Origin of the sequence: Streptomyces sp. NPDC050619 (assembly GCF_040654815.1) — a bacterium.
In the GTDB taxonomy this organism is placed as follows: Bacteria; Actinomycetota; Actinomycetes; order Streptomycetales; family Streptomycetaceae; genus Streptomyces.
Genome location: NZ_JBFAIR010000012.1, coordinates 1 through 230,686, shown reverse-complemented (window position 1 = coordinate 230,686; position 230,686 = coordinate 1). Strand labels below are relative to the sequence as shown.

Annotated in this window: 152 protein-coding genes and 3 pseudogenes (1 of these 155 cut by a window edge); 78 read left to right on the top strand and 77 right to left on the bottom strand. The window is 71.0% G+C overall.

The window, feature by feature from the left end; all coding sequences use genetic code 11:
* The 6 genes from AB0I77_RS21485 to AB0I77_RS21460 all read right to left on the bottom strand — a co-directional run.
* On the bottom strand, positions 1–867 hold the beginning of the coding sequence (locus tag AB0I77_RS21485) for a phosphoketolase family protein (protein WP_363284280.1). It extends 1,518 nt beyond the left edge of the window; the window shows 867 of its 2,385 coding nt (coding positions 1–867); its start codon is at positions 865–867; its stop codon lies beyond the left edge, outside the window.
* A gap of 135 nt (positions 868–1,002) precedes the next feature.
* A complete protein-coding gene (locus tag AB0I77_RS21480; protein ID WP_363284232.1) occupies positions 1,003–1,728 on the bottom strand; it encodes a hypothetical protein in 726 nt (241 codons plus the stop codon).
* A 75-nt stretch (positions 1,729–1,803) separates the two neighbouring features.
* The gene (locus AB0I77_RS21475; RefSeq protein ID WP_363284231.1) at positions 1,804–2,640 is read right to left on the bottom strand and encodes a carbohydrate ABC transporter permease; all 837 of its coding nucleotides are present in this window, start codon (positions 2,638–2,640) and stop codon (positions 1,804–1,806) included.
* Positions 2,637–3,614 (bottom strand): sugar ABC transporter permease, encoded by a 978-nt coding sequence (locus AB0I77_RS21470; protein ID WP_363284230.1) that lies wholly within the window; start codon positions 3,612–3,614, stop codon positions 2,637–2,639. The genes AB0I77_RS21475 and AB0I77_RS21470 overlap by 4 nt, the downstream gene beginning before the upstream one ends.
* Before the next feature lie 32 nt (positions 3,615–3,646).
* Positions 3,647–4,951 carry a sugar ABC transporter substrate-binding protein gene (locus AB0I77_RS21465; protein WP_363284229.1) on the bottom strand — a complete coding sequence of 435 codons (1,305 nt, stop codon included), beginning with the start codon at positions 4,949–4,951 and terminating at the stop codon, positions 3,647–3,649.
* 74 nt (positions 4,952–5,025) lie between these two features.
* The gene (locus tag AB0I77_RS21460; RefSeq protein ID WP_363284228.1) at positions 5,026–6,267 is read right to left on the bottom strand and encodes an aminotransferase class V-fold PLP-dependent enzyme; all 1,242 of its coding nucleotides are present in this window, start codon (positions 6,265–6,267) and stop codon (positions 5,026–5,028) included.
* 221 nt (positions 6,268–6,488) lie between these two features.
* On the opposite strand from AB0I77_RS21460, the gene AB0I77_RS21455 reads away from it, so the two are divergent.
* Together AB0I77_RS21455 and AB0I77_RS21450 are read left to right on the top strand one after the other, a co-directional pair.
* Positions 6,489–7,205 (top strand): FCD domain-containing protein, encoded by a 717-nt coding sequence (locus AB0I77_RS21455; protein ID WP_363284227.1) that lies wholly within the window; start codon positions 6,489–6,491, stop codon positions 7,203–7,205.
* The gene (locus AB0I77_RS21450) at positions 7,139–7,636 is read left to right on the top strand and encodes an ATP-binding cassette domain-containing protein (RefSeq protein ID WP_363284226.1); all 498 of its coding nucleotides are present in this window, start codon (positions 7,139–7,141) and stop codon (positions 7,634–7,636) included. Before AB0I77_RS21455 ends, AB0I77_RS21450 begins: the two co-directional genes overlap by 67 nt.
* Before the next feature lie 28 nt (positions 7,637–7,664).
* Here the strand turns inward: AB0I77_RS21450 and AB0I77_RS21445 are convergent, their stop codons facing one another.
* Entirely contained in the window at positions 7,665–10,544 is a 2,880-nt protein-coding gene (locus AB0I77_RS21445; RefSeq protein WP_363284225.1) for a helix-turn-helix domain-containing protein, read from the bottom strand.
* A 167-nt stretch (positions 10,545–10,711) separates the two neighbouring features.
* Here AB0I77_RS21445 and AB0I77_RS21440 point away from each other — a divergent pair, with 167 nt between their 5' ends.
* The 5 genes from AB0I77_RS21440 to AB0I77_RS21420 all read left to right on the top strand — a co-directional run bounded on the left by AB0I77_RS21440 (position 10,712) and on the right by AB0I77_RS21420 (position 18,889).
* Complete coding sequence (locus tag AB0I77_RS21440) at positions 10,712–11,962, top strand: tryptophan dimethylallyltransferase family protein (protein ID WP_363284224.1); 1,251 nt, start codon at positions 10,712–10,714, stop codon at positions 11,960–11,962.
* Positions 11,963–12,020: 58 nt separating this feature from the next.
* Entirely contained in the window at positions 12,021–13,391 is a 1,371-nt protein-coding gene (locus AB0I77_RS21435; protein WP_363284223.1) for a tryptophanase, read from the top strand.
* Between the two features lie 271 nt (positions 13,392–13,662).
* Entirely contained in the window at positions 13,663–15,237 is a 1,575-nt protein-coding gene (locus AB0I77_RS21430; RefSeq protein WP_363284222.1) for an APC family permease, read from the top strand.
* Positions 15,234–17,240: a primary-amine oxidase gene (locus AB0I77_RS21425; RefSeq protein ID WP_363284221.1), complete on the top strand. Its 2,007-nt coding sequence runs from the start codon at positions 15,234–15,236 to the stop codon at positions 17,238–17,240. Before AB0I77_RS21430 ends, AB0I77_RS21425 begins: the two co-directional genes overlap by 4 nt.
* A gap of 152 nt (positions 17,241–17,392) precedes the next feature.
* Positions 17,393–18,889 carry a vanadium-dependent haloperoxidase gene (locus tag AB0I77_RS21420; protein ID WP_363284220.1) on the top strand — a complete coding sequence of 499 codons (1,497 nt, stop codon included), beginning with the start codon at positions 17,393–17,395 and terminating at the stop codon, positions 18,887–18,889.
* A gap of 159 nt (positions 18,890–19,048) precedes the next feature.
* On the opposite strand, the gene AB0I77_RS21415 is transcribed toward AB0I77_RS21420, so the two are convergent.
* The 3 genes from AB0I77_RS21415 to AB0I77_RS21405 form a co-directional block, all read right to left on the bottom strand.
* Positions 19,049–19,924, bottom strand: a complete 876-nt coding sequence (locus AB0I77_RS21415; RefSeq protein ID WP_363284219.1) for a 3-hydroxybutyryl-CoA dehydrogenase — start codon at positions 19,922–19,924, stop codon at positions 19,049–19,051.
* A gap of 55 nt (positions 19,925–19,979) precedes the next feature.
* Positions 19,980–23,225, bottom strand: a complete 3,246-nt coding sequence (icmF, locus tag AB0I77_RS21410) for a fused isobutyryl-CoA mutase/GTPase IcmF (protein ID WP_363284218.1) — start codon at positions 23,223–23,225, stop codon at positions 19,980–19,982.
* A gap of 172 nt (positions 23,226–23,397) precedes the next feature.
* Positions 23,398–24,618: an acyl-CoA dehydrogenase family protein gene (locus tag AB0I77_RS21405; RefSeq protein ID WP_363284279.1), complete on the bottom strand. Its 1,221-nt coding sequence runs from the start codon at positions 24,616–24,618 to the stop codon at positions 23,398–23,400.
* A 236-nt stretch (positions 24,619–24,854) separates the two neighbouring features.
* On the opposite strand from AB0I77_RS21405, the gene AB0I77_RS21400 reads away from it, so the two are divergent.
* The 7 genes from AB0I77_RS21400 to AB0I77_RS21370 all read left to right on the top strand — a co-directional run bounded on the left by AB0I77_RS21400 (position 24,855) and on the right by AB0I77_RS21370 (position 32,541).
* Positions 24,855–25,679 (top strand): enoyl-CoA hydratase-related protein, encoded by an 825-nt coding sequence (locus tag AB0I77_RS21400; protein WP_363284217.1) that lies wholly within the window; start codon positions 24,855–24,857, stop codon positions 25,677–25,679.
* 151 nt (positions 25,680–25,830) lie between these two features.
* Complete coding sequence (locus AB0I77_RS21395) at positions 25,831–26,463, top strand: hypothetical protein (protein WP_363284216.1); 633 nt, start codon at positions 25,831–25,833, stop codon at positions 26,461–26,463.
* On the top strand, positions 26,460–29,045 hold the full coding sequence (locus AB0I77_RS21390) for a putative PEP-binding protein (protein WP_363284215.1): 2,586 nt from the start codon (positions 26,460–26,462) through the stop codon (positions 29,043–29,045). Before AB0I77_RS21395 ends, AB0I77_RS21390 begins: the two co-directional genes overlap by 4 nt.
* Positions 29,042–30,184, top strand: a complete 1,143-nt coding sequence (locus AB0I77_RS21385; protein WP_363284214.1) for an acyl-CoA dehydrogenase family protein — start codon at positions 29,042–29,044, stop codon at positions 30,182–30,184. The genes AB0I77_RS21390 and AB0I77_RS21385 overlap by 4 nt, the downstream gene beginning before the upstream one ends.
* Positions 30,185–30,222: 38 nt before the next feature.
* The gene (locus AB0I77_RS21380; protein WP_363284213.1) at positions 30,223–30,648 is read left to right on the top strand and encodes an OB-fold domain-containing protein; all 426 of its coding nucleotides are present in this window, start codon (positions 30,223–30,225) and stop codon (positions 30,646–30,648) included.
* A complete protein-coding gene (locus tag AB0I77_RS21375; RefSeq protein WP_363284212.1) occupies positions 30,645–31,799 on the top strand; it encodes a thiolase family protein in 1,155 nt (384 codons plus the stop codon). Before AB0I77_RS21380 ends, AB0I77_RS21375 begins: the two co-directional genes overlap by 4 nt.
* A gap of 34 nt (positions 31,800–31,833) precedes the next feature.
* Positions 31,834–32,541, top strand: a complete 708-nt coding sequence (locus AB0I77_RS21370; protein ID WP_363284211.1) for an SDR family NAD(P)-dependent oxidoreductase — start codon at positions 31,834–31,836, stop codon at positions 32,539–32,541.
* Between the two features lie 16 nt (positions 32,542–32,557).
* Here the strand turns inward: AB0I77_RS21370 and AB0I77_RS21365 are convergent, their stop codons facing one another.
* Positions 32,558–33,217 carry a TetR/AcrR family transcriptional regulator gene (locus AB0I77_RS21365; RefSeq protein WP_363284210.1) on the bottom strand — a complete coding sequence of 220 codons (660 nt, stop codon included), beginning with the start codon at positions 33,215–33,217 and terminating at the stop codon, positions 32,558–32,560.
* 140 nt (positions 33,218–33,357) lie between these two features.
* Here AB0I77_RS21365 and AB0I77_RS21360 point away from each other — a divergent pair, with 140 nt between their 5' ends.
* Positions 33,358–33,966 (top strand): helix-turn-helix domain-containing protein, encoded by a 609-nt coding sequence (locus AB0I77_RS21360; protein ID WP_363284209.1) that lies wholly within the window; start codon positions 33,358–33,360, stop codon positions 33,964–33,966.
* Between the two features lie 74 nt (positions 33,967–34,040).
* Here AB0I77_RS21360 and AB0I77_RS21355 read toward each other — a convergent pair whose 3' ends face one another.
* From AB0I77_RS21355 to AB0I77_RS21340, 4 genes are all read right to left on the bottom strand, one after another.
* Positions 34,041–35,426 (bottom strand): 2-oxo acid dehydrogenase subunit E2, encoded by a 1,386-nt coding sequence (locus tag AB0I77_RS21355; protein ID WP_363284208.1) that lies wholly within the window; start codon positions 35,424–35,426, stop codon positions 34,041–34,043.
* A 3-nt stretch (positions 35,427–35,429) separates the two neighbouring features.
* Positions 35,430–36,455: an alpha-ketoacid dehydrogenase subunit beta gene (locus AB0I77_RS21350; protein WP_363284207.1), complete on the bottom strand. Its 1,026-nt coding sequence runs from the start codon at positions 36,453–36,455 to the stop codon at positions 35,430–35,432.
* Positions 36,456–36,459: 4 nt separating this feature from the next.
* Positions 36,460–37,470: a thiamine pyrophosphate-dependent dehydrogenase E1 component subunit alpha gene (locus tag AB0I77_RS21345; protein WP_363284206.1), complete on the bottom strand. Its 1,011-nt coding sequence runs from the start codon at positions 37,468–37,470 to the stop codon at positions 36,460–36,462.
* Between the two features lie 105 nt (positions 37,471–37,575).
* Positions 37,576–38,079, bottom strand: coding sequence for a VOC family protein (locus AB0I77_RS21340; protein WP_363284205.1), 504 nt, complete (start codon positions 38,077–38,079; stop codon positions 37,576–37,578).
* Positions 38,080–38,329: 250 nt separating this feature from the next.
* Between AB0I77_RS21340 and AB0I77_RS21335 the strand changes: the two genes are divergently transcribed.
* The 4 genes from AB0I77_RS21335 (at position 38,330) to AB0I77_RS21320 (ending at position 42,574) form a co-directional block, all read left to right on the top strand.
* Positions 38,330–39,595 (top strand): aromatic ring-hydroxylating dioxygenase subunit alpha, encoded by a 1,266-nt coding sequence (locus AB0I77_RS21335; RefSeq protein ID WP_363284204.1) that lies wholly within the window; start codon positions 38,330–38,332, stop codon positions 39,593–39,595.
* Between the two features lie 29 nt (positions 39,596–39,624).
* On the top strand, positions 39,625–40,416 hold the full coding sequence (locus AB0I77_RS21330; RefSeq protein WP_363284202.1) for an SDR family NAD(P)-dependent oxidoreductase: 792 nt from the start codon (positions 39,625–39,627) through the stop codon (positions 40,414–40,416).
* On the top strand, positions 40,413–42,185 hold the full coding sequence (locus AB0I77_RS21325) for a PEP-utilizing enzyme (RefSeq protein WP_363284201.1): 1,773 nt from the start codon (positions 40,413–40,415) through the stop codon (positions 42,183–42,185). The genes AB0I77_RS21330 and AB0I77_RS21325 overlap by 4 nt, the downstream gene beginning before the upstream one ends.
* A 74-nt stretch (positions 42,186–42,259) precedes the next feature.
* Positions 42,260–42,574 carry a putative quinol monooxygenase gene (locus tag AB0I77_RS21320; protein WP_363284200.1) on the top strand — a complete coding sequence of 105 codons (315 nt, stop codon included), beginning with the start codon at positions 42,260–42,262 and terminating at the stop codon, positions 42,572–42,574.
* Between the two features lie 190 nt (positions 42,575–42,764).
* On the opposite strand, the gene AB0I77_RS21315 is transcribed toward AB0I77_RS21320, so the two are convergent.
* The 4 genes from AB0I77_RS21315 to AB0I77_RS21300 are packed head-to-tail and all read right to left on the bottom strand — an operon-like array spanning position 42,765 to position 45,758.
* Entirely contained in the window at positions 42,765–43,808 is a 1,044-nt protein-coding gene (locus AB0I77_RS21315) for an NADP-dependent oxidoreductase (protein WP_363284199.1), read from the bottom strand.
* A gap of 4 nt (positions 43,809–43,812) precedes the next feature.
* Positions 43,813–44,031 (bottom strand): transposase, encoded by a 219-nt coding sequence (locus tag AB0I77_RS21310; RefSeq protein ID WP_363284198.1) that lies wholly within the window; start codon positions 44,029–44,031, stop codon positions 43,813–43,815.
* A 3-nt stretch (positions 44,032–44,034) separates the two neighbouring features.
* A complete protein-coding gene (locus AB0I77_RS21305; RefSeq protein ID WP_363284197.1) occupies positions 44,035–44,349 on the bottom strand; it encodes a 2Fe-2S iron-sulfur cluster-binding protein in 315 nt (104 codons plus the stop codon).
* A gap of 2 nt (positions 44,350–44,351) precedes the next feature.
* Positions 44,352–45,758: an aromatic ring-hydroxylating dioxygenase subunit alpha gene (locus AB0I77_RS21300; RefSeq protein WP_363284196.1), complete on the bottom strand. Its 1,407-nt coding sequence runs from the start codon at positions 45,756–45,758 to the stop codon at positions 44,352–44,354.
* A gap of 439 nt (positions 45,759–46,197) precedes the next feature.
* On the opposite strand from AB0I77_RS21300, the gene AB0I77_RS21295 reads away from it, so the two are divergent.
* The 4 genes from AB0I77_RS21295 (at position 46,198) to AB0I77_RS21280 (ending at position 51,156) form a co-directional block, all read left to right on the top strand.
* On the top strand, positions 46,198–47,340 hold the full coding sequence (locus AB0I77_RS21295) for a substrate-binding domain-containing protein (RefSeq protein WP_363284195.1): 1,143 nt from the start codon (positions 46,198–46,200) through the stop codon (positions 47,338–47,340).
* A 63-nt stretch (positions 47,341–47,403) separates the two neighbouring features.
* Positions 47,404–48,972, top strand: a complete 1,569-nt coding sequence (locus tag AB0I77_RS21290; protein ID WP_363284194.1) for a sugar ABC transporter ATP-binding protein — start codon at positions 47,404–47,406, stop codon at positions 48,970–48,972.
* Position 48,973: 1 nt separating this feature from the next.
* Positions 48,974–50,116, top strand: coding sequence for an ABC transporter permease (locus tag AB0I77_RS21285; RefSeq protein WP_363284193.1), 1,143 nt, complete (start codon positions 48,974–48,976; stop codon positions 50,114–50,116).
* Positions 50,113–51,156: an NAD(P)-dependent alcohol dehydrogenase gene (locus AB0I77_RS21280; protein ID WP_363284192.1), complete on the top strand. Its 1,044-nt coding sequence runs from the start codon at positions 50,113–50,115 to the stop codon at positions 51,154–51,156. Before AB0I77_RS21285 ends, AB0I77_RS21280 begins: the two co-directional genes overlap by 4 nt.
* 144 nt (positions 51,157–51,300) lie before the next feature.
* Here AB0I77_RS21280 and AB0I77_RS21275 read toward each other — a convergent pair whose 3' ends face one another.
* From AB0I77_RS21275 to AB0I77_RS21265, 3 genes are read right to left on the bottom strand one after another with little or no spacing between them, the layout of a single operon-like run.
* Positions 51,301–52,074 carry a ThuA domain-containing protein gene (locus tag AB0I77_RS21275; protein WP_363284191.1) on the bottom strand — a complete coding sequence of 258 codons (774 nt, stop codon included), beginning with the start codon at positions 52,072–52,074 and terminating at the stop codon, positions 51,301–51,303.
* A 3-nt stretch (positions 52,075–52,077) separates the two neighbouring features.
* Positions 52,078–52,842: an SDR family oxidoreductase gene (locus tag AB0I77_RS21270; RefSeq protein WP_363284190.1), complete on the bottom strand. Its 765-nt coding sequence runs from the start codon at positions 52,840–52,842 to the stop codon at positions 52,078–52,080.
* 53 nt (positions 52,843–52,895) lie between these two features.
* Entirely contained in the window at positions 52,896–54,137 is a 1,242-nt protein-coding gene (locus AB0I77_RS21265; protein ID WP_363284189.1) for an acyl-CoA dehydrogenase family protein, read from the bottom strand.
* Positions 54,138–54,386: 249 nt separating this feature from the next.
* Here AB0I77_RS21265 and AB0I77_RS21260 point away from each other — a divergent pair, with 249 nt between their 5' ends.
* From AB0I77_RS21260 to AB0I77_RS21240, 5 genes are all read left to right on the top strand, one after another.
* Entirely contained in the window at positions 54,387–55,925 is a 1,539-nt protein-coding gene (locus tag AB0I77_RS21260; RefSeq protein WP_363284188.1) for an AMP-binding protein, read from the top strand.
* Between the two features lie 47 nt (positions 55,926–55,972).
* Entirely contained in the window at positions 55,973–56,578 is a 606-nt protein-coding gene (locus AB0I77_RS21255) for a histidine phosphatase family protein (RefSeq protein WP_363284187.1), read from the top strand.
* A 29-nt stretch (positions 56,579–56,607) separates the two neighbouring features.
* Complete coding sequence (locus tag AB0I77_RS21250) at positions 56,608–57,795, top strand: acetyl-CoA C-acyltransferase (protein ID WP_363284186.1); 1,188 nt, start codon at positions 56,608–56,610, stop codon at positions 57,793–57,795.
* Between the two features lie 64 nt (positions 57,796–57,859).
* Complete coding sequence (locus AB0I77_RS21245) at positions 57,860–58,876, top strand: PDR/VanB family oxidoreductase (protein ID WP_363284185.1); 1,017 nt, start codon at positions 57,860–57,862, stop codon at positions 58,874–58,876.
* A 117-nt stretch (positions 58,877–58,993) separates the two neighbouring features.
* Positions 58,994–59,608, top strand: coding sequence for a dihydrofolate reductase family protein (locus tag AB0I77_RS21240; RefSeq protein ID WP_363284184.1), 615 nt, complete (start codon positions 58,994–58,996; stop codon positions 59,606–59,608).
* An 80-nt stretch (positions 59,609–59,688) separates the two neighbouring features.
* On the opposite strand, the gene AB0I77_RS21235 is transcribed toward AB0I77_RS21240, so the two are convergent.
* Positions 59,689–60,264, bottom strand: a complete 576-nt coding sequence (locus tag AB0I77_RS21235) for a helix-turn-helix domain-containing protein (RefSeq protein WP_363284183.1) — start codon at positions 60,262–60,264, stop codon at positions 59,689–59,691.
* Positions 60,265–60,322: 58 nt separating this feature from the next.
* Between AB0I77_RS21235 and AB0I77_RS21230 the strand changes: the two genes are divergently transcribed.
* The 3 genes from AB0I77_RS21230 to AB0I77_RS21220 all read left to right on the top strand — a co-directional run bounded on the left by AB0I77_RS21230 (position 60,323) and on the right by AB0I77_RS21220 (position 63,627).
* Positions 60,323–61,060, top strand: coding sequence for an SDR family oxidoreductase (locus AB0I77_RS21230; protein ID WP_363284182.1), 738 nt, complete (start codon positions 60,323–60,325; stop codon positions 61,058–61,060).
* 121 nt (positions 61,061–61,181) lie between these two features.
* The gene (locus tag AB0I77_RS21225; RefSeq protein ID WP_363284181.1) at positions 61,182–61,964 is read left to right on the top strand and encodes a DUF899 domain-containing protein; all 783 of its coding nucleotides are present in this window, start codon (positions 61,182–61,184) and stop codon (positions 61,962–61,964) included.
* Positions 61,965–62,298: 334 nt separating this feature from the next.
* Positions 62,299–63,627 (top strand): aspartate aminotransferase family protein, encoded by a 1,329-nt coding sequence (locus AB0I77_RS21220; RefSeq protein WP_363284180.1) that lies wholly within the window; start codon positions 62,299–62,301, stop codon positions 63,625–63,627.
* Positions 63,628–63,652: 25 nt separating this feature from the next.
* On the opposite strand, the gene AB0I77_RS21215 is transcribed toward AB0I77_RS21220, so the two are convergent.
* The 3 genes from AB0I77_RS21215 to AB0I77_RS21205 are packed head-to-tail and all read right to left on the bottom strand — an operon-like array spanning position 63,653 to position 67,360.
* The gene (locus AB0I77_RS21215; RefSeq protein ID WP_363284179.1) at positions 63,653–64,675 is read right to left on the bottom strand and encodes a TolB-like translocation protein; all 1,023 of its coding nucleotides are present in this window, start codon (positions 64,673–64,675) and stop codon (positions 63,653–63,655) included.
* A gap of 23 nt (positions 64,676–64,698) precedes the next feature.
* Complete coding sequence (locus AB0I77_RS21210) at positions 64,699–66,480, bottom strand: MFS transporter (protein ID WP_363284178.1); 1,782 nt, start codon at positions 66,478–66,480, stop codon at positions 64,699–64,701.
* Between the two features lie 31 nt (positions 66,481–66,511).
* Positions 66,512–67,360, bottom strand: a complete 849-nt coding sequence (locus AB0I77_RS21205) for a glycosyltransferase family A protein (RefSeq protein WP_363284177.1) — start codon at positions 67,358–67,360, stop codon at positions 66,512–66,514.
* A gap of 325 nt (positions 67,361–67,685) precedes the next feature.
* Between AB0I77_RS21205 and AB0I77_RS21200 the strand changes: the two genes are divergently transcribed.
* The 8 genes from AB0I77_RS21200 (at position 67,686) to AB0I77_RS21165 (ending at position 78,903) form a co-directional block, all read left to right on the top strand.
* The gene (locus AB0I77_RS21200; protein ID WP_363284176.1) at positions 67,686–69,125 is read left to right on the top strand and encodes a sugar transferase; all 1,440 of its coding nucleotides are present in this window, start codon (positions 67,686–67,688) and stop codon (positions 69,123–69,125) included.
* 23 nt (positions 69,126–69,148) lie between these two features.
* Positions 69,149–70,204: a Gfo/Idh/MocA family oxidoreductase gene (locus AB0I77_RS21195; RefSeq protein ID WP_363284175.1), complete on the top strand. Its 1,056-nt coding sequence runs from the start codon at positions 69,149–69,151 to the stop codon at positions 70,202–70,204.
* A 24-nt stretch (positions 70,205–70,228) separates the two neighbouring features.
* Positions 70,229–71,221: an NAD-dependent epimerase/dehydratase family protein gene (locus AB0I77_RS21190; protein WP_363284174.1), complete on the top strand. Its 993-nt coding sequence runs from the start codon at positions 70,229–70,231 to the stop codon at positions 71,219–71,221.
* Positions 71,218–72,357: a DegT/DnrJ/EryC1/StrS family aminotransferase gene (locus AB0I77_RS21185; RefSeq protein WP_363284173.1), complete on the top strand. Its 1,140-nt coding sequence runs from the start codon at positions 71,218–71,220 to the stop codon at positions 72,355–72,357. The genes AB0I77_RS21190 and AB0I77_RS21185 overlap by 4 nt, the downstream gene beginning before the upstream one ends.
* Entirely contained in the window at positions 72,354–73,043 is a 690-nt protein-coding gene (locus AB0I77_RS21180) for an acetyltransferase (protein WP_363284172.1), read from the top strand. Before AB0I77_RS21185 ends, AB0I77_RS21180 begins: the two co-directional genes overlap by 4 nt.
* Positions 73,040–74,158, top strand: coding sequence for a DegT/DnrJ/EryC1/StrS family aminotransferase (locus tag AB0I77_RS21175; protein ID WP_363284171.1), 1,119 nt, complete (start codon positions 73,040–73,042; stop codon positions 74,156–74,158). Before AB0I77_RS21180 ends, AB0I77_RS21175 begins: the two co-directional genes overlap by 4 nt.
* A gap of 9 nt (positions 74,159–74,167) precedes the next feature.
* Positions 74,168–77,782 (top strand): DUF4082 domain-containing protein, encoded by a 3,615-nt coding sequence (locus AB0I77_RS21170; RefSeq protein ID WP_363284170.1) that lies wholly within the window; start codon positions 74,168–74,170, stop codon positions 77,780–77,782.
* 74 nt (positions 77,783–77,856) lie between these two features.
* A complete protein-coding gene (locus tag AB0I77_RS21165) occupies positions 77,857–78,903 on the top strand; it encodes a glycosyltransferase (RefSeq protein ID WP_363284169.1) in 1,047 nt (348 codons plus the stop codon).
* Between the two features lie 17 nt (positions 78,904–78,920).
* On the opposite strand, the gene AB0I77_RS21160 is transcribed toward AB0I77_RS21165, so the two are convergent.
* The gene (locus AB0I77_RS21160) at positions 78,921–79,607 is read right to left on the bottom strand and encodes a hypothetical protein (RefSeq protein ID WP_363284168.1); all 687 of its coding nucleotides are present in this window, start codon (positions 79,605–79,607) and stop codon (positions 78,921–78,923) included.
* A 53-nt stretch (positions 79,608–79,660) separates the two neighbouring features.
* Between AB0I77_RS21160 and AB0I77_RS21155 the strand changes: the two genes are divergently transcribed.
* Genes AB0I77_RS21155 through AB0I77_RS21145 form a run of 3 tightly spaced genes read left to right on the top strand, consistent with a single transcriptional unit; the run spans position 79,661 to position 83,759 of the window.
* The gene (locus AB0I77_RS21155; RefSeq protein WP_363284167.1) at positions 79,661–81,697 is read left to right on the top strand and encodes an O-antigen ligase family protein; all 2,037 of its coding nucleotides are present in this window, start codon (positions 79,661–79,663) and stop codon (positions 81,695–81,697) included.
* Positions 81,694–82,659: a glycosyltransferase family 2 protein gene (locus tag AB0I77_RS21150; RefSeq protein ID WP_363284166.1), complete on the top strand. Its 966-nt coding sequence runs from the start codon at positions 81,694–81,696 to the stop codon at positions 82,657–82,659. The genes AB0I77_RS21155 and AB0I77_RS21150 overlap by 4 nt, the downstream gene beginning before the upstream one ends.
* The gene (locus AB0I77_RS21145) at positions 82,656–83,759 is read left to right on the top strand and encodes an acyltransferase (protein WP_363284165.1); all 1,104 of its coding nucleotides are present in this window, start codon (positions 82,656–82,658) and stop codon (positions 83,757–83,759) included. Before AB0I77_RS21150 ends, AB0I77_RS21145 begins: the two co-directional genes overlap by 4 nt.
* Positions 83,760–83,821: 62 nt before the next feature.
* Here AB0I77_RS21145 and AB0I77_RS21140 read toward each other — a convergent pair whose 3' ends face one another.
* The 11 genes from AB0I77_RS21140 to AB0I77_RS21090 form a co-directional block, all read right to left on the bottom strand.
* The gene (locus AB0I77_RS21140) at positions 83,822–84,808 is read right to left on the bottom strand and encodes a class I SAM-dependent methyltransferase (RefSeq protein ID WP_363284164.1); all 987 of its coding nucleotides are present in this window, start codon (positions 84,806–84,808) and stop codon (positions 83,822–83,824) included.
* The gene (locus AB0I77_RS21135) at positions 84,802–85,479 is read right to left on the bottom strand and encodes a class I SAM-dependent methyltransferase (protein ID WP_363284163.1); all 678 of its coding nucleotides are present in this window, start codon (positions 85,477–85,479) and stop codon (positions 84,802–84,804) included. The genes AB0I77_RS21140 and AB0I77_RS21135 overlap by 7 nt, the downstream gene beginning before the upstream one ends.
* A 42-nt stretch (positions 85,480–85,521) precedes the next feature.
* The gene (locus AB0I77_RS21130) at positions 85,522–86,334 is read right to left on the bottom strand and encodes a glycosyltransferase family 2 protein (protein ID WP_363284162.1); all 813 of its coding nucleotides are present in this window, start codon (positions 86,332–86,334) and stop codon (positions 85,522–85,524) included.
* A complete protein-coding gene (locus AB0I77_RS21125) occupies positions 86,331–87,455 on the bottom strand; it encodes a hypothetical protein (protein WP_363284161.1) in 1,125 nt (374 codons plus the stop codon). The genes AB0I77_RS21130 and AB0I77_RS21125 overlap by 4 nt, the downstream gene beginning before the upstream one ends.
* A gap of 5 nt (positions 87,456–87,460) precedes the next feature.
* On the bottom strand, positions 87,461–89,029 hold the full coding sequence (locus tag AB0I77_RS21120) for an oligosaccharide flippase family protein (RefSeq protein ID WP_363284160.1): 1,569 nt from the start codon (positions 89,027–89,029) through the stop codon (positions 87,461–87,463).
* Complete coding sequence (locus tag AB0I77_RS21115) at positions 88,992–89,855, bottom strand: chain length determinant protein (RefSeq protein WP_363284159.1); 864 nt, start codon at positions 89,853–89,855, stop codon at positions 88,992–88,994. The genes AB0I77_RS21120 and AB0I77_RS21115 overlap by 38 nt, the downstream gene beginning before the upstream one ends.
* Before the next feature lie 51 nt (positions 89,856–89,906).
* The gene (gene wecB / locus AB0I77_RS21110) at positions 89,907–91,019 is read right to left on the bottom strand and encodes a UDP-N-acetylglucosamine 2-epimerase (non-hydrolyzing) (protein WP_363284158.1); all 1,113 of its coding nucleotides are present in this window, start codon (positions 91,017–91,019) and stop codon (positions 89,907–89,909) included.
* A gap of 3 nt (positions 91,020–91,022) precedes the next feature.
* On the bottom strand, positions 91,023–92,282 hold the full coding sequence (locus AB0I77_RS21105; protein WP_363284157.1) for a nucleotide sugar dehydrogenase: 1,260 nt from the start codon (positions 92,280–92,282) through the stop codon (positions 91,023–91,025).
* Positions 92,282–93,052, bottom strand: a complete 771-nt coding sequence (locus AB0I77_RS21100; RefSeq protein ID WP_363284156.1) for a WecB/TagA/CpsF family glycosyltransferase — start codon at positions 93,050–93,052, stop codon at positions 92,282–92,284. The genes AB0I77_RS21105 and AB0I77_RS21100 overlap by 1 nt, the downstream gene beginning before the upstream one ends.
* Positions 93,049–94,221 (bottom strand): hypothetical protein, encoded by a 1,173-nt coding sequence (locus AB0I77_RS21095; RefSeq protein ID WP_363284155.1) that lies wholly within the window; start codon positions 94,219–94,221, stop codon positions 93,049–93,051. The genes AB0I77_RS21100 and AB0I77_RS21095 overlap by 4 nt, the downstream gene beginning before the upstream one ends.
* A gap of 249 nt (positions 94,222–94,470) precedes the next feature.
* Positions 94,471–95,076, bottom strand: a complete 606-nt coding sequence (locus AB0I77_RS21090; protein ID WP_363284154.1) for an acyltransferase — start codon at positions 95,074–95,076, stop codon at positions 94,471–94,473.
* A gap of 242 nt (positions 95,077–95,318) precedes the next feature.
* On the opposite strand from AB0I77_RS21090, the gene AB0I77_RS21085 reads away from it, so the two are divergent.
* Positions 95,319–96,053, top strand: a complete 735-nt coding sequence (locus tag AB0I77_RS21085) for a DUF899 domain-containing protein (RefSeq protein WP_363284153.1) — start codon at positions 95,319–95,321, stop codon at positions 96,051–96,053.
* Positions 96,054–96,251: 198 nt separating this feature from the next.
* On the opposite strand, the gene AB0I77_RS21080 is transcribed toward AB0I77_RS21085, so the two are convergent.
* The 15 genes from AB0I77_RS21080 to AB0I77_RS21010 all read right to left on the bottom strand — a co-directional run bounded on the left by AB0I77_RS21080 (position 96,252) and on the right by AB0I77_RS21010 (position 113,136).
* Complete coding sequence (locus AB0I77_RS21080; RefSeq protein ID WP_363284152.1) at positions 96,252–98,795, bottom strand: sensor histidine kinase KdpD; 2,544 nt, start codon at positions 98,793–98,795, stop codon at positions 96,252–96,254.
* 50 nt (positions 98,796–98,845) lie between these two features.
* A complete protein-coding gene (locus tag AB0I77_RS21075; RefSeq protein WP_363284151.1) occupies positions 98,846–99,529 on the bottom strand; it encodes a response regulator in 684 nt (227 codons plus the stop codon).
* 18 nt (positions 99,530–99,547) lie between these two features.
* On the bottom strand, positions 99,548–100,216 hold the full coding sequence (locus AB0I77_RS21070; protein ID WP_363284150.1) for a potassium-transporting ATPase subunit C: 669 nt from the start codon (positions 100,214–100,216) through the stop codon (positions 99,548–99,550).
* A gap of 5 nt (positions 100,217–100,221) precedes the next feature.
* On the bottom strand, positions 100,222–102,411 hold the full coding sequence (kdpB, locus tag AB0I77_RS21065) for a potassium-transporting ATPase subunit KdpB (RefSeq protein ID WP_363284149.1): 2,190 nt from the start codon (positions 102,409–102,411) through the stop codon (positions 100,222–100,224).
* Positions 102,408–104,072, bottom strand: coding sequence for a potassium-transporting ATPase subunit KdpA (kdpA, locus tag AB0I77_RS21060; RefSeq protein ID WP_363284148.1), 1,665 nt, complete (start codon positions 104,070–104,072; stop codon positions 102,408–102,410). Before kdpA ends, kdpB begins: the two co-directional genes overlap by 4 nt.
* Positions 104,073–104,080: 8 nt before the next feature.
* The gene (gene kdpF, locus AB0I77_RS21055; RefSeq protein WP_037802756.1) at positions 104,081–104,170 is read right to left on the bottom strand and encodes a K(+)-transporting ATPase subunit F; all 90 of its coding nucleotides are present in this window, start codon (positions 104,168–104,170) and stop codon (positions 104,081–104,083) included.
* Positions 104,171–104,443: 273 nt separating this feature from the next.
* Positions 104,444–105,319, bottom strand: a complete 876-nt coding sequence (locus AB0I77_RS21050; protein ID WP_363284147.1) for a PhzF family phenazine biosynthesis isomerase — start codon at positions 105,317–105,319, stop codon at positions 104,444–104,446.
* Between the two features lie 181 nt (positions 105,320–105,500).
* Positions 105,501–106,463 (bottom strand): PDR/VanB family oxidoreductase, encoded by a 963-nt coding sequence (locus AB0I77_RS21045; RefSeq protein WP_363284146.1) that lies wholly within the window; start codon positions 106,461–106,463, stop codon positions 105,501–105,503.
* Positions 106,464–106,516: 53 nt separating this feature from the next.
* Positions 106,517–107,866 carry an SCP2 sterol-binding domain-containing protein gene (locus AB0I77_RS21040; protein WP_363284145.1) on the bottom strand — a complete coding sequence of 450 codons (1,350 nt, stop codon included), beginning with the start codon at positions 107,864–107,866 and terminating at the stop codon, positions 106,517–106,519.
* 281 nt (positions 107,867–108,147) lie between these two features.
* A complete protein-coding gene (locus AB0I77_RS21035) occupies positions 108,148–108,612 on the bottom strand; it encodes a helix-turn-helix domain-containing protein (protein ID WP_363284144.1) in 465 nt (154 codons plus the stop codon).
* 61 nt (positions 108,613–108,673) lie between these two features.
* On the bottom strand, positions 108,674–109,243 hold the full coding sequence (locus AB0I77_RS21030) for a TetR/AcrR family transcriptional regulator (protein ID WP_363284143.1): 570 nt from the start codon (positions 109,241–109,243) through the stop codon (positions 108,674–108,676).
* Between the two features lie 68 nt (positions 109,244–109,311).
* Positions 109,312–110,610: an SNG1 family protein gene (locus tag AB0I77_RS21025; RefSeq protein ID WP_363284142.1), complete on the bottom strand. Its 1,299-nt coding sequence runs from the start codon at positions 110,608–110,610 to the stop codon at positions 109,312–109,314.
* A 124-nt stretch (positions 110,611–110,734) separates the two neighbouring features.
* Positions 110,735–111,943 (bottom strand): hypothetical protein, encoded by a 1,209-nt coding sequence (locus tag AB0I77_RS21020; protein ID WP_363284141.1) that lies wholly within the window; start codon positions 111,941–111,943, stop codon positions 110,735–110,737.
* The gene (locus AB0I77_RS21015) at positions 111,936–112,412 is read right to left on the bottom strand and encodes a DUF6114 domain-containing protein (protein WP_363284140.1); all 477 of its coding nucleotides are present in this window, start codon (positions 112,410–112,412) and stop codon (positions 111,936–111,938) included. The genes AB0I77_RS21020 and AB0I77_RS21015 overlap by 8 nt, the downstream gene beginning before the upstream one ends.
* Before the next feature lie 109 nt (positions 112,413–112,521).
* Entirely contained in the window at positions 112,522–113,136 is a 615-nt protein-coding gene (locus AB0I77_RS21010) for a DUF6230 family protein (RefSeq protein ID WP_363284139.1), read from the bottom strand.
* Between the two features lie 272 nt (positions 113,137–113,408).
* On the opposite strand from AB0I77_RS21010, the gene AB0I77_RS21005 reads away from it, so the two are divergent.
* Entirely contained in the window at positions 113,409–114,119 is a 711-nt protein-coding gene (locus tag AB0I77_RS21005; RefSeq protein ID WP_363284138.1) for a MerR family transcriptional regulator, read from the top strand.
* 112 nt (positions 114,120–114,231) lie between these two features.
* Here AB0I77_RS21005 and AB0I77_RS21000 read toward each other — a convergent pair whose 3' ends face one another.
* Positions 114,232–114,810 (bottom strand): dihydrofolate reductase family protein, encoded by a 579-nt coding sequence (locus AB0I77_RS21000; protein ID WP_363284137.1) that lies wholly within the window; start codon positions 114,808–114,810, stop codon positions 114,232–114,234.
* Between the two features lie 323 nt (positions 114,811–115,133).
* A complete protein-coding gene (locus AB0I77_RS20995) occupies positions 115,134–115,763 on the bottom strand; it encodes a helix-turn-helix domain-containing protein (protein WP_363284136.1) in 630 nt (209 codons plus the stop codon).
* Positions 115,764–115,962: 199 nt separating this feature from the next.
* Here AB0I77_RS20995 and AB0I77_RS20990 point away from each other — a divergent pair, with 199 nt between their 5' ends.
* From AB0I77_RS20990 to AB0I77_RS20955, 8 genes and pseudogenes are all read left to right on the top strand, one after another.
* Positions 115,963–117,168: a cytochrome P450 gene (locus AB0I77_RS20990; RefSeq protein WP_363284135.1), complete on the top strand. Its 1,206-nt coding sequence runs from the start codon at positions 115,963–115,965 to the stop codon at positions 117,166–117,168.
* Between the two features lie 202 nt (positions 117,169–117,370).
* On the top strand, positions 117,371–117,577 hold the full coding sequence (locus tag AB0I77_RS20985) for a hypothetical protein (protein ID WP_363284134.1): 207 nt from the start codon (positions 117,371–117,373) through the stop codon (positions 117,575–117,577).
* Positions 117,578–117,646: 69 nt separating this feature from the next.
* Positions 117,647–118,876 carry a cytochrome P450 gene (locus AB0I77_RS20980; RefSeq protein WP_363284133.1) on the top strand — a complete coding sequence of 410 codons (1,230 nt, stop codon included), beginning with the start codon at positions 117,647–117,649 and terminating at the stop codon, positions 118,874–118,876.
* A gap of 70 nt (positions 118,877–118,946) precedes the next feature.
* On the top strand, positions 118,947–119,144 hold the full coding sequence (locus AB0I77_RS20975) for a ferredoxin (protein WP_363284132.1): 198 nt from the start codon (positions 118,947–118,949) through the stop codon (positions 119,142–119,144).
* Entirely contained in the window at positions 119,141–120,316 is a 1,176-nt protein-coding gene (locus AB0I77_RS20970; protein ID WP_363284131.1) for an FAD-dependent oxidoreductase, read from the top strand. Before AB0I77_RS20975 ends, AB0I77_RS20970 begins: the two co-directional genes overlap by 4 nt.
* Positions 120,317–120,438: 122 nt before the next feature.
* Positions 120,439–121,911 carry an MFS transporter gene (locus tag AB0I77_RS20965; protein WP_363284129.1) on the top strand — a complete coding sequence of 491 codons (1,473 nt, stop codon included), beginning with the start codon at positions 120,439–120,441 and terminating at the stop codon, positions 121,909–121,911.
* A gap of 165 nt (positions 121,912–122,076) precedes the next feature.
* The gene (locus AB0I77_RS20960) at positions 122,077–124,425 is read left to right on the top strand and encodes an alpha-L-fucosidase (RefSeq protein WP_363284128.1); all 2,349 of its coding nucleotides are present in this window, start codon (positions 122,077–122,079) and stop codon (positions 124,423–124,425) included.
* 174 nt (positions 124,426–124,599) lie between these two features.
* A pseudogene (locus AB0I77_RS20955) lies at positions 124,600–125,160 on the top strand (helix-turn-helix domain-containing protein); the annotation flags it as partial.
* 129 nt (positions 125,161–125,289) lie between these two features.
* Here the strand turns inward: AB0I77_RS20955 and AB0I77_RS20950 are convergent.
* The 9 genes and pseudogenes from AB0I77_RS20950 to AB0I77_RS20910 all read right to left on the bottom strand — a co-directional run bounded on the left by AB0I77_RS20950 (position 125,290) and on the right by AB0I77_RS20910 (position 140,174).
* Positions 125,290–126,228 carry an XRE family transcriptional regulator gene (locus AB0I77_RS20950; RefSeq protein ID WP_363284127.1) on the bottom strand — a complete coding sequence of 313 codons (939 nt, stop codon included), beginning with the start codon at positions 126,226–126,228 and terminating at the stop codon, positions 125,290–125,292.
* Positions 126,229–126,338: 110 nt separating this feature from the next.
* Positions 126,339–127,349: pseudogene (locus AB0I77_RS20945) on the bottom strand (acyl-CoA dehydrogenase family protein); the annotation flags it as partial.
* 135 nt (positions 127,350–127,484) lie between these two features.
* On the bottom strand, positions 127,485–128,240 hold the full coding sequence (locus tag AB0I77_RS20940) for a cytochrome P450 (protein WP_363284126.1): 756 nt from the start codon (positions 128,238–128,240) through the stop codon (positions 127,485–127,487).
* 407 nt (positions 128,241–128,647) lie between these two features.
* A complete protein-coding gene (locus AB0I77_RS20935) occupies positions 128,648–129,823 on the bottom strand; it encodes an FAD-dependent monooxygenase (RefSeq protein WP_363284125.1) in 1,176 nt (391 codons plus the stop codon).
* The gene (locus AB0I77_RS20930) at positions 129,820–137,046 is read right to left on the bottom strand and encodes an amino acid adenylation domain-containing protein (RefSeq protein WP_363284124.1); all 7,227 of its coding nucleotides are present in this window, start codon (positions 137,044–137,046) and stop codon (positions 129,820–129,822) included. Before AB0I77_RS20930 ends, AB0I77_RS20935 begins: the two co-directional genes overlap by 4 nt.
* Before the next feature lie 54 nt (positions 137,047–137,100).
* Complete coding sequence (locus AB0I77_RS20925; RefSeq protein ID WP_363284123.1) at positions 137,101–137,286, bottom strand: hypothetical protein; 186 nt, start codon at positions 137,284–137,286, stop codon at positions 137,101–137,103.
* A complete protein-coding gene (locus tag AB0I77_RS20920; protein ID WP_363284122.1) occupies positions 137,283–138,068 on the bottom strand; it encodes a methyltransferase in 786 nt (261 codons plus the stop codon). Before AB0I77_RS20920 ends, AB0I77_RS20925 begins: the two co-directional genes overlap by 4 nt.
* Positions 138,069–138,852: 784 nt before the next feature.
* A complete protein-coding gene (locus AB0I77_RS20915; RefSeq protein WP_363284121.1) occupies positions 138,853–139,509 on the bottom strand; it encodes an ATP-dependent Clp protease proteolytic subunit in 657 nt (218 codons plus the stop codon).
* A 65-nt stretch (positions 139,510–139,574) separates the two neighbouring features.
* Entirely contained in the window at positions 139,575–140,174 is a 600-nt protein-coding gene (locus tag AB0I77_RS20910; protein ID WP_363284277.1) for an ATP-dependent Clp protease proteolytic subunit, read from the bottom strand.
* 443 nt (positions 140,175–140,617) lie between these two features.
* On the opposite strand from AB0I77_RS20910, the pseudogene AB0I77_RS20905 reads away from it, so the two are divergent.
* From AB0I77_RS20905 to AB0I77_RS20880, 6 genes and pseudogenes are all read left to right on the top strand, one after another.
* Positions 140,618–141,268, top strand: a pseudogene (locus tag AB0I77_RS20905) (dienelactone hydrolase family protein); the annotation flags it as partial.
* Positions 141,269–141,788: 520 nt separating this feature from the next.
* Positions 141,789–142,358: a hypothetical protein gene (locus AB0I77_RS20900; RefSeq protein WP_363284120.1), complete on the top strand. Its 570-nt coding sequence runs from the start codon at positions 141,789–141,791 to the stop codon at positions 142,356–142,358.
* Positions 142,355–157,297, top strand: coding sequence for an SDR family NAD(P)-dependent oxidoreductase (locus AB0I77_RS20895; protein ID WP_363284118.1), 14,943 nt, complete (start codon positions 142,355–142,357; stop codon positions 157,295–157,297). The genes AB0I77_RS20900 and AB0I77_RS20895 overlap by 4 nt, the downstream gene beginning before the upstream one ends.
* Positions 157,294–161,532, top strand: coding sequence for an amino acid adenylation domain-containing protein (locus AB0I77_RS20890; protein ID WP_363284117.1), 4,239 nt, complete (start codon positions 157,294–157,296; stop codon positions 161,530–161,532). The genes AB0I77_RS20895 and AB0I77_RS20890 overlap by 4 nt, the downstream gene beginning before the upstream one ends.
* A gap of 45 nt (positions 161,533–161,577) precedes the next feature.
* Positions 161,578–162,714 (top strand): OzmP, encoded by a 1,137-nt coding sequence (locus AB0I77_RS20885; protein WP_363284116.1) that lies wholly within the window; start codon positions 161,578–161,580, stop codon positions 162,712–162,714.
* A gap of 11 nt (positions 162,715–162,725) precedes the next feature.
* Positions 162,726–165,266 carry a beta-ketoacyl synthase N-terminal-like domain-containing protein gene (locus AB0I77_RS20880; RefSeq protein WP_363284115.1) on the top strand — a complete coding sequence of 847 codons (2,541 nt, stop codon included), beginning with the start codon at positions 162,726–162,728 and terminating at the stop codon, positions 165,264–165,266.
* A gap of 102 nt (positions 165,267–165,368) precedes the next feature.
* Here the strand turns inward: AB0I77_RS20880 and fabD are convergent, their stop codons facing one another.
* Positions 165,369–169,049 (bottom strand): ACP S-malonyltransferase, encoded by a 3,681-nt coding sequence (fabD, locus tag AB0I77_RS20875; RefSeq protein ID WP_363284114.1) that lies wholly within the window; start codon positions 169,047–169,049, stop codon positions 165,369–165,371.
* The gene (locus AB0I77_RS20870) at positions 169,046–191,986 is read right to left on the bottom strand and encodes an amino acid adenylation domain-containing protein (protein WP_363284113.1); all 22,941 of its coding nucleotides are present in this window, start codon (positions 191,984–191,986) and stop codon (positions 169,046–169,048) included. The genes fabD and AB0I77_RS20870 overlap by 4 nt, the downstream gene beginning before the upstream one ends.
* Positions 191,987–192,735: 749 nt before the next feature.
* Between AB0I77_RS20870 and AB0I77_RS20865 the strand changes: the two genes are divergently transcribed.
* The 3 genes from AB0I77_RS20865 to AB0I77_RS20855 all read left to right on the top strand — a co-directional run bounded on the left by AB0I77_RS20865 (position 192,736) and on the right by AB0I77_RS20855 (position 199,428).
* Positions 192,736–195,177, top strand: coding sequence for a LuxR C-terminal-related transcriptional regulator (locus AB0I77_RS20865; protein ID WP_363284112.1), 2,442 nt, complete (start codon positions 192,736–192,738; stop codon positions 195,175–195,177).
* A gap of 81 nt (positions 195,178–195,258) precedes the next feature.
* Positions 195,259–198,801, top strand: a complete 3,543-nt coding sequence (gene car / locus AB0I77_RS20860; RefSeq protein ID WP_363284111.1) for a carboxylic acid reductase — start codon at positions 195,259–195,261, stop codon at positions 198,799–198,801.
* A gap of 99 nt (positions 198,802–198,900) precedes the next feature.
* Complete coding sequence (locus tag AB0I77_RS20855; protein ID WP_363284110.1) at positions 198,901–199,428, top strand: hypothetical protein; 528 nt, start codon at positions 198,901–198,903, stop codon at positions 199,426–199,428.
* Between the two features lie 17 nt (positions 199,429–199,445).
* On the opposite strand, the gene AB0I77_RS20850 is transcribed toward AB0I77_RS20855, so the two are convergent.
* Positions 199,446–200,840 carry a glycoside hydrolase family 43 protein gene (locus AB0I77_RS20850; RefSeq protein WP_363284109.1) on the bottom strand — a complete coding sequence of 465 codons (1,395 nt, stop codon included), beginning with the start codon at positions 200,838–200,840 and terminating at the stop codon, positions 199,446–199,448.
* Positions 200,841–201,088: 248 nt separating this feature from the next.
* On the opposite strand from AB0I77_RS20850, the gene AB0I77_RS20845 reads away from it, so the two are divergent.
* From AB0I77_RS20845 to AB0I77_RS20830, 4 genes are all read left to right on the top strand, one after another.
* Positions 201,089–202,540 (top strand): amidase, encoded by a 1,452-nt coding sequence (locus AB0I77_RS20845; RefSeq protein ID WP_363284108.1) that lies wholly within the window; start codon positions 201,089–201,091, stop codon positions 202,538–202,540.
* Positions 202,541–202,953: 413 nt separating this feature from the next.
* The gene (locus tag AB0I77_RS20840) at positions 202,954–203,172 is read left to right on the top strand and encodes a hypothetical protein (protein WP_363284106.1); all 219 of its coding nucleotides are present in this window, start codon (positions 202,954–202,956) and stop codon (positions 203,170–203,172) included.
* Between the two features lie 133 nt (positions 203,173–203,305).
* A complete protein-coding gene (locus AB0I77_RS20835) occupies positions 203,306–204,808 on the top strand; it encodes an SPFH domain-containing protein (RefSeq protein ID WP_363284104.1) in 1,503 nt (500 codons plus the stop codon).
* Positions 204,809–204,846: 38 nt separating this feature from the next.
* Entirely contained in the window at positions 204,847–205,293 is a 447-nt protein-coding gene (locus tag AB0I77_RS20830; RefSeq protein WP_363284103.1) for a type II toxin-antitoxin system PemK/MazF family toxin, read from the top strand.
* A 179-nt stretch (positions 205,294–205,472) separates the two neighbouring features.
* Here AB0I77_RS20830 and AB0I77_RS20825 read toward each other — a convergent pair whose 3' ends face one another.
* Positions 205,473–206,303, bottom strand: coding sequence for a TIGR02452 family protein (locus AB0I77_RS20825; RefSeq protein WP_363284102.1), 831 nt, complete (start codon positions 206,301–206,303; stop codon positions 205,473–205,475).
* Between the two features lie 306 nt (positions 206,304–206,609).
* Between AB0I77_RS20825 and egtA the strand changes: the two genes are divergently transcribed.
* The 5 genes from egtA to AB0I77_RS20800 all read left to right on the top strand — a co-directional run bounded on the left by egtA (position 206,610) and on the right by AB0I77_RS20800 (position 211,397).
* Positions 206,610–207,962, top strand: a complete 1,353-nt coding sequence (gene egtA, locus AB0I77_RS20820) for an ergothioneine biosynthesis glutamate--cysteine ligase EgtA (protein ID WP_363284100.1) — start codon at positions 206,610–206,612, stop codon at positions 207,960–207,962.
* On the top strand, positions 207,959–209,308 hold the full coding sequence (egtB, locus tag AB0I77_RS20815) for an ergothioneine biosynthesis protein EgtB (RefSeq protein WP_363284099.1): 1,350 nt from the start codon (positions 207,959–207,961) through the stop codon (positions 209,306–209,308). Before egtA ends, egtB begins: the two co-directional genes overlap by 4 nt.
* Positions 209,308–210,120, top strand: a complete 813-nt coding sequence (gene egtC / locus AB0I77_RS20810; protein ID WP_363284098.1) for an ergothioneine biosynthesis protein EgtC — start codon at positions 209,308–209,310, stop codon at positions 210,118–210,120. Before egtB ends, egtC begins: the two co-directional genes overlap by 1 nt.
* The gene (egtD, locus tag AB0I77_RS20805; RefSeq protein WP_363284097.1) at positions 210,117–211,079 is read left to right on the top strand and encodes an L-histidine N(alpha)-methyltransferase; all 963 of its coding nucleotides are present in this window, start codon (positions 210,117–210,119) and stop codon (positions 211,077–211,079) included. Before egtC ends, egtD begins: the two co-directional genes overlap by 4 nt.
* Positions 211,080–211,181: 102 nt before the next feature.
* Positions 211,182–211,397, top strand: coding sequence for a dodecin (locus AB0I77_RS20800; RefSeq protein WP_363284096.1), 216 nt, complete (start codon positions 211,182–211,184; stop codon positions 211,395–211,397).
* 34 nt (positions 211,398–211,431) lie between these two features.
* Here AB0I77_RS20800 and AB0I77_RS20795 read toward each other — a convergent pair whose 3' ends face one another.
* A complete protein-coding gene (locus AB0I77_RS20795; RefSeq protein ID WP_363284095.1) occupies positions 211,432–211,923 on the bottom strand; it encodes a hypothetical protein in 492 nt (163 codons plus the stop codon).
* Between the two features lie 96 nt (positions 211,924–212,019).
* Here AB0I77_RS20795 and AB0I77_RS20790 point away from each other — a divergent pair, with 96 nt between their 5' ends.
* The 6 genes from AB0I77_RS20790 to AB0I77_RS20765 all read left to right on the top strand — a co-directional run bounded on the left by AB0I77_RS20790 (position 212,020) and on the right by AB0I77_RS20765 (position 218,216).
* On the top strand, positions 212,020–213,225 hold the full coding sequence (locus AB0I77_RS20790; protein ID WP_363284094.1) for a right-handed parallel beta-helix repeat-containing protein: 1,206 nt from the start codon (positions 212,020–212,022) through the stop codon (positions 213,223–213,225).
* Between the two features lie 489 nt (positions 213,226–213,714).
* A complete protein-coding gene (locus AB0I77_RS20785; RefSeq protein ID WP_363284093.1) occupies positions 213,715–214,095 on the top strand; it encodes a DUF485 domain-containing protein in 381 nt (126 codons plus the stop codon).
* Positions 214,089–215,684: a cation acetate symporter gene (locus AB0I77_RS20780; protein ID WP_363284092.1), complete on the top strand. Its 1,596-nt coding sequence runs from the start codon at positions 214,089–214,091 to the stop codon at positions 215,682–215,684. Before AB0I77_RS20785 ends, AB0I77_RS20780 begins: the two co-directional genes overlap by 7 nt.
* 104 nt (positions 215,685–215,788) lie before the next feature.
* Positions 215,789–215,959 (top strand): 50S ribosomal protein L32, encoded by a 171-nt coding sequence (rpmF, locus tag AB0I77_RS20775; RefSeq protein ID WP_010043581.1) that lies wholly within the window; start codon positions 215,789–215,791, stop codon positions 215,957–215,959.
* Positions 215,960–215,965: 6 nt separating this feature from the next.
* Complete coding sequence (locus AB0I77_RS20770) at positions 215,966–217,153, top strand: GTP-binding protein (RefSeq protein ID WP_363284091.1); 1,188 nt, start codon at positions 215,966–215,968, stop codon at positions 217,151–217,153.
* A 49-nt stretch (positions 217,154–217,202) separates the two neighbouring features.
* Positions 217,203–218,216, top strand: coding sequence for an LLM class flavin-dependent oxidoreductase (locus tag AB0I77_RS20765; RefSeq protein WP_363284089.1), 1,014 nt, complete (start codon positions 217,203–217,205; stop codon positions 218,214–218,216).
* On the opposite strand, the gene AB0I77_RS20760 is transcribed toward AB0I77_RS20765, so the two are convergent.
* The 5 genes from AB0I77_RS20760 to AB0I77_RS20740 all read right to left on the bottom strand — a co-directional run bounded on the left by AB0I77_RS20760 (position 218,213) and on the right by AB0I77_RS20740 (position 223,392).
* The gene (locus AB0I77_RS20760; protein WP_363284088.1) at positions 218,213–219,022 is read right to left on the bottom strand and encodes a lysophospholipid acyltransferase family protein; all 810 of its coding nucleotides are present in this window, start codon (positions 219,020–219,022) and stop codon (positions 218,213–218,215) included. The two genes, AB0I77_RS20765 and AB0I77_RS20760, sit on opposite strands and share 4 nt — an antisense overlap.
* Positions 219,022–219,792: a GNAT family N-acyltransferase gene (locus AB0I77_RS20755; RefSeq protein WP_363284087.1), complete on the bottom strand. Its 771-nt coding sequence runs from the start codon at positions 219,790–219,792 to the stop codon at positions 219,022–219,024. Before AB0I77_RS20755 ends, AB0I77_RS20760 begins: the two co-directional genes overlap by 1 nt.
* A 215-nt stretch (positions 219,793–220,007) precedes the next feature.
* Positions 220,008–220,757 (bottom strand): succinate dehydrogenase/fumarate reductase iron-sulfur subunit, encoded by a 750-nt coding sequence (locus AB0I77_RS20750; RefSeq protein ID WP_363284086.1) that lies wholly within the window; start codon positions 220,755–220,757, stop codon positions 220,008–220,010.
* The gene (locus AB0I77_RS20745; protein ID WP_363284085.1) at positions 220,754–222,721 is read right to left on the bottom strand and encodes a fumarate reductase/succinate dehydrogenase flavoprotein subunit; all 1,968 of its coding nucleotides are present in this window, start codon (positions 222,719–222,721) and stop codon (positions 220,754–220,756) included. The genes AB0I77_RS20750 and AB0I77_RS20745 overlap by 4 nt, the downstream gene beginning before the upstream one ends.
* Positions 222,722–222,723: 2 nt before the next feature.
* Positions 222,724–223,392 (bottom strand): succinate dehydrogenase, encoded by a 669-nt coding sequence (locus AB0I77_RS20740; RefSeq protein ID WP_363284276.1) that lies wholly within the window; start codon positions 223,390–223,392, stop codon positions 222,724–222,726.
* Between the two features lie 129 nt (positions 223,393–223,521).
* Between AB0I77_RS20740 and AB0I77_RS20735 the strand changes: the two genes are divergently transcribed.
* The gene (locus AB0I77_RS20735; protein ID WP_363284084.1) at positions 223,522–224,406 is read left to right on the top strand and encodes a LysR substrate-binding domain-containing protein; all 885 of its coding nucleotides are present in this window, start codon (positions 223,522–223,524) and stop codon (positions 224,404–224,406) included.
* Positions 224,407–224,823: 417 nt separating this feature from the next.
* Here the strand turns inward: AB0I77_RS20735 and AB0I77_RS20730 are convergent, their stop codons facing one another.
* The 3 genes from AB0I77_RS20730 to AB0I77_RS20720 form a co-directional block, all read right to left on the bottom strand.
* A complete protein-coding gene (locus AB0I77_RS20730; protein ID WP_363284083.1) occupies positions 224,824–226,959 on the bottom strand; it encodes an EAL domain-containing protein in 2,136 nt (711 codons plus the stop codon).
* Complete coding sequence (locus AB0I77_RS20725) at positions 226,956–227,768, bottom strand: SAM-dependent methyltransferase (protein ID WP_363284082.1); 813 nt, start codon at positions 227,766–227,768, stop codon at positions 226,956–226,958. The genes AB0I77_RS20730 and AB0I77_RS20725 overlap by 4 nt, the downstream gene beginning before the upstream one ends.
* 292 nt (positions 227,769–228,060) lie before the next feature.
* Positions 228,061–229,026: an SCO0930 family lipoprotein gene (locus tag AB0I77_RS20720; RefSeq protein ID WP_363284081.1), complete on the bottom strand. Its 966-nt coding sequence runs from the start codon at positions 229,024–229,026 to the stop codon at positions 228,061–228,063.
* Positions 229,027–229,874: 848 nt separating this feature from the next.
* Here AB0I77_RS20720 and AB0I77_RS20715 point away from each other — a divergent pair.
* Positions 229,875–230,639, top strand: a complete 765-nt coding sequence (locus AB0I77_RS20715; RefSeq protein ID WP_363284080.1) for a hypothetical protein — start codon at positions 229,875–229,877, stop codon at positions 230,637–230,639.
* Positions 230,640–230,686 lie beyond the last annotated feature (47 nt).

The window sequence follows — 230,686 nt, the reverse complement described above, 5'->3', positions numbered from 1 at the left end:
GCGCAGCACGATGACCGGCCAGCGGGGCCGCTCGGTGGCGCCCTCCTCCCGGGCGGCCCCCTGAAGGGCGGCGATCCGGTCCAGGGCGGTGTCCATGGCCTCGGCCATGCCCCGGTGGACGGCGGCCGGGTCGTCGCCGGTGACATGGATCGGATCGTGGCCGTACCCCTTGAGGAGCTCGTCGAGCTCGGTCTCGGGGAGCCGGGCGAGCACCGCCGGGTTGGCGATCTTGTAGCCGTTGAGGTGGAGGATCGGCAGGACGGCACCGTCGTGCACCGGGTCGAGGAACTTGTTCGAGTGCCAGGACGCGGCCAGCGGCCCGGTCTCCGCCTCGCCGTCGCCGATCACGCAGGCGACCAGCAGGTCCGGATTGTCGAAGGCGGCACCGTAGGCGTGCGACAGCGCGTAGCCCAGTTCGCCGCCCTCGTGGAGGGAGCCCGGCGTCTCGGGTGCCACATGGCTGGGCACCCCGCCGGGGAAGGAGAACTGCCGGAACAGACGGGCCATGCCGTCCGCGTCCCGGGTGATGTCCGGATAGGTCTGGCTGTACGAGCCCTCCAGCCAGGAGTTGGCCAGCACCGCGGGTCCGCCGTGCCCGGGGCCCCAGATGCACAGGGCGTCCAGGTCACGGGCCTTGATGACCCGGTTGAGATGGGTGTGCACCAGGTTCAGGCCCGGGGAGGTGCCCCAGTGCCCGAGCAGCCGGGGCTTGACGTGCTCGGGGCGCAGCGGCTCGGTCAGCAGGGGGTTGGCCAGCAGATAGATCTGGCCGACGGCGAGATAGTTCGCGGCGCGCCAGTGGGCGTCCAGCGCCCTCAGGTCCTCCTCGGTGAGCCGGGCGGACGCCTGCTGCGTGTCGACGGACATGGGGATCCCTTCCGGGTCGGGGCAGGTCGGGGTGTCGAACGGAGGTACAAGGCGGTCCATGCCTTCCACCATCGGTCGGTCCACCGAGTACCCGACAGGGCCAACCGGGCCACCCCAGCGGCTCAGCGTGGTCGGCTACTCCTGTACGTCCGCGGACGCGGCGCTCGCGGGGTCGTCCTGGCCCACAGAGGGAAGCGGCGGACGGGCACGCAGGACCGACACGTCCAGGTGGAGTTCGTCCCGGTGGATGTCCAGGCCCGCCCACGTCGCGGCGGCGGCGAGCAGGTTGAACGGCCGGTGCGGGGCGCAGCGCACGTCGGAGACGAGCCCCGGGAGGTCTCCGAGCCGCTCGGCCAGAGCCCGGGCGGCCGCCTCCGCGTCGGCCGCGTGCGGTCCACTCGCCGTCGGCACGGGCTTGCCGGTGCCGGACACCAGTGCTTCGGCCAGGAGGAGCCGTGGGCCGTGCGCGGCCACCCACCGGTCCGGTTGAGTGGTCGCCGGCGTGCCGGGGACCACCTCGGCCAGCCGCCCCAGCATCCACGCGGCCTGCGCGACACCGGTGGCCAGGACTCCGGCGCCCGCGCCCGCGGACCAGGGGCGGTTCCCCTCGCCGGACCGGGCCCGGCCCAGCGCCTGCCACCCGTCCGCCCGGTCCGTCGCGGGAACCGGTACGGACATGGGCGCCTCCAGCACCAGCGCGGCCCGGCCGCCCGAGGCCAGGCGCGCGATCACGGCCTGTACCGCCGTCTCGGGGTCGGCCCCCTGGCCGGCGAGGGACAGCGCGGGTACGTCGAGTGCGGCCCAGGCGAACCTGCCCAGCGCCACCGAGCCGATGTCGACCCCGACCACGCGCGCTTCCATGCCTCCAAGTCCACCACAGGCCGGCCCCGGTCGATGGTGCACCCGGCAGCGCTCACCGTCAGGGGCAGGCGCGTCTCAGCCCTTCACCGCGCCGGATGTGAGCCCCTGGACGATGTGGCGGCTGGCGAAGGCGAACAGCAGCATCGTGGGCAGGATGGTGAGGACGGCCGCCGCGGACATCGAGCCCCAGTCGATGTTGAAGCTGGAAATGAACCCGTTCAGGGCCGTGGGGACGGTCTTGTTGCTGTCGCTGTTCATCAGCGTCACCGACAGGAACAGCTCGTTCCAGCAGTTGACGAAGTTGAAGATGAACGCGGCCACGATCCCGGGACGCATCACCGGCAGCAGCACCCGGAACAGCGCCCCGAACCGGGACAGGCCGTCGATCATGGCGGCCTCCTCCAGGGCGTCCGGGATGTTCTCGAAGAAGCCGCGGAGCATCACCGTGCAGAACGGGATGCACACGGCGATGTAGACGAGGATCAGCCCGAGCCGGTTGTCGACCAGCTTGAGGTCGGTCATCAGCAGGTACAGCGGCCCCAGCGCGATGAAGGTCGGGATCATCTGGGTGACCAGGGCCGCCATCAGCAGCGCGGACTTGGTGCGGAACTCGAATCGGGCCAGCACGTACGCCGACAGCATCGAGATGGCCGTCGCCACCGCGCCGGCGACGGTCGCGACGACGAGGCTGTTGGTGAGGTAGACGCCGAAGTCGGCCTGGCCGAACAGCCCGCTGTAGTTCTCCAGCGAGAAGTGCTCGGGCCAGTAGGCGATCGGGAAGGCGAAGATCTCGCCGGGCGCCTTGAGCGACGTGATGGTGATCCAGTACAGCGGGAAGACGGTGAAGACCAGCCACAGCCCCAGGAAGGCGAACTTGGCGGCCCGGCCGGCCGTGGACTCCTTGCCGATCATGGCTTCACCTCTCGCTTCCGGTCCGGCTTCTCGCGCGTGGCCAGGAGGTAGAAGACCGCGAACACGAGCAGCGTGGCGACGACGACGAGGCCGAGCGCGGAGGCCCTGCCGTAGTCGCCCTGCTGCGTGATCTTGATCATCCAGGTGGTCACGATGTGCGTCTCGTTGTTCGGTCCGCCGCCGGTCATCCCGAAGATCAGGTCGGGGAAGTTGAAGATCCAGATGATCCGCAGCAGCACGGTGAGCGCGAGCGTGACCCGGATGTACGGAATGGTGATCTGGAACAGCGTGCGTACCTTGCCGGCGCCGTCGAGCGCCGCCGCCTCGTACAGCTCGTCGGGGACGGACTGCAGTGCGGCCAGGATCATGATCGCGAAGAAGGTGACCCCGTACCAGACGTTGGCGACCAGCACGGCGAACATCGCCTTGTGCGGGTCGGCCAGCCAGGCGACCGGCTCGTCGATCAGCCCGGCCTTCTGGAGCAGGTCGTTGACGACGCCGAACTCGCTGTTGAACAGCCAGCGGAACAGGATGCCGATGAGGAACCCGGAGATCGCCCAGGGGAAGAAGACCAGCGCCTGGTAGAGGCCGCGGAAGCGGAACCTGCGGCGCAGCCACAGGGCGAGGGCGAAGCCGATCAGCAGCTGGGGCACGATCGATCCGAACACCCAGATGGCGGTGTTGGCGAGGACGGTGTCCCAGGCGGGGTCGGCGAAGACGTCGCGGAAGTTCTTCAGGCCCACCCAGGAGGTGTCGGTCAGGTCCGACAGGTTCCAGTGACGGAAGGCCATCTGACTGCCGGCGATCATCGGGTAGTACGTGAAGACCGCCACGAAGATCGCGGCCGGGGCCATGAAGGCGGCGATGAGGAAGCCGCGCCGGGAGGTGAACTCCGGCTTGCGGCGGCCCCGTTCGGCGCCGCGGGCGGGCGGGGCGCCCCCTGTCCGGGAGGGGCCCGCCGACGCCGTTTTCATCGTTCGAGTCGTTTCGGACGCGGCCGGCATGCCTACTTCTCCTGATCCCACTTCTTGGTCCAGTACGCGTCCCAGCCGGCCAGCAGCGCCTTGGGCGTCGTCTTGCCGAGCACCATCTTCTGCACGTCGGCGTCGGCCATCTGCTGCCACTCGGTCCACCAGGCGACACCGCGCGGCTGGCTGACGTTGAGGTACGTCTCCGGGTGCTCGGTCATGGTGACGTAGCTGGACCAGGGGCCGGTCTTGTAGAACGAGTCCTCGGTGGCCGACTTGAGGATCGGCACCAGGCTGTTCTTCTTGGTGAAGGTCGTCGACGCCTCGCCCTCGGAGAGGAACTCGACCAGCTTGACCGCCTCGGCCTTGTGCTTGCTGCCCTTCGCGATGCCCCATCCGGCGGTGGCCAGCGGCTGGACGGTCCTGCCGCTGGGTCCGGCCACCAGCGGGGCGGTGTCCCACTGGTCCTTCGCGATCGCCTTGGACTGAGAGACGGTGGCGATCACTTCGGGATCCTGGAGCAGGAAGGCCGTGGAGCCGTTGGAGAAGCCCTCGACCATCTCCGGATAGCCCCACGAGACGGAGGACTTCGGGGACGCCTGCTTGAAGAGCTCGAGGTAGGTCTCCATGGCGTTCAGGGCCTCGGGTGCGGAGAAGATCGTGCTGCCGTCCTTCAGCTTGAAGCCGTTGGCGGGGTCGATCCTGTCGGCGACGTACGCCTCGATGACCGCGGTGGCGTTGCCGTTGGCGTTGGCCCCGCCGCGGAAGGCGTACCCGTACCGGCGCTTCGCCGGGTCGTTGATGGCGGAGGCCTGCTTGAGCAGTTCGTCCCAGGTGGCCGGGGGCTTGCCGAAGCCGGCCTCCTTGATCAGGTCGGTGCGGTAGAAGAGGCTCAGGCCGTAGAAGCCGTACGGGACGAAGTAGGTCTCGCCCTTGGCGTCCTCGGAGGCCTTGACGGCGTTCTCCGTCATGGCCTGCCAGCCCTTCCAGCCGGTGAGGTCCTTCTTCATGTCGTGGAGCCAGCCGTTGTTCGACCACGGGCCCACGGTGGTGTCGCGCACCTCCAGGGTGTCGACGCCGCTGCCGGACTGGAGCATCTGCTGGATCTTCTGGTCGGCCTGCTCGGTGGGCGGCGAGATCAGATTGACCTTGATCTTGGGGTTCTGCTTCTCGAATTCCCCTATGAGGTCCTTGAGCAGGTCCGTGCGGGCGGGGTTCGTCAGGCTCTCGACCATGTTGAGGGTGACCGTTCCGTCGCCCCCACCGCCGCTCATGGTGGAACAGCCCGTCAGGACCAACGCGCCGGCCGTGCCTAGAGCGAGAACTGCCGTCCTTCTTCTCATTTTCGCCGACCTCTTCCTGGGATACGGCCGCGCCGGCGGCGGCTTCGGGGACAGGTGTTCGCGGTGCCGCGCCACTACGGCGCGTCGGACTGTTCGCGGGCCGCGCGGGCCCACTCGCCGAGGACGGGGACGCAGGCCTCGGCGAAGTACTCGTAGTCGGCGGCGGTGTTGTAGACGTGCGCGGACAGCCGGAGATAGCCGACGCCGCCGAAGCTGGTGAACGCCGTCTCCACCCCCAGCTCCTGGGCCGCCCGGTCGCGCAGCGCGTCGGCCTCGACACGGCTGGTGGCCAGGCCCGCCGGCAGCCGCACCAGCCGCATGCCGGGGACCGGCATGCCCACGTCGACGGCGCTGGATTCACCGGTCAGTTCGGCGAAGGCGCCGCCGACGACGCGCTCGGCGTAGCCGGCCAGGTCGTCCATGTACTGGCGGGCGGTTCCCCAGCCCCAGGTGCGCTCGATGAAGTCCAGCGCCGTCGGCGCCGCCAGGTAGCCGGTGACGTCCACCGTGCCCTGCTGATCGAAGCGGTCGGGATACGGATCGGCGGCGCCCCACGAGTCGATCAGCGGGTAGAGCCGCTCGCGCAGCGCGCCGCGGGCGACCAATGCGGCGGTGCCGCGCGGTGCGCAGCCCCACTTGTGCAGGTTGCCGACCCAGAAATCGCACGTCACACCGTCGAGTGGGGCGGCGATCAGACCGGGGGCGTGCGCACCGTCCACCAGCAGCGGGATACCGCGCCGCCGGGCCTGAGCGCCGACACGCTCCACCGGCATCCGCCGTGCGGTCGCCGAGGTGATGTGGTCGACGACGACGAGGTCGGTGGCCTCGCTCAACTCGGCGGCCACGGCCTCGTACGCCTGCTCCTCGTCCGCGTCCAGCGGCACCCGCGCGGTGCGGACCCGGCCGCCCCAGCGGCGTGCCAGCCGTTCGGCGCCCATGGTGACGGCGCCGTAGCCGTGATCGGTGACGACGATCTCGCCGCCGCGGCGGCGCGGGAGGCCGGCGTACACGACGCTGGCGCCGGCGCTCGCGTTCGGCACGAGGGCGAGGTCGTCGGGGTCGACCTCCAAAAAGGCGGCGAGCTCGACGCGGGTGGCGGCGATCCGCTGCGGCAGTGCCGGGAACCACACCACCGGGGAACGGTCCATCTCCGCGCGCAGCTGGTTCTGCCGCTCCTGCGCCACCGAAGGAACCGCCCCGAACGAGCCGTGGTTCAGGTGCTTCATGGCGGAGTCCAGCGACCACGCCCGGGCAGCCGGCCGGCCGTCGGCCAGCAGCAGGGGGCGCGGGGCGGTGGTGACCTCGGTCTCGCTCACATCACTCCACATCGGCCGGACCCGAGCACACATAAGTCATCAGATGACTTATGCGGCGCATCTGATGACTCGGCATCCTGGCACCGTGATTTCGGGCCGCACAAGGGTCTTGCAGGGAAAGTCATCAGATGAATCTTGACCGATACACACCAGACATCTGATTACTCGCTACAGTGCGGCGAGGGTCCCGGCGATGTCACCGGCCCGCAGGGGAGGATCGGATGTCCGCAGTCGACAGGGCGTTCCACGGCCTACGTCACATGATCGCGACGGGGCGTCTGGGCGCGGGCGAGCGCATGCCGCCCGAAGGGGAGCTCTGCGAGGAACTCGGCGTCTCGCGCGGGTCGTTGCGCGAAGCCGTGCGGATGCTCGCGGCCCTGGGAGTGATCGAACCGCGCCACGGCTCCGGCACCTACGTCTCTCAGCTCAGGCCGGAGGACCTCATCGGCAGCCTCTCGCTGACCGTCGAACTCCTGCCGTTGCCCGGCCTGTTGGAGGTGTACGAGATCCGGCGGGTGCTGGAGGCCCATGTCGCGGCCCAGGCCGCCGCGCGCCGAACTTCCGAGACGGTACGGACGCTCTTCTCCCTCATCGAGGACATGGGCGCCACCGACGACCCCGCCGAGGCCTCGGACCTCGACCACCGCTTCCACGCGGAGATCGCCCGGGCCGCCGGAAACCCCGCCCTCGCCTCCCTGCTCGCGGTCTTCCGCGCCCGCTCCCGCAAGTACCAGATCTTCACCCTCCCCGAGGGCCCGGAGCTGCGGCGCAAGAGCGACGAGGACCACCGCGTACTGGCCACCGCGATCGCCGACCGCGACCCGGGCGCCGCCGCCGGCGCGGCCGAGGCCCACGTCGCCCAGACGGAGCGGTGGCTGCGCGCCTTCATGCCGCCCGTGGAGGAGGACGGCGACCGGGCCGACGGGGGCCTGGGCTGACGGCGCCACGGGCTGACGGCGCTCGGCCGTCGGCAGGTCGCGCCCTCGGTGTGGATCCGCTCCCCCGCGAGAGTGGATCGAACGGAACAACACGACCGCATCACCAACAGCCCCTAGGTGTGCTGTCCGGCGGGCAGTGGCAGCGTCTGGCCTGTGCGCGGGCCCTGTACAGCAGGGCCGGTCTGCTGATCCTGGACGAGCCGACCAGCCAGATGGACGCCCGGGGCGAGCACAGGATTCTCGAACAGATCAAGGCGATCGGCGGCGGCTGCATCAGGGTCGTGGTGACCCACCAGTTGATCAACACGAAGATCGCCGACCGGATCATCGTGATGGAACACGGCCGCATCGCCGAACACGGCACCTACGACGAACTCGCCGCCGGCGGCGGGCTGTTCGCCGAACTGCTGGCCCTCTCCACCGACCGCTGAGCGCCGAGTACCTCTCCCCCGGGCTGTTTCATGCGCGGTCGGCGCAGGGCGGGCGGTAGTCGACGCCGGGGAAGTGGCGAGACCACTGGGCGCGGCTGATGGTGACGCGGACGTGCGCGCAGACCTGGGCGAGCGCTCTGGACGGGTCGGTGTTCCAGATCTCGACTGTGTGGTCGTTGCTCAGTGTGACGATCGTGCCGTGCGCCGAGAGCGGGAGTACCGCCGCGAGTCCTCCCGAGAGAGCGGTCAGCGAGGCTCGTTCGACGGGGCGCGAACGGTTGGCGGCTTCCCAGAGGCGTACCGTCCCGTCCACGCTCGCCGTGACCACCATGCGGCCGTCGGGGCTGAACTCCACCGAGGTGATCACGTCGGTATGGCCCTCGAGCCGGCCCAGCCGTCGGTGGTGGCGCGGATCGGTCACATCCCACAGGAGCGCCGTGTGGTCGTCGCTGCCGGAGAGGAGGGTACGGCCGTCCCTGCTGTAGGAGAGGGCGTCGACGAAGTTGTCGTGGTCCTCGAGAACGGCGATGGCGGGCGCCTGGCGCGGGTCCGTCACGTCCCACAGGCGGACGCTGCGGTCGTCGGAGCCGGAGGCGAGCGTGGTGCCGTCGGGGCTGAAGGCGACCGGTTTGACGTTGAGGGAGTGGCCGGTCAGTTTGTTCAGGAAGCGGGGGCGGGCCGGGTCGCTCACGTTCCACAGCCGGATGGTGCGGTCGTAGCTGCTGGTGGCGACCGTATGGCCGTCCGGGCTCACGGCCAGCGAGAAGATGAGGTCGGTGTGGTGCGTCCGGGCCCTTGACAGCAGGCGCGGGTTCCCGGGGTCGGTGACGTTCCACAGCCGGATCTCCTTGTCCCGGCCGGCGGCGATCAGTGTGTTCCCGCGGGGGCTGAAGGCCAGCGCGAAGGCGCTGTCGGTGTGGTCGTGCGCGGTGCCCAGACGGACGGGGTGCTGGGGATCCGTCAGGTCCCACAGGCGGAGACTGCCGTCGTCGTGCGCCGTGGCCAGAGTGCGGCCGTCGGAGGTGACGGTCATGGCGTGGACATACCTGTCCAGCGTGCGCGGCAGCGCGCTGAGGAGGCCGTTGCGGGTGGCCTCGTTCGATTCCAACTGGTGTGCGGCCAGCGCGAGCTGGGCGGCGAGCGAACTGTCGCGGGTACGCAGCGCCACCGACTTGTCGACCGCCTTGAGCGCGAGGACGTGGTGGCGCTGCGCGGTGACGATCCGCTGGGAGCGCACGGCGAAGCCGACGGCGGACGCGGCACAGACGAGCAGGACGACGAAGGCCGTGACGAACCGGCGCCGACGGCCGACCCGGTGGCGTACACGCAGTGCCTCCGCCCGCTCCGCGGTCTCGCTCGCGTCGAGGAAGGCACGTTCCCGGGCGGTCAGTGCTTCCTTGGGAAGGTCTTTCACGGCTGCCAGCCGCACTCCGCGGTAGAGGGTGTCGGGATCGCGATTCAGTGACTCCCAGACGGCGGTGGCCTCGGTGAGAGCGCGGTGCAGGCGCAGTTGATCCCGGTTCTCGCTCAACCAGCCGCCCAGGCGTGGCCAGCAGCGGATCAGGGCCTCGTGGGTGATCTCGACGTGATCCCGGTCGACGGTCAGCAGGCGTGCCCGGGTGGCCTGTTCGAGAACCTGCACGGTGTCGGAGGTGTTGTCGAGTTCGTTGCGCGGTACGTGGCGCTTGGTGTCCTCGGTGCCCTCGCCCAGGACGATGAGGCGCAGGAAGAGCCGTCGGGTGATCTCCTGCTGGGTGTCGCTCAGGCCGGAGTGGAAGGCTTCGGCGGTCTGGGCGAGGGCACCCTCGAAACCGCCCGCTGCCTGGAACGCGGCGAGGGTGAGGGCGTTGCCCCGTCGGCGGTGCCAGGTCTCCAGGAGCGCGTGTGAGAGCAGGGGCAGCGCCCCTGGTCGGCCGTGGGCGTCGGCTGTGAGGGCCGCGAGGAGGGCGCCCTCGACGGTCAGCCCGGCGCGGGTGGCGGGCCGGACGATCGCCGCCCGTAGCTCGTCGATGGTCATCGGGCCGACGGGAACATGGGCGTCGGCCAGGGCCTCGACGAGGGTGGGGAGCCGCGTGCAGTGCGTGTAGAAATCGGACCGTACGGCGAGGGCGACCCGGCAGCAACTGTCGGCGGTCTGCGCGGCGTGCAGGAGTGCGGCGACGAAGGCGTCGCGTTCCTCCGCACCGCGGCAGAGAGTGAACAGTTCCTCGAACTGGTCCACGATGACGAGGAGTTCGTCGGCCGGATTCGGTGAGCGGGCCAGAATCTGCCGCACCATACGGTGCAGAGTGCGCGGCTCTGCCGCGAGTTCGGCGCGCAGGGATCCCGGAGTGACGTGAGCGCGGGCCGCCAGCTGGATCGCGCATTCCTCCAATGGACGCGGGCCGGGAGTGAGAGCCAGGGCGGGTGTTCCGGAGAAATGGGGGAGCACGCCGGCGCGCAGCACCGAGGACTTTCCGGATCCCGAAGCTCCGAACAGAACAAGCAATCTCCTTTTATTCAGGTGTTCGACCAGTCTGTTCGTGAGATTCTCACGGCCGAAGAAAGTGTCGGCGTCGGACTGCTGGAAAGCGGCCAGACCGACATAAGGCGGAGAGGCCGGATCCTGGGCCCGGTCCTGAAGGGCGCCGACGGTCCCGACCGCGCATTCGGCCGCCGTCCTGCGCCAGATCAGCTCCCATTCCCGCTCGTCACCGCCGCAGGCGCGGACATAGGCGAGGGTGACGGCCAGCGTGGGCAGTTGACGTCCCGCCGCGGCTCCGGAGAGCGTCGCGATCGAATAGTGCGCCCGCCGCGCGAGGTCCCGGTAGGTGGGACTTCCGGCCTGCTCCCGCACCTTTCGCAATTTCGCGGCGAAATCAAGCAGTGGTCCGCCGTCCGCTTCCAGCGGGCGCTCTCCACGTGGCACCTGTCCGCACCTCCCCCGAGCCAATCGGATTGTTCACCATCCGTTTGTTCAGCGCCAGCGCGCCGATCGTGAACAACCGGAACCGGATACAAACGGTTCAGCTGCGACAAGCACTCCCGGTCGGCGAGCGGGACCGATCGGCGAGAACCACCGAACCGGGAGGACGTATGAACGCGTACACGCGACAGTGCGCCGGACCGCCGGGCGGGGCGGCGGGCACACCGCCCCCGGCCTTCGGCCTGCTGCCGGGAGCCACCGGGGCGGAGGCAAGGACCGCGGAGCGCTCCGAGCCGGAGCGGCTGGGCGAGTTCACCGCCGGGCAGCTGGGACGGCTGTGCGACCTGGTCGGGATCGAAGCCCAGCAGCGGAGCGCCCACCAGCGGGTGCTGTCCGACCTGTTGGGTCCGGCCGCCGCCCGGCCGCTGGCCGACCCCCCACCCTCGCCGTCGTTCGTCTCCGACGATCACACGCCCGTGGAGTTCTCGCTGACCTTCCCTGTCGGCGGCGCTCCCGTGCTGCGGGTGCTGGTCGACCCCGGTTGCGCCGCCCGAGCGCTGCCGGACAACGCCCGGACGGCATGGGCGGCCGTGGGGCGTCTGGCAGCGCAATGGGGGTTTCGCCTCGACGAGTTGACGCGCGTGAACGACCTCTTCCTCCCCCCGGTGCCGCACGGGCCGCTGGCCCTGTGGAGCGCCCTGGAACTGCGGCCGAGCGCCCCACCGGGCCTCAAGCTGTACCTCAACGCAGGCTCGCGGGGCGCCGAGCGGAGCATGGAGACCGTCGGCGAGGCCATGACCAGGCTTGGCCACGGACAGGCGTTCGAGCCCGTGCGGTGCTACCTGAAGCCCCGCTTCCCCGAGCGGGCCACCTTCATGTTCTTCGCCCTGGACGTGGGCCCGTGGGCCGAGCCGCGGGTGAAGGTCTACGTCGTCCACCACCACGCCACGGTCGCCGACGCGGCGGACGCTGCCCGCCTCGTGCCGGGGGCGTGTCCGCAGCGCGTGGCGGAGGTGTGCCGCCAGATCGGCGGGGACGACTCCTTCAGCCGGCTCCCCCTCATCTCCTGCTACTCGTTCACCGGCGCGGACGCCGGCCGCCCCACCGGCCACAGCATCTATGTCCCCGTCCGCGCCTACGTCCGCGACGACCTGGCGGCCCGCGACCACGCCGTGCGACTCCTGCGGCGGTACGGCATCCCCAGCGCTCCGCTCGACCGCGCCCTCGCCACACTCACCGCCAGGCCTCTGAGCGCGGGCGTGGGGCTCATCCCGTACCTGAGTCTTGTCCAGGCGAGCCGGCAGGCACCGCGGATCACCGCCTACCTCTCCGCCGAGGCGTACCGCGTCTTCCCGCCACGAGAGGACGCCGGATCCGGAAGTCCGGCCGATGACCGCCGCGCCGCAGACCGCGCCGGCTGAGCCCGCACCAGCCCGGCCGGCCCGTCGGCCGGCGGATGCCCCGAAAGGAGAACCGACCGTGGAACCGTACCGGATCAAGGTGGTCGAGCCGATCCCCGTCACCACCCGCGAGCAGCGGCAGGCCGCCCTCGCCCGCGTCCACTACAACCTCTTCGACCTGCGGGCCGACGAGGTCAGCGTCGACCTGCTCACCGACTCGGGGACGGGCGCCCTGTCCGCCGCCCAACTGGCCGCCGGGATGGCGGGCGACGAGTCGTACGCCGGGTCGCGCTCCTTCCACCGCTTCCACCACACCGTCCGGGAGCTGACCGGCTACAAGCACATCCTGCCGGTGCACCAAGGACGGGCGGCCGAACGGCTGCTGGCCTCGACGCTCCTCGGCCCCGGCAGGATCTTCCTGAGCAACACGCACTTCGACACGCTGCGGGCCAACGTCGCACTGAACGGGGGCGAGGCCTGGGACCTGCCCTGCCCCGAGGCCCGGGACCTGGACAGCGCGGAGCCGTTCAAGGGGAACATCGACACCGCTCGCCTGAAGGCCGTCCTGGACGGGCCGGACGGCTCCCGCGTCGCCGCGGTGATCATGACGCTCACCAACAACGGGGGCGGGGGCCAGCCGGTGTCCATGGCCAACCTGACGCTGACCTCGTCGCTCTGCCGGGAGCGCGGCGTGCCCCTGCTCCTGGACGCGGCACGGTTCGCGGAGAACGCCTGGCTGGTCACCCAGCGGGAGGCCGCGTACCGCGACCACAGCCCGCGGCAGGTCGCCGAGGAAGCGTTCAGGCTCGCCGACGGCTGCGCGATGAGCGCGAAGAAGGACGGCATCGCCCACATCGGCGGCTTCCTCGGCCTGCACGACACCGGACTCGCCCGGCGCTGCGAACTGCTGCTCATCGCCACGGAAGGCTTCCCCACGTACGGCGGACTGGCCGGACGCGACCTGGACATGGTCGCCCAGGGCCTGACCGAAGTCACCGATCCGCAATACCTGCGCGCGCGGGCCGAGGACACCGCGTACCTGGCGGACCTGGTGCGCTCGGCGGGCGTCGACATCGTCGAGCCGCCGGGGGTGCACGCGCTCTACCTCAACGCGGGCCGTCTGCTGTCGCACATCCCGCCGCACCAGTTTCCCGGCCAGGCACTGGCCTGCCAGTTGTATCTGGAGGGCGGCATCCGCTGCGTGGAGCTCGGCTCCCTCTACCTGGGCACTGAGGACGAGCACGGCGCTCCGCTCACCAGCGCGCCGTACGAGCTGGTGCGACTGGCGGTGCCGCGCAGGACGTACACCCGCGGCCACTGGGACCACGTCGGGCGGACGCTGGTCCGCACGGTGCGTGACGCCCACCTGATTCCCGGCCTGCGCATCACCGAACAGCCCGCCTTCCTACGGCAGTTCCGGTGCAAGCTCGCACCGGTCGCTCGTCCATGAGCGGCTCGTAGGCGGGTCCGGCGTAGTCGTAGAAGTCGCGCACGCGCTGCTCGGCAGCGGAGTGGGCGGGGCCACCGTGCACATGGCCGCGTTCACCCTGAACCTTGCCCGTCCCCCCATGCAGGAAGGACCCCGTGACCGCACCGTGGCCGGCCCCGCCGAACCGGGCTCACGTATTTACCGGGCGGCAATTGCGGAGCAACGATCTGTCCCTACCGTCCCGGCCACCAGGTGTGATGGTTCCCCCACCCGATCCACAGCGAGGCCTGCCGTGACCGACACCCCCGTCTCCACCAGCCCGCTCCCCGCTCCCAGCGTGCCCTCCGAGCCACAGCACGGCCGTCTGGACTCCAGTGCCCTCGGCCTGCGGTCCGTACTGTTCTGCATCGTGACCGGTGCGGCGCCGATGACCGCCATGCTGTTCAACGTCCCCGTGGCCGTGATGGGCGGCGGATACGCGGCACCGGCCGCGTTCCTGCTGGCCACCGTGGCCCTGACCGTCTTCTCGGTCGGCTATATCGCGATGAGCCGCCGGGTGACGTCCACCGGCGGTTTCTACACCTTCATCAGCCGTGGTCTGGGCCGGATCACCGGTGTCGGCTCAGGCGTGCTCATCGCCCTGTGCTACATCGTCTTCTCCGCCGCCGTCATCGGCGTGATGGGCTACTTCGCCGCGACCAGCGTGGAGGAGTGGACCGGATGGTCCATCCCGGTGGCGGTCTACATGTTCGGCGGGCTCGCGGTGATGAGCCTGCTCGCCTGGTTCCACATCGAGCTGACCGCCAAGGTCCTCGGCGTCCTGCTCGTGTCGGAGGTGCTGGTCCTGCTGGTGCTGGGGGCGGGCGTTCTCTTCGAAGGCGGGGCCCACGGCTTCTCGGCGGCCCCGATGAACCCGGCCGAGCTGTTCGGCAACGACGACGCGACCAAGGTCTTCGGCTCGGCGGCCGCCGGCGTGGCGCTCTTCGCCGCCTTCTGGTCCTGGGTCGGCTTCGAGATGGCGCCCAACTACGCCGAGGAGTCCCGCGACCCGCACAAGATCGCGGCGCTCGCGACCTACGGCTCCGTGATCGGCCTCGGCGTGTTCTACATGTTCGTGTCCTACATGTTCGTCACCGGATGGGGTCTGCCGGAGTCGGTGCAGGCGGTGAAGGACCAGTTCGAGGGCAAGTTCGCCTCGGCCTTCTACCCGCTGTCGGACCGTTACGTCGGCTCGCCGCTGACCACCGCCATGGAAGTGCTCGCGATCACCAGCTCCTTCGCCTGCGCCATGGCCTTCTACAACACCGGTGCGCGCTATCTGTTCTCGCTCGGCCGGGAAGGGGTCCTGCCGTCCGTCCTGGCCCGCACCTCGCGCCGGCACAGCCCCATCGTGGCGTCCATGACCGTGACCGGCGCGCTGGCGCTGTACGTGCTGGGATTCGTGCTCTACGACTCCAGCGCCGAGGGCGCGCTGCTGAAGCTCGGCACCTGGTCGCCGCTGCTCGGCGTGCTGGGCATCCTGGGTGTGCAGGCCCTGGCCTCGGCGGCGATCATCCGCTACTTCCTCACCACCGCGCGGGACGGCTTCCACTGGTTCACCACGCTGGTCGCCCCCGTCATCGGCGGAGCGGCCATGGTCGGCGCCTGCTATCTGCTGGTGGACAACCGGACCGTGCTGGCCGCCGCCGACGTCCCCTTCATCACCTACCTGCCGTGGATCGTGCTGGCCATGTTCCTGGCCGGCGTCGTCATCGCCGTCGTACTGCGCTCGCGCAGTCCCGAGAAGTACGCGGCACTCGGCCACTTCACGCTCGCCGATCCCGACCCGGACGGCCCCGCGAACGAGCCGGCGGCGGTCGCCTCATGACCACGACCGCCGCCGCCACCGGTCCCGGCGAAACCACCGGCCCCGAAGGCCCCGCACACCCCCTCGAACCCCTGACGGCGTCGGAGATCGCGGCCGCCGCCGAACTGCTCCGCGAGGCCAGGGGGCTCACCCCGGCCGCGCGCTTCGTCTTCGTCACGCTGCACGAGCCGCCCAAGGCGCAGGTGCTCGCCTGGCGGCCCGGCTCGGGCGAACCGCCGCTGCCGCGTGCGGCGTTCGTCCTGCTCTACGACCGCGGTGAGCGCCGCACCTACGAAGCGGTGCTGTCGCTCACCACGCGCGAGGTCCTGTCGTGGCGGCACATCGAGGGCGTCCAACCCCCGATCATGGACGAGGAGTTCAACGCCTGCGAGGACATCGTGCGCGCGGATCCGCGGTGGCGGGAGGCGATGCGCCGCCGCGGTGTCGAGGACTTCTCCCTGGCGATGGTCGACCCCTGGGCGGCGAGCTGGACCGGCGCCCAGGACGACCCGTCGGCCCGCCGGATCGCCCGCCCGCTCACCTGGGTCCGCTCGGCACCCGGCGAGCACGGCTACGCCCGCCCCGTCGAGGGCCTGGTGGTGGTCGTGGACCTGGACGAGCGCAAGGTCGTCGAGGTCGAGGACCACGGCGTCGTACCGTTCCCGCCCCGGCCCGGCAACTATGAGCCGGAGTTCCAGTTCGCCGAGGACAATGTCCCCGCCTTCCCGGCATACCGCGACGACGTGAAGCCCATCGAGATCACCCAGCCGGACGGCCCCAGCTTCACCGTCGACGGACACGAGGTGCGCTGGCAGAAGTGGCGGCTGCGGATCGGCTTCACACCGCGCGAGGGCCTGGTGCTGCACCAGGTCGGCTACGACGACCGGGGCACGCTGCGCCCGGTGCTCTACCGCGCCTCCCTGTCGGAGATGTACGTCCCCTACGGCGACCCGGCGCCGACCCACCGCTTCAAGAACGTCTTCGACCAGGGCGAGTACGGCGTCGGCTGGCTGGCCAACTCCCTCACCCTCGGCTGCGACTGCGTCGGGCACATCCATTACTTCGACGGGGTGGTGAACGACCAGGACGGCGCCCCGGTCACCATCCCCAACGCCGTGTGCATGCACGAGGAGGACGCCGGAATCGCCTGGAAGCACACCGACTTCCGCACCGGCGCCGTACAGGTGCGGCGCAGGCGGCGCCTGGTCATCTCCATGATCGCGACGGTCGGCAACTACGAGTACGGGTACTTCTGGTACCTCTACAACGACGGCACCATCGAGTACGAGGTCAAGCTCACCGGCGTCATCTCCACCGGCGCGCTCCCCCTCGGCGAGAAGCCCCGGCACGGCACGCTCGTGGCCCCCGGTCTCTACGGGCCGCACCACCAGCACTTCTTCTGCGTACGACTCGACATGAGCGTCGACGGCACGGCGAACACGGTCGTCGAGATCGACTCGGTGCCCAGCCCCGCGGGGCCGGAGAATCCGCACAACAACGCCTGGGAGACCCGGCGGAGGGCCCTGGCGCGGGAGTCGACGGCCCAGCGGCGGATCAACCCGATGAAGGCGCGGTACTGGAAGATCGAGAACCCGGGGAAGCTCTCCGGGCTGGGCGATCCGGTGGCGTACACACTGATGCCGGGATCCAACACCGTGCCGATGTACCCGCCGGAGGCGCTGTACGGCCCTCGTGCCGGATTCACCGACAACCACCTGTGGGTCACCGCCTACGACCCCGCCGAGCGCTTCGCCGCCGGTGACTACCCGAACCAGCACCCGGGTGGCGAAGGACTGCCCGCCTACGCGGCCGCCGACCGTCCGCTGGAGGACACCGACGTGGTGGTCTGGTACACCTTCGGCGCCCACCATGTGGTGCGCCCGGAGGACTGGCCGGTCATGCCGGTCACCACCATCGGCTTCATGCTCAAACCGAGCGGCTTCTTCGACGGCAACCCGGCCCTCGACCTCCCGCCGAGCCAGAGCGGTCACTGTCACCCGGAGGATGCCGCGCCGCACTGCTGACACGGCATCCTCTCCGATGCGGAATCCCGTACCGCATATGTGCAGATTCTCGCGATTGCCGGTTTTCTCGCAACGGTCGCAGGCGGCCGTGCGTCTCAGGAGTCACAGAGCGAGATCCAGGCACAACTCACGGGGGAATACGGGGGATTCGTATGAGTGATCGTCGTTTTGCCGCGCGTGACGCGAGGATCCGGGCCGCCGAGGCCGAGTTCCAGCGTCACGTACCGGTCCACACCGCAAACGGGGAGGAGACCGACCACCCCTTCGTCTGCACCTACTCCAAGGCATTACCGCACAACAAGTTCGGAGAGGTCGAACCGGCCGCCTACAACCTGCTGCGCCGGGCGCTGGCCACCGGCAGCTACGAGGACTTCGAGCGGATCCCGCTCGGAGACACCCGCAAACTGGTCAACCCGCAGGCCGGGCTGGCCTTCGCACCGTCGGGCCCCGACCCGCAGGCCCTGTCCATCCCGCCGGCGCCGCGTATCGACAGCGCGCAGCACTCCGCCGAGGCCGTCGAGCTGTACTGGATGGCGCTGTGCCGTGATGTGCTCTTCACACGGTTCGACGACAGCGAGGTGGTCGCCGAGGCGGCCACCGAGCTGAGCGGGCTGACGGACTTCCGGGCACCCAAGCAGGGCGACCGGGTGACTCCGCAGACGATCTTCCGCGGAGACACCCGGGGCGACCTGACCGGGCCGTACCTCTCGCAGTTCCTGCTCCAGGACATCCCGTACGGCACCCTGCTGATCCCGCAGCGGCAGGACACCCTGGTCCGCCCGGTCGACCACCTCACCACCTGGGGCGACTGGCTGGAGGTGCAGAACGGCTCCGAACCCGAGCCGGAGGAGCGGGACTTCGCGAAGCGGCGGTACATTCAGACGCCGCGCGACCTGGCGCACTACGTGCACTTCGACGCGCTGTACCAGGCCTACCTCAACGCCGCCCTCATCCTGCTGGGCCAGAACGCGCCGGTGGACCCGGGCAATCCGTACAACTTCTCCGGCAACCAGATCGGCTTCGGGACGTACGGCGGCCCGCACATCCTCTCGCTCGTCACCGAGGTGGCCACCCGTGCCCTGAAGGCGGCGTGGTTCCAGAAGTGGTACGTCCACCGGCGGTTGCGGCCGGAGGAGTTCGGCGGCCGGGTCCACCAGCACAAGCGCGGGCTGCGTGAGTATCCGATCGACGGCGAGGTGCTGGACTCCATCGCCGTCAAGCAGGTCTTCGGCAAGTACGGCAGCTACCTGCTGCCGCAGGCGTTCCCCGAGGGCAGCCCGACCCACCCTTCCTACGGCTCCGGGCACGCCACCGTGGCGGGGGCGTGCGTGACCATCCTCAAGGCGTGGTTCGACGAGTCGCACATCCTGCCCAACCCGGTCGTGCCCACGACCGACGGCACCGCCCTGGAGCCGTACACCGGCCCGGACGCCGACCGACTCACGGTGGGCGGCGAGCTCAACAAGGTCGCCGCCAACATCGCCAGCGGCCGCAACATGGCGGGCGTGCACTGGCGCACCGACTTCACCCAGGCAGTACTGCTGGGTGAGGAGATCGCCATCAGCGTTCTGCGCGAGGCCAAGGAGGCGGCCCTGGAGAACGCGGTCCTCACCCTCAACCGCTTCGACGGCACCACCATCGCCGTCTGACCTCTCGTCCGGCCCGTCGGCCGACCGGGTGCGGTGTCCGTACCAGGTGACCGGCGGGCCTTCAGGCTCCCGCCGCTGGGGGCCGCGCTTCCCATCGGCCTATGAACAGATCGCCTTCCCGAAGGCCGAGCGGCCTTCGGGCACCAAGGAAATTCATCCTCACCCTCGCGCGGTGTGGTCGTAGAACCCTTGGCCGCTCTTGCGGCCCAGGCGGCCGGCGGCGACCATGCGGCGCAGCAGCGCGGGAGGGGCGTAGAGAGGTTCCTTGAACTCCTCGTACATCGACTCCGCGACCGCCTGTGCGGTGTCGAGGCCGATGAGGTCGAGCAGGCGCAGCGGGCCCATGGGGTGGGCGCAGCCCAGTTCCATGCCGCGGTCGATGTCCTGAGGCGTCGCGGATCCGGCCTCCACCATGCGGACCGCGGCGAGCAGATAGGGCACGAGGAGCGCGTTGACCACGAAGCCGGATCGGTCGGTCGCCTCGACGACCTCCTTGCCCAGGGCTTCGGAGGCGAAGGCTCGGGCCCGTGCCAGGGTGTCGGGACTTGTCGTGAGGGCCGGGATGATCTCGACCAGGGCCTGCACGGGTACGGGGTTGAAGAAGTGGATGCCCAGGACATGGGTGGGCCGCTGGGTCGCCACCGCGAGGTCGACGATGGGGATCGACGAGGTGTTGGTGGCCAGAATGGCGTCGGGGTCGGTGACGACCTCGTCCAGGGTCTTCAGGACACCGGTCTTCAGGTCACGGTTCTCGGCGACGGCCTCGATCACGAACTGGCGGTCGGCCATGGCCTTGAGGTCGTCGGTGAAGGTCAGGCGGGCGCGCGCACCGTCCCGCGCCCCCTCGCTGATCTTGCCGCGGCGCAGCGCGCGGTCGAGGGAGGCCTCGACGCGTCGGCGGCCGGCCTCGGCGGCTTCGGACGACGACTCGGCGACCAGTACGTCGATGCCGCTGCCGCTGAGGGCGGCGACTTCCGCGATGCCGGAGCCCATGAGACCGCAGCCGACGACACCGAGACGCGAGACAGATTCCATGCGGGTGGCCCTTTGCGTGAAGCGGAGAGTGGACAGGCCTGTGCTCAGGCCCTGTTCAGACGTTGCGGCGGTACTCGCCGCCGACTTCGAAGAACGCCTCGGTGATCTGCTGGAGTGAGCAGACCCGGGCGGCGTCCATCAGCACGGCGAAGGCGTTCTCGCCGCTGGTGGCGGCGCGCTTGAGTTCGGTGAGGGCGGCTTCCGCCTCCGTGCGATGGCTGCTGCGGAAGTCCTCGACCCGGGCGAGCTGGGACTGCTTCTCCCCCTCAGTGGCGCGGGCCAGTTCCACTGTCCCGTGCTCGCTGTCACCGCCGGGCTTGCGGAAGGTGTTGACGCCGATGATGGGCAGCGTGCCGTCGTGCTTGCGCTGCTCGTAGATCATCGACTCGTCCTGGATACGGCCGCGCTGGTAGCCGGTCTCCATGGCGCCGAGGACTCCGCCGCGTTCGCTGATCCGCTCGAACTCGGTGAGTACGGCTTCTTCGACGAGGTCGGTGAGTTCGTCGATGATGTACGAGCCCTGGAGCGGGTTCTCGTTCATCGCCAGGCCCCACTCGCGGTTGATGATCAGCTGGATGGCGAGGGCCCGGCGGACGGAGTCCTCGGTGGGGGTGGTGACGGCCTCGTCGTAGGCGTTGGTGTGCAGGCTGTTGCAGTTGTCGTAGATCGCGATGAGCGCCTGAAGGGTGGTGCGGATGTCGTTGAAGTCCATCTCCTGGGCGTGCAGGGAGCGGCCCGAGGTCTGGACGTGGTACTTGAGCTTCTGGCTGCGCTCCCCCGCCCCGTACTTCTCGCGCATGGCGACCGCCCAGATGCGGCGGGCGACCCGGCCGAGGACGGTGTACTCGGGGTCCATGCCGTTGGAGAAGAAGAAGGACAGGTTGGGCGCGAAGTCGTCGACGGACATGCCGCGGGCGAGGTACGCCTCGACGTAGGTGAAGCCGTTGGTGAGGGTGAAGGCGAGCTGGCTGATGGGGTTCGCGCCGGCCTCGGCTATGTGGTAGCCGGAGATGGACACCGAGTAGAAGTTGCGCACTCCCTGCTCGATGAACCACTCCTGGATGTCCGCCATCATCCGCAGGCTGAACTCCGTGGAGAACAGGCAGGTGTTCTGGCCCTGGTCCTCCTTGAGGATGTCGGCCTGGACCGTGCCCCGGGTGTTCTGGAGGACGTAGGACCTGATCTCCCGGCTCTCCTCGGCGGTCGGTTCGCGGCCGTGTTCGGCGGTGAAGGCGTCGAGCCGCTGGTCGATGGCCGTGTTGAGGAAGAAGGCCAGCACGGTCGGGGCCGGGCCGTTGATGGTCATGGAGACCGAGGTGGTGGGGGCGGTGAGGTCGAAGCCCGCGTAGAGCGCCTTCATGTCGTCGAGGGTGGCCACGGAGACGCCCGAGGTGCCGACCTTGCCGTAGATGTCGGGGCGCAGGGCCGGGTCGTGGCCGTAGAGGGTGACGGAGTCGAAGGCGGTGGACAGCCGGGTGGCCTCACTGTCCTTGGACAGATAGCGGAAGCGGCGGTTGGTGCGCTGCGGGTCGCCCTCGCCGGCGAACATCCGGGCCGGGTCCTCGCCCTCGCGCTTGAACGGGAACACGCCGGCGGTGAAGGGGAAGCGGCCGGGCAGGTTCTCCGCGCGCAGGAAGCGCAGGAGTTCGCCGTGGTCGGTGTAGCGGGGCAGGGCGACCCGGGGAACGAGGTTGCCGGACAGGGACTCGCGGACCAGGGCGGTGCGCTGCTCGCGGCCTCGGGTGACGGTCACCAGTTCCTCGCCCGAGTACTCCTGTACGGTCTTCGGCCAGTCCGTGAGGAGGTTCCGCGCTGACGTGTCGAGGCCTTCCTCGGCGTCGGCCAGCAGTTTCTCGACGTCGGCGGTGGGTGCTTCGACCGCGGCCAGTTCGTCCCGTACGGCACTCAGGCGCTGGATGCGCCGTGCCGCCTCGGCCTGGGTGGCGGTGTCGGCGTGGTAGCCGCGTACGGTCTCGGCGATCTCGGCGAGGTAGCGCACCCGGGTGGTGGGCACGATCTGCGCGGCGCCGCTGGAATGGCGTACGTCGGTGGCCGGGAGGGTGCCGGGGGCGGCCGGGAGGCCGTGTTCGGTGAGCAGGCCGAGGAGGTGCTGGTAGAGGGCGGTGACGCCGTCGTCGTTGAAGGTGGCGGCGCTGGTGCCGTAGACCGGCATGTCCTCGGGCCGGGAGCCGAACGCCTCGCGGTTGCGGACCAGTTGGCGGCCGACGTCGCGCATCGCGTCCGCCGCGCCGCGCCGTTCGAACTTGTTGATGGCGACGACGTCGGCGAAGTCCAGCATGTCGATCTTCTCGAGCTGGGAGGCGGCGCCGAACTCGGGTGTCATGACGTACAGCGAGACGTCGGAGTACGGGGCGATGGCGGCGTCGCCCTGCCCGATGCCGGGGGTCTCCACGATCACCAGGTCGTATCCGGCGGCCTTGCAGGCGGCTATGGAGTCGGTGAGGCCTTCGGGGAGTTCGTGGTGGCCGCGGGTGGCCAGGGACCGGAAGAAGACGCGGTCGCCGTCCAGGCTGTTCATCCGGATCCGGTCGCCGAGCAGGGCTCCGCCGCCGCGCCGCCGGGTCGGGTCGACGGCGAGGACGGCCACGCGCAGCTTGTCCTGCTGGTCGACGCGCAGTCGCCGTACGAGCTCGTCGGTGAGGGAGGACTTGCCCGCGCCGCCGGTGCCGGTGATGCCGAGGACGGGTACGGAGCGGGCGGCCGCGGCGCGGCGGAGCGCGTCGAGGTCCTCGTCCGGGACGGTGGCCGTCTGCAGGGCGCTGAGCAGCCGGGCGAGGGCGGGGCGTTCGCCGGCGAGTACGGCGGTGAGCTGGGCGGGGGTGTCCTGCCAGGGGGCTGTGTCGCACTCCCTGATGATGGTGTTGATCATGCCGGTGAGGCCCAGGCGCTGCCCGTCCTCCGGGGAGAAGATCCGCACTCCGGCGTCGGAGAGCCGCTGGATCTCCTCGGGGACGATCACCCCTCCCCCGCCGCCGAAGACCTTCACATGACCGGCGCCGCGTTCGCGGAGCAGTTCGGCGAGGTATTCGAAGTACTCGACGTGACCGCCCTGGTAGGAGCTGACGGCCACGCCCTGGACGTCCTCCTCCAGGGCGGCGTCGACGACCTCGCCCACCGAGCGGTTGTGGCCGAGGTGGATGACCTCGGCCCCCTGCGACTGGAGGATGCGCCGCATGATGTTGATCGAGGCGTCGTGGCCGTCGAAGAGGCTGGACGCGGTGACGAGGCGCACCGGGTGCTGCGCTTGGTGAAGCTGCGGTGTGCTGGTGCCATCGCTCACGGTGTACTCCGGACGGGCTGCCCGTGGAGACGGGCGACGGGTGGGGGCGGGGTCAGGTTACTAGGACGTCCTAGTAATTTGCTAGGACGCCCTAGTAAATCGGTGGCTTCTCTCATCGACTGGCTGTATCCAATGACAAGAAACTAGGGCAGGACGGACTGCCGACGCTCCGTCAGGAGGCGGCGGTTCCGGTCTGACGCGGCTGCCGGTACGGCTTCACCGCGCGGCGCGCGATGGCGAAGCGATGGGTCTCGGACGGGCCGTCATAGATCCGGAACGGCCGCACCTCACGGATCAGGCGCGCCAGCGGGGCGTCCTCGGCCGAGATGCCGAGCGCGCCGCAGATCTGCACCGCCCGGTCGACGATGCGGCCCACCGCCTCCGCCACGAAGACCTTGGACACCGAGGAGAACTGCGCGGCGCTCGCGGTGCCGTTGTCCAACTCCCAGGCGGTACGCAGGATCAGTGCGCGGCTCGCCTCGATGTCGATCTCGGAGTCGGCCAGCATCTGCTGCACCATGCCGAGGTCCCCCAGCAGCGAGCCGAAGGCCTCGCGGGTCCCGGCGCGCTCCAGGGCGACGTCCCGGGCGCGGGTCGCGGCGCCCAGCCAGCGCATGCAGTGCGTGAGCCGGGCGGGGCCGAGGCGGACCTGGGCGTTCTCGAAACCCCGGTGCACCTGACCGAGGACCTGGTCCTCGCCCACCAGGCATTCCTCGAACACGATCTCGCTGTGCCCGGCGAAGAGGCTCTCGTCCAGCGTGTCGATGTTCCGGACGATGCGCATACCCGGGTTGCCGGCGTCGACGAGGAACATCGTGGCGCCGCCCGAGCCGCCGGGGCTGCCGTCGGTGCGGGCCATCACGATGGCGAAGTCGGCACCGTTGGCCCCGGTGATGAACCACTTGCGCCCGTCGATGCGCCAGCCGCCGGGAACCCGTACGGCCGTGGTCCGCAGCGCGCGGGGGTCACTGCCGGCGCCCGGCGCCGGTTCGGTCATCGCGAAGCAGGAGCGGTACTCGCCGGCGGCCAGCGGGCGCAGATAGCGCGCCTGCTGCTCCTCGGTGGCCACCTTCTCGAGCAGGTGCATGTTGCCCTCGTCCGGGGACGCGCAGTTCAGCGCCAGCGGGCCGAGCACGGAGTAGCCGGCGGCTTCGAACACCACCGCCTGTCCGCGCAGGTCGAGCCCGTGTCCGCCCCACCGCTTCGGGACGTGCGGCGCGAACACGCCCGCCTCGCGGGCCCCTTTCTGCAAGGTCTCCCGCAGGGCCTGCGGTGCGTCGTGGACGGACCCGCCGCACTCACGCTCGGCCGGGATCACCACCTCGCGGACGAACTCGGCGGTGGCCTCGGCAAGCCGGGCGACTGACGGATCGACATCGAACTGGATCGGCATGGTTCCTCCCGCCGACAGGCGTACGGGCGCCAGTGCCCGTCGCATCGCCGAAACTGTACAACGGGTCAAGTATCTAGCCCACCAGCTCGACCGAGAATGCTGTGCGGCATGGATCACTCGGCGAGAACGGAGAGCAGCCCATTGCCGAAACTGTAGAGCGGGACCAGTATGTGAGCGCCCTTCTCAAGCAGGTGCGCCCTTCCCAAGCAGGTCCCGACGACGGGAGAACCCCTCCGATGAGCACCCAGCCAGTCCGGGTCGTCCGCCACGCCGACGGAGTCGTCGAGCTGCTGCTGGACGACCCCGGACGTGGAAACGCCCTGGATCTCCCGACCGCCGAGGCCCTGCGCGACGCGGCCGCCGACGTCACCGCGGATCCGGGCGGCGCCGTCCTGCTGCGGGCGGCGGGCGGGAACTTCTGCGTGGGCGGCGACCTGCGCGCCTTCGCCGGCCGGGGCGCGGACACCGCCCCCTATGTGCACGCGGTCGCCTCCGCCGCGCATGAGGCCGTGCAGGCCTTGCACGAGCTGCCCGTGCCCGTCGTGACCGCCGTGCGCGGGGCGGCGGCGGGTGGCGGGATCGGGCTGGCCCTGGCGGGCGACCTCGTGCTGGCGGCCCGGTCGGCGCGCTTCCGGCTGGCGTACACGGCGATCGGGCTCACCCCGGACTGCGGTGCCTCATGGGTCCTCCAGCGGCTGCTGGGCCCTCGGCGGGCGGCGGACCTGATCCTCACCAACCGGGTCCTGACCGGCGAGGATGCCGAGCGGTGGGGGCTGGTGTCCCGGGTCGTGGAGGACGACGAGCTCGACGACACGGCGTACCGGACCGCCGCCGAGCTGGCGGCCGGTTCCGGTGCCGCGCTGCGGGCCGCGAAGGAGTTGCTGCGGGCCGGCGCCGAGGCACCGCTGGAGAAGCACCTCACCGAAGAGGCGCGCTCGATCGCCGCTCTGGCGGGCGGTGCGCAGGCCCAGGCCGCGATGGAGTCGTTCCTCGCCGCCCGGTCCCGCGGCAAGGCGCCCTCCGCGCGGTCGGCGCAGGAGAAGCCGCAAAGTGTTTCTTGAGTACCTCTTCACTAACAGGGCGGCTCGGGCGTAACCTCCGGGCAACACAGATCGCAGTCCCCTGCGTACGCACCACCCCGTCGAGGTCCCTGCGACCCGGCAACCGTCGCCGCGCGGCCTCAGCCCGCGCCCCACAGGAAAAGGTGTGGAGATGCATTCTGCTGCCGCGGAGCGGACAGACGCGCTCGACAAGACCCTCACCGATGCCGTCATCGACCTCGTCCTGCGCGGCATGTGGCGCGGTGTGCCGGAGGCTCAGTACCGCCCTCTGGTCGATGCCGGGCTCGCCATGGTGAAGGGCCCGATGGTGCTGCCCACCGAGTACGCCAAGAACGCCGCGGCCAAGATGCTGCGGATCCCGGCGGACTCGGAGCTCAAGGATCGGATCAACGCGGTCTACGAGGCGTTCCTGCCGGTCAACAGGAAAGTGCGCGAGGTCTGCACGGCCTGGCAGTGCCGCCCGGACGGCAGCGTCAACGACCACAACGACAGCGTCTACGACGCCGAGGTCCGCGAGATGCTGGAGGACGTGCACGAGGCCATCCAGCCCGTGCTGCGCAGGCTGGAACGCCTCCTCGCGGGCAGCGGCCGGTATCTCACCGGCCTGGAGGAGGCGCTCGACCAGTTCGACGACGGCGGCCCCCAGTGGCTGGCCTCCCCGCTGTGCGACTCGTACCACACCGTGTGGATGCGGCTGCACCAGGAACTGCTGCTGGTCCTGGGGATCAGCCGGGCCGACGACGAGGCCCTCGAGGAAAAGCTCGTCCGAAGGAGCCGAGGTTGAGCATCACCGACCGACAGGCGGGCACCGTCGCCCGCCCGGAGGCCGCCGGCCTCGCCCTGGTGCCGTACGGCCAGGGACGGATCCGCGGACTGGACGCCGATGAGCTGGGCGCGCACGGCATCGCGATGGACCGGCTGGTGGCCCTCGGGCTGCCGGTGGTCCCGGGGCTGACCGTGCCCGCGAGCTCCGCGCGGGCGCTGGGCGAGCCCGGCACCGCGCGGGCGGCCGTCGAACTCGTCGAGCAGCTGTCGGGACGCCGGGTCGGCGACCCGGCGCGGCCACTGTTGCTGCGGCTGTCGGCGAGCGCGCCCGGCGAGGTCGCCGGACTGCCGCCCGACCTCGCCTGTCTCGGAGTCAACCCGGACAACGCCGCGGACCTGTGCACGGTCATCGGCCGCGCGGACGGACTGTACGAGGTGTGGGCCACGACGGTCCGGATGATCGCGGAGTACGCCCTCGACGTACCGACCGCCGTACTGGACGACGCGCTCCTCGACGCCCCGGAGCCCCGCGCCCGGGTCGAGGCCCTGCTGTCCCTCGTCGCACAGCACGCCGAGCGGCCCTTCCCCGACGACCCGGCCGAGCAGCTCGCCCTGGCCGCCCGGGCGGTTCTCGCCCGCTGGGACTCGCCGCGCGCCAGAAGGTCGCGCAAGGCCCAGAAGCTCCCCGCCGACCTGGGCATCGCCCTGCACGTACAGGCGCTGCGCATCGGCCCCTCGGACCGCTCCGGCTACGGCACGGCGGTCAGCCGCCACCCCGAGACCGGCCGCTTCGCCGCGGAGGGCTTGTTCTTCCGGGGCGTGCGCCGCAGCGCGCCACCCCCGCACACCGGCGAACCGCTCAAGAAACTCACGGCGGGCACGACCCTCCTCGAGCATGCGCTGCTCACCCTCGAACGCCATCTGCACGCACCGGTCTTGGTCGACTTCGAGGTGCGCGACGGCGAGATCTCCCTGCTCGCCGCCGCCGTGCAGAGCCGTCCGCCGCTGCGTGCCTCGGTGTGCCTCGCGGCGGACCTGGCCCGGGACGGAGCACTGGAGAAGGAGGACGCGGTACGCCGGATCTCTCCCGCGCAGGTGCAGGAGCTACTGCACCCGCAGCTGAAGCTGACCGGCGACGAGGACCTTCTGGTCCGCGGGCTGCCCGCGTCCCCCGGGGCCGCGACCGGCGTCGTCGTGCTGTCCAGCGAACGCGCCCTGGAGCTGGCCGCCGAAGACACGCACGCCGTTTTGGTGATGCACGAGACCACACCGGCCGACGTCCCCGGCATGCTGGCCGCCGCCGCGGTACTCACCGGCAGCGGAGGCATCGCCTCGCACGCGGCCGTGGTGGCCCGCGGCGCCGGCAAACCGGCGGTGTGCGGTGCCGAGGGCCTGCGGGCGGACCGGGCCGCCGGCACGGTACGGATCGGGGACCGCGTGCTGCGCGAGGGCGACCCGGTGTCGCTCGACGGCCGCACCGGCGCCGTCTACGCCGGAACGCTGACCATCAGCGTCGCCGGACCCCCGCCGGAACTCTCCACCCTGCTGGAGTGGGCCGACGACACGCGCCGGCTCGGAGTCCGGGTCAACGCCGACACCGCGGCGGAGGTGAACACCGCCGTCGCCCTCGGCGCGGAGGGTGTGGGCCTGTGCCGTACGGAGCACCAGTTCCTCGGCGAGCGGCTGCCGCTGATCCGCAGCGTCATCCTGGCCGCCGACCCCCAGGCCCGCGACGAGGCGCTGCTCGCCCTGGAGCACGCCCAGCACGAGGACTTCAAGGCGCTCCTCGCCGCGGTCGGCGACCGCCCGGTCACCGTGCGCCTGCTGGACGCCCCGCTGCACGAGTTCCTGCCCGCTCCGGGCGAGGCCGAGGCCGCCGGTGACACAGCGGCCGAGCAGCGGGCGGCGTCCCTGCGCGAGGCCAACCCCATGCTCGGGTTGCGCGGGGTACGTCTGGCGCTGCTGCACGAGCGGCTGTACCCGGCGCAGGCCGAGGCGCTCTTCTCCGCGTGGGCCGATGTCGCCGCGACCGGCGTCCGGCCCCAGCTGGAGGTGATGATCCCGCTGGTCAGCATGGAGGAGGAGCTGGCGGCCGCGGCCGGCTTCGTGCGCGACGCCGCCGCGACGGTGGCCGCCCGCACCGGCGTGGAGGTGCCGTACCGGCTGGGCACGATGATCGAGACTCCGCGGGCCGCCCTGATGGCCGCCGAACTCGCCGAGCACGCCGAGTTCTTCTCCTTCGGCACGAACGACCTCACCCAGCTCACCTACGGATTCTCCCGGGACGACGTGGAGCGCCAGGTACTCGCCTCGTACCAGGAACGCGGGTTCCTCACCGCCAGCCCGTTCGCCCGGCTCGACCCGCACGGCGTGGGCGCGTTGATCGCCCTGGCCGTGGAGCGGGCGAGGAGCGTACGGCCCGACATCAAGCTCGGCGTGTGCGGTGAGCACGGCGGGGACCCCGAGTCGATCGCGTTCTGCGACGACCTGGGACTGGACTACGTCTCCTGCTCGGCGCACCGCGTGCCGGTCGCCCGCATGGCGGCGGCCCACAGCGTGCTGCGCGGGCGCGAGAGCGAACGGAACAGGACAGCGACATGACCACTGTGACCGACCCCGCCGGCGAGGTGACCGAGGCCTCCGAGTCCGGACTGTCCGAGTCCGAACTGGAGGATCTGCGCGAGACCGTGCGCTCGGTGTGCGCGGACGCGGGCGGCATCGCGGCCGTGCGCTCGCTCGACGAGCACTCCCCCGGCATCCACGCCGACCTGTGGGACACCCTCGGCCGGCAGGTGGGCCTCGCGGCCCTCGGCCTGCCTCAGGACGTGGGAGGCATCGGCGGCCTGGCGGAGATCGCCGTGGTCTGCGAGGAACTCGGCAGGACGCTGACGCCGGTGCCGCTGCTGTCCTCCACCGTGCTGGCCGGGCAGGTGCTGGCCGGCTGCGGCACCGCCGCGAAGCCGCTGGCGGAGCTGGCCGAAGGCCGCGTGCACGCACTCGCGGTGGCCGCGCCCGACGGTGTCTGGCGGCCGGGCGCCGTGCCGGTGGGGGTGACGTGGCGCGGTGGCGTCGCGGTCCTTGACGGCACCGCGCCGTTCGTCCTGGACGGTGCCGACGCCGAGGCCCTGGTGGTCGCGGCCGCCGGTCCCGACGGCGTGGACCTGTTCCTCGTCGACCCGCGCGAGCCGGGCGTGACCGTCCGCCGGGTGCCCACCCTGGACCTGAGCCGCGGCCAGGCCGTGGTCACCTTCGCCGGTGCCCGGGCCCGTGCGCTGACCGCCGGGGGCGAGGGGACGGAGGTCGTCACCCGCGCCCTGGACACCGCTCTGGTGGCGCTGGCCGCCGAGCAACTCGGCGGTGCGCAGGCGGCGTTGGACATGACCGTGGCGCATGTGCGGGACCGTACCCAGTTCGGCAGGGCACTCGGCAGCTTCCAGGCGGTCAAGCACACCTGCGCGGACATGCTGCTCCAGGTCGAATCCGCGCGGTCCTCGGTCGTACGGGCGGTGCGCGCGGCCGAGTCCCCGCAAGCGCTCGCTCAGGCCGCCGCGGTGGCGCAGTCCTGGTGCGGCGAGGCCTTCACGTTCGTCGCGGCGGAGAGCGTCCAGCTGCACGGCGGCATGGGCTTCACCTGGGAGCACGACGCGCACCTGTACTTCCGGCGCGCGCAGTCCGACGCCGTACTGCTGGGCGGTGGCGCACACCACCGGGAACGGCTCGCCGGGCTCCTGGGCTGGTAGCCCGCAGCTCTCAGCCGGCACGAGAACAGGACGACACCATGACCTCCAGACTCATCGACGACGGCCTGTTCGACGGCGCCGATCCCCCGCGCCTCGTGGGGGCGCGCTGCTCCGGATGCGGCACCGTCGTCTTTCCCCGGCAGGACTCCTGCCCCAGGTGCTCGGACGGGACCATGGCGGCGCACCCGCTGCCGGTGCGGGGGCGGGTGTGGTCGTGGACGCTCCAGGTGTTCCCGCCCAAGCCGCCGTACCGGCCGCCGGCCGGGGGCTTCGAGCCGTATCACGTCGGCTATGTGGACCTCGGTGAGGTGCTGGTCGAGGCGCGGCTGGAGGTGTCCCGCCCGGAGGTACGGATCGGGCTTCCGGTCCGGCTCACCACGGTGCCCGCGTACCAGGACGAGGACGGGACCGACGTGCTGACGTTCGCGTTCCGCCCGGATGCGCGATCGGGAGGCCAGCGATGAGCCGGAACGACGACATCTACGTGGTCGGCTGCGGGATGCACCCCTTCGGCCGCGACGAGTCCGTCACCGGGATGGACATGGCGGTGCGGGCGGTGCGCGAGGCGCTGGCCGACGCCGGTGTCGGCTGGGAGGACATCGGGTACGCGGCGGGCGGCTCCGACGTGTCCGGCAAGCCCGACACGCTGGTGGGGCGACTGGGGCTGACCGGTGTGCCGTTCGTCAATGTGCAGAACGGCTGCGCGACCGGGGCCTCGACGGTGCTCGCGGTGGCCAACGCGCTGCGGGCGGGCGAGGCGTCGCTGGGGCTGGCCGTGGGGTTCGACAAGCACGAGCGGGGCGCGTTCCATGTGTCGGCGGCCCGTTACGGTCTGCCTGACTGGTACGCGGAGACCGGGATGATGCTGACGACCCAGTTCTTCGCCCTCAAGACGCAGCGCTATCTGCACGAGTACGGCATTCCGGAGCGGGCGCTGGCGATGGTGGCCGCGCGCGCCTTCCGCAACGGCTCCCGCCATCCCCTGGCCTGGCGGCGCAAGGAGCTCACGGAGGAGGAGATCCTGCACTCCGCCGAGGTGAGCCCGCCGCTCACCCAGTACATGTTCTGCTCCCCCGGTCAGGGCGCCGCCGCACTGGTGCTGGCCCGCGACGACCGCGCCTTCGACCTGTGCGAACGGCCGGTCAAACTGGCCTCGTTGGCCTTCCGGACCAGGCGGTTCGGCTCGTTCGAGGTGTTCTCGCCCTGGCTGCCGCCGGGACCGCACCGCAGCCCGAGCGTGGATGCGGCGGAGGCGGTCTTCCGCGGGGCCGGTCTGCGGCCCGCCGATGTGCGGGTGGCCCAGTTGCAGGACACCGACAGCGGCTCGGAGTTGATTCACCTGGCCGAGACCGGGCTGTGCGGGCACGGCGAGCAGGAGGAGCTGCTGGCCGCGGGAGAGACCGACTTCACCGGCCGGATCCCGGTCAACACCGACGGCGGGTGCCTGGCGGGCGGCGAACCGGTCGGCGCCTCGGGTCTGCGTCAATTCCATGAAGTCGTCCGGCAGTTGCAGGGCCGCGCACCGGGAGTGCAGGTGCCGGGCTCTCCCCAGGTGGGCTTCACTCATGTGTACGGGGCGCCCGGGATCAGCGCGTGCGCGGTGCTGACGGTCTGAACGGCGCGGCTGCGCACAACCGAGGAGAACTGTCATGAGCGAGAGCAGAACCGCCCTGGTCACCGGCGGCGCGCGCGGGATCGGCGCGGAGATCTGCCGGCAACTCGCGGACCAGGGGCTACGGGTCCTGGTCGGGGCGCGGAAGCGGGAAGCCGCCGAGGAGGTGTGCCGTGCCATCGGCCCGGCGGCGCTGCCGCTCACCCTGGACGTGGGTTCCGCGCTGAGCGTCACCGAAGCGGTGCGCGAGGCCGGGGAACTGATCGGCGGGAGCGGTATCGACGTACTGGTGAACAACGCCGGGGTCTCCCTGGACGGCGACCTGCGGCCGCCGTACCTCGACGAGGACGTCCTGCGCGCCACCCTGGACATCAACCTCGTGGGTGCCTGGCGCGTGGCCGAGGCCGTCGTCCCGGGCATGGTGCGGGCCGGCTACGGACGGGTCGTCAACCTCACCAGTTCCTACGGCTCGCTGGCGCTGATGGACTCCGGCCGGCACCCGGCCTACCGCGTCTCCAAGACCGCGCTCAACGCCCTGACCCGGATGCTCGCGGGCGAGTTGGCGGGAACGGGCGTCCTGGTCAACGCGGCCGACCCCGGCTGGACCCGCAGCGGTATGGGCGGCTCGGCCGCCCCGCGCGGGCCCGAGGAGGGTGCGGACACGCCCGTCTGGCTGGCGACTCTGCCAGAGGGCGATGAGACGACGGGCGGGCTGTTCGCCGAGCGCAAGCCGCTGCCCTGGTGAACCTGACCAAGCCCTACTAGGCCGGTGTGCTCGCCGACTCGGCCTTCTGGTCGGCGGCGACGATGCGCAGCGCCAGGGACCTGACCGCCTCCTGCACGGAGTGGGACGGCATCCGGGACAGCGGTCCGCCCTCGGCGCGCAGCGCGGTCACGAGGATGGTCGTACTGATGAAAGTGCGGACCGCGAGCGCCTGCGAGGCGTGCCGCGCCTTGGCCGCCCGCGGACTTCGGGCGGTGCTCTCGGGCAGATAGTCGTACGCACGCTGGATGTGCCGCTGCTCGAACTCGTCGCGCAGTAGCTTGATGGTGCCGTTGGCGGAGGCGATCTGGACCTGGTAGAGCCGGGCCTCGTCCGGGTTCTTCTCCACCCACTCCCACACGGCGTCGATGGTGCGGATCAGGCCCTCGGCGTCTCCCGGCTCGGTGTCCGGACGGGCCGTCTCCACGACGATGTTCAGCTGGTCGAAGACCCGCCGCATGGCGAGTTCGAGCAGCTCCTCCTTGCCCGCGAAGTGGTAGTAGACGGCCGTGGGCACCACCTGTGCCTCGTCCGCGATGTCCTGCACACTGGTCTCCGCGAAGCCGTTGCGGCCGAACACCCGGACGGCGGCGCTGATGATGTGCTGACGTCGCGAAGGACGGTGGGCGGGCTGCTTGCCGTTCGTGGTGGCCATCATGCTCCCTGCCGGTTGCCGCGACCGGTGCCTGCGAGCCCCGGCGTACTGACCATGTTATCCAGTTACTCCCGCAGGTCGAGCCCGTAAACCCTGGTACCCGCATGGCTCTGGAGGACCAAGGTCACGGCATACTTGACACCATGACTACATCCGGAACCCGCGCAGCTCACCGCCCGTCGCGCAGGCAGTGGGTGATCGAGGCAGCCACGGAGCTCTTCGCCACCCAGCCTCCGGACGAGGTGACCGTGGCGGACATCGCGGCTCGGGCGGAGATGACGTCGGCCGCGGTGTACTACCACTTCTCCTCCAAGGACCAGGTCCTGGTGGAAGGTATGCGGGTGTTCGCCGCCGCGCTGCGCGAGCAGTTGGAGACGCTCACGCAGGCGCACGAGCCCGGCGCGGACATCGGCCCGACCGTTACGGCGCTGGTGGTCTGGCTGGGCGAGCACCGGTCCGCCGCGACCGTGTTCTTCGTGTCCTCGGCAGGAATGAGCCAGGAGGCGGAGGCACTGCGGCACGAGATCCGGACGCAGTTGCTGGCGGAACTGGTACGGCTGATCAGCAAGGGCCGAGCACCGGTCACGGACGCGGAGGCGGCGGTGATCGGCCTGGGGGTGCTGGCGCTGCTCGAGACCGCGGCGGTCTCGCAGGTCCGGGGGGACGACGTCTACCGCTCCCTCGGGCACCGTTCCTTCCTCGGCGAGGTCGGCCGGCTCGCCGAGCGGATCGCCGATCCGGCGGCCGAGTAGCCGACCGGGACGGAAGGGCCCGCGCCCACCGACCGGATGGATGGAAAGGGTCGACGGACGCGGGCCGGGAGGACTCAGACCAGGAGCCGAAGAGGTTTGCGCAGCAGCTCACCGACCGTGCGCAGATACTCGGCCGCCGGCGCCCCGTCCACGGCACGGTGGTCGAAGGTGAGGCTCAGGGTGAGCACCTGGGTGCGTCGCGGCTGGTCGTCCACCCACTCGACACCGTCCTTGAGCCTGCCCACGCCGAGGATGGCGACATTGCCGGGGTTGACCACAGGGGTGAAGAAGTCGACGCCGTACCCGCCCAGCGAGGTGACGGTGAACGTGGCGCCGTCCAGCAGCGCCGGGGAGATCCGGCCGGAGCGGGCGCTCTGAGCCAACTCCCTTGATCTGCGGGCCATTTCGGGCAGCGGCAGCTCCGCCGCGTCCTCGATCACCGGGACGAGCAGACCGTTCGGCACCGCTACGGCGAACCCCAGGTGGATGCCCTCGTACAGGTGGATGCCGTCCTCGAGCACCCCCGCGTTGAGCAGTGGGTGTTCCCGCAGGGCCAGGGCGGCGGCCTTCATCAGGAAGTCGCTCAGGCTGGGCACCGGCAAGTCGCTGTCGGCCCATTCCTGCTTCAACTGCGCCCGCAGCGCTACGACGGCGTCCATCCGCACTTCGTAGCCGTGCGTCAGCTGCGCCATCTCCTGGAGGCTGGCGTGCATCCGGCGGGCGATGGTGCCGCGCATTCCGGTGAGGGGGATGACGTCCCCGGGCTGTGGTGACGCGGTGGCCTTGCGAGCCGCCGGGGGCGGTGCCGGTGCGGCCGCCGGAGTGGCGGCGTCGAGGTCGGCGCGTCTGATCCGGCCGCCCGCACCCGTGGGGCGTACGTCCGCGAGGTCGATGCCCCGTTCCTTCGCCAGGCGACGGACCAGGGGGGAGGTGGGGGTCACCGGGTCTGCCCCAAGGACGACAGGCGGCTGCGCCTCCTGGGTGAGCAGGTACTCCTCCACGTCCTCGGAGACGATCCGGCCGCCGGGCCCGGTACCGCGCAGGGCGGTGAGGTCGACGTCGGTCTCGGCCGCCACCCGGCGGGCGTTCGGCGAGGCCAGGAGCCGGCCTGTCGAGCCGTTGATCCCCACCGTGCCATTGAGTGCGGGCACCACGTCCGTACCGGTGGCGGCTTCGGACTCGGTGGGCATCGGCGGACCCCCGGCGCCCTGCGGCGGCGCCTCCCCCTCAGCCAGCAGCCAGCCGATGAGTGCCCCTGCCGGAAGGGTCGCCCCGGCCTCGACCGCGGGGTGGAACAGTCCCCCGGCCTCCGCCTCGACATCCACGTCGACCTTGTCGGTCGCCAGCCGCAGCAGCGCGTCGCCCTCCGCGACGGCGCCGCCGGTCGGCACGAGCCATTCGTCGATCGTGCCTTCCTGCATGGTCAGGCCGATCTTCGGCAGCAGGACTTCGACCGCCATCGGTCACGACCTTTCGAGGAGACGACGGCAGCCCCGCACGATGCGGGCCTGGTCGGGCACATAGGCCTTCTCCAGCACCGGGGAGAAGGGCACCGGGGAGAAGGGGGCACCGACGCGCAGCACCGGCGCGTCGAGGTAGTCGAACGCGGCGTCCTGGATCTGGGCGGCGATCTCCGCGCCGAGCCCGCCGAAGGTGACGGCCTCGTGCACGACGAGGACCCGGTTGGTGCGGCGCGCGGAGGCGATCATGGTCTCGGTGTCCAGCGGCTGCACGGTGCGGGGGTCGATGACCTCCACCTCGATGCCGTCGGCGGCCAGTTCCTCGGCCGCCGCGAGGGCCTCGCCCACCATGCGGCCCAGGGCGATGACGGTGACGTCGGAGCCCTGCCGCGCGGTGTGGGCCTGGCCGAGCGGGATGCCGTAGATCTGCTCGGGCACCTCGCTCTTGCTGCCCAGCAGGACCTTGTTGAGCATGACGACGACGGGGTTGTTGTCCCGGATCGCCGAGACGGTCAGGCCCTTGGCGGTGTAGGCGTCGGACGGCATCACGACCTTGAGGCCGGGCACGTGGCAGAGCCAGGCCTCCAGGCTCTGGCTGTGCTGCGCGGCGGCGCCGAGGCCCGCGCCGGAGGCGGTGGTGATGGTGAGCGGCACCGACACGGAGCCGCCGAACATGTACTTCATCTTGGCGGCCTGGTTGACGATCTGGTCCAGGCAGACGCCGATGAAGTCCATGAACATCAGGTCGACGACGGGGCGCAGTCCCCGGGCGGCGGCGCCCACGCCGAGGCCTACGAGCGCGGCCTCGGAGATCGGGGTGTCGATCATGCGGCGGGGGCCGAACTCGTCGAGCAGGTTGTCGAACATGCGGAAGACACCGCCGTAGCCGGCGACGTCCTCGCCGGCGACGAAGACGTTCTCGTCCTCGCGCATGACCTGCGCCAGGCCCTCGTTGAACGCCTTGACGTAGGTGAGCTTGCGGCCCGTGCCGTCCGGGGCAGGGGCCGGAGCTTCGGTGATGGTGGTCATGGCGTCATCCCGAGTAGACGTTGAGGAGGAGGTCTGCGGTGTCGGGCAGCGGGCTGGCCTCGGCGTAGGCGATGGCCTCGGCGATCTCGTCGCGGGTGCGCTGCCAGGTGTCGTCCAGCTCGGCGCGGGTGGCGGTGCCGTCGGCGAGGGCCCGGGCCTCCAGCAGGTCGATCGCGTCGCGGGCCTTCCACTCCTCGACCTCCGCGTCCGAGCGGTAGGGGTGACGCAGTCCCTTGACGCCCTGGTGGTCGTAGTAGCGGTAGGTCTTGGCCTCGATGAACATGGGGCCCTCGCCGGCCCGGGCGCGCGCCACGGCCTCGACGGTGGCCTGGTGCACGGCGAGCGCGTCCATGCCGTCGACGATCACGCTGGGCATGCCGTAGGACGCCGCCCGGTCGGCGACGTCGGTGATCAGCATGTGCTTCGACTGCGGGGTGAACTCGGCGTAGCCGTTGTTCTCGCAGATGAACAGGACCGGCAGGCGCAGGATCGCGGCCATGTTGGCGCCCTCGTGGAAGCTGCCGATGTTGGTGGCGCCGTCGCCGAAGAAGGTGACGGCGATGTTGTCCTCGCCCCGGTACTGGGCGGCGAAGGCGGCTCCTACCGCGATCGGGACGCCGGCGCCGACGATGCCGTTGGCGCCGAGCATGCCGAGGGTGACGTCGTTGATGTGCATGCTGCCGCCGCGGCCGAGACAGGCGCCGGTGACGCGGCCGTACAGCTCGGAGTACATGTGCTTGAAGCTGACGCCCTTGGCCACGGCATGACCGTGTCCCCGGTGCGTGGAGGTGATCTGGTCGTCGTCACGCAGGGCCGCCATCACGCCCGCGGCGACCGCCTCCTGACCGACGTAGAGGTGCAGAAAGCCCGGCAGCTTGCCGGCTTCCATGAGTTTTCCCGCCTCGGTCTCGAACAGGCGGATGCGCACCATGCGCTCGTGCAGATCCCTGACGACCTGCGCGGATGCCTGGTTCGCGACCGGATCGGCCGACTTCTTCGATGCCCTTTGAGCCATCGTCCGCCCCTTCGCCCCGAGCGAGGTGTGTCACGCAATCGGACTTTGTTGTGCCGGTCTACAGTAACCAGCTCCGGGCACCTTACTGAAGAGGTTCTCTAATTACTACGGCTCGGACCGACCGGGCACCTGAACGTCCCCGCGCTCGTCGACCAGCTCCAGCGCATTGCCCTCCGGATCCGCCCAGAAGCTGATCCGGCGACCGCGCGCCCGGACGACGACCGGATCCGACAGCGGCCGGGCACCTCCGGCCGCCAGAGCCGTCACGACCGGGTCCATGTCGTCCAGATGGAAGGTGAGATACGACAGCCCTCGGCGCGCGGTCAGCGACAGAGCGGACTGGGCGGAACCCGGGGCGAACCGAGGCCGGATCAGCTTGACGCGACCCCCGGAGGGCACCTGGAGCCAGACGACGAGCAGCTCGTCGCCCAGCCCCGCCGGGATGCCGATGGACGCCGGGACGAGAGAGCGGTGCACTTCGAAGCAGCCGAGCATCTCACCGTAGAAGCGCGCCATCAGGTCCAGGTCGTGCACGACGACACCGGCCTCGAACGGCTCGGTCATGCGCGCCCGCGCCACGGACACCGGATCGACCCTGTCGTCGGCCACCACACCGCCTCCCTGCCGAGTGTGCGGCCATCACACTCCCGCAACTGGAGCCGGTCAATAGAAAGATCGCCTGACGCTTGGACCTTTTTGTCCCGAGCGGATGCCATGTGACCTGCGGGGAAATGAGCCGCCACTTCCTCACTTTCTATTGACAGACAACACTTACCCCTGTTGTCGTGTCGCTCACAGCCCAGCTGCCGTATCCAGAAGCCCTTCCCGAGCTCGCGGCTGGAAGGATTGTGAGGACATCGTGGTCCAGACCAGTTCCCCGGAGATCGGGGCGGCCGACGCCGATCGTCAGCCTCCCCCGGCGCCGGAATACAACTCGTGGATCGGCCAGGACCGCTCCACCGACGCCGCGGGCCTCGCCATGCGGCAGGAGGCGGCCGAACTCGTCGAGCGTGTCATGAAGCACTACCGTGACAACACGACGCACGAGGCCGAGGACCAGTGGACGGAGCCCGTCGGCAACTACCTCGACGCCGACCGCTGGCAGCGCGAGATGGACGCCGTCCACCGGAGCGTTCCGATGCCGCTCGCCATGTCCTGCGAGCTTCCCGGACCGGGCACCTACAAGGCCCTGGACGTGCTCGGCATCCCCGTGCTGATCACCCGGGACCGGCAGGGCGTCGTCCACGCGATGATCAACGCCTGCCGCCACCGCGGCGCCCAGCTCGTCGAACCGGGATGCGGTGTGTCCAAGCGGATCACCTGCCCGTATCACTCCTGGTCCTACGACCTGGCCGGGGAGCTGCGCGGCGTGTACGCCGAGAAGACCTTCGGTGAGGTGCCGCGCGAGGGACGCAGTCTGGTGCGGCTTCCGGCCGGTGAACGCGCCGGGATCGTCTTCGTGTCGCTCGACCCGGCCGCCGAGCACGACCTGGACGCCTGGCTGGGAGATCTCCAGCCGCTGCTCGAGGGGCTCCGCTTCGCGGACTGCCACCACTACGCGAGCCGTGAGCTGCTCAGTCCCAACTGGAAGGTCACCCTCGACGGGTACCTGGAGACGTACCACTTCGCCTCGCTGCACCCGAAGACGGTCTTCGAGACGAACTTCTCCAACATGATGGCCCACGACACCTGGGGCCCCCACCAGCGCCTCGCGGCGGCGCTGCGGCCCATCGCCGACGTAGTGGACCTGCCGGCCGACAAGCGTGACCCCGGTGACCTCGTCGGAGCCATCTACTGGCTCTTCCCCGGTCTGGCCATCGCGGGTACCTGGCGCAACAAGATCGCCGTCTCCATCGTGATCCCTCGTACGGCGACCGAGTCGGTGACCCAGCAGATCATCCTGCTGCGCGAGCCGGCCGTCACCGAGGAGGAGCGCCAGGCCGCCGACCAGTTCGGCGAGTGGTTCTACGAGGTGGTCCGCGACGAGGACTACGCGACCACCTACGGCGTCCAGCGGAGCCTGAAGGCACTGAACGGCACCGACTTCGTCTTCGGACGCAACGAGCCCGGACTCCAGCACTTCCACCGCACCATTCACAGCCTCTTGGGCGAAGCGTCCAAGTGACTCACTCACAGCACTCGCAGGAGAACAGCATGGTGGCTACGGGCAGCCTCGACGGACGTGTCGCGGTGATCACGGGCAGCACGCGCAGCATCGGACGGGCCATCGCCGAGGCCTTCCTGGCCCAGGGCGCCACAGTCGTCATCAGCGGCCGCTCCGAGGTCAAGGGCAAGCAGGCCCTGGAGGAGATCGGCGCCGGGGACCGGGCGGTCTTCCACCCCTGCGACGCCAACAGCCAGGAGGACATCGAGGGGCTGGCGGACTTCGCCGCGGAGCGCTTCGGCCGGCTCGACATCTGGGTCAACAACGTCGGCGGCACCTCGGGCTTCGCTCCCGTGCACCAGCTCAGCGACGAGGCCTGGCACAACGCCCTCAACCTGAACCTCAACGCCTACTTCTACGGCACCCGCCGGGCGCTGCCGAAGATGCTGGAGGGCGGCTGGGGCCGCATCATCAACATCTCCTCCGTCGAGGGCAAGCAGGCCAACAAGCCGGCGATCAGCCACTACATCACCAACAAGCACGCCATCCACGGCCTCACCAAGGCGACCGCCTTCGAGTACGGCACCCAGGGCATCACCTGCAACGCGATTTGCCCCGGCGCGGTCGACACCGACCTGATGCGGGAAGCCGGGCCGGCCGCGGCCGAGGCCGAGGGCATCAGTTACGAGGAGTGGCTGGGCCGGTTCGCCGAGCATGCCGCCACCAAGAAGATCACTACCGTCGAGCAGATCGCGGGCGTCGCCTCGCTGCTCGCGAGTGACGCGGGCGCGGGCATCACGGGCACGCTGATCAGCGTGGACGGCGGAACGTCGCAGTGGTGAGCGAGGGAACGGACAGCGGGAGCCCCATCGCCATGAAGCACTGGATCACCGACTGGCAGCGCGACGAGCGGCTGCCCCACTACACCCGCGCCAACGCGGGCGAGACCCTGCCCGAGCCGGCCAGCCCGCTGGGCTGGACCCTGGTCTGGGGGCGCGGTCTGCAGGGCTGGCGCCACAGCTTCGTCGAGTTCGGCATCTATCGCGGGGACGAGGTGACCGGCCCCAGACCTCCGTTCGTCGGAGTCTTCGGCGGTTACTTCTACCTCAACCTGTCCCACCTGCGGCTGTTCGGCATCCGCATGGGGCAGACCGCCGACCAGATCGACGCGGCCTTCGTCGGCCAGCGCTCCGACACCCCGGTGTACGTGGCGCACCCCGACGACCAGGACGCCGAGCTGACGGCCAAGGCCGGAGCGACGCTCCAGCGGATGCTCGGCCAGAGCGGCTACCCGGAGGCCGACTCCGACCATGAGCGGCTGCGCCGGATCCGCCACGAGCGGCCCGACCTCACGCAGCTGTCCGACGCCGAACTGGTGAAGCGTGCGCGCTCCTTGCTGGACGACGTGGAGACGACCTTCTACCGGCACGTCGAGTCGTCGCTGCCCGCGTCCGTCGGACCCGCGATCCTCGCCCCGCTGTGCGGGAGCGTGGACCGTCCCGGCGCGATGCTCGACCTCATCGGCGGGCTGGGCGACGTCGACTCGGCCGGCCCCGCGGCAGGTCTGTGGACACTGTCCCGCCAGGTGGCGGCCTCACCCGACCTCATGGCCCTGTTCGACCAGGGACCGGCCGCGGTGGAGCAGGCCCTCGAAGGGGCCGCCGGGGACGTCAAGGCGTTCCGGGACTCGTTCCAGGAGTTCCTGGCCGAGTCCGGCGACCGCGGACCCAACGAGTGGGACATCCACGCACTGTCGTGGGAGGCCGCGCCGATCCAGGCACTGGCCCTGGTCGACCGGATCCGCAACAGCTCCGACGGGGACTCCCCGGCCGCCCGCCACCAGCGGCTGGCGGATCACCGCCAGGCGACGGCCGCGGAGATCCGTGCCGCCCTCCCCGAGGACGCGCAGCCGATGTTCGACGCCGGGATGCATGCCGCCGGCGTGTGGATCCCCGCCCGCGAGCGGACCAAGGCGAACTGCGTGACCGTCATCAACGAGATCCGGATGGCCGTACGCGAACTCGGCCGCCGGGGTGTCGAGGCGGGGCGTTTCTCGAAGCCCGAGGACGTGATGATGCTGCTGGAGACCGAGCTCGACGACTATGTCGCCGACCCGGACCGTTTCAGCTCCGACATCGCTCAGCGGCTGGCGGAGTACGCCCAAGTGGCCGAGCTGGAACCGCCGTTCTTCATCGCGGACGATTCCCGTACGGAGATCGACAGCTGGCCGCGGCGCAGCGAGGAGCGGGCCGAACCGGCCATCGAGGGTGACGTCCTCAAGGGGGACGGCGGCAGCCACGGCACGTACACCGGCAGGGTGCGGGTGGTCTCCGACCCGGCCTCGTGCGAGGCGCTGGAGCCGGGCGAGGTACTGGTGGCGCCGATCACGGACGCCGCCTGGACCCCGCTGTTCCTGGTCGCCGGAGCGGCCGTCGTGGATGTGGGCGCGCTCAACAGCCACGCGGTCGTGGTCTGCCGCGAGCTCGGCATTCCGGCCGTCATCTCCGTCGAAGGCGGTACGCAGCGGCTGCGGGACGGCATGGTCATCACGGTCGACGGCACCAAGGGCACGGTCACCGTGGACAGCGTCCCGGCGGCACTCGCCATCTGAACGGCCCGCGGGCCCGTCGCTCCTTCCTGACCGAGGGCGGCGGGCCCCCGGGCATGAGTAGGGAAAGGACCACCGTGGCAGAGGAAATCATCGTCGCCGGCTGGATGGACTACGAGCCCGCGGACCGCGACACGATGCTCGGGCACCTCGTCGAAGTCGGGAAGCGCACCCGTGCGGAGGAGCCCGGCTGCCTGGACTACGCCATGGCGGCGGACCCGTCCGACGAGCGCCGGATCCGGGTCTTCGAGCGGTGGGTGTCCCAGCAGGCCTTGGACGAGCACTTCACCACGGCGCACATCAAGGACTTCCGCGCGGCCACGACGGGGCTGACCCGGGTGGGGGTTTCCCTGGAGACCTTCAGCGTCACGGCGGGACGTTCGATGCGGTAGGCGTACGCGCACGCACGGACGCGCATGCGGGGGCGTCAGCCACGGCTGGCGCCCCTTTGGCGCGTGCGCGGGCGCCGCGGCCGACGCCCCGTGGAGCATGCGCGGACACCGCGGCCGACACCCCCGCACCGCACACGCCCCCATGACGCGTGCGCGAATGCCGCAGCCCGCCCCCCGACGGTCGCCTGAACTACACGCGGCTGTAAGGATCCTCGGCCAGCCGGACCAGCATCTTGCCGACGTTGCCACCGTCCAGCAGGGCCAGCAGAGCGCCGGCCGCGCTGTCGAGGCCGTCCGTCACCGTTTCGCGGGCGGTGATGCGGCCCGAGCGCAGCCACTCGGCCACCCGGCTCTCGAACTCCGGCCGCAGATCCTCATGGTCGCGGACGATGAAGCCGCGCAGGGTGAGCCGTTTGAGGACGGCCTGGATCAGCTGGTTGATGTCGGTGGACCGCCGCTCGCCGCCGAACTGCGACATCATGCCGCACAGGGCGATACGGCCGTCCGTCCGCAGGGCGTGCAGGGCGGCGGCGAGTTGCTCTCCGCCGACGTTGTCGAAGTAGACGTCGATGCCCTCGGGCGCCAGCCGGGCCAGGGCCTCGCGCACCGGCTCGGCGCGGTAGTCGGCGGCGGCGTCGTAGCCGAACTCCTTGACCAGCAGGGCGCATTTGTCCGGCCCGCCGGCGGTTCCGACGACGCGCTCCGCGCCCAGCAGCCGGGCGAACTGTCCGGCGGCGCTGCCCACGGCGCCGGCCGCCGCCGACACGAAGACGGTGTCGCCGGGGCGTACCTCGGCGATCCGCGCGAGCCCGACGTAGGCGGTGAAGCCGGTCTGTCCGAGCAGGCCCAACCACGTGGGCAGCGGGGCGAGTTCCGGGTCGATCCGGCCCGCGGCATCGGTGTTCGCGGGGTCGAGCACGGCCCACTCGCGCCAGCCGAGCTGGTGGCGTACGAAGGTGCCCGGCGGCACGGAGGGGCAGCGGCTCTCCACCACGACGCCGAGGGCCCGGCCGTCCAGCGGCGATCCGGGCGTGAAGTTGTGCGTGTAGTGCTTCTCGGTGCTCTCCAGCCGCCCGCGCATCGACGGGTCGACGCTCATGTAGAAGTTGCGGACGAGCAGTTGGCCCTCGCCGAGCGGCGGTAGCGGGCGCTCCTCGACGGCGAAGTCACCGAGCGCCGGTTCCCCTTCCGGCCGGCGCACCAGGCAGACCACCCGGGTGGTACGGGGCGCCACCGGCTCATGCCTCCGGCTGCTGGGCGCCGCGCCGCTGGGCGAGGCGGCCCACCCAGCCGGCCATCTGGAGGTCGGCGTGGCGCAGTTCGCCGGACTGCCAGCGGGCCTGGAAGTCGAAGATGCCCTGCGCCCCGGTCCTGGGGTCGGTCACCTCCACCAGCCCGTCCTCGGTGAGCCGGTACACCTGCCCGGTCAGCGGATGGGTCACTTGCTTGGCGCTCACGGCTCACTCCTGCGGTCTGCGGCGTACGCCGCGTTTGGTCACGGTCACCGGACCCACGACCCGGAGCCGGCAGGCGAGCCGGGTCAGGCCGTCCACCGGCTTGCGCAGGGCCTCGATGCCCTCGCGCTCCAGCGGGCCCACGGGCGAACAGTTCTCGGCGCCTTCCTCGACCGCCACGAAGCAGGTGCGGCAGGTGGCCTTGCCGCCGCAGAGGGTGGGCCAGCGGTAGCCGAGCCGCTGGGCGGCGCTGAACAGGTCCTCGCCGTCCCGCACCTCCAGCTCGACGCCCGAGGGCCGGACCGCGACCCGGTGCGTCACGGTCACTTCTCCATCCACTGGTCGAGCGTCTGGTTGAAGTGGCGGATGCGGCTCTCCTGGTAGTTGGACAGGGTGATGCCCGGCTTGCGCATCGTCTTCAGGCCCTGCTGGACGTAGGGGAGGTTCTCGCAGTCCTGGTCGAAGACGGGCCCTAGCACACCGAGTTCGGGGATGTCGGCGAAGAGCATCTCCTCCGGTACCCAGCGGATCTTGGCCGGGGGCGGCATCTCGCCGGGCTGCTTCGGGGCCGACATGAAGATGATCTCGGCGGTGCAGGAGTCCGGGTCGAGGCCGTTGGGCCGGAACCGGTAGATGATGTTGGACTTGGCGCCGCCCCACGGATTGAAATTGGGGAACAGCAGGTAGTTGATGGCGTCCAGCAGCTCGGTGTCGGCGGTCTGGGTGAAGTCCTGCTGCGAGGTGGCCGCCAGCTGGGCGCGCATCCGTTCGGCGAGGACCTGTCGGGCGGTGCCGCCGGGCGGTATCGCGGGCATCTCATCGCCCTCCTGGATCACCAGGTCACGGCCCTGGGCCGCAGCGTAGAACGCCCGCGAGTCGTAGAACGTCTCCAGGACGTCCTCCTCCGTGACCGAGTCGGCCACGTGCGGGCTGGGGGCGCCCTGGATGTTGATCATGCGGTTCCAGTTGGGCTGGTCCGCCATGACGTCGTACTGGGAGTTGGCGTCGGCGAGCCAGGGCAGCATCTGCGGGTGCGTGGCGATCACGTGGAAGGACTCGATGAACGCGTCCTGGGCGATCTTCCAGTTGCACGGCAGCACCTTGGCGATGTGCAGCGACTTGTAGCGGTCCTGAAGCGGCCAGATGTAGTACTCGTCGAAAGTGCCGCAGTAGCTCTCGAAGGACTCCGCGTACGGGTCCATGTTGATGAAGACGAAGCCGCGCCAGGTGGCCACCTTGGCCTCGGGGAGGGCGAACTTCTCGGGGGTGACATGGGGGAAGTCCCAGGCGCAGGGTGGGGTCTGCATGCTTCCGTCGAGGTTCCAGGTGAAGCCGTGGAACGGGCAGCGGAACTCGCCGACGTTGCCGCTCGAGGTGCGCAGTTTGCGGCCGCGGTGCAGGCACGCGTTGATGTAGGCGCGGATCTCGTCCGGCGCCGTGCGCACGATGATCAGTGAGTCGTCGCCGATCTCGTAGATCTCGTGGTCGCCGACCTCGGGGATCTCGCTCTCCAGGCAGGCGAACTGCCACGCGCGGCGCCATACCTGCCGCATCTCGCGCTCGGCCCATTCGCGGGAGGTGAAGCGGGTGGTGTCGATGTCCTCGCTGCCGATGTAGTCGTTGTTGACGTACCTCAAGGCGGGGGGAACCGGCCGGCTGTCCCGGTCGAGGTAGTCCTGGACGCTGGGTCCGGGACACCGCGCCGTGCCCAACTCCGACGTTTCGTCCATCTTCTCTCCTCAGCCAGAAACTTTAGAGTGAGTGTAGTTATTGGTCGCGGCTCGGAGCAATACTCGCGACTCCGCCAGGGCGCGAGTAAACCCCGCTCTCCGGGGACCGACATGGACCGTCTTGAATAAATTTGCGACTGCCCCCTCCCCAAGGCCGACAGCGCGTGCCACACTCCGTCGCACCCGAGGCTGTAGAGCCTCACAAGTTTCTCTTCGGCCTGGGGCAGCGTCTGCCCCGTCAGGGCCACAGCGCCGCCCGCTTGCCACGGCGGCCCGTGCCGTACCCCACGACGGCGATCCACCCAGCCCGCTCGATCACCTGAGCGTGCCGTCCCGGCGCGGGCGGCACAGGAACCGCCTGTACAGAGCCGGCCGCCGCGGACGCGGGAGCGACGCGGGCCGCGACAGCACAGGCACCACACCACGGGAGTACTCAACGATGAGTTCCAGACCCGGACGCGCGGTCCGTCGCGCGCTCACCGCGATCGTCTCCGTCACCGCCCTGCTCGCCCTGGCGGCGTGCGGCGCCACCGACACGACTCCGGCCGCCGACTCCGTCAAGAAGGCCGCGGACTCCCCCGGCCTGACCGCGGCCCGCCAGGCCCTGGCGAAGTACTCGAAGCGTCCGAGCACGATCCCTGTCACCAAACCGGTCGGCAAGCAGATCCCCGCGGACAAGAAGATCGACTTCATTCTCTGCGGGGTGCAGTCCTGCAAGGACCTGGCCGACTTCTTCACCGAGGCTGCCAACCAGCTCGGCTGGGAGGTGGAGCTGATCCCCACGCAGGGCACGCCGGAATCCGTCCAGTCCGCCTACGAGCAGGCGCTGCGCGACAAGCCGGACGCCGTCGTCTCCTCCGGATTCCCGCGCGCGGTGTACGCGAAGCAGCTGGCAAAGCTGAAGCAGGCCGGTATCCCGGTCATCCAGTCGAACGCCGACGATGTGGTGGGCGACGGCATCGAGCTGCTCAACAACGGACCGAAGGACGTCGGCGTCCAGGGCGAGATGCTCGCCTCATGGGTGGTGTCCGACAGCGGCGCCGAGGCCAACACCGTCTACTTCGACCTGCCCGTCTACACCATCCTCAAGCCCGTCAAGGACACGTTCGCCGCCAAGTACAAGGAGTGGTGCGAGGGCTGCGCGCTGGACACCGTCGACGTGCCGATCACCGCGATCGGCAAGGACATGCCCGACCGCGTGGTGTCGTACGTCCGCTCGCACCCGAAGGTCACGCACATCGTCTTCTCGCTCGGCCTGCTCAATGTGGGCGTCCCGACCGCGCTGAAGACCGCCGGCGTCACCGGCAAGCACATCGCCGTGAATGTCGGCGACGCGCAGAACTACCAGTACATCGACAGCGGCCTGAGCGATGGCGCGATGGCGCTGAACTCGCACGAGACCGCCTGGCTCCAGGCCGACGCGCTGGCCCGCCACTTCACCGGCCAGTCCATGGACGTGGACCAGAAGGCGGTGCTGCCCAACATGCTGATCACCAAGGACAACCTCATAGCCACGCTCAAGGACTTCCCGCTCGTCGAGGACTACCAGGAGCAGTTCAAGGCGCTCTGGGGCCTGAACTGACCGACCCGGCCCCCGCCGTCGGCAACCGGCCGGCGGCGGCGCCGTTCGACCGAGGGAGCAGCGGTGCACGCTGATACATCACCGGAGACCACTCGATGGCCGGCCGGTACCCATGAGAGCGATCGGCCCGTGCTGCGGGTGTCCGGACTGTCGAAGCGATTCGGCGGAACCCAGGCACTGAAGGACGTCGACCTGGACATCGCGCCCGGCGAGATCCACGCGCTGATCGGGCCCAACGGCTCCGGAAAGTCCACCCTCATCAAGATCCTCGCCGGTTACCACCACGCCGAGCCCGGAGCGGTCGCCGAACTCGACGGCGAGCCCTTCGGCCTGGGCCAGGTCACCGGCTCGCGACACGACCGGCTCCGCTTCGTCCACCAGGAGCTGGGCCTGGTGGGCGAGTTGAGCGCCACCGACAATCTCGCGCTCAGCCGCGGCTTCGCCCGCACGGCCCTCGGCAACATCCGCTGGCCGGAGATGGAGCGCCGGACGACCGCGCTGGTCGAGCGGTTCGGCCTCGGCATCGACGTACGCCGTCCGCTGTCGACGGCCACCCCGGTCCAGCGCGCGGTGGTGGCCATCGCCGCCGCCCTTCAGGGCTGGGAGGGCCGCCGCGGCGTCCTGGTGCTCGACGAGCCGACCGCCGTACTGCCGCCCGGCGAGGTGGCCCGGCTCTTCGACATCGTGCGGGAGATCCGCGACGCCGGGGCCAGCGTCCTGTACGTCTCACACCGCATGGACGAGATCTTCGCGCTGGCCGACCGGGTCACCGTGATCCGCGGCGGACGCCGGATCGCCACCCGCCGGGTCGCCGAGCTCACTCACCGCTCGCTGGCGGAGCTGATGGCGGGCGAGGCGATGGAGACCACCGCCCACCGGCCGCAGCCGCCTTCCGCCCCCGACGAGTCCGTGCTGGAGGTCCGCGACCTGTGGGCAGGCCCGCTGCGCGGCATCGGCTTCAGCCTGGCCAGAGGGGAACGGCTGGGCATCACCGGCCTGGTGGGGTCCGGCCATGAGGTGGTGCCGTACGCGGTGTCCGGGGCGTACACCGGTCCGGTGCGCGGCCGGGTGCGGTTGCCGGAGCGTGCCCGGCGGTGGGTCGACGCGAAGGACGCCGGTGGGCTGGGCATCCCGCTGGTCCCCGCCGACCGGGCGAGCGAGGGCGTCATCGGCGACTTCTCGGTCGGCGAGAACCTCACCCTGCCCCTGCTCGACCGGCTGCGCGCGCGGGCCGGACGACTGCACCGGCGCCGCGAATCCTCGCTCGCCGAAGAGTGGATCCGGCGGGTGGGGGTGCGCACGGCGGGCCGCGGGGCCCGGATCACCACGCTGAGCGGCGGCAACCAGCAGAAGGTCGTCATGGCCCGCTGCCTGGCCCAGCAGCCGCCGGTGCTGGTGCTGTGCGAACCCACGGCGGGCGTCGACATCGCCACCCGCCTCCAGCTGTACGACCTGATCGAACGTCAGGCCGACGACGGCATGGGCGTGATCGTGTCCTCGTCCGACACGCAGGACCTGCTCGCGCTGTGCACCCGCGTCCTGGTGGTACGGGACGGCCGGGTCGTACGGGAGATCAGCGGCCGGGACATCACCGAGCCCGCACTCATCCACGCCATGGAAGGAACCGTGTGACATGACATCCACCCCGACCCGGGCCGCCGAGCTCCGGCCGACCGGACCGGACGTCCCCGCGGTGTCCGCCGCGGGGACGCCGGGCGCACTGGCCCGGCGTGCCGTGGCCGCCCTGTCGTTCCGGAACATCGGCGCCGTCTACGTGTGGCTGCTGATCGCCGTGCTCTTCTCCCTGTGGGCGCCGGACACGTTCCCGACCGTCACCACGGTCAAGCAGGTCCTCAACGGCAACGCCGTGGCCGGGCTGGTGGCGCTCAGCGTCGTGCTTCCGCTGGCCGCGCGCGTCTTCGACCTGTCGGTCGCCTTCACCATGTCCCTCACCAGCGTGCTGACCGCCTACTTCATGGTCTCCGCGGGGCTCGGCGCCGGGACGGCGATCGCCCTGGCGATGACCGCCGCTGCGCTGATCGGCGTGGTCAACGGGATCGTGGTCGTGGTGCTGCGGGTCGACTCCTTCATCGCGACCCTGGCCACCGGCGCACTGATCCAGTCCCTGATCACCATGGTCACCAACGACAGCTCCATCACGGGAGTGCAGCTGCTGGCCAAGCCGTTCGCGAACATCGCCCAGCTGGACGCGGGCGGCATCACGCTGCCGGTGCTGTATCTGCTCCTCGCCGCGACGGCCATCTGGTTCCTGCTGGAACACACCGCCACCGGACGCCGGTTGTACGCGACCGGCTTCAACGCGGACGCGGCACGCCTGCAAGGGGTACGAACCAACCGGCTGCGCTTCCTGACGCTGGTGGCCTCCGCACTGCTGTCCGGTCTCGCCGGAGTCGTCTTCGCGTCCTCGGTGGGATCCGGATCGCCGACCGCGGGCACGCCGTATCTGCTGTCGGCCTACGCGGCGGCCTTCGTCGGGGCGACCCAGCTGCGCGCGGGCCGCTTCAACGCCTGGGGCACGGTCATCGCCGTGCTGCTGCTCGGTACCGGCATCACCGGGCTCGGGCTCGCCACCAGCGCGCAGTGGGCGGCGAGCCTGTTCACCGGCTCGGTCCTGATCGTGGCGCTTGTCCTCACGGGCGGACGGATCGCCCTGCCGGCCGTGCTGCGCCGGCGCAGGTCGCCGTCGGTTGCCGACCCTTCGGTCACCGCCGAAGCTGACATGAAGCGCACCCCGGACCAGGAGGCAGGACGATGAAGGCGATTCAGTACCGGACGGTGGGGAACGCTCCGGAGGTCGTCGAGGTTCCGGTACCCGAGCCGGGCCCGGGTCAGGTGCTGCTGAAGGTGACGGCCGCCGGGCTGTGCCACTCGGACCTCGCGGTCATGAGCTGGCCGGCGGAGCAGTTCCCGTATCCGCTGCCGATGACGCTCGGTCACGAGGGTGTCGGCACCGTCGCGGCCCTGGGCAGCGGGGCCACCGGGGTGACGGAGGGCGACGAGGTGGCGGTGTACGGCCCGTGGGGCTGTGGCCGCTGCCGCAAGTGCGCGGAGGGCAAGGAGAACTGCTGCCCGCACGCCGCCGGACTCGGCATCATGCCGCCCGGGCTCGGCGCTCCGGGCGCTCTCGCGGAGTACATGGTGGTGGATTCGCCGCGCCATCTGGTGCCGCTGAACGGACTGTCCCCGGTACAGGCCGCACCGCTCACCGATGCCGGGCTGACGCCGTATCACGCGATCCGCGCGTCCCTGCCCAAGCTCGTGCCGGGCAGTACTGCGGTGGTGATCGGCGTGGGTGGCCTGGGCCATATCGCCGTACAGCTGCTGCGTGCCCTGACGCCGGCCCGGGTGGTCGCCCTCGACCTGAGCAAGGAGAAGCTGGAACTGGCGCACGCCGTCGGCGCCCACGAGACGCTGCTCTCCGACGGCGAGGCGGCGGCTCGGGTGCGGGAGCTGACCGGGGGCGTCGGGGCCGAGGTGGTGCTGGACTTCGTCGGGGCCGGGGCGACGCTGGCGGTGGCCGCCGCGTCGGTGGCGGTGGCGGGCGACGTGACCGTCGTCGGCATCGGCGGAGGCACCCTCGCGGTGGGCTTCGGCGGGGGTCTGCCGCTCGAGGTGTCCGCTTCGGCGCCCTACTGGGGCAGCCGGGGTGAGCTGATTGACGTGATCGAGCTCGCGCGGCAGGGGCTCGTCTCCTCCCACGTCGAGACGTTCTCGATCGAGGACGCGCCGCTGGCGTACGAGCGCCTGCATGCCGGGGAGATCGAGGGGCGTGCGGTGGTGCTGCCGCACGGTTGAGTGGGGGTGCGCGCCTTCTGGGGCTCCGCCCCAGACCCCGCTCCTCAAACGCCGGAGAGGCTGATTTCAGCCCGTCCGGCGTTTGAGGACGAGGCCCGTTCAGGGCCGACAGCGGGGGAGGGTAGGGGCGGCGGGGGCGAAACCTTACGACCCCTTGCCCACCACCCGCTCCACACACCGCCCGAGCACCGTCAGGAACTCCGGCGTCTCCCAGGGCCCTCGGTCCACCCGCCCGGTGTCGTCCACACCGAGGTCCTGCATGTCGTACCGCCCCCGGCAATGACCGAGCGTGAAGTAACAGACCTCGCCGAGCCCGTGTCGCTTCAGGTACAGCACCGGACGGGGCGCTTCATCGAGCGCCGCCGTGTCCCCCTCGGCGAACCCCCGGCACGGCCCCGTGTACTCGGCATGCAGCAGCACCTCCAAGTCCCCGTGCAGCTCGCACACGTACAGCTCGTCGGTGACCGTGAACGGTTCGATCCCGGCGACCAGCGGATGATCCGGCCGGGTCACGCGTACCTCGTACGGCGCGATCGGCGGGTGGGCCAGGAACTGGCTGCCCAGCACCCCGGCCAGCTCGCCGAACAGCCGCGGAGTCGTGAACATCCGGGGCCCGCCGTCGGCCGACGCCTCGATCACCGAGTTGGTGCCGTGGAGGGCGAGCCAGCGCCCGCCCCGCTCGACGAAGCGTGCCAGGGCGGCCCGCTGGGCGGGACGGGGCCGCACATCGCAGGTGTAGGTCACCAACAGGTCGGCCCGCTCCAACGCGGGCACGCAGTCGTAGTCCTCGTAGACCCGCGTGCGGACGCGGGGGTGGCCGTCCAGCAGGTCCAGCAGCCGCAGCCGCGCGTAGTCGAAGTCGTGCCACTTTCCGCCGCAGACCAGTACGGCATCCAGCCGGCCGGCCGGGCCCGCCACGACTCAGTACTGGACGCGGGTGAGCAGCCCGCCGTCCACCACGAGGTTGACGCCGACGCAGAACGAGCCGGTCCGGCCCAGCAGGAAGGCCACTGCCGCGGCCACGTCCTCCGCGGTGCCGTAGCGGCCGATCGGCAGCTTGGCGAGGACCTCTTCGTACACCTCGGGGCGGCTGGTGCGGATGGTCTCCCAGGCGCCGCCGGGGAAGTCGATGGGGCCGGGCGAGACGGTGTTGACGCGGATGCCCTTCGGGGCGAGGGCGTGCGCGAGCGCGGAGGCGTGCTGGACTACGGCTGCCTTCAGGGCGGAGTACGAGTTGGCTCCGGCCGGGCGGGCGGTGTCGGAGGCGTTGGTGGTGCCGATGGCCACGACAGCGGCCCGGTCGGAGGCCTCCAGATACGGCATGGCCGCCTCGACGAGTCCCGCGAACGGGACCAGGTCGCCGCGCAGGCTGGCCTCCCACGACTCGGGACCCTTGACGTTGCCCGCCGAGACGTTGGACACCAGCAGGTCCAGGCCGCCGAGTTCACCGGCCGCCCGCTCCACGAAGCCCGCGAGCGCGGCCGGGTCGGTGACGTCGACCGCCTCGGCGAACACCGTCGCTCCTTCGCCGCGCAGTTCGGCGGCGGCCTTGGCCAGCGCCTCCTCGCCCCGGGCGCACAGGGCCAGCGCGCAGCCCTCGGCGGCGAGGGTTCCCGCAATGGCCCGGCCGATGCCCCGGCTCGCACCGGTCACCAGCGCGTTCGCACCTGTCAGTCCCAGATCCATCGATGTCACTCCTCAGTGCCTGTGGTGTTGCGTCAGTGCCTGTGTTGTTGCGTTCAGTTGCCGGACAGTTCGGAGAACGGCACCTTGTCGACCCGCGGCTCCCCCGGCAGCTTCAGCACCCGCTCGCCGATCAGGTTGCGCTGGATCTGGTCGGTGCCGCCGGCCAGCCGGTAGCCCGGGGCGCCGAGGAGGTGTTCGGTCCAGGCGAAGGTGCCCGGCTCCCCGGTGTCGGCGCTGATCCGGGCGCCCATGAGTTCCGCGGCGAGCTGTCCGGTGCGGGTGAGCAGGTCGGATGCCATGAGTTTGGTCAGTGAGGCCTCGGGGCCCGGCCGTCCGCCGGCCGCGCTCGCCCTGGCGACGCGGTCCACGGTGGCGGCGCGCAGTGCGCTGCGGACGTACAGGTCGGCGAGCTGCTGGCGTACCAGCGGGTCCCCGGTCCGGTTCAGCGAGCGGGCGAGGGCGAGTACGTCGTCGAAGGTGCCGCCCTTGCGCCGGTTTCCGGAGCCGGAGGCGGTGCGCTCGAAGGCGAGAGTGGCATTGGCGACCTCCCAGCCCTGGCCGGGGCGGCCGATCCGCAGCCCGTCCGGGACGCGTACGCCGCTGAGGAAGACCTCGTTGAAGGAGGCGCCGCCGCTCATCTGCCGGATCGGACGGATCTCCACGCCCGGGCTGTCCATGGGGACCAGGAACGCGGTAATGCCGGCCTGCTTCACGACGTCCGGGTCGGTACGGGCGAGCAGCAGGCCGTACTCGGCGAACTGTGCCCCCGAGGTCCACACCTTCTGGCCGTCGATCACCCACTCCTCACCGTCCTGGCGGGCGCGGGTGCGCAGCGCGGCCAGGTCGGAGCCGGCGCCGGGTTCGCTGAAGAGCTGGCAGGCCAGCAGGTCCGTACGGAGGAAGGCACGGGCGTAGGTCTCGCGCTGCTCGGGCGTTCCGAACAGGGAGACGGACATCGCGACCAGCCGCACGGTGACGCTGATCAGCTCGGTGGACGGCGGTACGTCGAACGCCGACTCCTCCTGCGCGAAGAGGGCCGCGTGGGCGGCGGTCAGGCCCTGGCCGCCGTTCTCCTGGGGAAGGGTGAGGGCCTGGTAGCCGGCCTCGTGCCGGGCTCGCTGGTAGGCGCGGCAGCGGTCGAGCAGCCGTCGCTCCTCCTCGTCCGGGAGGTTGTGGAAGACGGCGAGATCGGCGGCGGTGTGAGCGGTGGTCTCGGCCGTCCGCCGGGGTTCGAGCGTCGCGGCCAGCCACTGGCGGACCGCACCACGCCACTCGTCCACATTCGGTTGGGGCATGGTGACCTCCTCGGCACACGCGTCCACCCGGCACTTACCAGACGGCTGCTTCAGTAACAGTGGCTCGAAGCGGGACTGCGTCACGTGCCCAACAAGGGCGTGTGCGTCCGGCTCGGGTCAGAGTGTTCCGTACTTTCTTGATAAACGCTACAGTCCTGGCGTCGACTCTCCCACTGCCCGGCCGCTGGGCAGACGGGGTGCACCCGGTGGAGCGAGGGAGAGGACGAACCGAGGAGCGCCGGAGGATCCATGTCCCTACAGCCACTCGACCTGCGTGCCCGCGAACTGCCGAACGCGACCGCCCTGGCCGACGACACCGAGAGCCTGTCCTGGTCGCGGCTCGCCGACCAGGTGGCACGCCTGACCGGGCGCCTCCTTGAGGTCGCGCCCGAGCCGGAGGACCGGGTCGCCGTCCTGGGCGACAACGCCGTGGCCACGATGGTGGCCCATCTCGCCGGTCTGCGGGCCGGCGTCGGCACCGTGGCCGCTTCCCGGCAGCTGACCGTCCGCGAGCTGGTCGACCTGCTCACCGACGCGCGTGCGAAGGCGGTGATCAGCGGCCCGGCGGGCGAGTCGGCCGCCCGGCAGGCGGGCGCGGAACTCGGCCTCCCGGTCGTCGTGCACGGAATGCCGGCCAAGGACGACGCCATCGACTGGACCCAGTGGCTGGCCGATGCGGAACCGGTGCCGGCGCCCGTCGGCCGCCCCGCCCGACCGCCGCTGGTCTACACATCGGGCACCACAGGGCGGGCCCGCGGCACCGAGGTGCGCTGGGCGCAGGGCCCGGTGACGGACAGCGCCGCCTACCTGGAGGCGGTGGCCGCCCGCCCCGGCTTCCCGCCGGGACCGCACCTGGTGTGCGGCCCGCTCCAGCACAACGGGCCGCTCACCTCGCTGCGCCATCTCGCGGCCGGCCGGCCGGTGGTGATCCTCGGCAGGTTCGACGCGGAGACGTTCCTGCACCGCGTGGAGCAGTGGCGGATCACCTCGTCGGTGATGGTGCCGACCCACTTCACCCGGCTCCTGGCCCTGCCGCGGGAGATACGCGCCCGCTACGACGTCTCCAGCCTGGTGCAGGTCTCGCACACCGGCTCCGCCTGCCCCCCGGAGGTCAAGCGGGCCATGATCGACTGGTTCGGTCCGGTGCTGACCGAGTCGTACGGGGCCAGCGAGGCGGGCACGGTCGCGCGCATCAACAGCACCGAGTGGCTGGAGCACCCCGGTTCGGTGGGGCGCGTCCAGTCGCCCTTCGACGTCCTGGTGACCGGCGACGACGGTGGTCCGCTTCCCACCGGTGAGCTCGGGCTGCTGGCCTTCCGGGCACCGGAGGGCCGCGGCGTGCGCTACCACGCGGACGAGGAGAAGACCAAGGCCGCCTACGTCGCCCCCGGCGTCTTCACCCTCGGCGACATCGGCTACGTCGACCCCGACGGCTACATCTTCATCACCGACCGGGCCGCGGACGTCGTGGTCTCCGGCGGGGTGAACCTGTACCCGGCGGAGAGCGAGGCGGTGCTGCGCGAGCACCCGGGGGTCGCCGAAGTGGCGGTCATCGGTGTGCCCGACCCCGACTTCGGTGAGTCGCTGCGGGCCCTGGTCGTCGTGACCGAGGGGAGCGCACCGGCGCAGGGGGAACTGGACACGTTCTGCCGCGAGCGGCTGGCCGCGTACAAGTGCCCGAAGTCGTACGAGGTCGTCCCCGAACTCGTCCGCAACGCCATGGGCAAGCTCGACAAGCGCGCGATGCGCCGCCCCTACTGGGACTCCGACCGGACGATCGCAGGCTGAGCACCGGTGTTCACCACTCCTCATACGAAGGATACGAAGGACGATTCATGACGGAACTTCTGCTTGTCCGGCACGGCCTGCCCGTCTCGGGCGTCTTCGACCCCGAGCTGTCGCCGGAGGGCATCGCCCAGGCCGAGCGCCTCGCCCCGTGGCTGGCGGGCGAGGGCATCGACGCCCTCTACGCCAGTCCGTACCGGCGGGCCCGTGAGACGGCGGCGCCCCTCGAACAGCTGACGGGCCTGACCGCCACCGTGCTGGACGATCTGCGCGAGTGGGACACCGACGTCTCGCACCCCTACACGCCGCCGGAGCAGATCAACGCGGACGACCCCCGTTCGGTGGCTCTGGCCGAGGGACGGTACGAGGACTTCGTGCCCGACCTGGACTGGGACGCCTTCCGGGCCCGGGCGGTGCGGGGCATGAACACCATGCTGGACGCCCACCCCGGACAGCGGATCGCGGCCGTGTGCCACGGCGGGATCACCAACACCTATCTGGCGACCGTGCTCGAAATACCCCGGATGTTCTGGTTCCATCCCGGCTACACCTCGGTCAGCCGGGTGCGCCGCATGCCCGGGGGCCGGATCGTTCTGCACTCGGTGAACGAGACCGCCCACCTGGTCGCGGAACGCTCCGTCGACGCCGTCCTCTGACCCACCCACATCCACAGGAGGTCCCGGCCATGCCCGGATCCGTCATCGTCGCCGGCGCCCGAACGCCCATCGGAAAGCTGATGGGCGCCCTGAGTACGGTGTCCGCCGTCGACCTCGGCGCGCACGCCGTCAGTGCCGCGCTGGCCGCCGCGCAGGTGGACCCGGCCGCCGTGGAAGCCGTCGTCATGGGCCATGTCGTCCAGGCCGGGGCCGGCCCCAACCCGGCTCGGCAGGCCGCCGTGGCCGCGGGTATCCCCTTCGCCGTACCGGCGAGCACCGTCAACAAGCTGTGCCTGTCCGGGCTGCACGCCATCGCCCTGGCCGATCTCATGATCGCCTCAGGGCGCCACGAGGTGGTCGTGGCGGGCGGCATGGAGTCCATGTCCGGCGCCCCGCATCTGCTGCGCGGATCCCGCACCGGCTGGAAGTACGGGGCGACGGCCGTCGAGGACGCCCTCGACCGCGACGCGCTGACCTGCGCCTTCGACGGGGTCTCCATGGGCGCGGCCACCGAGCGCTACCAGCGGCCCTTCGCGCTGACCCGTGCGGAGCAGGACGAGTACAGCGCCCTGTCGCACCAGCGGGCCCACCGCGCCCAGGAGTCCGGCGCGTTCGCCGCGGAGATCGCCCCGGTCACGGTGGCCGGACGCCGGGGCGAGACGGTGGTGGACACCGACGAGGGCGTACGGCCGACAAGTACCGCCGAGACCCTGGGACGCCTGAAGCCCGCCTTCTCCGGTGCGGGCACCATCACGGCGGGCAACTCCTCACAGCTTTCCGACGGCGCCGCGGCCGTCGTCGTGATGAGCGCGGACCGCGCCCGCCGCGAGGGCCTGACACCGCTCGCCGAGATCGGCGCCTACGGCACCGTGGCGGGCCCCGACCCCTCGCTGCTCGTGCAGCCGGCCGGGGCGGTCCGCGACGCGCTGTCCCGGGACGGCCGGCTGAAGGCCGCCGACCTCGACCTGTTCGAGATCAACGAGGCGTTCGCCGGGGTGGCCCTGGCCTCCGTACGCGAACTCGGCATTCCCCCGGAGAAGGTGAACGTCAACGGCGGCGCGATCGCCCTCGGCCACCCGGTCGGCATGACCGGCGCCCGGCTCGTCCTGACCCTCGCCCAGGAACTTCTGCGGCGCGGCGGCGGCACCGGGGCCGCCGCCCTGTGCGGGGGCGGCGGCCAGGGCGACGCACTGCTGCTGCACGTACCGGGCGTCTGAGGTCCCTGGCCTCCCGCCCTCGTCCCCCACCCGCCCCACCCGTACGAGACTCAGGTTGACGCACATGACCAACCAACCGCTCCAGGTCCTCCAGGGCCCCGAGGCACCTCAGTCCCAGGCGGACCACGGCGAGGCAACCCTCGTCGTGGACGCCCGCATCGATGCCGCCGACGGCGTCGTCTCCCTCGTCCTTCGCCACCCTGACGGCGATCCGCTCCCGGCCTGGGCGCCGGGTGCGCATATCGACCTGCTGCTGGACAACGGCCTCATCCGCCAGTACTCGCTGTGCGGGAATCCGGCCGACCAGACGGCCTGGCAGATCGCGGTACTGCGCGAACCGGGCGGCCGCGGCGGTTCCGCGTACGTCCACGACCGTCTTGCTGAGGGCACGGCCGTGCGGGTGCGCGGGCCGCGGAACAACTTCCCGCTGCGCGCGGCGGAGCGCCATCTCTTCATCGCGGGCGGCGTCGGCATCACTCCGATCCTGGCGATGGCGGAAGCCGCCGAAGCGGCGGGGGCCGACTGGCAGCTGTTGTACGGCGGCCGTACCCGCGACTCCATGGCGTTCCTGGAGCGTCTGGCGCGCTACGGGGACCGCGTACTGATCCGGCCCCAGGACACCCACGGCCTGCTGGATCTCGCCGCCTTCCTCGGCTCGCCCCGCGAGGGCACGCTGGTGCACGCCTGCGGTCCGGAGCCGCTGCTTCGGGCCGCGCGGGAGCAGTGCGCCGACTGGCCCGCCGGCACCCTGGGCATCGAACGGTTCGCCCCGGTCCAGCCGTCGGCGGCCGAGGGGGCTGAGGCGGCCGAGGCCGAGGCCTTCGAGGTGGTGCTCACCCGCTCGGGCCGCACACTCACCGTGCCACCGGACCGGTCGGTGCTCGAAGTGGCGGAGGAGGCGGGCGTCCCGGTGCTGTTCTCCTGCCGGGAAGGCACCTGCGGCACCTGTGAGACGGACGTGCTGGAAGGCACGCCGGACCACCGGGACTCACTGCTCGACGAGGACGAGCGTGCCGCCGGCGACACCATGCTGATCTGCGTCTCGCGTTCCTGCGGCCCTCGGCTGGTGCTCGACCTCTGATGGCCTCTGCCTTCTGCCCTCCTGCTTGGGTGCGGATCAGAGGCCATCGGGTTCGCATCCGGCACACGTTTCATGCGCCGGCGATGAGTTCGGGCGGCGGATCGAGTCCGCACTGGCATGACTCGAATCATCGCTGACATCTCGGTCTCCCTCGACGGCTTCGTCACCGGCCCCGACCCCGGCCCGGACAATGGTCTGGGCACCGGCGGCGAGGCCCTGCACACCTGGGCGTTCTCCGACGACCCCGACGACCGCCGGGTCCTGCGCGAGGCGACCGCCCGCTCGGGCGCCGTCGTCCTCGGCCGCAAGCTCTTCGACGTGGTCGACGGGCCCCGCGGCTGGGACGACACGACCGGCTACGGCGCCGGCGAGGTCGGCAAACCCGCCTTCATCGTCGTGACGAGCTCGCCGCCGGAGTCGGTGCGGCTCACGGGCCTCGACTGGACGTTCGTCACCACCGGTCTGCCCGACGCCGTCACCGTCGCACGCGAGCGCGCCGAGGCGGCGTCGTCGGACAGCGGCAGGGACCTCGACGTCGCCCTCATGGGCGGCGGCGCCACGATCGGCTCGGCGTTCGACGCCGGGCTGGTCGACGCGCTGACGCTGCACCTCGCGCCCGTCGTGCTGGGCGCCGGGACGCCACTGTTCACCGGCGGAGCGCCGCGCACGCTGGTGCAGCGGAGCGTGACCTCGACATCGACCGCGACGCATCTGACTTACGACGTCCTCTGACACACACCCATCTGCATGCCGACCGCCGGAAGTTCCTCCAGCTGCTCGCCGCAACGGGCACCTTGACGGCCCTTCCCGCCTCACGAACGGGCCTTCAGGCCGTCCAGCGTGAGGTCGAGCAGGCGTTCGGCCCGTTCCCGCTGTTCGGGCTTGGCCGAGGTAAGAGCGATGCCTTCGAGGGCGGCACCCATGTCGGTGGCGCTGATGTCGGCGCGGATCGCCCCGGCGGCCGCACATGCGTCCATCAGGGCGGTGACGGCAGCCTGGATCATGTCCCGACTGTGGCCGTAGGGGTCGCTTCCCGCGGCGGCGATGGTGCGCAGCGCGTCGGCCATGCCGGATTTGGCGGTGACGTAGTCCAGGAAGAGGCGCGTCCAGGCGCGTAGGGCTTCGTGGGGCGGCTGCGCCGCGAGCAGGCCGGGGACGGCGTCGCACAGCTGGGCCACCTCGTTGCGGTAGACCGCCTCGATCAGAGCCTCCCGAGTGGGGAAGTTGCGGTACAGGGTCGCGCTGCCCACGCCCGCCTCTTTCGCGATGCGCTCCAGGTGCGCACCCAGCCCTTCCTCGGCGTACACGCGCACCGCGGCCGCGAGGATCTTGTCCCTGTTACGCCGCGCGTCAGCTCGCAACGGGCGCTGTGCACTGCCGGCCGTCATCGGTCGCCATTCCCCTCTCCGGTTCCCTTCGGCTTGCTCCCTTGGAGTGACGTTGCTCATGCCAGGTGTCGAGGGCAAGGTCGTAGCAATCACAGGTGCCAGCAGCGGCATCGGAGCGGCTACGGCGACCCACCTCGCCGAGAAAGGGGCCCACCTCGTGCTCGGGGCCCGACGGGAGGACCGGCTGACCGCGGTGGTGGACCGGATCACGGCGCAGGGCGGCTCGGCCGTCGGGGCCGTCATCGACGTGACGCGCCGCGAGGACCTCAAGCGCCTGACGGACACGGCGGTCGACCGCTTCGGCCGGCTCGATGTGCTGGTCTCCAACGCCGGCACGATGGCGGTGTCACCGTTCGACGAGCTGCGTCAGGACGACTGGGATGCCATGGTCGCCACACATGTCACCGGCCTGCTGAACGGTATCGGGGCGGCACTTCCCGTCTTCCGCCGGCAGCGCTCCGGCCAGTTCGTCAACGTCGCCTCCACCGCGGCCTACGTCGTGAAATCTCCCCAGGCCGTCTACGCGGCCACCAAGACGGCGGTGAAGGTGCTGACCGAGGGCCTGCGGCAGGAGTCGGGACCCGACCTGCGCGTCACCCTCGTCTCACCGGGGTTCACCAACACTGAGGGCGTGGGCAAGGGGGCGAGTCCCGAAGCAGCGGCGGCGGCCGCCCGACAGCGCGACGAGATCGCCATACCGCCCTCCGCCATCGCGTCCGCGATCGGTTACGCGATCGAGCAGCCCGTCGGCATCGACATCAGCGAGATCGTCGTCCGGCCCACCGTGCAAGCCTGACGCCCAGCACCAGAGCGTCCCCCTTGCCGCGATGAGTTCCGGCCCGGTCTCCAGTCTGTTCTGGTGATCGTCGTACGACGCCGTACGACGCTGCCCGGCACGAGACGCCACGGAGGACACCATGACAACCACGCCGAGTGACCCGACCACCGCGCTGCCCGGCCGCCCGCCCGTCGTTGACCTGGCCACCTGGCAGACGGCCCGTGACGAGCTGCTGGTCCGCGAGAAGGCCCACACCCGCGAGGGCGACGCCATCGCCGCGGCCCGCCGCCGGCTGCCGATGGTGGAGCTCGACGGGACGGTCGCTGTCGTCGGACCCGACGGCCCGGTCCCGTTCCTGGACCTCTTCCAGGGCCGCGACGAGCTCGTGGTCTACAAGCACATGTGGTACGACGGCGCGCCGCACCAGGGACAGTGCGAGGGCTGCACCACCACGGCCTGGCACCTGAAGGACGCCGTCTACCTCAACGCCCGCGGTGTCTCGTTCGTCGTCCTGACCACGGGGAGGTGGGACGAGGTGGCCTCCTACGTCGAGTTCATGGGCTACACCCAGCCCTGGTACTCGGTGCGCGACGTGGACGCGCCGGTCGGTGGCGACATGGGTTACCTCACCTGCTTCCTGCGCGACGGCGACCGCGTGTTCCTCACCTACTCCACGACGGGCCGTGGCAACGAGCGGGTCAACGGGTCCCTCGGCCTGCTCGACATGACGCCCTACGGCCGCGGCGAGGCGTGGGAGGACAAGCCCGAGGGCTGGCCCGAGGGGGACGTCCCGTGCTGGTCCTGGCGCTCGGACGCGGACGGGAACGCCACCTGGGGCCCGACCAGCCGCCCCGTGCCGCAGTGGACCCGCCCCGGCGCGACCCCCGTGGAGACCCTCGGCCGGGACGGCCACCACCACTGACGCGCCTTCATCGTCGTGCGCGACGTGCAAAAGGACGATGACAGGCCTGCCGTCCGCCGGAGCACCGGAACAGGACACGTTCACCGACCAGCCGTCGACCTTGATCTTCCTGGTTCCGGTGGTGGCGGATGCATCCGAATCCGCCTTGAATTACCGGAATCCGGCACCACGGCCGGAGCGCCGCGACTGCCTCGAACGCTACGGATCCGGCGCCCCGAGATCGTCACCCCTCGGTGGACACCTGCGTGTAGCTCGCACGGGTGACGGAGCGATCGGCAGCCCGGCCGCGAGGGGAGATGGACGTGTCGCTCGGGCGCGACCTACCGTCGACGTCATGGCTGCTTCGACCATCTCCCCGCCGTCCACCGAAACCTTCTGGGCCGATGCCGAGAGGCATCTCGTGCGCTACGGCGGCGAGTTCACCCGCGAGATCATCGACCGCGCCGCCGGGAGTTTCCTGTTCACCGCGGACGGCCGGAAGATCCTCGACTTCACTTCCGGTCAGATGCGCGCGATCCTCGGCCATTCGCACCCGGAGATCGTCGCGACCGTCCAGCGGCAGGTCGCCGCCCTCGACCATCTCTTCAGCGGCATGCTCAGCCGCCCGGTGGTCGATCTGGCCCGGCGGCTGGCCGGCACCTTGCCCGCGCCGCTTCAGAAGGTGCTGCTGCTGACGACCGGCGCCGAGTCGAACGAAGCCGCCATCCGGATGGCCAAGCTCGTCACCGGCAGGCACGAGATCGTCTCGTTCGCGCGGTCCTGGCACGGCATGACGCAGGCCGCCGCGTCCGCCACCTACAGCGCGGGGCGCAAGGGCTACGGCCCGGCCGCGCCCGGCAACTTCGCCATCCCCGTACCGAACGCGTACCGGCCCGACTTCACCACGGCCGACGGCTCGCTGGACTGGCAGCGCCAACTGGACTTCGCCTTCGACCTGATCGACGCTCAGTCGACCGGCAGCCTGGCCGCGTGCCTCGTCGAACCGATTCTCAGCTCAGGCGGCATCATCGAACCGCCGCCCGGGTATTTCGCGGCCCTGCAAGCGAAATGCCGGGAACGCGGCATGCTGTTGATCCTCGACGAGGCCCAGACCGGCCTCTGCCGCACCGGGACCTGGTACGCGTTCGAGCGCGACGGCATCGTCCCCGACATCCTCACCCTGTCCAAGACGCTCGGTGCCGGGCTGCCCCTCGCGGCCGTGGTCACCAGCGCCGAGATCGAGCAGGAGGCGCACGAGCGCGGGTTCCTGTTCTTCACCACGCACGTCGCCGACCCGTTGGTGGCCGCGGTCGGCAACACCGTCCTCGACGTCCTGATCGACGACAGGCTCGACGAGCGCGCGCGATCGCTCGGCGCGTTCCTCCGCGACGGCCTGGCGGACATCGCCACGCGCCACGAGGTCGTCGGCGACATCCGCGGCCGGGGCCTGCTGGCCGGGCTCGAACTCGTCGTCGACCGGGAGACGAAGCGGAGCTCGAACGAGCTGGGCGCGCGGGTCACGCAGCGCAGCCTCGAACTCGGCCTGCACCTGAACATCGTCCAGCTCCCCGGCATGGGCGGAGTCCTGCGGATGGCACCGCCGCTGACCGCCACCGAGGACGAGCTGTCGCTCGGCTTGACGATTCTGGACAAGGCGATCGGCGACACCTGCGCCGCACTCTGAGACGCCGGGAATCCGGTTCCCGGGTCTACTGCGGCGCCGGGGAAGAAGCGCCCGCGATCAGCCGGCGGGGGGTTCCCGTGCCGTCCGCGGGGACGCTCCACAGGTCGCTGCTGCCGACCTTGCCCTCGGCGGGGAGCGCATAGGCGACGGTGTCGTTGTCGAGCCAGACGGCCTGGTCGTCGACGCTGTGCCGTTCGGCGAGCGGCGTCTCGCGCAGGGTGCCCAGGTCGAGGACGTACTCGCGCCAGAGGGAAACCCCCGACGGGACCCGCTTCTTGAAGACGACACGCGTCCCGTCGGGCGAGAGCGAGGGGCACTCCACGTTCTCGATCAGGGTGGTGACCGTACGCCGGGAGAGGGAACCCCGGACCAGGTAGGTCCGGTTGGCGGTGTTGAGGGTGGCGTAGAAAGTGTCGTCGTCGGAGGCGAAGGTGACGCCCCAGAAGTTGATGTCCGCCGCGCGGTAGCGCTTGCCGTCCAGGACGACGGAGAACGCCTCCAGGCTGGGAGTCAGCCGCATGGTGCGGGTGTCCAGGACCGAGGTCCGGGTGGAGAAGAAGGCGGACGAGTAGGACTCGCCGGAGACGAAGACGGTCCAGGCGACGAAGCGGCCGCTGGGCGAGACCCGGGCCCGGCTGGGGTTGCCCGCGAGCGGGAAGGTGCGCAGCGTGCGGAGGTTGGCGTCCAGGAGCAGGGCACGGTTGCTCTGCTTGAGGACGCCGGGGACGGACTGGAGGCAGATGCCCGTGCCGGCCGCCGCGTAGAAGCGCGCGCACTTCAGGCTTGCGGCGATTCGCCCGCCCCCGGGGTCGGTGGACGGAACCGAGGCGACCGCCCTGCGGTGCGGGCCGGCCGCCGCGTTGAGGAAGGTCAGGCGGTCTTTCTGCTCGAGCGTCAACTTGCCCGCGCTGACAGCGGGGCCGCCCGGCTGCGGCTGGTTCGCCTGATTCGCGCGGTCGGCGGCGCGCAGGACCACGCCGGTTCCCAGGCCCGCGAGGAGGAGAACCGCCGTGACGAGTATGAGCAGGCGGCGGCGGAGCGGTGTCATCTGGATCCTTGAGGCTGTGGTGGTCATCGGGTCCTCGCGGCCGGCCGCAGCAGCTTGCCCGCGACGGCCGCGCAGCACAGCAGGCCGATCGCCGCGCCGGCCAGCGCCGGGCCGTCTCCCCACACCGTCCAGGCGGCGCCGAAGGCCAGTGAGCAGCAGAACCGGGCCAGCGCCTGGCAGGTGCCGACGATGGCGAGGCCGCTGGCGCGCAACTGCTCGGGCACGATGTCGGCGAGGGTGGCCGGAAGTACGCCGTCGGTGGCCGCGTAGAACGTGCCGTGCAGGGCGAGTACGAGAAAGGGGAGGGCCGGTGTGGCCGGGGCCCACAGCAGGAGGGCGTAGGCGGTGAGCAGGCCCATGTGCCCGGTGAGGAACACGGTGCGCCGCCCGATCCGGTCGGCCAGCGCGCCGACGGGCACGGCCAGCAGCAGGAAGACGACGGCGGTGCCCAGCGGCAGCAGCGTGAACCACTGCTCGCCGATGCCCGCGCGCCGTTGCAGGAGCAGGTAGACGAAGGCGTCGCTGACGGTGGTCAGCCCGAGCAGCGCGGCACAGCCGGCGAGCGCCCGCAGCCGCGGCAGCCGCAGCAACGCCAGCGCTTCGCGCACACGGACGGGCCGCTTGCCGTCGGCCACACTTGCTGCGCCCGGCGCCGCACCTGCACCGCCCGCCGGCACACCCACACCGTCCAGCGCCGCACCCGCCCTGTCCGCCCGCGCACCCGCCCTGTCCGTCGCCGCACCAGCTCCACCCGCCGGCACACCCCCTCCGCCCGCCCGCACACCCGCCCTGTCCGTCGCCGCACCAGCTCCACCCGCCGGCACACCCCCTCCGTCCAGCGCCGCACCCGCACCGCCCGCCCGCGCACCCGCCCTGTCCGTCGCCGCACCGGCTCCACCCGCCGGCACACCCACACCGCCCGCCCGCGCCCCGGCTCCTTCCGTCGGCACACTCGCACCGTCCGCCCGCGCCCCGCCCGCTCCGTCCGCCCGCGCCCCGCCCGCTCCGTCCGCCCGCGCACCACCTCCGTCCGTCCACACACTCGCTCCACCCGCCGCCGCACCCCCTCCCTCCGACGCCGCACCCACTCCACCCGCCCGCACACCGGCTCCACCCGCCCGCACACCACCCCCACCCGTCCGCGCACCCTCCCCACCCGCCCGCGCCCGCTCCTCCCTCCCCGGTACGAACAGCACCAGCACGATCACGCCGAGTGCGGCGACGCACGCGCTGACGCCGAACACGGCGTCGTAGCCGTCGGTCGCCACGCTCAGGATGAGGAAGGCCGCCAGGGGGCCGAGCATCGCGCCGGTGGTGTCCATCGCCCGGTGTACGCCGAAGGCCCGGCCCTGGTTCTCGGGCGGTGTGGACAGGGAGATCATCGCGTCGCGGGGGGCGGTGCGCAGGCCCTTGCCGGTGCGGTCCAGGGCGAGGACCGTGCCGAGCGCGCCCAGGCTGCTCGCGATCAGGAGCAGTGGCTTGCACAGTGCGGACAGGCCGTAGCCGAGGCCGGCCATCAGCTTGTGGTTGCGCACCCGGTCGGCGAGGTGGCCGCCGGTGAGCTGGACCAGCGCGCCGGCGCCGTTGTAGACGCCGTCGAGGGTGCCGAACAGCAGCGGGGTGAAACCGAGCGTGGAGACGAGGTAGAGCGGCAGGACGGCGGTGACCATCTCCGACGAGATGTCGGTGATCAGGCTGACCGTGCCCAGCACGAGGACGACCGGGGCGACCTTGGGCCCCGGGCCGCGTCTTCGGCCCTGCTCGGTGTCCGCCCCTGAAGGCGCGGAGCGGTCGGTGAGATACATGATCAAGGACTCCAGATGCGGTGCGGTGCGGTCAGTTCCGCCGACTGCTCTCGTCCCGTAGCCAGGTACCGAAGTCCTGTGCCCGGATGGCTTTTCTGGATCTTCGCCGGGCGACAAGCGCCGCGGCGACGAAGACCATGACACTCGTGAACAGCTTCGGCTCCCCGCGGAGTACGGCTTTCAGATCCGCCTTGCTCGTGCGCGCCGACGCTTCTTGCGGCCTGTGATGCTGTTCGACCTGGGCGGTGGACACCGCGGCCCGGACCCGCCGCTTGATCAAGTCCGGCCACGTGCGCGGCGGGTGGACCACGACACTGGCCGCGCGGACCACGAGCCGCTCCTCAGGGGCGAACGCCAGGGACGCGGCCAGGTCGTCCGCCATCAGCGGCGGCAGTGCGGCGATCCGGGCGTGCCCGGCCTTGGAGACGGCGATGACGCCCCGGCCGAACAGCCCCTCGCGTACGGCGGGGAGTCGCTGCCACACCTGGTAGTAGGCACGCACCCGCCATGCGCAGCCGGCCAGCGGAATCTGCCGTTCGGGGGCGGTGGCGAGGATGCCCGAGGTGTCGTCGTCCAGGGGATCGGTCAGCGCCCGTACGTCGGCGCCCGCGATCACGACGTCGGCGTCCACGTAGAGGCGGGGGAAGCCGCGCGCGTGCTCGTCGCCCGTCCGCAGGGCGGTGTGCTTGGAGGGGGTGGGGATCTCGACCACCCGGACGCGCGGGCCGCGGGCGGCCGCGATCCGCGCGGTGTCATCCGTACAGCCGTTGCATACGACGACGATGTCGGTCTCGCCCTCGGAGGGATCGGCCAGCAGCGAATCGAGGAGCCGGCCGATGACTCGCGCCTCATTGTGTGCCGGGATCACGATGCTCGTCACCTGGGCAGTATGCGGCCGGTGTCAGTATTGCGAAGTGTGTTTCGTCCAACTGTTCCCGTGGCCGCGACCCGTGGTCTAGATTAAGGGCCGCCGCATCGGTTTGGGTGGGGAACTCCTTCTTTGACTGCACGTCATGGGCGGCGTTGTGAAACTGATGCGAAACAGGCAGTAACCAACAGGCAGGGTGCGTAGAGCGGTTGGGGAACCGCTGCAGCTCCCTCGCTTTTCCAGTACCGCCGTGCTCAGAGCACATCGGTGCCGATCTGGCCCCGGGCGCTGACTTGCGACCGTACGCCCGGGTAACTGCGTATGTGGTGGGGGGGGCATGACCATTGAGGTCACGCATGAGCAACTGGTTGTTGATCACAGACGTCCAGAAGCTCGCCGAAGACACTCGGCACAGAAGTACCGGATAGTCCTGCTGGTCGCGGACAGCTTCGCCGCTGTTGCCGCGGCCTTCGTGATCCACGCGGCGTACGGCCGCTGGACGGTGGCCCTGGTGCTGCCTCCGACGTGGCTCGTGGCCATGCTCGCCCACCGCTCCTACGACCGCGGCGCCCTGGGTCTGGGAACCGAGGAGTACCGCCGAGTGCTCCGCGGCGCGGTGGCACTGCCGGCGCTGGCGGCGAGCGCGAACTGGCTGTTCACGCATGACGTGGCACTTCTTCATGACATGACCATGGCTGCGGCTCCGGCCGTCGCGATCGCCCTGCCTCTGCGGTACGCGCTCCGCCTCGGCCTGCACAGACGATGGGCACGGGGCCGGGACCGGAGCGCGACGCTCCTGGTCGGGCCGTCACGGGGCGTCGTGGAGCTGGTCGCCGTGCTGCGGCGCGGCGGCGTACAGGAACTACAGGTCGCCGGAGTGTGCCTGAGCGATCGGGAAAACGCAACGGAGATCCGCAAGTTGGGGCTTCCCGTCCTCGGCGGTGTCGGCGACATGAACGACGTCGTCCGGGCCATGGGCATCAGCACCGTGGTGGCGCTGCCGGCGCCCGAGTTCGACGCCTCCGTCCTGCGCCGGATGTCCTGGACAGCGGCCGTGCAGGGCGTCGACTTCCTGCTGGCCCCCGTGCTGGCCGACATGTCCGCCTCCCGGCTGGTGGTACGGCCCACCAACGGGGTGCCGCTGGTGCGGGTACAGGCACCGAACCTCTCCCGGATCTCCCGGTTGCCCAAGGAACTGCTGGACCGGTCCCTCGCGGCGGCGCTCCTGGTGGTTCTCGCGCTGCCCATGCTGCTGATCGCCCTGATCGTCCGGCTGGACAGCTCCGGGCCGACGCTGTTCAGGCAACAGCGGGTGGGCCGGTACGGCGACCACTTCACCATGCTGAAGTTCCGCACGATGCGGCAGGACTCGGAGGCTCTGCGGGCGGAACTGGCGCATCTCAACCAGAACAGCGACGGCCTGCTGTTCAAGGTGAAGGAGGACCCGCGGATCACCCGGGTCGGCTCGGTGCTGCGCCGCACCTCACTGGACGAACTGCCGCAGCTGCTCAACGTGGTCAGGGGCCACATGTCGCTCGTCGGCCCCCGCCCGTCGCTGCCCGAGGAGGTGGAGGCGTACACGCCGGAGGTCAAGCGCCGGTTGCTCGTGAAGCCCGGCCTCACCGGGCTGTGGCAGGTGAGCGGCCGCTCCGACCTGCCCTGGGACGAGGCGGTCCGGCTCGATCTCGGATACGTGGACAACTGGTCGATGGGCCTCGACCTGTCGATCCTGGCGCGCACCGGGTCCGCGGTGGTGCGCGGAACGGGGGCCTACTGATGGACCAACGGGAGACGAACACAGTGACGCAGAGCAGGGAGCCGTTGGGGGTCGCGGTCGTCGGGGCCGGCTACTGGGGCCCCAACCTCGTACGCAACTTCCAGGCCAGCGAGCAGTTCCGGCTGCGCTGGCTGTGCGACCTCGACGTGGACCGGGCCCAGCGGGTGCTCGGCGACTACTCGACGGTCCAGGCCACCTCGGACTACGCGGCCGTCCTCGCCGATCCGGCCGTTGCCGCCGTCGCCGTGGCCACGCCCGCCGGCACCCACCTCGACATCGCCCTGGCCGCCCTGCGCGCCGGCAAGCACGTCCTGGTGGAGAAACCGCTCGCGGCGACGTACGCCGACGGGATGCGCCTGGTGACCGAGGCGGACGAGCGCGGGCTCACCCTGATGTGCGATCACACCTACTGCTACACGCCGGCCGCGGGCCGCATCCGGGAGCTGGTCCGCTCCGGCGAACTCGGCGAGATCCACTTCGTCGACTCGGTCCGGATCAACCTCGGGCTCGTCCAGAAGGACATCGACGTCCTGTGGGACCTGGCCCCGCACGATCTGTCGATCCTGGACTTCATCCTCCCCGAGAACGTCGAGCCGGTCGCCGTCGCCGCCCACGGGGCCGACCCGATCGGCGCGGGACAGGCCTGCGTGGCCTATCTGACGCTCCAGCTCAATACGGGGGCCATTGCCCACGTGCACGTCAACTGGCTGTCGCCGACCAAGGTACGGACCACCATGGTGGGCGGCGCCAAACGCACCCTGATCTGGGACGACCTCAACCCCGCCCAGCGCGTGGCGATCTTCGACCGGGGGGTGGACCTGGCCGCGCCGCAGGAGATCGGCGCGGACGAGCGCCGGGACATGCTCATCTCGTACCGCTCAGGAGACATGGTCGCGCCCGCCATCGGCGAGAAGGAAGCGCTGCGCAGCATGGTCGACGAGTTCGCCGACGCGATCAGGGAACGCCGGGCGCCGCTGACCGACGGCCGGGCGGGCCTGCGGGTGCTGGACATTCTTGAGGCGGCGTCCCGGAGTCTGGAATTCCGGGGCGCGGTCGTCGGCCTGCGTGCCGGCCGTTGACGGTCTTATCTCACGGAGAGGGAAGTGCAGTTGAGCAGCGTACGAGGCAAGAAGATCCTGGTCACCGGAGGAGCGGGCACCATCGGCTCCAACCTTGTCGACCTGCTGGCCGAGGGCGGCGCCCGCGAGATCGTGGTGCTGGACAACTTCGTGCGCGGGCGGATGGCCAACCTCGCGCAGGCCCTGCCCAGCGGCGTCGTGGAGGTCGTCGAGGGCGACATCCGGGACGCCGCCACCGTACGGAAGGTCACCGAGGGCGCCGACCTGGTGTTCCACCTCGCCGCCATCCGCATCACCCAGTGCGCGCAGGAGCCCCGGCTGGCCAACGAGGTCATGGTCGACGGCACCTTCAACGTCCTTGAGGCTGCGGCCGAGGCCGGGGTGGGCAAGGTGATCGCGTCGTCCTCGGCGTCCGTCTACGGCATGGCCGAGACCTTTCCGACGACCGAGCGCCATCACGCGTACAACAACGACACGTTCTACGGCGCGGCGAAGGCCTTCAACGAGGGCATGCTGCGCAGTTTCCACGCCATGTACGGACTGGACTATGTGGCGTTGCGCTACTTCAACGTGTACGGCCCCCGGATGGACATCCACGGGCTCTACACCGAGGTGCTCATCCGCTGGATGGAGCGCATCGAGGCGGGCGAGCCGCCGCTGATCCTCGGCGACGGCACGCAGACCATGGACTTCGTCGACGTGCGCGACATCGCGAGGGCCAATGTGCTGGCCGCCGAGTCGGATCTCACCGACGAGGTGTTCAACGTCGCCAGTGGTACGGAGACTTCGCTGCGCGAGCTCGCCCAGGGCCTGCTGGAGGCGATGGGCGCGTCGGACCTGGAGCCGGTGCACGGGCCCGCCCGCGCGGTGAACGGGGTGATCCGGCGGCTCGCGGACACCACGCGGGCCGCCGAGCGGCTCGGCTTCTCGGCGCGCATCGACCTGCGTACGGGGCTGCGGGACCTGGTGGAGTGGTGGCGTGCGGAGCGCGCCGCCGCGGGGGAGGCCTCGAAGTGAGCGCCGACCGCATCCCGGTGATGATCCCCTGGCTCGGCGAGGAGGAGGCCAAGGCCGCCTCCGACGCGGTGCTGTCCGGGTGGGTCGCCCAAGGCCCCCGGGTCGCCGCCTTCGAGCGGGCCTTCGCGGAGCGGGTGGGCGCCGAGCACGGCATCGCGGTCAGCTCGTGCACCACGGCCCTGCATCTGTCGCTGGTCGCGCTGGGGGTGGGGCCCGGCGACGAGGTCGTGGTGCCCTCGCTGTCGTTCATCGCCACCGCCAACGCCGTGCGCTACGTGGGGGCCGAGCCCGTGTTCGCCGACGTCGACCCCGCCACCGGCAACCTGACCCCGGCCACCGTGGACGCGGTCCGCACCCCCCGCACCAAGGCCGTCCTCGTCGTCCACCAGGGCGGCGTACCGGCCGATGTGCACACCCTGCGCGCCGCCTGCGCCGACTGGGACCTTCCCCTGGTCGAGGACGCGGCCTGCGCCATCGGCTCGAGTGCCGGCGGCAAGCCCGTGGGGCACGGCGCGCTGATCGCCGCCTGGTCCTTCCACCCCCGCAAGGTCGTCACCACGGGCGAGGGCGGCATGGTCACCACCGACGACGCCCAGTGGGCCACGCGCCTGCGCCGGCTGCGCGAGCACGGGATGAACGCCTCGGCGGCCGAGCGCCATGCGAGCAGCAAGCCCGTCCTGGAGAGCTACCTCGAGGTCGGCTACAACTACCGGATGACGGACGTCCAGGCCGCGATCGGCCTGGTCCAGCTCGGAAAACTCGACGCGATGATCGTCCGCCGCCGCGAGCTGGCGGCCCGTTACGACGCGCTGCTGCGAGGCGTCCCCGGCCTGATCCCCGTACGCGACCCCGCGCACGGGCAGAGCAACTTCCAGTCCTACTGGGTGCTGTTGGACGAGGACTTCCCCGTCGGCCGGGACGACCTGCTCGCCGTGCTCGCCGAGGCCGGCGTCTCCGCCCGGCGCGGGATCATGGCCTCGCACCTCGAACCCGCCTACGCGGGCCACCCCCGCGCAGCGCTGCCGGTCACCGAGCGGATCAGCCGCGACTCGCTGATCCTGCCGCTGTTCCACACGATGACCGAGGCCCAGCAGGACCGAGTCGTGGCGGCGCTGCGCGAACAGGCCCGAAGATGAGCGCGCTGCTGATCGTCGGCGCGGGCGGCTTCGCCCGGGAGACCGCACAGGCCGTACGGGACTCCGGCGACGTCGAGCTGCTCGGGCACCTCGACGACAACGCAGCCCTGCACGGCACCGAGGTGGACGGCGTGCCGGTCCTCGGTGGCTGCGACCTGGTCCACGGCCTGCCCGAGGCCCGGGTGGTGATCTGCGTGGGCAACCCGAGGGACTACGCGGCCCGGGCCCGTCTGGTCCGCAGGCTCGGCCTGCCCGACGACCGCTATGCCACCGTGATCCACCCGACGGCGGCGGTGTCGGCGACCTCCGAGGTCGGCCCCGGCTCGGTCCTGCTCGCGCACTGCGTCCTGACCGCGGCCGTGCGGGTGGGCGCGCATGTCGCGGTGATGCCGCAGGTCGTCCTCACCCATGACGACGTGGTCGAGGACTTCGCCACGATCACCTCCGGTGTCCGCCTGGGCGGAGGCGTACGGCTGGAGCGGGGTGCCTATGTGGGCTCCGGGGCCCTGGTCAGGGAGGGCACGGCGGTCGGCGCCTGGTCGCAGATCGGGATGGGGAGCACCGTGCTCGGCGATGTGCCGCCGGGCGAGGTCTGGGCGGGGAGCCCCGCCCGCCGGCTGCGTGCGGCGGCAGCGCCCGCGCTCGACGAACTGATGACAAAACAACTGGGGGGACCAGTCGCATGAACCAGATTCCGCTGGTGGACCTGAAGGCGGCCCACGCCGAGGTCGCCGACGACGTACGGTCCGGATTCGAGCGGGTGCTCGCCGACACCGCGTTCATCGGCGGCGACGAGGTGCGGGCGTTCGAGCGCGAGTACGCGGACTTCGGCGACGTCGCGCACTGCGTGGGTGTGGCCAACGGCACCGACGCCCTCGAACTCGCCCTGCGCGCGAGCGGAGTCGGGGCCGGCGACGAGGTCGTCGTACCCGCGAACACCTTCATCGCCACCGCCGGGGCGGTCGCGAGAACCGGCGCCCGCCCGGTCCTGGCGGACTGCCTGCCCGACGGCTACCTGCTCGACCCCCAGGCCGCCCTGGACGCGGTCGGCCCGGACACCCGCGCGGTGGTTCCCGTACACCTGTACGGGCAGTTGGCCGAGGTGACGGAGCTGGCCGGCCGGCTTCCCGACCGCGTACGAGTCGTCGAGGACGCCGCGCAGTGCCAGGGCGCGACCCGCGACGGCCGCTCGCCTGGCAGTGGCCAGATCGCGGCCACCAGCTTCTACCCGGGGAAGAACCTGGGCGCGTACGGCGACGCGGGCGCGGTGCTGACCGACGACGAGGAGCTGGCCGGCCTGGTGCGCGCGATCGCGAACCACGGCGGCGTCGCCAAGTACCGCCACGACGTGCCCGGGTTCAACAGCCGTCTGGACGGGCTCCAGGCCGTCGTCCTGCGGGCGAAGCTGGCCCGGCTGGCGGACGGCAACGCGGCCCGGCGTGCGGCGGCGGCCCGCTACGACGCGCTGCTCGCCGAACTGGCGGCCGACGGGCGGGTCTTACTCCCGACGACGGCGGCCGGCAACGTCCACGTATGGCACCTGTACGTCGTCCAGGTCGCCGGGACGGACCGCGACGACATCGTGGGCAAGCTCAACGAGGAGGGCATCGGCGCCGGGGTGCACTATCCCGCCCCGGTCCACCTCACGCCGGCGTACCGCCATCTCGGACACGCCCGGGGCGACTTCCCGAACGCGGAGAAGGCGGCGGACCGGATCCTGTCGCTTCCCCTCTACCCGCAGATCACCTCCGACCAGCAACAGCGGGTCGTGGACGCGCTCGCCGAAGCGCTCCAAGGCTGAGAGGTACACATGAACAGATGGACCAGACGGATCCGGGGCGGGCGCCTCGCCGTCGTAGCAGCATTGGTCTGGGCGGTACTCCCCCAGGCCTCGCCCGCCCAGGCGGTGGCCGATCCGTGCGGAACGGGCTCGAACCCCATCGTCTGCGAGAACTCCAAGCCGGGCAGCCCGAAGACCGACTGGTTCTCCCCCAACGCCTACGGGGAAATCCAGGGTTTCTCCACCAAGGAGAGCGTCCAGGCCGGTGACACCGTTCAGTTCAAGATCCAGTCGAAGACTCCGTACAACGTCCAGATCTATCGCCTGGGCTGGTACGGCGGCGACGGCGCGCGCCTGATGTCGACCTCGGCCCAGGCAGCCGTGACCTACCCGGCCAACTACAGCACCAAGCCCGCCAGTTGCGCCACCAAGAGCAGCACCGGCCTGGTCGACTGCGGCAACTGGCCGGTGACCGCGACCTGGACCGTGCCCAGCGACGCCGTGTCCGGGCTGTACATCGCGAACCTCACGCAGACCGACGGCGACGGCCTGATGCCGTACCCGTTCGTCGTCCGCAAGGACTCCAGCACCTCCGACGTCGTCGTACAGACCAGCGACCAGACCTGGCAGGCGTACAACGACTACGGCGGCCAGGACATGTACGGCGGCACCGGGCCCGCGCCCGACGGCCGTGCCTACGAGGTCAGCTACAACCGGCCGCTGGACATCGGCGGCGACAACGGCATCTACGGCTCCGAGTTCATGATGCTGGCCTGGCTGGAGCGCAACGGCTACGACGTCAGCTATCTGTCCGGCGTGGACGTGTCGTCGGCAAACGGCGCGACCCTGCTGAAGAAGCACAAGATATACATGTCGTCCGGCCATGACGAGTACTGGACGCAGAGCCAGTACTCCAACGTCCTTGCGGCGCGGAAGGCCGGCGTGCGGCAGGGCTTCTTCAGCGGCAACGAGGTCTTCTGGAAGACGCGGCTGGCCCCCAGCATCGACGGCACGAACACGGCCGACCGCACCCTGGCCTGCTACAAGATGACCAAGATGGCGTTCAACAACGGCATCGCCGACCCCAGCGGCGTCTGGACCGGCACCTGGATGGATCCGGCCAGTACCGACTACGGCCAGACCTACCAGCCGCCGAACATCCTCACCGGCTCCATGTTCCAGGCGAACGGCTACCGCAACGACGCGATCACCGTCCCCGGCTCGTACGGCAAGAACCGGATCTGGCGCAACACCTCCATCGCGGGCCTCACCGCCGGCCAGACCGCGACCTTCCCGGCCGGCACGCTCGGTTACGAGTGGGACAGCGACCTCGAAAACAGCACCAGACCCAGCGGGCAGATCGACGTGTCGTCCACGACGGTGGAGCTCACCGACGGCACGTACCGTCTGGACTGGGGCAACCTGTACGGCAACGGCACGGCGACGCACAATCTCGTCGAGTTCCGCGACCAGGACTCCGGGGCCCTGGTGTTCGGGACCGGGACCGTGCAGTGGTCGTGGGGCCTGGTCAACGTGCCCACCTACAACTCCGATGACACGGTGGTCACCGAGGACGCCCGGATGCAGCAGGCGACGGTGAACATCCTGGCCGACATGGGGGCGCAGCCGAAGTCCCTGCAGAGCAACCTCGTCGCCGCCACCGCCTCCACCGACACCACCGGCCCGGCCGTCACCGTGACGAGCCCGGCCTCCGGGATCACCGCCCCGGCGCTGAAGCCGGTCACCATCAAGGGCACCGCCACCGACTCCGGCGGGGGCGTGGTGGCCCGCGTGGAGGTGTCCACAGACGGCGGAGCGACCTGGAACGCCGCCACCGGCCTGGCGTCCTGGAGCTACAGCTGGACTCCGACGACCCTGGGCTCGGCGTCCATCAAGGTCCGCGCGGTGGACGACAGCGTCAACATCGGCGCCGTCTCCACCGTCCCGATCACCGTCGGCCCTCAGGCCTGTCCCTGTACCGTCTGGCCCGCCACCGCCGTGCCCGGCACCCTCAACGCGGGCGACGCCGGTCCGCTGGAGCTCGGCGTCAAGATCCGTACCACGGTGGCCGGTTCGATCACCGGCGTCCGCTTCTACAAGTCACCCGCCAACACCGGAACCCACACCGGCAGCCTGTGGAGCGCCTCCGGCACCCGCCTGGCCACCGGCACCTTCACCAACGAGACGGCCTCCGGCTGGCAACAGCTGAACTTCGCCACCCCCGTGAGCGTCAAAGCCAACACCACCTATGTCGCCTCGTACTTCGCCCCCAACGGCGGATACTCCTACGACAGCGGCCACTTCGCCGACAGCGCCTCCGGCATGGCCCCGCTCACGGCCCTGAAATCCGGCACCGACGGCGGCAACGGCGTCTACCGCTACAGCACGACAAGCACCTTCCCGTCCTCGCAGTCCTCCGGCAGCAACTACTGGGTCGACGTGGTGCTGGACACCTCGACGGCCAGCACGACCCCGCCCACCGTCTCCTCGACGTCCCCGACGTCCGGTGCGACCGGCACGTCGATCACGGCACCGGTGTCGACCACCTTCAGCTCGGCCCTCGACACCGACAGCGTGACGTTCAAGGTGAAGGACCCGGACGGCAACACCGTGCCGGGGGCCGTCACCTTCCCCGCCTCGAACAAGGCGACGTTCACTCCGTCGACAGAGCTGGAGCTGAACAGGGAATACACCGCTTCCGTCCAGACCTCCGACGTGTGGGGCAACGCCATGGCGAACCCGGTGACCTGGTCGTTCACCACCAGTTCCACGCCGCCGGCGGTCACCTGCCCCTGCACGCTGTGGAGTTCCTCCGCCGTGCCGGCCACCACGCACATGACCGACGACCCCAACTCCCTGGAGCTGGGTACCCGGTTCACGTCCTCGGCGGCCGGCTGGGTCACCGGTGTCACCTTCTACAAGGGCACCGGCAACACGGGCACCCACACCGGCAGCCTGTGGACCGACGACGGCACGCTGCTCGCCAGCGGCACCTTCACCAACGAGACGGCCGCCGGCTGGCAGACACTGACCTTCACCACCCCTGTGGCGATCACCGCCGACACCGCGTACGTCGTCTCCTACCACGCGCCGAACGGCAACTACGCGGTGGACGGCGGCTACTTCGCGGGGGCCCACAAGTCCTATCCCCTGACGGCCACAGCCGACACGACCACCCACCACAACGGGCTCTACAAGTACGGCAGCGCCTCGGCCTTCCCCAACGGTTCCTACGGATCCGCGAACTACTGGGTCGGCCCCGTCTTCACCGCCGACAACCCGAGCGCGTCCCTGGCGACGGCCACCGCCTCGGAGGTGACCGCGTCCTCGGTGGCGCACACCGCCGACGCGGCGAGCGCCCTCGTCCTGGCCGTGCCGGCCAAGTCCGCCGTGACGTCGGTGTCGGGGTCCGTGACCATCCTGTCGGGCCGCGACGCGGCCGCCGCCAGGAAGCTCCACGTCACGGCCGTCACCTCCTACAACCGGGCGACCCACAAGGCGGCCGTCCACCTGTCCGCACCGCTGCCGGACGGCATCCGGTTCAAGATCACGGTCACGGCCAAGGACAAGCACCACGACACGGTGAAGTCCCGCAGCTGGACCCTGACCAGCAAGACCGACTTCAAGAAGAAGAACAAGAACTGACCCGTCCCCACACACCGTCGGTGGTCCGCGCCCAGCCCGGCGCGGACCACCGACGGGGATTGGCTTTCCCACCGATGAGCACCGTCAGTGTTGTGATCCCCTGCTACAAGTACGGCCATTTCCTCGCCGACTGCGTGAGCAGCGTGCTGGACGAGCAGGACGGCGTTGACGTCCGGGTCCTCATCATCGACGACGCCTCGCCCGACGACTCGGCACAGGTCGCTCAGAAGCTGGCCGCCTCCGACTCACGCATCGAGGTCCACGTCCACGAGACCAACAAGGGCCACATCGCCACGTACAACGAAGGCCTCCTGGAATGGGCCGACGGCGACTACGTGGCCCTTCTCTCCGCCGACGACCGCCTGGTCCCGGGCGCCCTGGTCCGCGCGGCCGCACTCCTGGACGCCCACCCGGAGGCGGGGTTCGCGTACGGTCGCCCCCTGCGCTTCCAGCACGGCGGCCCGCTGCCCAAGGCCCGTACCAGGAGCACCGGTTCGGTCGTCTACCCCGGGCAGTGGTGGCTGGAGCGCCGCTTCAGCGAGGGCACCGGCTGTATCACCTCGCCGGAGGTCGTCGTCCGCACCGGCCTCCAGCGGAAGGTCGGCGGATACGACCTCACCCTGCCCCACGCCGGCGACATCGAGATGTGGATGCGGCTCGCCGCCCACGCCGACGTCGGCTACATACGCGGCGCCGACCAGGCCTTCTACCGCGTCCACGGCAAGAACATGTCCACCGTCGACTTCGGCGGCCAGCTCGACGACCTGCGCCAGCGCCTGGTGGCCTTCGACTCGGTGCTCGCCAAGTGCGCCGACCGGCTGCCCCACGCCGACCTCCTGGCCGACCAGGTCCACACCCGGCTCGCCCGCTACGCCCTGCGCCGGGCCTACCGGGCCTACGACCGAGGGCGTACCGGCGTCGTACCGGTCGAGGAATGCGTGGCGTTCGCCGAGGAGTGCCTGCCCGGATACGCGGCGCTGTCCGAGTACCGCGCGCTGCGGCTGCGCAGACGCGTCGGGCCGAAGGCCATGCCGTATCTCCAGCCCCTGGTGTGGTCGGCCGTGGCCGAGCGCGGGCGGGAGTGGTTGTGGTGGGAGTCGTGGAAGCGCCGCGGTATCTGATGCGTGCTCGGTTCAGCTCAGTTGGCCACGGGAATCTGGGCGGTGTGGCGGACCGGGTCCGGGGAGTCGTCTCCCCGCTTCCCGCGCCGCAGCGCGTACTGGTCGAACCACAGGGCGCCCACGATCCCGGTGACCCCGCCCAGCAGTGCCGTACCGGCCAGGGCGCGGGACCTGGTGCCCTGCAGCGGGGCGGCGCTCGGGGCGACCAGGACGGATGCGTTGATCCGCGACGCGGGCGCGATCCCCTGGGCGTCCTGCAGCTGGGTCACATGCTTGGTGTAGACCTCGATGACCCGGCTGACCGCCGTGTCGGCCTCCACGGCGCCGGACCGCTGCGCCTGCACCTGCACCGAGGGGATCAGATAGCTCGGCGTCGCGCTGGTGCCGCTGTTGCGCGGGATCAGCTGGTACGCCCCGTGCACGCCGGCGGCGGCCAGCTCCTTGCGCCCGGCGGGCGACTCGAGTTGCTGGATGACACCGTACGAGAGGGTGGCGAGCGGCGGCTGGAGGTTCGTCAGCTGGTTCGGCTGGTTTCCCGTCACGGGCGGTTTGAGGACGACCACCGCCGAACTCAGGTACTGCGGGGCCGGATGCAGCACTCGGTAGGCTCCGGCGGCCGTCAGCAGGAGCACGAGCAACAGCACGTACCAGCGGCGGAGCAGCGCTTCGGCGACGTCACGCGGCGACACAGGGATTCCTTCCATCGCCACCGATCCTCGCAGGCGCCGGGGCGAACCGCCACCAAATGGGAGTTCTCATGAGCCTTGCCGACCTCTTGGCGATCATGCGCAGGCGTTGGTACTTCATGGTGCCCCTCACCCTGCTCAGTCTGCTCGCGGGCGGGTATCTGTACCGGACCGTCCCGGTGTCCTACGAGTCCCAGAGCTCCGTCACGGTCCTGGACTCCTCGGCGATCGCCGATCTGGCGCCAACCTTCGGCAACCCCCTGTCGAACGCGGGCGGTTCGCTGGTCGTCACGGCCGACGTACTGATCAGGACGCTCCAGTCGAGCGACTCGGCCAAGGAACTGCACTCCCGCGGCGTCACGGACCGGTACACGGTCGGTTTCGCACCGGAGGCCGACAGCCCGCTGATCACCCTGACGGTCACCGGCACCGACCGCGTGAAGGTGCTGCGGGAGACCGCTGTCCTCACCAACTTCACCGGGGAGCAGCTCAAGGCACTGCAGGCCGCCTCCAAGGTGCCGAAGGTGTACGCGGTGCAGACCGCACCGGTCGTCCTGCCGCAGACACCGGTCTCGCAGTCGAAGGGCCGCTACCAGGGCATCGCGGCCGTCGTCATCGTCGGGCTGGTCAGCGCGTTCCTGCTGTCCATCCTGGCCGAGGGCGTCGCGGTGGTCCGCCGCCGGGGCCGCGCCTCTACCGGGTACGTCCCCCGGTGCCATCGCGCCCGGCCCCCCGAGCGGCCCAAGGGCGTGCTGGTGCGGAGACTGGACGCCACGACGATCCTCACCGGCTATCTGGTGCTGGCCTTCTTCGTCCCCTCGAACCTCACCCTGCCCGCGCTGGGCGGCGTCGGCACCCCGGCCAACGTCTTCGTCCTGCTGGGCCTCCTCTGGTACCTCGCGACCTGGCTCGGCGGCCGTATCCTGCCGGCGCCGGGCACCAGGCTGCCGCGCGTGGCGATGTGCGTGCTCGCCGCGGCGGTGCTGCTGTCGTACTTCGCGGCCGCCACCCGCGGCAGTTCCCACGAGGAGGTCCTCGGGGCCGACCGGGGGCTCATCGGGTTCGGGGTGTGGGTGGCGCTGGTCGTGCTGGCCTCGGCCGGCATCCAGGAGCGCAGCCGGCTGGAGACCCTGATGCGCCGGCTCGTCGTGCTGGGCACGGTGGTCGCCCTGATGGGCTACTACGACTTCTTCGCCGCGACCAACATCGCCGACTCCATCCGCATCCCCGGCCTCCAGTCGAGCAACGCCGGGATGAGCGCCTTGGACCGTGGCTCGTTCACCCGGCCGCGCTCCACCACGGCCCATCCGCTGGAGTTCGGGGGGATGCTGGCCATCCTGGTCCCCTTCGCCGTCCACCAGGCCTTCGACCCGGTGCGCCGGCACGCCGGTGCGCTGCGCCGCTGGGCCCCGGTGGCGATCATGGCGGGCGCGCTTCCGCTGACGGTGTCCAGGACCTCCATCGTCGGCGCCTTCATCGCGATCCTGGTGATGGTGCCCCGCTGGAAGCCGCAGCGGCGCTGGGCCGCGCTCGGAATCGTCCTGGGGTCGGTGGCCGGTTTCAAGGTGATCATCCCGGGGCTGATCGGAACCATCACCAACCTGTTCGCCAGCTTCCTGTCCAACTCCGACAGCAGCACCCAGGCGCGCACCGTGAAGTACGGCGCGATCGTCCCCTATTTCGACGAACACCCCTGGTTCGGACGCGGATTCGGCACCTTCACCCCCGACCTGTACTTCTTCACGGACAACCAGTACATGCTGACCCTGGCCGAGATGGGCGCCCTGGGGATGGTCGCGCTGCTCGCCTTGTTCGTCACCGGGATCCACCAGGGCGGTGCCATCCGCCGGCTCGCCCGCACGGAGTCGGACCGGGAGCTCGGGCAGGCCTTCCTCGCCTCGGCCCTGGTCGCCCTGGTCATCAGCGCCACCTTCGACGCGCTCAGCTTCCCCATGTACGCCGGGATGTTCTTCCTGACCCTGGGCGCCGGCGGGAGCTACCTCGGTTTCATCCGCCGTGAGGCGGCCGCCGCGGCGGCCGTCGCCGCGGTCCCTGCTCCCCGCAAGGCATCCGAAGCCAAGCTCCCCCAACTCGCGGAGTCCCGATGAAAGCTGTCGCCGTAGTGGTCGTCACCTGGAACAGCGCCGCGGTGCTCCCCGGGTTCCTCGCCGCGCTTCTGGACGGCATGGCCGGCCTCGACCACCGGCTCGTCGTGGCCGACAACAACTCCTGTGACGACACCGTCGAGCTGCTGCGGGTGCTGGCCCCCGACGCGACCGTCGTCGAGACCGGGCGCAACGCCGGGTACGCGGCCGGGGTCAACGCGGCGCTGGCCGCGGCCGGTGAGTACGGAGTCGCCCTCGTCTGCAATCCCGACATCCGGATGCGGCAGGGCTGCGCCAAACGCCTCGTCGACAGCCTCGGCGACGGGGTCGGGATCGCCGTACCCCTCCTCTACGAAGAGGGCAGGGACACGCCCCATCACTCGCTGCGCCGCGAGTCGAGCGTGCTGAGGGCCCTCGGCGAGGCCGTGATCGGCAACACCAGGGCCGGCCGCTTCCCAGCCCTGAGCGAGCTCGTCACCGACGCCGCCGCCTACCAGCGCCCCACGCGCGCGGACTGGGCGACCGGCGCGTTGATGGCCATCTCGGGGGACTGCCTGGCCGACTGCGGTCCGTGGGACGAGTCCTTCTTCCTCTACTCGGAGGAGACGGAGTACTGCCTGCGAGCGCGGGACCTGGGGTATGCCACGCAACTGGAGCCGACCGCCGAGGCCGTCCACCTGGGAGGCGACTCCCAGGTGTCACCCCGCCTGTGGACCCTCCTCACCCTCAACCGCGTCCGCCTGTACCGGCGCCGCCACGGCCCCCTCGCCACGGCCGCCTTCCGCACCGCCGTCCTGCTTCGGGAGACAGCACGCGCCGCGCTGGGCCGCCCGGCCAGCCGAGCGGCCGCGGCCGCCCTGGTCCGACCGGGCGCCCTGCGCGCCGGGCCGGCCCCGTGGGTGACAACGGCTCGACCCGAGCCCACCGGGCGTCCGTCAACAACGCACTCTCAGGGGAGTTCATGAAGGCGCTCGAGGTCACCGGCAGATCGGACAAGCCCGCTGGAACGCCGGCCGACGGATCGAGGCTCCCCTCGCTGACGGGGCTCCGGTTCGTCGCCGCGTTCCTCGTCTTCTGCTTCCACATCTCGATATCGGGGCTGCTGGCTCCCTCGTCGACGCAGCACGCGTTCGCTCGCACGGCGGGTGCAGGCGCTGTGGGCGTCTCGTTCTTCTTCGTCCTCAGTGGCTTCGTCCTGGCGTGGTCGGCGCGGCGAGGAGACACCGCCCGCGCCTTCTGGCGGCGTCGAGCGGCGAAGATCTACCCCAACTACGTCGTGGCCTTCGTCATCTCCGTGGCCGGGCTGTACGCGACCGGCCACGCCGTCGGGTTCCTCCCGGGTGCGGCGAACCTGGGGCTCATTCAGGCGTGGTGGCCGGACCCGGACGTCTACTTCGGCGCGAACTCGGTCAGTTGGTCGCTCGCCTGCGAGGCGTTCTTCTACGCCCTCTTCCCGGCGCTGCTGCCCGTGTTGAGTCGCATCCGTCCCCAGCGGCTGTGGGCGAGCGCCACGGTGTGCGTGGCGGCCGTGTTCGCGGTGCCCGTGGTGGCGACGCTCCTGCCTGCGGAGCGGCATTACTGGTTCGTCTACATCTTCCCCCCGGTCCGCCTGCTGGAGTTCGTGCTCGGGATTCTGATGGCGCTCATCGTGAAGAGCGGGCGGTGGCCGCGGATCCCCGTGTGGTCCGTCGCCGTACTTCTCGTCGTCGCGTATGCCGTGACGCCGTACTTCCCGCCGGACGCGGCGACGTCGGCCGTCACCGTGATCCCGTTCGCGTTGCTCATCCCCGCCGTGGCCGTCGCCGACGTCGAGGGGAAGCGGAGTGTGTGGCGGAGCCGGTGCGCGGTGTGGCTGGGAGAGATCTCCTTCGCTTTCTACCTGGTTCATCAGTCGGTGATCGTGAATCTGATGCGGGGGCTCGACGCTCAGGGTTCGGCGCCGGCAAAGGCATGGACGCTCACCGTCGGAGCGCTGGCTGTCTCAGTGGCGCTCGCGGGGCTCATGCACCGGTTCGTCGAGGTGCCCGTGATGCGGCGACTCGGCCGCCCCAGGACGCGCCCCTGACGCAGATCGGCCCCGTCCGGAGGAACTCACCTGCCGGCCGGGGCTGGTCTGGTCCGGTCAGGTCACTGGCCCGCGCTCCGCGGCCGGCACACCATGGCGATGAAGTCGTGCCCCACCTCCGGCAGCGCTGCGTCCTCCGCGGCGAAGCAGCGGTCGAGCAGCGCCAGCGTCTGGGGCTCCTGGTCACGGAAGTTGTGCGCGATCCCGGAGAACGCGATGTGCAACACCGTTCCCCCGTACGGCCGTTCCTCGACGATGTCGAAATGGCGCCGTAGGCCCGGCAGCAGCGCCGCCGCGTCGACCGCCTCCGAGGGATCGTCGAGCACCATCGACAGCCTGCTGGGCCGTACGACACGCCGCTTGATCCGCCCGTCGGCCAGCCGCCGCCGCTCCTCGGGCAGCTGGGCCAACAGTGAGTTCGCCGCGTCCAGTTGAGCGTCGGTCCACTGGAACCGGGTGGGGCCGACGAACTCGTCGATCACGAACAGCCCGTCGGGCTCGATCAGTTGGGACAGTCGCGGCAGGGTCTCGTCGAGGTCGTCGAAGTGGTGCAGCGACTGAAGGCCCAGCAGTACGTCGAAGCGTTCCCCGTCGCTCGTCATCCGGTTGACGTCGGTGACCCGGAAGCGCAGCGCGTCGGCGAGACCGTTCTCGGCGGCGGAGCGGGTAGCGAAGTCGATCCGCTCCGGCGCCACATCCACGCCCTCCAGGAGCGAGAACGCGCCGGTCCTGGCCCACAGCAGCTCGTTCCCGCCCGTGCCGCACCCCAGCGACAGGCCGCGCAGATCGGTACGCGGCGCGAAGTGCTTGGCGGCGACGTACTCGGGAAACGAGGTCTCCGCGTCGCCGGTCATCAGCAGGTTCCAGCGCTTGATGACCGTCGGTATCGCCCACCACTCGGTCAGTGACGGGTCCACCCGGGACCAGTGCTGGACCACTCGCGCGCCGCCGCGCACCCGCAGCTTGGCCAGCACCGGGTCGAGCTCCAGCCGCCGCACCTTGCGCAGCAGTCGGTCCGCGTCATGTCTGTTGATCAGGTTGTTCAGCATGCGCGCTCCATTCGTACGGCGGTCAGCGATTTCGTCGCACCGAGCACCCGCTCGCTGAGGAGCACCGATCCGGGGAACAGGTAGCGCATTTCGGTGCGCGTCAGCAGTTCGATGTTGATCACGGCGTTCATCGCCGACTCCGGGCTGTCGGGGCGGCTGTGGACGAGCGGCCAGCGCCGTACCAGACGGGCCCGGGCGGCCAGCGGCAGGAACTGGAAGCCGGGCGCGACGAAGTGCGGCTCGACGGGGAAGTAGCGGTACGGCGTCTGGATCCAGTGCAGCGGAGCCAGTTGCTCGACGGCCGAAACGAATTTCCGCCGCTGGCTGTGGCCGCCCACGTGCTCGATGGTCGAGTTGGAGAACACCAGGTCGTAGCCGCCCTGGCCGCTCAGTTCGGCGGCGACCACCGGGTCGGTGACGTCAGCGACCTCCGCGGTGATCCAGTCGGGCAGTTCGGCGGGATGTTCCTCCAGGTTGATCAGGTGGACGTGCTTGGCGCGCAGCGGTGCGCGCAGCCACATCTCGGCCGTCCCGCCCAGGTCGACGACGCGCATGCTCTCGATGCCCGGGAAGCAGCGTTGAAACCGCTCCCAGCGGGCGATGCGCAGTCGTTCGCCCAGTGAGCCGGGCGCGTCGACGAATCTGTTTCTGAGGGCGCGGGATCGGGGCATGGGATCAACCACCTGTGGTTCGGAACGGAGGGGGAACAGGCCTCAACTGGGCTGTTGCCATTGCGTGTAGAAGCTGGCCGGGTTCATCAGGTATCGGACGGTGGGGTGCGGCACATGGAGCACCCGGTGCCTGCGGCCGTACCGGTGGATCAGCTCCCAGTCCTCCCGGGGCAGCACCTCCGGGGTCCGGCGCAGGCGGCTGAAGCGCAGTGAGCGATTGCGGCGGGCGACGAAGGCGTTGGTGTCCAGGAAGGACTCGCGGGCGGCGCGGCGCCGGTCGTAGGGCACCGACAGGACGTCCTTCTCGCTGCCGTCGGGCAGGACGCGGCGGAGTGCCGTGTAGACGCCGTCGGGTCCGTCGGGGGACTCCAAGGCCGCCAACGCCCGTTCCAGATGGTCGGGTTCCCACAGGTTGTCGTCGTCCAGGAAGGCCACGTAGCGCGAGTGGGTGAGCCGGATGCCCACGTTGCGCACGACGCCCGCCACGCCGGTGTTGTGTGCCAGCGAGACGGCGAACAGCCTTGGGTCGTCCGGGAGTTCGGGCAGCCCGGCGCCGTCGTCGACCACGATCACGACCTGGTCGCGAACGGTCTGGTCCAGGGCCGAGCGCACCGCGGCACGCAGCGCCTCGGGACGTCGGTGGGTGGCGATCACCGTGGCGACCAGCGCCGAGGGCGGTGACGGGAGGCGGGCGGCCAGCCGTCGGGTCTCGGCGTCCTCGATCCGGCGCAGCCGCACCGCGGTGGGGGCAAGTAGGACCTTGTTCCTGGCCTCGAAGAGCACCAGCCAGCCGAACATCGCCTTGAGCAGTGTCCAGGGGGCCCGCGCGACACGGCGCGTCACCACGCCGCTCACGAGGACGGCTCCGGCTGGATCAGGCGGCCGTCGGACATCCGGTTGTTGCGCCACACGTTTCCGGCGCCGTCCGCGTTCCAGTGGGCGACCACGCCGTATCCGCCGGAGTTGGGGTGGTACTGCGTCGAGAAGACGTTGTCGGTGACCCTGATCCCGGTGGCGCCCGTGTCACCGCCGTAGAGGGCGTACGCGCCGCCGGCGATCCAGTTGTCGTCCACGGTGACATTGCGGACCACGCCGGTGTCCGCGAACAGGCCGATGCTTCCCGAGGCCCCCTGCTTGAGGCTGGTCGCGTTCAGCAGGGTGTTGTGGCGGATGATCAGGTGCCCGGTGTTGCCGCCGCCGCTGATCACCGCGTTGGTGTGCTGCCACTCGCCGCCCAGGTTGATGAACGGGGCGAGGTCGTGCACGTAGTTGTCGTGCAGGTTGCCCTGCCCCATGGCCAATGCGTCGCCGAACACCGAGACGTCGCACCAGCCGACCTCGATGGAGCTGGTCCCCATGTTCGACACCGCGTAGTCCACGCCGCCGTTGTCCGGCCCTTTGCCGGGCACGGCCGTGATGGTGGAATGCAGGACCCGCAGGCCGCTGTAACCGGGGCGCAGGTTGATGCCCCACCAGTTGTCCGAGGTGATCTTGGAGTCGATGACGGTGACGTTGTTCGCGTAGATGTCGAGCGAGCCGGTGATGTCCCAGCCCCTGATGACGAGCCCGTTGGTCCGGATGGCCTTGTAGCCGGTCTCGTGGGGCTCGAGGGGGATCCGCGGACCGGTGGTGTCGGCGTCGGGGAAGCCGCAGGCGCCCGGAGAGGCGCAGTTCGTCTCGGCCGCGGGCGTGTCGGACGCACCGCCGGCGCCCGCCGTGGCGGTGGGCTTCCCCGTCGGGGACGGCGCGGCGGTGGGACTGCCCGTCGCCTGGCCGGCCGCGGTCGACGGAGCGGCCGTGGTCGGCGGACCGGCGGTCGGTGACGCCGGGGACCCGCTCGCGGGGCAGGTCGGCGCGTCGTCCCGGCAGTGCGCCGACGCGGACCGGTCCGATCCCGAGCAGGCCACTCCCACGACCGCCAGCAAGACCGCGAGCAGCAGTCCCGCGAGCGAATTCCGGCTGATGCGCCGTGACATCGGCCTCACCTCATGTCCCCTTGGGTAGTCCGAACCGGTGCGGACGCCCGGTGCCGGCCGAGGAGGGGCCGGTCCCCGCCGCTGACGCCGCGCAGGAAGTCGCGGCTGGGCAGGACGCACACCGTGTACGCGGCCAGGGCGATGGTGCCGATGGCGAGCAGCGCGAGCCGGCCGTCGCCGAACCGGCGCTCCAGACCGAGGATGATCGCGGCCATCACGGCCCCGCCGAGGAAGGGCCACGCGCAGGCCCTGGCGATCCGGCCGACACCGATGCCGCCACGGCTGAGGGCGATCAGGAACACGGGCACCACCATGCCGCCGGCGACCAGGACGTGGGCCTGTGAGACTCCGACGATGCCGTTCAGGCGGGCGGCGACGAGGAGCACCGGGATCAGGGCGGCCAGCCACAGGCCCTGCACCAGGAAGAGCGACCGGCGCTGGCCGATCGCGACCAGGCAGTCGTAGGCGAGTTCGCTGCCGATGCGGATCAGGCCGAGGGCCATCAGCCAGGGCAGTGCCGCGGCGGCGGGAGCCCAATGGCTCCCGTAGATCAGCTCGATGGCCGGCCCCGCGAAGCCGGCCAGCAGGACGCACACCGGGACGGTGGCGGTCATCAGGACGCCCAGGGCGCGGCTGAAGCCCTGGGCGAGCGCCTGTGGCGTGTCGGCCAGGCGGGAGAAGCCGGCGAAGGAGACCCGGCGGGCGGCCTCGGAGATGATCCGCACGGGCCAGCCGGACATGTTGAAGGCGAGCACGTAGAAGCCCAGCGACACGTTGCCCAGCGTCGCGCCCACCGCCATGGTGTCGACGTTGACCACCGCGAGGGCCAGCATGCTCGCCCCTGCCAGCGGAAGCCCGAACCTGAGCAGCGCCCGGGCCTGCTCGGGGTCCCAGCCGAATTTCAGGGTGCCCGGTGCCGCCAGCCAGCAGCCGATGAGCGTGACGACGTTGCCCGCGACGGCTCCCCAGGCGAAGCTCATCGCGCCCCAGCCCTCGAAGGCCAGCAGCAGCGTCACCGAGGTGCTCAAGCCGAAGTTGAGCCCGTCGATGATCATCCGCTTGCCCTGGGCGAACTCACGGGTGAGGAAGCCGCCGGGCACCTGCGCCACCCCGTCGATCACCACGCACAGGCACATCACCCGCAGTACGCCCGCGGCGTCCGGCGAGCCGAGCAGGCCGGCCACCGTCGGTGCCGCCGCGAACAGCGCCACGTACAGCAGGCCGCTGGAGAGGGCGCTGAGGGTCAGTACGGTCGGCGCGAACCGCCGTGCGTCCCCCTCCCAGCGCACGATGGCCAGGCCCACGCCCAGCTCGTTCGCGGACAGCAGGACCAGCAGCACCGTCTGGGCGATGCCGTACACGCCCCATTCCGCGGGGCCCAGGGCGAAGCGGGCCAGCACGATGCCGGTCGCGAAGTTCCCCAGGCGCATGACAACGGTGTTGATCAGGCTCCAGCGGGCCGCCGAACGGACCTTCCGGCCGAAGGAGAGGGCAGCGGGGAGTGCGGGCGCGGGAGGAGCGGGGGCGTCGCTCGGCTCACCGGTCTCGCTGTCCGGTGCGCGGGCGGTGTCCATGAGTCGACTCCTCGTCGAGCGGCTCGGCAGCGGAGGTCACGGCCATGACGTGTTGTGGCGCCTTGGGCTCGGCGGCGGGCGGCCCGTCCTCGGCGGACCGCGACCAGGTGGGCGGCCGCCGCATGGCGAGCGTCTCTTCCACGGCCGGTTCCCCGGTCGAGCGGGTGGGGGCGGCCGTCTCCTCCTCCGGCCCGGCGCCGTGGGCCTCAGGCCTGGGCTCGGGCGTGTGCGACCTCTTGCGCGCCTCCACGTAGAAGGCGGCGACCATGCTGACCACCAGGCCCAGGCCCCCGGCCATGATCAGGTACTGGAGCCGGGTCTTGGTCTGCGCCACCGGTTTCTGCGGGGGCACGATGGTCGTCATGCGGATCATGGCCTTCGGGGCGACCGACTGCTGTTGCTGGAACTGCTCCAGCCGCTCCTTGGCATACGTGGTCAGGACGCGGTCCGAGGCCAGGACGGAGGCAGGGTCGGTGCCGGTGACGGTGAGCCACATGAGCGGGCCCTGGGCGTTGTCCGCGAGCTTGGCCTCGAACGTGCCGGTGGCACCACGGGACTTGAGCTCGCGGAGGGAGTCGTCGGAGTTGAGGTTGCGAGCCAGGCCGTCGGCCATGCCGGTGAGCGAGGTCTGCGTGCTCAGGAAGGGGTTGCCGTCGTAGGCGACGGTGGCCTTCTGGGAGTTCAGGAGAACCACCGTGCTCTGCGACTGATAGGTGACCGGCACCATCACGGCCACGGCCACCAGCAGGCCGGCGGTCAGCAGCAGTCCGGGCAGCAGGACGTACCAACGCCTGCGCATCACCCGGACTATCTCAGCGAGATCCATCGGCGTCCCCCCTCGCTCCCCGACGTCCGACGAGCATATGTGGCAAGCGGTTCATAGGGGGAATGTCCGGTCAGTAGGTCTCGGCCGTGTACTCGCCGTGCCCGCCAGCAGCACGTCGGCGATGCGGTCGCTCGCGTGTCCGTCCCACAGGTCGGGGCGGCGCGGCGCGGGCGGAGCGTCCAGCACCCGGTTCACGGTGGCCACGATGCGCGCCGGATCCCGGCCGGCCAGCACATTGGTGCCCTGCTCGACGGTGATGGGCCGCTCGGTGTTGTCCCGCAGGGTCACACACGGCACGCCCAGCGCGGTGGTCTCCTCCTGTACGCCGCCCGAGTCGGTCAGCACGAGGCGGGCGGAGTCCTGTAGCGCGATGAAGTCCAGGTATCCGGCGGGCGGTACGAGCCGGATGCCCCCGGGGACGCCGATGTCGGCCAGCCGTGCGGACGCGCGCGGGTGCACGGGCAGCAGGAGCGGGCAGCGGCCGGCGATCTCACCCAGGGCCTTCAGGAGCCCGGCGAGGACGCCGGGGTCGTCCACGTTGGCGGGGCGATGCAGGGTGACCAGGCCGTACTCGCCCGCGGTCAGGCCGTATCGGCTGAGGATGTCCGAGGCCCTGGCCCGTTCCAGGTTGGCCAGCAGCGTGTCGATCATGACGTTGCCGACGAGGTGGATCTGGTCCTCCCGGTACCCTTCGGCGCGCAGGTTCTCCACCGCGTCGGGCGAGGGGGCCAGCAGGTAGTCGCTGACGCGGTCGGTGGCGACGCGGTTGACCTCCTCCGGCATGCTCCAGTCGCGGCTGCGCAGGCCGGCCTCGACGTGGGCCAGCAGCGGTCCGGCCTTGGCGGTGACCAGGGCGCAGGCCAGCGTGGAGTTGATGTCGCCGACCACGACGACGATGTCCGCGGACACCTCGCCCAGGAGTGGCTCGAACGCGGTCATCACGCGTCCGGTCTGTTCGGCGTGGGTGCCGGAGCCGACCCCGAGGAAGCGGTCGGGCGGACGGATGCCGAGGTCGGCGAAGAACACGTCGTTCATGGCCGGGTCGTAGTGCTGGCCGGTGTGGACGAGGACCACCTCGGCGCCCCGGCCCTCCAGGGCGTCCATCACCGGTTTGATCTTCATGTAGTTGGGTCTCGCCCCGGCGACGCAGAGGACTCTCGGCATGGCTCAGAGCACCTCGATCGTGGGTCCGGACGGCAGCCGTCGACGGCAGTCGAGGACGAAGGGGGCGTGCTCGGCGATGAGTTCGTAGTCGAAGCTGTCATGGTCGGTGAGCAGGACCACCACATCGGCGGCCGCCAGTTCCTCCGGCGCCGGTTCGACCCGCACCAGCCGGGTGTCCACCGGCAGGCTTTCGACGACGTGCGGGTCCGCCGCCCTGACCTGGGCCCCCATGTCGAGCAGCAGTTGGGAGATGCGCAGGGCGGGCGACTCGCGGGCGTCGCCGGTGTTCTTCTTGTACGCCAGACCGAGCAGCAGGATGCGCGAGCCGTTCACGGAACGACGTCTTGCGTTGAACAGGTCGCTGATGCGGCGCGTCACGTACTCGGGCATGTGGGTGTTGATGTCGTTGGCCAGTTCCACGAAGCGGAAGCTCTGGCCGAGTTCACGCTGTACCCGCCAGGACAGGTACGAGGGGTCGATGGGCAGGCAGTGGCCGCCGACGCCCGGTCCGGGCGTGAACTTCATGAAGCCGAAGGGCTTGGTGGAGGCGGCGTCGATCGCCTGCCAGACGTCGATGTCCAGGTGGTGGGCGAACGTCGCGATCTCGTTGACCAGCGCGATGTTCACATGCCGGAAGGTGTTCTCAAGCAGCTTGGCGAGTTCGGCCTCCTTGGGCGAGCCCACCGGCACGGTGGTGTCGACGAGTTGCGCGTAGAAGTCCTCAACGGCCTTGAGCGAGGACGCGCTGACCCCGGATACGACTTTCGGGGTCTCCTTGAAGCCCCACACGGCGTTTCCGGGGTCGATCCGCTCCGGGCTGTAGCCGAGGTGGAAGTCCGTGCCCGCGGTCAGGCCCGAGCCGTCCTGGAGAATCGGGGCGAACAGTTCCTGGGTGGTGCCGGGATAGGTGGTCGACTCGAGGACGACGGTGGCTCCGGGCCGCAGGTAACGGGCAAGAGTGACCGCCGACTCCTTGATGTAACGGAGGTCGGGAGTGCCCTCGTGCAGCGGCGTCGGGACGGTCACGACGGCGATGTCGAAACCGCCGCAGTCGCGGGCCGATTCGCTCGGGCGATAGGTGCCGAGGTCCAGTGCCGTGCGGATCCGCTCGGAGGAGACGTCCTCGACGAAGGACTCACCGGCGGCAAGGCTCTTGACCCGCCGGGAGTCGACGTCGTAGCCGATCACCTCGTGTCCGACCTCGGCGGCGCGGATGGCCAGTGGCAGGCCGACGTATCCCTGTCCGACCACGACGACGCGCATCAGTGACTCCTGTTCGCGGGAGCGATCGGCGGGGTGAGCCGGATGAGCTCTCGCGCCGTCATGAGGAGGAAGCGGGCATTGGTGGTGAGGTAGCGCCGGCCCAGGCGGCGCGGCTCCTGAAGCGCGCGGTAGAGCCACTCGGCTCCCCACCGCTGCCAGGACTCGGGGGCCCGTTTGGTGACCCCGGCCAGGATGTCGAAGGAGCCGCCGACTCCGTGCACGACGCGGGCGCCGGTGCGGGCGCCGCGGGTGGCGGTGAAGATCTCCTTCTTGGGCGAGGTCATGCCGAGGAACAGCATCTGGGCGCCGCTTCGGGCGATCTCGCCCGCGATGGCCTCCTGCTGGGCATCGTCGAAGTAGCCGTTTCGGCTGCCGCCCACCTTCAGGCCGGGGAACCGGTGGGCCACCCGGCGCAGCATCTGCTCCAGCACATCCTGTCGGGCACCGAGGAAGTACACGGACATGCCGGCCGATTCCGCCTCGGCGAGCAGCCGCAGGAACAGGTCGATACCGGCCACCCGTTCCGGCAGCGGGGCGCGCAGTATCCGGCCGGCCCAGACCACGGCCTGTCCGTCGGCCAGGACGAGATCGCAGCCGGCCACCGCCTGGGCGAGCCGGGGGTCCCGCCGCATGTTCACCAGCTTCGCGGCGTTGACCACCCCGATCTCGAGCTGGTGGCCGTCCCGGACCGCTTCGAGGCAGCGCTGTACGGTCTCGTCCATGGTCAGCGGGTCCAGCTCGATCCCGAAGAGGGACTGACGCTCTTTCATATCCGGCCCCCCTGCCAGGCGTAGAGCATCCAGCCGAATTCGTACGGCCGGCATTCGCGGTCCACCGCGACGGGGCGGTACACCCGGTTCAGCAACTTGAGCCGGAGGTTCGGAGCGACCCGGGTGGCGAGTCCTCGGGCGGCGCGTACGGCCTTCTTCGGATCGCCCCGGTAGACCTTGCGCCAGGTGGCGCCGAGCTCGTCGAGGATCAACGGCTCCCAGTGCTCCGGGCGGGCGGCCAGTTCGGGCACATCCGTCATCCAGCGCAGGCCCTTGCGGATCGACGCGGCGAAGTCGGTGCCGCCGGCGTCGGCCAGATCGAACAGGGCGGTCGGCGCCATCGCGTGCTGGTGGACGCTGTAGACCGGGTAGCCCTCCACGACACCGCCGGTGCGCGCGTCGTAGTGCCACCACCACTGCCCGCCGTCGCCCTGCAACTGGCAGATGCGGGCCGCGCACGCCTCGGACGCGGCCAGCGCCTCCGGATCGCCGTCTCCGTCGCCGCTGGCGTGTGCGCGGGCCAGGGCCTGGAGCGGGTACGTCTGGTCGGCGAAGCAGCTCACGTGCGCCCGGTACCAGGGCACCAGGCCGGGCCCGGTGGCGTGCGGGAACAGCGGGCTGTCCCCGATCCGGGCCCGCAGCAGACGGTCGCGAGCTGCGGAGAAACGATCCTCCACATCGACCGTGCCCCGAGCCGCCGCGAGGGCGGACAGCACCCATGCCGCCTCGACGGTGTACTGCGGCCGGCCCTCCTCGTCCAGGGCTTCGACCCGCGCGAGGGCGTCGGACAGTTTGGGGTGCCCGGTCTCGGCGGCGGCCCAGGCGATGAGCGCCGCGTCACCGAGGTTGGTCACCGCGGGCAGCGACTCGACCAGCAGACCCGTGAACTCCTGGGCGGTACGCCCGCCGAGTACCGGGCGTTGCCGGTCCTCGGGGAGAAACCGGGCTCCCAGCGCGGTGATGGCCGCGTACCGGATGCTGGTCCCGCGCCGCTGGAGGGTCCAGGAACCGTCGGGAGCTTTCTGCCCAGCCATGGTGAAGGCGAAGGCCTCGCCGCCGGGAAGCAGCATCGACGCGAGCCCCGACTCGGCGACTGCGAGAAGTCGTTGGGCGAGCGCGAGCAGCGTCGGCTCCTCACGGCCGAGCGCCGCCAGACGTGTGGTGGTCATCTTTTGGGCACACCAACCCCCCTGTGGGTCCTCTTGTGCGCAGACTTGTGATCGCCGCGTCTCGGATGGCCACGCGGCGGAAGCAGACGTCAGGCGTCGGAGCGGTTGTCGCTCCTCGCTCAAGACACAGGTGTCCCCACCCTGTAACCCCCCCGGGCCCTACCGATTTGTGCGCCTGGTGTGATCAGTCTGCACAGTTCGCACACATGTTATGCCTGCGGGTGTTCGAGGATGGGCACTTTGGGAGAATCAGGAGTCAGCACGCTCGACGAGTTCGCCGTCCTTCTCGTCGTAGCGCGCACCCGTCTGCGGGCACTCCCATCCCCCGGACTCACCTTCGCGCTCCACCAGTCGAACCCCGGCCCGGCCGACCCACCCGATCCGGCGCGCCGGAACGCCGGCCACCAGCGCGAAGTCCGGCACATCCCGGGTCACCACGGCACCCGCCGCGACCAGGGCCCACCGACCGACGCGCACCGGCGCCACACACACCGAACGGGCCCCCAGCGACGCCCCCTCGGCCACCACCACCGCCACGGCCTCCCAGTCGCCACCGCGCTTCAGCCGGCCCTGCGGGTCCACCGAACGGGGCGAGTAGTCGTTGGTGAGGACGGCCGCCGGACCGACGAACACCCCGTCACCGAGCACCGCGGGTTCGTAGACCAAGGCGTAGTTCTGGAGCTTCACGTTGTCGCCGATCCGCACCCCCGGGCCGACATACGCTCCCCGGCCCACGATGCACCCGCTGCCCAGCCGGGCGTCCTCCCGTACCTGGGCCAGATCCCAGACGGTCGACCCGTCACCGATCGTGGCCGTCTCGTCGACCTGGGCGGTCGGCTGCGTTCTGAAGCTCACCGGACACACCATTCTCCTCGTCGGACAGAACGGGAAACGCCGCCTGGAGCGCCCCGCAGCCGGCGCCAGGGGGGCGTCTTCGGCGGGCACGGGCGAAATCGTAGCTTCGAACAGGAACCTCCACACAGCGTATGAAAATTCGAGGCCGGTGGGTGCCCCGCGCCCACTGCCTGCTTCCCGTGAAGGCCCGCCGCCGCGCGCGTACGGTGGACGTATGGCCTCCCACACAGGAGGGAGAGGCAATGCCTGAGCACAAGGTCGGCACACAGGAGGAATTCGACGCGGCCCGTCAGGAGCTGCTCGCGCAGGAGAAGGAACTCACCCGACGCGGCGACCAGCTCGCGCGCAAGCGGCAGGAGCTTCCCTGGGTGCCGGTCGAGAAGGACTACAGATTCGAGACCGAGGACGGGCCCAAGTCGCTCGCGGACCTCTTCGACGAGCGCTCTCAGCTACTCGTCTACCACTTCATGTTCGGCCCGCCGTACGAGGCCGGATGCCCGGTCTGCTCCTCGATCGCGGACACCCTCGACCCCAACGTGATCCACCTCAAGGCCCGCGACGTGACGCTGATCTGCTCCTCGCGGGCGCCGATGGACAGGCTTCTCGCCTACCGGGAGCGGATGGGCTGGAGTTTCGACTGGGTCTCCACCGTCGGCAGCGACTTCCACCGCGACCTCGGCTTCCTGTACACGGAGGAGGAGCTGAGGCCGTTCCTCGAGGGCGAGATCCCGTCGATCGTGAGCCAGATGGCGGAGGCGACCGGCACGGACGTGCGCAGCTATGTCACCGAGGGACCCGGGCTGAGCGCCTACGCGCTCTCGGACGGCACCGTCTACCGGACGTACGTCACCACCGCTCGCGGCCTCGAGCCCGCCATGCCCTACTACGGCCTCCTCGACCGGACTCCGAGGGGCCGCCACGAGGAGGGCGAGGAGATGTACTGGCTCCGCCGCCACGACGAGTACGCCGAGACCTGACGGGCAAGGCTTCGCGGCGGCGTTCGGACGGGCCGCCTCTGGCGCGACGGCCCTCACGCCTCACGCCCACGGTGCGGCCCGTCTGCGCCGCCGTGCACGTCACCGAAGGCCGCGCCGGTCCGGCGCCCCCGGCCGAGGGCAGGGCCGTAGATCACCAGCGCCGATGGCATGGCCGTAGATCACCAGCAGGGCGCTGATCTAGGAGATCGCGGTCGCCGGGAGGTCGAAGTGGTCCGGCGGCCGGTTGGCCGCCACCGGGAGGGTGAGGACCATGGTGAGGCCGCCGCCGGGGGTGTCCTCGGCGTCGAGTGTGCCGCCCATGGCCTCGGCGAAGCCGCGCGCGACCGCCAGGCCGAGGCCGACGCCGGCGCCTCGGGGGGCATCGCCGTAGCGCTGGAAGGGGGCGAAGATGCGATCCTTGGCCTCGTCCGGGACGCCGGGGCCGCGGTCGACCACGCGGACCTCCACGCGGGCGGCCAGGGCGCTCGCGGAGATCAGGACCGGTTCGCCGGGTGGGCTGTACTTCACGGCGTTCTCCACGAGGTTGGCGACCGAGCGTTCCAGCAGGCCGGGGTCGACGGCGACCATCGGCAGCGTCTCGGGGATCTCCAGGTCGACGCTGCCCTCGGGGACGCCGCCCAGCGCCATCGGCACCACCTCGTCGACGTCGATCTCGCGGATGAGCGGGGTGACCGTGCCGGTCTGAAGCCGGGACATGTCGAGCAGGTTGCCCACCAGGTGGTCGAGCCGGTCCGCGCCCTCCTCGATGGCCTCCAGCAGGGCCGCCCGGTCCTCGTCCGACCATGCGACGTCGTCGGAGCGCAGGGACGATACGGCGGCCTTGATTCCGGCGAGCGGGGTGCGCAGGTCGTGGCTGACGGCGGCGAGCAGGGCGGTGCGGATGCGGTTGCCCTCGGCCAGCTCCTTGGCCTGGTCGGCTTCGGACTTGAGGCGCTGACGGTCCAGGACCACGGCGGCCTGGGCGGCGAACGCGGCCAGGACCCGGCGGTCCTCGGCCGGCAGCACCCGGCCCGACAAGGCCAGAGCGATGTGGTCGCCGACCGGCATGTCCACGTCCGCGTCCTCGGGGCGCTTCACCGGCCCTGGGCCCACGCTCCCCGCACAGGTCCACGAAGCGACATCGTTCTCCCGCTCCAGCAGGGCGACCGACTCCATGCCGAAGGTCTCCCGCATCCGCTCCAGCAGGGCCTCCAGGCTCGTCTCGCCACGCAGCACGCTGCCCGCCAGGAAGGAGAGGATCTCCGACTCGGCGCGCAGCCGGGCCGCCTGCTGCGTACGGCGGGCCGCCAGGTCCACCACGGAGGCGACCGACACCGCCACGGCGAAGAAGACCGCGAGGGCGACGATGTTCCTGGAGTCCGCGATCGTGAGGCGGTGCAGCGGCGAGGTGAAGTAGTAGTTCAGCAGTAGGGAGCCGAAGGCCGCTGAGGCCAGTGCGGGCAGCAGGCCGCCGAACAGGGCCGCCGCCACCGTCAGCGTCAGGAACAGCAGCATGTCGTTCGCGAGACCCAGGTCCGCGTCGATGTTGGTCAGCAGCAGTGTCAGCAGCACCGGGCCGGCCACGCCGGTCAGCCAGCCCCAGATGATCCGCGAGCGGCCGAGCCGCGCGCCCCGGGCCACGGGCAGCCCTCGTCCCTTGCCGGCTTCGCCGTGCGTGATCAGATGCACGTCCAGGTCGGGCCCGGAATCCCGGGCGACCGTGGCGCCGACGCCGGGTCCGAAGACGTACTGCCATCCCTTGCGGCGGGATACGCCGAGGACGATCTGGGTCGCGTTGACGCCGCGCGCGAAGTCCAGCAGCGCGGCGGGGACGTCGTCGCCGATGACGTGGTGGAAGGTGCCGCCGAGGTCCTCGACGAGGGTGCGCTGGACGGCCAGTTCCTTCGGGGAGACGGAGGTGAGTCCGTCGCTGCGGGCGATGTAGACGGCCAGCACCTCGCCGCCCGCGCCCTTCTCGGCGAGCCGGGCGGCGCGGCGGATCAGCGTGCGGCCCTCGGGACCGCCGGTCAGGCCGACGACGATCCGCTCGCGCGAACCCCAGATCTTCGACACCTGGTGCTCACTGCGGTACTCGGTCAGGTACGCGTCGACCCGGTCGGCGACCCAGAGCAGGGCCAGCTCGCGCAGGGCGGTGAGGTTGCCCGGGCGGAAGTACTTGGACAGGGCCGCGTCGACCTTGTCGGGCTTGTAGATGTTGCCGTGCGCCATCCGGCGGCGCAGTGCCTGGGGCGACATGTCGACCAGCTCGATCTGATCGGCACGGCGTACCACTTCGTCGGGGACGGTCTCGCGCTGCCGTACGCCGGTTATCGACTCGACGACGTCACCGAGCGACTCCAGGTGCTGGATGTTGACCGTCGAGACGACGTCGATGCCGGCGGCGAGGAGTTCCTCGACGTCCTGCCAGCGCTTGGTGTTGCGGGAGCCGGGGATGTTGGTGTGGGCGAGTTCGTCCACCAGGGCGACGGCCGGGGCGCGCTCCAGGACGGCGTCCACGTCCATCTCGGTGAAGACGCTCCCCCGGTACTCCAGCTCCTTGCGCGGGACCTGCTCCAGGCCGTGCAGCATGACCTCGGTGCGCGGCCGGTCGTGGTGCTCCACGAAGGCGACCGCGCAGTCGGTGCCCCGCTCGACACGGCGGTGTGCCTCGGCGAGCATCGCGTACGTCTTGCCGACGCCCGGTGCCGCGCCGAGGTAGATCCGAAGCTTGCCGCGTGCCATGGTCTCGTCTCTGGGTCGTACGTACGGGGTCGTATGCGGTCGGGAGCGTGTCAGGTCTCGAAGCGGTAGCCCAGGCCGGGCTCGGTGATGAGGTAGCGCGGATGGGAGGGGTCTGCCTCCAGTTTGCGGCGCAGCTGGGCCATGTACACGCGGAGGTAGTTGGTCTTGTTGCTGTGGGAGGCGCCCCACACCTCCTGGAGCAGGTGCTTTTGCGTGATGAGGCGGCCGGGGTTGCAGATCAGGATCTCCAGGAGGTGCCATTCGGTGGGGGTGAGGCGTACGTCGCGGCCGTCGCGGGTGGCTTTCCTGGCGAGCAGGTCGACGGTGAAGTCGTCCGTGGTGACCAGTGTCGTCCCGGGGGCGAGCGGCACGGTCTCCGTCCGGCGGACGGCGGCCCGGAGCCGGGCGAGGAGTTCGTCCATGCTGAACGGCTTGGTGATGTAGTCGTCGGCTCCGGCGTCGAGCGCGGCGACTTTCTCGTCGGACGCCCGGCGCGCGGACAGCACCAGGATGGGTACGCGGGTCCAGCCGCGCAGGGCCTTGATGACGTCCACGCCGTCCATGTCGGGCAGGCCCAGGTCGAGGACGACCACCTCCGGCCGGCGCGCGGCGGCGAGGCGCAGTGCGGTGGCGCCGTCGGGCGCCACCTCGACGCCGTACCGGCGCGCCCGCAGGTTGATCACCAGTGCCCGGACGAGCTGGGGATCATCCTCCACCACCAGCACTCGCGTCATCGGGGTGCGCCTTTCCTGTCAGTTCTTCGCCACGAGTTCCTCGAGCGCGATGTTGAGTTCCAGGACGTTGACCGTGGGCTCGCCCATGAAGCCGAGGATGCGGCCGTCCGTGTGCTCGTCCACGAGCTGGTGGACCTGGGCGAGGGACAGGCCGTTCCGCTCGGCGATCCGGTGGACCTGGATGCCGGCGTAGGCCGGGGAGATGTCCGGGTCCAGCCCCGAGCCGGAGGAGGTGACCGCGTCGGCGGGCACCTCGGACGGCTCGACCTCGTAGTCCGGGGTCGAGTTGTCCTTGATGACCGCGGCCTTGGCGTCCTTGACCCACTTGACCAGTTCGGCGCTGTCAGCGGAACGGTTCGTCGCTCCGGACAGGATCAGCTTGTACTGGGTGTTGACGGTGTTGGTGCCGAGGCCGTTCTGCGGGCGCCCCTGGAACCACTTCAGGTCGGGCTCCGGCGTCTCCTGGCCCTTCTTGATCGGCAGGTTGTACGCCTGGCCGATGAGCGAGGAGCCGACGACCTTGCCGTCCGCCTTGATCTCCGAGCCGTTCGCCCTGCCGGGGAAGATCCCCTGGGCGACGCCGGTGATGGCCAGCGGATAGAGGATGCCCGTCACCACGGTCAGGACGAGAAGGGCGCGCAGGCCGGCCCAGAGCAACCGGGCAGTGTTCGTAACCGAGTTGTTCATGGTCGTCAGCCGATCCCGGGGATGAGGGAGATGAGCAGGTCGATGATCTTGATGCCGATGAAGGGGGCTATGAGCCCGCCCAGGCCGTAGATACCGAGGTTGCGGCGGAGCAACTTGTCCGCGCTGACCGGCCGGTACCGCACACCGCGCAGGGCGAGCGGCACCAGCACGATGATGATCAGCGCGTTGAAGATGACAGCGGAGAGGATCGCGGAGTCGGGCGAGGCCAGGTTCATGATGTTGAGCTTGTCCAGGCCCGGGTAGACCGCGGCGAACAGCGCCGGGATGATCGCGAAGTACTTCGCGACGTCGTTGGCGATCGAGAAGGTGGTCAACGCGCCCCGGGTGATGAGGAGTTGCTTGCCGATCTCGACGATCTCGATGAGCTTGGTCGGGTTGGAGTCGAGGTCGACCATGTTGCCGGCCTCCTTGGCGGCCGACGTACCGGTGTTCATCGCCACGCCGACGTCGGCCTGGGCGAGTGCGGGCGCGTCGTTCGTGCCGTCGCCGGTCATCGCGACGAGCTTGCCGCCCGCCTGCTCCCGTTTGATGAGCGCCATCTTGTCCTCGGGAGTGGCCTCCGCGAGGAAGTCGTCGACACCCGCCTCCTCGGCGATCGCCTTCGCCGTCAGCGGGTTGTCGCCCGTGATCATGACGGTCTTGATGCCCATGCGGCGCAGCTCGTCGAACCGCTCGCGCATGCCCTCCTTGACGACGTCCTTGAGGTGGATGACGCCCAGGATCCGGGCGCCTTCGGTGTCTTCGACGGCCACGAGCAGCGGGGTGCCGCCCGCCTCAGAGATCCGGTCGGCGAGGGTGCCGGCGTCCTCGGCGACGGTGCCGCCCTGTTCGCGCACCCAGGCGATGACCGAAACGGCGGCGCCCTTGCGGATCCTGCGGCCGTCGACGTCCACGCCCGACATCCGGGTCTGGGCGGTGAAGGCGATCCACTCGGCGTGCGACAGTTCGCCAGGATCAAGGGCGCGAAGCGCTTCCTCAGAAGGGTGGTGGTGGGCGACGGGTGGGCGCTCGCGTAGCCCGTACTTCTCCTTCGCCAGTACGACGATGGAGCGGCCCTCGGGCGTCTCGTCGGCCAGCGACGACAGCTGGGCCGCGTCGGCGAGTTCGGCCTCGGCCGTCCCGCGCACCGGCACGAACTCCGACGCCTGCCGATTGCCGTACGTGATCGTGCCCGTCTTGTCGAGCAGCAGCGTCGACACGTCACCCGCCGCCTCGACTGCCCTGCCCGACATGGCCAGGACGTTGCGCTGCACCAGCCGGTCCATGCCCGCGATGCCGATCGCGGAGAGCAGCGCGCCGATCGTGGTCGGGATCAGGCAGACCAGGAGGGCCACCAGCACGACCATGGTCAGGTGCGTGCCCGCGTAGTCCGCGAGCGGCGGCAGGGTGGCCACCGCGAGCAGGAAGACGATGGTCAGCGAGGCGAGCAGGATGTTCAGCGCGATCTCGTTGGGCGTCTTCTGCCGGGCGGCGCCCTCGACCAGGGCGATCATGCGGTCGATGAAGGTCTCGCCCGGCTTCGTCGTGATCTTGATGACGATGCGGTCGGAGAGGACCTTCGTGCCGCCGGTGACGGCCGAGCGGTCGCCGCCGGACTCCCGGATGACCGGGGCCGACTCACCGGTGATCGCCGACTCGTCCACGGACGCGACGCCCTCGACGACGTCACCGTCGCCGGGGATGATGTCGCCCGCCTCGCAGACGACCAGGTCGCCCACGCGCAGCTCGGTGCCGGCGACCTGCTCCTCCCGGTCGCCCGCCAGACGGCGGGCCACGGTATCGGTCTTGGCCTTGCGCAGTGTGTCGGCCTGCGCCTTGCCGCGGCCCTCGGCGACCGCCTCCGCGAGATTGGCGAAGATCACCGTGAGCCAGAGCCAGGCGCTGATCGCCCAGCCGAACCAGTCGCCCGGGTCCTTGAAGGAGAAGACGGTGGTCAGGACCGAGCCGACGAGCACCACGAACATCACGGGGGACTTGACCATCACCCGCGGGTCGAGCTTGCGGCACGCCTCCGGCAGCGACTTCAGCAGCTGCTTCGGGTCGAACAGGCCCGCGCCGACGCGGCCTTCGTCCTTGCCGCCCGTGGGCGCGTCACTGTGCGGCGCCCGAGTGGGGGTAGTCGTGGACACGCCGTCCCCTTGCTTCGCTGTGTGCTTCTCTGTGCGAGTGGTCATGACGCCAGCCCCTCCGCCAGTGGTCCCAGGGCCAGGGCCGGGAAGTAGGTCAGACCGGTGATGATGAGGATCGCGCCCACCAAGAGCCCGGTGAACAGCGGTTTTTCGGTGCGCAGGGTGCCAGCGGTGGCCGGGACGGGCCTCTGCTCGGCGAGCGAACCGGCCAGCGCCAGCACGAACACCATCGGCAGGAACCGCCCGAGCAGCATCGCGATGCCGATCGTGGTGTTGAACCACTGCGTGTTCGCGTTCAGGCCGGCGAAGGCCGAGCCGTTGTTGTTGGCGCCCGAGGTGTAGGCGTACAGGATCTCGGAGAAGCCGTGCGCGCCGGAGTTCAGCATGGAGTGCGGTGGGGTGGGCAGCGCCATCGCCGCGGCGGTGAAGACGAGCACCAGCGCCGGGGTGATGAGGAGGTAGCAGGCCGCGAACTTGATCTCGCGGGTGCCGATCTTCTTGCCCAGGTACTCGGGCGTACGGCCGACCATCAGGCCGGCGATGAACACCGCGATGACCGCCATGATCAGCATGCCGTAGAGGCCCGAGCCGGTGCCGCCGGGCGCGATCTCGCCGAGCTGCATGCCCAGCAGGTTCAGCCCGCCGCCCAGACCGGTGTTGGACGAGTGGAAGGAGTCCACCGCACCGGTCGAGGTGAGCGTCGTGGAGATCGAGAAGATCGACGAGGCACCGATGCCGAAGCGGGTCTCCTTGCCCTCCATCGCACCGCCCGCGAGCTCGAACGCCGGGCCGTGGTGCGCGAATTCGGTCCACCACATCAGGCAGATGAAGCCGACCCAGATGGTCGCCATCGTGGCGAGGATCGCGTACCCCTGCCGCAGCGAGCCGACCATCCGGCCGAAGGTCCGGGTCAGCGCGAACGGGATCAGCAGGAGCAGGAAGATCTCGAAGAGGTTCGAGAACGCGTTGGGGTTCTCGAAGGGGTGCGCGCTGTTGGCATTGAAGTAGCCGCCGCCGTTGGTCCCCACCTCCTTGATGGCCTCCTGCGAGGCGACCGCCCCGCCGTTCCACTCCTGCGAGCCGCCCACGAACTGGCCGACGGAGTGAATCCCGGAGAAGTTCTGGAGCACGCCGCAGGCGACCAGCACGATCGCGGCGACGACGGAGAGCGGCAGCAGGATACGGACAGTGCCGCGCACCAAGTCGGCCCAGAAATTGCCCAGTTCACCGGTGCGCGAGCGGGCGAAGCCACGGACGAGGGCCACCGCGACAGCGATCCCGACCGCCGCGGAGACGAAGTTCTGCACCGCGAGGCCGCCGGTCTGCACGACGTGGCCCATGGCCTGTTCGCCGTAGTACGACTGCCAGTCGGTGTTGGTGACGAAGGACGCGGCGGTGTTGAACGCCTGGTCCGGGTCGATCGAGGAGAAACCCAGCGAGCCGGGCAGCGAACCCTGCACCCGCTGCAACAGGTACAGGAAGAGGACGCTGACGGCCGAGAAGGCGAGGACGCCGCGCAGGTAGGCGGGCCAGCGCATCTCGGTGTTCGGGTTGGCGCCGATGCCCTTGTAGATCCACTTCTCCACGCGCAGGTGCGTGTCGGAGGAGTAGACCCGGGCCATGTAGTCGCCGAGCGGACGGTGTGCCAGGGCCAGCGCGGTGATCAGCGCGAGCAGCTGGAGCACACCGGCGAGGAAGGGGCTCATCGGGGCGCTCAGAACCTCTCCGGGAAGACCAGGGCGAGGACGAGATAGCCCAGCAAGGCGACGGCCACGACCAGGCCGACGACGTTCTCGGCGGTCACAGCTTCGTCACCCCCTTGGCGACGAGAGCAACCAACGCGAATACCGCGATCGTGGTGACGACGAAGGCCAGGTCGGCCATCGCGAGCTCCTAGATGAGGTTCGAATCGAACAGACGATTCGAGGAAAGCTCCTCACCGACCGGATTCGACCGCCGTTGACGCCTTCTATACGGCGACCCGTCCGCTTTTGACGGAACCGATACGCCGGACTCCCCCGCCTGAGAGGCCGGCCGACGGAGAAACTGTGCCCGCACTGCCGTCATGGCCGGCGCTTCAGCTGATGCGAGCTCCCGCGCCGCCGACCCGGACGCGCGGGTCACCCGCGCGCAGCGTCACCGTGAGCTCGCCGGGGCGGCCCAGGTCCTCGCCCTGGTGCAGGGTGAGGACGGCGTCCTCGGGGACCAGGCCGAGCTCACGGGCGTACGCACCGAACGCGGCGGCCGCGGCGCCGGTCGCCGGGTCCTCGACGACGCCGCCGACGGGGAACGGGTCACGGACATGGAAGACGGTGGCCGATTCCCGCCACACCAACTGGACCGTGGTCAGGTCCAGTCGGTGCATCAGGGCTTCGAGGCGCGCGAAGTCGTACGCCAGATCCGCGAGGCGAGCGCGCGTCGCCGCCGCGAGGACGAGATGGCGGGCACCGGCGAACGCGATACGGGGCGGGAAGGCCGGATCGAGATCGGCGGCCGGCCAGCCGAGCGCGGCGAGCGCCTCCGCGAGGTCGGCGTCGGCGATCTCCTCGACGTGCGGCTCGACACTGGTGAGCGTGGCCCTGACCGTCCCGCCTTCCTCGGCCACCTCCACCGGCACGGTGCCGGCGCGCGTCGCGAACACCAGTTCCCCGGGGCCTATCCGTTCGGCGAGCGCGACGGCGGTCGCGACGGTGGCGTGCCCGCAGAACGGCACCTCCGCCTTGGGGCTGAAGTAACGGATGCTGTACGCCCGCCCCTCCTGGCCACCGAGGCCCTCCGGGGGCGCGGTCAGGAACGCGGACTCCGAGTAGCCGAGGTCGGCGGCGATGGCCAGCATGTCGCCGTCGTCCAGGGCGGTGGCGTCCAGAACGACGCCGGCGGGGTTTCCGCCGTCGGGGGCGCTGGAGAAGGCGGTGTATCGCAGCACCTCGGGCCGTGGCACATTCGTCGTCATGCTCGCGGCAACGCGGGGTGTGTCCGCGGCTATTCCTGGACACACCGATCGGGAACTTCCGGGTTCAGACCCCAACGGGGATCGGCTTGTCGGCGTCCGCCGGCATGTCGGTCTCCTTGATGCCGTACCGCGTGTAGAAGCGGGCCGCGGACCCGGCGCCCACCAAGCCGCCCTGCCCAGATCAGAGGTCGAGGACCAGGCGGTCGCTGTTGGCTCGGGAGACGCAGATCATCATGGTGTCCCCTGCGGCGCGCTCCTGGTCGCTGAGGACCGAGTCGCGGTGGTCGATCTCCCCGGACAACACCGTCGTCTCGCAGGTTCCGCAGATTCCCTCCTCGCACGAGGTCAGCACCGGCACACCGGCATTTTCGACGGCCTCGAGGATGGACATGTCCTCAGAAATCTTCAGTGTCCTGCCGGACTGGGCGAGTTCGACCTGGAAGGTCGTGCGCGGCCCGGCGGTGACGTCCGCCTTCGGGGCGAAGCGCTCCAGGTGCAGGGCTCCGCTCGGCCACTTCTCGCAGCCGGATTCGACCGCCGCGAGCAGCGGTTCCGGACCGCAGCTGTAGACGGCTGTCTTCCGTTGCGGTTTGCCGAGCAGCGAAGGCAGGTCCAGCAGGCCGTATTCGTCCTGCGGCCGCAGGCTCACCCGGTCTCCGTAGGCCCGCCGCAGAGTCTCGCCGAACGCCATCGACGCTCGGGTACGGCCCCCGTAGACGAGGCGCCAGTCGGCGCGGCTCGCGTTGACGGCTGCCACCATGGGCAGGATGGGGGTGATGCCGATTCCGCCTGCGATGAAGAGGTAGTTCTTGGCCTTCACGAGCGGAAAGTGGTTGCGTGGCCCGCGAATGCGCACCGACTCACCTTCCGTGAGCACGTCGTGCACGTGGCTCGACCCGCCCCGGCTTTCCGGTTCGCGCAGCACCGCGACCTGAAGTCGGGACCGGTCCCCCGGGTCCCCGCACAGCGAATACTGCCTGACCAAGTCGGCTCGCAGTATCAGGTCGATATGCGCGCCCGGCTGCCATTCCGGCAGCGGCCGGCCTTCCCGGTCGCGCAACGTCAGCAGCACGACCCCTTCGGCCGCCGTTTCCTTGCGTTCCACCACGAGGTCGCGCTCGACTTCGGTGCTGAGAGTGCTCATGATCGGCCTTCCATTTCCAGTGATGATTCGGTGATGGGTCCTTTTCTGGCGGATCAGGACGGGAAGCAACGGCCGAAGTCGCGCAGCAGTCGGGGGGAGCCGTGCAGCTTGATCTGGCGACGCACCAGTGCCCACGCCAACATTGACGGCTTGCTGAGGAAACGCAGCCAGGTGCGCGTGTCGGCGGTGATCCTGAGATCCGGCTCACCGTGATGTCCGTCGGCGACATCGAGTTCGCGGTCGCGGATGGTCACGGTGATCTGGCGAGACTCGTCGCCGGTGAAGGTGAAATGGTAGGTGGCGGACATGTCCTTGGCCTGTTCGCGCTGAAAGATCAGCGGCAGGCCTTCCACCAGAGCGTCGATGCTGTTCGCTCGCAAGCTCATCGCTACATGCTTCGTGTGTTTGTGCGGGAACCGGGCGGCCACGTGCTGCTCGGCGTCGGAACCCGGGACGACGTAGACGGTCTCTTCCTTGTCCCGCAGTGGGCGCACGACCTGGGTCAGATGCGCCTTGCGATCGTCCAGCCAGGGGCCGATGACGTCCTCGCCGGCCGGGCATACCGACATGCAGTAGGCCGCCTTGTAGTTGGCGCCGAAGGACAGGCTCTGCCACATCGAGGCGCTCTCGCTGTCGCTCACTCGCGAGCGGTAGTCGTCGGCGTCACGGCTTTCGGCGACTTGTTCGGCCCAGTCGCCGAAGCCACCCATGAACTCGCGGTAGTTGTGCGTGTAGCAGGCGGAGAAGTTGAAGTGACCGTCGGAGGCGATCGCCCCGGTCGGGCAGGCGGTCACGCACAGCTTGCATTCCAGGCAGGGGTTGAACTCGAGAGGCCGGGACTGGTCGCTGATCTCGGCGTCGATCAGCACGGTGCCCAGCAGAATGAAATTGCCGAATTTGGGATGGATGACGTTGCGGTGGATGCCCATCTTGCCGAGCCCGGCCGCCACGGCGACCGGCTTGTGCCCGACGACCCACGTTTTCCTGGGGAACTTGTCCATCTCCATCGGAAAACCCATAGCGGGGTTGACGGCGCGCACACCCATCGCCTCCAGCTTGCCCACCACTCGGCGGCCCACCTCGTTGGTGTGGTCGCCGCTGTGATGGAATTCCAGGTTTGCCACCGAGCGCGCCGGAGTGCGGATGTTCTCCCGGTTCATTCGCACCACGAAGCTGATCAGCGTGCGGACACCCGGCAGCGCGGCGCCCAGGTCGGCTCGCTGGTCGGCGATTTCCGGCCGGTCGATCTCGACGAAACCCACGTCGTCCGCACCCGCTTCGAGACACAGCTCCCGCAGCCATGACGCATCCAGCGGCTCGGCGGGCCGGGCGGCGTCGCGGTCGCGCCGCCGGCGGACCTGGACGACGGTGGGATGGTCGTCGAGCTTGTTCTGTTTGGCCATCGGGCATCACCTCACGGGAGCGGGACGAGTGAGTTTCATAAAGCAACTCGACCCTATCCATATGAGTTGCGTGAAGCAACTGCCAATGCAGAGAGCGAGGTTGTCAAGGTGATGTCGCGGGGCCGACACGACTTGACCGTCGCCGAACGCCCTGAGGCATGAGGCATGAGGCATCCAGCGCAGCGCCGGGGTCGCCGAGCAGTTACGGGTCAGCGCGCGGTCGGTGCGCTGGGGCACCGGGCACCAAGAGGTGGCGATTGGGTCGAGGGACGTCCGGGACGTCAGGCCGGGGAGTCGGTGAGCGCTGGGCCGGGAAGCAGGAGAACGGCGTCCGGCCTCACCGTTTGTCCGCATTCGGTGCACACGAGCTGCTCCCGGACGTTGCCCCCGCAGCCCACATGGCTGGAGACCCGCGGCGGGCCGGCCGGGCCCTCGGCGTGCTCATCGCCCCAGTGCATCAGGGAAAGCAAGGCGGTGAGCAAGTCCTTGGCCTTGTCCGTCGGCCGGTACTCATAGCGGGCGGGCCGCTCCTGATAGCAGACCCGCTCCAGCAAACCATCGTCGACCAGCTTGGAGAGGCGGCTGGTGAGCACGTTGCGGGCAATACCCAGGCTGTCCTGAAACTCCTCGAACCTGCGCAGCCCGAGCAGCGCGTCGCGAACGATCAGCAAAGTCCAGCGCTCACCGACCACTTCAAGGGTTCGGGCGATGGAGCACAGCTGATTTTCGTAGGTCCGGCCCAACATGCCGTCAAATCTAGCACGTTGCACGAAGCAACTTAGGACAAGAACGGGCCCACCCGTCTCGTCAGCGCACGTCTGCCGCATCGAGCAGGGAGGCCACGGTGGGCACGATGAGCCCGGCCAGGATGTCGGCCCCGATCCCCGCACGGGCACTGGCGCCGTCGAAGACCAGGATCAGCTGCCGGGCCAGCAGATCGGGATCGCTCGCCCCGCCCTGTTCGGCCTCGGCACGGAAAAAGGCCTCCAGGTTCCCCTTGATCCGACTCGCGACCCGGCTCGCCGGGTGGCTCTGATCCTTGAGCTCGATCTGCACAGCCAGGTACCGACAGCCTCGGAACTCGGGCCCGCCCGCCTGCGACTCCAGCCGTCCGAAGACGTACAGGATCCGCTCACGGGGTGAAAGGCCATCGCCCGCCGCGGGCAGGAGCCAGGCCGCATAGGACTCGGCTCGTCCCTCCAGACTCGCCGCCAGCAGTTCGTCCTTGCTCTCGAACAGCTGGTACATCGAGCGCTTGGACACCCCCGCCGCCTTGCACAACGCCTCGACGCCGATACTGACGCCCTCCTGATAGGCGAGCGTGGCCGCCGCCTCCAACAGCCGCTCCCGAGAGGTCGGCTTCGCCTGTGTGGTCATGGTGTGAGGCTAACTCGGTTTTCCCGAAATTGAAACCGATCAGTTTACCCAGGCCGGCCAGGTCGCCGCTACACCGCGACGGCAGTCTCCTCGGGCTTCTTCTCGGCCGGGACTCGGTGCAGCCCCTTGCGGTCGTACCAGCCCGTGACACCGAACCCGAACAGCGCACCCACCGCGAGACCGACGGCCATCATCACCCAGCCCCGGGTCAGACCGGAGTCGCCTTGAGCGTCGTAGTACAGGATCGAACGGATCCCACCGGTGATCTGCCGCAGCGGCTCGAACTCCGCGAGGAAGCGGTAGAAGCCGGGCAGCGCCTCGATCGGCGTGGTGGCGCCGGCCGTCGGCACCGCCATCCCGATGAAGACCAGCGTGACCAGCAGCATGCCGGGCGTGCCGAAGACGGCAAGGAGGGAGAGCGCGCCGATCCCGGAGACCGCGATGGCACACACCGAGTACAGCCACAGCAGCGGCAGATGGGAGGCGTCCATCCCCATGAGGCCGACCGCTCCCGCCATGACCAGGCTTCCCATCAGCACGGACAGACCGGCCATGAGGGTGCTGCTGATGGCGAGGGTCTGCGCCCGGGTGGCCCGGATGAGCGGGCGATGCAGGCGCAGCGGGCCCATGTCGTTGTGGGTGTAGCCCAGAGCGTGGTCGACCTGGCCGCTGATGACGTTGGCGGAGAGCATGCCGACGACCACCAGGACCAGCGCGTAGTAGAACGCCGTCAGGCCCAGACCGCTGTGCGCGTCGAGTGGATGCCCGTCCTTGACGGTGACGGCGGCCGGGTCGGCGAGCAGGACGCGCGCCGCGGCGGGCAGCTCGGCCTGCCCGGCCCCGCTCTGCGCGGTCAGCTCCTTGCCCACCTGGAGCGAGGCGCTCTCGGCCGCCTGCGTCGTCGCCGTCCGGGCCAGGCTGGAGCCCACGCTGCCGGCGGACTGGTTGGTCAGCACCGTCAGCGTCGGACGGACCGGGGTCCCGGTGGCCGAGGCGTCGGTCAGCGCGGTGACGGAGGCGGTGAAGTCAGCGGGCACGACGAGCGCGCCGAACACCTTGCCCTTGCCGATCTCGCCCTTCAACTCCTTCTCGTCCATCACCTTCCAGTCGATCTTGCCCCCGCTCGCGGTGGACTTCTTGATCGACTCGGTGATCTGCCTGCCCAGGTTGACCTGCTCGCCACCGACAGCGGCCCCCTTGTCGGCGTTGACCAGACCCACGGGCAGATTCTTCATGTGATCGACCGGATCGATGCTGGCGCCGACATAGAACACGGTGAACAACAGCGCCAGGACACCCGTGATGACACCGTTGGCAATCCACAGCGGTTTCGCGCGCAGGACCCGAAAGGGTTGAATTTCGCGCATGCCTTACTCCGATCTCGACAACACGACCGCATCGGCGCCCGCTTCCGCTGAAACCGATCAGTTTCCGGCTGCATCGTAAACTGATCGGTTTCGCGGGTCAAAGCCGAGGCGGTCCCCGCCGGCTTCAGCGTGGCGTTCCGTACCCGTGGATCCCCGGGATGACGAGCTTTCCGCCCGTCTGTCCGGCCTGGTCGATGTCGGCGTCGTTCAGGCTGAGTTGGAGCTTGAGGCCGAGCTTCCCGACCGTGTCGTAGAGCCACTCCGGCACGGTGTCGGGGGTGAGGTGCAGGCGGAGGACGGGCGGCGTGGGAACGTTCTCGACGCTGGAGAGAGTGCCCGTCAGGCTTTCGACGTACAGGGTGACCTCGTCGCCCCGCAGGGTGGACGTGGAACCGGGCGCTCCGTCGATGTGCTGGATCTGCGGGCCGACGGGCACCGACATCTTCAGGTCATGGATCGAGACGGCCGCCGCGGAGAACTTGAGCACCCGCTTCGGTCCAGCGGCCGTGTCCACGGTCACCACCCCGTGGAAGACGAGGTCGCGCAGGTCGAGGCGGCTCCCCTGCATCTTCCATGCCTCGGCGGCGAATCGGCCGGCCTGATGGTCCTCGGGGGCCTTGAGATCACCGATGTCGCAGTTACGGGCGGTTCCCTGGGGGGACTCCGGTCGCGGCGACGGCTGGGCGGTCCGATGGCTGGGGGTGGGTGATGGCCGCGCTGTCGGCAGCCGTGGGCCGGATGCGGTTGTGGCCTTCGGCGTCGGACCGGCCGAGCTCGGCGAGGGGCTCGCGTGGGCTGCCGGACTTTCCTGCCCGGTGTCGTCGTGAGGGAGATACAGGGGGCCGAGGATGTCCGCAAGGCCCGTCGTGGTGGAGGTCGTGCTGGGTGACGGGGTGGCGGTCGGTGCCGGGGGCGGGGTCGGGCCCGTCCCCTCCTCGTCCGGGTGCTCGCGCGGCTTGACGGCCTCGCCGTCCGGATGAGCGCTGGACGTGCTGGAACCAGCGGACGGAGTGGGGCTTGGCGAAGGCCCCGTCGCAGGTGCTGACGTGTCGCCGGGACGGTCACAGTCGACACCACTGGTTCCGGCGGGTCCGCCCGGCCCCGCTTCGGGAGCGGACAGAGCCGCGGTGGTGCTCGTATCGACGGACTCGGGCAGGCGTTGGCCTCCGAGGACGAGAGCGGTCGGTAGCGCGGTCAGGGCGAGAGCCTTCCCCACCGGCAGGCGCAGGCGCGTCAGCGCGGACGTACGGGGGATGGCGTGCCGGCCTCTCGGCGGCCGGGTGAAGCGGGGTGCCGCGGCCTCGCCACGGGTGTCGGGCGACTGGTCATTCATCCGCCTGCCCTCCCTCCGGAGCGGACGACCCCTCAGTATCGGCGGGTATGCCCTTGGGGTGCCCGTCCACCGGACCCCACGCCAGGGCAAGGAGTCCGCCCGTGGCCGCGAGGAATGTGCCGGCGAGGAAACCGCCGAAATTGGAGATGGGAAGCGACAGCACGCCGAGGAAGACGGCGACGCAGCCGGCGAAGAACCTGATGACCGGCTGGAACCAGAGGAGTCCGCCGAGGACGATCAGAGTCAGGCCGATGACCAGGGATCCGGCGCCTCCGGTGGTGGACATCGCCACGGACAAGGCGCCCAGGGAGAGGTTGAAGTAAGGGAAGTAGATGATGGGCACGGCGGCAAGGAGCACCAGCAGGCCCGCCCAGAAGGGGCGGGTGCGCCGCCAGGTCCGGAAGTTCCGGCGAGCGCGGGTGAAGCCGCTGTCACTGTGGGGGTGCGCGGATGCGCCGACACTCGTCATGTAGCGGTTCCCAAGTCGTGAGTGAGTGATGGTGTCCGTGGGGGGATGCCGGCGCCCCGGGCCGTCGCCGGGCGCTTCCGCGCACTGGAGACGACGGGGCGGGGCGAGGTCAGAAGCAGTCGTGGCGGCCGGCCGCGATGTTCATGTGCAGGCCCGCCAGTTCGAACGTCCCCGCAGAGGTGGCCCAGACCCTCTGGTGGGCCTCGATGATCTCGACCGAGTCCGCCTGCTGGGCATAGCCGTTGGGATCGACGTGGTCCTTCGGGTTGACCTGACCCTTGGTCATGGAACCCGTGGCGACACCGATGTCGACGTTGTTGAAGGTGCCGGTCTTCGCCTGAAGGTCCGTCATGTCGATGTACAGGTTTTTCGCCTTGACGGGCGTACCCGACCCGCCGGCCTTGAGTGACATCGTGTAGGTCCCGAGCACGGGAATGTTCACCGGGACGGACTGGCACATGTCCACGACTTTCGCGTTCTTGATGGACGAGACCGAGACGGGCACGCGCTTGCCGTTCTTGGCGACGTCCACCGTGGCGTAGTTGCCGAATCCGGTGCCGCTCAGAGAACCGGCCGAGACCTTGAAGTCGGAACCCGAGATGCTGAACGAAGCGGCCAGCGCACCCTGAGCCATGGAGACGGCGACCGCCGCGGTCGCGGCCACCGTCGGCACCGCACCGACGGCGAAGCGCTTCCAGTGGGTCTTGCCGAATCGCTGGGACATTGTGTGATCCTCCGTTGTCGAGGCGTACGGGACGACCGGACCCAGGGCCGACGGGCCCAGGTCCGGCGCGGGGATGAGCTACGGCTGGGTGGGGCCGTGGCGGTGCCGACGGCTTCCGCGGGAGCGTGTTGTCCACGCGCACCGAGGAAGCGGGCACGCCGAAGAGGCACTCGATAGTGTTACTACCGAGTACCCGATAGTGGCACTATCAGGATCGCGGGGCAACCCCGGGTAACGCGATACTGGTGGGACAGTTGAGGGTGAGGGAGCGCATGAGGATCTCGGAACTCAGTCGCCGGTCGGGGGTGCCGGTGGCGACCATCAAGTACTACCGACGGGAAGGACTGCTCCCCGAGGGACGGGCGCTGAATCCGACAGCGGTGGAGTACGGCGAGGAGCACGTCCAGCGGCTACGCCTGATCCGTTCCCTCATCCAGCTCGGCGGACTGTCCGTCGCCCGTGCCCGTGAAGTGCTCGATGCCGTCGACCGGCCGCTGGACGCCTTTGAGACCCTCGGCGTCATCCACCACGCACTGCCCGTGCCCTCAGCGGACGAGAACGGCAAGGGAGGCGAGGGCGGCACGGACGACGACGGGGTGGGAAGCGCTGATGACACAACGGTGCCAGGCGGAGCCGCCGCGAGGGTCGAGGCTCTCATCAAGAGCATGGGCTGGCAGATCTCCGACGAGTCACCACACCGCCCGGCGCTCGCCACAAGTCTCGCAGCGTTGGGGCGACTTGGCACCGACTACACGACCGACGACCTCCTCCCCTACGCACGGCTGGCCACATCCACCGCAGACCTGGACTTCGCGCAACTCGACGGAATCGAGGACCGGATCGCCCTCGCCGAGCGAGCGGTGGTGCTGTCCGCATTGTTCGAGCCGGTCGTCAGGCTTCTGCGGCGACTGGCCCAGGAGGACGCGAACCATCGTCGTCATGATCGTCGTGCGTGCGGGCGGGGCGAGCCGCCGACGGAGTGAGCCCTCGGCGGCGTGACCCTTACGGCGTGAGCCCTAGCGACGTGAGCCCTCGGCGGCGGGGCAGAGACGCGGCGGGGCAACGCCGGCACCCGCTCGCGGTGCGTGAACGGACTCAGACATGCAGGGTGGGCCGGTAGATGAGCTCTTGGACGTGGCCGTCGAGCGTTCGGTGCTCGATCAACTCGAGGTCGAAGTCGGCCGCGCCCTGGAAGATCGGGTCCAGCCCGGTCTGACCGGTGATCACGGGGAAGAGCGTCACCTGGACGCGGTCGACCAGACCGGCGGCCATCAGCGCCCGGTTCATCGACAGGCTGCCGTGCGAGCGCAACGGCACCTCGGACTCCTCCTTGAGCCGGGCGACGACGTCGACGGCATCGCCGCTCACGACGGTCGCATCGGGCCAGTCGAGGGATCCTTCCAGCGTGGTCGACACCACCGTGGCGGGCAGGCTCCTCATCCGTGTGACCCACGGGTCACGCACCTCGGACTCCTCGGTGCTCGAGGCCAGCATCCGCGCGAACGCCCGATACGTGTTGGCCCCGAAGACCATCCGCTGCTCCTCTCTGTACAGGGCGAGGCGGTGGTCCAGGAGCTCTGGGCCTTGCTTGCCCCAGTAGCCGGTCCAGTTGCCGCCGGCGGCGCCGAAGCCGTCGAGGCTGGAGAAGACGTCGAATGTGTAGGTAGCGGTCATGATGTTCTCCTCGGACGCGGTTGATCGCGTGTCGGGGATAGAGACTGGCGACCGCGACGAGACTCATCGCCCATGGACTCATGGAGTCCGGCCGCCGCGGATGCAGCTCCGGATGCGGCCCTGGGGAGCTGTACTACGGCCAGGGTGGAAGCGCGCGAGTTCCTGGAATCTTGGGCACTCAAGGGGCTGAACCCGCGTCGGAGTCACCCATCGAAGCAGCCTTGTCGGACGTGTTCCACCCGCCGATGGGTTGGGGATGCCGTACGAGGTTCCGTCCGTTGGGTGGAGGCGAGTGTCTTGCCGAGGGGCAGCGTTCGGCCGCGTCAGATCGTCCAGTTTCCAGGTCGTGGTGATGGCCGCAGCGGAACGGACTCGGGAAGCGGGGTCGCCGCCGCCGGTGACAAGCCATCGAGGATGAGGGAGAGGTAGCGGCGCCAGCCGTCGCCGGCCGGGTCCATGGTCCACAGCAGGCTGAAGAGCATGGCCATGATTCTGGGCATGTCGTCCGGTACGAGGTCGGCGCGGATGCGTCCGACCTCCTGGGCGCGACGGGTGAGAAGGGTCAGCGACGCGTAGTACGGGCCGATGGCGTCCGAGATGACGGCGCCGGCGTTTCTCGCGGCGGCCAGGGTGTTGTGCTCGCGGGCGGCCAGCGACATGGCGGCGTCGATCACGGAGTTGAGTGCGCGTAGCGGGTCGTCATCGAGGAGTGCCTGTTCGATGGCGGGAGCGATGCACTCGGCGATGCCCTGCTCCAAGGCGGCCTTCGCGAGGACGGCCTTGTTGGGAAAGCGCCGGAAGAGCGTTCTGATACCGACCCCGGCGTGCTGGGCGATCTCCTCCAGTTGCGCGTCGGGGCCGCTCTCCGCGAAAACCTCGCGGGCGGAGCGCAGGATCCGCTCGGCGTTGCGGGCTGCGTCTGTCCGCAGGAGTCGCTCGGAATCGGTGGCCACGAGGACAGAGTACCAACAGGCAGTTGACTGCCACTTGCATCAGGGGCACCATGGAACTGGCAGTCAACTGCCAGTTACTGCTGCGTGTCGGCTCGCTAATGATCCGGTGAAGGCGCCGAGGTACTGGTGAGCAGCCGTCGTGACCACTCGAGAACGCAGAGGTACTGCACGCGTCGCCCACGACGCTCCAGGAGGTTCCATGTCCACCACGACCGGCACCGATGACGCCATCGGTCTTCCCGAGTTCCCCGCTGACCGCGACGCACGCTGCCCTTTGGCCCCCGCCCCCGAGTACCGGGAGTGGCGTGAGACGGGTGGTCTGCGTCGGGTGAACTTCAGGGGCCACGCCGCCTGGGCCGTAAGCCGGTACGAGGACGTCACGGGCGCGATGACGGATCCGCGGATCAGCGCAGAGGTCCCGATGCAGCAGATCAGCATGGGCCCCGGCACCCAGATGTTTCCCCGGATGGACGACCCCGAACACGCCCGTCTGCGCCGCATGCTGACCAAGGACTTCACGGTCAAGCGGGTCCAGGCCCTGCGCCCGCAGATCGAAGAGATGGCGAACGAGTTCATCGACACCATGGTTGCCTCCGGCAGCCCCGCGGATCTGGTCCAGGCGTACGCGCTGCCCATTCCCTCCCTGGTGATCTCGATGCTGCTGGGGGTGCCTTACGACGACCACGCCTACTTCCAGGACATCACCTCCGTCCTGATGAGCCGCACCGCCACGGAGGAGGAGAGGCAGAAGGCCAGAGGGTCGATCCTCGGCTATCTGTTCGACCTCATCGGGAAGAAGGAACGCGAGCCGGACGACGCCCTGATCAGCCGTGTCGTGCGCGAGCACCTCCATGAGGGGCAGCTGAGCCGCGAGACCTTGGCTGTGAACGGCTTCATCCTCCTCAACGCCGGGCACGAGACATCCGCGAACATGATCGCGCTGGGCACCCTCACGCTGCTGGAGAACCCGGACACCCTCGCGCGGATCCGCGACACGGACGATCCGAAGGTGGTCTCGCGCGCGGTGGAGGAACTCCTGCGCCATCTCACGGTCGTGCACAGCGTGGTCACCCGCATGGCCACGGAGGACATCGAGATCGGCGGCCAGCTCGTCCGCGCCGGTGACCTCCTGGTCATGAACCTCTCGGCGGCCAACTGGGATCCCGGCTTCGTCAGTGACCCCGAGCGCCTCGACATCGACCGCGACGCCCGCGGACACGTGGCCTTCGGACACGGCGTGCACCAGTGCCTCGGACAGGTCCTGGCCCGTGCCGAACTCGAGATCGCCCTGCCCGTGCTCCTGCGCCGGCTGCCCGGCCTGCGGCTCGCGGTGCCACCGGAGGAGATCACGTTCCGCAACGACATGAGCATCTACGGCGTCCACGCGCTGCCGATCGCCTGGTGACACGGCTCGAGCGCCCTGCAGCACGAGGGCCGGTCGCCGCCACCCGCATGCTCGCCGGATCCCTGGCGGACTCGCGGATCGGCGGCGCGAACGGCCGCCCCGCCGATCCCGCGGCCCTGGAGATGATGAACACCCTCACCCGCAGCGTCGACCCGGCGCTGGTCTCGCCCGTGGTCGCCTTCCTGGCCACGAGGACTGCCCGGTGTCCGGTGAGGTCTGCGCCGCAGGTGCCGGACAGGTTGCGCGGTTCTTCGTCGCACGGACGCGGGGCTACCCCACCCCCGCGCTGACGGCCGAGGACGTACGCGACCACCTCGACCGGATCCGGGACGAGACCGACTCCTTCATCCCCGCTGACCCCGGCATGGAGATGGCCCACCCGCTGCGGAGCACCACACACCACCCATGAGCAGGCGCCTCGCACGCCCTGCTCCGGCGGACCACTGCTCGTCCATCCCCTCCCCCCACAGGAGCAACCATGAGTACGGCGACCGACCAGACCCAGCCGAACGACGACACCAGCCTTCCCGACTACCCCGGCACCCGTTCCCCCGGCTGCCCCTTCGACCCGCCCCCCGTGCTGGCTGGTTGGCGGGGTACCGAGGGGCTGACCCGGGTACGGTTGAGCAATGGCCGCATCGCCTGGGCGGTCACCCGGTACGACGATGTCAAGCAGGTACTGGGCGATCCGCGGCTCAGTGCCGACGGGCATCGCTATCCGCAGCTGATGGAAACCCAGCAGCGCGGCCAGCCGCAGGCGTTCCCGCGGATGGACGCCCCCGAGCACTCCCGTATCCGGCGCACCCTCACCGGCGAGTTCACCGTCAAACGGGTCGAGGCGATGCGGCCGCAGGTCCGGTCGCTGGTCGACCGGTTCCTGGAGGAGATGATCGCCACAGGATCACCGGCGGACCTGGTGCGCGCTTACGCCCTGCCGATTCCGTCCCTGGTGATCTCGCTGCTGCTCGGGGTGCCCTACGACGACCACGCCTTCTTCCAGACACGCAGCGCCACGCTGATGCGCAAGGGAGTCCCACAGGAGGAGAGGCAGGCAGCGGGCGGTGAACTGTTCGGCTACCTCTTGGACCTGGTGAAGCGCAAGGAGCGCGAACCGGGGGACGACCTCGTCAGCCGGCTGGTCACCGAGCGGGTGGTCACCGGAGACCTCACCCATCTCGACGTGGCCATGAACAGCATGGTCATCCTGATGGCAGGGCATGAAACCACGGCCAACATGATCGCGCTGGGCACGCTGGCCCTGCTGGAGAACCCCCGCCAGGCCGCCCGGATCCGGGACACCGACGATCCGAAGGTGGTCGCCGACGCCGTCGAGGAACTGCTGCGGTACCTGTCGATCGCCCAGGACATGCTGGTGCGCGTGGCGACCGAGGATCTCGACGTCGGCGGTCACCTCGTACGGGAGGGCGAGATGCTGGTCTTCGGTGTGCCCTCCGCCAACCGGGACAACAGCGTCTTCGAGCCCGCCGACGTCCTGGACCTCGCCCGCGACGCCCGCGGACACGTGGCCTTCGGATACGGCGTCCACCAGTGTCTCGGCCAGTCCCTCGCCCGCGTGGAACTGCACGAGGCCCTGCCCGCGCTGCTGCGCAGGCTGCCGGACCTGCGTCTGGCCGTACCTCTGGAAGAGCTGAGTTTCCGTCACGACATGGTGGTCTACGGCGTGTACGAGCTGCCGGTCGCCTGGTAGCCGCAAGGCCGCCGCCCCTGAAAACCCCCTACCTGAAGCCCCACCCCCGAAGAACCGAGGACGAGAGACCATGCGTGTGGAGCTGGACGAACCGAAATGCGTCGCGGCCGGACAGTGTGTGATGGCCGCCCCCGACGTGTTCGACCAACGGGACGAGGACGGCGTCGCCGTGGTGCTGGAGGAGCACCCCGCCGCCGAACTCCTCGACGGCGTACGGGAGGCCGTAGCCGTCTGCCCGGCCGCGGCGATCCGCCTGGCCGAGCTGTGAAACGGATCGTGGTCGTCGGTTTCTCGGCCGCCGGTCTGGCGGCGGCCGAGACACTGCGCCGGGAGGGCTACGACGGCACGTTGACCCTGGTCGGCGACGAACTCCACCCGCCCTACGACCGGCCGCCGCTGTCCAAACAGGTCCTGTCCGGTCAGTGGGACGCCGACAGGACGGTCCTGCGGACTCCGCAGGACCTTGCCGCCCTCGGCCTCGACCTGCGGCTCGGCGTCGCCGCGGCCGGCCTCGACCCCGCCGCGCGTCTGGTGCGGCTGGCGGACGGCTCGACGGTGCCGTACGACCGGCTGGTCATCGCGACCGGTGTACGGCCACGGCGCCTTCCCGGTGATCGTGACGCCCACGTGCTGCGCACGCTCGACGACGCGCTCGCCCTGCGGGAGAGGCTGAAGCCGGGCAGCCGCCTGGTGGTGGTCGGCGCCGGCTTCCTCGGCGCCGAGGCCGCCGCCGTGGCATGGCGGCTCGGTGTGGAGGTCGTCCTGCTCGAACCCGCCCCGGTGCCACTGGCCCACGCGGTCGGCACGGAGGTCGGACAGATCCTCTCGCAGGCCCACCGCGACCATGGCGTGCACCTGCGCACCGGGGTCACCGTGACCGAAGTGACCGGGCGCGGCGTACGTCTGGCGGACGGCGAACTGGTCGAGGCCGACGAGGTGTTGGTGGCCGTCGGATCGCTTCCCAACACCGAGTGGCTGGGCGGCAGCGGTCTGCCGGTGGCCGACGGCGTGCTCTGCGACGAGTACTGCCGTGCCGCGCCGAAGGTGTACACGGCCGGGGACGTCGCCCGCTGGCACAACCCGCTGTTCGGGACACCGATGCGGATCGAGCACCGTACCAACGCGGCCGAGCAGGGCATGGCCGCGGCCCGTAACCTGCTCCACCCTGAGACCGGCAAGCCGTTCGCGCCGGTGCCCTACTTCTGGTCCGACCAGTACGACATGAGGATCCAGGCGTACGGATATCTGCGCGGCCACGACGAAGTGGCCGTCGTGGAAGGCGACTTGAGCGAGCGCAGGTTCGTGGCCGCATACCGCACCGGCGAGACGCTGACCGGAGTCCTGGCCGTCGGCATGCCACCCAAGGCCATCCGCCCGTGGCGTCAGGCCATCGCTACCGGCACTCCCTGGCACGACGCACTGGCCTCCAACGCGCTTTAGACCGGCGCACACGGGCCCACCGCCCGAAAGAGCAACCCCCACCTGCTCCCTGTCCGCACCGACGTCAGCCCGTTCCGTTGCGGCCGCTCTCACCCCGCACCCCCCACAGGGAAGGCTCACCCATGTCCGGAGCACACCCGCCGACCGCCCAGGCGCAGAATTTCCCGTCATTGCGTCTGGGCGTCGTGGTGGCGACACTCGCCTTCACCGGGATCGCCGGCGCGATGACGCAGACCCTGGTGATCCCGATCGTCCCCCTCCTGCCCCGACTACTGGACGCCCAGGCCTCGGACACCGCCTGGGCCGTCACGGCCACGCTGCTGTGCGGCGCGGTCTCCACCCCCGTGACGGGCCGGCTCGGCGACATGTACGGCAAGCGGCGCATGCTCCTGATCGGCATCTGCCTGCTCGTGCTGGGCTCGGTGATCTGCGCGCTGAGCGACTCCCTCGCTCCCCTGCTCGTCGGCCGGGCGTTGCAGGGACTGGCGGCGGGCGTGGTGCCGCTGGGCGTGAGCATCATGCGCGACGTACTGCCCGCCGAGAAAGTGCCCGCGGCGACGGCGGCGATGCTCGGCTCCCTCGGCGTCGGCGCCGCCCTGGGCCTGCCCGCCGCCGCGGTCATCGCCGACAACTTCGACTGGCACGTGCTGTTCTGGGCGGCCGCGGCCCTCGGCGCGGTCGCCGCCGGGCTCGTGTTGCTGCTGGTGCCCGAGTCGAAGGTGCGTACGGGCGGGCGCTTCGATCTGATGGGTGCGGTCGGCATGGCGGTGGGCCTGGTCTGCCTGCTCCTCGCGGTCTCCAAGGGCGCCGACTGGGGATGGGGAAGCGGTACGGTCCTCTCCCTGTTCGCCGTGGCCGTGATCGTGCTGGTGCTGTGGGGCTGGTTCGAACTGCGCGCCCCGCAGCCCATGGTGGACCTGCGCACCACCGCACAACCGCAGGTACTGCTCACCCACCTCGCCGGGCTGGCGCTGGGCCTCGCCCTGTTCGCGATGAATCTGGTGTTGCCGCAGCTGCTCACGATGCCTGAGGCCACCGGCTACGGTCTGGGCAAGTCCCTGGTCGTCACCGGCCTGGTCATGGCTCCGCAGGGTCTGACGATGATGGCGGTCTCCCCGTACGGAGCGCGCATCACCAAGACCAAGGGGCCGAGGGTGACGCTCATGATCGGGTCCGTGATCGTGGGGGCGGGCTACCTGCTCACCATGGTGATGATGTCCGGGCTCTGGCAGGCCATCGTGGCCTCCTGCATCGTGGCGACAGGAGTGGGCTTCGCCTACGGCGCGCTGCCCGCGCTGATCATGGAAGCCGTGCCGGTGTCCGAGACCGCCGCCGCCAACGGCCTCAACGCCCTTATGCGTTCCATCGGCACGACCGTCTCCAGCGCCGTCGCCGGCCTGATCCTGGCGCACATGACCACCGACTTCCACGGCGTGCACTTCCCGACCCAGAACGGCCTGCGTGCCGTCCTGGCCCTGGGCGTCGGCTCCGGTGTCCTCTCCTTCACCTTCGCGAGCCTCATCCCCCGTAGACCCCCGACAGAGGTCCCCGCCCCGGCGGAGTCAGCCGCCGTGAAGACCGCGGGCGCGGAGTAGGACGCTGCTTCCAGCAAGCAGGAAGCGGCATATTCGATCGGTACATGCGCCCGAGCCATCCACTGTGTCGTCCTACCTATCTCTCTAATTGCCCTCCCTGCCCGTCCTGTTGACACCGCAGCGAGTCCCCTCAATCATCAGACCTCCGATGAATTGGAGCCGCTCATGGGTACGTATCCGAGACGTCAGGTCCTGGGCGCTGCGGCCGGAGTCGCCGCCACGGCAGCCCTTCCCCTCACCTCGGCCACCGCCGCACACGCCGCCGAACCACTCCCGGAGCACGCCGGGCCGTGGGCTCCCGTCCCCGACCCCGTCCCTGTCCCGCTCGACACCCTCTACGACAACGACGGCATCGACACCGCCTCCGCACGGGGCGGCGACTTCGACGGCTCGGGCTACACGTTCCCGGGGGAGGAACTTCCGACGGGCCGTGTCGAAGTCGACGGCGTGCCCTTCGTCTTCCCGGCCTCCGCTGACGGCGCGAAGAACAATGTCGTCGCACTCGGCCAGCGCGCCGAACTGCCCAAAGGCCGCTACCTCTCGGCCGTCTTTCTCACCGCGGGCAGCTATGGCAACGCCTCCGGCACAGCTACGGTCCACTACACGGACGGCTCGACCACGACCGCCACCCTCGGCGGCTCCGACTGGTACTCCGCGGGCGGATCTCTGTCGGTGCCGTACCGCTACGGACCGGACGGCACCAGGGACGAACACCGTGTGGGGATCGGCACGTCCGAGCTGTGGCTCGATCCACGGCGCGACGCCGTAGCGATCACGCTTCCGGTGATCAACCCGGCGGAGGCGAACAAGACCTCGCTCCACGTGTTCGCGCTGTCCCTGCAACCTGCCGCTCAGGGGCGCGCGCTGGCTCTGCGCGGGGCCCGGTCCACCAACTCGCTCCTTGAGTCGTCCGGCGCCCAGAGCGTCGAAGCCACCGTCGTCAACGCGGGGACGGTCGCCGTCCTGGCCGCGGACGGCGTGTCGGTGCGCGTCGAGGTTCCGGGAGCCCGCACGGTCGAGGCCGGTCGTGTCCGCCGTCTGGACCCCGGCGAGCAGGCCCGCGTCCGCGTGGGCATCCGCAACCGTGCGGGCACCGCCCCCGGCACGGCCCGGGACGGCTCGGTGACCGTCACCGGGCGAGGATCTCAAGCCGCCGCGCAGAAAAGCCGGTTGACCCTCGGAGTCGCCGACTACCAGCCCACTGCGGCCTCTCTCTCCGGCCACCAGGCGCCGTACTGGTTCCACGGCGCCAAGTTCGGCATCTTCATCCACTGGGGTGTCTACTCGGTGCCGGCCTGGTCGCCGGTCGGCAAGCAGTACGCCGAGTGGTACTGGAACCACATGCAGGACCCCGCGAACGCCGTCTACGGGTACCACCGCGAGAAGTACGGCGAGAACTTCGCCTACGACGACTTCATCCCGATGTTCACGGCGGAGAAGTTCGATCCTCGCGCCTGGGTCGAACTGTTCCGGGACGCGGGCGCGGAGTACCACGTGCTGACCTCGAAGCATCACGAAGGCTTCGCCCTGTGGGACACGAAGGTCTCCGACCGCAATTCAGTGAAAATGGGCCCGAAACGGGACCTCATCAAGGAACTCTTCGACGCGTCCCGCCGCTACACGCCCGAACTCCACCGCGGGCTCTACTTCTCCATGCCCGAGTGGTTCAACCCGGACAATCCCTGGATGGGCCACGCCCCACGCAACCCATACACCCAGGAGCCGGAGCCGTACACGGGTTACACCGCGGGCAAGGACTTCGTGAAGGACTACCAGGCCCCGCAGATGCTGGAGCTGATCCACGGCTACGACCCGGAGCTCATCTGGTGTGACATCGGCGGCGCCAACGACAGCCTGAACGTCCTCGCCGAATACCTCAACCACGCCAAGAACCGCCCCCGGCCCATCGAGGTCACCGTCAACGACCGTGCGGGCATCGCTTTCCACGACTTCACCACGCCCGAGTACACGACGTACGACAACACGGTCGTCGCCAAGTGGGAGTCCAGCCGCGGCCTGGACCCCTTCAGCTACGGCTACAACCAGGCGACACCGGACGACGCTTACATGACGACCGAAGAGGTGGTACACAGCCTCGTCGACATCGTCTCCAAGAACGGCAACTTCCTCCTCGACATCGGCCCACGTGCCGACGGCACCATCCCTGAGATCATGCAGACCCGGCTGCGCGAGACAGGCCGCTGGCTGCGCACCAACGGAGAGGCGATCTACGACACCACGTACTGGTCCCGGATGGCCGAACTGGGCGAGGACCTGCGGTTCACCATCCGCCCGGACGAGGCCTTCTACATCCACTCCCTGGCCGAGCCGGGCACCAAGCTCACCGTCGAAGCACCGATCCCGATCCGCAGCGGCGACAAGGTGACGATGCTCGGCCACGGCCGGCCCCTGACATGGACTCTCGGCAACGGGGCGCTGGTGATCGACGTCCCCGAAGCCGCACGCAAGGCGGGGCAGCATGCGTGGGTCTTCAAAGTGCACTGGCGTGGCTGAGACTCGACATACGCCCTGAACACGACCGGTGGTCGCGACGGCATGACGCCGCTCGCGACACCGGTTCCTCCCTGGCGAAACCGGGCGCTCTCCGCTCCGAGCGACAAGTGATGTCAGCTCCCGCGTACAAAGCCAGGCGTGTGGGCACCGCTTTCATGTTCCTTGAGAACGCGAATGCGGTCGGCGTCGCTGGCGGACTCGGCTACGACTCAGGTACGCGAAGTGGCCCGATGGATCTGCGCGCACTGCACCGAGCCGCTCAGCATCGACGCGATCGACGCCGCGGCGCACATGAGCCCCGCCAGCCTGCACCGGCACTTCAAAGCGGCCACCGGCATGAGCCCCCTCAAGTACCAGAAGCACCTGCGGCTGCAGGAGGCACGACGGCGCCTGCTCGGCGGCCACGCCACCGCTGCCCAGATCGCTCAGGCGGTCGGATACGTGAGCGCCACCCGGTTCAACCGCGAGTACCGCAGCAGCGCGCAGCCCGACATGCCCCTCGAGGTCTACGACAAGCAGCGGCGCACCGTCGACCGCGTGATGGCGGAGGCGATCAGGGACGGCGACGCCCCCGCCGTCGTCGCCAAGGTGATCGTCGCGGCAGCGACCGACGCCAAACCGAAGGTGCGCCACACCGCCGGCCCCATGGCCGGACGCGCGAGCACACTGCGCCGCGTCGCTCCCGCCCGGACCTTCGACAAGCAGATCCGCAAGATGAACAGGCTGGCCGGCTGACGCCTGCCCGCACCCAAGCACACCCACAAGACTGTGGGGCGTCCGCCGATCTGCCTGAACCGCTGAGCGGTCCGGAGCAGTGCGGCGTGCCTGGACGCTGGACGGAACCCGATCGGCCGCACGGGGCCGTCAGCCCGCCCGGACGAGGAAGCGCTGATCTGCCGCGCCCGAGCAGCGTTCCTCGATCGCCTCGGCGCCCGTGGTGGTGTCGTCGCCTGCGATGCCGATGCACCCGCTGCTGGTGGCCGGGCGCAGCCGGAAGGTCCCGGCAGTGGGTTCCAGGCGGAAGAGGGTGCCCTGCGCGCAATTCTGGCGGGGTTCGAGCATGCCCTTGATCTGGTCCGCGCCCATGACCGTCAGGCATCCCTTTCCCATCTCCGGATGGTGCCACTGGATGCGGTAGAGCCCTTCGCCCACCGGTTCGAGGTAGGTGCGCGGTACGGGGGCCTCGGCACAGGGGAGTTGGACGGCTACGGCGCTGTCGTAGGAGCCGTCGCGGGTGCGTCCGTCGGTCAGGCAGAGATCGGGTGTGCGGGCGGGGCGGATGGTGACCCATCCGTCGGCGGGAGAAGCCGGTGTCGTCGGCTCGGCGGAGTCGGCGGAGAGCAGCCCCCAGCCGACCAGGGCCAGCATCGGGACCACCAGCGTGGTCGCGCCGGCGACTGTGGCGGCTCTGGGTCGGCGGGGCGGCGCGATCGTAGCCGCTTCAGTCCGCGGTTGAGCATCGGTGTCGACGTCGCGCGCCGGGACGGGCGCCGCAGTCGTGCGTGCGGCGGCGGCGAGCCGGTCTCTGGTGGCCAGCCAGACGTCGACCCGCTCGCCGTCCCCGCAGGCCCGGACGAACGCGGCCAGAACCTCGGGGCGGGGCAGGCTCGTCCGGCGCAGTACGTCGGCGAGCGTGCTGCGCGCCAGGACGTCACCACTGCGGGCGGCTCGCTCCTCGAGCTCGCGATACGTCAGCCCTGAGCGCTCCTTGAGCCGCTGCATCGACGCGATGAAGCCGGCGGCGTCCCGGACCTCGTGCGGCGACACGTCTTCGTACGGTGGCAACTCCCCCAGGCTCCCCATGAGCGTCAGCTTGCTGTGTCCCTGCCAGGGAGACAACGGCGTATTCCGTCATGTCTGGCTGTCCGGGCCGAGGTTCGGACAACGGGCCGTCATCGTGCGAGCGGCGGGACTCAGCTCACCAGCCCCAACTCCCGTGCGATCAGCATCCGCTGCACCTCACTGGTGCCCTCGCCGATCTCCAGGATCTTGGAGTCGCGCCACATACGGGCCACCGGGTACTCGTTCATGAAGCCGTAGCCGCCGTGGATCTGGGTGGTGTCACGGGCGTTGTCCACGGCGATCGGGCCAGGGCCGCCTCCTTCTTGAACGGTTCGCCGGACACCAGACGGGAGGCCGCGTCCCGCCAGGCCAGGCGAGCGGTGTGGGCCCTCATCTCCATGTCGGCGATCTTGAACTGGATGGCCTGGTTGGCGCCGATGGGCCGGCCGAAGGCGTGACGTTCCTGCGCGTACTTCACCGACTCGTCCACGCAGCCCTGCGCGAGACCGGTCGTGAGCCCCGCGATGGCGATCCGCCCCTCGTCCAGGATGCGCGGGAACTGCGCGTAGCCCCGGCCCTCGCGGGGACGCGGACATCTGCGAAGGACAGCTCGCGGGTGTCCGAGGCGTTCCAGCCGACCTTCGAGTAGGGGGCCGCCGCGGTGAAGCCCGGGGTGCTGGACGGGACGATGATCGCCGAGATCCGCGGCCTGCCGTCGGGCTTACGGCCGGTGACGGCGGTGACGGTCACCAACCCCGTGATGTCCGTACCCGAGTTGGTGATGAAGCACTTGGTGCCGTTGATCACCCACTCGTCCGTGTCGGGGTCCAGACGGGCCGTGGTCCGGGTGGCACCGGCGTCGCTGCCGCCGTCCGGCTCGGTCAGGCCGAACGCGCCGAGGAGCTCACCCGAGCGCTCCCCTTCAAGTTGGGCGGCAACATGGCGCCGAGCGAGATGCCCGCCTCCAGGGTGATCGCCACCGACGAGTCCACCCGGGCCAGTTCCTCCAGGGCGATGCCGAGCGCCAGATAGTCGCCGCCCATGCCGCCGTACTCCTCCGGGAACGGCAGCCCGAACAGGCCCATACGGCCCATCTCGCGGACGATCTCGTACGGGAACTCGTGCCGCTCGTAGAAGTCGCCGCCCGGACGGTCCGGGACTGGGCCGGTGACAGACAGGCAGCCATCCGCAGGCTGGCGGCCGGGTGAACCCTGCGGTCCCTCTGCGGCGCCGTGATCCGGAAGTCAACCGGCGACTCCTCGTAGCGGACGGTTCCCTCAGACACCGGCAACCGCCCCCGCACGCGGCCTGATCACGGCGGGAAGTGCGCGGATGCCGTTGAGCGCCAGCGAGGGAAACCGCTCCACCTCCTTGGCCGGGACGGCGAGTTCGGCATCGAAGCGGTCGAAGAAGGCCGGCAGCGCGATGTGTGCTTCCAGCCGGGCCAGCGGAGCGCCCACGCAGAAGTGCGGTCCATGGCCGAAGGACAGATGGCGGGTGTCACGGACGACGTCGAACGACGCGGCCAGCGGGCCATGGTGTGCCGGATCCCGTCCGAGCGCCGCGTAGGACATCATCACCGGCTCGCCCTCGCGGATGACCGTGCCCCCGATCTCGATGTCCTGCGTCGGGTAGCGGAACGGACTTTGGCTGACCGGGGACTCCCACGCCAGCGCCGACTCGGTCACCGTCTCCCAGGAGACGTCCCCGGCGCGCACCAGCTCCAGCTGCTCGGGGTGGGTGATCAGGGCAAGCAGGGAGTTGGTGAAGAAGTTGACGGTCGTCTGGTGTCCGGCGGCCAGGACCAGGATGAGGGTGTCGACGAGTTCGCCCAGCGTGATGGTGCCGTCGGTCCCGTGTTCGACCAGCATGGAGGTGAGGTCGTCGCCGGGCTCGGCGGCCTTGCTCTCGGCCAGTTCGGCCATGAAGCGGTACAGACCCTGCCCGGTGGCGACGACCTCCTCCGGCTGGGAGGTGGTGTCGAAGACCGCGTTGCACAGGGCGTGCAGTGGCGCCCGCTGCTCGTCGGGCACGCCGAACAGCTCGCAGGTCGTCGACGATCTGCTGGATCCCCGGCCGCAGGGCCTCCACCCGGCGTGGGGTGAACGCCCGGGAGACCAGCCCGCGCAGCCGCCGGTGCTCGGCGCCGTCGGCGGTTCCCATGTTCTGGCCTGTGATGATCTTCATCAGGGGCCAGCCCTCGGGGACCTCGCCGCGCTGTAAGGCTCCCCAGTTCCTGCTGTTCATCAAGAACCGTGGATCCTCCAGGCCTCTGCGTGGACATCGGTCCCGTACGGGTCGAGGGTGAACAGGGGGTTGGACAGATCCATGGCTTGCTCCTGGGAGGGACGCGGGCGGTCCGGTGGGCTGGAATGTCCGTCGTCGCGGCGGGTCCGTGGGTACTCGCGCTGGGTCGGCCGCCGACGGTCACGGGGCGTGGTCATCCCAGCGGTGGCCAGGTGAGGACCGCTTCGTTCTGGCTGGTGAACTTGGACATGGGCGCGAACCGGAAGTAGAGGTCGCGCATCCGGGCGGAGACCGGTCCCTCCAGCTGCTCCGTCTCGCTGAGCGCACGGGCCGCGGCGACCAGTCCCTCGGTCCGCGGCCGGCGCTGGTCCTCGTATCCGCGCAGAGCCGAGGACAGGTCCGTCGCCTCCTTGAGGTGCTCGGCGAGGATGACGGCGTCCTCGATGGCGAGCGCCGCGCCCTGGCCGAGGCTCACCAGCATCGGGTGCGCCGCGTCCCCGAGCAGGCTCATGCGTCCGGTGCCCCACCGCTCGAGGAACGGGCGGTCCTGGGCGGTGATGCTGACGATCGTCTCCTCGGGGGTGACCCGGATCGCCTCCCGTACCTCGTCGGCCCAGCCGGCGAAGAGGCCGGCGATCTTCTCCTTGCCGAGCCGCGGGCTCCCGGAGACCCAGGCGGGGATGTTCTTCGTCCCCCACCAGTACGCGCGGCCGTGGCCGATGTCGGCGAGGCCGAAGCGCTGGCCCCGTCCCCAGTAGTGCGCGGCGTAGCCCTTGGTCATCCGCGGATGGCTGAAGGGCACTGTGGCCAGCCAGCACAGGTAGTTGCCGGGCCGCGGCTCGTCGGCGTCCGCGATCTGCCGGCGGATCGCGGAGTTGAAGCCGTCCGCGCCGATCAGGATGTCGCCCGAGGCCTTCCGCCCGTCCTCGAAGGTCACCTCGACTCCGTCGTCGCCGGAGGCGAACCCCGTGGCCGCGGCGTTCAGTTCGATGACCTGATCGTCTCCGAGCGCGTCCAGCAGCGTCTGCTGGAGATCGGCCCGGTGGACGGCGTAGTTCGACGCGCCCAGCCGGTCGGCGAGTTCACGGAACGGAATCGCCCTGATCGGCCGGCCGCGCTTGGTGAGGAACTTCAGCTCGTCGAAGATCTCACCGCGCTTGACCAGACCCGGGGCGATGTCGATGTCCAGGGTGCGCAACGCCAGGATCGCGTTGGCCATCAAGGAGACCGCCGTGGTCCCCGGACGCAGTTCGGGAGCCCGTTCGAAGATCTGGACCTCGACACCGACCCGGCGCAGCGCGGACGCGGCGGCCAGCCCGCCGATCCCGGCCCCGATGATGAGGGCCTTGCGTGTGGAGTGCTGCGTCATTTCCCGCTCCTGTCCGACGGCCGCCGACCGAAGCGGTCGGCCATCACTTCTGTGACTGTCTGGGCGACGACGTTCACGTGCGGTTCCTCCAGGAGGACCAGGTGGTCACCGGGAACGTCCACCACCTGGAGCCGGCCGGTGGCCAGGGCTTGCCAGCCGTTGGTGGGGTCCTCGTGCAGGCTCTGTGCGGCGCCGTGCATCGGCTGGAGGATCTCGGGCAGTTCCGAGGTGGCGCGGAGCAGTACCAGGTCCTCGTCGCCCGGTTCGGGCTGGTAGGAGAGGATCGCGTGCCAGTGCGCCTTGAACATCCCGAACAGGCGCCGCACGGTGGTGCGTGAACTGCCCGCCGGCAGAACGCCGGCCTGTGTGGCGTGCTCGACGATGAAGTCGAACTTCGCCTCGTCCTCGAGCCCGTCCGGCAGCGAGATCACCGGCGCGGTCCCGCCGCGCTCCATCCACAGCAGCTCCCAGAAGAACCACTCCAGCAGCGAGTGGTCGGCGACGTCGGGCCGCTCTCCCTGCTTGACGGCGATCGGATCGATCAGCACGGTGCCCTGGAGGGCACCCGGATCGGTGCGCCGTAGTTGACGCGCCATCTCGAAGGCGATGAAGCCGCCGAACGACCAGCCGCCGATGACGTACGGGCCTTCAGGGCACGCCCGGCGTATGGCCTGCAGATAGCTGTCGGCCAGCTCGGGGACGGAGCTGAGGGGTTCCGTGCCGGGGACGGTCCCGGCAGCTTGCAGCGCGTAGACGGGCTGGTCGTGCGGCAGGTGGCGGGCGAGGTGTACGTAGCACAGCACGTGGCCGCCGAGCGGGTGGACCAGGAACAGCGGTGGCTTGCCGCCCTGGGTGCGGATCGGCACGACGGGGTCGAACTCCGCCGCCGAGTCCCCGGCCCGCAGCCGCTCCGCGAGCCCGGACACGGTCGGCGCCGCGACGAACGCGGAGAGCGGGACGCTTACGCCGTAGCGCTGCTCGATCGTCATCACCAGCCGCATCGCGGTCAGCGAGGTACCGCCGATGTCGAAGAAGTTGTCCCGCACGCCGAGCGAGGGCAGCTCCAGGAGTTCCGCCAGGATGCCCACCAGTGCCTTCTCGTACTCGTCAGCGGGCGGGGCGGCGTCCGCCGCCGGGGCGGCGAGTGGCATACGGCGCAGCAGTGCGTCGTCCCGCTTGCCGCTGGGCGTCAGGGGCAGGCGCGGCAGCCACTCCAGGTGCGAGGGCATCATGTAGTCCGGCAACACCGTGCGCAGGCGGGTCCGCACCTCGTCCAGGTCCACGGCCGCCGCGTCACCGACGAGGAACGCCGCGAGGAACGCGTCGGCGCCTTCCCGGCGCCGGGCCACCACCGCGGCCTCGCGGATACCGGGCTGCTCCTCGGCGAGTTTGGCGATCGCGATCTCCACCTCGGCGAGCTCGACCCGGTAGCCGCGCACCTTCACCTGGGAGTCGGCGCGGCCGAGCCACACGAGGTTTCCGTCGGGCATGACCCTGGCCAGGTCTCCGGTGCGGTAGAGGCGGGCGCCCGGCTCGCCGGAGGGATGCGGTACGAAGCGCTGCTCGGTGAGGTCGGGCCGGTTGCGGTAGCCGTGGGCCAGGCACACTCCGCCGACGTAGACCTCCCCCTTCGCGCCGGGCGGCACCGGCTGCATCAGCCCGTCGAGCAGGTGGATCTCGATCCCGTCGAACGGGTTGCCGATGGGCGGCAGGTCGGGGAAGCCGGCCGGGTCGCCGGTCATCGTGTGATGGGTCAGCAGATGCGTCTCGGTCGGTCCGTACTGGTTCTCCAGCACGGTGCCCGGCAGCGCGGCGCAGAACCGCCGGATCTCGTCGGTGATCCGCAGCTGCTCTCCGGAGGAGATCACGACCCGCAGCGCGCGGGGCCGGATGCCCAGCGCTTGGGAGGTCTCCGCGAGCTGCTGGAGTGCGACACAGGGCATGAAGGCCCGCTCCACCTCCTCGCGGTCCAGGAGACGCAGCAGCGCCGGCATGTCGCGCCGCTCCTCCTCGGCGATCAGCTGGAGGGTGCCACCGCCGCACAGGGTGGAGTAGATCTCCTGGAACGCCACGTCGAAGCTCAGCGGCGCGAACTGAAGGGTCTTGCCGCCCGCCGCGCCGCTGGCGGAGGGGATCTGCCACCGCATCAAGTTGGCGAGCACGCGGTGCGGGAGTTCGACGCCCTTGGGTTCGCCGCTGGACCCGGAAGTGAACAGCAGGTAGGCGACGGTCTCGCCGGTGATGTCCGGCAGTTGCGGTGCGCCGCCGGGGTCCGGCTCGGCGGCGAGCAGGTCGTCCACGCGCAGCAGCCGACAGGAGTCCTCGAAGAGGTGCGCGTGCGTCTCGTGCGTGATGATCCGCAACGGGTCGGCCTGGGCGACCATCGCCGCGAGCCTGGCCGGCGGATAACTGACGTCGAGCGGGACGCAGGTGGCGCCGGACTTCCCGACCCCCAGCACGGTGGCCAGCGTTTCGGGCGAACGGTCCATGGCGATGCCGACGGTCGATCCGGGCCGGGCTCCGGCGCCGATCAGTCCGCGGGCTACCCGGTTCGCGGCCTCGTCGAGCTGTGCGTACGTCCACTGCCGCGATCCGCAGGAGACGGCCACCGCGTCCGGAGTACGCGCGACGTGCTCGTCGATCCGCCGGATGACGTCCCTGGGCGTGTCGCCGCCGGTGCCGGACTCGGAGCCGGCCCGCAGTGCCGCCATGGCCTCCGGATCGCACAGGAAGGCGAAGTCCGCGTCGGCGTCGGGATGTTCGGTCATCCGCTTCAGGACGGCGAGATACGTCCGGCCGATGCTTTCCACCTGTGACCGGGAGAAGGTACGTCCGTCACAGTCCATGCGCAGCCACAGGCGTTGGTCCACCGGGTCGATCACCGCGTTGACCAGGAGCTTGAAGTTCGTCTCCTCCCAGGTCCTGAAGTCGCTCAGCTCCATGTCGGTGTTCTCGAAGAGCGAGGTGAGGACGTGCGGGTTGACGTAGTTGAAGGCCGTTTCGAAAATGACGTCCCCGCCGCGGTCCTCCTGGATGGCGCTGAGCGGGTAGTGCCGGTGGGGATGGCTGTCCCGCTCCTGTCGGTAGACCTCGCGCGCCGAGTCCATCCAGGTACGGGGCTGGGTGTCGAGGCGCAGCGGCAGCGTCTCCAGGAAAAGTCCGGTGATCCGTTCGGCGCCGGCCTCCTCCGGCCGCCCGCCCGTGACCAGGCCGGTGGTGATGTCCGGCGTGTCGGAGAACAGCCGCAGGGTGAGGCAGTGCGCCGCGAGCAGCAGGGACTTGACCGGCAGGTCGTGGGCGCGCGCCACGAGGCGCAGCTCGGTGGCGAGACCGTCCGGCAGTTCCACCTGGTGGACGATGAGTCCCTCGTCGCCCGCGGGCTCGTACGGCCGGAACCCGTCGATCTGGACCAGTTCGGCGCCGGCGAGCAGCCGTTGCCAGTAGCGCCTGGTGAGATCGGAGGCGAGGGCCCGCCGTTCCTCGCGTACGTAGAGGGCGGGCGACGGCAGCTGTCCGGACGGGACGGCGGCGACGGGCTGCCCGGCGTTGTGGAGGAAGTCCTGGAGCAGTTCGCGGACGAGGGTGGCCACGCTCCAGCCGTCCAAGATCGCGTGGTGGAAGCTGAACACCAGCTCCACGGAGGCGTTCAGGACGTGCGCGCGGAACAGGTAGAGCGGCGGGCGGTCCAGCCGGTACTCGTGGTACCGCCGCTCCTCGACGTGCCGGGCGATCTCGGCCTGCGCCTCCTGTTCGCCGAGGTCGCGCAGATCCGCGATCTCCAGTCCGCCGTCGGCCTCCTGGTGGACGAGTTGCAGGGGTTCGGAGTATCCGCCCAGGTCGAACGCGGAGCGCAGGACCGGGTGGCGCCGCACCAGGCTGTCGAAGGCGCGGCGCAGCGCTTCCTCGTTCCAGTCCGTCTTGAGGGAGTAGCAAAAGACGTCGTGGTACACGGCCGTCTTCTCGTGTTCGCGACTGTGGTAGAGCAGTCCGAGGTGCAGCCGTGTCGCCGGATAGGCGTCCGCCAGGCCGGTCAGCCGCGCGCGGTCGACTCCGGACACCAGCGCGAACGGCTCCAGCGGGGTGTCCTGCCCGTTGTGCGACGAGGTGGTCGCGGTCGCGGCGAGCGCCGCCACGGTGGGATTGCGGACCATGTCGGCCAGGGTGAAGTGAACGCCCGCACGCCGGGCCTCGGCCTGGATGCGGAGCATCAGGATCGAATCCCCGCCCAGGGAGTAGTAGTCCTGGTCGACGCCGATCTCGTCGGTTTCGAGGACGACCGACCAGGCCGCCGCGATCTTCGCCTCGATCTCGTTGGCCGGCGCCGCGGCCCTGGCGTCCGTCTCCACTGCGGGAGCGGGCAGCCTTCGGCGGTCGGCCTTGCCGTTCGCGGTGAGCGGGATCCGGTCGATGCGCACGAAGAACGCCGGGATCATGAACTCCGGCAACAACTCCAGGAGCCGGGCCCGGAGGTCGGTGAGCCGCACTTCCTCATCCGCGACGTAGTAGCCCACCAGGTGGACGCCGCGAGCCGGTGAGTCGCGGTCCACGACGATCGCGTCCCGGACGCCCGGGAAGGCCGTCAGGCGGTCGCGCACCTCGCCGAGCTCCACCCGGTTTCCACGGATCTTGACCTGGTCGTCCAGGCGGCCCAGGCATTCGAGGGTGCCGTCCGCGAGCCATCGCGCCCGGTCACCGGTCCGGTACATCCGCCCGCCGGGTGTGAACGGGTCGGCCACGAACGCCGCCGCGTCCAGCGCGGGCCGGTCCAGGTAGCCGCGTGCCACGCCCACGCCCGCGACGCACAGCTCACCGGGCACCCCGGTGGGTTGCAGGTCGCCGTGTGCCCCGACCACGTAGAGCCGGATGTTGTCGATCGGCCGCCCGATCGGTACCCGCCGTACCTCCTCGGCCGCCTTGCCCGGACAGTCGTAGTACGTGACGTCGACCGTGGCCTCGGTCGGGCCGTAGAGATTGACCAGTCGTGGCGCCGCGGCGCCGGCCGCGGCGAAGGCCCGGTTGAACCGGTTCACTTGAGCGGGCGTCAGCGCCTCACCGCTGCAGAACACCTGGCGCAGGGACGCGATGTCGTCCACAAGCTCCGGAGTCTCCTCGAGCAGGTCGAGGAAGGGGCCGAGCATCGAGGGCACGAAGTGCGCCACGCTCACCCGGTGCGCCTTGACCGTCTTGAGGATGGCCGCGGGATCCCGCTCGCCCCCGGGCGGGAGCAGCGCAAGTCCGGCGCCGGTGATCGCCCACCAGAACAGCTCCCACACCGAGACGTCGAAGGTAGTCGGTGTCTTCTGGAGCAGGACGTCCCCGCCGCCGACGGGGTAGCCGCGCTGCATCCACTCCAGCCGGTTCACCACGGAACGGTGCTCGACCTGCACACCCTTGGGCCGCCCGGTGGACCCCGAGGTGTAGATGACATAGGCGAGGTCACGCGGGCCACCGGCGAGTCCGGGGGGTGCGGGCGCGGCGCTCGGGGTGGCGTCCAGGTGCCGCACGGGTGCCGCGTCCCCCACCAGGGAACCGGCCACGGTACTGCCCAGCAGCACGGACTTCGCCCCGCTGTCGGCCACCAGGAACCTGACCCGCTGCGCGGGATGGCTCGGGTCGACCGGTACGTACGCGCCGCCTGCCTTGAGCACCCCCAGTACGGCCGCGACCAGTTGCGGGCCGCGCTCGGCCAGTACGGCCACTCGGTCGCCGACGTGCACGCCGTCGCCGCGCAGCTGGTGGGCGACGTAGTTCGCCCAGGCGTCCAGCTGCGCGAAGGTGAGCGACTGGGCGGGATCGTCCGCGACGACGGCCAACCGGTCGGGCGTCCTGGCCGCTTGCCGCTCGAAGAGCGCGTGCACCGTGGTGTCCTGGGAGTAGTCGGTCACCGGGCCGCTGCCCGCCGCGATCAGCGCGGCGCGCTCGGCGTCGCTGACCATGGAGATCTGCGACAGCGGGCGGTCCGCCCGGGCGAGGGTGCCCTTGAGGATCGCCTCGATGTGGGTGGCCACCGACTCGATGGGGAAGTCCGCGTCGAAGACGTCGAGGGCGTAGTCCATGTCGACCAGGACATCGCTGACGTCGTCCAGCTCGTTGACGACGACCGCCAGCACGTCGTCGTCGTGGGCGCGGCCCTGTACGACGGTTTCGTACGCCACGCCCTGTACGTCGAGCGGGCCGGGCCAGCGCAGGTAGGCGATGGTGGTGTCGAACAGCCGCTTGGGGCCGCTGTCCTGGAGTGGTACCGAGCGCAGCAGGTCTCCCAGGGAGAATCGCTCGTGGGGTTTGAGTGCCCGGGTCGCGGCCTGCACATCGGCGACCAGTTCGCTCATCGTGCGGTCTCCTGCGGGAGTCACCCGCAGCGGCAGGGTGTTGGCGAAATGGCCGACGGTCTGCTTCTGCCCGGCGGTGGGCCGGTTCAGCAGCGGCACGCCCAGAACTACCTCGTCGCTGCCGTGGATCCGGGAGAGATAGACGGAGAAGGCACTGGCGACGAACGCGAAGACCGAATGACCGCGTTCACGTATTCGTTCGATGAGATCGCGCTCGATCAGGAAGCTGTGGCGGGCACTCGGCCGGGAGCCGGCCGGCGCGGCGCGGCGGAAGAAGGCCGGGGTGACGCCCCTGAACTGCTCCTGGAAGAACTCACGGTCCCGCTCGTGATCGTCCGAACCCCGGTAGCGGCGCTCGTCCTCGGCGAAGTCCAGGTACGACGGCACGGGCCGGCCGTCGAACTGCCCGGTCCGCCGCACCTGGTCGTATTCGGCGCGGACCTGGGACATGAACAGGTTCAGGCCCCAGGCGTCGGCGACGATGTGATGCACCTTGACATAGGCGTGGACGACGTCCTCGCGCTCCTTGAGGACCGCGATCTTGAACAACCGGCGGCGCTCCACCTCGAACGGGACGTCGAACGCGTCCTTGATCCACATCTCACAGGCCGCACTCGGCGCGGGAGTTCCGGAAAGGTCGATCGTCGGGATGTCGAACGCCTCGTGCTCGGTCCACTGGCACGGGGTTCCGTCCCCCGGGTCGATCCGGAGTCGGAACGCGTCGTTGCGGTCGGCCGCACGGCGCAGACACTCCTTGAGCAGGTCGACGTCAACCTCGCCGGTGAACCGGTCGGTGATGAAGCAGTTGAACTGCGGGAGATCCGGGAAGAGGGAGTTCGCTGCCCAGATGTCCTGCTGATAGGCCGTGAGAGAGTTGCGCCCCCGGAGATTCACGATCGCTCCATTCTCCTCAGCTGTTGCCTTCGATGCCTGAGCTGTGCGACTGCCTCAGTGAGAGTTCTCCGCGGCGATCGTGCTGCCGTGGTACCAGGGGTTTCCGGCCGCCTCGGAGATGAGGTTGCGTGACTCGGTCTCCCGCGCTCTTCCGAGATCAAGGGTCATGTACTGAATGAATTCCAGCGCGGTGAAGTACTGGCGTATGAAGGTCGGTTGGTCGAGCTCGATCTCGGTCACGGTGACGTTCGCGTTCTGCGGGATCGGAAGCGGGAGTACACGACGCAGTCGTGAGACGTGGGGAACTCGTCCTGCCAGATGTCGGTTCCGACCGCGTGGACCCGCTCGGACAGGCCGACCTCGGCGATCCGGGCGTTCGCCATCTCCGCCACGTTCGGCAGTTCGAGGATGGTGGCCTGGAGCTGTGGCCATCGCTGAGCGAAGCTGATGGCGTTGGTTCCGGTTCCCCCGCCGACGTCCAGCACCTTGCGATACGAGGAGAAGTCCACGGCGGTGACGATGTCCTCGACCACCGAACGGCTCTGGTGCTCCATCATGGCGGTGAACACCTGCTCGAGGTTCTTGTCCTCGGCGAGGAGCTCGTAGAGCGTGGTCGCCGACGATCCGGCGAGCAGTTCGCGATCCAGCCCCAGGTTCTCGTTCTTCACCAGCGACTCGTAGAGCCAGCCCATCGGCTGGTACAGCATCTCGTGGGTGTAGCGGGTGATCACGGGCATGAAGTCGTCCGGATCGCCCGCCACGAGATCGGTCGCGGCGGTGTTTTGATACCCGTCGCCTTCCTTACGCACCAGATCGAACGCGCAGCACCCCAGCATCAGTACGTGTCCCGCGCGTTCTTCCAGCCCCAACTCGCCGGTGATCTCGTCGAGGGTGCTGCCCGGCCGCTCCTTGAGCAGGGTGAATAACTTCAGGCGTAATGCGGCGTGCAGGAACGGGAACCGGAAGCTGGTGTACACCAGCTTCCACAGCTCGACCAAGGCGGTCGCCGACAGTTCCTTCATGGTGATCCCCTTCACGGTGTCGCGGGCCTCAGGTACGCACCTTCGGCCGAGTCGTGGTGAAGTCGAAGTCCTGCATCGTCCCGTTCTGCCGATTGATCGCGCCATGGAGTACGCCTTGTTTCAGCATTCAGCGGGCGCGCGGGCGGCGTTGTCTTCCTGGGCGCGCAACGCGGCGGCGGTCTCAGTCATGTGCTGGGCCGACCCGGCGGCGTCTTCGATGGCCGGTCCCATCCCCCGGCCCGGCGACGCTGGCATCAGATGAGCGGCGTCGCCTCTCCATGGTCTCGCGCATCGTGGCACCTCCCCCTTTTCAAGAGAAAACATCAACCTCGGGGGTCACACAAGTCCATTAAAGTCGCCACCCCTGCGTTGGGTGGCGTGAATCATGCGGTACTCCCTTCCATATCCCTACGTTCAAGGCCGCCAGATCCCTTCGCTCAAGGTCGTCGGCACCCCAAAGGCGACCGGGCCCGTTCGACCACGTGACCGAAAGCATTCCCTTGAATAAAACGGTCGGTAAATGGACCATTTTCCTGACCCGGACAGAACGCCAGAACGCCAGAACGCCGATGACCGGTAATGCGTCAAACGCGGTCGCAGGCACGGGCTTCCCGTGGTCACAGAGCGTGGAAAAACTCCATGACCACCGGCACCCGTGCCTGCTTCGCTTCGCTTCGGGATCGACTTCCCGCAGCCTGACGGTCAGCTGCGGAAGGAGGTTTTCATCTCGGCGTCGGCATGCTTCCGGGCCCCGCCGGCTGGGCCGGGGCCTCAGGTCGCAGCGTCAACTCACCATCGCGGTGGAACGAGGGGCCACCACCTGGTCGACAAGCCCGTACTCCAGGGCCTGTTCGGCGGTGAGGACGTGGTCTCGCTCGATGTCCTCGTGGATCTGTGCGATGTCCCGCCCGCTGTGCTGGGCGAGGAACCCTTCGATCAAGTCCCGCTGGCGCTGCACCTCACGACCCTGGATCTCCAGGTCGGATATCTGGCCCTGGGCGCCGGGGCTGTGCGGCTGCTGGAGGAGGACCCGGGCGCCTGGCAGGGCCATGCGCTTGCCGGCGGTGCCCGCCGCCAGGATCACGGCGGCCACCGAACTGGCCTGCCCCAGGCAGACCGTCTGGATGTCGGGCCGCACGAACTGCATGGTGTCGTAGACCGCGGTGAGCGGAGCGAGGCCGCCGCCGGGCGAATTGATGTACAGAGATATGTCCCGGTCAGGGTCCTGAGACTCGAGGCACAGCAGCTGGGCCATGACGTCGTTCGCCACGACGTCGTCGAGCGCTTGACCGAGGAAGATCACGCGCTCCTCGAAGAGCTTCGCGTAGGGGTCGTACTCCCTGGTGCCCTGCGACGTGCGTTCCACGAAGCGTGGCACGACATAGCGGCTCTCCGGACGCAAGTTGCCGGATCCGAAGGGGGGCGATGCTGCGGCGGGCATGGACGTGCTCACTGGGCGTGGTCCTCCCGAGGTGTATGGGTGTGCTGGTCGGTCGGGAAGGAGGACTAGGCGTTCGCGCCCTGGTTCGGATGATCCGCCGTCGACGTCATGACCTCGTCGATCAGGCCGTAGTCCTTGGCCTCCTGGGCGGTGAACCAGCGGTCCCGGTCAGAGTCACGGTTGATCGTCTCGGTGTCCTGGCCGGAGTGGTACGCGATGAGCTCAGCCATCTCCCGCTTGGTGCTGATCAGCTGGTCCAGATAGATCTTGACGTCCGAGGCCGGGCCGCCGAGGCCGGCCGAGGGCTGGTGCATCAGGATCTTGGTGTGCGGCAGCGCGAAGCGCTTGCCCTGAGCGCCGGCAGTGAGCAGGAACTGGCCCATGGAGGCACAGAACCCCATAGCAATGGTCACGACATCGTTCTTGATGTATTGCATGGTGTCGTAGACCGCCATGCCGGCGGTGATCGAACCGCCCGGTGAGTGGATGTACAGGTAAATGTCACGGGTGGGGTCCGTGGCGAGCATCAGCATCTGCGCGGTAACGCGGTTGGCGATGTCGTCGTCGACTTCCCTGCCGAGGAAGATGATGCGGTCGTCGAGAAGACGGTTGTAGACCGCATCCACGCTGGCGGCATCACCGGCATTGCCGCGGGCGTAAGGCATCATCTGCTGTGCTTCGAGAGGTAACTGCCGGTTGCTCATGCGATTTCACTCCTCTGTCCTTGCGTGGCCCCTTAAGGCCCGGACTCCGTCTGTTCAGCCGGTGTCCAACCAGTCGGAGAAGCGGGAGCGTTCAGTCCCACCCTCACGTATGGCGAAGCGAACACGCACTTCCCTCCGCTCCGGTGGGAGTCGCGGAGCACTTCGCTGAGAGCAGAGAACACGGCGAGGCAGCCAAGTAGCTTGAAAATAGACGGCGTTCAGCATGGTGACGGTCATAGGAGAGGTTGCACTCCAACGGCGTCCGCAAAGAATCGCTGCATAAGGAAATAATGGGCGCTTGAATTCAGCCAGGAAGATGGGGCAGCTGAAGCAGCTTTGCTCCAGTTGGACGCGATGACCGCCTCGATCCGTACCGAGGTCAACAGTGGCATGTTCGCCAGGGGGCCGGTGTCGACCGCCGGCCCGCGGTCCTGGTCGGGCCCGAGGGGCCGGGGCTGAACGACTTCCAGCGCCGCCGGGCCGACGCCCTGGCCGAACCCTGGTACGTGGCGCTCGCCTTCGTAATCAAAGGCGGGCGCTGGTTCACCGACCCCGAGGAGATGCTGGCGCGCGTGATCCCCCTGCTCGCCGACCCCGACCGGATGCGGGACATCGGCCACGCGGCGCTCGACGTGTTGCGCGCCGAACCGCGGACCGATCCCGAGCGGATCGCCGCCGTCGGCTACGGCACCGGGGGCGCAATCGTGCTGGAACTCGGGCGCGACGGCGTCGACCTGCGCGCGATCGGGACAGTCAACGCACTGACCACGGGCCGACCGGGCGAGGCGACGCGCATTCGCTGCCCGGTGTGGGCCGGGGTCGGGTCGGAGGACCCGATCATGCCGCCCGCGCAACGGGACGCGTTCACCGCCGAGATACAGGCCGCGGGTGTCGACTGGCGCCTCGTGGTCTACGGCGGCGCCTTGCACGCCTTCCACCACCCGCCGGTCGACCAGACCGTGCTCCCCGGCGTCGGCCACCACCCACGGCACGCGCAGCGAGCCTGGCGCGATGTCGTCGACCTGCTCGCCGAGTGCCTGCCCCTGACGGTGTGATCTGGTCAGCACCGCGATCCCGGGCCGCGAACCGGGCCGGTCGACCGCCGCCGGCTCCGGTTCGTGGGACATCACCGCAGCTCGGAGAAGCGGTGACGAGGTGCTCGTGGCCGGTGCGCCGGAGGTGCGTCGGAGGTGCGTCGGAGGTGCGTCGGGAAGGGACGGTCAACCCGACGTGCCTGTTCGATCTGGTCGACGCTCACCTGGGACAGGCCGATCGCGACGATCTTGCTGAGCACTGGTGACGGCCAACGCCTCGAAGTCGCAGGCGGAGTTCACCCGCCGACGGGGCATCGTTCACGACAGTCGGGGTCAACGACCCAGCACCCTACTGTTTCGGATCAACAACTCCCGGGCTCGCCTTTAAACCCACCTGAATGAGTAGCTTCTCACCGAGGAAACGTCGGCGGCTCTACTCGGTTGGGTGGTGACGGCCGAAGCGCCCGTGACGACTCTTGAAACCACAGCTGAGGTGGGCCCGCGCCATGGGAGGGCCACCGTGGTGTGGGAGGTACTGCGAGTGTCGTCGACTGCCGCCGTGCACGGTGGCCTTGCGTATCCGGTGGTCCCCTCCGCCGGAACGGTCCGAGCGCTGGACGCCGTCACCTCCGAGTTCGCCCATCGGCTGCGCGGGCTCCTGGCGTCCGAACTCGCCGACGCTGTCCGCACGTTGGACCCGGGACCCAGGAGCCGCCGGTACCGGCTCGCCGACGGGTGCCCCGGCCCGGGACGGGCGTCCCGGGCACGGACGGAACGGTTCGTGGGCGGCTCCGTGTGCGACGGCGCCACCCGCTCCGGGACCTGCCTCGCGGTGGTGCTCCCCTTCGGCCTGCCCGGCCACGGGCGGCGGTCGGCGGAGCTCCGGTTCCCACGGCATGTGGCAAGCAACCTCCGGATGCCCGGCCGGGGCGCCGGTGCCGCTGCGTACCTGACCCTGCTGCCGGCCTTCGCCGTGCTGCTCGGCAGCCACACCGACGAGCGCGAGCCGGTCATCAGCCGTCACCGCGGCAGCACCACCGGGTGCCGGTACCAGAGCCACCGCCCGCCCGCACCGGGACGGGCACACGGAAGAGGGAGAGCGGGCCAGTGAGCAGCCACGAGGTCCACGAGGTCCACGAAGTCCAGGCAGCCGAGACGGATGTCGCGATCATCGGTATGGCGGGGCGTTTCCCCGGCGCCGACGACGTGGACTCCTTCTGGCGTCTGCTGAGAGAGGGCCGCGAGGGCATCACCCGCTTCGGCCGGGAGGAACTGGCGGAAGCCGGGGTGCCCCCTCGGCTGCTGGACGACCCGGCTTACGTGCCGGCCCACGGGATCATCCCGGACGTAGACCTGTTCGACACCGGGTACTTCCAGTTCACGCCGGCCGAGGCCGCGGTGACCGACCCGCAGCACCGCGTCCTGCTGACGTCCGGTCACGCCGCGCTGGAGCACGCCGGCTACGACCCGGGCCGCTACGACGGGCTGATCAGCGTCTACGCCGGAGCGGCGGTCAACACCTACCTCCAGCAGCACGTCCTGCCCAACGTCGACCAGACCGCCACCTCCAGCCACTTCGCGGTGATGGTCGGCAACGACAAGGACTACCTGGCCACCCGGCTGTCGTACAAGCTCGACCTCAAGGGTCCCAGCTACTCCGTCCAGACGGCCTGCTCCACCTCCCTCGTCGCCATCCACCTGGCCTGCCAGGGCCTGGTCAACGGCGAGTGCGACATGGCGCTGGCGGGCGGTGTCACCGTCAAGGTGCCGCAGGCGAAGGGGTACTTGTACGAGGAGGGCGCGATCCTGTCCGAGGACGGGTACGTGCGCACCTTCGACGCCGACGCCAGCGGCACCGTGGTCGGCAACGGCGTGGGCGTGGTGGTCCTGAAGCTCCTGCGGGACGCGATCGACGACCGGGACACCATCCACGCGGTCATCAAGGGCACGGCGACCAACAACGACGGCTCCGAGAAAGTCAGCTTCGCCGCCCCCGGCGCCGCCGGGCAGACCGCGGTCATTCGCGAGGCGCACGCCGTCTCCGGCGTCGACCCGCGCTCCATCGGGTACGTCGAGGCGCACGGCACCGCCACCCGGCTCGGCGACCCGGTCGAGGTCTCGGCGCTCACCCGGGCGTTCCGGGAGGCCACCGGCGACACCGGCTTCTGCGCCATCGGCTCGGTGAAGTCCAACATCGGCCACCTGGACGCGGCGGCCGGTGTCGCGGGCGTGATCAAGACCGTGCTGATGATGAAACACCGGACGCTGGTGCCGACCGTCAACCACCGCACCCCCAACCCGGCCATCGACTTCGCGGCCGGCCCCTTCAAGGTCAGCACGGACACCGTGCCCTGGACCGCGGAGGGTCCGCTGCGTGCGGGGGTCAGCTCCTTCGGCATCGGCGGCACCAACGCACACGCCGTCCTCCAGGAGGCTCCGCCCGCTCCGGTCACCGGGGACTCGCGCCCCTCGCAGGTGCTGGTGGTGTCCGCCCGTACGGCGACCGCACTGGCCACGGCCGCCGCGAACCTGGCCGACCACCTCGTCGATCACCTCGACGGCGACGCCCCGGTCGCCCTTGCCGATGTCGCCCACACACTGGCCGTGGGCCGCCGCGCCCACGACTACCGCCTCGCCGTCACCGGCTCCGACGGCGCTGCCCTCGCCCGGGCCCTGCGCGAGGCCCCGGTCCCCGAGCGGCCCGGCACCGGTGAGGTGTCGTTCGTCTTCGCCGAGGACGTCCCGGACGCGGTGCGGCTGGCCGAGGAGTGGGGCGCCGCCGAGCCCGCCTTCACCGGGTACTACGAGGCCGCGCTCGCCGCCGGTGCCGGGCAACCGGGCGAGCGGGGGCCGGCGTTCGCCGTGCAGTACGCGCTCGGCAAGCTCTGGCTCGACTGGGGCATCACACCGGTCGCGGTGCACGGTGACGGACTCGCGGCCCGGCTCGCCGCCTGTGTCACCGGCGCGCTGCCGCTCAAGGACGCGTTGACCGGAGAGGGCGAGATGCGGCCCGCCCGTAGTTCGCGCATCCCGGTACGCGGCGCCCACGACGAGGTGCGCGGGGTCGCCCTCGGCGTGACCGACGGGCCGTTGGACGGGGTGGCACGCGCCTGGCAGGCGGGTGCGGCCGTCGACTGGGCGGCCTGGTTCGAGGGCGAGGAGCGCGGGCGCGTCCCCCTGCCGACGTACCCCTTCGAGGGCCGCCGCTGCTGGCTGACCGGCCCGGGCGTCACCACCGCCCCCGCAGGTCAGGGCGTCGCCCCGGACATCGCCACTCCCGCAGGTCAGGGCGTCGCCCCGGACATCGCCACCCCCGCAGGTCAGGGCGTCGGACCGGACATCGCCACCCCCGCCGGACAAGTCACCGGCCCGGACATCGCCGACCCCGCCGGACAGGGCACCGGCCCCGGCCCGCACCCCCTGCTGGACGAGAACGTCTCCACCCTGGACACCGTCGCCTACCGCAGCTCCCGCACCGGCACCGAGTTCTACCTTGCCGACCACCGGGTCGGCGCCGAGCCGGTCCTGCCCGCGGCCGGGCAACTGGAGCTGGTCCGGGCGGCGGGCGAACTCGCACTCGGCGCACCGGTCCGGCTGCGCGGCATCTCCTTCGAACAACTGCTGTCCTACGCCTCCGGGCCGCGCACCGCGCTGGTCCAGCTGTGGCACGAGCGCGACGCCGTCGGCTTCGAACTCACCGCCGACGAGCAGGTGGTCACGGCCGGCGAGATCCACCCCTCGGGGGTCGCGCGGCCCGCCCCGGTGGACCTGGCGGCCGTCGCCGCCCGTTGCACCGAACCGGTCGCCCACACCGACTGCTACCACACCCTGCGCGCCCACGGTCTGGACTACGGCCCCCGGATGCGGGCGCTCACCGAGGTCCACCTCGGCGACGGGGAGGCCCTGGGCACTCTGGACCTGCCCGACGGCGCCTCCCTCGACGGCGCGGTGCTCAACCCCGCCCTCCTGGACGGCGCCCTGCACGCCCTGGTCGTCCTGCTCGCCCGCGCCTACGGCGACACGGCCGACGGCTTCCTGCCCCTGGCCCTGGGCGACCTCACCGTGCACGCCCCCGTCACCGGGCCCTGCCGCGTCCACGTGGTGGCCGGCCGGCTGGGCGACCGGACCGCGCACGCCGACCTGACCCTCGTGGACGCCCACGGCCAGGTGCTGGCCCGCCTGGACGACCTCGCCGTGCGCGTCCTCAGCGAAATCGGCGAAATCGGCGAAATCGGCGAGGTCCACGAGTCGGCCCTGCTGGTCCGCCGCTGGACCGACGCGCCCGGCGAGCACACCGGCGCCCCGATCGGCACCACAGCCACCGTCGTCGCCGACCGGGCCCGTCACGAGCAGCTCGCCGGTCACCTGGCCCCGCTGGGGGTCGACACCGTCACCCAGGACCTCGACCCCAGCACCGCGCCGGACGTCGTGCTCGTCGACGAACCGACGCCCGAGCAGGCGCTGCACGTCGTCCAGCGGCTCCTCGCCGCCCGCCCCACGGCGCCCGTGCGCGTGCTCCTGCTCCACCGCCACGGCACCGACGGCCCCCGGCCCGAGCGCGCCGCCCTGGCCGCGTTCGCCCGGACCGTCCGGGTGGAGAACCCTCTCCTCGCCGTCCAGGCCGTCGGCCTCGCCGAGGGCGTGGCCGAGGCCGACGCGCTCGCCGCGGAGCTGTCCGGCCACGGCCGTGACCCGGAAGTCGCGCACACCCCGCAGGGCCGCCGCGTGCCCAAGGCCGAGCCCGCCCCGGTCGCCGGGCCGGTCCCCGTCCGCGACGGCGGGGTGTACGTCGTCACGGGCGGCGCGGGCGGACTCGGCCGGGCCGTCGCCGACTGGCTGCTCGCCCGGGCCGACGCCCGCGTGGTGCTGCTGGGCCGAAGCGAACGGCCGACCGCCGACCTCGACGCCAAGGTGACCTACCGCAGCGTCGACGTGTCCGACCCCGACGCCGTCAGGAAGCAACTGTCCTTGATACGTGCGGAGTTCGGTCCGCTGAACGGCGTCGTCCACGCGGCGGGCGTGCTGCGCGACGGCTTCGCCCTCACCAAGTCCGAAGAGGACTTCGCGGCCGTCCTGGCCCCCAAGGTGGCCGGTCTGCGTGCCCTGGACGCGGCCACCGCCGACGACCCGCTGGACTTCTTCGTCGCCTTCTCGTCCATCGCCGCCCACATCGGCAGCGCCGGACAGACCGACTACGCGTACGCCAACGCCTACCTGGAGGCCTACGCCGAGCGGCACGGCCGTATCACCGCGATCGCCTGGCCGATGTGGGCCGACGGTGGTATGCGCCAGAGCGCCGAGGCCGCCACGGACATCGCCGCCCGCACCGGTTTCGGTGTCCTGCCCACGCCGACGGGCCTCGCCCTGTTCGAGCGCGCCCTCGGCGTGTCCGGCGCGCTCGTCGCCGCCTACGGAGACGTCCCGAAGATCACCACCGCGCTCACCGCGCCCGTCCCCCAGGCGGCCCGCCCAGCCGTCCCCTCCACCGTCGAGGGCGTCGAGGGCGACGCCCCGCGCACCCGGGCCCTGCGGCTGCTGCGCGAGCTGATCGCCGCCGAGACGGGGCTGGACGCGGCCGAGATGGCCGAGAACGACCCGTTCGACCGGTACGGCATCGACTCGCTGATGATCGCCAAGCTCAACCGCGAGCTGGACCGGCACTTCGAGAACCTGTCCAAGACCCTGTTCTTCGAGTACACCACCCTGGGTGAACTCGCCGACTACTTCGCCGAGCACCACCCGGGCGAGCCGATCGGCGGCGACCCGATCGGCGGCGACCCGGCCGACGCACCGGTGACGCCCACAGCCGTGGCCCACAGCTCCCGCCCGGAGCGCACCGTCCGTCGTACCCGGTACACGGCTCCCAAAGAGACCACCGAGACCACCGAGACCACCGACGACGGGGCGCCCGCCGAGGACGACGAGGCGATCGCCGTCATCGGCCTGGCCGGCCGCTACCCGGAAGCCGACGACCTCGACGAGTTCTGGGCCAACCTGTCCGCGGGCAGCGACTGCGTCACCGAGATCCCCGCCGACCGCTGGGACAGCACCCGCTGGTACGACCCCGATCCCGCGGCGCCCGGCCTCGCCCATACCCGGTGGGGCGGTTTCCTGCGCGACGTCGACCGCTTCGACCCGCTCTTCTTCGGTATCTCCCCGCGCCAGGCGGAACTGATGGACCCCCAGGAGCGGTTGTTCCTCCAGAACGCCTGGCACGTCCTGGAGGACGCCGGCCATCGCCGCGGCGACCTGTCCGGGCGGCGCGTCGGCGTGTACGTCGGCGTGATGTACGGCGAGTACCAGTTCCACGGCGCGCTGGACGCCCTGCGCGGCGGCCGGCCGCTCACCGGCTCGTCCTTCGCCACCATCGCCAACCGGGTCAGCCACGCCCTGAACCTCTCCGGCCCGAGCATGGCGCTGGACACCATGTGCTCCTCCTCGCTCACCGCGATCCACCTGGCGTGCGAGAGCCTGCGCCGGGGTGAGAGCGAGCTGGCGCTCGCCGGTGGCGTCAACGTCTCCGTGCACCCGTACAAGTTCGCCTTCCTCAGCCAGGGCCGCTTCCTCTCCTCCGACGGCCGCTGCCGCTCCTTCGGCACGGGCGGCGACGGCTATGTGCCCGGAGAGGGCGTCGGCGCCGTCCTGCTCAAGCCCTACCGGCAGGCACTGGCCGACGGCGACCGCATCCACGGCGTGATCCGGGGCAGCGCCGTCAACCACGGCGCCCGCACCAACGGCTACAGCGTGCCCAACCCGCGCGCCCAGCAGCGGGTGATCACCGCCGCGATGGAACAGGCGGGCGTCACTTCGCGGGACATCGGCTACGTCGAGGCACACGGCACCGGCACCGCGCTCGGCGACCCGATCGAGCTGACCGGCCTGACCCATGCCTACGGCCCGGACGGGACCACGCCCGGCACCGTGCCGATCGGCTCGGTCAAGTCCAACATCGGGCACCTGGAGTCCGCGGCCGGCATCGCCGGACTGACCAAGGTGCTGCTCCAGTTCCGGCACCGCACGCTGGTGCCCTCGCTGCACTCGGCCGAGCTGAACCCCAACATCGACTTCGAGCGCTCCCCGTTCCGCGTCCAGCGCGAACTGTCCGCCTGGCCCGACGGGGACCGACCGCGCCACGCCGGACTCAGCTCCTTCGGCGCGGGCGGCGCCAACGCGCACCTGGTCCTTCAGGAGTCGCCGCGCCCCGAACCGGTCACCGACGTACCGGCGGGCGAGCAGCGCGCCGACGAGCCTGTGCTGTTCCTGTTGTCCGCTCGCGACGAGGAGCGGCTGCGTGCCTATGCCGAGGGGGCCGCACGCTTCCTGACGACCGAACGGGTGCCGCTCACCGACCTGTGCTTCACCAGCCAGGTGGGCCGCGAAGCCCTCGACACCCGGCTCGCGGTGCTGGTCACCGACGGCAGCGAACTCGTCGCCGCTCTGCGCCGGTTCGCCGACGGCGGGCCCGCGCCCGAGCTCGCCGACGGCGGCCCGCCGGCCGAGATGGCCCGCCGCTGGCTCGGGGGCGCCGACGTGGACTGGGCCGCCTGGCACGCCGGCCGGCCGGGGCCCACCCCGCGCCGGGTGCGCGCCCCGCAGTACCCGTTCGCCGCCGAGCGCTACTGGATTCCGCTCGACCCCGACCTGGGCACGGCCGCACCGCATCCGCTGGTCGACGCCAACGAGTCCACCGTCACCGAGGTCCGCTTCCGCAAGACGCTGCGCGCTCACCACCCGTTGCTGCGCGACCACGTGATCGAGGGCCGGCCGCTGCTCGCGGGCGCGGCGACCCTGGAGTTCGTCCGCGCCGCCGCCGCGCTCGCCGAGCCGGACATCCGGCACGCGCTGCGCGAGGTGGTGTGGGGGCGAGCTGTCGAACTCGCCGACGGTGAACTGGAGTTGTACGTCTCCTTCCGCCCGAACGAGGACGGCACCGGCACCGGCCTGGCCTTCGAGGTGTACAGCGGGACCGGTGCCGCGCGCATCACCCACGCCCGGGGCACCGCTGTCCCGGCCCCCGCCGCCCCGCCGGCCGCCGAGGATCTCGCCGCGCTGCGCGCCCGGCTCGCCGTCGTACGCGAGGGGCCCGCCGCCTACCGCGACTACGAGAGCGCCGGATTCGCCTACGGCCCTTCCTTCCAGGTCATCGACGAGATCCGGGTCGGCACCGGCGAGGCGCTGGTCCGGCTGAGCGCCGGCTCAGCAACCGGTACAACCGCTATGGAGCTGCCGCCGGCGCTCCTCGACGGCGCTCTGCGGGCCTGTCACTGGAGCGGCCGGTCCGCCGCACCGCGCCCCGGTGAACTCGCCGTCCCCTTCAGCCTCGGCGCCCTGGACGTCTTCGCCGAGCTGCCCGGCGTCTGCCACGCGCACGCCCGGCTGGCCGGCGAGTCGGCGGGCGTGCGCCGCTTCGATCTGACCGTGTACGACGACGAGGGCCACGTACTGGCCACGGCGCGGGACTTCGCCGGGCGCACGCCGTCGACGTCGAGCGTGCCGTCGGCGTCGAGCGCGCCGACTCGGGCAACTGCGGCGGTCGCGTCGACCGAATCGACCGGGCGAACCGACCGAACCGCGCAGGGCGCGCCGCCTGCGCCGGCCGAACCGGCTCCCGCCCCTGGCGAAGCACGTCTCTACGAGCCGTACTGGCGGCCCGCCGCCACCCCGGAGCCGGGCAGCGCCGCCGGGACTCTCGCCCTGCTCGGCCGGCACCCGGAGCTTCAGGCCGCGCTGGCCGCGACCGGTGTGTGGTCGCGCGTCGTCACCGTCGGCGAGGACACCGCAGCCCTCGCCTCCCTTGCCGGGGAGGACGGGCTCGACCTCGTCGCCGTCGGCGGTCTCACCGACGCCGAGGCGGGCGGCACCTCCCCGGCCGACCTCCTCGACCGCGCCTGCGTCCCCGTGCTGGACGTGCTGGACTCGGTCCGTTCCGGAGCGCTGCCGGGCCGCGTCCGGTGCCTGGTGGTCCACCCGCAGGACGACGGCAGGGACCGGCCCCACTGGGCCGCCTTGGCGGGGTTCGCCCGCTCCACGGCCCCGGCCGCGCCCCGCCTCGAACTGCTCACTCTGGGCGTCGACGCCGTGGCCCCGGCCGTCGAGGTCGCCCGGGCCATGGCGGCCGAACTGCGCGCAGCGCCCCGCGCCGCCGGTCTTGAGGTCCGCCGTACCGCCTCGGGGGAGCGGGAGGTGCGGTCGCTGCGCCCGCTCGCCGAGACGGCTCCCCCGGTCGAACCTCCGCTGCGCCGGGGCGGCGTGTACGTCGTCACCGGCGGCACCGGTGCCATCGGTCGTGTGCTCGCCGAGTACCTGGCCCGCACCCACGCCGCCAAGCTGGTGCTGATCAGCCGCTCCGAGCCCGACGACGGCGCCCGCGCGTGGCACCGCACTCTCACCGGCCTCGGCGCCGAAGTGCTCGCCCTGCGCGCCGACGTGGCCCGCTCCGACGAACTCGACGCGGCCCTGTCCGCCGCCCGGGAGCGGTTCGGCGCGCTGCACGGCGTGTTCCACCTGGCGGGCGTCGCCGACGGGGGCGGGGCGGGCGGCGACCGGGAGGGGTTCGCCCGGCTGCTCGCGGCCAAGACGCACGGCCTGGTCAATCTGGACCGGCTGACCGGCGAGGACCCTCTCGACCTCTTCGTGATGTTCTCCTCCGTCTCCTCCCTCATCGGCGACTTCGGCGCGGCCGGCTATGCCACCGCCAACCGCTTCGCCGATCTCTTCACGGTGCTCAGGGACACCCGGGTGCGGCGGGGCGAGCGGCACGGCCGCAGTCTCTCCCTGGCCTGGCCGCTCTGGGCGGTCGGCGGGGTCGACGGGCTGGTCCGGGAGGAGGAACTGACCGCGTACACCCGCCGCAGCGGGATGCGGGCGCTGACCGCCGACCAGGGGCTGGACCTCTTCACGCGTTCCTTCGCCCCCGGCGCCTGCTGGCTCGTCCCCGCCTGGGGCGACCCGGCGGTCATGGACGCGGCCCTGACGGACGCGCCCGCGACTCCCGCGGCGCCGGCCCCGGTCGCGGCGCCCGCCGTCTCCGCCCTCCGGGACCGGCTGGTCGAGCACCTGCGCGGCGTCCTCGCGGGCGTGCTCAAGCTCCCCGTGGGACGCCTCGACAGCCGTGTCCCGCTGGACGACTACGGCCTGGACTCGGTCCTGGTGATGGAGTCCAACTCGCTGCTGGGCAAGGACTTCCCGGGCCTGCGCGGCACCGTCTTCTTCGAATACCGGACGGTCGACGACCTGGCCGGCCACGTCCTCGCCGAACACGCCGACGCGGTCGCCCGGCTGTTCCCGGCGGAGACCGAGCCGCGGCGGCAGGACACGGCTCCCGTGCCCGCACCCGTACCCGCCGCGGCCCCGCACACCCCGCCCGCCCGCCGCTCCGACGACGAGCCCATCGCCGTCATCGGCATCAGCGGTCGCTACCCCCAGGCCGACACCCTGGAGGAGTTCTGGCGCAACCTGGTCGAGGGCCGCGACTGCGTGAGCGAGGTCCCCGCCGACCGCTGGGACGCCGACGCCCTGTTCGACGCGGACCCGGCCGCGCCGGGCCGCAGCTACAGCCGCTGGGGCGGCTTCCTGTCGGACGTGGACTCGTTCGACTCGCTGTTCTTCCAGACAGCGCCCAAGCAGGCCCGCGCGATGGACCCGCAGGAGCGGCTCTTCCTCCAGACGGCCTGGTCGGCGCTGGAGAACGCCGGCTACCCGCCCTCCCGCATCCCGGCGCCCCGGTTCGGCGGCCAGGGCCATGACGCCGGAGTCTTCGTCGGCGTCATGTGGGACGACTACGCGATCCTCGGAGCCACGGAATCCGCGCGGGGCAACCACCAGGTGGTACTGGCCAACCGGTCCGCCATCGCCAACCACGTCTCCTACTTCGGGGACTTCCGCGGCCCGAGCGTGGTGGTGGACACCGCCTGTTCCGCCTCCCTGGTGGCCCTGCACCAGGCATGCGAGAGCATCCGCCGCGGTGAGTGCTCGTACGCCGTCGCGGGCGGGGTGAACGTCGCCGTCCACCCCGACAAGTACGTGCACCTCAGCCGTAAGACGATGCTGTCCGCCGACGGCCGCTGCCGTGCCTTCGGGGCGGGCGGCACGGGCTACGTGCCCGGCGAGGGCGTCGGCGCGGTGGTGCTCAAGCGGCTGTCGGACGCCGTCCGCGACGGCGACACCGTGCACGCCGTGATCCGTGCGAGCGCGGTCAACCACGGCGGTCGTACCAGCGGTTACACGGTGCCCAATCCGCAGGCCCAACGGGCCTTGGTGGAACAGGTACTGGACACCGCGGGCATCGACGCCCGCACCATCGGCTGCGTCGAGGCGCACGGCACCGGGACCGCCCTGGGCGACCCGATCGAGCACACCGCGCTGGCCCAGGCCTTCGCCCGGCATACCGACGACACCGGGTTCTGCGCGCTCGGCTCGGTGAAGTCCGCCATCGGCCACCTGGAGGGCGCCGCCGGCATCGCCGGGCTCACCAAGGCCGTCCTCCAACTTCGGCACGGCACCCTGCTGCCCACGCTGCACGCCGAGGAACCCAACCCCGTCATCGACTTCGACCGCTCGCCGTTCACCGTGCAGCGGGAGACGACGCCCTGGCCGCGCGCCCACGACGCCGACGGCCGCCCGCTGCCGCGCCGTGCCGCCGTCAGCTCCTTCGGCGCGGGCGGCACCAACGCGCACGTCATCGTGGAGGAATACCTGGCGCCCGAGCCCCCGCCCGCCGGGCCCGAGTCCGAGTCCGAGTCCGAGTCCGCGGAGCTGATCGTCCTTTCCGCCCGCGACGAGGACCGGCTGCGCGTCTACGCGGCCGACCTGGGCCGCGCCCTCGCCGCCGCCCCGGCCGGCCCGCGCCTCAGGGACGTCGCCCACACTCTGCGCGTGGGCCGCGAACCCTTCGCCGAGCGGCTGGCGTTCGTCGCCGCCGATCTCGCGGACGCGGCCGGCAAGCTCGCCGCCGTCGGACGCGGCGAGGGCGGCCAGTGGCTGCACCGGGGCCGCGTCGAACAGCATCCGCCGCTGGCCGATCTGCTGACCGAGGGGGCCGGTGCCGAGGACTTCCTGGCCGCCCAGATCGCCGCCGGCGCCGACGACCTCCTCGGCCGGCTGTGGGTGTCCGGCGTCACCGTCGACTGGGACCTCCTCGACCGCCTGCGTCCCGCCGGGCGCCGCCGGGTGCCCCTTCCGACGTATCCCTTCGAGCGGGTCCGGCACTGGCTCGACACCACGCCGCCGCCCGCCCCGAGGAAGAACGCCCCTGTGTGGCGGCGCGAACTCACCGCCGACGAGCCGGTGCTGCGCGACCACGTCGTGGACGGGCGGCCGGTCCTCCCGGGCGTCGGGCACCTGGACCTCGTCGCCGAGGCGAGCGGCGGGCTGACCGGTCGGGCCCTGAGGGACGTCCGCTGGGTCGTCCCGCTGGCCGTGACCGGCGACGAGGAGCCGGTCGCCGTGGCCTTCGACGGCGACCGGTACGAGGTCCGTGGCGCCGACGAGGTCATACGCTCCTACGGCCACCTCGCCGACGCCCCCGCCGAGCCCGCCCCTCTCGATGTGACCGCGCTGCGCGCCCGCCTGGAGGAGGGCCCCGACGAGGGCGCCTTCTACCGGGCGCTGGCCGGGCAAGGGCTGCCGTACGGGCCGTACTTCCGCCGCGTCCGGCAGGTGTGGACGGGCGTGGACGAGGTGCTCGGCCGGATCGGCGAGGCGGCGGGCCGGGACGACCCGGCGCACGCCCTGCACCCGGGCGTCCTGGACGCCGCCCTGCACACCGTCGCCGCCCTGCTGGTCCGCCGTCGTGGCGAGCGCGCCCGGCCGATGCTGCCGTTCGCGGCCGACCGCGTCGAGGTCTTCGGCCCGGTCCCGGCGACCGGCTGGTCGTACGTCCGGCAGACCGGGACCGACCGCTGGGATGTGCTGCTCTGCGACGACGCCGGCGCGGTACGGGTGCGGTTCGAGGGCCTGACCTACCGGGAGGCCAAGCCGTCCGCCGTGGTCGTGCACCGGCCGGTGTGGACCGCCCGGCCCGCCGACGGCCGTGCCGCGGCCGCCCGCGGCGTGCTCCTGGTCGGGGACCGGCTGGACGCCGAGCCCGCCACCGGTATCGCCCGCGCCCACCAGGACGCGGACGTACGGCGGCTGCCGATCGGTCCGGCCGGCCTCACCGACGCCGAACTCGACCGCGTCCTCGCCGGATCCGACGCGCCCGACCTCGTCTACTTCCTGGGTATGACGCCCGGGCCCGAGCCCGTCGACCGCGGCGAACTGCGTGCCCTGGCCGACCGCGGCCCCGTCGCCCTGTACCGCCTGGTGCGGGCCCTGGACCGGCACGGCGCGCTGGAACGCGAGGTGCGCCTGAAGGTCGTCACCACCGATGTCCACCCGCTGGAGGCCGGCGACGACTCCACCCCGTGGGCGGCCGGGATCGCGGGACTCGCGGCCGTCGCGGCCAAGGAGTTCTCCAATCTGAGCGTGGCGCTGGTCGACGTGCGCGCGGTGGAGGCCGAACTGGCCGTCGCCGCGATCGTGGCGGAGCCGTTCCCGGCCCGGCCGGTGCCGGTGTCGCTGCGGTCCGGCGTCCGTCGCGTGCGCACGCTGGAGCGGGTCGAACTGCCCGCCGCCGCGCCCCGGTTCCGCAGGGGCGGCGTCTACCTGGTGGTCGGCGGCCTCGGCGTCGTCGGCCGGGACACCTGCCGGCACCTGGCACGCGCCTACGGGGCGAAGCTGGTCGTGGTCGGCCGCTCCCCGCTCGACGAGGCCCGGCGGCAGACGATCGCGGAACTCGAGAAGGCGGGCGCCGAGGTCCGCCACCTCGCCGCCGACGCCACCGACCCGGCCGCGCTGCGGGAGGCCGTCGACCTCGCTGTGCGCGAGTTCGGCGCTCTGCACGGGGTGATCAACGCCGCGATGGAGCTGGTGAACCAGGTGCTGCGGGACCTGCCGGAGGTGGAGCTGCGGACCGCGCTCACGTCCAAGACCGACACAGCCTGGAGCCTGCTGCACGCGGTACGCGATGTGCCGCTGGACTTCGCGCTGTTCTACTCCTCCGGCGTGGTCTTCGAGGGCAACCACGGCCAGGCGGGCTACGCGGCCGGCTGCGCCTTCGCCGACGCCTACGCCCTGCACGCCGCCCGCACCCTGCCCTTCCCGGTACGGGTGCTCAACCTCGGCTACTGGCACGCGGGCGGTGACCGGGAGCGCGAACGGGTGCTGCGGCGTTTCGAGACCGCCGGCATCCGTGCGCTGACCGCCGAGCAGGGCATGACCATCGTCGAGCGGACCCTCGCCGCCGGGCTGCCCCAGGTGTTCGCCCTGGACGCCGACCGGCCCGTCCTGGACCACCTCGGCATCGACCCCGATCGCACTCTGAGGGTGCTCCCCGGCGGTACCTCCGGCCCGCTGCCCGAGGTCTCCTTCCCGGACGCGCCCGACCCCGACCACGAGTTGGTCGCGCACCAGCACGCGGCCCTCGAGGTGGAGCGCCTGGCGGAGCTCCTGTTGGCGTCGGTGCTGCACCGAGCAGGCCTGTTCGGTGCGGGCGAGGCCTCCCGGGAGGAACTCGCCGCCCGCCTGGGTGTGGTACCCGAGCACGCCGCGCTGTTCCAGGCACAGCTGGACATTCTCGCGGAGGCGGACTGGCTGACGGTCACGGACGGCGGCCGGGTCCGCCCGGCGGGCCGTACGGTCGAGCCCGAGGCCGAACTCGTGTCCGCCTTGGGCGAGTTGGCGGAACGTCATCCCCCCCTCGCGCCGGTCGTCGCACTCATGGGCGACTGCTTGACCGCGCTGCCCGACGTGCTCACCGGCCGCCGCCCCGCCATGGAGATCCTCTTCCCGGACGGCTCCGCCGAGCGCGTGGCAGCCGTCTACCGGGGCGACCCGGTCACCGACCGCTGCAACGCCGAGGTGGCGCGGCTCGTGGTCGAGCAGGTCCGGGCCCGCCGGGCCGCCGACCCCGCGACACCGCTGCGGATCCTGGAGGTCGGCGCCGGCACAGGCGGTACGACGGCGGCCGTGCTCGCCGCGCTCGCCCCTTACGGGGACTCGGTCGAATACGTCTTCACCGACATCTCCCAGGCTTTCGTCCGCAAGGCCAGGAGCCGCTTCGGCGCGGAGTACCCCTTCGCTCGCTTCGAGGTGCTGGACATCGAGGCCGACCCGGCCGGGCAGGGCCTCGCGCCCGGCACCCACGACGTGGTGCTCGGCACCAACGTCCTGCACGCCACCCGGCGGCTGTCCGACGCGCTGACCCGGGCCAAGTGGCTGCTGCGGCGGGGCGGGGCGCTGCTGCTCGTGGAGGGCACCCGGGTCCGGCACCAACTGGCGCTGATCTTCGGCCTGACGGCCGGCTGGTGGCTGTTCGCCGACTCCGAGCAGCGTATGCCCCGGTCCCCGCTGGCGAGTGAGCGGCAGTGGCGGGACGTGCTGGCGGCGTGCGGCTTCACGGACATCAGCGCGGCGGCGCCGACGACTCGGGCCGGAGCGGCCTTCCAGAGCGTCATCGCCGCCGTCAGCGACGGCGTGGTGCTCGTCGCCGGGCGGGACTCGGTGCCCGCCTCGACCCAAGTCCCCGCCTCCGCGCCGGCCCCCGCACCGGCTCCTGACGACGTGTCCCCGGTCTCCGCGGGGTCCCCGGACGACGCCCTTCACCAAGTGACGGAGGTCTTCGCCCGGGTCCTGGAGATGACCCCCGACCAGCTCGATCCCGACCTCACCTTCGAGACGTACGGCGTGGACTCGCTGGTCGTCCTGGAGCTGACCCGGGCCTTGGAATCGGTGTACGGACCGCAGCCGGCGACCCTCCTGTTCGAGCGGATCACCATCCGGCAACTGGCCGCACACTTCCGCACCCAGCCGCCCGCACCCACCAGCGAACCCGCCCCCATGCCCGCCCCCGATTCCGCGGAGCCCCGACCCTCCCCGGCCGACGACGTGGAGCGCCTGGTCGCGGCCCTACCCGACGCGGCCGTCGATGAACTGCTGGCCGAACTGCTCTCCCAGCACGGGGAGTCAACCGGTTCCGGCCCCGACACGAACGAAGCGAGCCGCCTGTCATGACGGCGAACCACACGGCACAGCCGTACGAGTCACCGCTCACCGCGCTCCAGCACGGGATGCTGTTGCACAGCCTCAGCGCCCCGGACGACGGCGTGTACGTGCAACAGAAGATCGTCACCCTGCGCCATGCCGTCGACGCGGCCGTGCTGCGACAGGCGCTCGACCAGCTGGTGGCTCGGCATCCGGTACTGCGCACCACCTTCGTACTGGACGACCCGTCCGCTCCCCGCCAGGTGGTCCACCCGCACGGCCGGGCCCGTCTGAGCGTCGATGACTGGCGCGGCGAGGCGGACTCGGACGGCCGCGTGCGCCGTTTTCTGCGCGAGGACGCCCGGCGGCCCTTCGCCTTCGCCGAGGAATCGCCGACGCGCTTCGCCCTGCTGCGCACCGGCCGGGTCGAGTACCGGCTGCTGTGGACTTCGCACCACGCGCTGATGGACGGCCGCTCCTACGCGCTGCTGCTGACCGAGCTGTTCGAGCTGTACGACGCCGCGCTCGAGGGCCGCCAGGCCGTGCTGACACCGCGGCCCGGGTTCGATGCGTACGTGCGCCGGATCGCCGAACAGGACCCCGCGCAGGGCGAGGCGTTCTGGCGGGAGTACCTGGACGGGGTCCGCAGCCGCACGCCGCTGGTGGTGACCGCCGCGCGCACCCTCGGGCCCGGCGAGGACGCCTTCGGCACCGTCCAGACGGAACTGGACGCGGACACGGTGAAAGCGGCCGCCGCGCTCGCCGAGCGGTGCGGCGGCACCCTCAACAACCTCGTCCAGGCCGCGTGGGCCCTGCTGCTCGGCAGCTACAGCGGCCGGAGCGAGGTGGTCTTCGGCGTCACCAAGTCCCGCAGGTCGTTCGCGCCCGAAGGCCGCGACATGGTGGGCCTGCTGATCAACACCCTGCCGCTGCGCGTGGTCCTCGACGCTTCGGCCACCGGAGCCGATCTGGTGCGTGCCCTGCGCGAGGGGTATCTCGCCCTGCGCCGCGGCGAGCACATCGAGCTGCCCCGTATCCACCAGCTCAGCGCCGTCCCGGACAGCTCCGCGCTGTTCGACAGTGTCGTCGTCTTCGAAAGCCGGACGGTCCAGGACGAGTTGCGGCAGCAGGGCGGAGCCTGGCAGAACCGCGACTTCCACCTTGAGGAACGCAGCAACTATCCGCTCACCCTCAGCGCCTACCAGGGCGAACGGCTGCTGCTCAAACTCGGCCACGACCGGCGGCAGTTGCCGGACACGGTCGCCCGGCAGGTATTGCATGACACGGTGACACTGCTCAGGGCGCTGATCGACGCACCCGCCCTGCCGACCGGAGACCTGTTCACCGAGACCGGCCCGGTCTCCGGCGCACTGGCCCGGCGCCGGGCGGCATGCCGACCCGACTCGGAGCGGCACTGGACCGAGCGTTCGGCCCGGCTGAACCGCCCGCAGGTGGACCACACAGGGCCTGCTCACGTAGTCCGGCTCGACACCCGGCACACGGCCGATCCGGAGCTGCTGCTCGCCGCCGTCCTGGCCTTCGCCTCCCGCGGCACCGAGGAGGAGGACACGGGCGTCGCCCTGCGCTGGCGGCACCTGGCGGCCTGCCCGCCCCACCCCGCGGTAGCGACCCACGTTCCGTTCCCCCTGCCGCGCATTGCCGACGGCCGGCCCTTCGCACGGATCCACGACGAGGTGCGGTCCCTCCTCCGGAGCGACGAGACGATGGGCGTCCCCGCCCGGGATCCGCAGACGGCGCGATGGCCCATCCGCATCGAACTGCACACCGGGCCCGACTGGGGCGGCACCACGTCACCGGACCTGGGCGGCACCGCGTCAGCCGACTCGGGCGGCGCCGCGACACCAGACCTGGACGGCACCGCGTCAGCCGACTCGGGCGCCACCCCGACACCAGACGTGGGCGGCGCCAGCTCACCTGTCCTGGACGGCACCCCGACACCAGACCAGGGCGCCACCGCCTCAGCCAACTCGGGCGCCACCCCGACACCAGACCAAGACGCCACCACGTCAGCCAACTCGGGCACCACCCCGACACCAGACCAAGACGCCACCACGTCAGCCAACTCGGGCACCACCCCGACACCAGACGTGGGCGGCGCCAGGTCACTTGTCCTGGACGGCACCACGTCACCCGCCTCGGACGCCACCCCGACACCAGACCAGGGCGCCACCGGCTTCCCCGGCCCGGTGACCAGTCTCGCGCCGACCCGGCTCGTGCGGATCGCCGAGGACGGAACGTGGGTGCGGTGGGAGGACCCCGACCCGGCAACGGCCGCGCGGTTCGCGGCCTTCCTCGACGCGGTGGCGGCCGACCCCCACCGGCCGGTGACCGAGGTGGCGGCGCTGACGTCCGACGAGCGCGAACGCGTGCTGGTGGAGTGGAACGACACCGCCGCCGACTACCCGTCCCAGCTCTGCGTGCACGAGCTCTTCACCCGCCAGGCCCGGCGCCGCCCCGACGCCGTCGCCGTCGCCTGCGGGGACCGGACGCTCACCTACCGGGAACTGGACGAGCGGTCCGACCGCCTCGCGGCCGAACTCGCCGCGCGCGGCGCCCTCCCCGGTGCGCTGGTGGGCGTGGCCCTGCGGCGCTCCCCGGAGCTGCTGGTCGGCCTGCTGGCGGTGCTGAAGTCGGGTGCCGCCTACGTCCCGCTCGACCCCGTGTACCCGCCGGAGCGCATCGCCGCCATGGCCGACGACGCGCAACTGCGGCTGGTGGTCACCGAGTCCGCGCTGCGGCCCACGCTGAGCGGTGTGCACGCCGACCTGCTGCTCCTTGACGAGGACCGCGAACGCCCGGCCGGCCGGCGCGCCCCGGTCGGTGCCGACGATCGGGCATACGTCATCTACACCTCGGGCTCCACCGGGCGCCCCAAGGGCGTGCAGATCGGGCATCGCGCGCTGACGAACTTCCTGTGCGCCATGGCCCGGCAATTCGAAGTCGCCGAGCACGACCGGCTGCTGGCCGTGACCACCGTGTGCTTCGACATCGCGGGACTGGAGCTGTACCTGCCACTGATCACCGGTGCGCGGGTGGAGATCGCGCCGGCCGAGACCGCCGCGGACGGCTTCGCCCTGCGGACCCTGCTGGAGCGGACTCGGCCCACCATGATGCAGGCCACGCCCGCCACCTGGCGCATGCTGCTCACCGCGGGCTGGGCGGGACATCCGGGCCTGAAGGCGCTGTGCGGAGGGGAGGCGCTGCCGTCGGACCTGGCCGAAGAACTTCTCGCCAGGGCCGGGGCACTGTGGAACCTGTACGGTCCCACCGAGACCACCATCTGGTCGACTGTCTGCCGCGTCGAACGCGGTGACCGGGTGACGATCGGACGTCCCCTGGCGAACACCAGCTGCTATGTGCTGGACCGCTTCGGTGAACCCGTCCCTCCGGGGACACCGGGAGAGCTGTACATCGGCGGGGACGGCGTGGCCCATGGATACCTCGGGCGGCCCGAGCTCACCGCCGAGCGGTTCGTCGAGGACCCCTGGCGAACCGCCGCGCCCGGCGGCGCGCGGATGTACCGGACCGGCGACCTCGTCCGCCATCTGCCCGACGGCCGGCTGGAGTACCTCAACCGCGTCGACAGCCAGGTCAAGCTGCACGGCTACCGCATCGAGCTGGGCGAGATCGAGCACCACCTGCGGGCCCGGCAGGGCATCCGGGAGGCGGTCTCGGTGGTCCGCGAGGACAGCCCCGGCGACCGCCGGCTCGTCGCCTACGTGGTGGCCGACCCCGGCACGGAACCGGACACCGCGGTACTGCGCGACGCGTTGCGCAGCGTGTTGCCGGGATACATGGTGCCCGCGGTCGTGGTCGCTCTGAACGAGGTCCCGCTCACCCCCAACGGCAAGGTCGACCGCAAGGCCCTGCCCGCCCCGGATCAGCCCGGACCGGACCGACCGGCCGCGCTCACGACCGACACCGAGCGGGCTGTCGCCACCGTCTGGCGCCGGGTGCTCGGCGTGCCCCTGATCGGCCCGCGCGACAACTTCTTCGACCTCGGCGGCAATTCACTGTTGCTGATGCACGTGGTCAAGGAGTTGCGGGACACGCTGGATCCGTCGGTCACCCGCGTCGACGTCTTCCGCTATCCCACCGTCGGCGACATGGCCCGCCATCTCGCCGCGCTACGGCGCGGCGAACGGCCGGCCGCCGCGGCCCGGCCGGCACGGCACCGGCGCGAGTCGCTGGAACGGCTGCGCGGCAGACGCACCCCGAGGGGAACGGGCCCCACCGCCACCTGACGACAGACGCCATCGGCGTACGAGCAACCCTGAAGGACAGGATTCATGGCCCACTGCGCCGTGTGCTCTCTCAAAGAGGGCCACCCCGGCATCACCCTGGACGAGAACCAGACCTGCAACCTGTGCAACCTCGAAGTGGCCGACGAACTGCTGGAGAACTTCACCTACACCAACCGGATCTTCGAGGAGTTCACCGCCGGCGGCCCCAACCTCGACGGCGAGTTCGACTGCCTGTTCATGTACAGCGGCGGCAAGGACAGCACGTACATGCTGGACAAGTTCGTCAACGAATACGGCAAGCGCGTCCTCGCCTACACCTTCGACATCCCCTTCGAGAGCGAGCACGCCGCCGACAACATCAGGCTGGCGAAGGAGAAGATCCCCGCGCATTTCGTGCTGGACTCCGACGAGGCCGGCATCACCACGATGATGCGCGACGTCTTCAACCGGCCCGCGCCGCAGAAGCCCGGAAAGTATCTCGACGAGAAACTGCCGTGCGTGTCCTGCCGGACATTCTTCGTCATCCGGGCCATCCTCCACGCGATCCGCAACAAGATCCCGTACATCGCTCTGTGCGCCGACCCGCAGCAGATCCTCACGATGGAGTCCAACGTCCGGGAGATCGTGCGCGGCTTCTACGAGACCTTCGGCCCCGAGCTGACCGGCCGGCTCTTCGGAGAGGAACTGGAGGACGTGCTGTTCGCCACGGATGACGAACTCCCGAAGATCGTCTTCCCGTTCATCGCGATGCGCTACGACTACGACCCCGATGTGATGGTGCGGGAACTGAAGGAGAAGGGCCTCTACCAGTCCTCGCCGCTGGAGACTCACTGCACTCTGTATCCCCTGCTGAACTACTACTCGTTCTCGAACTGGGGCTGCATGTTCTACAAGCTGAACGCCTCCAGTCACCTGCGCGCGGTGAAGAAGAACAAGAACTACGACCGCTCCACCTACAGCATCAAGTTCCCGCGCGCGGCGAACCTGCCGGACATCGAGCAGCGGCTGCAGGACATCATCTTCGACCTCGCCCACAGCGATGCCGACCCGCGGCGGCACGAGCCGGAACTGGTCGAGATATTCAGGGAACTGCACGGGGACGACAATGCGGCCCGCTTCGTGGCCCGCAGCTTTCTCGACATGCGCACGACGGCCACCCGCATGGGCATAAAGCTCGCCTGAAGGAGGCAGCGATGGACCAGCACGACGAGATCAGTGAATCCGACATCGCCATCGTCGGCATGGCTTGCCGCCTGCCGGGCGCGCCCTCCGTGGAGGCCTTCTGGCGCAATCTGCGGGAGGGCGTGGAGTCGACGACCTTCCTGTCCGACGAGGAACTGCTCGCCGCGGGCGTGAATCCGCAGCTCCTGGACGACCCGAGTTATGTCAGGGCGGCCCAAGTGCTGCCCGACGTCGACCAGTTCGACGCCGACCTCTTCCGGGTCACCGGCGACGAGGCGGAGATACTCGACCCGCAGCACCGGCAGTTCCTCGAATGCGCCCTGGAAGCGCTGGAGGATGCCGGATACGACCCCGGCGCGTACGACGGCGCCATCGGCGTGTACGCGGGCGCGGGCATGAACACGTACCTGCTGCACAACCTGCACGACCGCTACCGCGACGCCTCCGCCCTCGACGACTACCGGCTGATGCTCGCCAACGACAAGGACTTCCTGGCCACCCGGGTGTCCTACAAGCTGGACCTGCGGGGCCCCAGCCTCAGCGTGAACACCGCGTGCTCCACCTCACTGGTCGCCGTGCACACCGCCTGCCTCAGCCTGATCAGCGGCGACTGCGACGTGGCGCTGGCCGGGGCGGTGCACATCAAGGTGCCGCAGCGGCAGGGTTACCGCTACCAGGAAGGCATGATCCTCTCCCCGGACGGGCACTGCCGCGCCTTCGATGCCAAGGCGCAGGGCACCATCGTCGGGGACGGTGTCGGCGCGGTCGTCCTCAAGCGGCTGCGCAGCGCCGTCACCGACGGCGACTTCATCCACGCGGTCATCAAGGGCACCGCCGTCAACAACGACGGTGCGGCGAAGGCCGGTTACACCGCTCCGACCGTCGAGGGCCAGGCGGCCGTCATTCGCGACGCCCAGCAGATCGCCGACTGCCCGCCGCACACCATCGGATACGTCGAGGCACACGGCACGGGCACACCGCTCGGCGACCCCATCGAGGTGGCCGCGCTCAACACCGCGTTCACCGAGGACACCGGCGGCACCGAGGCGGTCGGCCGCTGCGCGATCGGCTCGGTGAAGACCAACATCGGCCATCTCGACGCCGCCGCGGGGATGGCGGGCCTGATCAAGACGTCGCTGATGCTGCGCCATGCCGAGCTGGTCCCCAGCCTGAACTTCGAGTCACCCAACCCGGAGATCGATTTCGACGCCGGGCCGTTCCACGTCGCCACCGAACTCACCGAGTGGCCCGCCGCCCACGGTGCGCCGCGCCGCGCCGGTGTCAGTTCCTTCGGGATCGGCGGCACCAACGCGCACGTCGTCCTGGAGGAGCCGCCGGCCCGCCCGGCACCGTCCCGGTCCCGTCCGGCCGAGCTGCTGGTGCTCTCGGCCCGCTCGCCGCAGACCCTGGAGCGGGCCATGGCCGACCTTGCCCGGCACCTGCGCAGGCATCCGGACCTTTCGCCCGCCGACGTGGCCAAGACCCTCGGTGTCGGCCGCCGTGGCCATCGTCACCGCTGCGCCGTGGTCTGCTCCGACTTGCGCGAGGCAGCCCTCGCCCTCGCCCTCGCCGACCGCAAGCAGCTGATCACCGGGGAGGCCGCGGACGACCGCCCCGACGTGGTCTACGCCGTGGCCGACCGGCTCGGTGACGGCGGCGCCCACGCCGTGGCGCTGCTGCGCGCACTGTCCGCCTACCGCACGGAACTCCAGGCAGTGACCGGCACGGACCCCGAAGCGCTGCTGGGTTCCGACGACGCGACGGCGGCCCTGGTCGCCCAGCTGGCCGCCGCCCGCCTGTTCACCGCGTGGGGTGTGCGGCCCGCCGCCGTGACCGGTGGCCCGGTGGCCCGGCTCGTCGGCGCCTGCCTGTCCGGGGCGCTCACCGTCCCGGAGGCACTGCGCCTGCTCGACACGGACCCGGCCGGCTGGACCGGCGTTCCGCAGACGCCCGCCGACGCTCCCGCGGACGCCCTGCTGCTGCGCCTCCAGCCCGACGGCACCGCTCCGCCCGGCCTGCACCGCACCGTGCACGACCTGGCGACGGTGTGGACCGCGGGAGCCGACGTCGACTGGGAGGCGTTCTACGGCGGCGAGCAGCGCTGCCGCGTCCCGCTTCCGCACTACCCGTTCGAGCACAAGCGCCACTGGGTCGAGCCGGAACACCGCCGCACTCCGCGGCGCGCACAGGAACCCGACACCCTGACCGAGCGGCTCGACGCGGCAGTCGGATACGAACGCGTCGACATCGTCACCGAGTTCGTGCAGCACGAGATCGCCAGGGTCCTGGGCGAGGGGGCCGATGGGCTCCCGGAGGACGACCGCAATCTGTTCGACATGGGCCTGGACTCGCTCATCCTGATCGACATCACCGTCCGCCTCGGCGACGCGCTGGGCGAGCAGGTGGAGGCGTCCGCGTTCATCGAGTACCCCACGATCCGCTCCTTCGTCGAGAACCTGGCCGTCGTCCTCGGCCTGGTCGAGAAGTCCCCGCCGAAGAAGGACGACGGCCGCACCTCGCGCCGCGCCGCGATGCGCCGCGCCCGGGCCTGACCGGCCGGTTCCCGCACGCGGAGACGGACGACGATTCGACACGTCGACGCCCCGGCCATTGGGCCGGGGCGTCGACGTGTGCGTTACGGCAACGGGTGTGCGTTATGGCAACGGGGAGGTGGCCGGTTCTTGGACTGGCCCCCTCCCGGTCTCCTCCAGCTGGCCTGCCGCCCTGAACGACGACCAGCGGTCCTCGATGAGCCGGGCGGTGTCGGACAGCAGCCGGTCGGCCAGCAGGTCCACGTTCCGCGCCTGCCACGGTTCCAGGCTGGTTCCCTTGACCCACTGGTTGAAGGCGCCCATGGCCGGGCCGCAGTGCACCAGGTAGTCCACGCGCCGATCGGGGACGCCGGCGCGGGCCAGCTCGAATCCGTCGTCGAGGTAGGTCCGGAAGGCGAGGGCGAGTTTGCGCTTGGCGTTCACCTTGCCCCCGTCGGTCGCGGCCGGGCGGTCCGTGGCCAGGGCAGCACGCCACGCGTCGTCGAAGGGGCGCCGCAGATAGGTCTCCTCGATCTGCCGCCGCGCTCCGGCGTCGATGTCGGCGAACGAGTCGTGCAGACGCCACAACTGGTACAGCCGGTCGGCGCGAGCCGGGAGGAAGACTCCGCGCTTGACCGCCCTGGCCCGCACACCGAGTTCGAACATCTCGCTCCACGGCGTCGGCTCGGTGTCCGGTACGTCGAGACGCTGGAGCATGTCCTTGACCTCGTCGCTGGTCGCCGCCTCCACGGTGCACTGGTTCACCGAGCCGGTGACCAGGAACTCCGCCCCGAGGACGAGGGCGGCCGCCGCGGCCTCGGGCGTGCCGATGCCGCCCGCCGCGCCCACGTGCACCCGCGGCGACCGTGCGGCCAGGGTGTCGCGGAGCCGCAGCACGGCCGGCAGCAGCGTGGCCAGGTCGGCCGCGGCGGTGTGCCATCCGCCGTCGGCCTCGACGCACAGGTCGTCCGCCATCGGCAGTCCGGCCGCCCGCGCCGCCTCCTGCGCGCTCACCTCGCCCCGCTCGACGAGGCCGCGCACCACGTCCTCGGGGGCGGGACGCAAGAACGCCTCGGCGGTGTCCGTCCGGGAGACCTTGGCGATGATCCGTCCGCCCCGCAGGCGGTACTTGACCAGGGCCGGCGTGATCCGCAGGAAGCCGGAGGCCTCGACGGTGGCGACGCCCAGTCGCAGCAGCAGATCGACCAACGCCTGTTCCTGCTCGGGAGAGGCGTGCCGGTGCAGCAGATTCACCCCGAACGGCCCCCCGGGGCCGAGCGCGGCCTCGATACCGCGGATCCCGGCCTCCACCTCCGCGAGCGGCAGGCCACCGGTGCCGAAGAAGCCCATCGCGCCGACCTTGGCGAGCCGCACCACGAGCGCCTCGGACGAGATGCCGCCGTACATCCCACCCGCCAGATAGGCCAGCCGCAGACCGTAGCGGGCCCGGAAACCCTCCGCGCCCAGATCCTCGGCCGCGGGCGCACGCCCCGCCACGGGAACCGGTGCGGCCGGGGCAGGGGGGAGAGGGTCCGGAACGGCCGGGGGCGGGACCGCAGGGGTCGACACGGCCGGGGCCGGGTCCGCAGGAGCAGGGACCGCAGGGGTCGACATGGCCGGAGCCGGAACCGCAGGAGCAGGGACCGCAGGGGCAGGGACCGCAGGGGCCGACACGGCCGGAGCCCGAACCTCCGAAGCCGACACGGCCGGAGCCGGAACCACAGGGGCAGGGACCGCAGGGGCCGACACGGCCGGAGCCCGAACCTCCGAAGCCGACACGGCCGGAGCCGGAACCTCCGAAGCCGGGGCCGCCGCAACGGCAGTCGGCTGCTCGGCGAGTATCGGCTGCTCGGCGCGGTACGGCGCCGGCTGGACCGGGGCCGGCTCTGCGGCGGACCGGGGTCGTGGGTCGGTCTCGGTCGGTGGGAGGGGGGTCGAGGTCTCGCGGATCGTCCGGACCGTCTTGGTCAGTACCTGGCCGGGCCCCAGCTCATCGAACTCGAAGTCACCCTGCGCCATGAGCCGACGGACGGTGTCCACCCAGCGCACCTGGCCGACGATCTGGCCGGCCAGCGTCTCGCGCACCTGGTCCGCCCGGTACGGGCGGGCGTCCACGTTCGCGATCACCGGGATCCGTGGCGGCCGGAACTCCGTGGCGTCCAGCAGCTCCTGGAACTCCTCGGCCGCGTCGCGCATGTAGCGGGAGTGGAACGGGGCGCTCACGTTGAGCACCACCACCCGGGCGCCCCGCTCTTGGAACACCGTACGGGCGCGGTCGATGTCCGCTGCGGAACCGGCCAGCACGATCTGCTCCGGGGCGTTGTGGTTGGCGATGTCCAGGGCGGTCAGACCGGCGTCCACGAGCACCGACTCCACCGTTTCGAGGCCCAGGCCCAGCACCGCGGCCATGCCCCCGTCGACGGCCCGGCCCATGAGCGCGCCACGCCGTTGGACCAGACGCAGCCCGGTGGTGAAGTCGAAGACACCCGCGGCGAAGAGCGCCACGTACTCGCCGAGACTGTGCCCGACGAGCCAGTCCGCCGGGCGCGGATCCTCGCGGGCGCGCCGTTCGTACGCCAGCGCCTCCACCACGTACAGCGCGGGCTGGGTGAACTCGGTGCGCCGCAGGCGGCCTTCGGGATTGTCCAGGCACAGCTCGCGGATGGAGTAGCCGAGGATCTCGTCCGCCTGGGCGACCAGCTCGGGAAACTCGTCGAAGAGGTCCGCCCCCATGCCCTTGGCCTGGGAGCCCTGCCCGGGAAAGCCGAACACCTTCATCTTGCTACCGCCTTTCGCGTGGGGTACCGCGGGGGCCGGTGCGGGTCGGCGGCCGACGATGCCCGCGCGGTCCCGTATCCGGGTCAGCTGCTGGGTGTCCCGGGTGAACGGAGTGAGCAGTGCCAGCGACTCCGAGGACGAGTCGGGGCCGGCGGCGAGGTTGGCGCGGACGAAGTTGTGCAGCGTGCCCGACGGCCCGGCGTCGACGTAGAGGAACGAGCCGTGCGACTCCAGCGCCCTGACCGTCGCGGCGAACTCGATCGGCTCCCGGGCCACTCGCCACAAGTGCTCGACGGTGACCTCCGCCACCGGCCCGGCCGTGGCGCTGGAGACCAGCGGGATGCGGGGCGGACGCAGCTCCGCGTCCGCCCACAGCGCGTCGAAGGCCGGTCGGGACGGGTCAAGGAGCCGGGAGTGGAAACCACGCGCGACCGGCACTCGCTGGTATGCGATCTCCCGGGCCGTGAGCAGTGTCTCGGCGCGTTCCAGGGCGTCCAGCGGCCCGGCCACCACGAAGTGGGCGTCGTAGTTGCGGGCCGCCAGCTCCAGGTCCCTGTGCAGGTCCGGTTCGCGGTGGTACAGGGCGGGCTCGGCGAGTACGGCGAGCATGCCGCCCGGAGCGCCGTCGCCCGCCGAGCGGGCCATCCCGACGAGTCGGCGCAGGCACTCGCCCGCATCCAGTACGCCGGACAGTACCGCCGCCGTGTATTCGCCGAGGCTGACGCCCAGCAGCAGGTCGGGGGTGACACCCTGCGAGATCAGCGTCTCGGCGAGTGCCAGCTCCACCATCACGATCGCCGGATGGGTGACGACGGTGTCGGTGAACGGCTCCGAGACCGGGCGGTCCGGATCGTACAGACGGGCGATGACGGAGCCGCCCAGCTCGGGCTCGACGAGCGCGTCCAGGCGGCGCATCGCTTCCCGGAACACCGGCTCACTGTCGTAGAGTTCGCGGCCCATCTGGTACTGCTGCGAGCCTTGGCCGGAGAACATGAAGACGGTCCGTCGACCGGTCCGCGTGGTCATCGGTCCTCGCTCCCGGTGAGGTGGCCGGCCAGTCTGTCGATCGTCGTGTGGCTGTACAGGACGGTGGCGTCCAGGGGGACGCCCAGTGCGTCACCGACCTCGGAGACGAAGGACAGCCCGCTGATGGCGTCCACCCCCAGGTCGGCGAAAGCCGCGTCCCCCGGTATCCGGTCGGGTGTGACCCGCAGGGTCCTGGCGAGCCGTTCGATCAGGAGTTCCTTGACCGAGGCGACAGGGGCGTCCGCGGCGGTCGTTGGCCGCGCGCCGGGGTGCCAGTGGCGCTCGCGTACGAACGGATAGGTGGGAAGTGGTACTCGGCGCGGCCGGGCGGCCGTCCACAGGCGCTGCCAGTCGAGTGCGCCGCCCGCCGACCAGTGGTCGGCCAGCTCCGGCAGCCGACGCTGTGCGATCCACTGCTCGACGGTCTCCGGGGCGGCCGGCGAAGCACCGAAGTCCCAGGGTGCCGCGGCCGTGCCCGGCGCCGCCGCCCCGGCGACGTACTTCTCGAGAGCGGTTCGCAGTTCGGTGATGTCCGCCACCACGAAGGCCACCCGGCTCGCCATGGCGACACGTCCGGTCTGGAGGGTGTGGGCCAGTTCTGGGAGCGACACCGGTTCCGTGCCGCCTACGACGCCGCCCTCGCCTTCCTCACCGCCCTCGCCGGTGAGGAAGGCGAGCAGCCGCTCGGCCAGGGCCCGCAGCCGGTCGTCGTCGCGCGCCGAGAGCGGGACGATCTGCGGCCCGTGGGGCGGGTGTTCGTGGCGTCCGGTGGCCGCCGGTACGTACTCCTCCAGCACGATGTGGGCGTTGGATCCGGTGGCGCCGTAGGAGCTGACCCCGGCCCGCCGCGGTCCCCCGGCCGCGGGTTCGGGCCACGGCTCCGCGCGGTGTTGCAGGTGGAACGGCGTGTTCTCCAGGTCGAGCAGCGGGTTGACGGTTTCGGAGTGCAGGGAGGGCACGAGGGTGCGGTGGTGGAGCTGGAGCACGGCCTTTGTCAGGCCGGCCACACCGCCGGCCGACTCCGCGTGGCCGATGTTGGACTTCACCGATCCCAGGGCGCAGAAGCCGTTGTCGTCGGTGTGCCGGCGGAAGGCCCGCACCAGGCCCTGGACCTCGATCGGATCGCCGAGTCGGGTGCCCGTTCCGTGTCCCTCGACACAGCCGATCGTGCGCGCGTCGACTCCGGCCCTCTCCAGCGCCTCGGAGATGACCGCTGCCTGGGCCACCGGGCTCGGCACGGTGACGCCACTGCCGGTACCGACGTGGCTGACGGCGGTGGACCGGATGACGGCGTAGACGTGGTCGCCGTCCTGCTCGGCCCGGTGCAGCGGCTTGAGCACCACGGCGCCGACGCCCTCTGCCGAGACCCATCCGTCGCCACCGGCGCCGAACGACCGGCTGCGCCCGGTGGCGGAGTGCATGTCCACCGCGCCGTAGGTCTGGTACTTCGCGGGGTGCAGCGACAGGTTCACACCGCCGGCGACGGCCACCTCGCTCTCCCCTCGGGCGAGGCTTTCCACCGCGAGGTGCACGGTGGTCAGCGAGGAGGAGCAGAGCGTGTCCACCGCCATGCTCGGGCCGTGGAAGTCGCAGAAGAACGAGACCCGGTTGGCGATCATTCCCTGGTTGAGGCTCACCGGCAGCACTCGGCCGTCCACCGGTTCCGCCTTCGCGCCGATCAGGGAGTAGTCCTTGTGCATGACCCCGGCGAAGACCCCGACGGGGCGGCGCCGTTCGGGCCCTCGGGGCGCGACCAGCGTGGCCGGGGTGTAGCCGGCGTTCTCGATCGCCTCCCAGCAGGTTTCCAGGAAGAGCCGTTCCTGCGGGTCGGTGATCTCCGCTTCGGGCCGGGACACACGGAAGAACTCGGAGTCGAAGCGGTCGGCGTCGGCGACGAAGCCGCCCCACCGGGACAGCGGCCGGTCCGTCCCACCGGACGGGTTCGGCCACTGCCAGCGGTCGGCGGGGACCTCGGTGACCGCGTCACGGCCGTGGCGGAGGTTCTGCCAGTACGCGCCGAGGTCGTCGGCTCCCGGGTACCGGCCGGCCATGCCGATCACGGCGACCGGGACGAGCTCCGGGGTGGGCTCCGGGGTGGGCCGCGCGGGTGCGGTCGCCACGGCGTCGGGGACGGTCGCCGTGGCTGCGGCCGGTGCCGGGGCGGCGAGCGTGCGGCGGGCCAGGGCGGGGCGCTGAAGCGCCGGGCGTCCGGTGGCCGGGCCGGTCCAACCCTCCACCACGGCATGGGTGTTGGTGCCGCCGTCCGCGAAGGAGCTCACCGCCGCGACGAGCGGCGCGTCGGGCCAGGGGGTCAGCTCGCGGGCGAAGGTGAAGGGTGTGGCCGACAGGTCGAAGTGGTCCAGCGGCTCCTGCCCGGACAGGAAGGGCACCAGCTGCCGGTCGCGCAGCATCAGGACGACCTTGATGAATCCGGCGATGCCCTCCGCGCACTGCGGGTGGCCGATGTTCGGCTTCACGGAGCCGAGGCTGCACGGGGCCTTGGACGCGGCCCGGTAGACGGTCTGGATCGCCTTGAGTTCGGTGAGGTCGTGCACCGCGGAGCCGGCCGCGTTGGCCTCGATGTGGGTCACCTCGTCGGCGCGCTTGCCGCTGCGCGCAAGGGCCTTGGCCATCACCGCCCGCTGCGCGGCGGGGTTGGGCGAGGCGGGACCGGCGGTGCGGCCGTCGTTGTTGACCGCGATGCCCTTGAGCACCGCCTGGACCCGGTCGCCGTCGGCGAGGGCGCGGGCCAGCGGCTTGAGCACGACGACCCCGGCGCCCTCGGCCAGGACGGTGCCCCGGGCCCGCCGGTCGAAGACGTGGAACGCGGGCTCCGGGCTGAGCAGACCGCGCTGGTCGAACAGCCGGTGGCCCGCGTCGTCGGCGAGCAGGGTCACTCCGCCGACCACCGCGGCCTCCACGTCACCGTCGCGCAGCGCCTGGGCGGCGGAGTGCATGGCGACCAGCGCCGAGGAGCACGCGGTGTCCACGACCACACTGGGACCACGCAGGTCGAAGAAGCGGGAGACATTGCCGGCGAGGTAGTTCTGGCCGACGACCACGATCGGGTTCCGGGTCCGGCTCAGCGTCGCGTCGTCGGGGAGATGACGGCTGCGGGCGCCGATGTAGACGCCGACGTCGCGGCCCTTGAGGTCGGTCGGCCCGTACCCGGCGTCGCCGAGGGCGAACAAGGTCTCCTCCAGCAGCACCAGCGCCTGTGGGTCCATCGCCGCGGCGTCCTCGTCGGACAGCAGGAAGAAGCCCGGGTCGAAGCCGTCCCGGTCGATCAGCCCGGCGACCAGGCCGTCGCCGCGGCCCCAGCGGTGCGCGGGGACGGGGCCGATGGCGGAGCGCCCTTCACCGAGCAGCCGCCAATACGCGCCAAGGTCCGGCGCACCGGGGAATCGCCCGGACATCCCGATCACGGCGATGTCGTCCGGTCCTGCGGCGCCCTGGGGGGCGTACACCGGAACGTCGGCGGGCTCCGCGCCGGACGCGGGTACCCGGGCGGACGCGGACACGTGGCCGGACGCGGCCAACCGGGCGGACACGGGTTCCGACCCGGCCACGGACTGCGGCGCGGGCACGGACTGCGGCGTGGGCACGGGGTCGGGCGCGGGCACGGAGTCAGGCGCGGGCACGGGGTCGGGCACGGGGTCGGGCACGGGCACGGGGTCCCGGGCTGGCCCAGAGTCCGGCGCGGACACGGCGTCCGGCGCGGACACGGGGGCCGGCGCGGACACGGAGTCAGGCGCGGGCCCGGAGTCAGGCGCTGGGACGACGTCCGGCGCTGGACCAGAGGCCGGCGCGGACACGGGGTCCGGCGCTAGCCCAGCGTCAGGCGCTGGCCCAGAGTCCGGGGCGGACACGGACTGCGGCGCGGACACGGAAGCCGACCCGGCCACGGACCGCGCCCCCGCCACGAACTCCGACGCCACGGGCCCCAGCGCGGACACCGGTCCCGGCGCAGGCAGGGACTGCGGCGCGAACACGGGATCAGGCGCTGGCCCGGAGTCAGGCGCTGGGACGAGGTCCGGCGCGGACACGGACCCCGACCCGGCCACAAACTCCGACGCCACGGGCCCCAGCCCGGACACAGGTCCCGGCACAGACACGGACCCCGGCGCGGACACGGAGGCCGGCGCCGGCCCGGAGCCAGGCGCTGGGACGACGTCCGGCGCGGACACGGGCCCCGACCCGCTCACCGACTCCGCCGTGGCCGTGGACTCCTCGGCGCCGCCGGTACCGAAAGCCGCGGCGAACTCCGCCGGATACGTGTCCGCCAGCCAGCCCACGAAGGACTCCACCGTGGAGTGCTCGATGAACGCGGAGGGGTCCGGTTCGATCCCCAGCCGGGTACCGACCTCGCGCAGTAGCTGGACCATCATGATCGAGTCGGCTCCGAAGTCGTCGATCGGTACGTCGACGGCGAGCCTTGCCGGGTCGAAGTGCAGCTGCTCGGCGATCAGGCCGAGCAGCCACTTGGCGGCGGTCTCGGCGATCTCCCCCACGGGCCGCTGGCCGGTCGGCTCGGACCGCGGGGCGGGCGCGGCTTCCGGGACGTCGACACGAATACGCCGCCGCATCAGCAACTCTGGACGCCAGGCGCCGGCGTCGCGGATCACCGCGGGCAGGACCGCGGGCCCCGCACCGTGCGTCAGCAGGTGGTCGAGCAGGGCAGTCCCCTCGGACTCGGACAGGCTGCCGAGGCCGGTGCGCACATAGCCGGGGCCGGGTTCCGCGTCGCCCATGCCGACACCGCTCCAGGACGGCCACTGGACGCTCAGCAGAGGCAGGCCGTGCGGCCGGGCCGCGGCGAGGTAGTCGGCGTAGGCGTTCGCCATGGCGTAGTCGCTCTGGCCCACGGCCGCGCTCGGCACCGCGGCGGCGACCGAGGAACAGAGCACGAAGAACCTCAGCGAGTGGCCCGCGAAGCAGTTCACCAGCGCATCGAGGCCGGCGACCTTGGGATCCACCACGGCCCGGACGGAGGCGGCCGGCTTGCCCACGAAGGCGAGGTTGTCGCGATCGGCGAACCCGGCGCAGTGGATGACGCCGCGGACCGGTCCCAGGTCCCGCTCGGCCTCGCTCACCGCACGGGTCAGGTCGTCGGAGGCGGAGCCGTCGAGTGGGAGCGACAGCACGCGCACCCGTGCGCCGGCCTGCTCCAGGCCGATCAGGGCCTCGAGCCGCCGACCGAGCGGATCATCGCCGACGCGGGCCTCCCAGTCCGCCCGGTCCGGCAGCCGCGTCCGGCCGGTGAGCACGAGCCGGCGCACCCCCCAGTGCCGCACCGCGTGCCGGGCGAAGGCAAGCCCCAGGCCGCCGGTGCCACCGGTGATCCACAGCGTCCCGTCCTCGGGGAAGGGGAGCACGCCGTCACGCCCGGCTCCCGCGGGGGTCTCCCGCAGCACCGCCCGGTGGCGCTGTCCGGCGCGGTGGCGGACCTCGGGGTCCTCACCGGTGTCCGCGAGTTCGGCGGCTATCTGCCGTACCACCGTCAGGTCGTCGACCAGCGGGTCCACGTCCACATGCCGCGAGCGCACTTTGGCGTACTCGCTCTGCAGCATCCGGTACAGGCCCGCCCGGGCCGCGCCGGCGAGGTTGACCGCGTGCCCGTCGAGGTGCGGGGTTTCCAGTCCCCGGGTGACGCCGAGCAGCACCACCGGCTCGGCTGCCGAGGCCTGGGCCACGAACTGCTGAACCCAGGGCAGCCAGTCCGCCGGATCGTCGTACGTACGGTGGGAGCCAGGGTCGGCGGGCGCGCACCCGGTCAGGTCGACGCACGCCCCAAATCGCCCGGGAGTGGGGCCGCCTGACAGGTCGGCGGGTTCCAGGACCTGCGCTTCCGGCAGCTCACGGGCGAGCCGGTCGGCCAGCGCCCGGGTGTCCGCGGTGGCCAGGACGGCGACCGGACGCGGCAGCGGGCCGCCGAGGCCCGGGGCGGCCGGCTCCCAGCCCTTGGTGAGCAGCCGAGTGCCGTGCGGCGCGGGGGCGAGCGGTGCCGGTTCCGGCAGGCCGGCTGCGGCGAGCGGCGCACTGCCGGCACCGGGGGCCGTCCGGCCCTGTACGGCGCGGCCGGCCGTCTCACCGGCACGGGCCGACGGAACCGGGGCGGCCGTGTCGTCGAGGGCGCCGGGGTGATGCTCGTCCAGGTACCCGGCCAGGTCGCGGATGGTCGTGTACTCGAACAGGAGCGTGGGCGGCAGGCTTCGGCCGAGGACTCGCTCCAGACTGGAGACCAGTTCCAGGACACTGACCGAGTCGATGCCCAACTCGTAGTAGCCGATGTCGGGGTTCAGTTCCTGAGGGGCGCGGCCCAGTCCGTCCGACATCAGGTGGCGCAGCCGGTCCTGGGTGGGCGTCAGCGGCCCACCGTCCGACCCCGGCCCCGACCCCGACCCGTCGACTGTCCGTTGTGCCTGGCCGGGCCGGCCCGTCAGCGTGCCGGAGCGGATCAGCTTGCTCGACAGGCCGCGCACTTCGGCCAGAACGCGCCCGTCGCCGTCCAGGAACTCGACCGTCAGCCTGGCCAGTTCGTCCCGCACGCTGAGCGACGACCGGCGGACGCGGGCCGTGCACGGGCCGGTCAGTGGCGCCGCCGCCCGGAAGGACTCCACGTACATCGGCAGGTAGAAGGCCCCGTCGCCCCCATCGTCTTCCTCGCCCCGTCCGCCGCCGGGCAGCAGCGCACCGGCCGCCACCGCGCCGCCGAGCAGCAGCCCGGGATGGAACAGGTGGCCGCTGGTCCCGGCGCCGTGCGGCGGGGTGAGTTCGGCGATCAGTTCCTCGGTGTCCTGCCACACCCGGCCGGCGGCCCGTGCCGCTCCGGTGTAGACCTGCCCGAGGCGGCCGTCGCGGTCGTACACCGCGTCCAGGTCCTCTGGTACGGCGGACGGCGTGGGGGTGGCGGGGCGCTGCGGACCGGCGAACCGGACCGGGCCGGTCAGCACCATCTCGGCCGTGGCACAGGGCGACCCGTCCGGCTCGGCGCGGTCCACGATCCGCACCGCCCACCGGTCCCGGCCGACGGGCCGGCCGTCCAGCGCGATCCGGACGGGCGCCTCAGGCGTGACCACCAGCGGGCGCAACACCGTCAGATCCCGCAACTCCAGCTCGTCGTACGGCAGTCCCTGCCTGCGGAACACCTGGTGGACGAGGTCGATGTAGGCCACGGCGGGCAGCATCAACCGACCTGCGACCTGGTGACCGGCGATGACCGGGGTGTCGGCGGAGAGGGTGATCTCCTCGTACACGGTCGTCTCCCGGGTCACGTCGGCCTCCCCGCCCGAGGGCTCGGGCCGAGCAGGAACCGGAGGGGCCTGGTCCTGGACGGCGTGAGGGGCAGCGTCCTCAGGTGCGGCAAGGGGGTCCGTGGCACGTTCCTCGGGCGCCTGGAACCAGCACCTGTCGCGCGCGAACGGGTAGCCCGGCAGCTCGGCCCGCGCCGGCGGCGGCCCGTCGTACAGCCTCCGCCAGTCCACGGCTGCCCCGGTGACCCAGGCGGCGGCCAGCGTCTCCGGGGTGGCCGCCCGGTCCGCCGCGGGGTCCGCCGTCCCGTCCGCCGCAGGCCGCGCACCGCGCCGTACGGTCCCGGTCCACACGCCCGGCGTGCCGTCCCGGCCGGCCAGGTATGCGTCGAGCCGGGCCTGCAGCTCGGCGAGGTCGCCGAAGACCACGGCCAGCCGGTGGGTCATCGGCTCCCGCCCGGTCTGGAGGGTGTGGGCCAGCGCCGCCGGATCGGTGTCCGCGCCGTCGGTCCGCAGGAAGTCCGCCATGCGTTCGGCGTAGGCGTCGAGCCGTGAGCGGTCCCTGGCCGAGAGGGTGAACACGAACGGCGCGCGGGCCTCGGGCGTCGGGTGGGATCGGGGCGGCACGTACTCCTCCAGCAGGACATGGGCGTTGGAGCCGCCCGCGCCGAACGCACTGACCGCCGCGGTGCGCGGCAGCGGCCGGCCTGCCGCGTCGGTGCGCGGGGACCACTCGGCGAGCTCGCGCTGTACGCGCAGGGGCGCCGCGTCGAAGTCGATGTTCGGGTTGAGCTGCTCGGCGTGCAGCGACGGGACCAGCAGTCCGTGCCGGAACTGAAGCAGCACCTTGGTGACGGCCGCCATGCCGGCCGCCGACTCGGCGTGCCCGATGTTCGACTTCACCGACCCGATCGGGATCTTCCGGCTGCCCAGATCGTGGCCGCGGAAGGCCCGCAGCAGGCCGGTGACCTCCACCGGGTCGCCGAGTGCGGTGCCGGTGCCGTGCGCCTCGATGTAGTCCAGGTCGCCCGGTGTCCAGCCCGCACGGGCCAGGGCGTCGGCGACCAGGGTGCCCTGGGCCTTGGCGTTCGGCACGCTGAAGCCCTTGCCCGCGCCGCCGTGGTTGACGGCGGATCCCTTGACGACGGCGAGAATGCGGTCGCCGTCCGCCTCCGCGGCGGCGCGGCGCTTCAGCAGCACCGCGCCGGATCCCTCGGCGGGCACATAGCCGTCCCCGCCCTCTCCGAAGCTGCGGCAGCTCCCGTCGGTGGACAGGAACCCGCCCCTGCTGAGCTGGAGGTACTTCAGCGGATGGCTGGAGATGTTCACCCCGCCGGCCACGGCCGTATCGCAGTCGCCGCCCCGGATGGCCTGGCAGGCCAGGTGGATGGCGAACAGAGAGGACGAGCACATGGTGTCCAGGCCGACGCTCGGCCCGTCGAAGTCGAAGAAGTACGACACCCGGTTGGCGACGGAGGCGTACGAGGAGGAGGTCGCAGCCCGCTCACCGCGCAGCGTCTCCTCGACGCCGTAGAGCTGGTAGTGGCCGTACATCATGCCGACGAACACACCGGTACGGCTGCCCGCCATGCCCGCACGGGTGACACCGGCGTTCTCCATCAGGTGCCAGACCGTCTCCAGGAAGATCCGCTCCTGCGGGTCGATGTGCTCGGCCTCCAGCTGCGACATACGGAAGAACATCGGGTCGAACCGGTCCACGTCCCGCAGGAAACCGCCCCACTTGGAGTACGACCTGCCGGGGACGTCCGGGTCGGGGTCGAAGTAGCGCGAGTGATCCCAGCGGTCCTTGGGGATCTCCTCGACGCAGTCCCGGCCCTCACGCAGATTGCGCCAGAACTCCCGCAGGTCGTCGGCCTGTGGGTAGCGACCGCTCACACCGATGATCACGATGTCGTCGTCCTGGCCGGCCGGTGCCGGGTCCGGCGTGCCGGGCACGGCGACGGTGACGGCGGAACGGGAGACAGCGGCGGGCACGGTCCTGGCGGGCACGGCGGCCGGGTCGGACTCGTCCATGGGAGCGGGCGCGGCGGCGTACGGGGCGGACGGCCCGGTCACGGGGTCTTTCGGCGCGTCATCGGCCGACGGGGCCTGTTCCGTGGCGCCCAGCACCTGCGGCAGCCGCCCGGCGTCTTCGGCATGTTCGGCCAGGAAATAGCCGGCGAGTTCGGCCACCGTGAAGTACTCGAAGAACAGCGTCTTCGACAGCGCTCCGAAGTGCCCCTCCAGCCTCCGGGTCACGCTCAGCACCAGCAACGAGTCCATGCCGTAACGGTCGAACTGCTCGTCCGCGTCGATGTCCTCGACCGGCATCTTCAGCTCCTCGGCGAGGAGTTCGCGCAGGAACCGCTCGGTTCCCGCGCGCAGGCCGGGCCCCTCCGTCGAGGCCCGGACGGGCACGCCCGTGTCACCGCGCGGCGTGATGTGCTCGGCGGCCAGGGCCCGCTCGATCACGGCGGCGTCGCCCGTGGCGAGCAGCAGCCGGGGCGCGCGGCCGGCGAGCGCCCGCTCCAGCCCGTCCAGTGCGAGGTCCGCGGGCAGCGGGCTGAAACCGAGTTCGCGCCGCATGGCCTGCTGGGCGGCGGCGTCCATGGTCATCCCGCCGTCCCGCCACAGCGGCCAGTTCACGGAGAGGCTGTGCCCGAAACGGGTCCCGGACCGGCGGCGCTGCTCGCGCCGCAGCGCGAAACGGTCCAGGAAGGCGTTGGCGAAGGCGTAGTCGGACTGCCCGACGCTGCCCAGGGCCGCCGCCGTCGAGGAGAAGGCCGCGAAGTACTCCAGCGGCTCGTCACGGGTCTCCTCGTCCAGCCACAGCGCGCCCAGCACCTTGGGAACGAGCACGGCCTCGGCCTCGGCGCGGGTCTTCCGCAGGACGAAGCCGTCCCGCAGCGCGCCGGCGGCGTGCAGCACGCCCGCGATCCGTCCGAACCGTTCACGTGCGGTGCGTACCAGCGCCGCCACGTCCTCCCGCCGGGTCATGTCGGCGCGTACGTGCATGATGCGCGCGCCGCCCTCCGTCAGCCGGGCGATCCGGGCCCGGGCCGCGGGCGACGGCTCCGACCTGGAGGTGAGCACGATGCCGACCTCTCCGGCGGCCCCCGCGCCGCGCGCCGCGAGTCGCTCGGCGAGGTACAGCCCGATGCCGCCGGTGCCGCCGGTCACCAGGTGCGCGCCGGCCGCCGCGAACGGCGAGGGGAACGCCGCCTCGGGCAGGGCGGCGGTCCGCCAGGCGCCGACCAGCCGCCGCTCCCCGTCTGTCCGGACCTCCGTCGGAGCCTCGGCGGTGCTCAGTTCGGCCGACACGAGCGCGGGCAGGTCGGCCCGGGGCGCGTGGGCGACGGCGGTCATCCGCAGGCCCGGGTACTCGGCGCGTACCGAGCGGGCCAGGCCGCTGACCGCCGCGTGCGCGGGCTCGGCGGCCTGCCCCTCGGAGCCTTCAAAGCCCTCGGGGCCGTCGGGGCCGTCGGGGCCGTCGGAGCCGTCGGAGCCGTCGGGGTGGAGGTAGAGGTAGCGGGCCTGGCCGCCGCGCCGGCTTATCCAGGCGCGGCAGAAGGCGAGCGCCGTGTGGAACCCGCTGTCGAGCGTCTGCCGGGGGTTCAGGCCCCGGGTGGCCAGGTGGACGATGCCGATCGGGCCGTCACCATGCCCCACCAGGTCGGTCACGAGCCGTTCCGGGCGGAACTCGGCGGCCAGGTCCACGGGGACGATCCGGGCGCCGGTGCGTCCGGCCAGGGCGTCGCCGAGTTCGCGGCCGGTGCCGTCGCCCGTGCCGTCGAGCAGCACCAGGGTGGTGGGCGGCGGCGTGCTGTGGACCGAGACGGCCGGGCTGTCCCGCCAGTACGGTTCGAAGCAGAGCAGCGGCTCGGCGCCGGAGGGCGTCGTCGGCCCGGGCAGCGCGCGGAGGGTGAACCGCTCGATGCGGGCCAGCACCGTGCCGTCCTCGTCCGCCAGCAGGATGTCGAAGACCCGCAGGCCGGCCGAGGAGCCGTCGTCCGTCCGCCGGGCGTAGGCGTGACAGGCGTCGGGAAGGCGGCCGGCGGTCAACTCCACCGCACCCACGAAGTAGGGCAGGTAGGCGGGCCGGTTCGAGTCGCTCTCGCCGGAGGGGATACTGCCGGCCGTCTGGAGCGCGGCGTCCATCAGTGCGGGGTGGAAGCGGTATGCACCGGCCCCTTCGCGCAGGTGCGGCGGTATCACCAGCCGGGCCAGTGCCTCCCCGGTGCCCGTCGCCAGCCGCTCCACGGCCTGGAAGGACGGCCCGTAGCTGAAGCCGGTCTCCTCGACGCGGCGGTAGTAGTCCTCACCCGTCATGTGCTGCGGGCAGCGTTCCCGGACGGCGGCCAGGTCCAACTTCCTTGCCGGCTCGGTCCGGTCTGCCGTACGCGCGACCAGTGCGCCGCTCGCGTGCGGCCGTACGCCGCCGTCGGTGAGAATCTCGAAGCCGGTGCGTTCGGGCCGCGCCGGATCCCGGCTGAGCCGGATCCGCAAGCTGACGGGGGATTCGGCGCCGACCTGGACCGGGGAGGCCCAGGACACCTCCTCGACCCAATTCACCGGCGTGCCGTCGCTCCGCGACAGTTCGTCCGCCGCACGCGCCATCTCCAGCAGGACCACACCGGGCAGGATCGGCGTCCCGCCGGCCACATGGTCACGCAGATAGAACTCCTGGCCGGTGAGCCGCTTGGCGAACTCCTCTGCCCCGGCGGCGGGTATGGCGTCGTCCAGCAGCGGGTGCCGTCCGGCACCGCCTGCCGGGGCGGCGTCGGCCGAGGTGTCGCCGGTGACCCAGTGCCGGGTGCGCTCGAACGGGTAGGTGGGCACCCGCACCCGACGCGGTGGCCGGGCAGCGTCCTGGTGCAGCGCACGCCAGTCGATCTCCTCCCCCGCGACCCACAGGTCCGCCAAGGTGTCGAGGTCGTGCTCGGCCAGCAAGGCGGCCACGTACCGCTGCCAGGCCACACCGCGGGGCCGTGCGCCGCGCCGGACGGCGCCGGCCCGGCCGTGGAAGACACCGGGCGCCTGGTCCGTGCCATCCGCGATGAACGCGTCCAGCAGGCCGAGCGCCTGCCGACGGTCCTCGGCGACGATCGCCAGCCGTTCCGGCATCGGGTCGCGGGCCACCTGGAGGGTGTAGGCGACGTCCGCCAGGCCGGCAGGACCGGCGACGTCCGCCAGGCCGGCAGGACCAGCAACGTCCGCCAGGCCGGCAGGACCGGCGACGTCCGCCGGGCCCGCATGGTCCGCTGCCTCCGCCTCGCCGCCCTGCCGCCGCAGCAGGGCCGCCAGACGCTCCGCGTAGGCGGTCAGGGCCGCCCGGCTGCGCGCCGACAGCACCAGCAACACCGGCCGCTCGGGCCGCTGTCCGCCCTCGGCGGCCGACCGTACGACGTCCGTGGCGGGCGCCTCCTCCAGCACCAGATGCGCTCCGGCACCTCCGAACCCGAAGGAGCTGAGGCCGGCCCGCCGGGGCAGCGTCCGTCCCCGGCCGTCACGGCTGTGCTGCCACGGGACGGCCTCGGTGACGATGTGGAAGGGGCCGCCGTCCAGGTCGAGGTAGCGGTTCCGCTCGACGACGTGGAGGCTGGCCGGGATGGTGCGGTGCCGCATGGCGAGCACCACCTTGAACAGGCCTGCCATGCCCGCCGCGGCCTCCAGGTGGCCCACGTTGCTCTTCACCGAGCCGAGACCGCAGGTCGGGCCGTCCGGCAGCGGCCTGCCGGACTCCTCGTACAGCCGGGTGAAGGCGGTCCGCAGTCCGGTGACCTCGATCGGGTCGCCCAGCGCCGTGCCCGTGCCGTGCGCCTCTACATAGCCGACGGTGACCGGGTCGGTGCCCGCGAGGCGGTGCGCCCGGACGATGACGTCGGCCTGCGCGTCGGGGCTGGGGGCGGTCAGCGAGTTGGTACGGCCGCCGTGATTCACCGCGGAGCCCCGGATCACCGCGTGCACCGGGTCGCCGTCGCGCCCGGCCGCCGCGAGGTCTTTCAGGACCACCGCGCCGACGCCCTCGCCGCGTACGTATCCGTTGGCGCGGCTGTCGAACGCCTTGCACCGGCCGTCCTCGCTGAGCATCTCGCTCTTGCTGAGGGCGACGTACAGCGACGGGTCGAGGATGAGGCTCACCCCGCCCGCGATCGCCAGGTCGCACGAGCCGTCGCGGAGCGCCGACACCGCCTGGTCGATCGCGGTCAGGGAACTGGAGCAGGCGGTGTCCACGGCGACGCTGGGCCCGCGCAGATCGAGGAGGTAGGACACCCGGTTGGGGATCACGGAGAGCGCGGCGCCGGTGATGGTGTGGGCGTCGGTGCCGAGCCCCGCGGCGCGCTGCACCTCCAGGTAATCGGAGTTGGTGACGCCGAGGAAGACCCCGACCCGGCGGCCGGCGAGTTCGGACGGCCGCAGACCGGCGTCCTCCAGCGCCGTCCAGACCACTTCCAGTACCAGTCGTTGCTGCGGGTCCATCAGCTGCGCCTCGCGCGGGGAGATCCCGAAGAACGCGGCGTCGAAGCGGTCCACGTCCGGCACGAAACCGCCCCAGCGGGAACGGGAGTGCTCGCCCTCGCGCGGATCACCGGCCGCTTCCCGCCAGTCCCAGCGGTCGGCCGGGATCTCCTCGATCAGATCGTGCCCGTCGGCCAGGTGCCGCCAGAAGGCCTCCAGGTCCGGCGACCGCGGGAGCCGGCCTGCCATACCGATGACGGCCACCCCGCGGTCGGCGGCCGGGTGCTCGGCCGCGCCGGACCCGGCCGCGGACCGGGCGATGTCGGCGGACTCGGCGGAGGGGGGCGTGACAGCGGCGGACGTGACCGGGCCGGTCACCGGGGCGGCGGACAGACCGGGCGCGGTCCGGGCGTTGCGTCCGCCGTAGCGGCCCCGCAGCGCCGGGTGGGCGTGCAGCAGGTGCTCCGCCATGGCGGTCACGGTGGGGTGCTGGTAGAAGGCGGTCGGGAAGACCTCGATGCCGAGAACCTTGCCGATCCGGGTACTCAGGGCGGTGAAGCCGACTGAGTTCAGGCCCAGTTCGCCGAGTGGCCGGTGCCGGGGGACCCGGTCCTGAGCCACCTCGGCGACCTCGGCCACGAGCCGGGCCAGCTCGTCCTCGAGCCGGTCCGCGGTGTCCTCCTCGATCGCGGCATCCGCGACGGCCGCGACGGCCTGCGGCCGGGATCCGGACCAGTCCGCCGGCGCCCCGGACCGGTCCGCCTGCGCGTCGCCGAACTCGGTCCGCAGCTCGTCCAGCGGCGCCGAACCGAGCCGCTTGCGGTCGGTCTTCCCGTTCAGCGTCCGCGGGAACTCCTTCAGCGGCACCAGGACATCGGGAACCATGTACTCCGGCAACCAGTCACGCAGCGGCCCGGGATCGACCGGTCCGGCGTGCGGCCCCTCCTGCACGGTGTAGAAGCCGCGCAGCATCACACCGGTGCCCCCGGCCGAGGCGGCGGGCACCACCACGGCCTCGACGACCCCGGCGAGCCTGCGCATCGCGGCCTCGACCTCACCGGGTTCGACCCGGTAACCCCGCACCTTCACCTGGGCGTCGGCGCGCCCCAGGTACTCCAACGTGCCTTCGGGCAGCGCCCGTACGAGATCCCCCGTGCGGTACAGACAGGGCGACAGGGAAGGGGCGAACGGGTTGGGCACGAACCGGTCGGCGGTCAGCTCCGGACGCCCCACATAGCCGGTCGCCAGCCCGTCGCCTCCGATGTGCAGCTCTCCCGGCACGCCGGGCGGCACCAGCTGGCCGCGCTCGTCGAGCACCAGCAGCTGGGTGTTGGCGACGGCCCGGCCCAGGTTCACCCGCTCACCGGCGCGCAGCCGGGCGACGGCGGACCAGATGGTGGTCTCGGTCGGCCCGTAGAGGTTCCACGCCGCGCGGGTGCGGGCCGCCAGCACGTCCGCGGTGTCCTGGTCGAGGGCCTCTCCCCCGCACAACGCGGTCAGCGCCGGATCGCCCTGCCAGCCGGCGGCGAGCAGCATCTTCCACGTGCTCGGCGTGGCCTGCATGACGGTGGCGCCGCACTCCTGAAGGTGACGGCGCAGCTTCAGACCGTCCTTGGCGACCTCGGCGGGTGCGATCTCCACCCGGCCGCCCGCCACCAGGGGCAGATACAGCTCCAGGGCCGCGATGTCGAAGCAGACGGTGGTCAGCGCCAGCAGCGTGTCCTCGGGCCCGAAGCCCGGTTCCTCCCGCATCGAGGACAGGAAGTTGACCAGTGCGCGGTGGGGCACCGCGACGCCCTTCGGGCGGCCGGTGGAACCGGAGGTGTAGATGACGTACGCGGTGTCCTGCGGACCCGGTCGACCGGCGGTACCAACGTCATAAGCAGTGGCCCCGTCGGCGAGCCGGTCCATCCGGAGCCTCGGGACGGCGATGGTGCCGAGTGCGGTCTCGGCCGTGCCGGTGGTGACGATGAGGTGCAGCCCCGCGTCCTCTGCCATGTAGGTGAGCCGGTCCACGGGGAAGGTCGGATCCAGCGGCACGTAGCAGCCGCCCGCCTTGAGCACGGCGAGCAGGGCGACGGGCAGCTGGGAGCGCTCCACGAGGACACCGACGGCACGGCCGGGCTGCACGCCGCGTGCCCGCAGGTGCCCGGCGAGCCGGTCCACGCGCTCGATCAGCTCGCCGTAGCTCAGCGACTCGGCGCCGCTGGTGACGGCGATCGCCTCGGGGCGGCGGGCGGCCTGCTCCTCGACCAGCTCGGTCAGGGTCCGCTCGTGCGGGTAGTCGCGACGGGCACGTTGCCACAGCCCCTCGAGCCGCTGCCGCTCCTCGCCGGTGAGCAGGGACAGCAGGCCGACGGGCCGGGCCGGTTCGGCCAGCGCGGACCGCAGCAGTTCGAGGAGGTGGTCGCCGAGCCGGCGCACGGTGTCCTCGTCGAAGAGGTCGGGGTCGTACTTCAGGGTGAACGAGCAGTCGGCCGGCCCTTCGACGACGTCCAGGGTCAGGTCGAACTCGCCCTCCTGGTGCACCCCGTCGAACACTCCGCGCACCGGGTCCCGGTCCCCCTTCTCCACCCAGTTCTGGAAGTAGAAGGCCACCCGGAAGAGGTCCGCGGTGTCGGTGCGGCCCGCCTGGCGCATCGCCTCGGTGAGGGAGATCAGCGGGAGGTGGGCGTGCTCCAGCGCCTCCAGCACGGTGCGGTGCACCTGCCCGGCCAGCGCGCCGAAGTCCTGGTCCGGGTCGACGTCGGCCTGAAGAACGACCATGTTCATGAAGTAGCCGAGTGTGTCGTCGAACCGGGCGGCGGGGCGGCCGGCGGCCGGTGTCCCGATCCGGATGCCGCGCTGGTGGGTGTAGCGGTGCAGCAGGGTGAAGAACGCGGACAGCAGCACCGCGAACAGCGAGGTGCGCCGCTCGGCGGCGAACTCCCTTGCCGTGCGGACCAGTTCGGCGTCGAGGCGGCCTTCGACGGCGGCCCCGCGGTGGCCGGGCAGCGCCGGGCGCGGCCGGTCGTACGGCAGTGCCGGCGGCTCCACACCGCCCTCCAGGCGCCGCAGCCAGTAGTCGCGCAGCCGCTCGCCCTCGGGCCCGGCGAGCATGTCCCGCTGCCAGGCGGTGAAGTCGGCGAAGGTGGCCGTGGCCGGCGACGCGGCGGGCGGGCGCCCGGCCCTGGCGTCCTGGTAGGCGGAGGTCAGCTCGCGCAGGAAGGCGGCGATGGAGACCCCGTCGAAGACGATGTGGTGGAAGGCGAGAAGCAGCACCTGACCGCCGTCGGCCGGCGTGAACAGCGTGACCCTCAGCAGCGGGCCGTGCTCCAGGTCGAAGGGGCGCCGCGCCTCCTCCCTGATCCGCTCTCGAACTGCCGCCTCGTCCGAGACGGCCAGGAAACGCTGCTGGAAGTGCAGCTCCTGCCAGGCGGCCACGGTGCGCACCGGGCCGTCGTCGGTGGTGCGGATCGTGGAGCGCAGGCTGTCCTGCCGGTCGACGATGCTCTGCAGAGCCCGCCGAAGCGCGCCGATGTCCACTGCCGGGTCGAGCCTGAGGGCGAGCGGCAGGTTGTAGGCGTACGTGCCCGGAGTCATGCGTTCGATGACCCACAGCGCGCGCTGGCCCTCCGACAGCGGGTGGTCGGTCGGCGGCTCGTCCCGGGCGGGCACCGGAGTGTGCACGACGGGTGCCGGGAGGTGCGAGGGGGCGGCGGGCGCGATGACCTCAGGCTGGGAGGCGGGCGCGTGGGCCTCCGGCTGGGAGGCGGGCGGGCCGAACGTGCCGCTGTCCGCGTAGTGCTGCGCGAGCTCGCGCAGCGTCGGGTGATCGTAGAAGTCGCCGAGGGGTACCGTCACGCCGAGCTCGTCGGCGATCCCCGAGACGATCTTCATACCGGTGAGCGAGTCGAATCCGTAGGACGCGAGCGGCCGGTCCGGGTCCACGTCCTCGTCGAGCTTCAGGCACCGCGCCACGATGGTCCCGAGCCGGTGCCGCAGTTCCTCGGAGGGTGCGGGACCCACCGGGGCCGCCTGACCGGCCGGAGCCGCAGCGGTGTCCACGGCAGCTGCCTGCGGCACAGCGGAGGGATGCCCGGTACTGCCGGGCGCCACGGGCCGCAGCCCGTCGCTCTCCGAGACGATCACGTGCTGGCCGCGCGGGCGGCCGTCCGGGCCGTTGCCTCCGGTCACCACCACGTCACCGAAGCCCTGTTCCCGCAGCAGCAGCCGCCAGGTCGCCGGGGCGGCCAGCGGGGAGTCCGGCAGACGCAGTTCCTCGTCGTCGAAGAGCCACCAGCCGTCCAGCAGCCCGCCCACGACCGTGGTCGAGTCCAGTACCTCGGTGAGCTCGTTGAGCACCAGCCAGCCGTTCGGCCGCAGCAACTCCTTGGCCTTGCCGAGGGTGGCGCGCAGGTCGCGGGTGGCGTGCACGACGTTGGTGGCGAGGACCATGTCGTACGTGCCCGGGGCGAAGCCCTGCTCCTTGAGCCCGCGTTCCAGGTCCAGGACGCGGAAGTCGAGGAAGTCGGGGGTGCCGTACTCGGCGCGGAAGCGGGCCTCGGCGTGCTCGAGGAAGATCGGCGAGATGTCGGTGAACCAGTAGGAGACCCGGTCGGCGTACCGTGCCAGCACCGGCAGCACCGTCTCCGTGGTGGCCCCGGTGCCGGCCCCGAACTCGACCACGCGCAGCCGCTCGCCGGGGGCCAACTGCCCGATGCGGTGCTCCAGGTAGGCGCCCGCCGCGTCGCGGACCAGCTGGTTGAAGGAGTCGGTGAGCGGGTTGGCCTTGTAGAAGTCCTCCACCAACGCCATCGAGGAGCCGGGGAACATGATCTCGGTGGCCCGTATCTCCCCGCGCAGGATCTGCGGGTAGGACTGGAGGAAGAGCCGGGTCAGGGTCACCGTGGACGCCAGGTCGGGGTGGTCCGCGGCGATCCGGTCGAACTCCGGCTCCAGCGCGCCAAGCCCGTACGGCCGCGCCGCATTGTCGTCGGTCAGCAGACGCACCCGGCCGCCGTCGAACTCCACGTACCCGGCGTCCCGCAGGATGTTCAGCAACGCCTCGTAGAGCCGCCGGTACTTGGGCAGGATGCCGAGCCGCTCCGGCAGCTCCCGCCGGTCGTGGCTGTCGCCCGGGTTCACCAGAGCGCCCATCCGCTGGAACACGCCGAGCACCGCGGGACGGCAGACCTCGGTGAGCGCCTGATACCCGGAGATCACGCTGTCGACGCCCGGGGCGTCCCCGGTGCGCGGCCGCAGCAGCTGGGAGGAGGCCGTCCGCAGAGTGGGCGCGCCGTCGGCGGAAGCCAGCTCGGCGGGCGGCGCGGAGGCGGCGCCCAGTGCTGCCAGGGCGACGCCGCTCGCGCTGATCGGCAGCACTTGCGGTAGCCGGTTGCCCAGGACCCGGCTGATGGCGGACAGCCCGTCGGCGACGGAGAGTTCGCCGACGCCGAGGTCCCGGAAGATCTCCCGCAGGCCGGGCCGGGCACCGGAGCCGACCGGGCCCCAGTATCCCCAGTCGATGACGCGGACCGGGTAGGGGCGCCGGTGACCGAGGTGCAGCGCGTAGGCGTCCTGGAGGGCGCCGGCGCAGCTGTACGTGCCGTTGCCCGCGGTCCCGGCGAGGGCGCCCACGGAGGAGAAGAACACCAGGAAGTCGAGCGGCTCGGCGCCGAAGACCTGGTCGATGGCCACGCTGCCGTCGGCCTTCACCGAGAGCGCGGCGCGGAAGGCCCGCTCGTCGAGCGCGGCCAGCGGCCCCGGCTCGAAGGTCATGGCCGCGTGGACGACTCCGTGGATCGAGCCGAAGCGTGCTTTCACCTCCGCGGCTGCCCGCCGCAGGTCCGCGGCGTCGCGGCAGTCGGCACGCAGGTGAAGCACCTCGCCGCCGAGGCCGCGGGCCCGGTCGGCGCAGGCACGCTGCTCGTCACCGAGCGGGCCGCGGCTGATCCACACCACCTTCGCCCGGTACCGCTCGGCGAGATGCAGAGTCAGCTCCCGGCCGATGCCTCCGGTGCCGCCGACGATCACGTACACGCCGTGTTCCCGGTACGGCGGCCGCTGCGGCTGGGGCAGAGCGACCGGCTGGAGTGCCGGCGCGTAGCGCACCCCGTGCCGCAACAGCACGGTACGGCCGGTGGAGTCGCAGGGCTCGTCCAGTACGGCCTCCAGCAGGCCTTCCCCCGCGGCCGCTCCCTCGGCCGTCTCCCGCTGGGAGAAGTCGAGACATACCGCCCTGATCTCCGGGCGTTCCTTGGGCAGGACCCGAGCCAGGCCGTGCAGCCCGGCGGCGAAGGGGTTGGCGACGGGATCACCGAAGGCCGCCGCGGCGTCGCTCGTCACGATCTTCAGGTGGACCCGGCGCCCGTCGCCGGCGTCGGTCAGATGCCTGGCCACCCGGAACAGGGCCAGCACTCCGCGCCTGCCGCTGTCCTCCAGTTCACCGGGCTCACCGGCCGCGCCCGGCCCGTACGGACGGATGCCGCCGAGGTGGTAGACGCGGTCCACCACACCGGCCTCGGCCAGCGCCCGGGCCAGGTCGTCCTGGTCGAGATCGATCAGCCGCGTGTCGTCGTCGCGGTGGTGCCGGGCGATGCCCTCGGCCAGCGGGGCGGCGTCGCGCGAGCTAAGGATCAGCACCCGCTCGGCCCCCGCGCCGCCCGCGCCGCCCGCGCCGGAAGCCGACACCGGCCGCTGCTCGGGCACCCAGGCCGGGCGGTAACAGACCATGGCGGACGGTTCCACGGCCGCGGCCCCGACGGGATGCGCCCCGGCATCGGGCAGGCCGGCGACAGGCGGAACGAGGGGCTCCCGCCGGGCGAGGCCGTGCCCGGCCTGGTCCGGGCGGCCCGCGACAGACGAGTGCGCGGCGGAGGACGCGGCGGGCGCCGGGCCCACGGCAGACGGATGCGGGGCCGCCTGCCCAGCGAAAGACGCGGCGGACACCGACCCCACCCCAGACGAATCCGGCACCACCTGCCCAGCGAAAGACGCAGCAGGCACCGACCCCACCCCAGACGAATCCGGCACCACCTGCCCAGCGGAGGGCGCGGTGGGCCCGGGCAGCGGCGGCAGCCAGTACGACTTGCGGGCGAAGGGATACGTGGGCAGACCCACGCGGCGTACGGCGCCTTCGGGGCGCAGCCGGGCCCAGTCCACCTCGGCGCCCCGGGTCCAGCACTCGGCCACCGTGCGCAGGTCGGCCTCGCGCAGGGCCCGTGCCAGTCGGTCCTTGTCCTGCTCGGAGCCCCGGTGCACCGGGGCCGCGCCGGTGGCCACCGCCGCGGCCGGAGCGCCGGAGGCGAACGCGCGCAGCAGATCACGGGCCTCGTCCAGATCGGCGGCGGGGAAAGCCAGCCTCGCCTCCATTTCCTCCCGCCCGCTCTGGAGGGTGTGGGCGAGGTCGGCGAGGGAGATCCGTTCCGGCCCCTCCCCTGTCCTTTCCCCCGCCCGCGCCTCGTCCGCCGCCCTGTCCGCAAGGAGCGGGGCGACCTCTCGAACGGTCGTGCTTCCGGTGAGCGAGACCCCGCCGGGTCGCGCGCCGAACTCCGCGTCGAGTTTCTTCGCCAGGAGGGCCAGTTCCGCCGCGCCGCAGCCGTATTCGCCCAGCGGCGTGGCCGGGTCGAGGTCGTCGGCACGGACCTCGAGCACCTCGGCGGCCAGCCGCAGGCACGCGGCCTCGACTCGGCCGATCCGCTCCGCGTCGCGGCGCGGGGAGTGCGTACCCCTGGCGGGGCGCTCCAGGAAAGCGGCGAGCCGTCCGGCGGACTCACGCAGCCGTTCCTCGTCGCGCGCCGACAGCACCACCAGCTGCGGACCGGCCGCCGCCGGGGCCGTCGGCCGTGCCGCCGCGGCGTCCGCCCGGTACTCCTCCACGATCAGGTGGGCGTTGGCCCCGCCGCCCCCGAACGAGCTGATCGCGCCCCGGCGCGGCAGTTCCACGCGCTGCCCGTCGGCGTGGACCACGGTCGGCCGCGGCCAGGGCACCGGCTCCTGCGGGATGAAGAAGGGGGTGCCGGTGAGGTCGATGTCCGGGTTCGGCTCGGCGGAGTGCAGGGAGGGCGCGACGGTCCCGTACCGGAGCTGCATCAGCATCTTGGTGAGGCCCGCTATACCGGCGGCGGACTCCAGGTGACCGATGTTGGACTTCAGCGAGCCGACCGCGCAGCGCTCCACTCCCTGGGCCAGTTCGTCGTCGATCCGCTCGCGGAACGCCTCGCGCAGGCCGGAGATCTCGATCGGGTCGCCCAGCGGCGTGCCGGTGCCGTGGGCCTCGACGCAGCCGATGGTGCGCGGGTCGATGCCGGCCCCGCGCAGGCTCGCCCTGATCACCTCGGCCTGCGCCTGAGGGCTGGGGACCGTGTAACCGCCGGTCTTGCCGCCGGAGTTCATGGCGGACGCCCGGATGACGCCGTATATCCGGTCGCCGTCGGCGATCGCCCGCCGCAGCGGCTTCAGCAGCACGGCGCCGACGCCCTCTCCGTCCACGAACCCGTCGGCGCCCTTGCCGAAGGCGCGGCAGCGGTCCCCGGGCGACGTCATGCCGTTGTCGGACAGGGTGCGCAGGTGCGACTCGTGGAGGATCAGGTTCACGCCTCCGGCGACCGCCACCGAGCAGCCCCCGGTCCGCAGGCTCTCGCAGGCCAGGTGCACGGCGGTGAGGGAGGCCGAGCACGCCGTGTTGACGGTGAGGCTGGGGCCGCGGAAGTCCAGCACGTACGAGACCCGGTTGGCGATGGACCAGTGGTTCGAGCGGGCCGCGTTGGCCACTCCGAGGGCCGCGGCCTGACCGCCCATCCATTCGTAGTCGCTGTTCATCACCCCGGCGAACACTCCCACCGGATTGTTCTCCCGGGCGAGGCGGCGCGGCGGGTAGCCGGCGTCCTCCAGGGTCGCCCACACGGTCTCCAGGAAGATCCGTTCCTGCGGGTCCATGTTCTCGGCCTCGACAGGCGCGATGCCGAAGAACAACGGGTCGAAGGCGTCGGGATCGTCGATCAGCCCGGCCCACCAGCGGCGGCCGTCCGGCAGGCCGTCGCCGGAAGCCCGCGCCCGCGGCCCGCACGCGGGCGGGAACTCCTGGATGCAGTTCTCCCCGCCGTGGATCCGCGTCCACAGCTCCTCGGGGCTCCCGGCCCGTGGGTATCGGCCGGCCAGGCCGATGACGGCGATGCCCTCCACGGTCTCCGGCTTCGCCTGCGCACCCCGCAGCAGCCGCAGCAGTGCCTTGCGCTTGTCGTCCATCTCCGAACTCCTGCCTGCCGCGTGCCGCGCAGCCGCACCTGCCATGCCGGGCTGTTGCGCCCCGTCCGCACCTGTCGTCATCGTCATTCCGCTACCGTCCGGCCGTCCGCCGCCGCGTCATCGAGCGTGGCCGGCAGCCTCAGCAAGTCGTCTCCGCCCCCGCGTCGAAGAGAGCGCCGTCGGCGGGCGTCGGCCGGTTCGGATGGCCTGGAAGCGACGCGGGACGGCGGCCAGAGGCACTCGGCCACCCTTCGGAATGGGCGTGGACTTGCTCACCGCCGGAGAATGTTCGGCTGTGATTCGTGACACCACTCAGGAATGCTCAGCCCGGCATCCCGTCGCACAACGCCACCCCTCTCTCGGAGATTCAATCCCTAACGGCACGCCGCCTCGGAGTCCTGTACTCCCGCCCAACCATCACCGCCGAAGCCGACGACTGTCACCACCTGAGCAGGTAGGTTTACGGGGAGTGAGTCGACAGGCAACTACTCAAGTGGGTAGCGCACTCGAGATGCGCCATTGCCTGTGGCTGCATCTATCCACACGTCAGTCATCCTCCGGTCACAAAGAACGCATCAAGAACGGGTCAAGAAGGCGTGTTAATGTTCAAGCGTTCCACTAGCCGCCCCCCAACTCCCCACCCTCCACGCCTTTTCTGACGGATCGTCACTCCCCACAAGATCCATCAATGCGCCAGGTGCGGGACACGCTGTCGTTCAATGCCTGATCAACACTGAACACGAATTCACGTGAGGTCACGTGTGTCAAACAGTCCCCTACGCGGTCGTTCCAAAGAAATAGAACTCGCCCTCCAGGCATTGGCCGAAGCCGAATCCGGCCACGGTGGCGTGATATTGGTCTCCGGAGACGAAGGCTGCGGGAAAACGCGCCTTGTGCAAGAGATCTGCCATATCGCCGAGAAGCGCGAATTCACCGCCGTCCGAGCCGAGACCGAGACCTTCCCGCCACCGATCGCGGACCGCCCGGTGCTGGCCGTTCTCGACGACTTACACGTGTATGGGGATCAGGCCCTGCTCTCCCGGATGACGGCCCGGCTCGAGCAGTTGAGGCACCAGCCGCAGGTGTGGTTGCTCAGCCTGCGTGACGATGCGTACGGCCTGGACGTGCACCGGTTCGTCAGGGCGCTCGAGGAGTGGGGGTGCACCCGGCTCGACCTCGGCCTGCTCTCCCCGGACGCGGTAGGGGAACTCCTCACCGACATCCTGGGGGCCCCGCCCGACCCCGGTCTGCTGGAACTGGCCGACGAGGCAGGCGGCCACCCGCTGCTGACGGCGGCACTGGCCAGGGGCCTGCGCGAGGACGGCCAGGTGCGGGTAGTGGACCGGACGGCCGTCGCGACCTCCGCCGCGGTGCCGGAGCGGGTGCGCTCCACGGTGAACTGCCTGCTGAAGGACCTCGGCGAACAGGTCCAGGACATGCTGAGGACGGCGACCGTGCTGGGCCCGGAGTTCAGTGTCGGCGACCTGGCCGCGATCCTCGTCGACGTTCCTCCCGTCAGCCTGGCCGCACGCGTCCAGCGGGCCATCGACATGGGCGTGCTCGACTGCCGCAGCAACGACCGGCTCAACTTCCGGTACGAACTGGTCCGCAGGACGATCGTGGAAAGCACCGCACTGGGCGTACGCCAGGTGCTGTTGCACGCCGCGTCCGCGCCCGCCGACCGGCTCCCGCAGCCGAGCGTGCCCGGCCCTGCGGCCCACCTCCCGCCGGAGCCTCCCCGGCCCTCGGCCGCACCGGCGCCGTCCGCGCCGTCCGTGCTCCAGGAGGACAGCATCGCGGTCCTGTCCACCCGCGCCGTCTCCTTGCTGTACGAGGGCCGGATGGATCAAGCCCGGGAGTCCGCGACCGCCCTGCTCCACGGCTGCGTGGCATCCGGGGCGGCGACGGGACAAGCGTTGGCGATGCTGGTCCACTCGGTGTGCGCCCGGATGGGCGGCCAGGCGGCCGAAGCCCTCCGCCTGAGCAGGAAGGCCGCCGCGATCATCCCGCCCGGGAAGTCGGACCTCATCGAAGAACTCATCACGAACTGTGTCGCGCTCGAGCTCTCCTTATTGGGCGAGACGGCCGAAGCGGAGCAGCTGCTGCGCAAGGTCGCCTGCTGGCAAGAGCCGTCCGGCGCACCACCCGCGAACCTGATTGTTGGGACGACCGCGGCGAGAATCATGAGCGTCAAGGGTGATCACCGGAAGGCCGACCGGTGGATCGAAGCCGCCATGGGCTTCGTCAACAAGCCCGAGAGGTGGCTGCTCCCCCTGGCCGGTGCCATCCGGGCACTTGCCGCCCTGCGCGGTGGCGAACTTCGCGTCGCGGAGCGGCTGGTGGCGCGCTGCCAGGCCGAGTCGGAACCCGACCGCCTCGCGCTCTATGCCCAGCCCGAGTGGGTCGACCTCCAGGTCACGACCGCACGGCACGGCGCGGCACGGGGCGTCGAACTGCTGACCGAGCAGTACGCGCATCTGATCGCCGGGCCGCTCCTCTTCGTGGAGGAACCGGGTGCGGCCCCCTGGATGGTCCGTACCGCCCTCGCCGCGAACGCCCCTCAGCCGGCCGAGGAGGTGGTCCGCGCGGTGCGCACGCTCGCCGACGACAACGCCGCCTTCCAGCCGCTGACCGTCTCGGCGCTGCACGCGGAGGGTCTGCTGCGCCGTGACGAGGCCGCCCTGGCCCAGGCCCGCAGTGAGCACCGCGACACCTGGGCCGCCGCCTGGGCCGCGGAGGACCTGGGCGTCCTGCTGCTCGACCGGGGCACTGGGGACGGCGCAGCCGGGCGACAGTTCGTCGCGGCGCGGGAGCTGTACGAAGAGGCCGGGGCGCTGACGGACGTCGCCAGGATCACCGGACGGCTCACCCGACTCGCACCGCCCGTGCGGTCCTCCGCCGTATCCGTCGATCGGCCGGCCGATCCGGGACAGACCCTCACAGGGTCCGAGCGCGCGGTGGCGGAGTTGGTCGTGCTGGGCATGACGAACCGTCAAGTCGCCGGAAAGCTGCATCTGTCCGCGTACACCGTCAACTACCACCTGCGGAACATCTTCCGGAAGTTCGGCATCAAGTCCCGGGTGGAACTGGCCCGGTGGTACCAGGACTACACGGCGGGCATGATGCGGCCGGCCACGCCCGGGAGTTCCGGCCCCGCACGGCGCCTCCGCTCCGGCATCCGCTCGACCTAGTTCTCTGGCAGGCGACGTTCGCGCCTCCCCCCTGCCCTGTCCCGAATCCGCACAGAGAACAACAGAGAACAGGTGACGGCCATGCCCTCCACTCCCCATACCACCCCCTCCAGAACCACCCGAGCGGCCCGCCTCGTCGCGGAGCTGTCCGAGCACGATCCGCAGTACCGCCGTGCCCTGCCACTTCGCACCATCGGGGCGGCGGTGCGGGACGTCGGACGGGACCAGATACTGTCACGCACCGTCGCGACGATCATGGAAGGGTACGCCGAGCGGCCGGCCCTGGCGCAGCGGGCGACGGAGCGGGTGACCGACCTGGTCTCCGGGCGCACATCACTGCGGCTGCTCCCGGAGTTCACGACCGTCAGCTACGGCGAACTGTGGGCACGGGCCGGTGCCGTAGCGGCGGAATGGACGGCGGACGCGGGGCAGCCGCTCGTTCCGGGGGACTTCGTCGCGATCTACGGATTCACCAGCTGCGACTACGTGACCCTTGACCTGGCGTGCCTGCGGCTGGGGGCTGTGTCCGTGCCGTTGCAGTCCGGCGCCCCCGTCTCCCAGCTCGCGCCGATCGTCGCGGAGACCGGGCCGCGCGTTCTGGCGACGAGTGTCGAACTCCTGGACAGAGCCGTCGAGTTGGTGCTGTCCGCCGAGTCGTCACCGCGGCTGGTCGTGTTCGACCACCGCCCGGAGGACGATGCCGAACGGGAGGCGTTCGAAGCCGCGTGCACCCGGCTGGCCGGAGCCGGTCACCCCGCCCCCGACACACTGGAGACGGTGATCGGACGCGGACGCGACCTCCCGCCCGCGCCGCTGTTCACCCCCGGCCCCGAGGACAACCCCACCCGCCTCCTGATCTACACCTCCGGCAGCACGGGCACGCCCAAAGGGGCCATCTACACCGAACGGATGCTGCACAGATCGTGGGCCGGCTCCGTACCCATACCGGACGACGTGGCCTCGATAGTCGTCAACTACCTGCCCCTGAGCCATGTGGCGGGCCGCTCGTCGCTCGTGGAAACGCTCAGGCGGGGCGGTATCTCCTACTTCACGGCGAGGAGCGATCTGTCGACCCTGTTCGAGGACATCGCGCTCACCCGGCCGACGGCCCTGCTCATGGTGCCCCGCGTCTGCGACATGCTGTTCCAGGAGTACCAGGCCGAAATGACGCGGCGGGCAGCGGAGTTCGCCGACCGGGAGGCGCTCGACGCCGCCGTGAAGACGGACCTGCGGGAGCGCTTCGTCGGCGGGCGGCTGCTTCAGGCGCTCTGCGGCAGCGCGCCGCTCTCCGCCGAACTGCGGGAGTTCGTCCAGTCGTGCCTGGATCTGCCCCTGCTGGAGGGCTACGGCTCCACCGAGACCGGGTCGGTGCTGCTCAACACGCGGGTGCAGCGGCCGCCGGTGCTCGACATCAAGCTGGTCGACGTACCGGAACTGGGCTACTTCCAGACGGATTCGCCCTACCCGCGAGGTGAGCTGCTGCTCAAGACGGAGACCATCACGCCCGGGTACTACCGACGGCCCGAGGCGACGGCCCGGTCCTTCGACGAGCACGGCTTCTACCGGACCGGCGACATCATGGCCCGGGTCGGTACCGACCGATACGTGTACGTCGACCGCCGCAACAACGTGGTCAAGCTCGCGCAGGGCGAGTTCGTCGCACTCTCCCGTCTCGAAGGGGTGTACGTCACCAGCCCCCTCATCCGGCAGATCTTCGTCTATGGCAACAGCGAACGCGCCCACCTACTGGCGGTGATCGTGCCGACCGAGGACGCGATCGGCCGGGCGGCACACCCGCTCGGCCTCAGAGCATCGCTGAGCGAGGCCCTGCGAGAAGCGGCCCTCGACGCCGAGTTGAACTCGTACGAGATCCCCCGCGACTTCCTGATCGAGACCGAACCGTTCTCCCTGGAGAACGGCCTCCTGTCGGACACTCGGAAGAATCTGCCTCCCCGGCTCAGGGAACGCTACGGCGAGCGGCTCGAAGCGCTGTACGCCGAACTCGCCCAGGGGCAGGAGGACACACTGCGTGCGCTGCGCGACGGCGGACCGGACCAGCCCGTGTTCGAGACGGTCCGCCGCGCCGCGCAGGCGCTCCTCGGCTGCTCGACGGCGGAGCTGGACGCCGCCACCCACTTCACGGACCTCGGCGGCGACTCGATGTCCGCACTGTCCTTCGTCACGCTCCTGACGGAGATCTTCGGTGTCGAGGTGCCGGTAGGAGTGGTCCTCAGCTCGGCGAACGACCTCCGTTCCCTCGCGGACCACATCGAGACCGGCCGCACATCGGGGGCGAAACGGCCGACGTTCGCCACGGTCCACGGCGCGGGCAGCACCGAGGCACGCGCGGCCGATCTCAGGCTGGACAGGTTCCTGGACACCGAGACCCTCGCGGCCGCCCGGCAGTTGCCGCCGCCCGAGGAGGTCACCCCGCGGACCGTGCTGCTCACCGGCGCGAACGGCTATCTCGGCCGGTTCATGTGCCTGGACTGGCTGGAGCGGCTGGCCGGCACCGGGGGAAGGCTGATCTGCGTCGTGCGCGGCCGGGACGAGAGCGCCGCCCGAGCCCGCCTCGACAGCGCCTTCGACAGCGGTGACGCCGAACTGGTGCGCCGCTACCGGGAACTGGCCGCACACCATCTCGACGTTCTCGCCGGAGACATCGGTGAGGAGAACCTGGGTCTGGACAACGCGACCTGGCAGCGGCTGACCGAGGAGGTCGACCTCGTCGCGCACCCGGCCGCACTGGTCAACCACATGCTGCCGTATGAGCAGTTGTTCGGCCCGAACGTCGTGGGTACGGCCGAACTGATCCGACTGGCGATCACCACGAAGATCAAACCGTTCCTGTATCTCTCGACCGTCGGCGTAGCCCGCCAACTCGATGGGCCGGCCCTCGACGAGACGGGCGACATCCGTGAGCTGAGCCCCGTCCGCGCACTCGACGACACCTACGCCGGCGGTTACGGCACCAGCAAATGGGCGGGCGAAGTGCTCCTGCGACAGGCCCACGACCTGTGCGGCCTGCCTGTGGCCACCTTCCGATCGGACATGATCCTCGCCCACAGCCGCCACACGGGGCAGCTGAACCTGTCCGACGTGTTCACCCGCCTGGTGTTCAGCCTGCTACGGACCGGTATCGCGCCGGCGTCCTTCTACCGGACCGCCGGCCGCACGGGCTCCGGACGGGCCCATTTCGACGGGCTGCCCGTCGATTTCACCGCCGAAGCCGTCAACTCGCTCGGCGTGCGCGACTCCCGTGGGTATCGGACGTTCAATGTGGTCAACCCGCACGACGACGGCATTTCGCTGGACGATTTCGTGACGTGGCTCGTCGAGGCGGGTTACCCGATCCGCTGCCTGGCGGACTACGACGACTGGTTCGTCCGGTTCGAGACCGCGATCCGCGCACTGCCGGAACAACAGCGGCAGCACTCGATGCTGCCGCTGCTGCACGCGTTCCGCAGTCCCGTGGAACCCCTGCCCGGATCCGCGATGCCGGCCGACCGGTTCCAGGCCGCCGTACGGGAGGCCGGGATCGGCGTGGACAAGGACATCCCGCATCTGACACGCGAGTTGATCGTCAAGTACCCGGCCGACCTGCGTCAGCGGGGCCTGTTCTAGACCGCGGCGCGGGACGGGTCCCGGCGGCCCTCAGTTACGTTCCTCGCCAGACGGGCTGATCTCGTGGACAGCCGCTCGACACCAAAGGACTGGCCGAGGATGACGAACCGTCCGCGTATCGAGATAGTCGGTGTGATGCTCGGGTTGTCGGCGATGAAACTGACTGATCCGTTTGTTCATTCATGGTGGCCGGGCATGTTGATCGCTGTGAGCGTTGCCGCCCTCGGCGCCTTCGCCGTTGGACATGCTTTCAATAGCCTGCCTCTTGTTTCGGCTGCTCGGCTCGCCACCGTCGCGACGGTCATCATCTGCGGCGGCGGGGCTGTCGCCGCCGTCATCGCAGGGCCCCGAGCGAATGCCGGCCAGGAATTCGCCATAGTCCTGGCCGGCTATGTGATGTTGCGTCTCATCGGTGCGACGGTGGATCGGTTGACGTCGTGGGTGAACATCTCCTTGATCGCATCGTTCGTCGGGACCGCGGTAGGTCTGAGCACGATTCTCTTGGTGCTGGTGGCCCATCCGGACCTGTCCGTATGGGCCGTCCTGGGCATCGGGGCCGGCACCGGCTACCTGGAAGGCGTCATCACCGGATTCGCACTGCGGCCGGGGAGCATGCCTGCGCGATGAACGGCAAAGCGGAGCGCTCAGCCCCAGGCGCCCACCGGCACGAACGAGCTGTCCTGCCGGAACAGCTGCGTCCCGTCCGTCCGCTCCACCCGGAGTTGGTAGTTGTAGTGCCGCAGGTAGTAGCCGGGGTAGTTGTACGACTCGAAGCGGATCGAACCGCTGCTCGTGCCCGTGCGGGCGATGAACGTGGCGTCCCTGGCGAACGTCGATGTGCCGTCGTTCGCGTCGAAGCGGGCGCGGAAGTCCCAGTGGCGCAGGTAGTTGCCGGCGGCGTCACGGAAGGAGTAGCCGTTCGCGTCGGCGAGGCCGGCGGCGACCGTGAAGGTGGACGCCTGCTTCTCGGCGGTGGTGCTGGAGGTGCTCACCACGGGGAGGTTGAGCAGGGAGGACTGCGACTGCCAGTAGCGGGTGGAGAAGTTGGCCGACTGGAAGGACCGGGTCACGTTCTTCGCCAGGCTCGGGCCGCCCGAGACCGTCTCCCTGATCACCGTGAAGTGGCGTGCCGTACCGGAGACCGCCGGCAGCGCGGTCGGGGCGGACCAGGTGGCGAAGGCGTTGTAGCTGTCGCTGTAGTAGTAGGTGCCGTCACCGTAGCCGTCGAAGAAGATCCGCCAGCCGCCGTTGTCGAGCTGCACCAGCGCCGGACCCTCGCGGTAGCTGCCCCAGCCCGCCCAGTTGCCGGTCCGGCTGATCGTGTAGGGGCCGGTGAGCCTGGCGGCCGTCGCGTACTCGATGTACTTCGTCGTCTCGTTCTTCGTGAAGGCGTGGTAGGTCGAGCCGGTCTTCACGATGTACGTGTCGATGTGGTTCGCGCCGATGCCGGACAGGGCTACCGGTGAGCTCCATGCGGTCAGCGCCGAGTTCGTGGCCTTCAGCAGGTACGGCGTGAAGATCCACTCGTCGTTCGTGGTCGAGCAGGAGACGATGACGTTCACGCTGCCGTCGCTGTCGACGAACCACTCCGGCGCCCAGGCGCGGGACAGGTTGGCGATCGGGACCGTGTAGTCGTACAGGAAAGTCCAGTTGAGCCGGTCCGAGCTGCGGGCGAAGCCGATGGTGGTGCTCGGGTCCTGCCAGGTGTGGGTGGTGTAGGTGAGGTAGTAGTAACCGTTCGTGTGTTTGATGACGCTCGCGTCGCGGATGCGATTGCTGGGCGGCGTGTAGGCGGACGACTTGACGAGCCGGAAGTCGGTGGCGTCGTCCGACTGGTAGACGTTCACCGTGCCGTCGTCGCTGTTGAGGAACGGCACGATGGTGTAGCGGGTGGCGGAGCCGCTCGGCGGGGCGGCGGCCGAGGCCGTTCCGAGCAGGCCGGGCATCTCACCCAGGAGCACGGCCGAGGCGGGCACGGCGGCCAGCGCGCGCAGCAGGGTGCGGCGGGACGGTGGCGGCGTGGGGGGTCTGGTGGTCACGGGCGGCTCTCCCTCGGGGACACACGGCTCTGAGTGTCCGATATTTCGAACAAGGTTCGGGAAGTCGATCAGAAGGTAGGGGTGGGGTTCGGGCCCGTCAATGCTTTGCGCACGACTCGGCGAGCCCTGCGGGAAACCTGTGGCGTGCGCCGAAGCCGGGCACGGACGCGCCCGGGCGCGGGGGGCATTCCGCCGCACCCCCTCCGGACGTTACCGTTCGGTAGAGAACATCCTTGGAGGTGTCCCGCATGACGCTCGACCGTTCCGCAGGCCTCGCGGAGTCCGCCCGTGCGCTGGCCGCCGGGGAGGTGACGTCCCGGGCCCTCGTGGAGCAGGCCCTGGCGCGGATCGAGGCCACGCAGGGATCGCTCAACGCCTTCCGGATCGTACGGGGCGAGGCCGGGCTCGCCGAGGCCGAGGCCGCCGACCGGGAACTGGCCGCAAGAGCGGCCGGAGCCACCGGAGCCACCGGGGTGCGCAGACCGCTGCTCGGGGTGCCCGTGGCCGTCAAGGACGACATGGACGTGGCGGGCGAGCCGACCGCGTTCGGCTGCCAGGGCGAGTTCCCGCCGGTCGCCCGGGACGGCGAGGCGGTACGGCGGCTGCGTGCGGCCGGGGCCGTGATCATCGGTAAGACCAACACCTGCGAGTTCGGGCAGTGGCCGTTCACCGAAGGGCCGGCCTTCGGCGCGACCCGCAATCCGTGGAGCCCGGAGCACACGCCGGGCGGCTCGTCCGGTGGTTCGGCCGCCGCCGTCGCCGCCGGTCTCGTGCCGGCCGCGCTCGGCTCGGACGGCGCCGGTTCGGTGCGGATCCCGGCCTCCTGGACCCATCTGATCGGCATCAAGCCGCAGCGCGGCCGGATCTCCACCTGGCCGCGCGGCGAGTCCTTCCAGGGCATCACGGTCAACGGCACGCTGGCCCGGACGGTAGGCGATGCGGCCCTGCTCCTTGACGTGGCGAGCGGCAACCACGCACTCGACCCGCACCGGCCCTCGCCCGTCCACGCCTCCGAGGCGGTCGGCCGCGACCCCGGCCGGCTGCGCATCGCCCTCTCCCTGAAGCCGCCGTTCACCGCCATGCCCGCGCGCCTTGAGCCCGAGGTGCGTGCGCGGGTCGTCGAACTCGCCGAGCGAATGAGCGACTTGGGCCACATCGTCGAGGAGGCCGACCCGCCGTACGGCCGCATCGGGCTGACCTTCGTGCCGCGCGCCACCGCCGGTATCGCCGAGCGGGTCCGCGAGGCACCCTTCCCCGCGCTCCTCGACCGCCGCACCCGCGGCGCCGCCCGGCTGGGCGGGCTGCTCGGCGGGGTTCCACTGCGGGCGGCCCGGCGTGCGGAGGCGGTCCTGCAACGCCGTATCGGACGGTTCTTCGAGACGTACGACGTGATCCTCGCGCCGACGACGGCCGCGCCCCCGCCGCGCATCGGAGCGCTGCTCGACCTGAGCGGGCTGGCCACCGACCGGGCGATGATCGCCGCGTGCCCCTACGCCTGGCCGTGGAACGTGCTGGGCTGGCCCGGCGTCAACGTCCCCGCCGGTTTCGTCACCGGCGGCCTGCCGGTCGGGGCGCAGCTGCTCGGGCCTGCGGACAGCGAGCCCCTGTTGGTCTCCCTGGCGGCGCAACTGGAGGCGGAGCTGCGCTGGCAGGAGGCGTGGCCGTCGCAGCGGGTCGCCTCGGACTTCCCCGCGGCGTAGCGATCGTTCGGCCCCGCCGAGCTTCGGATTCCCTGGCCGCGTGACGACCGTGCGCCGCCCGCACGCTTCGGACTCCTCGCCACCCAGCAACCACTCGCCCCGCCCCGCTTCCGACCCCCCGGCCACCTAACAACCGTGCCCCGCCCGCACCCTTCGGACCCCCCGCCACACAGCAACCACTCGCCCCAACCCGCTTCCGACCCCCGGCCACCTAACAACCGTGCCCCGCCAGCACCCTTCGGACCCCCCGCCACACAGCAACCACTCGCCCCAACCCCCTTCAGATTCCTCTGCCACCTAACAACCGTGCCCCGCCAGCACCCTTCGGACCCCCCGCCACACAGCAACCACTCGCCCCAACCCCCTTCAGATTCCTCTGCCACATACGAACCTTCGGCCCGTACCCTGTGACCATGGACGACGCGTCGATGGTCGGGCTCATGGGACGGGTCACCGGGACGATCGGGCCCGGGCTGGTCGGCGAGGTGATCGTCCGCGTGCGCGGCGGTGCCGAGCACTTCCTCGCCTACCCGGCCTCCGGTACGGAGCGCATCGAGCGGGGCACGGTGGTGATGGTCGTCGAGTACCTGCCGCCGCGAACGGTCTACGTCCAAGCGGCGTACGACAGTTGAGCCCGCTCCCCCGCAGGTGAGAGCGGGATGTATCAAGGTTTCGACAAGGATCCGTCAGCGTCTGTACCCCGGCGCCGTACAGGCGCACACTCCCTTCGTTCGGTGCCGAAAGGGCACCATCCAAAGGGGGCGAATGCCGATGGTTGTCGGCGTCGTTGCGGGTGCGGCTGTTCTCGCCGTTCTCGTCGTGATCGGTGTGTTCAAGATGATGTGGCGGGTCGCCGAACCCAATGAGGCCCTGATCATCTCCGGCTCCAAGCACAGGACAGAGGGCCTCGAAGAGGGGATGGGTTTCCGCATCGTCACCGGGCGCGGCACGCTGGTGCTGCCCGGCGTGCAGGCGGTGCGCAAGCTCTCGCTCGATCTGAACGAGACCGAGTTGCACGTGCACTGCGTGACCCGCCAGGGCATACCGCTCAAGGTGCGGGGCGTGGTCATCTTCAAGGTGGGCGACGACTTCGTGTCGATCGCGAACGCGGGCCGCCGCTTCCTCGACCAGCAGAAGCTGATGTCGGAGCGGGTGCACAACGTCTTCGCGGGTCATCTGCGGTCCATCGTGGGCGGGTTGACGGTCGAGGACATGATCCGCGACCGCGAGAAGCTCACCGGGCAGACCCGGGCGGCCTGCGGCACGGAGATGGAGAAGCTGGGGCTGATCGTGGACTCGCTCCAGATCCACGAGATCGAGGACCCCACCGGGTACATCCAGAACCTGGCCATGCCGCACGCGGCGGCGGTGCAGCGGGACGCGCGGATCGCGCAGGCGGAGGCGAACCGGCTGGCCACCGAGGCCGAGCAGCAGTCGTTCGCGCGGATGGCCGAGGCGACCCGGGACAGCGAGATCCTCCAGGCCGGCTACCAGGCCGAGCGCGACAACGCGGGGGCGAAGGCCCGCCAGGCCGGTCCGCTCGCCGATGCCGCGGCCCGGCAGGAGGTCGTCGTACAGGAGACGCGCGTCGCCGAGCTCGAGGCTCAGCGCCGTGAGCAGCAACTCCAGGCGGACGTCCGCAAACCCGCGGACGCGCAGGCGTACGAGAAGCGCACGCTGGCCGAGGCCGAGCGCGACGCGCGGATCTCGGCGGCGCAGGCCAAGGCGAAGGAGACGGAGCTGGCCGCCGCGGCCGAGGCGACCCGGGTCAAAGCGGCCGCGGGCGCGGAGGCCGAGGCGACCAAGGCGCGCGGTACGGCCATGGCGGCGGCGACCCGGGCCACCGGTGAGGCCGAGGCCGCCGCGGCCCAGGCTCGGGGGCTCGCGGCAGCCGAGGCGACCAAGGCCCAGGGGCTCGCGGAGGCGGAGGCCATCAAGGCGCGGGCCGCCGCCCTCGCCGAGAACCAGGAGGCGGTCGTCGCCCAGCAACTCGCCGAGAACTGGCCGGAGATCGTGAAGGCCGGCGCGTCCGCCTTCGGCAGCGTCGACAACATGGTCGTGCTCAACGGCGCGGACGGCATGGCGGACATGCTCGCCAAAGCGCTCACCATGGGCGGCACGGGGCTGGGCCTGGCCCGTCAGCTGCTCTCCTCGATGAACCAGAACGGGCAGGCTGCGAACGGGACTTCGCCGCTCAACGGGAGCGTGACTCCCGCGTCGCAGAAAGTCACGTCGCAGAAGGTCGCAGTGGAGCAGGACGAGGGGTGAGGTGAGAGGTTCCAGGCGGGGGCTCTAACGTTGCCTCCGTGACTGCGTCTACCGATGGATACGTTCCCGGCCGGCTCGGCCCCTCCGCCACTACCGAGGCCGACGCCCGCGAGGTGGGCCGGGTGCGCACGGAGTACTCGCCCGCGCACGACGGGGACCCGGATCCCGGCGAGATCGTCTGGACCTGGGTCCCCTTCGAGGAGAACGACGGCCGGGGCAAGGACCGCCCCGTGCTCGTCGTCGCCCGCGAGGCCGGCGGCACCTTCCTCGCCGTCCAGCTGTCGAGCAAGCGGCACGACGGCGACCGGGAGTGGGTACCGATCGGGAGCGGGCCCTGGGACCGCTCGGGCCGGGACTCCTGGGTGGACGTGGACCGGGTCCTGCGACTCCACGAAGCCGGCATGCGCCGCGAGGCATGCGCCCTGGACCGGATGCGCTTCAACCTGGTCCGCCACCGGCTGAGCGAGCGCTACGGCTGGAGCTGAGGGCGCCGGGCTCGACGACGGGACAGGCTACCTGCCGGCCGGCTCGACGGTAGGCCAGGCACCGACCGGCCGGCTCGACGACAGGCCAGGCACCGACCGCCGGACCCTACGCCAACCCACCCGCCCCGCCCCGCCCCGCCCCGCCCCTACGACCGAACCACGCCCAAATTACGCCCGCACTACGCCCGCACCTGACGCTCCGGAAACGCCCGTACGAACGCTCCCCGGACCACGTTCCCCGTCGTCCGGTCCAGGATCCCGAACGCCACGTGTTCGAAGGCCCCGGCGAACCTGCCGCCCGGGCCGAGCAGCGCGCGGAAGGCGTCCGCGACCTGTGTCGGATCGTTCTGGAAGACCCCGCAGCCCCATGCGCCGAGGACCAGCCGTCGGTAGCCGTGCGCGGCGGCGGTCTCCAGGACCCGCTCGGCGCGTATCGCGAGGGCCCGGGGCAGTTCGGACGCCCGGGCCGGTGCCGCCCGCATCACCACGCCGGCGTTCGGTGCGGCCGCGGTCAGGAATCCGACGGTGTACGGCTCGTCCAGCAGACGGCCCCGGTCGTCGCGGAAGACGGGCACGGCCGGTGAGTGGATGACACGGTCCGTGTAGAAGGGGTCGCGATGCGCGCGGTGGTGGTCGTAGAACTCCCGGACCCCGATCAGGCAGGTGTACAGCGCGGAAGCCCGGCACAGAGCCTCTTCCTGCGCCTGGGCGCCGTTGAGATAGCCGCCGCCGGGATTGCGGGCAGACGAGAAGTTCAGCACGCCCACCGGCCCGGCGAGGGCGATCCGACGGGCCGCCTCCAGGCTGCTCTCGCCCGTGACCTCGAATAACGTGTCCGCCGGAGAGATCGGTGGCACCTGCACGGGTTCCGGCCCGTGCATCCGCGTGCCGGCCCGTGCCGCCTCGATCGACTCGGCGATGGACACGTCGCGCCCGTCCGGCGCGCGGTAGGCCCCCGCGGCCACGATCTGCTCCGTCTGCTGCGCGATGCCACGCAGGCGCGCGCTCATGGCGCCACCCCCGTGTGCGCCATGACCGCGCGCGCCATGACTGTGCGTCCCGCGGCATCCCCCGTCGTGCTCATGAACGCATCCTGAGCGATTCTGGTCATGCTGTGCAACGGAGTTTCCAGGCCTGGACGCGGAAACGGAAAATAGCTGGCCAACACTCAGGAAACGGAGATCACCGGCCGTCGATCACGACGATGTGCCCCCTTGTGCGGATGAGCAAGAAGGTTTTGGGTGGGACGAGCTATGCCGGTCCGGCCCACCGGATCCCGGGCCGGCGGCATGGTGGAATCTCAGGAGGATCCCGACATGTCCGATACACCAAACGACTGTTCGGCGGGCGACTGTACCGCGCCCCGCACCGCCGTCAGCGAAGCCGAGGTGGAGGCCCTCGTCCGGGGCATCTGCTTCAAGACCGGCCCGCCCCGCACCGTCGGGGTGGAAGTGGAATGGCTCGTCCATGAGCTGCGTACACCGCGGCTCCCCGTGTCACCCGAACGACTCGAAGCGGCCTACGCCGCACTGCGGACCGTGCCTCTGAGGTCGGCGCTCACCGTCGAACCCGGCGGCCAGCTGGAACTGAGCTCGCCGCCCGCCGCCTCCCTGATGGAGTGCGTCGGTACCGTCTCCGCCGACCTCACCGCCGTCCGCGCGGTTCTCGCCGAGCACGATCTCGGTCTCGTCGGTCTCGGCCAGGATCCCTGGCACCCGCCCCGCCGGTTCCTGCGCGAGCCGCGCTACGACGCCATGGAGACCTCCCTCGACCGCACCGGCCCGGCCGGCCGGGCCATGATGTGCACCTCGGCCTCCGTCCAGGTGTGTCTGGACGCCGGGTACGAGGAGCCGGGCCCGCTCGGTCTCGGACGGCGCTGGTGGCTGGCTCACCAGCTGGGCGCGGTCCTGGTGGCCGCGTTCGCCAACTCCCCCGTGGCCGCGAGCGAACCCACCGGCTGGCTCTCCACCCGGCAGTTGCTGTGGATGCAGATCGGCGCCGGCCGCGCGGGTGCGCCCGCGCCGGACACGGACCCGCGCGCCGCCTGGGCCCGGCACGTGCTCGACGCCCCGGTGATGTGCGTACGGCGGGACGGCGGCCCGTGGGACGTGCCGGAGGGCCTGACGTTCCGGGAGTGGACCAGAACGGGGGCGCCCAGGCCGCCGACCCGGGAGGATCTCGACTACCACATCTCGACGCTGTTCCCGCCGGTGAGACCCCGCGGCCATCTCGAACTGCGCATGATCGACGCCCAGCCCGGCGAGGACGGGTGGATCGTGCCGCTCGCCGTCACGACGGCGCTGTTCGACGACCCGGAGGCCTGCGAGACCGCCTACCGGGCCGTGAAACCCCTGGCCGAGCGGGGCCGGTCGCGGCCCGCGCCGCACAATCCGCTGTGGCTCGACGCGGCACGGCACGGCATGGCCGACCCGGAGCTGCACGAGGTTGCCGTCGCGTGCTTCGCGGCGGCCCTGGAGGCCCTGCCCCGGCTCGGCGCCACCGCCGAGGTCACGGCCGCCGTCACGGCGTACCGGGACCGTTACGTCATCCCCGGCCGCTGCCCCGCCGACGACCTGCTCGACGACCTGCGCGGCACGGACCTCCCCGAGTCTCGGCTTCGGCCGACCGGGGGGACCCGCACCGCCCACGGGAAGGACCTCCGCACATGACCGACCCCGCCCTCGACACGGACACCGCCTCCGCCCTCGACGTCGACACGCTCCGCGACCGGGCGCTGACCACCCTGACCACCGCCCGGGCCCGCACCACGCTGCTGACCAGTTGCGTGGAGGGGCCCGACCTGACCGCCCAGCACTCGCCGCTGATGTCGCCGCTGGTGTGGGACCTCGCGCACATCGGCAACCAGGAGGAGCAGTGGCTGCTGCGGGCCGTCGCCGGGCAGGAGGCGATACGGCCCGAGATCGACAGCCTGTACGACGCCTTCGAACACCCGCGCTCCGAGCGGCCCTCCCTGCCCCTCCTGGCGCCCGTCGAGGCCCGCCGGTACGCCGCCGACGTGCGCGGCCGGGTGATGGACGTACTGGAGCGCTCCGCGTTCCACGGGACCCGGCTGACGGAGGCGGGCTTCGCCTTCGGGATGATCGCGCAGCACGAACAGCAGCACGACGAGACGATGCTGATCACCCATCAGCTCCGTAAGGGGCCCCAGGCCCTGACCGCCCCGGACCCGGAACCGGCGCCGCTGTTCACCGGACCGGCCGAAGTCCTGGTCCCCGGCGGCCCGTTCACGATGGGCACCTCGACCGAGCCCTGGGCGCTGGACAACGAACGCCCGGCGCACCGGCGTGAGGTGGAGCCGTTCTACATCGACACGACACCGGTGACGAACGCCGCGTACCAGGCGTTCATCGAGGACGGCGGCTACGACGAGGAGCGCTGGTGGACGGCGGCGGGCTGGGCCCACATCCGCCGGCACTCCATCCACGCACCGCTGTTCTGGCGCCGCGACGGCAAGCAGTGGCTCAGGCGCCGCTTCGGCGTCACCGAGGTCGTGCCGCCGGACGAGCCGGTACTGCACGTGTGCTGGTACGAGGCCGACGCCTACGCCCGCTGGGCCGGGCGGCGCCTGCCCACGGAGACCGAGTGGGAGAAGGCCGCACGGCACGACCCGGCCGGCGACCGCACGATGCGCTACCCGTGGGGCGACGCCGACCCGGCGCCCGAGCACGCCAACCTGGGTCAGCGGCACCTGCGCCCGGCGCCGGCCGGCAGCTATCCGGAGGGCGAATCCCCGCTCGGTGTACGGCAGTTGATCGGCGACGTGTGGGAGTGGACGGCGAGCGACTTCCTGCCGTATCCGGGATTTGAGGCGTTCCCGTACAAGGAGTACTCGGAGGTGTTCTTCGGGCCCGACCACAAGGTGCTGCGGGGCGGTTCGTTCGCCGTGGACGCGGTGGCCTGCCGGGGCACGTTCCGCAACTGGGACTATCCCATCAGGCGGCAGATCTTCTCCGGGTTCCGCACGGCCCGCTCGGCCGGCCCGGGAGCCGCCTGATGTGCCGTCATCTGGCGTATCTGGGCCCGGCCGAACCACTCGGCCGGATCCTCGTCGAGCCGCCGCACAGCCTGTACCGCCAGTCCTGGGCACCCAGACACCAGCGGTACGGGACGGTCAACGCCGATGGTTTCGGCGTCGGTTGGTACGCCGAGGGGGATCCGGTTCCGGCGCGCTACCGCCGGGCCGGGCCGATCTGGGCGGACCAGTCGCTCGCCGACCTGGCGCGGGTGGTCCGCTCAGGGGCCGTCCTCGCCGCGGTGCGGGACGCGACCCTGGCGGGCGCCGACGCGGAGGCCGCGGCGGCGCCGTTCGCCGCGGGCACCTGGCTGTTCAGCCACAACGGCGCGGTCGCCGGCTGGCCGCGCTCGCTGGCGCCCCTCACCCAGACCCTGCCCGCCGCCGACGTGCTGTCCCTGGAGGCGCGCAACGACTCGGCGCTGGTGTGGGCGCTGGTCCTGGCCCGGCTGCGCGGGGGCGACCTGGAGGGCCAGGCCCTGGCCGACACGGTGCTGGAGGTCGCCGCGGCGGCCCCCGGCTCCCGGCTGAACCTGCTGCTGGCCAACGGCGAGACCATCACCGCGACCGCCTGGGGCGACACCCTCTGGTACCTGTCGCAGCCGGGCCGCGGCATCGTCGTGGCCTCCGAGCCCTACGACGACGACCCGAACTGGCAGGAAGTCCCCGACCGCACCCTGCTCACGGCGAGCCGCACGGACGTACTGCTCACCCCGCTCAAGGAGCCGGGCGACGCCTTGGCGCCCGCACCACACGCACCCGCACCCGCATCCGCGAAGGAGCCCCGTACGTGAGTCCGTTCCTGCTCACTCGCACCCTGCCCGAGGACGCCACGGACGCCGCCCTGCGCGCCGACGTGCTCCAGGGCCTGACCCGCACCCCCAAGACACTGCCGCCGAAGTGGTTCTACGACGCGCACGGCAGCGACCTGTTCGAGCAGATCACCGAACTGCCGGAGTACTACCCCACGCGCGCCGAACGCGACATCCTCGTCACCCGCTCCGGCGAGATCGCCGCGGCGACGGGCGCCCGCACCCTGGTCGAACTGGGCTCCGGCTCCTCGGAGAAGACCCGGCACCTGATCGACGCGCTCACCGATCTGCGCACCTACGTCCCCGTGGACGTCAGCGAGAGCGCGCTCACGCAGGCCGGGCAGGCGCTGATCGCCGAGCGGCCGGGCCTGGACGTGCACGCGCTGATCGCCGACTTCACCGGCGGACTGACGCTGCCGCAGACGCCGGGTCCGCGTCTGGTGGCCTTCCTCGGCGGCACGATCGGCAACCTGCTGCCGGTCGAGCGCGCCGCGTTCCTGGCCTCCGTCCGCGCCCTGCTCTCCCCCGGTGACGCACTGCTGCTCGGCACGGACCTGGTCAAGGACGAGGAGGTCCTGGTCAGGGCGTACGACGACGCGGCGGGGGTTACGGCCGCGTTCAACAAGAATGTCCTGACCGTCGTCGACCGCGAGCTGGGCGCCGACTTCGATCCCGACGCCTTCGACCACGTAGCCCTGTGGGACGCCGAGAACGAGTGGATCGAGATGCGGCTGCGCTCCCGTACGGCGCAGACCGTGAAGATTCCCGCGCTCGACCTGGCGGTCGACTTCGCGGCGGGCGAGGAGCTGCGCACCGAGGTGTCGGCGAAGTTCCGGAAGGAGGGTGTGCGCGCCGAGCTGTCCGCGGCCGGTCTGGACCTGGCCCACTGGTGGACGGACGGCGAGGGCCGGTTCGCGCTGTCGCTGAGCGTGGTGCGGTGACGGGGCCGCGACGGGTCGTCTCGCGCTCCGTCGCGGCTTGGGGCACGGTGGAGTGACGCCGGATACGCGTGACAGTGCCGTCATCGCGGAGAGGAGCCCCGTATGTCGAACCACACCTACCGCGTCACCGAGATCGTCGGCAGCTCGCCCGAGGGCGTGGACCAGGCCGTCCGCAACGCCATCTCCCGTGCCTCGCAGACCCTCCGCAACCTCGACTGGTTCGAGGTGACCCAGGTGCGGGGCCAGATCGGGGAGGGGCAGGTCGCGCACTGGCAGGTCGGTCTGAAGGTCGGCTTCCGGCTGGAGGAGCCGGACTGACCCGGCAAAGCCTGACGGCCCTGGCAACAGGGCCTCAGGTCCGCCCCTCCCGCTCCTGCGCCACCTTCAGCGCGGCCGACGGGGCCGTCCAGCGCGCCCGTACGACGGTGAACCCCGCCCGTTCGGCGTCCTCGCACACCAGCTCGTCGTCGTCCACGAGCACCCGGATCTCGCGGGTGCTCGCGAGCCGGCGGAGGATCTCCAGCTTGGTGCGCCGGGCGGGCCTGCGGTCGCCGTCGCGCCGCATGTACACGCGCCCTTCGGGCAGCCCTTGCGCGTCGAGCCAGTCGAGCGTGTCGCGCCGGCAGCGTTCGGGCCGCCCGGTGAGGTAGACGACCTCGCACTCCACCGCGCTCTCCAGGACCAACGCGATGCCCTCGGCGAGCGGCGGATCCTGCGGCGCGGCGGCGAAGAAGGCGTCCCAGTCGCGCGGCTTGCGCTCGAGGAACCGCTGCCGGTGGGCCGTATCGGCAAGGGTGTTGTCGAGGTCGAACACGGCGAGCGGTCGCTTGCTGCTGTCGGTCACCCCACCAACCCTAGACGTGCCCGCACCCGGCAACCTTCCCGCCCCGGGCGGCCACTGCTGTGCGACATGGCATGCACGGCGGAGGCGGGAGGCCCCATGCGCAACACATCGATCTGGACGGCGGCACTGGTGAGCGCGGCGCTGGTGACGGGATTAGGACCGGTGGGCGAGGCGTCCGCCGCGGCGACGACCCTGGTCGTGGCCACGAACGGCGACGACTCCGCGCCGGGGACGCCCGCCCAGCCGCTGCGGACCGTCCAGCGGGCCGTGGACCTGGCGAAGCCCGGCGACACCATCGCGGTACGCGGCGGCACGTACGCCCTCACCGACAACATCACCATCACCACCTCGGGCACCGCGTCCCAGCCCATCACGCTCGGCGCGTATCAGGGCGAACGGGTGGTGATCGACGGCGAACAGCTGCCCGCGAGCCACACCCCGGTCGGCGGGAGCATCCCGCGGGCCGAGCGCGGGGCGATCCACCAGGAGGCGTCGTACTGGCGGATCTCGGACCTGGAGATCGTGAACGGGCCGTACGGCGTGTACTGCGACGGTTGCAACGGCAATGTCTTCGCGCGCCTGAAGACCCACGACAACTACGAGTCCGGCTTCCAGCTCCAGGGCGCGTCCAGCAACAACCAAATCCTGAATCTGGACAGTTACGGCAACCGCGACCCCCGTAAGAACGGCGAGAGCGCGGACGGTCTCGCGATCAAGGAGGGCAGCGGGACGGGCAATGTGGTGCGCGGCGCACGGCTGTGGAACAACGTCGACGACGGCTTCGACGCGTGGAAGTTCACCTCGCCGGTCGTGGTCGAGAACACGGTCGCGTACGGAAACGGTTTCAACCGCTGGAACTTCCCCGACTTCGCGGGCGACGGCAACGGCTTCAAGCTCGGCGGGGGCAGTCCGGCGCCCGCGGTGGCCCACACCCTGCGTAACAGCACCGCCTTCAAGAACGCGGCGCACGGCATCACGGACAACGGCAATCCGGGTGCTCTCGCCCTGACCCGCAACTCCACGTACTCCAACGCGCGTACGGGCTTCGACGTGGACACCTCGGGCGCCAAGGCCGTCCTCACCGCCAACCTGTCCATCGCCGACGCCCGCGCCGCGGCGCTCGGTTCAACGACGGTCTCCAGCGGCAACTCCTGGGACCTGGGCGGCACTTGGAACGCCTCCTCGGTCCTGAGCACGGACCCGGCGCCGCTCACGGGCTCGCGTGCGGCCGACGGCTCGCTGCCGTCGGCGCCGTCGTTCCTGGTCCCGCGCAGCGGCGCGAACATCGGCGCCCGCTTCTGACCGGCCGGCCGGGCTGTCTCGGATGCGGCGCGAACGAGACAGCCCGGCCGAGGTCGTGGTCCGTACTATTCGTCCGCCCGCCCTATTTCCGCAGGTTACACGGCGGCACGGTTGCACGAAGGGGCCATGAATAGGCCAGGGGCACCCCTAATTCGGCCTCCCCGGTTGATTGCCCAAGGATCCCGCTGACATACTCCGCTTCCTACCTCGCCATCACCATTGACGAGGTTCAAGGGGATCACACACGGAGCCCCGAGGAGATGTAGGCGAATCCGAACATCAGGGAATTCGGATTCACGAACCCCCCACACAACCCGCACCCTCGACCACGCGTCCGGCGCCGCTCTCACCACCCCCAGGAGCTGGACGGCCGGCGGCTCGAAGGAGTCGCGTGCGGGGACATGCAGCAGACAAGAAGGTTCATCTGTGCCCGAATTCTCACCGTGGTCCGACAACACATCCACATTTCACACCCCAAACGCCGAACCCATGAATTCCCGGCGCATATCGGACGATCCAGAATTCCGTGCGCTGCGCCGCACGCAACGCCGGTTCGGGACGCTGGCGACGGTCCTGTCCGTCGGCGCATTCCTGCTGTACGTCCTGTTGTCGGGTTTCGCTCCGGCGATGATGAGCCAGCCCCTGTTCGGTCACTTCACGATCGGCCTCGCCCTCGGCCTGGGGCAGTTCGTCGTGATGGCCGTGACCGTGTGGCGCTACCTCCAGCACATGCGCACCGAGGTCGACCCGCGCGCCCGCCGCCTGAGGACGCAACTCCACAGCGAGACCCGTCCTCCGCGTAGTGCCGCACCGCCTCCCGCGGCCGGGCGCGCTCCCCACCAGGGTTCGAGGGGGTACCGCACGTGGTGACCCAGTCCGCCGGCGTCGCCGACGAGTTCAGTCTCCAGCTGACGTTCATGCTGTTCCTGTCGGTGGTCGTGGTCACCCTGTTCTCGGCGCTGCTGACCGCCCCTCAGCGCGATGAGATCAGCGAGTTCTACCTCGGCAACCGCACCATGTCGCCGTTGCGCAACGGCCTCGCCATGTGCGGGGACTACCTGTCCGCCGCGACCCTGCTGGGCAGCACCGGACTGGTGGCCCTGACGGGGTACGACGGGCTGATGTACCTCGGCGGCACCGTCGTCGCCTGGATGATGGTGCTGCTGCTGATCGCCGAACCCCTGCGCCGGGCGGGGAAGTTCACGCTGGGCGACACGGTGGCTCTGCGCATGCCCCGGCAGCACCGGCCGGTGCGGCTCGCGCTGTCCGTGTGTGTCCTGGTCATCACGACCCTCTACCTGGTAGCTCAACTCGTCGGCAGTGTGGCTCTGTTGACCCAGTTCACGGGCGAACCCAGCGCCACCACCCGCACGTTGTGCGTCGTGGTGATCGGCACCATCGTCATCGTGTACGCCTCCATCGGGGGCGCTCCCGGAGCGACCTTCATCCAGGTCATCAAGGCCGCCATGCTGGTGGCGGGCATCACCGTCACCGCGGTCCTGGTTCTGCACCGCTTCGACTGGAACGTCGACGCCCTGCTCACCGCGGCCGCGGGCCGCAGCGGGACCGGCCTGGAGTTCCTCGAACCCGGGCTGCGCTACGGCGCCAGCACCACCAGCAAGCTGGACTTCTTCAGTCTGCAACTGGCCATCGTCCTCGGGCTCGCCGCGCTCCCCCACATCCTGATGCGGCTGCTCGCCCCGCGCAGTGTCGGCGTACTGCGCTCCTCCCTCGTGTGGGCCGTGGGCCTGGTCGGCCTGGTCTGCTTCGCGGCCGGCATCCTGGGTCTCGGCGCCACCGGCATCATCGGCCGGGACACCATCGACAGCACGGACCACACCGGCAACGCCACCGTCCTGCTCCTCGCCGCCGAACTGGGCGGCAGCGTCCTCACCGCCCTCCTGTCCTGCCTGGCCTTCGTCACCCTGCTCGCCGTCGCGACCGGTCTCACCCTCGCCGCGGCCTCCTCCCTCGCTCACGACCTGTACGGCGAGGTGATCCGCAAGGGCAAGGCGAGCGAGACGGAGGAGCTGACCGTCGCCCGGCTGGGCGGCGCCGTCATCGGCATCCTGGGCATGCTGCTCGCCCTCGTCGTCTGGGGGGCCAACACCGCGACGCTGGCCTTCCTCGCCTTCGCCATCGCGGCGTCGGCGATCCTGCCGACGCTCGTGTACACCCTCTTCTGGCGCCGCTTCACCGCGCAGGGGGCACTGCTCAGCCTCTGCGGCGGGCTGCTCTGCTCGGTCCTCCTGACCGTGTTCTCCCCCGTCGTCTCCTCCACCCCTGACTCGTTCTACCCGGACGCCGATTTCGCCTGGTTCCCCCTCCAGAACCCGGGCCTCGTCTCCATCCCGGCGGGCTTCTTCCTCGGCTGGCTCGGCTCGGTGCTGACCAAGCATCAGGAGCCCGACGTCTACGAGGACTTCGAGGTGAAGATGCTCGTGGGTGTGGAGGAGTGAGACAGCGTCGGAGGGTCGGCGGGCGTCTGCCGACCCTCCGAAATTGTTAATGGGATCCATTTTCATGTAGCGTCCTCGGTGCCCACCCACCGAGGAGGACCCTCATGGCAGTTCCCAAGCGGAAGATGTCCCGCAGCAACACCCGCCACCGCCGCGCGCAGTGGAAGGCCGCCACCCCGACGCTCGTGCCGGTCACGGTCGACGGCGTGCGCCACCTGGTACCGCAGAACCTGGTCAAGGCGTACGAGCGCGGGCTGCTGCGCCCCGAGGGCTGAGCGCGGATGCCATACGACCGACTGCCGGTCACCGTGCTGTCCGGCTTCCTCGGGTCCGGCAAGACGACCCTGCTCAACCATGTCCTCGCGAACCGCGAAGGACTGCGCGTCGCCGTCATCGTCAATGACATGAGCGAGATCAACATCGACGCGGCGCTGGTCCGCGGCGGTGAGGCGGCCCTGTCCCGGACCGAGGAACGGCTGGTCGAGATGACCAACGGGTGCATCTGCTGCACCCTGCGCGACGACCTGCTGGACGAGGTCGACCGGCTGGCCCGCGAGGGCCGCTTCGACCATCTGCTCATCGAGTCGTCGGGCATCTCCGAGCCGATGCCCGTGGCCGCCACCTTCGCCTTCGCCCGCGACGACGGCGCCACTCTCGGCGACGTAGCCCGCCTGGACACGATGGTCACGGTCGTGGACGCGGCCAACTTCCTCACGGAGCTGGACAGCGGTGACGAGCTGGTCGAGCGGGGCCTCGACCAGTACGAGGACGACGAACGCACGGTCAGCGATCTCCTCGTCGACCAGATCGAGTTCGCCGACGTCCTGGTGCTCAACAAGCTCGACCTGATCGACGACACCGACGAGGAGGCCACCGCCCGCCTGCGCGCGACACTCGGCCGTCTCAACCCCGTCGCCCGGATCGTCCCGGCCGTCCACGGGACCGTAGATCTGCGGGACGTGCTGGGCACCGGGCTGTTCGACCTGGAGCGCGCCCAGCAGGCTCCGGGCTGGGTGCGGGAGCTCAACGGCGACCATGTCCCGGAGACGGAGGAGTACGGCGTCTCCTCCACCGTCTTCCGCTCCGAACTCCCCTTCCATCCCGGCCGGTTGTGGACCTTCGTGACCGAGGAGCTGGACGGCGGCGCGTACGGGCGGATCCTGCGCTCGAAGGGGTTCTTCACCCTGGCCAGCCGCCCGCGGGTGACGGGCCTGTGGTCGCAGGCCGGTTCCGTGGCCCGCTTCGAGCCGTCGGCCGCCCGCGATGTCGACGCCCCCTACGCGCAGGAACTGGTCTTCATCGGCACGGAGTTGGACGCACCGGCCCTCCAGGCCGCCCTGACCGGGCTGCTCATGGCTCCCGGCGAGAGCCTCCCGCCGTCCGACCCGTTCCCCGCCTGGGACACGTACGGCATCGACGACATCTGCGAGCACGAGCACGCCGCGGAACTGACGGCGCCCGTGCGCTGACCGTGGGTGACCGCGGGAATGCCGCGGCTGCCCAGGCGTTGAACCCCGTGTGAGCTCCCCGATCGCCGACACCCGCTTCTCCGTCCTCGACCGTTCCCGCACCCGCGAGGGACACACGAACGCCGAGGCACTGCGCGACACCGTGCGGCTGGCACGGGAGCTGGAGGGGCTCGGCTACCACCGGTTCTGGGTCTCGGAGCACCACGGGGTGCCCGGGGTCGCCGGTTCCGCGCCGACGGTGCTGGCCGCCGCCGTCGCCGCCGCGACCCGCACGATCCGGGTCGGCACCGGCGGAGTGATGCTGCCCAACCACCGGCCGCTGATCGTCGCCGAGCAGTTCGGGGTACTGGAGTCCCTCTTCCCTGGGCGCATCGACATGGGTCTGGGGCGGTCCGTCGGCTTCACGGACGGGGTGCGCAAGGCCCTGGGGCGCGACAAGGACGACGCCGAGGACTTCTCCGCCCAGCTCGACGAACTCCTCGGCTGGTTCCGCGGCACGTCCCCGACCGGGGTGCACGCCCGGCCCGCCGAGGGCCTGACCGTGCCGCCGTTCGTCCTCGCGATGGGCGAGGGCGCCGCCATCGCCGCCCGCGCGGGCCTGCCGATGGTCATCGGCGACCTCAGGAACGGCGAGAAGATGCGGCGCGGCATCGACCACTACCGCGCGCACTTCCGCCCCTCCCCCTGGGCGCCGGAGCCCTATGTGGTGATCTCCGGCACGATCGCGGTGGCCGGGACACCCGAGGCGGCCCGGCGGCTGCTGGTCCCGGAGGCCTGGTCGATGGCGTACTCACGCACGCATGGCACGTTCCCGCCCCTGCCGCCGGCCGAGCAGGTCGAAACTCGCGCGATGACGTCCAAGGAGCGCGGCTTCTACGAATCCGGCCTCACCGGCCACATCGCCGGCACCGAGGAGCAGGTCGCCCACGAGCTGGAGACGGTGCTGAAGGAGACGGGCGCCCAGGAGGTCCTCGTCACGACCAGCACGTACGACCGCGAGGCGCTGCTGGACTCGTACCGGCGGCTGGCCGGGATCACCGGCCAGCCGGGGCAATACACCTAGGAGGCCAGTACGGCGTGGGCCGACCGGGGTTCGGCCCGCGTCCCCGGCTGGGCGGCCCGGGCGAGGGAACGCCGGTCGGGATGGCTGCCCGGTGGGATGGCGTCCCGTACCTCGAGCTCCGCCACCAGCCCCCGCGTCGACACCACCCGCCACACCGAGGCCAGGAGTGAGTCGTCGCCGACGAACGCGGGCGCGGTGCTCGCCCCTCCCCCGGCCAGCCGGTAGCGGATGCGCACCGGCTGCACGGGGACCCCGGCGTCGAGAGCGGCCTGGAACACCGCGCGGCGGAAGGTGCCCTGGGCGCGGCCGCACCAGGTGCTGCCCTCCGGGAAGACCCCGACCGCCTGCCCCGTCCGCAGGGCGTCCGCGATCCGGGCGACGGTGCCGGGCAGGGCGCGCAGCCGGTCGCGGTCGATGAACAGGACGCCGCCGAGCGCGGCCACCGGGCCCGCCACCGGCCACCGCCGGATCTCGGCCTTGGCGAGCATCCGGGCCGGGCGGACGGCGGCGAGCAGCGGGATGTCCAGCCAGGAGATGTGGTTGGCGACCAGGAGCAGCCCTCCGGTGGGCGCGGTGGCGCCGGTGATACGGACCTGGACCCCTGAGGCCCGTACGATCCACCGGCACCACCGCCGCACCTGCCCGGCGGGGATCCACCCGCCGAGCGGCATCAGCACGATCCCGGCGAGGACCAGGACCGTGACCGCCACGAGCCGCAGCACGGCCAGCGGTACGGCCGTCGCGGACCCCGTCGGTTCCACGCACGCCCTCGGGGTGCAGGGCGCGCCGGGCAGCCAGACGCTCATCAGGCCGGGACGAGGGACAGGAAGTGCCGCAGATAGCGCGGGTTGACCCGGCGCATCGACAGCAGCACGTACAGGTCGGCGACCCCGAAGTCCGGGTCGTGGGCGGGCTCCGCGCAGACCCAGGCGCCGAGTCGCAGGTAGCCGCGCAGCAGCGGGGGAAGCTCGGTGCGGGCGGGCCTGGGCACGCCCTGAGGGTTCCAGGGCAGCAGCGGTCGTACGCGGAGCTCCTCGGGCGCCAGGTGCTTGTCGCGCACCCGGTCCCAGGTGCCGGCCGCGAGGACGCCGCCGTCGGCCAGCGGGATCGAGCAGCAGCCGGCCAGCCACTCGTGGCCGCGGTCGACCATGTAGCGGGCGATGCCGGCCCAGATGAGGCCGATGACCGCGCCGTCCCGGTGGTCGGGGTGGACGCAGGAGCGGCCGACCTCGACGAGCCCCGGACGGAGGGCGTCGAGCGGGGCGAGGTCGAACTCGCCCTCCGAGTACAGGCGCCCGGCGACCGCGGCCCGCTCCGGGGGCAGCAGCCGGTAGGTGCCGACGACCTGTCCGGTCACCGTGTCGCGCACGAGCAGGTGGTCGCAGTACGCGTCGAAGGGGTCGACGTCGAGTCCGGGCTGCGCGGTGGACAGGAGGGCGCCCATCTCGCCGGCGAAGACGTCGTGGCGCAGCCGCTGCGCGGCACGCACCTCGGCCTCGTCGCGGGCGAGGGTGACGGTGTAGCGGGTGGGTGCGGACGACTGCGGGGGACGGTCTAGGGTCGTAACGCCGGTCATGGCTCTCTCCTGGTCACGGGGCCGGGTGCGGCGAGACGGCGAGCGGTGCCGTCGCCACAGTTCTGCCGATGCCGGCTGTCCGGCGCGTGACCCGCGAAGAGAGACGCGGTGTGGGGTTGTTGAATGCCCGGGGTGCCTGGCGGAGCCGGGGATGAGCACCACTCCCGGCCCCGCCCGTCCGCACCTGAACGGCGAACGTCGGTGAGCTGCGGCGTCTAGCGCCCCGCCACCTTGCGGGTCGCGCGCAGCCATTCCTTGTTCATGCTCGTGATGGACACCAGCGGGATGCCCTTGGGGCAGGCTGTCGCGCACTCCCCGGCGAGGGTGCACCCGCCGAAGCCCTCGTCGTCCATCTGCGCGACCATGTCGAGCACCCGGGTCTCGCGCTCGGGCGCCCCCTGCGGCAGGACGTTCAGATGATTCACCTTCGCCGAGGTGAACAGCATCGCCGCGCCGTTCGGGCAGGCCGCCACACACGCCCCGCAGCCGATGCACTCCGCGTGCTCGAAGGCGAAGTCGGCGTCCGGCTTCGGCACCGGCGCGGCATGCGCCTCCGGGGCGGCACCGGTCGGCGCCGTGATGTAGCCGCCGGCCTGGATGATCCGGTCGAAGGCGGTGCGGTCCACCACCAGGTCCTTGATCACCGGGAACGCGGACGCCCGCCACGGCTCGATGTCGATCGTGTCGCCGTCCTTGAAGGACCGCATGTGCAGCTGGCAGGTGGTCGTGCGCTCCGGGCCGTGCGCGTCGCCGTTGATCACGAGGCTGCACGCGCCGCAGATGCCCTCGCGGCAGTCGTGGTCGAAGGCGACGGGATCCTCGCCCTTGAGGATGAGCTCCTCGTTGAGGGTGTCCAGCATCTCCAGGAAGGACATGTCGGAGGAGATCGAGTCCACCTCGTACGTGGACATCGCGCCGTCGGCGTCGGCGTTGCGCTGCCGCCAGACGCGCAGGGTGAGCTTCATGCGTAGCTCCGCTGAGTGGGGTGGACGTACTCGAAGACCAGGTCTTCCTTGTGCAGGGTCGGGGCCTCGCCCGTTCCCGTGAACTCCCAGGCGGCCGCGTACGCGAACGCGTCGTCCCTGCGGGCGGCCTCGCCGTCGGGTGTCTGGGACTCCTCCCGGAAGTGGCCGCCGCAGGACTCCTCGCGGTGCAGCGCGTCGAGGCACATGAGCTCGGCGAGCTCCAGGTAGTCGACGACGCGGTTGGCCTTCTCCAGGGACTGGTTGAACTCCTCGCCGGTGCCGGGCACCTTGATGCGCCGCCAGAACTCCTCGCGGATCTGCGGGATGCGTTCGAGGGCCTTGCGCAGTCCGGCGTCGGTGCGGGCCATGCCGCAGAACTCCCACATGAGTTCGCCGACTTCGCGGTGGAAGGAGTCGGGGGTGCGGTCGCCGTCGACGGCCAGCAACAGGTTCAGCCGGTCCTCGGTCTCCGCCAGCACCTCCCGTACGGCGGGGTGTTCGGCGGTGACGGCCTCGTGGTGCGGGTTGCGGGCGAGGTAGTCGTTGATGGTCGCCGGCAGCACGAAGTAGCCGTCGGCCAGGCCCTGCATGAGGGCGGAGGCGCCGAGCCGGTTGGCCCCGTGGTCGGAGAAGTTGGCCTCACCGACGGCGAACAGGCCGGGGATGGTGGTCTGGAGGTCGTAGTCCACCCACAGCCCGCCCATGGTGTAGTGCACGGCGGGATAGATCCGCATCGGCACCTCGTACGGATCCTCGTCGGTGATCCGCTGGTACATGTCGAAGAGGTTGCCGTACTTGGCCTCGACTGCCTTGCGGCCCATCCGCTCGATGGCATCGGCGAAGTCGAGGTACACGCCCTGCCCGCCGGGCCCAACGCCCCTTCCCTCGTCGCAGACGTTTTTCGCGGCGCGGGAGGCGATGTCGCGCGGGACCAGGTTGCCGAAGGAGGGGTAGATCCGCTCCAGGTAGTAGTCGCGCTCGTCCTCGGGGATCTTGTTCGGCGGCCGGTCGTCGCCCTTGGCCTTGGGCACCCAGATCCGGCCGTCGTTGCGCAGCGACTCGCTCATCAGCGTGAGCTTGGACTGGTGCTCGCCGGTGCGCGGGATGCAGGTGGGGTGGATCTGCGTGAAGCAGGGGTTGGCGAAGTAGGCGCCGCGCCGGTGCGCCCGCCAGATGGCGGTGGCGTTGGAGTTCATGGCGTTCGTCGACAGGTAGAAGACGTTGCCGTAACCGCCGCTGGCGAGTACGACGGCGTCCGCGAAGTAGGTGTCGATGCGCCCGGTGATCAGGTCGCGCGCCACGATCCCGCGCGCCCGCCCGTCTACGACGATCAGGTCGAGCATCTCGGTACGCGGGTGCATCTCGACGTTGCCCGCCGCGATCTGCCTGCTGAGGGCCTGATAGGCACCCAGGAGGAGCTGCTGGCCCGTCTGGCCACGGGCGTAGAAGGTCCGGGACACCTGGACGCCGCCGAAGGAGCGGGTGTCGAGGAGTCCGCCGTACTCCCGCGCGAAGGGCACGCCCTGCGCCACGCACTGGTCGATGATCTCGACGGAGATCTGCGCCAGCCGGTGGACGTTGGACTCCCTCGCCCTGAAGTCGCCGCCCTTGACGGTGTCGTAGAAGAGCCGGTGGACCGAGTCGCCGTCGTTGCGGTAGTTCTTCGCCGCGTTGATGCCGCCCTGCGCGGCGATCGAGTGGGCGCGGCGCGGGGAGTCCTGGTAACAGAACTGGACGACGTGGTAGCCCTGTTCGGCGAGGGTGGCGCCCGCGGAACCGCCGGCGAGACCGGTCCCCACCACGATCACCGTGTGCTTGCGCCGGTTGGCGGGGTTGACCAGCTTGGCCTCGAAACGGCGCGTGTCCCAGCGCTCGTTGACGGGGCCGGCCGGGGCCTTGGTGTCGGCGACCGGCTCACCGGTCGCGTAATCCGTGTATTCGACGTATTCGGCGGAAGAGTTCATCTTCAGCTCACCACTCCGGTCATGACGCCCACGGGTACGGCGATGAAGCCGGCCGTGAGCAGCAGTGCGAGGACGTTGGCGACGGTCTTCAGGGCGCGGTCGCGGGCGCGGCTGCCGACGCCGAGGGTCTGGGCGGCGCTCCAGAAGCCGTGCTGGACGTGCAGGCCGAGGGCGAGCATCGCCACGATGTAGATGACGTTGCCGTACCAGGTGGAGAAGGTGTCCACGACGTTCTGGTACGGGTGGCCCGGCTGGAAGTCGGGGTGCACGGTGCCGGTCGTCAGGTCCAGGATGTGCCAGACGATGAACAGGCCGAGGATGATCCCGCCCCAGCGCATGGTGTGCGTCGCGTAACTGGCCCGCGGCTTCTTGTGGACGTACTTGCTGGGGCGCGCCCTGATGTCGCGGCGGCTGAGCTGGTATGCGGAGGTGGCGTGGGCGACCACGGCGACCACGAGCACGACGCGGACGAGCCACAGCGTCCACTCGTAGTGCATGAACGGCTCGCCGACGGTGCGCAGCCAGTGGGCGTAGTGGTTGAACTCGCCCGCTCCGAAGAAGATCTTGAGGTTGCCGATCATGTGGACGACCAGGTACAGCAGCATGATCAGGCCGCTGACCGCCATCACTGTCTTCTTCCCGACGGAGGAGTCCCACACGGTGCGTGCCATGGACGGCCGTCGGTCCGTCCGCGTTGCCAGAGCCATGCCACCGACGCTAGGGCCGGACAGGACGATCGGTCCAAGACATGGTTCGCCTGGATTCCATAGGCTGTGGCTATCGACGGGTATCGTATGGCCATGCAGTTCCAGCAACTCCAGTACTTCGTGGCGGTCGCCGAGACCCGGCACTTCACCCGGGCCGCCGACCTGGTCCATGTCGCGCAGCCCTCCCTGTCGCAGCAGATCAAGGCGCTGGAGCGGGAGCTCGGGGCGGATCTGTTTCTGCGGGCCCGCGGCAACATCACGCTCACCGACGCGGGCGAGGCGCTGCTGCCGCTGGCCCGGCGCATCCTGGCCGACGCGGACACGGCCCGGCACGAGGTGCTGGAACTGGTGCAGTTGCGCAGCGGCCGGGTCCGGCTGGGCGCGACGCCGAGTCTATGCACGGGCCTGCTGCCGGACGTGCTGCGCGCCTTCCACGACCGGTATCCCGGCATCCGGCTGCTGATCGAGGAGGGAGGCTCGCACGATCTCGTACGGGAACTCGCCCGCGGGGCTCTCGACCTGGCGCTGGTCGTCCTCCCGCTGCCCACGCCCTCCCCCGCGCTCACCACGGTGGAACTGCTCCGCGAGGACCTGGTGGTGGTCTCCTCGCCGGACGCCCCCAAGCCGGGGCGGGGCCGGCGCACCGTGCGCGTCGCCGACCTCGAAGGCGAACGCCTGGTGATGTTCCGGCACGGCTACGACCTGCGCGAACTGACCGTGGCCGCGTGCCGCGCCGAGGGCTTCGAGCCGGACTTCGCGGTGGAGGGCGGGGAGATGGACGCGGTACTGGGGTTCGTACGGGCGGGGCTCGGCATGGCCGTCGTCCCGCGGATGGTGGCCGCCCGGTCCGGGCGCGGGCTGCGGGTCACCCCGCTGGCCCGGCCCGGACTGCACCGCACGATCGCCCTGGCCCACCGCACGGACGTGGCTCCGCCGCGGGCAGCCCGCGAGTTGCAGCGAATGCTGCTGGAGCGCTGAGCGGAGCCTCGGACACCCACCCCCGGCCCACGCTCCGGCCGCCCTGAACGCCTCCTCACCCAAGGCGCCGGGATCCATACGGGCACCACCCGGCCACCAAGCGTCCAACCGACCCGAACACCCCCTCACCCACGACACCAGGACTCTGGGCTGCGCTCGGCTCGCCTGCTACCAGGCGCTGCGCTCGGGGCGACCAGCGGAACGTCGTCCTGGCCGGTCCAGGAGCCGTCGAGCAGCAGCCGGGCCGCGGTGGCGGCGATGACCGCACCGGCCTGGACACCGAGACGCCACCCACCCACCCGCTCGCCGCCGGGACCACCTGGACCTTGCCGCCGCCCGCGCCCGGGCGTCGTCCACCGGCCGGTCCCGCCGTACGGGAACAACGGGCGGGCTGTGCCCCCGTACGGCCGCGCCGGCTCAGCCCGTCGCGTCCACCAGCGCCAGCTCGTGCAGCCGCTCGGGCGGGCCAGGCCGGGCGTAGTACCAGCCCTGGGCCGTGTCGCAGCCCAGTATCCGCAGTTGCTCGGCCTGTGCTCCGGTCTCCACGCCCTCCACCGTCACCCCGAGGTTCAGGCTGTGGGCAAGAGAAACGATCCCCTCGACGATCTTGAGGTCGACGGGGTCGGCCGGGAACTGCTGCATGCTCTGGGTGAAGGAGCGGTCCAGCTTGAGGATGCTCACCGGGAGGCGGCGGAGATTGGCCAGGTTCGAGTAGCCGGTGCCGAAGTCGTCCAGGGCGATGTCCACGCCCATCTCGTGGAGCCGGCGCAGCGGCTTGAGCAGGTCGTCGTCCGCGCCGATCAGCGCCGACTCGGTGACCTCCAGGCAGAGCGCCTCGGGTTCGACGCCCATGCGCTCCAGGATGTCGACGGTGTCCTGGACCAGCCCGGGATGCGTGAGCTGGCAGAGCGAGAGATTGACGTTGATCCGCAGCGGCCCGGCGCCGGTGTGCTTGTCCTGCCACTCACGGGCCTGGCGCACCGACTGCTCCAGGACCCAGCGGCCCAGCGGAACGATCAGTCCGGTGTGTTCGGCGAGCGGGATGAACCGGTCGGGGCCGAGGACGCCGTGCTGCGGGTGCAGCCAGCGCACCAGGGCCTCGGCGCCGCGCACGCTGCCGTCGCCGAGGTGCACCAGCGGCTGGTACTCGATGAAGAACTCACTCCGGTCCAGAGCGGCGGGCAGGGCGGTGGTCAGCCCGTGCCGGGTGATCGCGCGGGCGTCGGCCTCCGGGTCGGCGAGCTCGAAGCGGTTGCCGCCCGCCGACTTGGCCCGGTACATCGTGATGTCGGCGCTGCGCAGCACCTCCGCCGGGCTGCGCTCCCCCGCCGGGCCCTCGACGATGCCGATGCTGCCGCGCACGGTCAGATCCCGGCCGTCGATGCTGATGGGGGCGATCATCGCGTTCATGATGCGCGCGGCGAGTTCGTCGACCTCGCGCTCGGTGTCGGGGCCGGTGGTCAGCGCCACGAACTCGTCGCCGCCGAGCCGGGCGACCATCTCGCCGGGCGCGGTCGCGCAGGACTGGAGCCGGTCGGCGATCTCGACGAGCAGCCGGTCGCCCGCCGCGTGGCCGAGGCTGTCGTTGATGGTCTTGAAGCCGTCGAGGTCGAGGTAGCACAGCCCGAAGCGCTGGCCCTCACCCGCGCCCAGCGCCTTCTCCAGGCGCTCGAAGAAGAAGGTGCGGTTGGGCAGGCCGGTGAGCGCGTCGTGCGTGGCTTCGTAGCGCAGCCGGAGGTTGAGCAGCCGGCGCTCGGTGGTGTCCTCCATGAGGGCGAGCTGGTACTGGGGGTTGCCGTCGGGGTCGCGGAGCAGGGAGACCGTCAGGTTGGTCCACAGGACTGTTCCGTCGGGGCGGTAGAACGCCTTCTCGACGTGGTAGTGCTCGCGGTCGCCGCGGATGAGTTCGTCGTAGAGCTTCCAGGTCTGGGGCGCGTCCTCGGGGTGGGTCCACTCCATGACTTTGCGGGCGCGCATGGTCTGCTCGGTGATGCCGAACATGCGCAGCAGCGCTTCGTTGACCTGGAGGATGTTGCCTTCGAGGTCGGCCATGCCGATGCCTATGGCCGCTCCCTCGAAGACCGCGCGGAATCGGGCCTCGGTGGCGTGCAGTGCCTGGGCCACCACGCCCTGCGCCCGCAACGCGGCCTGGGCGATGGCCTCCTGCTCGGCCAGTGTCCGCTCGCGCAGCGCTTCGGCGAAGCCGGCGGCCATGGCGTGCTGGAGCCGCCCGGCGCGCGCCCGCAGATCCTCCTGGGCGCCGTCCTCGCCGCAGTAGAGCACCAGGTAGGCGTCGACGCAGTCCAGCGTGCGCGCCAGCGCCTCCGGGTCGGTGCAGTGCACGGTTACCAGCGCGGCGCCCACCGCCTTCGCCTCGTCGGCGTCGAAGGCCCTGGCCCGCAGCGCCTGGCTCAACCGCCGGGCCAGCGGCAGCAGTTGTTCCTCGAACTCGGGCCGGGTCGCGGACGTCGAGGTGACCGGGAAGACGGCCCGGCTCCAGATCGTCGCGAACCGCCGCAGTCTGCCCTCGGGCCCGTCCGGCTGGGCGTTCACGCGGTACGCCCCACGCCGGCGAAACCGGAGAACGCAAACGGGTCCTCGTCGTCCGGTGCGGTGTCCGGCCGCCAGTGCGGCATCGGCACGAGTCCGGGTTCCACCATGTCGTACCCCTCGAAGAACCGCGCGATCTGTTCGCGCGAGCGCATGAGCAGCGGGTTGCGAATGTCCCTGTATACGTCCACCGCGCCCTCGGCCCGCTCGGCGGGCAGCGGGATTCCCTCGTACGAGGCATGCGTGAGGAGCAGCATGCTGCCGGGCGCGAGCGCGTCGCGCAGCTCGGCCACCGCTTGGTAGGGGTCGTCCGCGTCTTCCACGAAATGCAGTATGGCAACGAGCAGCAGGGCCACTGGCTGGTTCCGGTCGATCAGGCGCTGTACTTCGGGGCTGGAGAGGATCTCCTGGGGCTTGCGGAAGTCGGCGGCGACCACGCCCGTGTCGTCGTTGCCCGCGAGGACGGCCTGGCTGTGCGCGACGGCCACCGGGTCGTGGTCCACGTACACCACATGCGCGCCGGGGCTGGCCGCCTGGGCCACCTCGTGGACGTTGCCGAAGGTCGGGATGCCGGAGCCGATGTCGAGGAACTGGGTGATGCCCTCGCCCGCGGCGTAGCGCACGGCGCGGCGCATGAACGCCCGGTTCGCCTGCATGATCTTGGGGAGTCCCGGCATGTACTCCATGGCCTTGCGGGCGGCTTCCCGGTCGACCTCGAAGTTGTGCGAACCGCCCAGGTAGTAGTCGTAGATGCGCGAAACGCTCGGCACCGAGATGTCGATGCTTCGTGGGGCCCAGGCGGGACGCTCCATCTATCTCTCCAAGGCGTAGGCGATCCGGTGTTCGAGCAGAGGCTACTGATCGCCCGCCAAAGGAGCGAGCAGAAACGGAAATTGACCGTCCGTTCCCGGTCACTGCCCGCGGCACGTGCCGCATACACACGCCTGTACGTTAACTACGCACAGTAAGCGAGAAACTCCGCTGAGTGCCCGAACGGGCTTGCCTGGAGGGCGACTTGCAGGTAGTTGCGGTGGATGACGACAAACCGGTCCGCCCCCTCCGTGCGGCGCGGAGGGGGCGGACCGGTGGATCGGATGCGCCGTTCTACTTCTTCGGCGCTCCGACCGCCTTTCCGTCGGGCGCCACGGCGTACCAGGTGCCGCCCACGCCCTGGCCGTTGGTGTCGCCAGGGTTCTTGTCACCCGCGAAGGTGTAGATCGGAACGCAGTCGATGGACTGCTGCTTGATGCCGTCGGGGCGGTCGAAGACCACGTAGCCCCGGTTGGGGGTGGACCCCTGGAGATCGATCCCCTTGGTGTCCTTCTCCGCGACCGGCGCGACGACGGGCCACTTGTCCAGGCACTCGCCGGTGCACGCGGTCGACATCGGCCACTGCGTGTCCTTCAGGAAGCGGTAGACCGTGTGGCCGTTCTTGTCCACGACGATCTCGCCGAGCTCGGGGTCCTTGCGGGTGGACAGTCCGGGCAGGTCCGCGACCTTGGCCTTCTTGCCGTCCGGGGCCGCCGCGTACCAGGTGCCGCCCACGCCCTGGCCGGCGACGTCCCCGGCCTTGGTGTCCTTCGCATAGCGGTACACCGGCCAGCCGGCGACGGTCAGCTGCTTGGTTCCGTCGGTCCGGGTGACCTCACCGAGCAGCGACTTGTCGATGCCCGCGCCGGCCGTGGCGTCGTCCGCGGGGACGGGCGGCCAGGCCGTGGCGCAGTCGCCGTCGCAGTTCGACTTGGGCGGCTCGGCCGTGTCCTCGTCGAAGCGGTAGAGGGTGAGGCCCTTGCTGTCGGTCAGTACCTCGCCGAGTTCCTCGTTGTCGGAAACGGCCAGCTCACCCGCGGTGGAGGTCTGGGCCGCGGGACTGCTCTGCCCCGCCTGCGGGCTGGCACCGGAACCGGTGCCGATACCGGCGCCGACGCTTCCGTAGTCACCTGCCGGGGCCGTCGCACCGACGTTCTGGCTCCCCGTCGACGGTGCGCTTTCCTGACCGCACGCCGTCGTCAGCGCCAGAACCGCCGCAGCGCTTGCTACGAGTGTGGCGCTCCGCCAGGAGGTCTTCATCGTCAACTCCCCATAAATCCAAGGGTGTTGCAGCGCCCTTCTGCGCCGCCGCACGACAGTGGGTACGCATGGGGAGCACGGTTGTGTTCAACCGCGGCGCATATTTCTTTCCGAAACCTGTGACGCCGCCGTTCCCTCATTCGGGGCAATCGCGCCGCACTCGGGCGCACGACGGCGCGACAGGCCTCATGATCTCCGTCGTGCACCGACCCCATTCGATCCAATCCACCCCGGCCATACGAGTGTTGGCCCTGTTGACACTGACGTGGATGCTCGGGGGCCCGGCGGCCGGTGTGGCCGTCGCCGACGCCTACACCTGCGCCTCGACGGGGCCGGGCGGCACCGAGGCGGTGGCGGTCGCCGGAAGCCTCACCTGGCCCACTCCCCCGCAGTGCCCCAAGCCGACGCCGACCCCTACCCCGACTCCGACACCCACACCGCCGCCGAAGCCCACCCCGGACCCGACGCCGGACCCGACGCCGACTCCGACACCGCCGAAGCCGAGTCCCACGCCGACGCCCGAGCCACCGCCTCCACCACCTCCGCCGCCCGCACCGGCGCCGCAACCGGCGCCACCCCGCCCGCGGCCGGCCCCGCCCCCACCCCCGCCACCCACGCCGACTCGGACCTCGGCCCCGACCCCCACGCCTGCACCGACGCCGTCGGCCGAGCCCACTCCGCGTCCCTCCGCCACCCCGGTGAGTTACCCGCGGTATCACTCTTCGCCACGCACAGAACGGCAATCCAACGGCGCCACCTCGCCGCTCACCTTCGTCCTGCTCATCACCGTGCCCGCCGTGGTCGCCGTCGCCGCGCTGCGCCCGCGCTGATCTTCCTGGAGACATCCCTTGCCGGAATGGCTTGTTCTCACCCTCGCGATGGTGGCTGCCTGTGCCGTGGTGGTCGTCATCACCCTCGTACGGCACCGCAGGGCGCCCGACGACGAAGATCCCAGCGAGACGCCGGACGTCATCGAATACATCACCATGTGGATCGGCGTGCTGTACGCCATTGTCCTGGGCCTGGCCATCGCGGGCGTGTGGGAGGCGCGGAGCGTCGCCCAGGATCACGTCCAGGCGGAGGCCCAGGCACTGCACGAGATCTCGGAACGGGTCCGGGTCTACCCGGCCGACGTCCGCGACCGCATTCGGGATGATGTCAACGCCTATGTCGGACACGTCGTCACCACCGAGTGGAAGACCATGGCCGACGACGGCCATGTCACCCGGCGGGGCACCGAGCTCATGGGCCAGATCCGGGAGGACGTCACCGACTACGAGCCGAGGACGGACTTCGAGGCCCAGGCCTACCAGCCGCTCGTCGACCAGGTGACCGCGGCGGACCAGGCGCGCACCGCCCGGGCCGAGTCGACCGGGGCGACCATGCCGGGCGTGGTGTGGTTCGGGCTGCTCGCCGGAGCCGTGATCACCATCGGAATGCTCTTCGCCCTACAGATCAGGCCTACGGCACGAGAACTGATCCTCGCGGGGCTGTTCTCCGCGATGATCGCCTTCCTGCTCTTCCTGATCTGGGACTTCGACGCGCCCTACAGTCGCGGCATCACGGCCTCGGCGGAACCGTTCCTGAACCTCTTCCCTGGCATCAAGGGCTGACGGCCCTTCTCCCGCGCAGGCCTTCGCCCCGGATCCCTGAAGGGACC

What these genes read in the sequence shown, in the direction of transcription:
- AB0I77_RS21480 (WP_363284232.1), bottom strand. Translation starts at nt 1,728, where the DNA reads ATGGAAGCGCGCGTGGTCGGGGTCGACATCGGCTCGGTGGCGCTGGGC.
- AB0I77_RS21475 (WP_363284231.1), bottom strand. Translation starts at nt 2,640, where the DNA reads ATGATCGGCAAGGAGTCCACGGCCGGCCGGGCCGCCAAGTTCGCCTTC.
- AB0I77_RS21470 (WP_363284230.1), bottom strand. Translation starts at nt 3,614, where the DNA reads ATGAAAACGGCGTCGGCGGGCCCCTCCCGGACAGGGGGCGCCCCGCCC.
- AB0I77_RS21465 (WP_363284229.1), bottom strand. Translation starts at nt 4,951, where the DNA reads ATGAGAAGAAGGACGGCAGTTCTCGCTCTAGGCACGGCCGGCGCGTTG.
- AB0I77_RS21455 (WP_363284227.1), top strand. Translation starts at nt 6,489, where the DNA reads ATGTCCGCAGTCGACAGGGCGTTCCACGGCCTACGTCACATGATCGCG.
- AB0I77_RS21440 (WP_363284224.1), top strand. Translation starts at nt 10,712, where the DNA reads ATGAACGCGTACACGCGACAGTGCGCCGGACCGCCGGGCGGGGCGGCG.
- AB0I77_RS21425 (WP_363284221.1), top strand. Translation starts at nt 15,234, where the DNA reads ATGACCACGACCGCCGCCGCCACCGGTCCCGGCGAAACCACCGGCCCC.
- AB0I77_RS21420 (WP_363284220.1), top strand. Translation starts at nt 17,393, where the DNA reads ATGAGTGATCGTCGTTTTGCCGCGCGTGACGCGAGGATCCGGGCCGCC.
- AB0I77_RS21415 (WP_363284219.1), bottom strand. Translation starts at nt 19,924, where the DNA reads ATGGAATCTGTCTCGCGTCTCGGTGTCGTCGGCTGCGGTCTCATGGGC.
- AB0I77_RS21405 (WP_363284279.1), bottom strand. Translation starts at nt 24,618, where the DNA reads ATGCCGATCCAGTTCGATGTCGATCCGTCAGTCGCCCGGCTTGCCGAG.
- AB0I77_RS21400 (WP_363284217.1), top strand. Translation starts at nt 24,855, where the DNA reads ATGAGCACCCAGCCAGTCCGGGTCGTCCGCCACGCCGACGGAGTCGTC.
- AB0I77_RS21395 (WP_363284216.1), top strand. Translation starts at nt 25,831, where the DNA reads ATGCATTCTGCTGCCGCGGAGCGGACAGACGCGCTCGACAAGACCCTC.
- AB0I77_RS21385 (WP_363284214.1), top strand. Translation starts at nt 29,042, where the DNA reads ATGACCACTGTGACCGACCCCGCCGGCGAGGTGACCGAGGCCTCCGAG.
- AB0I77_RS21380 (WP_363284213.1), top strand. Translation starts at nt 30,223, where the DNA reads ATGACCTCCAGACTCATCGACGACGGCCTGTTCGACGGCGCCGATCCC.
- AB0I77_RS21375 (WP_363284212.1), top strand. Translation starts at nt 30,645, where the DNA reads ATGAGCCGGAACGACGACATCTACGTGGTCGGCTGCGGGATGCACCCC.
- AB0I77_RS21370 (WP_363284211.1), top strand. Translation starts at nt 31,834, where the DNA reads ATGAGCGAGAGCAGAACCGCCCTGGTCACCGGCGGCGCGCGCGGGATC.
- AB0I77_RS21365 (WP_363284210.1), bottom strand. Translation starts at nt 33,217, where the DNA reads ATGATGGCCACCACGAACGGCAAGCAGCCCGCCCACCGTCCTTCGCGA.
- AB0I77_RS21360 (WP_363284209.1), top strand. Translation starts at nt 33,358, where the DNA reads ATGACTACATCCGGAACCCGCGCAGCTCACCGCCCGTCGCGCAGGCAG.
- AB0I77_RS21355 (WP_363284208.1), bottom strand. Translation starts at nt 35,426, where the DNA reads ATGGCGGTCGAAGTCCTGCTGCCGAAGATCGGCCTGACCATGCAGGAA.
- AB0I77_RS21350 (WP_363284207.1), bottom strand. Translation starts at nt 36,455, where the DNA reads ATGACCACCATCACCGAAGCTCCGGCCCCTGCCCCGGACGGCACGGGC.
- AB0I77_RS21345 (WP_363284206.1), bottom strand. Translation starts at nt 37,470, where the DNA reads ATGGCTCAAAGGGCATCGAAGAAGTCGGCCGATCCGGTCGCGAACCAG.
- AB0I77_RS21330 (WP_363284202.1), top strand. Translation starts at nt 39,625, where the DNA reads ATGGTGGCTACGGGCAGCCTCGACGGACGTGTCGCGGTGATCACGGGC.
- AB0I77_RS21300 (WP_363284196.1), bottom strand. Translation starts at nt 45,758, where the DNA reads ATGGACGAAACGTCGGAGTTGGGCACGGCGCGGTGTCCCGGACCCAGC.
- AB0I77_RS21295 (WP_363284195.1), top strand. Translation starts at nt 46,198, where the DNA reads ATGAGTTCCAGACCCGGACGCGCGGTCCGTCGCGCGCTCACCGCGATC.
- AB0I77_RS21285 (WP_363284193.1), top strand. Translation starts at nt 48,974, where the DNA reads ATGACATCCACCCCGACCCGGGCCGCCGAGCTCCGGCCGACCGGACCG.
- AB0I77_RS21280 (WP_363284192.1), top strand. Translation starts at nt 50,113, where the DNA reads ATGAAGGCGATTCAGTACCGGACGGTGGGGAACGCTCCGGAGGTCGTC.
- AB0I77_RS21270 (WP_363284190.1), bottom strand. Translation starts at nt 52,842, where the DNA reads ATGGATCTGGGACTGACAGGTGCGAACGCGCTGGTGACCGGTGCGAGC.
- AB0I77_RS21265 (WP_363284189.1), bottom strand. Translation starts at nt 54,137, where the DNA reads ATGCCCCAACCGAATGTGGACGAGTGGCGTGGTGCGGTCCGCCAGTGG.
- AB0I77_RS21260 (WP_363284188.1), top strand. Translation starts at nt 54,387, where the DNA reads ATGTCCCTACAGCCACTCGACCTGCGTGCCCGCGAACTGCCGAACGCG.
- AB0I77_RS21255 (WP_363284187.1), top strand. Translation starts at nt 55,973, where the DNA reads ATGACGGAACTTCTGCTTGTCCGGCACGGCCTGCCCGTCTCGGGCGTC.
- AB0I77_RS21250 (WP_363284186.1), top strand. Translation starts at nt 56,608, where the DNA reads ATGCCCGGATCCGTCATCGTCGCCGGCGCCCGAACGCCCATCGGAAAG.
- AB0I77_RS21245 (WP_363284185.1), top strand. Translation starts at nt 57,860, where the DNA reads ATGACCAACCAACCGCTCCAGGTCCTCCAGGGCCCCGAGGCACCTCAG.
- AB0I77_RS21240 (WP_363284184.1), top strand. Translation starts at nt 58,994, where the DNA reads ATGACTCGAATCATCGCTGACATCTCGGTCTCCCTCGACGGCTTCGTC.
- AB0I77_RS21235 (WP_363284183.1), bottom strand. Translation starts at nt 60,264, where the DNA reads ATGACGGCCGGCAGTGCACAGCGCCCGTTGCGAGCTGACGCGCGGCGT.
- AB0I77_RS21230 (WP_363284182.1), top strand. Translation starts at nt 60,323, where the DNA reads ATGCCAGGTGTCGAGGGCAAGGTCGTAGCAATCACAGGTGCCAGCAGC.
- AB0I77_RS21225 (WP_363284181.1), top strand. Translation starts at nt 61,182, where the DNA reads ATGACAACCACGCCGAGTGACCCGACCACCGCGCTGCCCGGCCGCCCG.
- AB0I77_RS21220 (WP_363284180.1), top strand. Translation starts at nt 62,299, where the DNA reads ATGGCTGCTTCGACCATCTCCCCGCCGTCCACCGAAACCTTCTGGGCC.
- AB0I77_RS21215 (WP_363284179.1), bottom strand. Translation starts at nt 64,675, where the DNA reads ATGACACCGCTCCGCCGCCGCCTGCTCATACTCGTCACGGCGGTTCTC.
- AB0I77_RS21210 (WP_363284178.1), bottom strand. Translation starts at nt 66,480, where the DNA reads ATGTATCTCACCGACCGCTCCGCGCCTTCAGGGGCGGACACCGAGCAG.
- AB0I77_RS21200 (WP_363284176.1), top strand. Translation starts at nt 67,686, where the DNA reads ATGACCATTGAGGTCACGCATGAGCAACTGGTTGTTGATCACAGACGT.
- AB0I77_RS21180 (WP_363284172.1), top strand. Translation starts at nt 72,354, where the DNA reads ATGAGCGCGCTGCTGATCGTCGGCGCGGGCGGCTTCGCCCGGGAGACC.
- AB0I77_RS21175 (WP_363284171.1), top strand. Translation starts at nt 73,040, where the DNA reads ATGAACCAGATTCCGCTGGTGGACCTGAAGGCGGCCCACGCCGAGGTC.
- AB0I77_RS21170 (WP_363284170.1), top strand. Translation starts at nt 74,168, where the DNA reads ATGAACAGATGGACCAGACGGATCCGGGGCGGGCGCCTCGCCGTCGTA.
- AB0I77_RS21165 (WP_363284169.1), top strand. Translation starts at nt 77,857, where the DNA reads ATGAGCACCGTCAGTGTTGTGATCCCCTGCTACAAGTACGGCCATTTC.
- AB0I77_RS21160 (WP_363284168.1), bottom strand. Translation starts at nt 79,607, where the DNA reads ATGGAAGGAATCCCTGTGTCGCCGCGTGACGTCGCCGAAGCGCTGCTC.
- AB0I77_RS21155 (WP_363284167.1), top strand. Translation starts at nt 79,661, where the DNA reads ATGAGCCTTGCCGACCTCTTGGCGATCATGCGCAGGCGTTGGTACTTC.
- AB0I77_RS21150 (WP_363284166.1), top strand. Translation starts at nt 81,694, where the DNA reads ATGAAAGCTGTCGCCGTAGTGGTCGTCACCTGGAACAGCGCCGCGGTG.
- AB0I77_RS21145 (WP_363284165.1), top strand. Translation starts at nt 82,656, where the DNA reads ATGAAGGCGCTCGAGGTCACCGGCAGATCGGACAAGCCCGCTGGAACG.
- AB0I77_RS21140 (WP_363284164.1), bottom strand. Translation starts at nt 84,808, where the DNA reads ATGCTGAACAACCTGATCAACAGACATGACGCGGACCGACTGCTGCGC.
- AB0I77_RS21135 (WP_363284163.1), bottom strand. Translation starts at nt 85,479, where the DNA reads ATGCCCCGATCCCGCGCCCTCAGAAACAGATTCGTCGACGCGCCCGGC.
- AB0I77_RS21125 (WP_363284161.1), bottom strand. Translation starts at nt 87,455, where the DNA reads ATGTCACGGCGCATCAGCCGGAATTCGCTCGCGGGACTGCTGCTCGCG.
- AB0I77_RS21120 (WP_363284160.1), bottom strand. Translation starts at nt 89,029, where the DNA reads ATGGACACCGCCCGCGCACCGGACAGCGAGACCGGTGAGCCGAGCGAC.
- AB0I77_RS21115 (WP_363284159.1), bottom strand. Translation starts at nt 89,855, where the DNA reads ATGGATCTCGCTGAGATAGTCCGGGTGATGCGCAGGCGTTGGTACGTC.
- wecB (WP_363284158.1), bottom strand. Translation starts at nt 91,019, where the DNA reads ATGCCGAGAGTCCTCTGCGTCGCCGGGGCGAGACCCAACTACATGAAG.
- AB0I77_RS21105 (WP_363284157.1), bottom strand. Translation starts at nt 92,282, where the DNA reads ATGCGCGTCGTCGTGGTCGGACAGGGATACGTCGGCCTGCCACTGGCC.
- AB0I77_RS21100 (WP_363284156.1), bottom strand. Translation starts at nt 93,052, where the DNA reads ATGAAAGAGCGTCAGTCCCTCTTCGGGATCGAGCTGGACCCGCTGACC.
- AB0I77_RS21095 (WP_363284155.1), bottom strand. Translation starts at nt 94,221, where the DNA reads ATGACCACCACACGTCTGGCGGCGCTCGGCCGTGAGGAGCCGACGCTG.
- AB0I77_RS21085 (WP_363284153.1), top strand. Translation starts at nt 95,319, where the DNA reads ATGCCTGAGCACAAGGTCGGCACACAGGAGGAATTCGACGCGGCCCGT.
- AB0I77_RS21080 (WP_363284152.1), bottom strand. Translation starts at nt 98,795, where the DNA reads ATGGCACGCGGCAAGCTTCGGATCTACCTCGGCGCGGCACCGGGCGTC.
- AB0I77_RS21075 (WP_363284151.1), bottom strand. Translation starts at nt 99,529, where the DNA reads ATGACGCGAGTGCTGGTGGTGGAGGATGATCCCCAGCTCGTCCGGGCA.
- AB0I77_RS21070 (WP_363284150.1), bottom strand. Translation starts at nt 100,216, where the DNA reads ATGAACAACTCGGTTACGAACACTGCCCGGTTGCTCTGGGCCGGCCTG.
- kdpB (WP_363284149.1), bottom strand. Translation starts at nt 102,411, where the DNA reads ATGACCACTCGCACAGAGAAGCACACAGCGAAGCAAGGGGACGGCGTG.
- kdpA (WP_363284148.1), bottom strand. Translation starts at nt 104,072, where the DNA reads ATGAGCCCCTTCCTCGCCGGTGTGCTCCAGCTGCTCGCGCTGATCACC.
- AB0I77_RS21050 (WP_363284147.1), bottom strand. Translation starts at nt 105,319, where the DNA reads ATGACGACGAATGTGCCACGGCCCGAGGTGCTGCGATACACCGCCTTC.
- AB0I77_RS21045 (WP_363284146.1), bottom strand. Translation starts at nt 106,463, where the DNA reads ATGAGCACTCTCAGCACCGAAGTCGAGCGCGACCTCGTGGTGGAACGC.
- AB0I77_RS21040 (WP_363284145.1), bottom strand. Translation starts at nt 107,866, where the DNA reads ATGGCCAAACAGAACAAGCTCGACGACCATCCCACCGTCGTCCAGGTC.
- AB0I77_RS21035 (WP_363284144.1), bottom strand. Translation starts at nt 108,612, where the DNA reads ATGTTGGGCCGGACCTACGAAAATCAGCTGTGCTCCATCGCCCGAACC.
- AB0I77_RS21030 (WP_363284143.1), bottom strand. Translation starts at nt 109,243, where the DNA reads ATGACCACACAGGCGAAGCCGACCTCTCGGGAGCGGCTGTTGGAGGCG.
- AB0I77_RS21025 (WP_363284142.1), bottom strand. Translation starts at nt 110,610, where the DNA reads ATGCGCGAAATTCAACCCTTTCGGGTCCTGCGCGCGAAACCGCTGTGG.
- AB0I77_RS21020 (WP_363284141.1), bottom strand. Translation starts at nt 111,943, where the DNA reads ATGAATGACCAGTCGCCCGACACCCGTGGCGAGGCCGCGGCACCCCGC.
- AB0I77_RS21015 (WP_363284140.1), bottom strand. Translation starts at nt 112,412, where the DNA reads ATGACGAGTGTCGGCGCATCCGCGCACCCCCACAGTGACAGCGGCTTC.
- AB0I77_RS21010 (WP_363284139.1), bottom strand. Translation starts at nt 113,136, where the DNA reads ATGTCCCAGCGATTCGGCAAGACCCACTGGAAGCGCTTCGCCGTCGGT.
- AB0I77_RS21005 (WP_363284138.1), top strand. Translation starts at nt 113,409, where the DNA reads ATGAGGATCTCGGAACTCAGTCGCCGGTCGGGGGTGCCGGTGGCGACC.
- AB0I77_RS21000 (WP_363284137.1), bottom strand. Translation starts at nt 114,810, where the DNA reads ATGACCGCTACCTACACATTCGACGTCTTCTCCAGCCTCGACGGCTTC.
- AB0I77_RS20990 (WP_363284135.1), top strand. Translation starts at nt 115,963, where the DNA reads ATGTCCACCACGACCGGCACCGATGACGCCATCGGTCTTCCCGAGTTC.
- AB0I77_RS20980 (WP_363284133.1), top strand. Translation starts at nt 117,647, where the DNA reads ATGAGTACGGCGACCGACCAGACCCAGCCGAACGACGACACCAGCCTT.
- AB0I77_RS20975 (WP_363284132.1), top strand. Translation starts at nt 118,947, where the DNA reads ATGCGTGTGGAGCTGGACGAACCGAAATGCGTCGCGGCCGGACAGTGT.
- AB0I77_RS20965 (WP_363284129.1), top strand. Translation starts at nt 120,439, where the DNA reads ATGTCCGGAGCACACCCGCCGACCGCCCAGGCGCAGAATTTCCCGTCA.
- AB0I77_RS20960 (WP_363284128.1), top strand. Translation starts at nt 122,077, where the DNA reads ATGGGTACGTATCCGAGACGTCAGGTCCTGGGCGCTGCGGCCGGAGTC.
- AB0I77_RS20950 (WP_363284127.1), bottom strand. Translation starts at nt 126,228, where the DNA reads ATGGGGAGCCTGGGGGAGTTGCCACCGTACGAAGACGTGTCGCCGCAC.
- AB0I77_RS20935 (WP_363284125.1), bottom strand. Translation starts at nt 129,823, where the DNA reads ATGACGCAGCACTCCACACGCAAGGCCCTCATCATCGGGGCCGGGATC.
- AB0I77_RS20920 (WP_363284122.1), bottom strand. Translation starts at nt 138,068, where the DNA reads ATGAAGGAACTGTCGGCGACCGCCTTGGTCGAGCTGTGGAAGCTGGTG.
- AB0I77_RS20915 (WP_363284121.1), bottom strand. Translation starts at nt 139,509, where the DNA reads ATGCCCGCCGCAGCATCGCCCCCCTTCGGATCCGGCAACTTGCGTCCG.
- AB0I77_RS20910 (WP_363284277.1), bottom strand. Translation starts at nt 140,174, where the DNA reads ATGCCTTACGCCCGCGGCAATGCCGGTGATGCCGCCAGCGTGGATGCG.
- AB0I77_RS20890 (WP_363284117.1), top strand. Translation starts at nt 157,294, where the DNA reads ATGACGGCGAACCACACGGCACAGCCGTACGAGTCACCGCTCACCGCG.
- AB0I77_RS20885 (WP_363284116.1), top strand. Translation starts at nt 161,578, where the DNA reads ATGGCCCACTGCGCCGTGTGCTCTCTCAAAGAGGGCCACCCCGGCATC.
- AB0I77_RS20880 (WP_363284115.1), top strand. Translation starts at nt 162,726, where the DNA reads ATGGACCAGCACGACGAGATCAGTGAATCCGACATCGCCATCGTCGGC.
- fabD (WP_363284114.1), bottom strand. Translation starts at nt 169,049, where the DNA reads ATGACCACGCGGACCGGTCGACGGACCGTCTTCATGTTCTCCGGCCAA.
- AB0I77_RS20870 (WP_363284113.1), bottom strand. Translation starts at nt 191,986, where the DNA reads ATGGACGACAAGCGCAAGGCACTGCTGCGGCTGCTGCGGGGTGCGCAG.
- car (WP_363284111.1), top strand. Translation starts at nt 195,259, where the DNA reads ATGCCCTCCACTCCCCATACCACCCCCTCCAGAACCACCCGAGCGGCC.
- AB0I77_RS20855 (WP_363284110.1), top strand. Translation starts at nt 198,901, where the DNA reads ATGACGAACCGTCCGCGTATCGAGATAGTCGGTGTGATGCTCGGGTTG.
- AB0I77_RS20845 (WP_363284108.1), top strand. Translation starts at nt 201,089, where the DNA reads ATGACGCTCGACCGTTCCGCAGGCCTCGCGGAGTCCGCCCGTGCGCTG.
- AB0I77_RS20840 (WP_363284106.1), top strand. Translation starts at nt 202,954, where the DNA reads ATGGACGACGCGTCGATGGTCGGGCTCATGGGACGGGTCACCGGGACG.
- AB0I77_RS20835 (WP_363284104.1), top strand. Translation starts at nt 203,306, where the DNA reads ATGCCGATGGTTGTCGGCGTCGTTGCGGGTGCGGCTGTTCTCGCCGTT.
- AB0I77_RS20825 (WP_363284102.1), bottom strand. Translation starts at nt 206,303, where the DNA reads ATGAGCGCGCGCCTGCGTGGCATCGCGCAGCAGACGGAGCAGATCGTG.
- egtA (WP_363284100.1), top strand. Translation starts at nt 206,610, where the DNA reads ATGTCCGATACACCAAACGACTGTTCGGCGGGCGACTGTACCGCGCCC.
- egtB (WP_363284099.1), top strand. Translation starts at nt 207,959, where the DNA reads ATGACCGACCCCGCCCTCGACACGGACACCGCCTCCGCCCTCGACGTC.
- egtC (WP_363284098.1), top strand. Translation starts at nt 209,308, where the DNA reads ATGTGCCGTCATCTGGCGTATCTGGGCCCGGCCGAACCACTCGGCCGG.
- AB0I77_RS20800 (WP_363284096.1), top strand. Translation starts at nt 211,182, where the DNA reads ATGTCGAACCACACCTACCGCGTCACCGAGATCGTCGGCAGCTCGCCC.
- AB0I77_RS20790 (WP_363284094.1), top strand. Translation starts at nt 212,020, where the DNA reads ATGCGCAACACATCGATCTGGACGGCGGCACTGGTGAGCGCGGCGCTG.
- AB0I77_RS20785 (WP_363284093.1), top strand. Translation starts at nt 213,715, where the DNA reads ATGAATTCCCGGCGCATATCGGACGATCCAGAATTCCGTGCGCTGCGC.
- rpmF (WP_010043581.1), top strand. Translation starts at nt 215,789, where the DNA reads ATGGCAGTTCCCAAGCGGAAGATGTCCCGCAGCAACACCCGCCACCGC.
- AB0I77_RS20770 (WP_363284091.1), top strand. Translation starts at nt 215,966, where the DNA reads ATGCCATACGACCGACTGCCGGTCACCGTGCTGTCCGGCTTCCTCGGG.
- AB0I77_RS20760 (WP_363284088.1), bottom strand. Translation starts at nt 219,022, where the DNA reads ATGAGCGTCTGGCTGCCCGGCGCGCCCTGCACCCCGAGGGCGTGCGTG.
- AB0I77_RS20755 (WP_363284087.1), bottom strand. Translation starts at nt 219,792, where the DNA reads ATGACCGGCGTTACGACCCTAGACCGTCCCCCGCAGTCGTCCGCACCC.
- AB0I77_RS20750 (WP_363284086.1), bottom strand. Translation starts at nt 220,757, where the DNA reads ATGAAGCTCACCCTGCGCGTCTGGCGGCAGCGCAACGCCGACGCCGAC.
- AB0I77_RS20745 (WP_363284085.1), bottom strand. Translation starts at nt 222,721, where the DNA reads ATGAACTCTTCCGCCGAATACGTCGAATACACGGATTACGCGACCGGT.
- AB0I77_RS20740 (WP_363284276.1), bottom strand. Translation starts at nt 223,392, where the DNA reads ATGGCACGCACCGTGTGGGACTCCTCCGTCGGGAAGAAGACAGTGATG.
- AB0I77_RS20735 (WP_363284084.1), top strand. Translation starts at nt 223,522, where the DNA reads ATGCAGTTCCAGCAACTCCAGTACTTCGTGGCGGTCGCCGAGACCCGG.
- AB0I77_RS20725 (WP_363284082.1), bottom strand. Translation starts at nt 227,768, where the DNA reads ATGGAGCGTCCCGCCTGGGCCCCACGAAGCATCGACATCTCGGTGCCG.
- AB0I77_RS20720 (WP_363284081.1), bottom strand. Translation starts at nt 229,026, where the DNA reads ATGAAGACCTCCTGGCGGAGCGCCACACTCGTAGCAAGCGCTGCGGCG.